We start from the raw sequence: 227,109 nt of genomic DNA, 5'->3' as shown, positions 1-227,109 counted from the left end.
TTTATCGAGAACATTTGGGTGAATATAATTCGCTTGCCTTAAGGGGCATAAGTCCCACTCGATGGATTGCGCAGGAAGGATGCCAGGCTGATTGTTCAGTAATGTGCACACCTGCCCATTTGCTTGCCTCATGTCGCAGCCCAGGATCCGCTGCGGCGTTGCCTTCCTTCCTCGTCATGCCGCCGGATGCTTTTCCCAGCCAATGAGCAGGATCCGCCGCATGTTCTTCGCGACATGGTTCCTTGTTCTCTCGGGACCATGGAAATGTGCCGGCATGGGATCCATTGGTCGTGTTATCCACAATTTTTTTTGTCATCCACCATGCGTAAATCACTGATCGTCGTACTCACCAGCCTTGCACTTGCTTCGTGCAGCAAGACGCCTCCCGCTGCTTCGGACCAACCGGTCGACGTACTGCTGGTCGGCGCTGGCGTGATGAGCGCTACCCTCGGCACCCTGCTCGAGGAACTGCAACCCGACCTGAAGATCCAGATGGTCGAGCGTCTCGATGCCGTCGGCGCCGAGAGCTCCGATTCGATGAACAATGCCGGTACCGGCCACTCGGGCTTCGCCGAACTCAACTACACGCCGGAGAAGGAAGACGGCAGCATCGAGACCAAGAAAGCCGTCGACATCAACGAACAGTTCGAAGTGTCGAAGCAGTTCTGGGCCTACCAGGTGCAGAAGAAATACCTGGGCGATCCGCGCACCTTCATCAACAACGTGCCGCACATGACGTTCGTGTGGGGGGACGACAATATCAACTACCTGCGCAAGCGCTACGCCGCCCTGCAGAAGGAAAACCTGTTCAAGGGCATGCTGTACAGCGAAGACCAGGAGCAGATCCGCACCTGGGCGCCGCTGGTCATGAATGGCCGCGACAAGAACCAGAAGGTCGCTGCCACCCGCATGGACATCGGCACCGACGTCAACTACGGCACACTGACCCGCAGCATGGTCAAGCACCTGACCGACACCGGCATGCAATTGAGCCTGCGCCACCAGGTCGAAGACATCAAGCGCGGCGACGACGGCATCTGGAACGTCACCGTCAAGAACCTGGCCGACGGCACCGAAAAGACCCTGCGCAGCAAGTTCGTCTTCATCGGCGCCGGCGGTGCCGCCCTGCCGCTGCTGGAAAAGAGCCAGATTCCGGAAGCCAAGGGCTATGGCGGCTTCCCGGTCGGCGGCCAATGGCTGGTGACGACCAACCAGGAAGTCATCAAGCAGCACTGGGCGAAGGTGTACGGCAAGGCTTCGGTCGGCTCGCCGCCGATGTCGGTCCCGCACCTGGATACCCGTATCATCAATGGCAAGCAGGCGCTGCTGTTCGGCCCGTTCGCGACCTTCTCGACCAAGTACCTCAAGAACGGTTCGTGGGTCGACATGCCGGCTGCCGTGAATACCGGTAACGTCCGTCCGATGGTCCAGGCAGGCTGGGATAATATCCCGCTGACCAAGTACCTGGTGCAGCAAGTCATGCTGACCCCGGAAGAGCGCCTGGCCACCCTGCGCGACTACCTGCCGAACGCGAAGATGGAAGACTGGACCCTGCAGAACGCCGGCCAGCGCGTGCAGGTCATCAAGGACGATCCGAAGAAGGGCGGCATCCTGCAGTTCGGTACCGAAGTGGTCGCCTCCGCCGACGGGTCGATGACCGCGCTGCTGGGCGCGTCGCCGGGCGCGTCGACGGCTGCCCCGATCATGATGAAGGTGCTCGAGAAGTCGGCATTCCGCGACCAGCTCAAGACGCCGGCATGGCAGGCCAGGATGAAGGAGATCGTGCCTTCCTACGGCCGCAAGCTGAACGGCGATCCCGTGTACGCCAACCAGATCCGCCAGTACAGCAGCAGCAACCTGGGCCTGAAGGCCTTCACGCTGGACGCCGCCGGCAAGGCGACGCCTGCCGAGATCGCCGCGACGGCGACCGTGCCCGCCGCCGCCCTGCCGGCGCCGGTTGCCCAGGACGGCAAGGACGCCCAGGTCGCCGCAGCCGCTCCGGCTGCCGCGGTTGCCGCGCACTGATCTGCAGTCCATGACGGTTGCGGCGCCTGCCGCGGCCGCCCTCCATGACGGACGGCCGACCGGGTTAGCGGCGCCGTCCGTCTTGCATTCGGATGGGCGTGACGGCATCCGCTACCGGGATCGTTACCGCCGTTGACCGGAATCTCTCCACTTTTTGCCCGATCCTCCTACTTCCTTTCCCGCTAGTTTCCTTGCCTCTGCAGGAGGATTACCATGGATCGCATGGACACTTCCCTCCTCGATGCAGTCCGTCATCATGCGGACGTTCACGCCGGCGCCGACGGTGCCGCCCGTACTCCGATCCCGGGGCTCACCGCCATCCGTGCGACCGGGCGTACCGAACTGAGCTACCAGATCGCGCGGCCCCTCGTCTGCCTCGTCCTGCAGGGCGCCAAGCACGTCACCATGGGCCGGCAGTCGTTCACCTTCCGGGCCGGCGATTCACTGTTGATCACGGCCGACGTGCCCACCGTCAGCCAGATCGTGGAAGCAAGCCTGGCCGCGCCCTATTATTCGCTGGTGATGGATCTCGATCCGGCCGTCATCGCCGGGCTGGCGACGGAGATGGCGGCAGTCGCGCAGGCCGACGATGCGCCCGTGCAGATCGAGACGACGGACAGCCACGTCGCCGATGCCGCGCTGCGCCTGATGCGCCTGCTCGAGCGGCCGGCCTCGCTGCCCGTGCTGCAGGGATCGCTCGTGCGCGAGTTGCATTACTGGCTGCTGGCCGGGCGCCATGGCGCGGCGATCCGCCGGCTGGGCGTGCCCGACAGCCGCGTGCGCCGCATCGCGCGTGCGGTGGCGCTGCTGCGCACCGAATATGCGCAGCGCCTGCCGGTCGAGCGGCTGGCCGCGGTGGCGGGCATGAGTCCCTCCGCCTTCCACCAGCATTTCCGCGCCGTGACGTCCTTGTCGCCGCTGCAATTCCAGAAGCAATTGCGCCTGATCGAGGCGCGCCGCCTGATGCTGGCCGACGGCGTGAATGCCAGTAACGCGGCATTCACGGTCGGCTACGAAAGCGTGCAGCAATTTACGCGCGAGTATGGGCGCATGTTCGGGATGCCGCCCGTGCGCGAGGTCGCGGCCGCGTACGGTCGCCTGCATGCGGCGGCCTGATACGGCATCAGACTGTCGGTCCATCGGCATCAAATGGTCTGGCCGCCGGAGACCTCGATGCGCTGGGCATTGATCCAGCGGTTATCCTCTTTCAGCAGGTTCGCGATCATCGGGCCGATGTCGTCGGGCATGCCGACGCGTCCCAGTGCCGTCATGTCGGCAAACGCCCGGTTCAGGTCCGGCATGTCGCGCACGGCGCCGCCGAGGAAATCGGTCTCGATCGCACCCGGCGCCACCGTGTTGACGGCAATGCCACGCTTGCCCAATTCCTTCGCCAGGTAGACGCTCAACACTTCCACCGCCCCCTTGACCGCGGAATAGGCGGCAAAGCCCGGGTACGAGACGCGGGTCAGGCCCGTGGACAGATTGACGATCCGGCCGCCATCCGCCAGCAGGGGCAGCAGCGCCTGCGTCAGGAAGAACACGCCCTTGAAGTGGACGTCGACCAGTTTGTCGAACTGCGCTTCGGTCGTCTCTTCGATCAGCGCCATGTCGCCATGGCCGGCGTTGTTGACCAGGTGGTCGAAGCGGTCGCGCTGCCAGACGTCGCGCAGGCCGGCACGCACGTTTTCCACGAACAGCGGGAAACCGGCGGTGTCGCCGATGTCCAGGCGCAGCGCGAGTGCCTTGCGGCCCAGCGCGCGGATCTCCGCCACCACCGCTTCGGCATCGTCGGCCCGCTGCTGGTAAGTGACGATGACGTCGCCGCCACGGCGGGCGATGTGCAGTGCGGTGTTGCGTCCAAGCCCGCGGCTGGCGCCGGTGACGATGGCAATGCTGCCCGTGCCGTTGCCGGTGTCTGTGTGACTGGTGCTGTTATCGATGTCGTTGTTGGTAGTGATGTCGGTATCGTTGTTCATGGTGTGCTCCCGATGTGCGTTGAAGGAGCACCCAGTATCCGGCGCGGGCTCGTCCCGCCGTTGCCGGATGCTGGAAGGTTTTTGCCTGATCCTCCAGACGCCTGCCGGCTTTCTCGTTCACTCGAAGGAGAGCGCGTCGAACGGGAACGGCTTCGCCAGGAAGGCCGTGGAACAGTTGGCGGTCGGGTAGTCGAAGTCGAACGCGACATTGCCGGCCTGGTCGAGCCCCAGCATGCGTGCATGCGTGCGCGACTCGGTTGCGGAATACGTGACCAGGTAGGTCGCGCTGCTCGTGCCGAACACACTGCTGCAGATGTCGGAGAAGATGTCGCGGCCATGTTCGAACGTCCACGTTGCCGTTGCCGTGCGCTTGCTGTCGTCGATCGCGTATTTGACGGGCGCGCTGTAAGGAAGCGTCACGCCTGTCGGCGTTCCCGCCGGCTGGTTCAGGCTGCCGTAGCCGTTATTGAAGAGCAGTAGCTTGCCGTCGGCGTCGAGCGACAGCGAGTGCTGGCCCACCGGCGGATTGCCGCCGACAACACGCAAGGCCAGGGCACGCAGCGACGGGTAGGAGGTGTACCAGTGCTTGCTGGCGTCGCCGAGCAGCCAGAGGATGCGGCCTGTCTCGTAATCCAGCTTGACGACGAAGTTCTCGCGGCTGGAGACGTACAGCGCGTTCTCGGCACGGCTGTAGATCGCGGAGTTCATGTGGAACCAGTCGACGCCGTCGCGTACGAAGTTGGACGGATCGTCGCCACCGGCCTGCATGGCGTCGCGAAAGATCTGTGCCATGTCCCACCGTTTGAGTGCCTGCCCGGTGGGACTCAGCTCCAGCAGGACGGCTTCGATGTTCGCCACGCCGTTTTCGACCGTGTCCACCTCGGCCAGCAAGCCGTTCTTGCCCACGGCGAGGTCGTGGTGGAAGTTGGTGAATGTCGGCGGAGGCAGCAGGTTGGCGGTCAGGCCTCCATCCAGTTCCATGCGATACAGCACTGGCGCATTCGGGCTGCCGATATAGAAACCGTTGGCGCTGAACAGTGTCGATATGGAGTCGTTCAGTCCGGTGGCCACCCAGCGCAGGTTGCCGTCGCTGTCGATGACGACGGGCGAGGTTACGGTATTGTGGATTTCGATGAAGTCCAGGCCGGGCAGGGGCGCCGCCGTGCGCGCGGTGCGGATCGTCGGGTGCCGTAGAATGCATCGGCCGCCGTGTGGGCCGGCGTCTCCATCGTCACCTGCGCGTGGTGCACCGAGCCGTCGGCGAATGCGACGTCGACGGTCACGATGTTGGCGTGGTTGGCATACAGGCCGAATACGGGCAGCGACAGGCGCCGGGAGGCCGCCACGTAGGCGTTCCTGCGATCGAGCCAGGCGCGCTCGTAGTCTACGGCGACGGGTTTCGAGTACGTTCCCGGCTTCGGCGTGATGGAATACGAGACCCGCTTCAGGTCCTCCACGTGCTCCACGCCGAGGACGAGCGTGCGGATGAAGGGCGTGGATCCCGGCGTGTGCTCGACGACGGTGACGTTGGCGCGTTCGGCCTGGGTATCGTCGTGGTCGTGGCCGCACGCGGCGAGCAGCAGCAGGATGAACCAGAGGAATATCCGTGGATGCGGTTTCATACGGCCTCCCGTGAAATCGTCGCGGAATCAGACTGCACTGTCGATGAAATCGAATTGTCGCGTTATCGATGCGATCAACATGTACGACCGAACTTCCGGCGAGTTCGCTTGACCAACGCTATCGGCAGCCTCTTCTTATTTTCGACACGACCCGCATGCATATCGCCTCGATCGACGCCCTGGCCGTTCGTCCGGCCCGCAACCTCCTTCCGCAGCGCAGCGAGCGCGTACTGGCGCTGGCCGCGCATGGCCTGGACGGCGACGTCCACGCCGACCCGCTGTCGCCGCGCCAGTTGCTGCTGGCCGGCCGCGCGGCCTATGCGGACCTGGACCTGCCCGCGCATGCGCTGCGCGAGAACCTGCTGCTCGACATCGACACCGCGCACCTGGCGTCCGGCACCGTGCTGCAGGTCGGCAGCGACGTGCTGCTGCGCCTGATGTTCCAGTGCGAAGCCTGCGGCCAGCTGGACCTGCAGCGCCGCGGCCTGGCGCGCGCGCTCGGGGCGCGGCGCGGGGTGCTGGCACGCGTCCTTGCCGGCGGCGAGATCCGTCCGGGGGACCGCGTGCGCGATGTCGGCCGCCTGTTGCCCGCCTGGTCCGACGACTGGCGCGAGCGCGTGGTGCGCGTGCTCGATGCGGTGCCGCCCGGGCATGCCGTCGAATACCGCCAGCTGGCACGCCTGGCCGGCATCGCGTCGACCTATTGCCGGGCCTTCCCGGCCGTGCTGCGCCGCCTGCGGCCCGCGTATGCGGCCAAGGCCGTGGCGCAGGGCGCGGATCCCGCGCGTCCGCGCTGGCATGGGCGCGGCCTGTTCGACGATCCGTTCGTCGTCGACTGCTAGGAAAGGTAGGGGCGCCGCTCAGGAAAAATCGAGCTGGTAGCACACGTCGTTGCGGTCGTGCGTCTGCGCCTCGGTGACCAGGTAGGCATCCCAGCCGAGGCGTTTCGCGCCCTGCTCGTCTTCCTCGCGCGGGAGTACCGTGCCGCGCACGGCGGCGCCCAGCAGCACCAGTTCGACGTCGTATTCGAGCGCGACCCCGGTGAACAGCGACAGCATGCTTTTCAGCGCATGGGCCGCCAGTCCTCCCGGCAGGAAGGCATCGAAGCGCGGGCCGTCGAGCGGGCCGACCACCAGGCGCAGGCGCAGGTCGCGCTGCCAGACGCGCACGCCGGCCATGGCGCCGGCGCCCAGCACGGCGTTCGGGGTGCCGAGCGTGGTCTGTTGTTGCGGCGGCACGTCGTACCAGTGCCCGACGAATTGTTCGGCGGCGACCGGCTGGCCGAAGTAGGCCGACAGCACGCGCGCGATCTGCGCGGCGGACGCGGGCCGGTGCCGCAGCGCGGCCGCGAAGTAGGCGATCGATTCGTCCAGCACCACGCCGTCGTCCCTGCCCTGCAGGCGCGCGCGCAGCGACGGCGGACCGAGTCCGCACAAGCTGAGCAGCAAGGGCAGGAAGCCGTCCTGGCCGTCGCGCTGGTACTTCAGCGCCAGCCGGTATTTGCGCCAGGCTTCGTAGAACAGGCCAAGGGAACGGTTCGAAAACGTGTCGAGGAAGGCACGCGGTCCCTCGTCGGCCTGTTGTTGCTGGTGGCCGGCGATGCGTTCTGTGTAGTGCGCCGGCAGCACGCCGTTCCCGCCCAGCAGGCCCATGAAGGCCGGCGTGATCCGCACGTACTCCAGCGTGGCCGATTGCAGCGCCGCCCCGAGCGCCGCCGCGTCGGGCGCAATGCCGCGCGGCTCGGCCTGGACGGCGGCCACCTGGCTGGAAGGAAAGGCGAGCGAGGTCGTGTTCTGGAAGCGCAGGAGATCGGCCTGCCGGCCCTGGCGCGCGACGCCATGGCGCTTGAGCCAGAGTTCGAGCACGCGCACCGCATGGAAGTATTCGAAGCGATAAGGTTCCCTGAACAGTCGCTCGATTACAGCAGGCTCAAATCGCCGCTTCTTGGCAAACATGTCAGTAACTCCTCTCCCGTTTTTTTCGATACGATGACCAGGCGAGTGAAGCTGTTGGCATGCACGTACAGCGCAAGAAAGCGTTCGACGACGTGGGCGAACACGTGGATGCCGCTGCCGACGAAGGCTTCTCCGTCGATGGTCAGGCATACCTCCACGCCGCGTACGAGGCAGGCGAAGGGATTGCCCGGCAGCCAGGCGCTGCAGGCCCTGTACGCGATCGCCGCGATGCCGCCGATCTGGCGCTGCGACGACGGCGAGCGCGGCAAATCGTACAGTGCCAGCATCTCGCGGAAGGCGGCCACGCCGCCGCCGGCGAGCGACAGGTGGTTGAGCGACAGATGCGAGATCAGGCGCCAGTGCGCGCCGCGTCCGCTCTCGAAACGCAGTGACGCGCTGGGCTTGCGCAGGAAGCTGATGGCCCGCACGCTGGAACCGCCTTCGAGGAACAGGTCGCCGCCGCGCTGGCCGTACGGGAGCATCGTCGGCAGGTCGCGGTTGGTGCAGGTCAGTTCGATGTTCAGCGTCTGCGTCTCGACCGCGGCCGGGTCGAAGTCGATGTCGACGATGGCGATCTGGGTCTCGAAACCGGGGCTCTTGTCGGCCAGCGTCTCGTCGCGTTGCGCGACCCAGTAACGGCCGTCCTGTTCCGGCGTCTGCGCATGTTCGAGCGAGTAGAACGGACGGAAAGCGACGATGGTCTCGCCTTGCGGCGTCTGGCGCACGAGGTTGACGGCGTCGATCGCATGCACTTCGTAGGCAAAGGCACGGCGTGCATCGGCCAGCACCGGATAGCTGGCGCTCGTATGCGTCAGCCGGATCGGTTCGCCGCGCTGGCGGAACAAATTGATGACGGGCGTGCAGCCGAGCAGGACATTGTTGGTCGACAGGGTCTCGAGCATGCGCGCCGTGTTCGAGTCCGAACGGATGCCGCTCAATGCCAGGTGCAGGGTGATCGTCCGGCTGCCGCGCGGCACCGCCTGCGCCAGCGCCGCCAGGTCGATGTCGAAGAAGTTGAATTTCTCGGGAAAGCAGAAGTACTCGGTGAGCAGCCGGTAGGCCGGATGCGAGCGATCGGGAAAGTCGATCAGGGCTTCCGCATCGTCGAAGCCGGCAGCCAGTACGGGGATGGCGTCCAGCCGGGCCCAGCGTCCGTCCCGGTCTGCTTCGGCATAGGCGGCCACGGGACGCAGGAACAGGGCATCGCGCAGGGCGGCGCAGAACGATGGTTCTCCATCGATGAAGACGCGCAGGCGCGACAGGCCGAGCGTGGCGGGCGTCGCCTGCTCCGCCGTGGCGGTGATGCGCAGGCTGATGCCGGCAACGGCGCCTTCGGGCAGGCGCACCGCTTCCGGCGCGCGGATGATCGACGCGAACGTCGCCTCGGCGAGGGCCAGCGGTGCCACCACGACCGGATACACGGTGCGGAAGATGCAGGCCGCGCCGCGTACGGGACGGGTGGTCAGCTCGGTGCCGCGCGCGATCGTGCTGGCGCCCGTCTGCTGCCCGGCAGCGGCGGCCATGTCGAAGTGGGCGATCGAGCAGGAAGGAAAAGGACGCAGGTAGTGCGGGTACAGCACCTCGAACAGGGCTTCCGTGAATTCCGGATAGTCGTCGTCGAGACGCTTGGAAATGCGCGCATTGAGCAGGGCGAACGACTCGATCATGCGCTCGATGTGCGGATCTTCGCAGACTTCCCCGCTGATCAGGAGGCGTCCCGCGATCTTCGGATAGCGTTCGGCGAAATCGCGCAGGTTGCGGCGCAGCCAGGCCAGCTCCCGCTCATAGTACGGCAGCAATTGTTCCAAGCTCAGGCTCCTGCCGATAGCGACGCCGGAGCCGTCGACGCCGCTGTCGCCGCGGCACGGACCGGTTTGCTGATGCTGTACTGGAGGGTCGACGGTTGCAGCACCGCGTCGAAGTTGACCGGTTCCTGCGATGCATTGGCGACCAGGAGCGCCGTGATCGAAAAGCGCAGGCGGTTCACGCTGTCCTCGCGCATTTCGAGCAGGGCTTTGACGTTGCGCAGGCGCGGCTCATGCTGCGCGATGACGCGCTCGAGGCAGGCGCAGATGTGGGCCCGGTCCGAGGGGCTCGACAGCGAGCGCTCGGCGAAATCGTTCAAACCATAGGTGACGATCGAGCGGCTGCATTCCGGATACGCTTTCAGCGTCTCTTCCTGGATCGTCGAGCGCGTATTGAGCAGCGCTTCGAGGTCGCGTGCGACCGCATCCTTCAAATCGTCGGCCGACATGCGCATCATGCCGGGGCCGCCCGGACCGCGCGTCGGCGTGCCCAGCAAGCGGTCGATCAATCCAGGCGTAAAACCCTTCATCGTTTCTCCTTCATGCGCGCTGGGACTAGTCGCTGTGGCGGCCCAGTACGTCGGTCCGGTTGCTGATGCCAACCGGCATCTTTACATAGCCCGGCAGGAAAAAACAGTTCGGTGGGCGGCTGCCTACGCTGGATTTTGAGCGGCAGCAAGAGTGCATGTGGTTAAGAGCCACAAGCGCGCGCGGCGCGCTATGGTTGTCTGGTTACTTTCGATCAAACACTCAGCGAATCTTGCGCACCGACAGGAGATAAGTGTATGAGCAGCAAAGTACTGTGGGGTGAGGGCTTGTTGTTGCGACCCCAGCATTTCCAGCGCCAAGACCAGTACCACGAACATCGCCTGCACCGGAGCATCCATGCGGTGCATCCGTATGCCTGGGGCGTGGAGCGCCTGCAGGTCGACCGCGATGCGCTGGCGAGCGGCGTGCTGCGCATCCTCGACCTTGCCTTGCGCTTCCAGGACGGCGAACTGGTCGATGCGCCCGGCATGGACGACCTGCCCGACACCATCGACCTCGGCCAGCAGGGACAACAGCAGCAACCGTCACTACAGGCGATCACCTATTACGCCGCCCTGCCCGGCCTGAAGCCGTTCAGCGGAAATTTCGCCCAGCCCGGCCAGGCCGTGAACACGGCCCGCTTCGTGCAATCGAATCAGGAAACGCCCGACCTGTACACCCAGGCCGCACCGGCCCAGTTGTCCTACCTCAGGAAGACGGTGCGGATCGTTGCCGAGCACGAACCGCGTGATGCGTATATCCACTTTCCTCTGCTGCGGGTACGGCGTTCCGCCTCCGGTGGTTTCGAGCTGGACGATGGCTTCGTGGCGCCGAGCCTGGCGATCGGCGCGGCGCCGATGCTGTTCCTGCAATTGCGCCGCCTGCTCGATGCCTTGCACGCCAAGGTGGGCGCGCTGGTCGGCCACCAGCGCGAACCGAGCCGCAACGTGATCGAATTCCGCTCCGGCGACATGTCCTCGTTCTGGCTGCTGCACACGGCCAGTTCCGCCTGCGCCACGCTGGCGCACTACGTCAACCATCCCCACCTGCATCCTGAGCGCCTGTTCGAACAGCTGCTCAACGTGGCCGGCGCCTTGATGACCTTTTCCAAGAGCTGGACGCTGGCCGACCTGCCGACCTATCAGCACGCCGATCCCGGTCCATCGTTCGCCAAGCTGAACCAGATCGTGCGCGAGCTGCTCGATACCGTCATCTCCTCGAAGTACTTCGCCATCGTGCTGAGCGAAGTGCGGCCTTCCTACCACCACGGCATGCTCGACTCGGGCAAGATCGACGACAAGACCACCTTCTATATCGCCGTTTCGGCCGACATGCCGGCCCTGGAACTGGTCGACATGGTGCCGCTGCGCTTCAAGGTGGGCGCGCCGGACGACGTCGAGAAATGCGTGCTGTCCGCCCTGACCGGCGTGCGCCTCCAGTACGCGCCCCAGTTGCCCGCGGCGGTGCCGGTCCGCCCCGACACCTGCTACTTCATGCTCGACGCCAAGGGCCATATGCATGAACGCATGCTGCAGGCCCAGTCGATCTCGATCTACGTCCCATCGGGAATGAAGGAATTGAAGCTGGAATTGCTGGCGGTCGCGACGTGACGACCGCACGGCATCGACAACAAGGAGACGCACGATGGCAGGACCACTGATCCGGCTCGGCGACAAGACCTCCCACGGCGGCACGGTCGTCGAAGCATCCACCCACAGCACGAGCGGCGGCAAGGGCATCGCCCGCATGGGAGACAAAGCGACTTGCCCGCTGCACGGCACCACGTCCATCGCCAGCGGTGACGGCACCCTGGTCGTCGACGGCAAGCCGGCCGCCCGCCACGGCGACAAGACGGCCTGCGGCGCGACGCTCATCGCGGGCCAGCAAGCAACCACCGACAACATCTAGCGAGGCCGCCATGTCGACGACTACCGACACCACCGACTCCGTCGCCATCGGCGCCAGCCGCCCGCTGCCCGACTGGCTCAAGGGCGCGCTGCTGGCCGGCTGCATCTTCTTCGCATGCTGGGCCGGCGCCATCACCTGGTGGCGCTTGAACCGCAGCGCGCCCGCCGGCGGCGAACTGGCGCTCTACCTGCTCGGCGTGCCGTCGCTGCTGGTGCTGGCCTTCTTCGTCGGCCACCGCCTGCTGGGGCGAAGCACGGTGCGGACGGCCGCGCCTGCCGTCGCGGGCCGCCAGGCATCCGCGCAAGACGGCGCAGCGCCAGCACCGCATGCCGCCACCCTGGCGATCCTGGGCGCGGCGGTGCGGTCCGCGCACGGCGTCTCGCCCGCGGAGCTGGCCGCCACGCTCGCCGCCGGCACCGCGCGTGCCGACCTCGATCCGGAACTGGTCGACGACGACGGCTTTCCCATCATGAGCGTGCGCAGTCCGGATGCCAGGAACGAGGCGCTGCAGGAGCAGATCGCCGACTGGCTGGCGCACCACGGCCTGGCCGATGCCGGCTTCGGCGAGGAGCAATGGCGCGCGCTGGTGCTGGGCAGCGCCGTCGTCGAGGAACTCGCGGCTCGCGCCGTCGCGCAGCTGCTGCCGGCCGACGGCAAGCCACCCCTGCTGCGCCTGGCTCCCCTGCTGCCGCCCGACTGGTCGCCCGACCAGCGCCAGGCAGCCGCCATGTGGTTCGAGCACCTGGCCGAGCGCTGCGGCTGGCCGGCCGCCCAGGTCGCATTCGCGGCAGAGGCGGCGCCGGGGCTGCCCATCGCCCTCCCTTCCGTGCTGCTCGACGGCCTGGCGCGCGATGCGGCTGCCGCTGACGCTCCCGGCATAGCGTCCGGCAATGCGCCCGTCATTGCGCTCGTCGTGGCTTGCGCGTCCCACATCGGCGCCGATAGCGTCGCCCGCTGGTCGGCCGATGGCACGCTGTTCACGTCCGCGCATCCCCATGGACGGATCCCGGGCGAGGGCGCAGCCGGCCTCCTGCTGGCGGACCTGAGCCAGGCCCCCGCCATCGGCAATGCCCCGTTCGCCCTGCTGGAGCCATTACATGAATCCCGCCGCGCGATCTCCGCGGACGAAACCCGGCGTGCCGATGCCAGCGCCCTCGGCGAAGCGGCGGAACGCGCACTGGCACGCCACGGCAACGGCGATGGCGCCGTGACACGCATCGTCGCCGACACCGGCCATCGCTCGAGCCGCGTCATCGAGCTGATGGGATTCATGGTCGGATCGATGCCGCAGCTGGACGAAGTCGACGACGCCGTACGCGTCGGCGAAGCCTGCGGCGCCAGCGCCGCGGTGCCCTTCATCACGGCGCTGGCCATCGCGTCGCACCATGCGCTGGACGAAGAGGGCCCGGTGCTGTGCATCAGCAACGAAGACCCGTACCGGCGCAGCGCAGCCTTGCTGCAGTCGGGCAGCATCTCTTCCTGAGCATCGGGACGCACGCATGCACGCTGCCCGCATGGGCCAACAAGCAGGATCTTGGGTTCAGCTCAACTTGGGCGCGATGGCCAGTTCCGGCTGCGGCTTGGGCGCATGGGCCGAGAGGTCCTCGGGCGCCAGCTGCTCGGGCAGCGTGACGATGCGCTGCCACAGTGCGTAGCCCACGCTGCGGTTCGCCTTGCTCAGCTGGTAGGCCGGCAGCGCATCGGTGCCCTCGGCCAGCCACAGCGCCTCGTAGGACGGCACCAGATGCGCATCGTGCCAGGCATCGCCCAGCGGGGCCAGCGTGTCCTGCAGCACGGCGGCGCTGCTGCGCATGCGCACCCAGCGATGGTTCAGCCAGCCGTTCTTCTGGCGGTCTTCGTCGAGGAAGCGCGCGATCACCCGCTGCGCCGCCGCGCTGCCGCTGCGGCTCATGGTGGCGATGGCGTCGCGCCGCATGTCGAGGTTCAGGCCGCCCTCCTTGCGCGTGTGGCGGATCAGGACGACGCGGTCGCGGTAGCCGGGCGTGCGCTTCAACGCCTCGTCGCGCCAGCGGCGGATCGTGCCGACAATGGCGGCGGCGAAGCGCGCCAGGTCGGGCTTGCCGTCCGCGCCGTCGACGGCGAGCCAGGCCGGCGTGATGCCGTCGCTGTTATTGGTCGGCAGGGTCACGCGGCGCTCGAACGGCGCGTCCTCTTCCAGGTCGGCTTGCAGCGTCACGCCGAAGGTCGGGCGGGTCGGCAGGATGGCGTCGAAGAAGTGGATCGGGAAGTTGCTGGTCAGGCCGCCGTCGGAGAACCAGACACGCAGCAGTTCCACGCCGTTGCCGCTGGCCGGGAGCACGCGCAGGCGGTACAGGGGCACGGCCTGCATCAGCACGGGAAAGCTCAGGCTCATGCGCGCGGCGACGATCACCGGCAAGTCGTCGGCGGACGGCATGAAGTAATAGTCCTCGCCGGCCGCGTTCAGGTCCGCCAGCAGCTGCGTCGTGCGTTCGCCGTGCCGCGTGCGGCGCGCGCCTGCCTTCATGGCCTCGACGATGGCCGGTGGGAACAGGGCCGCCATCTCCGATGCCCGGAACACGAGATCGGCGCCCGAATGCGGCAGGCGGTGCGCGCGCAGTTCGGACAGGCCGGTGGTCATCAGCGCCAGTTCGATCGGCGGCTCGGACGTGCGCAGCTGGCCGAAGGTCAGCGGGGCGTCGTCCGGCAGGCCGGCGATCTCCTGAATCAGCGCATGCAGCCATTCGGTCAGCGCGGGCGGGTTGCCGGGGCGGGTGCGCAGGCCCGGGCAGATGCCGCAGCGGTTGGCGCGCAAGCCGCGCCAGGCCGACAGCGCGGCGTGCAGCACGGCGCCGACCGTGGCGCCGGCCAGCACGCACAGGCCGAACCACAGGCTGCTGGCGATGCCGCCCGCGATCGATGCCGGCCAGTGCCCGCCGAGCAGGCCGGCGCTGACGACGAAGCCCAGCGCCCACAGGCCGGCGCCGGTGACGGAACCGAGCGGGAAATGGCGCACCAGGCCGGCCAGGATGCAGGCGGCGGCGCGCGGCCTGGTCGTGTTCAGCGCCGCCGCCAGCACGCGGAAATGCGGGGCCAGGTCGGCGCAGGGCTGGAACAGCGAGAACAGGCGCGTGTGGCCGCCCACGGACGCGCGCAGCCGGCGCGGCACGCCGGCCAGGAGGGCGAAGCCGTCGTCGCGGCCCCGGCCTTCCTTGCGCACGCGGTTGCGCTTGTACTGGGCCGCCGCCGCCGCGGTGGCGGCCACCGATCCCACGCTGGCCCCGCCGATCGAGCGCAGCGTGAAGCGCGCGGCCAGCCTGGCCACGAAGGAGGGATAGACGACGCCGGAGGTGACGCCGCCCTCCATCACGATGTCGCATTCGGTGGGCAGGAAATCGGTCATTGCGTGCAAGCTGGAACACTCGGGGTGGTCATGCCCCCATCATGCCATGCAAGGTTCCCGCCATGTCGCGGCGGCCGGCGCTGCGCTCCATGCTCTGCACGTCGAGCGGACGCGTGACGCGGTAGCGCACCAGCGCGGCGGCGCCGATGGCGACGGCCTGCGTGCCGAAGTGCGAGGTGCGGATCGCCGGCGGCGCCAGCAGCGCGGCGTCGGCGTATTCGGCCAGGACCCGGCGCGCGGGCGCGGTGAACGCGCTGCCCAGCTGCAGCGCTGGACCGCCGATGACGATCGCCGTCGGATCGAAGCCGGCCCACAGGTTGTTGAGCAGGATGCCGAGCTGGCGCCCGGCCGCGTCGACCGCCGCGCAGGTGCTGCGTTCGCCGTCCGCGACGCGCGCGAATAGGCGCTCGAGCGCCGGATGGCTGGGACGCTCGCCCTGCAGCAGCGCGGCCAGGCCGATCAGGGCATCGGCGCAGCCGCGCCGTCCGCACGAGCACGGGGGCCCGCCGGCCTGCAGCACCGCGTGGCCGACTTCGCCGCCGAAGCCGCGCAGGCCCGTGAGCAGGCGGTCGTTCACCAGCACGCCGGCGCCGACGCCGTAGCCGATCGACAGGTAGATCAGCGGATCGGCCGAGGCCTGGTCGGCGAATTCGAATTCGCCCAGGGCCGCCACGTTCGCCTCGTTCTGCATGTACAGCGGCAGCTCCGCCAGCGGAGAACCGGCGAAATGGGCGCTGACCTGCGTGGCCACGTCGACGTTGCGCCAGCCCAGGTGCGGCGCATGGCGCAGCACGCCCAGCGCCTCGTCCACCGCGCCGTGCAGTCCCATGCCCACGCCCAGCACGCGGCGCGGGCCGCCCGCGACATCGCCCTCCGCCCCGGCGGGACGCGCCAGGCGTTTCGCCAGCCGCACGAGGGCCAGCGCCACCAGGCGCAGGCACGATGCCGGATCGGTGGCGTCGTCGTAGCTGACGATGCGCGTGTCCAGCACCTTGCCCAGCAGGTCGACGGCCACCACCCGCGCCTCGTCGACGCCCACGTCGGCACCCAGCAGGGCCAGGCGGCGCGGGTCCAGGTGCAGCGGCGTCGCGCGCCGTCCGACCTCGCCCGTGACGAGCAATTCGCTTTCCAGCAGCCAGCCTTCGTCCATCAGTTCGCGCACCAGCATGCTGACGGTGGACTTGGTCAATTGCAGCACGTCCGCCAGCGCCGCGCGCGACAGGCCGGGCTGGCTGCCGACCTGGCGTACCAGCGCCATCCGATTCAACTGTTTCAGAAGCTGCTGGTCACCGGTGACAGGCATGGGGGGCAAGGGAGAGGGGGAGTTGTGATGATTATGCAACATGACCGCGTCACGCAACAGGGGTCTCGCAACGCTTTTTATCGCCGCACAGCGGGACGGCAGGATGCGTGAAGTCCTTGATTTGTTTATGAAATCGATTTCTTATCTCTGCCGCCTGGCACGATTCCGGCGCCGCGCACGGGCAACATGCACTGAACTTAGTTTGTTCATTGAATTGACCAAATACTTTCTTTTGCATACTCTGCAATAAGTACGTTCGTTAAATCAGATGACGCAAAAGGTCACTCGCCGCAATCGCCCAGCACGCGCCATGCGGCATGAATGAACGTCGTCCCACCACAAAAACCAGGGGGACGCAGGTGAATTTCGTAGCAAGACATCGGTAGCAATTCGGCCGTAGCACGCATCACCACCGCCAACGCCGTCGCAGAACGGGCGCGGCGTTACTTTCCGTAGAGAGAGGAGACATTGTGCTGTACAACACCAAGGGGCATGCCCCATCACGCCTGCACACCAGGCATCGCTTGATTTCCCTCGCCGTGGCCGGCGCCTGCGCCGCGCTGTCGGCATCCGGCCACGCCCAGGAAGCGAATCCGCCATCCGCCGACGCCACCGTCAATGCGCCGCCGAGCCCCGCCGTCTCGAATGCCCCGCCGACCGCCGCCAACACGGTGATCGTGACGGGTATCCGCGCCAGCCTGCAATCGACGCTGAACCTGAAACGCAACTCGGACGGTATCGTCGACGGCATCGTGGCCGACGACATCGGTAAATTCCCGGACACGAACCTGGCCGAGTCGCTGCAGCGCATTTCCGGCGTGTCGATCGACCGCAACCGCGGCGAAGGCGCCAACGTCACCGTGCGCGGCGTCGGCCCGGACCTGAACATGGTGCTGCTGAACGGCCGCCAGATGCCGACGGCGAGCCTGGGCGACCAGGCCGGCCGCGCCTTCGACTTTTCCAACCTGGCATCGGAGTCGGTGCAGCAGATCCAGGTGTACAAGAGCGCGCGCGCCGACACGCCGCCGGGCGGCATTGGCGCCACCATCAACATCATGACGGCGCGTCCGTTCGACCTGGGCAATACGGCCAGCGTGGGCGTGAAGGCCGTCTACGACAGCTCCAACGACAACCTGCCGGAAGCGGACAAGGCCAAGCGTTCCTACACGCCTGAAATCTCGGGTATCTACAGCACCACCTTCGGCAACGGCATGTTCGGCCTGGCCGTCAGCGGCAGCTACCAGGAACGTAACCTGGGCGTGAACCAGGCGTCCGTCACCAACGGCTGGCTCGGTCCGTTCAAGATGGGCGACACGTCGAGCGGCGCGATCCCGCAGCCGGGCACGCCGGGCTATTCGACCGTGACCAATCCGCCGGGCGCCAACGACATCTACCTGACGCCGCAGAACATCTCCTACTTCATGCGCGGCTCCAAGCGCCAGCGCACCAACGGCCAGCTGACCCTGCAGTTCCGCCCGAACAAGGACCTGACCACGACGCTGGACTACACCTATTCGCAGAACAAGGTGCAGACCAAGTACCACGAGCTGTCGGCCTGGTTCAACCACGACACCACGGTCCAGTCGAGCACCTTCACCAAGGGCCCGGTCGCCACGCCGATCTACTACGAGGAGCGCGTCACCAACCAGGACATCGCGATGAACGGTGGCGACTTCGCCACCGTCTCGAACAACAACTCGATCGGCTTCAACGCCCAGTGGAAGGCGTCGCCGTCGCTCAAGTTCACCTTCGACGCGCACCATTCGACCGCGGAAGCCAAGAAGGACAGCCCGTACGGCTCGAACAACGACCTGGCCACCGTCAGCTTCAGCCGCGGCACCTCGGCGCTGGACTTCAGCAGCGAAATGCCGGTCCTGTCGATCCAGGGCGCCGACTTCGTGCGCGCGCCGCACCAGGTCAGCGGTTCCTGGTTCCAGGACGGCATCAACAAGATGAAGATCGACCAGGCGCAGGTGGGCGGCAACCTGAAGCTGATGGAGCGTTCGAACCTGAACTTCGGCCTCGGCTACGTCAAGAACAACAACCACTCGAAGTTCCAGCAGGTCCAGCGCGACACCTGGTCCGGCACCGCCACGGCGGCCAACGGCGGCTACGACCAGAGCCTGTGGCAGGCCGACTCGCTGCGCCAGTACTTCGACAAGCTGGGCGGCTCGGGCAACCCGAACCTGTTCAACCAGATCCACACCTTCGACTTCAGCAAGGTGCGCGACGCCGCCATCGCCCTCACCGGCGACAAGGCCGGCTACACCCCGAGCCTGTCGGATCCGCAGTTCGACCGCACCACCGTCGAGAAGACCAAGTCGCTGTACCTGCAGTTCAATACCGACTGGGATACGGCGATGCCGATGCACACGGGCGTGGGCTTCCGCTACGAGAAGACCGACGTTGCCTCGACCGGCCTGGCCAAGGTGCCGACGCAGCTGAACTGGATCTCGCAGAACGAGCTGCCGCTGGTGTTCGGCGCGACCACCTACCAGACCCAGACCGGCAGCTACAAGAACTTCCTGCCGACCGTGGACTGGGACATGGACGTGCGTGACGACCTGAAGGTGCGCGCCAGCTACGGCGTGTCGATCGGCCGCCCGCGCTACGACCAGATCGAGGGCGGTACCAGCATCGGCACCACGGCTTCGGTGCGCGGCGTCACGGGCAACCGCGGCAATCCGGCGCTGGAACCGGTCAAGTCGAAGAACCTGGACCTGTCGGCCGAGTGGTACTACACCAAGCAGAGCATGCTGTCGCTGGGCCTGTTCCACAAGGACCTCGACAACTACGCGGGCCAGGTGGTGGTCAACGAACCGTCGGCCACGGCCACGACGCCGGTCGGCGGCAAGTACTGGAACGCGGCGGTCGCGGCGGGCTGCGTGGCTACCGACACCACGTGCATGCGCAACTACATCCTGCGCAACTTCAACGGCCAGCCGGGCGTCACCTATACCGGCAACAACGAGGCGGGCAATGCGCTGGGCACCATCAGCGGCATCGCGGGCGATCCGGCGCTGCCTTACCTGCTCACGACCTACGTGAACGAGAAGAAGGCTAAGCTGAAGGGCGCCGAGGTGAACTGGCAGCACTTCTTCGGCAACAGCGGCTTCGGCGTGCAGGCGAACTACACTTGGGTCAATTCCGACCTGAAGTTCGACAACATGGGCACGGCGAACCAGTTCGCGCTGGTGGGCCTGTCGGATTCGGCCAACCTGGTCGGCATCTACGAGGACAGCAAGTGGTCCGTGCGTCTGGCCTACAACTGGCGTGACGAGTTCCTTGCCTCGGTGGCGGACAACAACCAGCCGAACCCGCGCTACGTCGAACCGTATGGCCAGGTCGACCTGAGCATCGGCTACAACCTCACCAAGAACCTGAGCCTGTCGTTCGAGGGCATCAACCTCAACGACGAGACCATGCGCACGCATGGCCGTACCAAGGAGCAGGTGCTGACCGTGACCACGGGCGGCCGCCGCTACATGGTGGGGGCGCGCTACAAGTTCTGACCGCGGCCACGCCAGCCGCACGTCGTCCCCGCGCAGGCGGGGACCCAATCCATGTAAGCGTAGAGGTGACGCAAGCAGGAAATTGGGTCCCCGCCTGCGCGGGGACGACGTTGTTTATACTGTTTATATCATTAAGCAGGTACGCCGACGATCACGCTGGACGCCTTGAACATGGCGGTGGCCGTGGCGCCTTCGCGCAGTTCCAGGTGCTCGGCGCTGGCATTGGTGATGATGGCGGCGATGCTGCCCCCGCCCGCCAGGTCGATCACGACCTCGGTGTTGACGGCGCCCGGTACCAGGCGTGACACGGTGCCCTGCAGGCTGTTGCGGGCGGAGAAGCGCGCGCCGCCGGCATCGGTCATCAGGATCACCGACGACGATTTCACCAGCGCGAAGGCGTGCGCGCCGGGCTTCAGGCCCAGGCTGTCGGTGCTGTCGTGGGTGACGATGGCGACGATCCGGTGGCCGCCCGCGATGTCGAGTTCGATCTCGTCGTTGACGGCGCCGGCCTTGACGCGGGCGACGGTGCCGAAGAACTGGTTGCGTGCGCTGGTTTTCATGCTCAGCCTCTGGAACAGGTTGAAGTCGTCGGCGATCGTGGCCGACTGCTCGTTGAGTTGTTCGACGAACTGGCGGTGGATCCGTTCGATCGCCTGGAAGTTCTGCACCAGCTGCTCTCCGCGTGCCGTCAGGCGCGTGCCGCCGCCACCCTTGCCACCCGTGAGCCGTTCCACCAGCGGTTCGCCGGCCAGGTTGTTCATGGCGTCGACGGCGTCCCAGGCGGCCTTGTAGCTCATCTTGATGGCCCTGGCGGCCTGGCTGATCGACCCGGTGGCGGCGATCTGGGCCAGCAGGTCGATCCGCCCGGCGCCACCGAACTTTTCGCCGCCCACCGTCATCCACACCGAGCCTTGCAGCGCGAACGCCATGCTGTCCTCATCCATTGCCATCTCCTGTGGTGTCGAAGCGAGAGCATAACCGTACCGGTACGGCATTGCACCTTCGTAAATCTTTCGTTATATACTCGGCAGCATAACGCTTTTTCAGGGAGAATCCGATGAAACGTCTTGCCGTCCTGCTGGCCATGAGCGAGTGCGCCCTTGCCCATGCCGCGGAGGTCCAGGTCGCCGTCGCCGCCAACTTCACCGAGCCGATGAAGCAGATCGCGGCCGCGTTCGAGAAGGACACGGGCCACAAGGCCGTGCTGGCCTTCGGCGCCACCGGCAAGTTCTACGCCCAGGTCCGCAACGGCGCGCCGTTCGAGGTCTTGCTGGCGGCCGACGACGAGACGCCCGCCAGGCTGGAACGGGAAGGCAGGACCGTCGCCGGCTCGCGCTTCACCTATGCCACCGGCAAGCTGGCGCTGTGGTCGAGCAAGGCCGGCTATGTCGATGCCCAGGGCAAGGTGCTGGAGACCGGCAACTATGCGCACCTGGCGATCGCCAATCCGAAGACGGCGCCGTACGGCCTGGCCGCGACGGAGACGCTGGACAAGCTCAAGCTGACGGCGAAGGTGCAGCCGAAGATCGTCCAGGGAGAAAACATCGGCCAGGCGCACCAGTTCGCCGCCACGGGCAACGCGGAACTGGGCTTCGTCGCCCTGGCGCAGGTCTGGAAGGACGGCAGGTTCACGTCGGGCTCCGGCTGGATCGTGCCGGACAACCTGCACGGCCCGATCCGCCAGGACGCCGTGATCCTGGCCAAGGGGGCCAATAACGAGGCTGCCCGGGCGCTGGAAACCTATCTGCAATCGGACAAGGCCAGGGGCATCATCCGCAGCTTCGGCTACGCGCTGTGATGATCGATACCCGATGAGCGCTGCCCGATGATTGCTGCCCAATGATCGATGCTGCCGACGTCGCCGCGGTCTGGCTGACCCTGAAGCTGGCCGCCTGCGTGACCGCCCTGCTGCTGGCGATCGGCACCCCGATCGCCTGGTGGCTGGCGCGCACCCGCTCGCGCCTGCGCCACGTGGTCGGCGCCGTGGTCGCCCTGCCGCTGGTGCTGCCGCCGACCGTGATCGGCTTTTATCTGCTGCTGCTGCTGGGGCCGAACGGCGCCGTCGGCCAGGCCACGCAGGCGCTGGGCCTGGGCCTGCTGCCGTTCACCTTTCCCGGCCTCGTCATCGCATCGCTGCTGTACTCGATGCCTTTCGTCGTGCAGCCGCTGCAGAACGCGTTCGAGGCCGTCGGCGACCGCCCCCTGGAAGCGGCGGCCACGCTCCATGCGAGCCCCTGGGATGCGTTCTGGTCGGTGGCGGTGCCGCTGGCCAGTCCCGGCTTCCTCACGGCGGCCGTGCTGGGCTTCGCGCACACGGTGGGCGAATTCGGCGTCGTGCTGATGATCGGCGGGAACATCCCGGAAAAGACGCGCGTCGTCTCCGTGCAGATCTACGACCACGTGGAAGCGCTCGAATACGCGCAGGCGCACTGGCTGGCGGGCGGCATGCTGGCCTTCGCCTTCCTGGTGCTGCTGGCGCTGTACACCTTCAATCCGCATGCCGTGAAAGGACAACGTTGATGGAAGGGATTCGCGCCCGCATCCGCCTCGACCGCGGCGGCTTCCTGCTCGACGTCGACCTGGCCTTGCCGCAGCAGGGCATCAGCGCCCTGTTCGGCCATTCCGGTTCCGGCAAGACGACGATCCTGCGCGCCATCGCGGGCCTGGAGCGCGCGCCGGGTGGTCACGTCTCCCTGGGCGACGAGGTCTGGCAGGACGATGCGAACGGCATCTTCGTGCCCGTGCACCGGCGCCCGCTCGGCTACGTGTTCCAGGAAGCGAGCCTGTTCGCCCACCTGGACGTGCGCGCCAACCTCGATTTCGGGCGCCGGCGCGTGCCGGCATCGGAACGCCGCTTCGAGATCGCGCCGGTGGCCGAGCTGCTGGGCATCGGCCACCTGCTGGGGCGGCGCCCGGCCGGCCTGTCCGGCGGCGAGCGCCAGCGCGTGGCGATTGCGCGCGCCCTGCTCGCGTCGCCGCGCCTGCTGCTGATGGACGAGCCCCTGGCCGCCCTCGACCTGCGCCGCAAGCAGGAAATCCTGCCCTACCTGGAACGCCTGCACGACGAACTGGCGATCCCCATCGTCTACGTCAGCCACGCGCCGGACGAAGTGGCGCGCCTGGCCGACCACCTGGTGCTGCTGGACGAGGGCAAGGTCGTGGCGAGCGGCCCGCTGGGCGAGACGCTGGCGCGGGTCGACCTGCCGGCGGCCTTCGCCGACGATGCCGGCGTCGTGCTCGACACGGTGCTGGCCGGCCATGAGGAAGATCATCTGTCGCGTCTGGAGTTCGCCGGTGGCACGCTGTACGTGGGCGGGCACCGCGAAGCGCCGGGCACCCGCCTGCGCTGCCGCATCCACGCGCGCGACGTCAGCCTGGCATTGGAACGCCCGCAAGCCAGCAGCATCGTCAACGTGCTGCCGGCCGTGGTCGCGGCGGTAGCGGCGACCGACACCCCCGGCCACGTGCTGGTGCAGCTGCGCGTGGGCGCGTCGCCCCTGCTGGCGCGCATCACGGAACGCTCGCGCCGCGAGCTCGACATCGCCCCCGGCCGCCAGGTCTGGGCACAAGTCAAGGGCGTCGCCCTGCTCGCCTGAAATTCGGGGTCAGAGCACTTTTATTGGAAATTTCCCCGTGCCACCAGACAGTGCAGTCGTTCGGGGGCAGCTCTTTGCTGTACGTGCTGCATGCCACAGAACATGCCGCCAAGCTCTTTCCACAAAAAGTGCTCTGACCCCGAATGCTGGAAATAATGTGCTCTGACCCCGAACGATCAGCGCACGCGGCGGACGGAGGAGATACGGTCGTTCATGTCGACCATCGGGTAGCGGCCCGGGCCGAAGACTTCGCAGCGGCCACGGAAGTCGACGTCTTCGCAGAATTCCCAGCGGCCTTCGCGGATGACGATGGAGCTGGCGCGGTCGTTGAAGCCGTAGTCGATCAGGTTGCGCGCATCGCGTTCGAGGGCCAGGTCGGGGCCGCGGAAGTCGCGGTCCTGGAACAGGATGACGTCCGGGCCGCCGCGGCGGTCGTCGCGGTCCCAGCCGCCGTGTCGACCGTCGCGGCCGTCACGGTCGTCGCGGTCCCAGCCCGGACCACGGCCCGGGCCGCCGCGCGAGATCTCGCGGATCGACGACACGGAATCGTTGAACGGCAGCTGGCGGTATTCGCCCGGGCCCAGCTCGGCGCAACGGCCGCGGAAGTTCGCGTCCTCGCACAGTTGCCAGATGCCGGAGCGGATGACGACGCTCGAGATGCGGTCGTTGAAGCCGAACTCGGACAGGTTGCGGGCATCGCGTTCCAGCGTCACGCGGTTGCCGCGGAAATTGCTGTCGGCAAAAATGGTCATTTCGCCGGCAAAGGAGGTGTTGGCAAGCGTGGCCAGGACGGCAGCGGCGGCAAGCAGGTGTTTCATTGTTTTTTTCTCCATGATGGTCGATGCGCCTCCCGTCGGCGCCTGGTCAGTTAACGCACCAGGAAACGAGCGGGCAGACAGTTTCTTGTAACAAATTTATACGTCGACCACCAAGCCCTCCATGCTAGGCGCCCACCTGCACCGGCTCGATCTGCTCGGCGCGCAGCAGGGCCACGATGCGTTGCCCCAGCGCCTCCAGCTCGGCATGGTGCGAGAGGTTGCGCACGCGCTGGTTCATGCGGCGCCGGTCGTGGATCGAGATCGACCAGCCGATCGGCCGGCCGTCATAGCCCGCCCGGGCGCCGCAGCAGCTGGCGCAGCAGATCGCCAGGCTCAGTTCCTCCGACGGTTCGTACTCGAGGAACCAGGCCCACTCCTCGCCGCTCGGATAGCCGGTGACGATGCCCTGCCCGTTCAGCGCCTGCGCCAGCCACAAGGCCAGCTCGAAACCGTAGCGGCCGGGATCGAGCTGGCAATCCTCCGGCAGCGTCGGCAGGAATTTCTCCGACGAGAATTCGATACCCCAGGTCATCGATGCCTCCTCCAGGCATGCAACGCGGATCGTGGACGGCCTTGCGGCCGACGTTTTCCGTATTGTATCGATGTCTATCCACGGATAGATGGATTGGCGTTATCGTGTCGGGGTCCAGGCAAGGGCAGTAGCACGGCACGCGCGCCCCTGACGAGGGCCGCACCCATGCGTTCCAGGCGCGGCGGCTGGATGCGCCAGGCGTGCCAGTACAGCGGCACGTCGACGAACAGGCCGGGCGCCAGGTCGACCAGGGTGCCGGCCGCCAGCATGTCCGCGCACTGCTCGAGGGGCAGCAGGCCGTAGCCGAGGCCGATCCGGATCGCCTGCACGTACGGGTCGCTGGACGGTACGTAGTGGAAGGGATAGGCCCCTTCCGGCAAGCCGAAATGCTGCAGCAGGAACACCGTCTGCAGCGTGTCCTTGCGGTCGAACACCATCACCGGCGCGCGCCGCGCCGCCGCGCGCGTCATCCCGCCGGGGAACCAGCGCGCGGCAAAGCCCGGCGAGCCGACCATGCGGTAGCGCATCGCGCCCAGCGGCTCTACGGTGCAGCCGCGCATCGGCTCCGTCTCGCCGGAGACGCAGGCCAGCGCCCTGCCCTGCTCCAGCAGCGCGAAGGTATGGCCCTGGTTGTCCAGCACGAACTCGACCAGCAGGCCCTCGTCCAGCAGCGCCGGCGCCAGCACGGGCAGCAGCCAGGTCGCCAGGCTGTCGTTGTTGACGGCCAGCGTGACGCGCGCCGGACCGGCATCCTCGGCCTGCTCGGCGAAGAATTCCTGTTCCAGCAAGGCGCGCCGGCGCAGGAACTGCAGCAGGCGCATGCCGGGCGCCGTCGGGCGGCACGGACGGGCGCGCACCAGCAGCGGCGTGCCCAGGTCCTGCTCGAGGGCGGCGATGCGCTGCGAGATGGCGGATGGCGTCACGTTCAGCCGTGTCGCCGCCGCCTCCAGGCTGCCGCTGTCGACGGCGGCAAGAAAAGCCTCGCTGCGGCGGGGATCGATGTTCATGGATTAGCCGGGTTTAATGAAGATTAGATTTCATTAATATAATTGATGTGACCATCCTTGGCAGGCATGCTGGCGTCCCGACGATATGGAGCCACGATGTTTTCCCAAGCCATCTTCCTGCAAGGCCTCGGCCTTGGCGCCAGCCTGATCATGCCGATCGGCGCCCAGAACGCCCATGTGATCCGCACGGCCGTACGCGGCCGCCACCTGCTGCCGACGGTGGCGGCCTGCATCCTTGTCGACGTGGCCTTGATCGCGCTGGGCATGTCCGGCTTCGGCGCCCTCATCGAATCCTCGCCGCGCGTGATGATGGCCGCCCGCTGGGGCGGCGCCGCCTTCCTGCTGTGGTACGGCCTGCGCTGCCTGCGGTCGGCCTGGCGCGGCCAGGAGGACGGCGTGGCGGACGATGGCGCGGCGGCTGCGCAGCCGGGCAGCGCCTTCAGGGCGCTGGGCCTGGTGCTGGCGCTGTCGCTGTTGAATCCGCACGTCTACCTGGATACGGTGGTGCTGCTGGGCGCCGTCGGCAGCAGCCTGGCGCAGGACCACCGGACGTCGTTCGCGGCGGGCGCGATGACGGCTTCGCTGCTGTGGTTTTCGGGACTGGGACTGGCGGCGCGGCGCTGCGCCTTCGTGCTGGCGCGTCCGAAGGTGTGGCGCGCGATCGAGACCTTCACGGGCCTGACGATGCTGGTGCTGGCGGCGCTGCTGGCGCGTGCCGCTTAAGGAAGCAAATAAGGAAGCGAATAAGGAAAGCGAACAAGGAGAATGCAACGCGGGACGGCGCGGCGGAGGCGCCGTCCCGCCGGCGTCATTTCTGCGCCAGGACCCACTTGGCCAAGGACTGGGCTTCGGCGTCGCTCACCTGCGGGTTGGGCGGCATCGGCACCGGACCCCAGGCACCCTGGCTGCCCTTCTGGATTTTTTGCGCCAGGCGCGTCGCCGCGTCGGCATCCTTGGCGTACTTGGCGGCCACGTCCTTGAAGGCCGGGCCGACCACCTTGGTCGATACGTTATGGCAGGCCATGCAGTTCTTTGCCTTGGCCAGGTCGGCCTGGGCGAGCGCGCTCTGGGCGGTGCCCACCAGTGCCAGCGTCGCAGCCAGCGTGATCCAGGTTTTCATGCAAACTCTCTTTCTGTCGTCGTTGGTAAAGTCGTTTCCGATGCAGCGTGCCGACGGCGTCAGGCCGCCAGCGCCGGAGGCAGATCGTCGTCCGCCTGCGCCGCCAGCGCCTTGCCGCCTTCGACCGACATCTGCGCGGGCAGCGCCACGCCGTTCTTGACGGCGGTGAGCTCGGCCAAGATCGAGACGGCGATCTCGTACGGCGTCTTGCTGCCGATGTACAGGCCGATCGGGCCGTGCAGCTTGGCGATCTGTTCCTCGGTCAGGTCCAGTTCGCGCAGGCGCTCGCGCCGGCGCGCATTGTTCGCGCGCGAGCCGATCGCGCCCACGTAGAAGGCATCCGTCTTGAGCGCTTCCATCAGCGCCATGTCGTCCAGTTTCGGGTCATGCGTCAGCGCCACCACGGCGCTGCGGCTGTCCAGGCGCATGGCCAGCACCTCGTCGTCCGGCATCGTGTGCACGACGCGCACGCCCGGCAGGCTCCAGCTGCCGCGGTATTCCTCGCGCGGATCGCACACGGTCACCTGGTATTCCAGGCCCACGGCGATCTGGGCCAGGAACTGCGACAGCTGGCCGGCGCCGATGACGAGCAGGCGCAGGCGCGGCCCGTGGATGCTGACCAGGCGGCGGCCTTCCAGGTGCAGTGGCTCGTCGGCCACGCCTTCGGCCAGCGCGACGGCGCCGCTGTCCAGGTCCAGCGTGCGCCGCGTCAGCACGCGGCGCTGGGCCAGCGCCAGCAGCTCGTCCATCCGGCTGTGCGCGCCGAGCGGCTCGACCACCAGCTGGATCGTGCCGCCGCAAGGCAGGCCGAAGCGGTGCGCCTCGTCGGCCGAGATGCCGTAGGTGAGCACCTCGGGCGCCGTGCGCACGATGCCCTTCTCGCGCACGGCCGCGATCAGGTCGTCCTCGATGCAGCCACCCGAGACCGATCCGACCACCTGGCCGTCGGCGCGGATTGCCATGGTCGCTCCCACGGAACGCGGGCTGGATCCCCAGGTACGCACCACCGTCACGTACTCGCACGCGTGGCCGGCGCGCAGCCAGGCGGCGCACGCGTGCAGCACTTCGAGGTCGATACTGTCCATCACAAGTCCTTTCGTATTCCAATGCGGCTTCATGACATCGAAGCAATAAGATGCATGCTAGCGCAAATCGGAATACGATGACTGTCGCGCAGTACGCCCTTCCTGCCAACTGATCGTTCGGAAGGGAGGGGAACGTTTCGGTATACTTTCCGGATCGCCAACAACGCTGGAGGCCGCCATGAAACCGGACCTGTTGTCCCTGCTGCGCATCGACCATCCCATCATCTCGGCACCCATGGCCGGCGTGTCGACGCCGGCGCTGGCCGCCGCCGTCTCCAATGCCGGCGGCCTGGGCGCGATCGCCGTCGGCCACGGCAGCGCCGCCCAGGCGCGCGGCGCCATCGAGGCAGTACGGCGCCTGACCGACCGGCCGTTCAGCGTGAACGTGTTCTGCCACCGTCCCGCCGTGCCGGACCCGGCGCGCGAGGCCGCCTGGCTGGACTGGCTCGCGCCCCACTTTGCCGCCTTCGGCGCGGCGCCGCCCGCCGCGCTCGCGACGATCTACAACACCTTCGTCGACGACGACGAGATGCTGGAACTGTTCCTGGAACTGCGCCCGCCCTCGGTCAGCTTCCACTTCGGCCTGCCCGACGCGCGCCGCATCCGCGCGCTGCACGATGCCGGCATCGTGCTGCTGGCCAGCGCCACCACGCCGTGGGAGGCGCGCCAGGTCGAGGAAGCGGGCATCGACGCCGTTGTCGCCCAGGGCTATGAAGCGGGCGGCCACCGCGGCACCTTCGATCCGGAGAACGGCGACACCGCCATCGGCACCTTCGCCCTGCTGCCGCTGGTGGCGCAGGCCGTGAGCATCCCGGTGGTGGCCGCCGGCGGCATCATGAACGGCGCCGGCATCGCCGCCGCCCTGCGCCTGGGCGCCCAGGGCGCGCAGCTGGGCACCGCCTTCATCCCCTGCCCCGAATCCTCGGCCACGAGCCACCACCGCGCCCTGCTCGCGGCCGGCGACACGAACATCACCGCCGTCACCGACGCCATTTCCGGCCGCCCCGCGCGCGGCCTGGTCAATCGCCAGTTCGCCAACGTCGGCGCGCCCGCCCGGCCGCCCGTGCCGGACTACCCGATCGCCTACGACGCCGCCAAGGCCCTGAACGCGGCCGCCACGCAGAACGGCAACCAGGACTATTCCGTCAACTGGGCCGGCCAGGCATTCGCGCTGGCGCGGCCCATGCCGGCCGCCGAGCTGGTGGCCACGCTGGTGCGCGAGCTGGCGGCCCAGGAAGGGGTGTGAGGCCGTGGACGTGCTGCCGCTGCGCCACGCGGATTTCCGCCGCATCGACCTGAACCTGCTGGTGGCCTTCGACGCCTTGATGGCCGAGCGCCACGTGGGACGCGCGGCCGCCCGCCTGTTTATCGGCCAGCCGGCGATGAGCCATGCGCTGGCGAGATTGCGCGAGGCGCTGGGCGATCCGCTGTTCGTCCGCGCCGGCAACCGCATGGAGCCCAGTGCGCTGGCGCTGGAACTGGGGCCGCGCGTGCACGACTGGCTGGAACAGGCGCACGGCTTCCTGTTCGCGCGCGAGCAGGTCGACCTTGCCCAGGTCCGCGCGACCGTCAAGCTGGGCCTGATCGCCGGCCTGGAAGCGATGCTGCTGCCGCCGCTGATGCAGCGCGCCAGCGCCGTGGCGCCGGGGCTGCGCCTGTGGTCGCGCCAGTTCAGCCGCAACGAGCTGCCGGCCGCCATCGATGCCGAGGACGTCGACCTGGCGCTGTGGGTGCCGGAGCCGGGCCAGCGTGACTGGCACGGCATGCAGCACCTGGTGCGCTGCGGCTTCGACGCCGTCTATGCGCGCAGCCAGGTCCGGCCGGACGGGCCGATGACGCTGGAAACAGCCGTGCGCTATCCGCAGGTGGCGCTGGGCTGGCGCGGCGAGGAGGATTCCATCGTCGACGAGGTCATGGCCGCCCGCGGCCTGCGGCGCAACGTGATCGCCCTGTCCGACAGCCAGCTCGCCACCGCACGCCTGCTGGCGACGATGCCGGTCGTGTCGCTGCAGCCGCGCATCTACAGCGGCATCTACCGCGACATGCCGGACATGGTGGTGACGCCGCTCGACATCGACGAACTGGGCATGGACATCGGCCTGCTGTGGCACCGCCGCCGCGAGCACGACCCCGTGCTCGACTTCGTGCGCCGCGCCATCGCCGCCATCGTGCAGGGGCAGGCCGGGCCGCAAGGCTGAGGCAAGGGCGGCGGGTTGCTGGTATGCTAGTCCGGCTCCCGAACGTGGAAAACCATGAACAAACTCGCCTTCTTCCCGCTGGCCGCCGCGCTGTCCCTGTCCGCCTCCTTCGTGCCGCAGGCGCAGGCCGCCATTCCCATCTACGGCTTCGTCGTCAAGAACACCTACCCGCACGATCCGCAAGCCTTCACCCAAGGCCTGTTCTTCAAGGACGGCCACCTGTACGAGAGCACCGGCCAGAAGGGCCAGTCCTCGCTGCGCCGCGTCGATCTCAAGACCGGCAAGGTGCTGCAGAAGAAGGACCTGGCGCCCGAGTACTTCGGCGAAGGATCGACGGCCGTGGGCGATAACATCGTCGGCCTGACCTGGCAGTCGAACGTCGGCTTCGTCTACGACGCGAAGACGTTCTCGCTCAAGAGCCGCTTCAACTACAAGGGCGAAGGCTGGGGCCTGGCCAGCGATGCGAACGCCGTCTACATGAGCGACGGCACGCCGGAGATCCGCGTGCTCGACCCGAAGACGCTGGAAGAAAAGCGCCGCATCCGCGTGAATGCGGAAGGCAAGCCGGTGCCGCAGCTGAACGAACTGGAAGTGGTCGACGGCCAGCTGTACGCCAACGTCTGGGGCACCGACGTCATCGCGCGCATCGACCCCGCGAGCGGCAACGTGGTCGGCTGGATCGACCTGACCGGCCTGCTGCCGCCGGACAAGCGCGGCACCAGCAACGTCGACGCCGTCCTGAACGGCATCGCCTACGAACCGAAGGGCAAGCACCTGTACGTCACGGGCAAGCTGTGGCCGAAGCTGTTCGAGATCGAACTGATCAAGCTCGAACGTCGCTGATGGATCTGGTGGGGTGATTGATGCCACTGGCATCAATCACCCCACCCTACGGATCGGAGCATATCTTGTAGGGTGGGCACCACGTGCCCACCATTCGTTTACGTGACGGCGACCACCACCTTGCCGAAATGCGCGCCCGATTCCATGTAGCGGTAAGCATCCGGCGCATGGTCGAAGTCGAACACGCGGTCGATCACCGGCTGCACGCCCGCCGTGGCGGCGAAGCCCGCGACCTTTTCCAGCATCGCGCGGCTGCCGACATAGATGCCGACCAGGCGCTTGGCGCCCATCAGCAGGGAGGCCGGATTCACTTCGCCGCCGAAACCGCTGACGCCGCCGATGATGGCCACGCTGCCGCCCATCGCGGCCGCCGCCACCGAGCGGTTGATGGTGCCTTGCCCGCCCACTTCCAGCACCACGTGGGCGCCCACGCCGTGGGTCACGCGCAGCACTTCTTCCTGCCATTCGGGGAAGCTGCGGTAGTTGATCGTGTGGTGGGCGCCGAGCTCGCGCGCCCGCTCCAGCTTCTCGTCGCTGGACGAAGTGATGATGGTGTTCAGGCCCGCCGCCCGCGCCAGCTGCAGGCCCAGCACGGACACGCCGCCCGTCCCCAGCAGCAGCACCGTGTCGCCGGGGCGGATGGCGTTGCTCGATTCGAAGATGGCGTTCCACGCCGTCACGCCGGCGCAGGGCAGGGTGCAGGCGTCGACGAAGCTCATCGACGCGGGAATCTTGACGAGCGCCCGCTCGTCCAGCACCACTTCCTCGGCCAGCATGCCGTCGATATTGCCGCCCAGCGCCAGGCCGACCTTGTCCGGCCCCGTGCGGCCGTCCTGCCAATACGGGAAGAACGACGCCGTCACGCGGTCGCCGACCTGCAGGGACGTCACGCCCGGGCCCGTGGCGATGACTTCGCCGGCGCCGTCGGAGCAGGGAATGATGGGATCGTCGACGGTGACCAGGTAGTCGCCCCTGGCCACCATCAGGTCGCGGTAGTTGAGCGAGACGGCATGCACGCGCACGCGCACTTCGCCGGCGCCCGGCTCACGGTTGGGATAGGCCACGCTGTGCAGCGCGTCGATGCCCTTGCCGGGCAGGATCTGGTAAGCACGCATCATCGCCTCCAATGGGTGTTCAATATGCTCCGATGAGCTTCAATGAGTTCCAATGAAAATGCCCGCCGGACGGCGGGCATGGTAGCGGTACCGCGCCGGTCAGTAGCGGCGCATCTGCTGGTTGCTGTAGGTCTGCTTGAAGCCGCCTTTCGACTGGAACTTTTTCCACAGGAAACCAGCGATGGCCATCAGGATCATCTTGCGCATGAGAACCTCCATAAGATCGGAAAAGATGGAACAACCTTACCGGGTTCCCCGCGCACGTGGCGCAGGATAGGACCGCTTCTTATTTCGCGGCCACGCGGGCTTTCTGGGCCGGAATGAAATCTTCCAGCACAGCCTGCTTCAGCAGGGCCGGCGGCAGGATGCCCTGGGCGATCACGAAGTCGTTGAAAGCTTTCAGGTCGAAGTCCTTGCCGAGCGCGATCTCGGCCAGCGTCTTGAGCGAGCGCAGTTTCACGTAGCCATAGTAATAGGCCGTGGCCTGGCCCGGGCTGCGGTAGGAATAGCGGTCGACTTCCGACTGCGCGAACGGCTCGGACAGCACCACTTCCTGCATCAGGAAGTCCTTGGCCTGCTGCGGCGTCATGCGACCCAGGTTGATCTGCGGGTCGAGCAGGGCGCGCGCCATGCGCAGCAGGCGCGCCTGCAGCGAGACGAGCTGGCCTTCCGGCGGCATGTAGGGCAGGATCAGCGCCTCCGAATACAGGCCCCAGCCTTCGACGTTGGTGCTGTTGAAGGCGAAGCTGGCGCGCGCCACCGACATGCCTTGCTCGACCATGGAGGCGAACTGCAGCTCGTGGCCGGGACGCGCCTCGTGCGCGGCCAGCGTCCAGGCCATGGCGGTGAAGTCGAAGTCGTTCATCTTGTCCTTCGACTTCGCGTTCGGGTTCGCCAGCGGGATCACGAATTCGCCGTATTCTCCCGTGTTGCCGATCAGGCGCGGGGGGCTCATGAACGGGGCCGGCGAACGCGCCGCCTCGGCGGCGGTGGCCACGCGGATGTTCGCGTCGCGTTCCGGCAGCGTGACCAGGCCGTGGGCGCGGATCATGCCCTCGATGTCCTTCAGGCGCTCGCGGTAGTAGGGCAGCAGCTGGTCGGCGGGAATCGACGTCTTCTTCAGTTCGCGCAGCACGTCGCGGTAGTCGGACGTGAGCATCTTCCTGTCCGCGGCGATGCCGTTGGCCACCACCTGCATCTCGTCGCGCACTTCCTGGAAGTCGAAGCCGGCGCGCTCGATCATCTGTTCCGGCGCGATATCGACACCGACGTTGGCCAGGCGGTTCACGTACAGCGCTTCCGGCAGGCGCACTTCCTTGCGCGCGCGCGGCACGATGCGTTCCTTGACCCAGGCGTCGTAATCGGCCACCTGGCTTTTCAATGCGGCGAAGTCCGCTTCCCAGCCGGTGAGGCCGGCCTTCTTGAACAGGTCCTCGATGCCATCCATGTAGGTGGCGTTGTTGTTCAGGCCTTCCTCGACCTCGCCGACATAGGGTCCGATCAGCTTGCGGTCGGCCAGGCGTTCCTCGCCGCGCGCCCTGGCCAGGGTGGCGATCGGCGTGTAGCCCGCTTCCTTGCCGGCGTAGCGCTTCAGGCGCACCAGCGCGAGCTGCTGGCGCTGCGGCTTGTTGCGCGGGTCGAGCAGGGCGCGCAGGCCGCCGTAGACGAACTCGCCCACGTTCGTGTACTCGAGCAGGTACTGGTGTTCCAGCTTCATGCTGGCGATCTTCTTTTCGCGCGAATCGATCAGGATGTCGAGATCCTGGCGCACCTTCGGATCCTGCTCGCGCGCACGCTGGACGCGCAATGCCTTCAGGCGCTTTTCCGTGTCGGCCAGCTCGCGCTCGTAGACGCGCGGCTTGAGGTCGACGACCGCCGTGTCGAAGCTTTCGTCGCCCAGTTCGGTGGCATTCTCGGGCACGTACTTGCCCGTGTCCTGCAGGACCGGCTGCGTATAGGCGTCGCTGCGCGCAACCCAGGCGGGCGTGGCGGAGAAGGCGGTGCTCGATGCGAGGAGGAGGGCGAGGCCGAGGTGGCGGCGGATGCGGGGCATGGGGCTTCCTGTTCAGAGGCGAAACAGGAATTTTAAACGGAAAAGCATGAATGTCGTCCCCGCGAAGGCAGGGATCCAATGTCGCATGCGTCGCGGCGACGCATGAAAAATTGGACCCCCGCCTGCGCGGGGGCGACGTTTCCGGCAGTGCCGGGAACGTCGGGGTTGGTCAGAACGCGTAGCTGGCGCGCGCGTACACGTAGCGTCCGTTGTTGCCGAACGGCGTGTAGTTCGAGAACGGCGTGTTGCCCGTCGTGTTCAGCGCCGGCGGCAGCGTTTCCGAGTATTTGTCGAAGACGTTGTCCGCGCCCAGGGCCAGCGTCAGCTTGGGCGTGGCGGCGAAGCGCGCTTCCAGGTCGACGATCGTCTTGGCCGACAGCTCGTAGTCGAAGGCGGCCGTGGTGCCCGGGGCCAGCACTTCGCCGTAGCGGGTGGCGCGCGCCGTCAGGCCCCATTGCGCCAGCTTCCAGTTCATGCTGGCCGTGACCTTGTTCTTCGGCTGGCCTTTTTCCAGCGTCAGCACGTTCACGCGGTCGAACAGCACCGGTGCGGGATTCAGGGCGGCCAGCTGCGCCGTGGTCGGTACCCTGGTCACGTCGGTATGGTTGAAGTTGCCGGCCAGCGTGAAGTCGAAGCGGCCGGCGGCGCCCGCGTTCCACGGCAGGCTGGCGACGACGTCCACGCCTTCGGTACGGGTGTTCACGCCGTTGATGAAGAAGCGTCCGCCGCCCACGCCGGCAAAGCCCTGGGCCGTGATGTAGTTGCGCACCGCGGTCGAGGTCAGGTTCTCGGACAGCACGATGCGGTCGCGCATATTGATGCGGTAGGCGTCGATGGTGAGGCTGAACGGGGCCAGGCGCATCACGGCGCCGAGCGAGAAGTTGGTCGACTTCTCGGCCTTCAATTCCTTGGCGCCCAGCGCCACGGCGACCGGGTCGTTCGGCTTGAAGGTGGTGATCTCGTACGGGATGCCGTTGATGAAGTTGGTCGACGTCGAGGTGAAGTACTGCTGCTGCAGCGAGGGCGCGCGGAAGCCGTTCTGCACCGAGCCGCGCAGTGCGAAATTCTTGCCGAAGTCGTAGCGGCCCGAGAGCTTGCCGGCCAGGCTGCTGCCGTAGTCGTTGTAATGTTCGCCGCGCACCGCCGCCGAGGCGAGGAAGGCGTCGGTGACGTTCGCCTCGATGTCGGCGAACACGCCGATCGCCGTGCGCGACGCGCTCACGTTGTTGGACGGACGGAAGCCGGGGAACACCTGGGCGCCCGGCGCGGCCGGCGTGCCGTTGGCCAGGATCCGTCCACCGGAACGGTAGGAGTCCGGTTCGCCCGCATGCATCTCGTAGCCTTCGCGGCGCGCCTCGGTGCCGATCGCCAGGTTCAGCGGCGAGGCCAGTCCCTTGACGTCGAACTTGCGCACGCCGGTCAGGTTGTAGACGAGCTGGTTGTACGAGAAGCCGCCCGCGTCGAACTGGGTCTTGCTGGTCGGCCCGATCGAGGCGTTGAGCGTGTGCTCGATGGAGTAGTCCATCCGGTTCTTGCCGTAGACGAGCGAGGTGTCCAGGTCCCAGTCGCCCATCGTCCAGCTGGCACCGGCGGCGGCGCTGAAGTCCTCGACGGTGGGCGCGATGATCGGCAGGAAGCCGTCCGGGTAGATCGATGGCACGTTGCGCGCATCCTGGGGCAGGCGGAAGTAGCCGGCCGACTCGGCATCGCGCAGCTGGTAGCTGGACCAGCCGTAGACCTTGACGCCGCTGGCCAGGGTGTTGCCGGCGTTGACGAACACGGTCTTCTGCTGCATTTCCGGGTCACCGTACCAGGCGTTGAAGCGGTTGATGGTCAGCTCGCGCGGATCGAAGGCGCCGTTCACTTTCGCGTACTGCTGGCGCATGTCGTAGCCGCTGCGCTCCGTGTGCTGCTGGTCCTTGTATTCGGCCGCGATGGTGACGAAGCCCGTCTCGCCCCACGGCAGGCCTTTCCAGACGCTGGCCGTCTTGGTCTGGCCGTCGGTGCGCTTGCGCGAGTTCGGTCCGCTCCAGGTGGCGCCGGCCGGCGCGACGTCGTTCCACAGGTCGTATTCGGTCTTGCGCTCGCCGAAGGTGAAGGTGCCTTCGCCGCCGTCGCGGTCCGTGCGCAGGCGCACGTTGACGACGCCCGAGATGGCGTCCGAGCCGTACTGGGCGGCGGCGCCGTCGCGCAGCACCTCGATGTTCTTGACGATGGCGGACGGGATCGTGTTCAGGTCGACGGCGGCCGAGCCGCGGCCGATGCTGCCGTTCAGGTTGACCAGCGAGGAGGCGTGGCGGCGCTTCGAGTTGACCAGCACGAGGCTCTGGTCCGGCGCCATGCCGCGCAGCGTGGCCGGACGGATCGTGTCGGTGCCGTCGGTCAGCGCCGGGCGCGGGAAGTTCAGCGAGGGCAGGGCGACGGACAGCGCCTGGTTCAGTTCCGTGGAACCGGTGGCCTTGAGGGTGTCGGCCGAAATGATGTCGACGGGGGAGGCGGTGTCGAGGGCGGTGCGGTTGGCCACGCGGGTACCGGTGACGACCACGGTGGCGGCGTTGCCGTCAGCGGCGGTGGTGTCCTGGGCCTGGGCGGGCGCCATCGTGCCGAACAGGGCGGCGATGGAAACGGCGAGTACGGTTTTTTCCGGCGCAAATCGTTGTTGCATCTCTTGTCCTTGTTATGGTCTGGCCTGGCCGTGGGAAAGCGGCCGGCATGCATGCGATACGGCGTTCTCCTGCTCCCTGGTCGGGCGCCTCCGCGGACGTGCCGGCGGCGGCGAGATGCGGACGCTGCCGCGGCGTCACCGGTCGGTGTGCCGCGCTGTCCATGGACTCGTATGGTGGCGAGCCCGTATTGATACTGACGGGACCGTCTTCCTGTTGTCAATCCATTCAATTTGTATGGATGTAAATGTGCAACAGCGAGCATGACGGGCGGTCGTTCGCCGTGGTGCGGGATCGGAAAGACGTGCCGCACGGCGGTGCGTGCGAGGAGGAAAAGGGGGAGGGCTGCACCGGCCAGGTGCGCGATCCCCAACTTGGATCGAGCGTTGTGGATATTACTTATAGCAGGGTAGGGTGGGCACTATGTGCCCACCGAGCGCTGATGTGACGCGCACATCTGGTGGGCACGTAGTGCCCACCCTACGTCAATCAGCCCTTGCGTCCGCGCAGCCGTTGTACCAGCGTGACCACGGCCAGCACGACGGCGCCGATGACGACGCCGGCCACGGCATCGACGACGGTCGGCGCCACGGCCGCCAGCAGGCCCCCGACGACGGGCACGCCGGCCACCGCGTGCGCCGCGCTTTCCGCCAGGTGGTGCAGCGGTTCGACCGCATGGCCGATGATGCCGCCGCCGACCATGAACATGGCCGCCGTGCCCACCACCGACAGGGTTTTCATCAGGCGCGGCGCCGCCGCCAGCAGCATGCGGCCGACACCCTGGGCGAAGCCGTTGGCTTTCCTGCTCAGGTACAGGCCGGCGTCATCGATCTTGACGATCAGGGCGACGATGCCGTACACGCCGACCGTCATCGCGATCGCCACCGCGACGAGGGCGGCGACCTGGGCGCCGAACGAGGTGTTTTGCTCGTTGACCACGCCCAGCGCGATCACGATGATCTCGGCCGACAGGATGAAGTCGGTGCGCACGGCGCCCTTGATCTTGTCCTGCTCCACCGCGCGCATGTCGCTGCCGGCGGCCAGCGCGGTCGCGAGTTCCTCCTCGTGGGCGGCATCTTCCGCCTCGCTGTGCAGGAATTTGTGCGCCAGCTTCTCGAAGCCCTCGAAGCACAGGTAGGCGCCGCCGATCATCAGCAGGGGCGTGATGGCCTGCGGCAGGAAGGCGGAAATGGCCAGCGCCGCCGGCACCAGGATCGCCTTGTTGCGCAGCGAGCCCTTGGCCACGGACCAGACGACGGGCAATTCGCGATCGGCGTTCACACCCGTCACCTGCTGGGCGTTCAGCGCCAGGTCGTCGCCGAGCACGCCGGCCGTCTTCTTGGCGGCCACCTTGCTCATCAGGGCGACGTCGTCGAGGACGCTGGCGATATCGTCGATCAGCGCGAGCAAGCTTCCTGCAGCCATGTACTACTCCTAAACAAATATCAAGTTGATCACATCTTAACCGAGGCGGCGCCCGCCGCTGCACACGCTTCGGGCGCGCCCGGGGCTGCTCATTCCTCTTATTTGCGTTTCAACCCCGGAAAACTGCATCCCGTCGCTTTTCGCGGGCAGGAGCGTGCGCGCATACGTATATTGCCAACATCGGCTGCGGTACAGCAGCCTTTCCCATCCCTGAAGGAGAGATGCCCATGTCCAGCAACATCGCCGACCTCGCCAAGTTCGACCTGCCGACCGCGCCGCGCCGCCGCGCGCGTCCGCCGAAACGCAAGACCCGCATCACGATCTACCTCGACGACGAAGTGCTGGACGAGTTCCGTTCGCGCGCGGAACGCACCGGCACCGGCTACCAGACCCTGATCAATGCCGCCCTGCGCCTGCGCCTGGGCGGCGCGGAAACGGTGCCGTCGGCGGCCTGACACCCTGCGGATAGGGAGGGCGGCGGCGGCCAGATCGCACAAACCCCGCCAGTACAGGGCCTACGGCGCGCCGGGCCTTGTATTTGGATTACATGTGGCAATTAATTATGCTAATCTTCCGGCTCTTTCAACCCGGAGGATTTATGAAAAAAGGCGAACTGATCGCTGAATTTGCGAAGCGTACCGAGATGTCGGGCGCCGCTGCGAACGATGCAGTGAACACCATCATCGACATCATCACCGAGCGCCTGAAAAAAGGCGACACGGTCGGCATCACCGGCTTCGGCACGTTCTCGGTCACCAAGCGCGCTGCTCGCAAGGGCCGCAACCCGGCAACCGGCGAAGTGATCAAGATCGCTGCGTCGAAGACGCCGCGCTTCGCTGCCGGCGCGACCCTGAAGGGCGCCGTCAATCCGAAGAAGAAGTAAGCAGTTCCTGCGGCTGGCCGCAGCCACCGGCGTTGCCGGGTGCTGCGTGCCATGCCCGCATTTTCCTTTCCCCGAATTCCTTATTCCCCTGCCAGCATGACTTTCGCTACCTGGATCGGCTTCGTCATCGCCGGCATCCTGATCGCCATCTCGCCCGGCTCGGGCGCCGTGCTGTCGATGTCGCACGGCCTGGCCTATGGATTGAAGAAAGCCAGCGCCACCGTGCTGGGACTGCAACTGGGCCTGATCCTCGTGCTGGTGATCGCCGGCGCCGGCGTCGGTTCCCTCCTGATGGCGTCGGAGCTGGCCTTCACGGTCGTCAAGACCATCGGCGCCCTGTACCTGATCTGGCTCGGCATCGGCCAGTGGCGCGCCAAGGCGGAAGGCCCCAGCGTGTCGACCTCGGGCATGGCCGCGCACCCGTCGTTCGGACGGCGCGTGATGACCGGCTTCCTCACCAACGCCACCAACCCCAAGGGCATCATCTTCATGGTCGCCGTGCTGCCGCAATTCATCTCGAAGGATGCGCCCGTGCTGCCGCAGCTCGCCATCCTGGGCGCGACCATGGTCACCATCGACACCACCGTCATGCACGGCTATGCCTTCCTGGCGTCGTCGATGCAGCGCTGGTTCCGCGACGTGCGCGCCGTGAAAATCCAGAACCGTTTCTTCGGCGCCGTGCTGATGGTGATGGGCAGCCTGCTCTTCTTCGTCAAGCGCGGGCATGCGGCCTGACGCACCCGGCCGCGCGTATCCGCTCTCCCGTATTTCGCAACGGTTTGTAACGCGTGTAGTCTGTACACACGCTCGTGCGTTGTAATCAGGTAGACGGCCTGCGTCCATACAACACCCACGACCACAACGTGCGGAGACTGGAGAGAACGATGCCCCACCACCCCATCCGGAAAGCGGCGACGCTGCTGGCCCTCGCCACCTTGTCGGCCCTGGCCGTCGCACCCGTTACGGCCCAGTCGATCGTATCGAGCGCTTCCGACGACTACGCCGAGACGATCGACGCATCCGCCAATGGCGAGCCGCCGGCGCGCGTAGGCCGCCTGGCCGTCATCCAGGGCCAGGTGAACGTCGGCGGCGACGTCGGCGCCGAACTGTCCGCCGCCCAGATCAACTGGCCCGTCACCACGGGCAGCCTGCTGACCACGGCGGCCAGCGGGCGCACCGAGGTGCAGGTGGGCTCGACCTCGATCCGCCTGGACGGCGATTCCTCGCTCGAGGTGCTGCAGCTCGACGACTTCACCATGCGCCTGCGCCTGCACTACGGCAGCGCCAGCATCCGCGTGGTCAATCCTGACGTCCTGCAGGGCTTCGAGCTGGAGACGCCGCAGGCGCGCGTCCGCCTGGACCAGCCTGGCCGCCTGCGCGTGGACGCCGAGCGCGTGCGCGACACCAGCTTCGTGACCGTGTTCGACGGCGCCGCCCTGGTCGAGGCGGGCGGTGCGCAGCTGACGGTGCGCGCGGGCCGCCGCGCCGAACTGGGCGACATCGACGTGCGCACGCTGGCCGCCGTGCGCGACGGCTTCGACGACTGGGCCGCGGCGCGCGACCGCCTGCAGGACAATGCGGCGTCGGCGCGCTACGTCACCCCCGAGATGACGGGCTACGAAGACCTAGACCGCTATGGCAGCTGGAGCACCAGCGAGGACTACGGTCCCCTGTGGACGCCGACCGTGGCCTCGACCTGGGTGCCGTACCGCGACGGCAGCTGGACCTGGCTCGATCCCTGGGGCTGGACCTGGGTCGACAATGCGCCATGGGGCTATGCGCCGTTCCACTACGGCCGCTGGGTGCAGGTGCGCAACCGCTGGGCCTGGGCGCCGGGACGACCCGGACCGCGCCACGAGCGTCCCGTGTGGGCGCCGGCGCTGGTCGGCTGGGTCGGCGGCGCCGGCTGGGACGTCGTGTTCCGCGACCGCAACCGCCGTCCGGCCTCGGGCTGGTATCCGCTCACGCCGCACGACCGCTTCGTGCCGAGCTGGCGCGCCTCGGCCGCGCGCACGGCATGGTGGAATGCGCACGTGCGCCCCGATCCGCGCCGTCCGCGCGACTACCGCCCGCCCGGCCTGACCGTCGTGCCGCGCGAGCAGTTCGGCCGTCCGGGCCGCGTCAATGTGCCGCGCGCGCCGATCGCCACCGTGCCGCCGACGCTCGTGCACAACGCCCCGGCCGGCGCCCCGCCGGCGCCGCCGAACCGGCCGCTGCGGCCTTCGCGTCCGGACGGGCGTCCCGACGGACGTCCCAATTTCCGTCCCGGCATGCGGCCCGATTTCCGTCCCGATGCGCGACCGGATGCGCAGGCCGACGCCCGGCCGCAGCGCGGCGACTGGGGGCGCGAACCGCGGCGCGGCCGCGGCGTCATCGAAACCAGCAGCAACGACCGCGATGGCTTCGATGGCCGCGACGGGTTCGTCGGCCGCCCGCGTCCGGGCCAGGTCGCCCAGGTCGGCGCCGCGGCGCCCGCGCCGGGCCTGGTGGCGCCGGCCACGCCGGTGCGCCCGCAGGGCATCGTCAGCCCCACGCCGCACCAGCCGCCGCAGCCGCTGACGATCACCAGCCCGCCGCCGCGCCAGTCGCCGCAGCCCCTGCCGCCCGGTGGCCCGCAGCCGCTGAACGGCATCAATCCGACGCCGCAGCAGGGCGTGCCGGAACAGTGGCAGAACCGCCCGGGCTGGCGCCGCGACGCCGACGGCGACGGCCGCCCGGACCGGTTCAACCGTGGTGAACGTGGCGACCGCGGCGAACGCATGGACGAGCTGCGCCGCAACCGTCCGGCCTCGATCCAGACGGCGCCGCCGATGGCGCCCGTGGCGGCCATGGCGCCGCCGCAGCAGCAGGCCGCGCAGCCGGTGCCGCGGTTCGAGCGGCCGGAATCGAGGCCCGATGTGCGACCCGACCCGCGTCCCGATGTGCGACCCGACCCGCGTCCCGATGTGCGACCCGACCCGCGTCCCGACCGTCCGCACCGCGGCGACTTCGGCGGCCCGGCGCGCGTTGCGCCGCCTGCGCCGTCCGCGCCGGCGCCCGCGCCTGCAGCGGCGCCGGCACCAGCGGCACGTCCGGGTCCGCCGCCGGCCCCGGCACCGGCGCCGCAGGCCCGCCGCGGTGAAGAGGGCCATGCCCACACGGACAACCGGGGCCGGCACCAGCAGGAACGTTGAAACCGGGGAAAACGTTCCCATATGGATGCAAGAATGCGTAGGGTGGGCATCGCCTGCCCACCTGGAACCGTGGCGGCATGCCGGCGTTTCAGGTGGACAGGGGTGCTCACCCTACGTCGTTTGCAGGATAATATCGGCCTCGCCCATGTGGGCCGGGCTTAACAATGCATTTTTGACACAGGAGCGGCCATGGACCGGAAAGAATCCCTCATCGAATACCCCAGCGACTTCCCGATTAAGGTGATGGGCGCGACGCACGACGAGTTCGCCGCCACCATCGTCGACGTGGTGGTTGCCCACGATCCGAGTTTCCACGCCGGCAAGGTCGAGATGCGTCCTTCGTCGAATGGCAACTACATCGGCCTGACACTGACCGTGCGTGCCACCAGCCGTGAGCAGCTCGACAACATTTACCGCGAACTGTCGGGCCACCCGATGGTCAAGATCGTCCTGTAAACGTTGTATCCAGGGCTTGCAAGCCTCCGCCCGCCGGGGGCCTTGCAGCGCCGGCCATCAGGCTGGCTTATAATGACGGGGCACACCAGCCCCCGACCATACCTCATGCAAGCGAACCGTCCCGCCGCTCCGGTCATCCGCGAGCTTGGCCGCGCCGACTACGAACCCGTCTTCGCCGAGATGCGCGCCTTCACCGATGCGCGCACCCCCGACACGCCCGACGAACTGTGGATCGTCGAGCATCCGCCGGTCTTCACGCTGGGCCTGGGCGCCGACCGCGGCCATCTGCTGTCCGGTCCAGGCGTGCCGGCCCATGCCGTGCCCGTCGTGCAGACCGACCGCGGCGGCGAGGTCACGTACCACGGCCCCGGCCAGGTCGTGATCTACCTGTTGATGGACCTGCGCCGCAACAAGCCGGGCGGCAAGCTGTACGCGCGCCAGTTCGTGAACAAGATCGAGCAGGCGGTCATCGACGTGCTGGCGGCGTATAATCTTGCGGGTGAACGCGTCGAAGGCGCACCCGGCATCTATATCGCCAAGGGACCGCAGTCCCGCGGCCATGCAGGCGCCAAGATCGCCGCGCTGGGCCTGAAGGTGCGCGGCAACGGCTGCACCTACCACGGCGTATCGCTGAACGTGGCGATGGACCTGTCTCCTTTCACGTGGATCAACCCGTGCGGCTATTCCGGGCTGGCCACGGTGGACATGCGCACCATGGGCGTGGAAGCGCCGCTGGCCGACGTCCAGCAGGCGCTGGCGCGCGCGCTGGTCCACCATCTTTCGACGGCGCCGGCCGAGGCCCGGCCCGCAACGATCGACGCAAACTGATAGCCCAACTGAAGCCCACCGGGGCAGAGAGCCATATGACTTCCGAAATCGATACCGGCACCGCCGCAGCAGCAGCCTACAACGCCAGCGAAAAGCAGAAGGGCGCCAGCAAGACGTCGCGCATCCCGATCAAGATCGTGCCGATCGAGCAGCATGAGCGCCTCAAGAAACCGGACTGGATCCGCGTGAAGGCCGCCACCGCCTCGTCGCGCTTCTACGAGATCAAGGACATCCTGCGCGCCAACAACCTGGTGACCGTGTGCGAGGAAGCCAGCTGCCCGAACATCGGCGAATGCTTCGGCAAGGGCACCGCGACCTTCATGATCATGGGCGACAAGTGCACCCGCCGCTGCCCGTTCTGCGACGTCGGCCACGGCCGCCCGGACCCGCTCGACGTCAACGAGCCGGGCAACCTGGCCAAGACCATCGCCGACCTGCGCCTGTCCTACGTCGTGATCACCTCGGTGGACCGCGACGACCTGCGCGACGGCGGCGCCGGCCACTTCGTCGAGTGCATCCAGAAGACCCGTGCGCTGTCGCCGAACACCAAGATCGAAGTGCTGGTGCCGGACTTCCGCGGCCGCCTGGAAAAGGCGCTGAACATCTTCGCCGACGGCTTGCCGGACGTGATGAACCACAACCTGGAAACCGTGCCGCGCCTGTACAAGGAAGCGCGCCCGGGCGCCGACTACCAGCACTCGCTGGTGCTGCTGCGCGACTTCAAGGCCAAGTACCCGAACGCCGTCACCAAGTCCGGCCTGATGGTCGGCCTGGGCGAGACCGACGAAGAGATCCTGGAAGTCATGCGCGACATGCGCGCGCACGACATCGACATGCTGACCATCGGCCAGTACCTGGCCCCGTCGAACTCGCACCTGCCGGTGCGCCGCTACGTGCACCCGGACACCTTCAAGATGTTCGAGGAGAAAGCCTACGAAATGGGCTTCGTGCACGCGGCCGTGGGCGCGATGGTGCGTTCTTCGTACCACGCCGACCAGCAGGCGCACGAGGCGGGCGTCGCCGCCTGAATCACGGGTCCCGTCACGGGACCATCTCCCTGCCTGACGGCAGCACACGCACGCCGCCGATGGTGTCCGCCATCGCGGCGGCACGTGCGTAATCCAGTACCGCATCCTCGAAGCAGACGTCGATCAGGCACAGGCGCCCGTCGGCCCCGAGCCGCCTGGCCCGCAGGTAGTGGGCCTGCCGGGCGGCGACCGCCAGCGCCTCGCTGCTCGCCGGCGCGCCCCAGCGCGTCACCTGGAACCCCCGGGCCTGCAGCCAGTCGACCACGCGCGCGATCACGTCCACGTCATTCGGCACGAGCAGGTCGGCATCCGAGGACAGGCGCGCGAGGTCTTCGCCGCCCAGCCAGCGGGCGAAGCTGCCATACACGATGACCTCGTCCACCGCGCTGGCCAAGGCCCGGATGCAGTCCCGGGTGGCGTCCAGGTCGATCGGCCGCGCATGGTGCTGCGCGATGAGCGCAACTTCGTGGGCGCGGTTGTTGCGCACGGCGCCGCCCTCCATGGCCTGTGCGGGGCGCTCGTACAGCAGGATGCGCTCGTCCACCAGGTCGTAGCGCTCGGACAGGATGCGGCCGACATCCCAGGCCATCGGGACGAAGTGCTCCCCGATGCGCAGGTTCTCCGCCATCACGATCAGGAAGCCGCCTTCCCGCAGCCGCGCCTTCAGCGCCTTGAAGACGAGGTCCATCCGGTCGAGGAAAGCCCCGTACGTCTCCGTCCCGTAGAGCTGGGACGGACGCTCGTCCTCGCGTTGCCAGCGGCATCCGAAATACGGGATGTTGGTCAGGATCAGGTCGGCCATGGGCAGCGCCGGGGCGACCGCGAGGATGTCGCCGGTCGTCACGGCCTGCTCGCGGGCGCCAGCCCGCTGCATGCGCTCGCCGGCGATCCGCGCCCGGTCCGGTTCCAGTTCCACGCCCATGCCGCGGCGCCCTTCGAGGTGGGCCGCCAGCAGGGTCGTGCCGAAACCGCAGAAGGGATCGATCACGAGCCCGCCGGCCGGGCAGAACTGGCGAATGAAGGGGCGCATCTGTTCGACCCAGCCGCAATCGCGCGCGCCGAGGGGATCGTGGCGTGCCAGGTCGGGCGGCAGCATGAACGCCGGATCCTGGCGCGGCAGCATCAGCCAGCTGTTGTCATCCATGGCGGGCCTCCTGCCGCGCGGCCGCGAACAGCACGTGCCGCTCCGGATTCCAGTCGGCGCACAGGTTGCCGTTGGCATGGAACACCAGCTTGTACACGTCGCCTGAGCCGTGTTGCGCGTGCATGCGCGCATAGTCCGACGCTTCGAACGTCACGCGCATGCTGCCGTGGCGTCCGACGACGTTCCAGAAATAATACCCTTCGGTGACCTGCTCGAACGCGAACCGGTCCAGGAAATCGGGCCGGTCCAGGCAGCTGCCCAGCAGGTCGGCCATCGGCACGCGCGTCGACGCGATATAGCGGGACGTCACGTTGTCGCGGTAGCCATCGTCCAGCTGGGAGAATTCCCTGAACACGACGGATGCGACGCCAAGGTCGGCGGCCCAGGCCAGGTAGCGCATGACGTCTTGCGCGGTCGAAATGCCGCCTTCCTGCACGATGCACACCAGCTTCACCGGCAGGCGCGCCACGAGGTCCTCCAGCATGCCGGAAAACCGTTCGCCGTACTGGACGGCCACGCCCGGGCGGAAGCGCATGATCGACTGGTTGACGGAGGCGTCGGGATGGTGGCGCGACAGCTCCACCCAGTCGAGGCCGAAGTCCACGAACCGATCGACCAGCGCCCGGCCGTGCGCGGGGTGCGCCAGCCCCGCGCCGTTCGTGTACAGCACGCGGTTGTGCACGGGCGATACCTCGGCATGGCGCTCGAGGAGATCGAGCATGCGGCACATCCAGTCCGGGTCGTCCGTCGTCTCCAGTCCGGACAGCGAGTAGGACATCGGCACGCCGGCCAGTTGCCGCAGCGCGTCGCGCAGCTGGTCGAAGTAGCCGGCGCCGGGACGCAGCGCGCTGGCGGGGCGCGGCGCTACCGTTTCGAGCAGCGTCTCCGAGCAGAAACGGCAGCGCGCCGAGCAGGGCATGGCCGATGCGTACGGCGTGAACGTCACCGGCTGCGCAATCCGGTAGGGACGGCCGCCGATGACGTGGTGGTGCCAGCGCGTCTCGTCCAGCGGATCAGGCGCCCGCAACGCCACCGTCGGCACCGCGACCGGCAGTTTCGCCAGGACCGGCGCGGCGATCAGGCGCGCGGCGATAGCGCCGGACATCGGCCGGATCGGGATGACAGCCTTGTCGCGCCCACCTGTCGCTGGGGTGGGCATCGGGATACTGGTACGGGGATGCGAGCTGGTTTCCATGGCGGGCTCTCCTTGTTGGCCATGGCCGCAGTGTATGCTACTTAGTTTAGAGATGCAACTAAGTAGCTCATAACGTGCGAAAGAAGGCTTTCATGAGGAGTTTTCTAGCCGTTTGCGGTAATCCAGCTTAGAATCATCGTGATACTAAGTTTTTTGGAAGTGTGCATGCAACAAGTGATTTGTACTGTCGACCTGGTGCTGTTGACCCTGCAGGATGGCGTGCTCAAGGTGGCATTGCACAAGCGCGAGCGCGCGCCGTTCGAAGGGGTCGCCGCCCTGCCGGGCGGCTTCATCCACCCGGCAGAGGACGCGAATACCCGGAGTGCGGCACTGCGCGTGCTGCGCGAGAAGACGGCGATCGTGCCGCCTTACCTGGAACAGCTGGCGACGTTTTCCGGCCCTGCCCGCGATCCGCGCGGCTGGTCGGTCTCGATCGTGTACTACGCCCTGGTGCCGTTCGACGTCGTCGAAGGCGCCGTCACCGCGGACCTGAAGCTCGCCAGTGTCGACGAGCGGCTCGACCTGCCGTTCGACCATCGCCAGATCGTCGATGCGGCCGTCGCACGCTTGCGCAGCAAGAGCCAGTACTCGTCCTTGCCCTGCCATCTCGCCGGCGACACGTTCACCCTGCCGCAACTGCAACGCGTGTATGAAGCGCTGATGGGCGAGCCCCTCAACAAGGTGAGCTTCCGGCGCAAGATCACGGAGATGGACATGCTGGAGCCGGTCGAAGGCATGTTTTCCAGCGGCGCCGCGCACCGGCCGGCACAGCTGTACCGCCTGAAGCCGGCCCTGCGCGACCGGCTCACGCTGATCGAACGGGGATTGTAGGGGCGCGCGGGGCGCTCATCCCGCGTCGCCTCCCGTGTCCTCGTCCTTCGGCACCGACGTGTTTTCCACGACGGGCAAGGTCGCCCTGCCGCGCTGCACGGCGATCGCCGACAGCACGATCGGATCGAGCCCGAGCCCGCGCGTGCTGTCCACGTGCTCGTACAGCTTCACGCGCATGCGCGGCGCCCAGTAGCGTTCCAGGTGGGTGGCGATGCCCGCATGCGCTTCCTCGCGGTCCGGGAAGGAGGCGAAGAAGGTGCCGATCTGGTTCGCCATGGTGACCAGGTGGTCGATATTCATCGTCGTCCTTTCACGCCGTGACGTTGGCATCGGCCAGCTGCAGCTGGGTGTCGTTGAAGCGCCGGTACTGCTGCTGCCATTCGGACGGCTGCTGGACGGGCATCACCTGCACGGCCGTCACCTTGTACTCGGGGCAGTTGGTGGCCCAGTCGGAATTTTCCGTCGTGATCACGTTGGCGCCCGATTCCGGGAAGTGGAAGGTCGTGTAGACGACGCCCGGCTGCATCCGCTCCGTGACGAGCGCGCGCAGTACGGTGGCGCCGGCCCGGCTCTCGATGCCGACCCAGTCGTCTTCCTTGATGCCACGCTCCTGCGCATCGTGCGGATGGATCTCCAGGCGGTCTTCCGCATGCCAGCGCACGTTTTCCGTGCGCCGCGTCTGCGCCCCCACGTTGTACTGCGACAGGATGCGGCCCGTGGTCAGGATCAGCGGATATTTGCGCGTGACCTTTTCCGACGTGCCCACGTATTGCGTGATGATGAAGCGGCCCTTGCCGCGCACGAAGGCGTCGATGTGCATCGTCGGCGTGCCTTCCGGCGCCGCGTCGTTGCAGGGCCACTGGATGCTGCCCAGTTCATCGAGCCGCTTGTAGCTGACGCCGGCGAAGGTAGGCGTCAAGCGCGCGATCTCGTCCATGATCTGCGACGGATGCGTGTAGTGCATCGGGTAGCCCAGGCGGTTCGACAGGGCCACCGTCACTTCCCAGTCGGCGTAGCCGGCGCGCGGCGGCATCACCTTGCGCACGCGCGAGATGCGCCGCTCGGCATTCGTGAACGTGCCGTCCTTTTCCAGGAACGAGGAACCGGGCAGCAGCACGTGGGCGAACTTGGCCGTCTCGTTCAGGAAGATGTCCTGCACGACCACGCATTCCATCGCCTGCAGCGCGGCCGTCACGTGCTGCGTGTTCGGGTCGGACTGCACGATGTCCTCGCCCTGGCAGTACAGGCCCAGGAAGCTGCCGTCCAGCGCGGCCTCGAACATGTTCGGGATGCGCAGCCCCGGTTCCGCCTGCAGCGGTACGCCCCAGGCCTGCTCGAACAGGCCGCGCACGGTGCCGTCGGACACGTGGCGGTAGCCCGGCAGCTCGTGCGGGAAGGAACCGATGTCGCACGAGCCCTGCACGTTGTTCTGGCCGCGCAGCGGATTCACGCCCACGCCCTCGCGCCCCACGTTCCCCGTCGCCATCGCCAGGTTGGCGATGGCCATCACGGCCGTGGAGCCCTGTGCATGTTCCGTGACGCCCAGGCCGTAGAAGATCGCGGCATTGCCGCCCGTCGCATACAGGCGCGCCGCTGCGCGCACCAGCTGCGCCGGTACGCCGGTGACGTCCTCGGTCGCTTCCGGTGATTGTTCCGGCCGCGCGACGAAATCGCGCCATTGCGCAAACGCGCGCTCCTCGCAGCGTTCGGCGATGAAATCCTCCGCCAGCAAGCCTTCCGTGACGACCACGTGGGCCAGGGCGGACAGCAGCGCCACGTTGGTGCCGGGCCGCAGCTGCAGGTGGACGTCGGCGCGCACGTGCGGCGACTTGATCAGGTCGATGCGGCGCGGGTCCACGACGATCAGCTTCGCGCCCTGGCGCAGCCGCTTCTTCATGCGCGAACCGAACACGGGATGGCCGTCGGTCGGGTTGGCGCCGATGACCATCACCACGTCACAATGCTCGATCGACTTGAAGCTCTGCGTGCCGGCCGATTCGCCCAGCGTCTGCTTCAGGCCGTAGCCGGTGGGCGAGTGGCACACGCGGGCGCAGGTGTCGACGTTGTTGTTGCCGAACGCGGCGCGCACGAGCTTCTGCACCAGGTAGCCTTCCTCGTTGGTGCAGCGCGAGGAGACGATGCCGCCGATGGCATCGACGCCATATTTTGCCTGGATGCGCTTGAACTCGGACGCGGCGTAGTCGAGCGCCTCGTCCCAGCTCACTTCCTTCCACGGGTCCGTGATCTTCGCGCGGATCATGGGTTTCAGGATGCGGTCCTTGTGCGTGGCATAGCCCCAGGCGAAGCGGCCCTTCACGCACGCATGGCCTTCGTTGGCCTTGCCGTCCTTGGCGGGCACCATGCGCACGACTTCGCTGCCCTTCATTTCCGCCGTCAGCGAGCAGCCGACGCCGCAATAGGCGCAGGTGGTCGTCACCTTGTGCTCGGCCTGGCCCAGCATGATGACGGTCTTTTCCTGCAGCGTGGCGGTGGGGCAGGCCTGCACGCAGGCGCCGCAGGACACACATTCCGATTCCATGAACGGTTCGTTCTGCCCGGCCGAGACGCGGGAATCGAACCCCCGTCCGGAGATCGTCAGCGCGAACGTGCCCTGGGTTTCCTCGCAGGCGCGCACGCAGCGGTTGCATACGATGCACTTCGAGGAATCGAAGGTGAAGTAGGGATTCGATTCGTCCTTCGCGAGCTTCAGGTGGTTCTCGCCCTCGTAGCCGTAGCGTACTTCGCGCAGGCCCGTCACGCCGGCCATGTCCTGCAGCTCGCAGTTGCCGTTTGCCGGGCAGGTCAGGCAGTCGAGCGGGTGGTCGGAGATGTACAGTTCCATGACACCCTTGCGCAGCTGCTGCAGCTTGGGCGATTGGGTGCGCACGACCATGCCCTGCTCGGCCGGCGTCGTGCAGGAGGCGGGATAGCCGCGCCGGCCCTCGATCTCGACGAGGCACAGGCGGCAGGAGCCGAACGGTTCCAGGCTGTCCGTGGCGCACAGCTTCGGGATGTTGATGTCCGAGAGGGCGGCGGCGCGCATCACTGAGGTGCCCAGTGGGACGGTTACCTGGCGGTCGTCGATGGTGAGCGTGACGAATTCGGTGGCGGCTTCCACGAAGGCGGGCGGCGGCGTGCCCAGGTCGCGGGTCAGTATGGTTTCGATCATCGTCGTCTCCTCAGGCGGCTTGCTGGTCTGCGCCAGGCTGGCCGAAATCTTGGGGGAAGTGGTTCAGCGCGGACAGGACCGGGTAGGGCGTCATGCCGCCCATCGCACACAGCGAACCGTTCAGCATCGTGTCGCACAGGTCGCGCAGCAGCACGACCTGTTGCGCGCGCTGGTGGCCGGCGCGGATCTTGTCGATGACTTCGACGCCGCGCGTGGACCCGATGCGGCAGGGCGTGCACTTGCCGCAGGATTCGACGGCGCAGAATGCCATCGCGTAGCGCGCCAGCGCGGACAGGTCGGCGCTGTCGTCGTGCACGACGATGCCGCCGTGGCCCAGCACGGCCCACAGCGCGGCGAACGCTTCGTAGTCGAGCGGCGTGTCCCACTGCGATTCCGGCAGGTAGGCGCCGAGCGGACCGCCCACCTGCACGGCCTTGATCGGACGGCCCGAGGCGCTGCCGCCGCCATAGTCGAACAGGATCTCGCGCAGCGTGACGCCGAACGCCAGCTCAATCAGGCCGCCGTGCTTGATGTTCCCGGCCAGCTGCACGGGCAGCGTGCCGCGCGAGCGTCCCATGCCGTAGTCCTGGTAGTACTGGGCTCCCTTGTCGAGGATCAGGGGCACGGCGGCCAGCGACAGCACGTTGTTGATCACGGTGGGCTTGCCGAACAGGCCGGTCAGCGCCGGCAGCGGCGGCTTGGCGCGCACGATGCCGCGCTTGCCTTCCAGGCTTTCCAGCAGCGCCGTCTCCTCGCCGCAGATGTAGGCGCCGGCGCCCTTGCGCACTTCGAGCTCGAAGGTGCGGCCCGTGCTGAGCAGGCTGCGGCCCAGGAAGCCGGCTGCGCGCGCCCGTTCGATGGCCGCTTCCAGGCGCGTGATCGCATGCGGGTATTCGCTGCGCACGTAGATGTAGCCGCGCGTGGCGCCCACGGCGATGCCGGCGATCGTCATGCCCTCGACCAGCATGTACGGGTCGCTCTCCATCACGATGCGGTCGGCGAAGGTGCCGGAATCGCCTTCGTCGGCATTGCAGACGACGTATTTTTCCGTGCCCGGGGCCTTGAGCACCGTGTTCCACTTGATCCCCGTGGGGAAGGCGGCGCCGCCGCGTCCGCGCAGGCCGGAGCTGGTCACGGCCGCCACGATCTCGGACGGCGCCATCAGCAGGGCGTTGCGCAGGCCGCGGAAGCCCCCGTGGGCTTCGTAGTGGTCCAGCGACAGCGGGTCGGTGATGCCGATGCGGGAAAACGTCAGGCGCTGCTGGCGCGCCAGGTAGGGAATGTCGTCGACGAGGCCCAGGCATAGCGGATGGTCGCCCACGCCCGTATGGAAGCCCGCGTCGAACAGGGCGGGCACGTCGGCGGCATCGAGGGGGCCGAAGCCGATGCGGCCGGCCGGCGTGTCGATCTCGACGAGCGGCTCCAGCCACAGCAGGCCGCGCGTGCCGTTGCGGACGATCTCGACGTCGAGGCCGCGCCGTGCCGCTTCGGTTGCCACCGCGGCGGCGACGTCGTCGGCACCGACTGCCAGCGCGGCGGAATCGCAGGGAACGTAGATGCGCGTGCTCATGCGGCCTCCACGGCTTGGGTCGGTTGGGAGACGGCGTCCGCGACCAGGCGGTCGAAGCGCGTCGGCGTCACGCGGGCGAACGGCACGCCGTCGATGGTCAATGCCGGCGAGCTGGCGCACAGGCCCAGGCAGTACACGGGCTCCAGCGCGAAGGCGCCGTCCGCGCTGTGTTCGTGCAGGCCGCAACCGAGCGCCTGCTGCGCGTGTGCCAGCAGGCCGTCGGCGCCCATGCTCTGGCAGGCTTCGGCGCGGCATACCTGCACCGTGCAGCGCGCCGGCGGACTGCTCCTGAAATGGTGGTAGAACGTGATCACGCCGTGGACTTCGGCGCGCGACAGGTTGAAGTGCGCGGCGATGGCCGGCACGGCATCGGGCGGGACGAAGCCGATGCGGTCCTGCAGCGCGTGCAGCACGGGCAGCAGCCGGTCCTGGCGCGTGTCGTGCTCGTCGAGGATGGCGGCGAGGTGACGGGTGATATCGATGGTGAAACCGCCGGCGGCGGGGGCAGGCTGTGCGTTCATCGTGTCTCCTTTGAAGCCCGCTCATGTTCGGTCAAACATATGCCGGCCTGGTTTGGTGTTATAAATCCAGCCTAGCACCCGCAAAATGTTGAATCAATAGGAAATGATTTGCATATGCTGAAGGTCGACATCCGCCCCGACTGGATCCTGCGCGATGCCCATGGCACGCCCGTCGCCCTGCCTGCGCTGCTGGCCCTGCTGACGGCCGTGAGCGAGACCGGCAGCATCAGCAAGGCCGCGGCGGCCTGCGGCATGTCCTACCGCCACGCCTGGGGCTTGCTGGAGCAGTTCGGCGCCCAGTTCGGCGCGCGCCTCGTGCACAAGGTGCGCGGGCAGGGCACGCTGCTGTCGCCGCTGGCGGAAAAACTGATCTGGGCCGACCGCCGCATCAGCGCACGCCTGAGTCCCCTGCTGGACAGCCTGGCGTCCGAACTGCAGCAGGAACTGGCGCGCGTGCTGGCCGCCGATGCCCAGGTGCTGCGCCTGACCGCCTCGCACGGCTTCGCGGTGGCGGCCCTCGTCACCCAGCTGGGCGAGGGCGGCGTCACGGTGGACATCAAGTACCGCAGCAGCACGGAAGCCGTGGCGGCGCTGGCCAGGGGCGAGTGCGACCTGGCCGGCTTCCACCTGCCCGTCGGCCAGTTCGAACCGGCCGCCGTCGCCGCGCATCGCCAGTGGCTGGACCCGGCGCGCCATGCTTTCCTGCACCTGGCCTACCGCCAGCAGGGGCTGTTCGTCGCCAGGGGCAATCCGAAGGGGGTAACGGGGCTGGACGACCTCGTGCGTCCCGACCTGCGCTTCGTCAACCGCCAGCATGGTTCCGGCACCCGCGTGCTGCTGGAGCTGCTGCTGGCCGACCGCGCCCTCGACCCGTCCCGCATCGCCGGCTTCGACAGCGCGGAATTCACGCATGCGGCGGTGGCTGCCTATGTGGCGAGCGGCATGGCCGACGTCAGCTTCGGCGTCGAGACGGCGGCGCGGCGCTTCGACCTCGATTTCATCCCCGTCTGCCGCGAACGCTATTTCCTCGCTTGCGACAAGACGGCCCTGGCCACGCCGCTGCTGGCGGCCGTGCGCGCGGCGCTGGAAAGCCCCGCCTTCCGCACCGTGCTGGACGGCTTGCCCGGCTACGACGGCAGCGCCTCCGGCGCGCTGGAAACCCTGTTCTGATCCGATCCACTTTTTGTAAATCTTGATCGCGGTCAAGTGGTGATTCGTGAGTGTTTCGATAAGATGGCCCGGCACCGGCGCGCCCCGCTGCCGAGTACGCATATAACATCCGAGGAGACGGGCATGAGCAAGGCACTGGAAGGCGTTCGCGTTCTCGATTTCACCCACGTCCAGTCGGGACCCACGTGTACCCAGCTGCTGGCCTGGTTCGGCGCTGATGTCATCAAGGTCGAGCGTGCCGGAGAAGGCGACGCCACGCGCGCCCAGTTGCGCGACATCCCCGGCGTGGACAGCCTGTATTTCACGATGCTCAACCACAATAAACGCTCGATCACGCTCGACGCCAAGCACCCGGCCGGCAAGGGCGTGCTGGAGACGCTGATCCGCGACTGCGACGTGCTGGTCGAGAACTTCGCGCCGGGCGCGCTGGACCGCATGGGCTTCACCTGGGAGCGCATCCAGCAGCTCAATCCCCGCATGATCGTCGCCTCCGTGAAGGGTTTCGGCCCCGGCCCCTACGAGCACTGCAAGGTGTACGAGAACGTCGCGCAATGCACGGGCGGCTCGGCGTCCACCACCGGCTTCGACGACGGCCCGCCCGTGGTGACGGGCGCCCAGATCGGCGACAGCGGCAGCGGCCTGCATCTCGCCCTGGGCATCGTCACCGCGCTGTACCAGCGCACGGCCACGGGCCGCGGCCAGCGCGTGCTGACGGCGATGCAGGACGCCGTGCTGAACCTGTGCCGCGTCAAGCTGCGCGACCAGCAGCGCCTCGAACGCACGGGCGTGATGGAGGAATATCCGCAATACCCGGAAGGCAGCTTCGGCACGTCCGTGCCGCGCGCCGGCAATGCGTCCGGCGGCGGCCAGCCGGGCTGGATCCTCAAGTGCCGCGGATGGGAAGACGATCCCAATGCCTACATCTATTTCATCGCGCAGGCCGCCGTGTGGCCGGCGATCTGCAAGGTGATCGGGCGCGAGGAGTGGATCACGCACCCGGACTTCGCCACGCCGCGCGCGCGCCTGCCGCGCCTGATGGAGATCTTCGCCACCGTCGAGGAGTGGACGAAGCAGCACACCAAGTTCGAGGTGATGGACATCCTGAACCGCTACGACATTCCCTGCGGCCCGATCCTGTCGATGAAGGAGATCGCCGAGGAGCCGTCGCTGCGCGCCACCGGCACCATCGTCGAGGTCGAGCATCCCGAGCGCGGCAGCTACCTCACGGTGGGCAATCCGATCAAGCTGTCCGACAGCCCGACCGAGGTGCGCCGTTCGCCCTTGCTGGGCGAGCACACGGACGAAGTGCTGTCCCAGCTGGGCTACACGCCGCTGCAGATCGCGGCGTTGCGTGCCGAGCGGGTGATCTGACGCTACCCGTCGTCCCGGCGAAGGCCGGGATCCAATGTTGCATGCGCAGTGACGCAGCGAACTTGGACCCCTGCCTTCGCAGGGGCGACGGTCTCCCTGCCAACGGAAAATCCAGGTAGATAGACCCTAGCGCACCGGCCGCGTCCAGTACCCCGGCTGCGCATACGTCGCCTTCAGGGTGTCGATGAAGGCGCGCACGCGTGCCGGCAGGTGCCGCTGCTGCATGTAGACGGCCATGATGTCGTAGTCGGGCAGCGCGTAGTCGTCCAGCACCGTCATCAATTCCCCTGCCGCCAATTGCGCCTGGATCTCCCAGGTCGAACGCCATGCCAGGCCCAGGCCCTCGCTCACCCAGCGGTGCAGGAGTTCGCCGTCGTTGCAATCGAGGTTGCCGCCGACCTTGATGGTGACGGGCTTGCCGTCCTTCTGGAAATACCAGCCGCGCTGCTGTCCGCCCTGCAGGTTGAAGGCGAGGCAGTTGTGCTGCGCCAGGTCGTCCAGCGTGCGCGGGACGCCGCAGCGCGCGAAGTAGGCCGGCGTGCCACACACCACGCGGCGGTTCGACGCGAGGCGCACGGCGACGGAACTGGGATCGAGCGCACCGCCGATGCGGATACCCAGCTCGTAGCCTTCACGCACCAGGTCCACGACCTGGTCGGTGAGGTTGAACGAGATGCGCACCTTCGGATGCGCGGCCAGGAACGGCGGCGCATGCGGCGCTACGTGCAGGCGCCCGAACGCGGCCGGTGCCGACACGATCAGGTGGCCGCTCGCCTCGCCGCGTCCTTCGGAGACGATGGTCTCGGCCAGGTCCAGGTCCGACAACAGTTTGCGGCAATGTTCCAGGAACAGTGTTCCCGCCTCCGTGAGCGTCAGGTGGCGCGTGGTCCGGTGCAGCAGCTTGACGCCCAGCCTGCGCTCCAGCGCATCGATGCGCCGCCCCAGCATCACGGGCGTGACGTGCTGGGCCAGCGCCGCGCGCGCCAGGCTGCCCTGGTCGACGGCGTCGACGAAGGCGGTCATCTCCTTGATCTTGTCCATGGCGTGGAACCCGTCCCGGTAGAGCTGCCAGTATTCCATACCCCAGGTATCGAATACACGGATTTTTTGTGGCCTTATCAAACACGCCGCCCCGTCCTAGCATGGGCTCATCGATTCGCTCAACCATCCCGCCGGAGGAATGATGGCCAAGATGACCGCAGCAGAAGCAGCAGTGCTGGTGATGGAAAAGGAAGGCGTGCACGTGGCGTTCGGGGTTCCCGGCGCGGCGATCAATCCGCTGTACGCCGCGTTGCGCAAGCGCGACAGCATCCGCCACATCCTCGCGCGCCACGTCGAGGGTGCCTCGCACATGGCGGAAGGATTCACGCGCGCCGCGGCCGGGAACATCGGCGTGTGCATCGGCACGTCGGGCCCGGCCGGCACCGACATGATCACGGGCTTGTACGCGGCGCATGCCGACTCGGTGCCGATCCTGTGCATCACGGGCCAGGCGCCGCGCGCCCGCCTGTACAAGGAAGACTTCCAGGCCGTCGACATCGAGTCGATCGCGCGGCCCGTGACCAAGTGGTCCGTCACCGTGCGCGAACCGGCGCTGGTGCCGCAGGTGTTCCAGCAGGCCTTCCACCTGATGCGCTCGAGCCGTCCCGGCCCCGTGCTGATCGACCTGCCGCTGGACGTGCAGCTGGCGCAGATCGAGTTCGACGCCGAGACCTATGCGCCGCTGCCGGCCTACAAGCCGGCGGCGACGCGCGCCCAGGTCGAGAAGGCGCTGCGGATGATGAACGAGTCGGCCCGGCCCGTGCTGACGGCGGGTGGCGGCATCATCAATGCCGACGCGTCCGCGCTGCTGGTCGAATTCGCCGAACTCACCGGCGTGCCCGTGATCCCGACGCTGATGGGATGGGGTTCGATCCCCGACGACCATCCGCAGATGGCCGGTATGGCGGGCCTGCAGACGAGCCACCGCTACGGCAATGCGACGCTGCTGGCGTCGGACTTCGTGCTGGGCATCGGCAACCGCTGGGCCAACCGCCACACGGGCAGCGTCGACGTATTCACGAAGGACCGCACCTTCGTCCACATCGACATCGAGCCCACGCAGATCGGCAGGGTGTTCGGCCCGGACTTCGGCATCGTGTCGGATGCCAAGGCGGCGCTGGCCCTGCTGGTGGAAGTGGCGCGCGAATGGAAGGCGGACGGGCGCCTGGCCGACCGGAGCGACTGGCTGCATGCCTGCCAGGAGCGCAAGCGCACGCTGCTGCGCCGCAGCGACTACGACAGCGTGCCCGTCCACCCCTTGCGTGTGTACCACGAGATGGATGCCTACTTCGGGCGCGACGTGCGCTACGTGGCGTCGATCGGCCTGTCCCAGATCGCCGCCGCGCAGTTCCTGCACGTGCACCATCCGCGCCACTGGATCAACTGCGGCCAGGCGGGCCCGCTGGGCTGGACGATTCCCGCCGCCCTGGGCGTGCGCGTGGCCGATCCTGACGCGGACATCGTCGCCATCTCCGGCGACTACGACTTCCAGTTCCTGATCGAGGAGCTCGCGGTGGCCGCCCAGTTCAAGCTGCCCTATATCCACGTGCTGGTGAATAACGCCTACCTCGGCCTGATCCGCCAGGCGCAGCGCAACTTCGAGATGGACTACTGCGTGCAGCTGTCGTTCGAGAACGTCAACGCCCCCGAGCTGGAAGGCTACGGCGTCGACCACGTGGCCGTCGTCGAAGGGCTGGGCTGCAAGGCGATCCGCGTGTTCCGGCCGGACGACATCGTGCCCGCCTTCGAGCGTGCCCGCGAATTGATGCGCCAGTACGCCGTGCCGGTGGTGGTCGAGGTGATCCTCGAGCGGGTGACGAACATCGCGATGGGCACCGAGATCGACGCGCTCAACGAATTCAACGACGTGCTGACCGTGGAATGAGGACGAGGACATGAAACTGGCCGCCAACCTGACGATGCTGTTTACCGAGTTCGATTTCCTCGACCGCTTCGAGAAGGCCGCGCAGGCGGGCTTCGCCGGCGTCGAGTTCCTGTTCCCCTACGCCTACCCGGCCGCCCAGATCGCCGAGCGCCTCGACACCCACCGCCTGCAACTGGTGCTGCACAACCTGCCGGCCGGTGACTGGGCCGGCGGCGAGCGCGGCATCGCCTGCCACCCGGGACGGCGCGGCGAGTTCGAGCAGGGCGTGGCGAGCGCGATCGCATATGCCCAGGCCCTCGGCGTGAAGCAGCTGAACTGCCTGGCCGGCATCGTGCCGCAGGGTGTCGAGCGGGCGCGCGCGCACGACGTGCTGGTGGCGAACCTGGCGTTCGCCGCGCGCCGCCTGAAGGACGAGGGTATCGCCCTGCTGGTCGAGCCGATCAACACCTTCGACATCCCCGGCTTCTTCCTGCACGGCACGCGCCAGGCGCTGGACCTGATCGCCGAGACGGGATCGGACAACCTGTTCCTGCAGTACGACATCTATCACATGCAGCGCATGGAGGGAGAACTGGCCGCCACCATGGCCGCCAACCTGCCGCTGATCCGCCACGTCCAGGTGGCCGACAACCCGGGGCGCAACGAACCCGGCACCGGGGAGATCAACTACCGCTACCTGTTCGACCGCCTGGACCGCATGGGCTACACGGGCTGGATCGGTTGCGAATACAAGCCGCGCACGACGACCTACGACGGCCTGGACTGGCTGGCGCAGCACGGCGTCCCGAGCACCCACTGACATCGAATGGAGACCATCATGACCAAAGTAGGATTCATCGGACTGGGCATCATGGGCGGCCCCATGGCCGGCCACCTGCAGGCCGGGGGCTGCAAACTGTACCTGCACGACGTGAAGAACCCGCCGCTGGCGCTGGTGGAGGGCGGCGCCACCGTGTGCACGAATGCGGGCGAGGTCGCCAAGCGCGCCGACATCGTCATCGTGATGGTGCCGGACACGCCGCAGGTGGAAGCGGTGCTGTTCGGCGAGAACGGCGTCGCCGCCGCCCTCAGTCCCGGCAAGGTCGTCGTCGACATGAGTTCGATATCTCCGCTGGCGACCAAGGAATTCGCCAGGAAGATCAACAAGCGCGACTGCGACTACCTCGATGCGCCCGTGTCGGGCGGCGAGGTGGGCGCCAAGGCGGCGACGCTGACGATCATGGCGGGAGGATCGCCGGAAGCATTCGAGCGCGTGCTGCCGTTGTTCCGCATGATGGGCAAGAACATCACGCTGGTGGGCGGCAACGGCGACGGCCAGACGGCCAAGGTGGCGAACCAGATCATCGTCGCGCTGACGATCCAGGCGGTGTCCGAGGCCTTGCTGTTCGCCTCCAGGGCGGGCGCCGACCCGGCCAGGGTACGCGAGGCCCTGATGGGCGGCTTTGCCGCGTCGCGCATCCTCGAGGTGCATGGCGAGCGCATGGTCAAACGCACGTTCGCGCCGGGCTTTCGCATTGCGCTGCACCAGAAGGACCTGAACCTGGCGCTGCAGGGCGCGAAGAGCCTGGGGGTGTCGCTGCCGAATACGGCCGTCGTCCAGGAGCTGATGAACTCCTGCGCCGCGCATGGGCTCGCGCAACTGGATCATTCCGCGCTGTGCCAGGCCATCGAGCGCATGTCCAACCACCCGATCGCGGCCGGCGCAGCGGACTCGGCGGCGTGAGGCGAGCGCCATGGGCACGCTGGTATTGTCCCACCCGGCCTGCTTCGGACACCGGCCGGGAACCCTGCATCCCGAATCGCCGCAGCGCCTGCATACGGTACTGGCGGCGCTGCGCGCCCCCGGCTTCGAGGGGCTGGCATGGCGCGAAGCGCCGATGGGCACGCGCGCGCAGCTGCTGCTCGTGCACGACGAGGACTACGTGGACGCGATCGAGGCGCTGGCGCCGGCGCCGGGGAGCGGTCCCGGCCTGGTGCTGCTGGACGGCGGCGACACGGCGATGTCGCCCGGTTCCTGGGACGCCGTGCTGGCTTGCGTGGGCGCCGCCTGCGCGGGCGTGGATGCCGTCATGGCGGGGGAGGCGCGCAACGTGTTCTGCGCCACGCGCCCCTGCGGCCACCACGCCGAGCCGGGGCAGGCGATGGGCTTCTGCATCTTCAACCAGGTCGCCATCGCCGCCGCGCATGCACTGGCGGCGCACGGCCTGGCGCGGGTCGCCGTGATCGATTTCGACGTCCACCACGGCAACGGCACCCAGGCCGCCTTCTATCACCGCCCGCACTTGTTCTTCGGCTCCAGCCACCAGTCGCCCCTGTATCCGGGTACCGGCGCGGCGCACGAGCGGGGCGATAGCGGGAATATCGTCAACGTGCCGCTGCCGCCCGGCTGCGGGTCGGCCATGTTCCGCGCGCGGGTGGAGGAAACGCTGCTGCCCGCGCTGCGCGGCTTCGCGCCGGAACTGATCCTGGTGTCGGCCGGCTTCGATGCGCACCGGCTCGATCCGCTCGCGCAGATGGCGCTGGAGGACGAGGATTTCGACTGGATCACGCGGCAGGTGATGGCCATTGCCGACGACGTGTGCGACGGACGGATCGTGTCGGTCCTCGAGGGAGGCTACAGCGGCGCGGGACTGGCGGGCGGCTGCGCGGCCCATGTGCGCGCACTGATGGCGCACTAGGAACCGGTAGGGTGGGCACCATGTGCCCACCGAATGCGTGCGTTACGTCGGCGTCCGGTGGGCATGTGGTGCCTGCGCAGGCCGCTTCCACCCTACAGCCGCGCCGATGGGATCAGCGCGGCGATGCGCTCGGCGCCCTCGTCCATCAAAAAGCTGCGGAACGCGCGCGCCACCGGCGGCAGGCGCTTTTCGCGGCGGTGCACCACGTACCAGTTCAGTATCAGCGGGAAGCCTTCCACGGGCAGCACGACCAGGCTGCGGTCCGCCAGTTCGCGGCCGATCGTGTGCGCCGACAGGAAGCCCAGGCCGATGCCGGCAATGACGGCCTGCTTGATCGTCTCCGTGCTGCGGATCGCCATCGCGACCCGCATGCGGTCCATGTGCGCGCCGAACGCGTCCTCCATCGACTGCCAGGTATCCGATCCGTGCTCGCGCACGACGAACGGATGCCGCAGCAGTTCGTCCATCCCGATGCGCGCCTGGCCCGCCAGCGCATGGTCGGGCGCCGCCACGATCACGTAGGGGTGCGGCGCGAAGGCGTCGCTCTGCATGTCGTCCTGGGGCGGCGGGCGCACCATCACGGCCAGGTCGGTGCGGTTCTCGGCCAGCTGCCCGAGCAGCTCTTCGCGGTTGTGTACCGTGAGGTTCAGCTGCACGCCCGGATGGCGGCGCGCGAACGCCACCATCAGCTGCGGGAAAAAATAGTCGCCGGCGCTGATCACGGCCACGTTCAGCTGGCCGCCCGCGATGCCGCGGTGCTGCGCCATCGCCGTGTCGGCCTCATGGAACTGCTGGATGATCGCGCGCGAGAACTGCAGCAGTTCCGTGCCCGCCTGCGTCAGGTAGGTCTTCTTTCCGAGTTGTTCGAACAGCGCCAGTCCCACGTGGCCTTCCAGCGTGCGGATCTGGGTCGAGACGGCCGGCTGCGTAAGGTGCAGTTCTGCTGCAGCGCGGGAGAAGCTGAGGTGGCGAGCAACTGCCTCGAAGACTTTTAGCTGGCGCAGCGTGGCGTTCTTCATCACGGCTCCGATGTATCAGCGATCCCTAATGATTATCCCTAAAAACTTTAAATTTTTCTAATCCTTTAAATCCCCTACCATCGTCTTGCAGTCCCCTGACCATCACGACCGGAGAGAAAGTGCCATGACGACCTTGATCGACAGCGGTAACGACATCAATGCGGGATTCGATGCGCAGCTGCGCCGCAACGCGTACAACGCCGCCTTCCACGAACTGGGACTGAACTGGTTCTGGGATGCGGCCTTCGAACTGCCCTGCGCCGACGGAGAACGCGACTGCGTGCGCGACTACCTGGCGCAGCACCAGTCCCACCTGCTCAAGGCCTACGACGCCGAGTTCCTCGTCGACGCGATCCTCGCGGCCAAGGAACGCTGCGTGCCGCAATTGACGGCGCCGGGCTGCGATCCGGCGGCCACGATCGACTGGCGCGCGCTGCGCCAGCACCAGGTCGGCGTCTGAACGCTACTGGCCGCGACCAGATTTTCGAAACTTAACCGCGGTCAAGGATATGCCAAAACCGTTCTTCCACAATCGGCCCATCTGTTGAACTTTCCATAAGCGGCGCCATGCCGGACCCGACCGGCGGCGCGATAACAAACGGTTCCAGAATCCTTCGGTAGCTTTCGTGAACCCCTATCTGGAGACAAGGTCATGAGCAACCCAGCGCACCGTCATGCCAGCGCCCCCCGCCTTCATTCGGCCGATCCGCCCGGCGAGCACGACCGCCAGGCACGGCGTGGAGACCGTACCTGAAGCGACACCATCCAGCGCATAAAAAATCAAAGCACAGGAGACATCGCATGAAAACCGAGACACTGGCAGTCGAAAGACCAGCATCGTTCCGCTGGATCCAACTGGTCATGGGCATCGTCTGCATGGCCATGATCGCCAACCTGCAATACGGCTGGACCCTGTTCGTCAATCCGCTGTCGGAAGCCCACGGCTGGTCCAAGGCGGCCATCCAGGTGGCATTCACCATCTTCATCCTCACCGAGACCTGGCTGGTGCCGATCGAAGGCTGGGCCGTCGACAAATGGGGCCCGCGCCCCGTGGTGCTGTTCGGCGGCCTGCTGTGCGCGATCGGCTGGGTGATGAATTCGTTCGCTTCCACGCTGTTCGTGCTGTACGTCGCGGCCGCCATCAGCGGCATCGGCGCCGGCGCCGTGTACGGCACCTGCGTGGGCTCGGCGCTGAAATGGTTCCCCGACCGGCGCGGCCTGGCGGCGGGGCTGACGGCGGCCGGCTTCGGCGCCGGCTCGGCGGCCACGATCATCCCCATCTCGATGATGATCGAAAGCCGCGGCTATGCCGACACCTTCCTGTACTTCGGCCTGGGCCAGGGACTGATCGTGATGCTGCTGGCAGCGATGATGGTGCGCCCGCCGCACCAGGCCGCCAAGGCTGCCAAGAAGAAGAACCCCAACGTGCTGCAGACCACGGCCGACTTCACGCCGTCGCAGATGGTGCGCAAGCCCGTGTTCTGGGTCATGTACACGATGTTCGTGCTGGTCGCCGCCGGCGGCCTGATGGCCACCGCGCAGATGGGCCCGATCGCCAAGGACTTCGCCATCGACGGCGTCCACTTCAACGTCATGGGCATGGTGCTGCCGGCACTGACCTTCGCGCTGGCCATCGACCGCGTGCTGAACGGATTGACGCGGCCCTTCTTCGGCTGGGTCTCGGACCAGATCGGGCGCGAGAAGACGATGTTCTTCGCCTTCGCGCTGGAATCCGCCGGCATCATCGCGCTGTACTACTTCGGCCGCGACCCGATCATGTTCGTCATCCTGACCGGCGTCGTGTTCTTTGCCTGGGGCGAGATCTACAGCCTGTTCCCCGCCACCACGGCCGATACCTTCGGTACCCGCAACGCCGCCGGCAACGCGGGCCTGATGTACACGGCCAAGGGCACGGCATCGATCTTCGTGCCGATCTCCAGCCTGATCATGGCCGCCAGCGGCAGCTGGGAAGCCGTGTTCTTCATCGGCTGCGGCATGAACGCGGTGGCGGCCATCCTGGCCTGGTGGGTGCTGCGCCCCATGCGCAAGCGCTTCATCGAGGAATCGATCGGCATCGTCAGCGTCGGCGAAGGCGAACACGTGCCCGGCGCCGCGCCGACCACGCCGCGCATGGTCAACTGAGAAAAGCCGCGGGCCTGGCGCGGCCCGGCCCGTGGCTCGGGTACCTGGCGCGTGCGGCTTCCCGCCGCACGCGCACACGACAACGACATCCTCCTGAAAGAGGCTTCCCATGATCCAGCGCTGGATACGCTTCCTGCATCTCGACACGGTGCGCTTCGGCACGCTCGAGGGTGACAAGATCCGGGTCTTCAAGGGCGACATGTTCGACGGCCCGAGCCGCACCGACATCGCGATCAATCTGGCCGACGTAACGGTGCTCACTCCCGTCGTTCCCGGCAAGGTGCTGGCGATGTGGAACAATTTTCATGCGCTGGGCAAGAAGCTCGGCCTGGCGCCGCCGCCCGAGCCCCTGTACCTGATGAAGCCACCGACGTCCTACCTGGCGCCCGGCGGCACGATCCGCAAGCCGCGGACCGATGCCAAGGTGGCCTTCGAGGGCGAATTGGCGATCGTGATCGGCAGCACCTGCAGCGGCGTGCCGGTGGAAAGCGCGCTCGACCACGTCTTCGGCTATACCTGCGCCAACGACGTGACGGTGGGCGAGATCATCCAGCGTGACCCGACCTTCCCGCAATGGGTACGCGCCAAGGGCTTCGACACTTTCTGCCCGTTCGGGCCCGTGATCGCCACCGGGCTGAATCCCGCGATGCTGGTCGTGCGCACCATCCTCAACGGCGAGGTACGGCAGGATTATCCGGTCAACGACATGGTCTTCAGCGTGGCCGAGCTGGTCAGCATGATTTCGCAGGACATGACATTGGAGCCGGGCGACCTCCTGCTGTGCGGGACGTCGGTCGGCGTGGGCTCGATGCGACCGGGCAGCACGATCGAGGTGGAGATCGACGGCATCGGCACGCTCACCAACCGTTTCGAGTAACCATCAAGGGGTGTGTCATGAAGATCGCAGTGATCGGGGCGGGCGCCATCGGCGGACTCGTCGGGGCGAGGCTCGCGCTCGCCGGGCAGACGGTGACCTTCGTCGTGCGCGGGGCGAACCTGCAAGCCATCCGCGCGCACGGCATCCGGCTCGTGGAGACGGATGGAACGGAACGCGTGGCGGGGCAGGTGCAGGCGACGGACGACTACGATGCCGCGGGCGTGCAGGACGTGGTGGTGCTGGCGGTGAAGGCGCACCAGGTCGGGGACGTGGCGGCGCGCGTCGGCAAGCTGTTCGGGCCGGACACGGTCGTGGTGACGATGCAGAACGGGATCCCGTTCTGGTACTTCCACCGCCATGGCGGAGAGTACGAGGGACGCAGCGTGCACAGCGTGGACCCGGCCGGCGACCTGGCGCGCCTGATCCCGCCGGAGCGGGTGCTCGGCTGCGTCGTCTACCCGGCGGCGGAACTGGTGGCGCCCGGCGTCATCCGCCACATCGAGGGCAACCGCTTTCCCCTGGGCGAACTCGATGGCAGCACGAGCGAACGGATCGTGCGCGTCACGGCGGCGTTCGAGGCGGCGGGCTTCAAGTCGCCGATCCTGGATGACATCCGCGCCGAGATCTGGCTGAAATTGTGGGGCAACCTGTCCTTCAACCCGATCAGCGCGCTGGCGCATTCGACGCTGGTCGACATCTGCCAGCATCCGCTCGCGCGCGACCTGGCGGCCGACATGATGCGCGAAGCCGAAAGCGTGGCGGCGCGGCTGGGCATTTCCTTCCGCGTCAGCCTGGAGCGGCGCATCGCGGGGGCCGAGAAGATCGGCAAGCATAAGACGTCGATGCTGCAGGACGTGGAAGCGGGCCGCGGGCCGGAAATCGATGCCCTGGTGGGTTCGGTGATCGAGCTGGCGCGCATGACGGGCACGCCCACGCCGCATATCGATTCAGCCTACGCGCTGGTGAAATTGCTTGAACAGACGATGGCGGAAGCACGGGGCGGCGTGCGCCTGCAGAAGGCGGTCATCGCCTGAAGAAAAACGCACCGGCGGGGAAATCCCGGCCGGTGCGTCGGACGTGCTGGCGGCGCTTGCGGGAACCAGTCGTACGGCTCCCGGAAGACAAGCTGCGGAATTACAGGCCCCGGAATTACAGACCCCAGGTGTGGGCGCCGTCGTCGCGGTTGGCGGCGCTCAGCTTGTCGCGCAGGTTCAGCTGGAACAGGGCGGCGATCAGTGCTGCGAAGGAGAAAGATGCGCCGTTTTGTTGCGTTGCGGTGTCGCTCATGCCATTCATGGTTGCCACTCCTTATTCAAGGTCGAAAAGATGTATGCCTTTGATTGTAAAGGCAGACTATCCCGCGTCCAATTGAACGGCGTGATACGGGACATTCCACGCATGAATGTCTAGCTATGAAAAAGCGCCCAAAAAAGAGGCAGAAAAAATCTGTGGCCGCGCTGCAAAAAACGTTGTTTTCAGATCTTTCCCTGGTGTTTCAGGCGGCTCAGGGTTTCCGGTGAGAGGTTCAGGTAGGCCGCCAGTTCCTTCTTCGGCAAGCGCTCGAACAACTCGGGCTGCTTGCGCATGAAACGGTGCACGCGGCCCGGGGCGTCGAGCAGGTGCAGGGTGATCGTGTGCGCCATGATGCCGCTCATCAGGCTCATCACTTCGAACTCGAACGCTTCCTTCACGAGGCTGTGGCTCTGCAGGAAATCCACCCACTGCGTCAGCGGCATGCTGGCCACGCGCGCCTTCGTCACGCACACGATGCTGTAGGGCGTGGGCGTCTTGAGGCGCCAGGCGGCGTAGCTGGTCTCGATGTCGCGTTCCGACGAGAAGCGCAGGATCATCTCCTTCGCTTCGTGGTTCGTGACCTGGCGCTTCAGGATGCCGTCGAGGATGAAGTACTGCTCCATCTCGACCACGCCCTGGTTCAGCAGCAGGTCGCCCTTCTGGTGGTTGGTGATGGTGAGATAGGGTTCGAGTGCGGCCATTTCGCTGTCGCGCAACTCCTTGAGGACGACGTTCTGCTTCAACTGCACACGAATGATGTTTCGTTCCGGGTGATTGGCAATGAGGGTCATGGCGGCCGGTCGATTGTCGGGGTCTCTACATCATCTGGCGAATCTTGACCGGGGTCAATGATTGAAATCAGGCGTGCTGGCTATGATGATTTCCAGGGCGAGACGGCTGGCCAGGTCGCCTGCACCGACAACGAGGAGCTTCGACGCACCGCAGCAAACACGCGGCGACGGCGGCTCATAACCGGAGACAACCATGACACACAACGTATCGGTAGAAGTCACCGATGGCTTCCACCTGGTGATCGACGCCCTGAAAGAAAACGACATCGACACGATCTTCGGCCTGGTCGGGATTCCCATCACCGACCTGGCCCGCCTGGCGCAGGCAGAAGGCATGCGCTTCATCGGTTTCCGCCACGAGCAGAACGCGGGCAACGCCGCCGCCATCGCCGGCTTCATGACGCAAAAGCCTGGCATCTGCCTGACCGTGTCCGCGCCCGGCTTCCTGAACGGCCTGACGGCGCTGGCGAACGCCACCACCAACTGTTTCCCCATGATCCTGATCTCCGGCTCCAGCGAACGCGAGATCGTCGACCTGCAGCAGGGCGACTACGAAGAGATGGACCAGCTCAATGCCGCCAAGCCGTATGCGAAGGCGGCCTACCGCATCAACAAGGCCGAGGACATCGGCATCGGCGTGGCGCGCGCGATCCGCGCCGCCGTCTCGGGCCGCCCCGGCGGCGTCTACCTCGACCTGCCGGCCCAGCTGCTGGCGCAGACGATCGAGGCCGGCCACGGCAAGCGCTCGCTGGTGAAGGTCGTCGACCCCGTGCCGCGCCAGCTGCCGGCGCCGGACTCCGTGCAGCGCGCGCTGGAGCTGATCAAGGGCGCCAAGAAACCGCTGATCCTGCTGGGCAAGGGCGCCGCCTATGCCCAGGCCGACGAAGCGATCCAGCAACTGGTGGAACGCAGCGGCATTCCCTACCTGCCGATGTCGATGGCCAAGGGCCTGTTGCCGGACACGCATGAGCAGTCGGCATCGGCCGCGCGTTCCTTCGTGCTGGCCGAGGCCGATGTCGTCGTGCTGATCGGCGCGCGCCTGAACTGGCTGCTGGCGCACGGCAAGGGCAAGACCTGGGGCAAGCCGAAGCAGTTCGTGCAGATCGACATCGCGCCGACGGAGTTCGACAGCAACGTGCCGATCGCCGCGCCGCTGGCGGGCGACATCGGTTCCTGCGTGGCCGCGCTGCTGGAAGGACTGGACGGTGCCGGCGTCGCCAAGCCCGACGACGAATGGCTCGGCGCCATCGCCCAGCGCAAGGAACAGAACCAGGCCAAGATGGCGGCGCTGCTGGACAAGAACCCGGTGCCGATGAATTTCCACAGCGCGCTGCGCGCGATCCGCGACGTCCTGAAGGACCATCCGGACATCAACCTCGTCAACGAGGGCGCCAACACGCTGGACTACGCGCGCAGCATCATCGACCAGTACCAGCCGCGCAAGCGCTTCGACTCCGGCACCTGGGGCATCATGGGCATCGGCATGGGCTATGCCATCGGCGCGGCCGTCACCAGCGGCAAGCCGGTGGTGGCCGTGGAAGGCGACAGCGCCTTCGGCTTCTCCGGCATGGAGCTGGAAACGATCTGCCGCTACGAGCTGCCTGTCACCACGATCGTCTTCAACAACAACGGCGTGTACAAGGGCACGGACGTCAATCCCACCGGCGGCAAGGACGTGGCGCCCACCGTGTTCGTCAAGAATGCCCGCTACGACAGGATGATCGAGGCCTTCGGCGGCATCGGCTACCACGCGACCACGCCGGAGGAACTGGCCAGCGCGCTGCGCGAGGCCATCGCGGCCGGCAAGCCCGCCCTGATCAACGCCGTCATCGACGAGACGGCCGGCACCGAGAGCGGCCGCCTGACCAACCTGAATCCGCAAAGCGCCAAGAAGTAATCGCGAGCACCCAGCGACAGCAAGTACAGCAAGTACAGAAAGCCGCAGCGCCGGCGCCACGCACGCCGGCGTGCAGACCCGTCACGTTTGCAGACATCGACAAGGAGACAGGCATCATGAGCAAACCGTTGGAAGGCATCAAGATCATCGACTTCACGCACGTGCAGGCAGGTCCGGCCTGCACCCAGCTGCTGGCCTGGTACGGCGCCGACGTGATCAAGGTGGAGCGCCCCGGCGCCGGCGACGTCACCCGCTCGCAGCTGCGCGACATCCCGGGCGTGGACGCCCTGTACTTCACCATGTTGAACAGCAATAAGCGCTCGCTGACGCTGGATACCAAGACGCCGGAAGGCAAGGAAATCCTGACGAAGCTGATCAAGGAATCCGACGTGCTGGTGGAGAACTTCGGTCCCGGCGCGCTGGACCGCATGGGCTTTACCTGGGAGCACATCAAGGAACTGAATCCCGGCATGATCGTCGCGTCCGTGAAGGGCTTCAGCGACGGCCACCACTACGAGGACCTGAAGGTGTACGAGAACGTGGCGCAGTGCGCCGGCGGCGCCGCCTCCACCACCGGCTTCGACGACGGTCCGCCGACCGTGTCCGCCGCCGCGCTGGGCGACAGCAATACGGGCATGCACCTGGCGATCGGCATCCTGACGGCCTTGCGCGCGCGCGACACGACGGGCAAGGGTCAGAAGGTGGCCGTGTCGATGCAGGACAGCGTGCTGAACCTGTGCCGCGTGAAGCTGCGCGACCAGCAGCGCCTGGACCGCGTGGGCTACCTGGAAGAGTATCCGCAATACCCGCACGGCACCTTCTCGGACGTGGTGCCGCGCGGCGGCAACGCGGGCGGGGGCGGCCAGCCGGGCTGGGTCCTGAAGTGCAAGGGCTGGGAGACCGATCCGAACGCCTACATCTATTTCACGATCCAGGGCCATGCCTGGGCGCCGATCTGCCGCGCCATCGGCAAGGAGGAATGGATCGACGATCCCGCCTACACGACGGCACAGGCGCGCCAGGACAAGATCTTCGACATTTTCGGCACCATCGAGGAGTGGTTGAAGGACAAGACCAAGTTCGAGGCCGTCGACATCCTGCGCAAGTTCGACATCCCGTGCGCGCCCGTGCTGACGATGAAGGAGTTGGCGAACGACCCGTCGCTGCGCGCCAGCGGCACGATTGTCGAGGTCGACCACAAGGAGCGCGGCACCTATCTGACGGTGGGCAGCCCGATCAAGTTCTCGGACCTGAAGCCGGAGGTCAAGGCATCGCCGCTGCTGGGCGAACACACCGACGAGATCCTCGAGAGCATGGGCTACAGCCAGCAGCAGATCAAGGACTTCCACGAACGGCGCGTGGTCTGATGCCCGCTTGATGCGAGCGAAGCGCACCGATGCGCGCCCGCGGATGCCGGCGCGCATCGTGTTTTGACGGCAGCAGCAGTAACAGCAGCAGCAGCAACAGCAGCGGCAGCGAGGAGGAACCATGCAGCAGCTCGACTTTCAGGAACTGGCGCAGGCGCTGGGCGACGGCATCGTCGTCTGCGATGCCGCCGGCACGATCGTGTTCTGGAATGCGGCCGCCACGCGCATCTTCGGCTTCACGCAGGACGATGCCGTCGGCCGGTCGCTCGACCTGATCATTCCGCCGCGCCAGCAGCAGCGTCACTGGGACGGCTACCACAAGACCATGGCGACCGGGGAAACGCGCTATGGCAGCGATGTCCTGCGCGTGCCGGCGCTGCACAAGGAAGGCAAGCCCTTGTCGATCGCCTTCACGGTGGCGCTGCTGCATGGGCCGGACGGCAAGGTGGCTACCATCGCGGCCGTCGTGCGCGACGATACCGCGCGCTGGAGCGAGGAACGCGCGCTGCGCGCACGCCTGCGCGAACTGGAGGGAACGACGATGGGCTAGCCGCGCCGCCGGTGGCGCGTGCCGGGCGCCAGGCGTATCCGTTATAGTGCTGCCAACGAGATACTACTGGCTTCACATGAACCAACACCGCGGCGACAACGATTCCGATACCAACCTGGGCGACGACGACGCCTTCCTCGAGCACGACTTGAACCTTGCCGCGCGCGGCATCGAACTGGTCAAGATGGAAGGCCGCGTCTTCCTGCGCTTCGGCGGCGCCGTGCGCGTCGACGGCCTGCACGTCGAGTACCGGCTGGTGCCGTCGCGCGGCGTGCTGGCCAAGCCGAGCAAGTGGCGCAAGATGGACTTGCCGACGCGCCGCGAACTGATCGAGGAGCGTGCCAGCCGCGACGCGGCCGACGACTTGAACCAGGAAGTCGAGGAATTCGTGCGCGACGTCGCCGATGCCTGCGAGGAAGCGGGCTTCGATCCCATGCTGTTCCTGCACGTGCTGGAAGAACTGGAAACGTCCGAGCCGGCCGAGTACGTGTTCGACCGCATCCGCCAGCGCCTGGACCACGCCGTCGAGCGCGAACAGGAAGAGCGCCATGCGGCGCGCACCAAGGAAAGCATCAACCTGGCCGAGTACCCGGCTTCGTTCGAGGTCGCCAGCAAGATGGCGCGCCGCTTCGTCGCGCTGCTGGGTCCGACCAATTCCGGCAAGACCCACAAGGCGATGGAAGCGCTGGCCCAGGCCGACAGCGGTGTCTATCTCGCGCCGCTGCGCCTGCTGGCGCTGGAAAACTACGAACGCCTGCAGGCCGTCCGCCGCGACGATGGCGAGCCGCTGGCCGTGAGCCTCGTCACCGGCGAGGAGCGGCGCCTGGCCGAGAACGCGACCCACGTCGCCAGCACGGTCGAGATGCTCGATACCCGCACGCGCGTCGAGGTCGCCGTCATCGACGAGATCCAGATGCTGGCCGACCGCGACCGCGGCGCCGCCTGGACGGCGGCCGTGTGCGGCGCGCCCGCATCGACCGTGTACCTCGTCGGCGCCCCGGAAGCGCGCCGCGCGATCGAGGCGCTGGCCGAACGCCTCGAGTGTCCCCTCGAAGTGCATGTGCTGAAACGCAAGGCGCCGCTGACGATGGAAACGTCGGCCGTGCGCCGCATCCGCAACCTGCGCCGCGGCGATGCCGTCATCGCCTTCTCGCGCCGCAACGTGCTGATGTGGCGCGACATGATCACGGAGCTGGGGCTGACGGTCGCCACCGTCTACGGCAACCTGTCGCCGGAAGTGCGGCGTGCCCAGGCCGAACGCTTCCGCGAAGGGCAGGCCGACATCGTCGTCGGCACCGATGCGATCGCCATGGGCTTGAACATGCCGATCCAGCGCATCGTGATGACGACGGCCGTCAAGTACAACGGCGTCGAGGAAGAAGAGATCTCGGCCGCGCTGGCCAAGCAGATCGCCGGCCGCGCCGGCCGCTACGGCGTGCACGAGGAAGGTTTCGTGGCCGGCTACGACGACGACACGCACGAGATCATGCGCTCGTTGATGAAGGAAAAGATCCCGCCCGTCAAGGCGAGCGGGTTCGCGGTGGCGCCATCGATCGAACAATTGCACCGCATCTCGGCCGTGACGGGAGAAACCTCGCTCGTCAAACTGCTGAAGCGCTTCGTGCACAATATCGACGTGCCGGACGGCTTCTTCTATCCCAAGATTACGGAAGAGCAGAACGAGCGCGCCGAATGGCTCGACACGCTCGACCTGAGCGTGGCCGAGAAGTTCACCATGTCGCTGGTGCCGATCTCGACCCGCGTGCCGACGCTGGAAAGCGCCTGGTCGCACTGGGCGCAATCGCTGGCCAAGCGCAAGGTCTGCAAGCTGCAGCCCCACCCGCAGGAGCTGTTCTGGCAAAACCTGCAGGAAGTCGAGGACACCTGCCGCATGTATTCTGCCTATGCCTGGCTCGGCTACCGCATGCCGGAGTTCTTCCCCAGCATCGGGGAAGCCCAGGAACTGGCACGCGAAGCGTCCGAGCGCGTCGACTCCCTGCTGCAGCAGCAGAACGCGGCGGCGCGCAAGCGCCAGTCCAAGAAGGAACGCGGGCGTTGGTAAGGGTAAGCGCGCTCAGGGCCCGCGCCGGTCCGGCTGGCCCTTGACGTCCAGCTTGAGCACGCCGGGAATCTTCTGCAGGCGCTCCAGCATTGTGTTGAATTCCTGGGCCGACATGCGCGTAAAAGCGATCAGCACGTCGTCGACGTCGGCCGCTTCCTCGTTGTGCTGGACGACGAAGGTGCTGATGCGGCCCGTCACGTGGCCCAGCTCGCGCTGCAGCACGGGCAGCGTCATGCGGCCGCGCTCGGCGGAGATCAGCAGTTCGCGGCGCTGGCGCGTGGAAAAATACCAGCGTTCCAGCGGCTTGATGCCGGCCAGGATGAACAGGATGATGACCGTGGCCGCGACCGCCGCCACGTACAGGCCGCCGCCGACGGCCAGGCCGATCGCCGCCACCGTCCACAGGCTGGCGGCCGTCGTCAGGCCGCGCACGATTTCGCCGCGCAGCAGGATCGAGCCGGCCCCCAGGAAGCCGATGCCGGACACCACCTGGGCCGCGACGCGCGACGGGTCGAGCGAGATGTGCTCGTGGCCCAGCACTTCCATGAAGCCGTAGGCCGACACGATCATGAACAGGCAGGCGCCGACGGACACCAGCATGTGTGTGCGCAAGCCGGCTGCCCAGGACAGGCGTTCGCGTTCGAAGCCGATCGCGCCGCCGAGCAGCGCGGCAAGGCCGAGGCGCGCAATGAATTCGAGCTGGGGCAGGTTACTCATCGGTCCATGGTATCACGCACGCCCTTTCGCCTTGGCAGGGGGCGTGCCGGCGTCATGACAAGGGCATCAGGACAAGAGCACAACGACAGGGCATGACGACAAGCTCAGGGCAGGCAGTGCGAGGCGATCCCGGTGCCGCCCAGCCCGGCGATGGGAATGCTCGACGGCGGATAGTCGTTGCCCAGCGCCATGGTCTGGCCGCCTTCGTAGCGCAGGCGCAGTTGATCGCCGGAGTAGTCCGGCAAGGCATGGGGGACGTAGAGGGCGACGCGGATGTCGAGGTCGGCATGGAAGCCGTGGCGGAAGACCTGGGTCTGCGGGCCTTCGCCGATCTCGGCGGCGATGGCCGCGGCCAGGACCGGCGTGTCGCGGAGCGTGTTCAAGTCCGTCGTATCGTCCAGGCGTACCGTGTAGGGGCGCAGCGGGCCGTAGCGCTGATCGCCGTATTGCACGCGCAGGCGCTCGGCGTCGAAATAAAAGCTGGGAATGCCGGCGCCCGTCGCATCCAGGCTGCACAGCACGAACACGGCCCAGAAGCCATGCGATTCGAGCGCCTGCACGGAGTGCGCCGGCGCGCCGCGCCCGGGCAGCATCACGGGCGTGGAGAAATCGATCCGCTGGACATTGGCCACGTGCTGGTAGTGCAGCACGACGGTATTGCGCAACTGCGTATCGACGCTCGTGCAGCCCGCCAGCGGGCACGACAGCAGCAGAAAGGAAAACCGCAGGACCGGGATCCATGTACGCATTCGCCATCTCCTTTGCCAGGGCAATGTGGAACAGCGTCAGCAGGCGCGTCAAGCTTGGGCCAAACGGATTGGCCCCATTTGCGGGATGTCAGGCGTGTGCGAGACAGGGTGCCCGGCAAAGCCGCCGTGGCGGCGCTGCATTGTCTCGCCGTACGCGCGTACTGCCTTCGACGATGCGCCTTGCCCTGGAAGCTTGGTCAGGCGCTCATGCAGGCGCTCATGCAGGCGCTCACGCAGGCGCGACTCAGGTCGTGCTCAGCGACTTGTGCAGCAGCGTGTGCAGTTGTCCGAAATCCGGTTCGCCCAGGTAGCGCTTGAGGATCTTGCCGTCCTTGTCGATGACGAAGGTGGTCGGGGTCATATTGACGTCGCCGAACTGCTTGGCCAGGTCGCCGCTGGAATCGAGCGCCACCTTGAACGGCAGCTGCTTCGCCTGGGTGTAGTTGAGCACGTAGTCAGGGCGGTCGTAGTTCATCGCCACCGCGACGAATTCCAGGCCCTGGCCCTTGAACTTGTTATAGGTCTCGACCATCTGCGGCATTTCCTTCACGCAGGTGGTGCAGGACGTGGCCCAGAAATTGACCATCACGACCTTGCCGCGCAAGTCCTGCGAGCTGATCTTCTGGCCGTCGATGCTGATGAAGGTGACGTCGGGCGCTTGCTGCTGCTTGCCGAAGGTGGCGAAACCGATGCCGGCGATGGCCAGCACGGCCGCGCCGATGAAGGCGGGCTTGGCCCAGGAGCGGGTGGGAGACGAAGCTGGGGTGGTCATGATGTCAACGCATCCTCTGTTGGCGACGAGCCATTATAGGCCCGTCGCCCATTCCTTGCCGAAGAGGCTATCGCGAAAGGCGCATGGCGGCGTTGCGGCGCCTCGCCGTGCACCCGCCGTGCACCTTTCGCGACAGCCTCTAGAGGCCGGCTCTTCAGGAATTGCCGCGTTGCGGCTGGGACTGCGCCTGCTGCGGCTGCATCGAGCGCAGGTCTTCTTCGCTGATGTACTCGAAGATCTTCACGACGCGCATGACGCCCGACACGCCCTTGGCGACGTCGGCGGCGATATTGCCTTCGCGTTGAGTGACCAGGCCCATCAGGTAGACATTGCCGCGTTCCGTGACGACCTTGAACGAGGTCGCCGAAATGGTCTTCTTGTCCGCCAGGCTGAGCTTGACCTTGCTGGTGATCAGCGCATCGTTCGAGCGCGACGTGTAGCTGGCCGGGCCGGCGATGTCCAGTTCGTTGATGACGGACTCGACGTTGGACACGCTGCGCACGTGGTTCTCGACGGCGCGCTTCATCGCCTCGTCGCGCACTTCGCCGGTCAGCAGCACCTTGCGGTTGTAGCTGTTGACGTTGACGTGGCCGAGGTCGCCGGTGATCTCGCCCAGGTTCGCTTCGGCTTTCACCGCGATCGCCTTGTCCTCGGTCTGAGCGCCCAGCGTGCGGCGGTCGGCCGTGGCGACGGCGCCGCCGACGGCAGCGCCGGCCACGACCGCGACGCAGCCTTGCAGGGAAGCCAGCAGGGCCGCGCAGAGCACGGCCTTGGACAGGGGGCGCAGCAGGGCGCCGGCGTTAATTTGCATCTTCTTCTCCGAACAGGGCGACGTCGAGGCCGTCGCAGATACTATGGATCGCCACCAGGTGGACTTCCTGGATGCGCGCGGTACGCGAGTGCGGCACGTTGATGTGGACGTCGGCGTCGGTCAGCATCTGGCCCAGCTTGCCGCCATCCTTGCCCGTCAGCGCCACGACGCGCATCTCGCGTTCGAGCGCCGCTTCGACGGCGGCGACGACGTTGCCGGAATTACCGGAGGTCGAGATCGCCAGCAGGATGTCGCCGGCCTGGCCGAACGCCTGCACCTGCTTGCTGAAGATCTCGTTGAAGCTGTAGTCGTTGCCGACGGCCGTGATGATCGACGTGTCGGTGGTCAGCGCGATCGCCGGCAGCGGGAAGCGCTCGCGTTCGAAGCGGCCGACCAGTTCGGCGGCAAAGTGCTGCGCATCGCCGGCCGAGCCGCCGTTGCCGCAGGCGAGGATCTTGTTGCCGTTGGAAAGCGCATTGAACATCAGTTCGATGGCTTGGGAAATCGGTTGTGCCAGGGTCTGGGCGGCCTTCAGTTTCAGTTCGGCGCTTTCCTGGAAGTGGGCGAGGATGCGTTGAGTATTCATGGTCGAGGATTATAGTGCAGTGCCCATGGCCAACGAGCAAATGGGGAAAAAAATGCTTACACTTGGATGGCGTTTCTTAACCATTCGATATCGTTGCCGTTGATGGCGATGACATCGATGCGACAAGGCGGCATCTGGCGGAAGCGCTGCAAGTAGGTCTGGGCGGCGCGCACGATGCGGCGGATTTTCGCCGGGCCGATGCTGGTGGCGGCATCGACCGGGGCGCCGGCGGCGCGCTGGCGCACTTCGACGAAGACGAGGGTAGCGCCGTCGCGCACGATCAGGTCGATCTCGCCCAGCTTGCACCGGAAATTTGCTTCGATCAAGACAATACCGTGGCGCCGAAGATACGCCATGGCGGCTTCTTCCCATTTCCGACCCTGTTCCTGCTTCTGCGACAGGCGGGTCGGCCACATGTCAGCGGCCCGGTGGATTCACCGGCAGGCTCGTCACCGGCTCGGCCGGCAACGGCGCCGGCAGGAAGTCGCCGTTCTGGTAGATGGCCTCGGCTTCGCGCCGCTGCAGTCTCGGGAAGGCGGCATCGCCGCCGGTGGACAATTGCCCGGTCACGCCATCGATCGCGAGCGGGGTGCCCGGGCGCAGCGCGACTTCGCGCGCCACCCGGAAGGCATCGATGCCGAGCGCGTACAGGCGGCTCATGTAGAGCGGCTGGGCATTGTCGTCGGGACGCGGATAGACCATCACGGCGCCGGCGTCGCGCCGCACCAGCCAGGGCACGTCGACGAGGCGCAGGCCGTTCAGCTCGGCCACGCCGGTGCCGGGCGCGCGGCCCGGATTGACGGACGAGCCGCCGTAGCAGGCGATCACGGCGCACACCTGGCCCGTCTGGGCGACGACCTGGCGCAGTTCGGCCACGTCGAGCGCGGCGAACACGAGGTCGGGCGGATCGATGCCGATGCGAGTCTTGAGCGTATCGATGGAGGACAGTTCCACCCGGCCTCCGCTGGACGGCAGGTCGAAGCGCTGGCTGGTGCGGCCGAGCGCGCTCCAGCGCGCCTCGAAGGCGCCCGCCGCGCGCAGCGCCCAGGCCGCGCTGCCGGTCAGGATCAGCACGCGTCCCTGGGGCCGCTCGCGCGCCGCCCATTCCGCCACCTGGGCCGCCTCGTCCTCGATGGACAGGCCGGCCACCAGCATCCCGCGCGGCAGCACGCCGCGCTGTTCCGGATGGTTCAGGGCGATGGTCGGCTTGGCGACGGCGCCGCCGGACGCCAGCGCGCTGACCGCGGGACGCGCCAGCGGGCCGACGACGAGGTCGTGGCTGGCGGCCGCGCGCGCATAGGCGGCCAGGGTCTCGTCCGGCGCGTCGCCGGTCGGCACCAGCTCGACCTGCACGCCGCTGCCGTCGCGCTGGAAGCTGGCCATGAAGCCGGCGCGCACCGCCTCGGCGGCGCCGCCCAGGCTGGGCGAATTCATCGGCAGCAGCAGGGCGATGCGCACGCCGTTGCCGACGGGGCCGGCATCGGCCGCCAGGGGGGCCGCGCCGGCGCGCGCCGCGCCCGCTCCCGCGTCGGCGGCGGGACCGTCGAACAGCTGGACGGGCGCCGTCTGCACGGCATCGGACGGATCCACCGGCGGCGTGGCCGGGGCCGGGGCCGCCTGGACGGGCGCCGCCAGCGGACGGGCCGAGCGTTCCTCGACGACGGGCGTCAAGCTTGTGTTTGCGCTGCCCGTGGGGCACACTCGCGGGTCGGGGTCGACGCAGATCGAGCTGCAACCGGCGACGAACAACAGCGGCATGAGTACCGACGCCATGCCGACGGCCCGTGCCTTGAAAGTTTTTATTTGCATCTATCCCACCATGACAGTTAAAGAGAACAGTCAGCAGACCACCCAGATCGTCCAACTGCCCGTGCTGGGCGAGGCCGCCCAGCAATCTTATCCTACTGGCACACTTTATGTAGTGGCAACGCCGATCGGCAACGTCACCGACATCACGCTGCGCGCCCTGCACCTGCTGGCGCTGGCCGACGTCGTGGCCTGCGAGGATACGCGCAAGACCGGGGCGCTGCTGGCCCGTTTCGGCCTGAACAAGCACATGGTGGCGGCGCACCAGCACAATGAGCGCGAGGCGGCGGACAAGCTGGTGCAGCGCCTGCAGGCGGGCGAACGGGTGGCGCTGGTGTCCGATGCCGGCACGCCGGCCGTGTCCGATCCGGGCGCGCGCATCGTCGATGCCGTGCGCGCCGCCGGCCTGAACGTGGTGCCGCTGCCGGGCGCATCGGCGGCGGTGACGGCGTTGTCGGCCAGCGGCCTGGTCAACGACCGCTTCCATTTTGTCGGATTCCTGCCGGCCAAGACGAAGCAGCGCGAAGCGCAACTGGCGGCGCTCAAGCCGATGGCCGCGACCCTCGTCATCTATGAGGCACCGCATCGCATCGTCGATTGCGTCGAGGCCCTGGCGGCCGTGTTCGAGCCGACGCGCCAGGTCGTGTTCGCGCGCGAGCTGACCAAGCTGTTCGAGGAAATCCACCGCTGCCCGGTGGGCGAGGCGCTGGGCTGGGTCAAGGCCGACGCCAACCGCGAGCGCGGCGAATTCGTCGTGCTGGTCGAGGGAGCGCCCCAGGCGGGGGACGAAGGCGATGCCGAGGCGGAGCGCATCCTGAACATCCTGCTGGCGGAGTGCTCGGTGAAGCAGGCGGCCAGCCTGGCCGCGCAGATCACGGGGAAGAAGAAGAACGCGCTGTACGAGCGCGCCCTGCAGATCAAGGGCGAGTAGGTTCGGCCCTGCGGCGCGCCGCGGCGACGGTCAGCCACACGGCCGACACGAGGAAGTAGGCGGCGCCGACGCCCGCATACCCGGCCACGTTGGCGATCGACGGCACCGCCGGCATCCGCGCCTGGGCAATGAAGAAGCCGCCCGCCAGCGCCGACTGGGCGCCGCTCAGTATCATCGCCCACTGCGCGCCATGGGTCTTCCAGCGGCGCAGCGCCGTACCCAGCTGCAGCAGGCCGGACAGGATCGCCCAGGCGCCGAACACGCCCAGCACCAGGTTCATGCTCGCCAGCGAGAATGCCACGGCAATGGCCGTCGCCAGGCTCACCACGACGTTGAGGGCCTGCGTCCTGTTGCGGCCCAGGCCGCCGCTCCTAGCCGCGTCGACGTAGTTGGCCAGCGCGTCCCAGACGGGATACGCCACCAGCAGGGCCGCGGCGGCGAACCAGGATTGCCGTCCCGCCGTGAGGGCCGCGGCGACCCACGCGAAGGAAAACGCGGCGCGGGTGAAGTAGTAGCGGGTGAGCCAGCGTTCCTGGCCGGTGCGGTCGTCATGGTGCATGATGTTTCCTTTCGAGTTTGCTACCTACTAGTTGATAGACAGGTTGGGCGCAAAAAGACGGTGGTCCCCCCGCGGCGCGCCTCGGCCGCCGGGATACTGTTTTACTTTCTTGCTTACTTTCTTGCCCCGAAGCGTTCCAGCTGCGGCCACATGATGGTGCCGAAGGCCTGCGCATCGCCATAAGCGCGTGCCGACAGCATGGCGCCATGGACGATGGCCATGAACGCTTCCGCCTCCACGCGCGGCGGGTGCGCCAGCGTTAGAGCGCCTTCCTGCGCGCCCCGTTCCAGCACCGAGGCCAGCCACCCGGACAGGAAGCGGAAATAGGCGCGCACTTCGAGCGCTACCGCTTCCGGCAGCAGCGGCACTTCGCCGGCCAGGAGCGCACAGACGCAGAACGGCGCACTGGCATCCGTGATGCAGGTTTCCCAGTAGCGTATGTAAGCGCGCAATTGTTCGAGGGGCTCGGGAATGCTGCGCGCCAGGTTGGCGATCCCTTCCTCGGCCGCTTCCCGGTAGCGGGTGACGAGCGTAGTCACCAGGTCCGCCTTGCTGGGGAAGTGGTGGTGGATGCTGGCCTTGCGGATGCCGACCACGTCGGCGATGTCCGCATAGCTGAACCCGTTGTAGCCGCCGGCGACGATCAGCTTGCGCGTGCAGGCCAGGATATCGTCGGCTGTGGTGGAAGATTTGTTCATGCGATTCATCCTACTAGAAGGTAGGCTGACGGGCAAGCGTTTTGTGAGGGGCCTTGATGCGGGTCACCACTTGCAGCCGCTGTCCTTCTTGTCCATGGCGAGGAACAGGGGCGCCAGCAAGCCACCCGGCACGCCGTCCTTGCAGTCGCGCCGCTTGGCCGACTTGATCGCGCGCTCGAACTTGTTTTCGGTTTGCAGGGGTGGGGGCGGCAGGCGTTCCAGCGCCGTGCCCTTCCTGGCCGGATCAGGTTCATTGGCGACCAGGCGCGCCGTCTTGCGCGCGGCGTCCAGGTCGAAGCGCGGCGCGGCGGCAGGCGTGTCCGGTGCCGCCGCCTGGGGCGGCTCGGGCGCCGTCTCGACCGGATAGGTGTCCTCGGCCGACTGGCGTACCTCGGGGTCGACGGCGATCACGCGGCGCGCAGGACGTTCGGCGGAACGGCTGCGCGGCGCCGGCTTCGGCGCGGCGGGCGTCTCGGCGCGGGGAACGGAGGGCTGCACCGGCGCCGGGATCGGCGCAGGGACAGGCACAGGCGCAGGGGAAGGAACGGGCGCAGCGCGCAGGCGCACCGTCAGCGGCTCGCTGGCCGGCGGCGCCGGCGGGACCGCCGGCGTGCGGTACAGGACCAGCAACATGGCGTGGACGGCAATCGACAGGGCCACGCCGGCGGCAATGCGCATGACCTGCCTGCGTTCGGGCGCGGGCAGGGAAGGGGTGGCGTCGAAGTCGACCGTTGCGTTCACGTCTCGATCCATCAGGTTTGTGCAGGAAAACCGCAGCCGCGCTCATTCAATGGTGCTTTCCTTGACCGGGGTGTCCGCGACGGTTATGATGGCCGTCTTCGGAGTGTAGCGCAGCCCGGTAGCGCATCTGGTTTGGGACCAGAGGGTCCAAGGTTCGAATCCTTGTACTCCGACCAGTATAACGAAAAGGCCGACGAGCGATCGTCGGCCTTTTTTCATTTCCGCGCGGTCATCACCGCATCGGCGCTCATGCCGTGCGCTCAGGCCGTGCGTTTGGCCAGCAAGGCATTCCCCGCGCGGCTCGCGCCCTTGCGTCCCAGCTGGCGCGAGATGAAGTCGCCCGCATCGACCACCTGGTCCAGGTCCACGCCCGTCTCGATGCCCAGGCCCTGCAGCATGTACAGCACGTCCTCGGTGGCGACGTTGCCCGTCGCGCCCTTGGCATACGGACAACCGCCCAGGCCCGATACGGACGAATGGAAGATGGCGACGCCCACTTCCATGCTGGCATAGATGTTCGCCAGCGCCTGGCCATAGGTGTCGTGGAAGTGGCCGGCGATGCGCGCCAGGTCGAACGCGCGCGCCGCCGTCTCCATCACGGCCTGCGTCTTCCTGGGCGTGGACACGCCGATGGTATCGGCGATGTCGATCTCGTCGCAGCCCAGGTCGCGCATGCGGCCCACCACGTCGGCCACCGCGGCCAGGGGGACCTCGCCCTGGTAGGGGCAGCCGAACGAGCAGCTGATGCTGCCGCGCAGGCGCAGGCCGTGTTCCTTGGCCGCGCGCGCCACCGGCTCGAAGCGCGCGATCGATTCCGCGATCGAGCAGTTGATGTTCCGCTGCGAGAACGCTTCCGAGGCCGAGCCGAAGATCACGACTTCGTCGGCGCGGCTGGCCAGCGCCGCCTCGAAGCCCTGCATGTTCGGCGTCAGCGCGGAATAGATGGTGCCCGGCAGGCGCGCGATGCCGGCCATGACCTCGCTGCTTGTCGCCATCTGCGGCACCCATTTCGGCGACACGAAGGACGCCGCCTCCACGTTCCGGAAGCCGGCGCGTGCGAGGCGGTCGACCAGTTCGATCTTGACGGCGGCGGACACCGCTTCCTTCTCGTTCTGCAGGCCGTCGCGCGGGCCCACTTCGACGATCTTGACCTTGTTCGGCAGATTCATGGCATCTCCTCGGTTTCTTTTTCAGTATCCCCGTCGGCGGTCGACGACGTCGGCGACCGTCTCGCCCTGTTCGAGCAGGCGTATCTTCGTCGCGATCTGGCGTACCGCCTCGCCGCGCAGGGTCAGCGCCGAGACGTGCGGCGTGATGGTGATGCGCGGCTCGTCCCAGAACGGATGCGGCGCCGGCAGCGGCTCGTTGCGGAACACGTCCAGCGTGGCTCCCGCGATATGGCCGGCGCGGATCAGCGCCAGCAGGTCCGGCTCCGCCACCAGCGCGCCGCGCGCGACGTTGACGAGGTAAGCGCCCTGCGGCAGCCGCGACAGGCGCGCGCGGTCGAGCAGGTTGTTCGTATCGGGCGTCAGCGGCAGCATGCACACCAGCACGCGGGTGCCGGCCAGGAAGGCGTCCAGCGTCTCCATGCCGGCGTCGCAGTCGACGTTCGGCAGGTCCTTCGGCGTGCGGCTCCAGCCGCGCACGGGAAAACCCTGCTGGCGCAGCGCCTGCAACACGGGCACGCCCAGCTTGCCGAGTCCCAGCACGCCGACGGTGAAGCCGGCCTTGTCGCGCGCGGGCAGCGGGTTCCACAGGCCCTGGCGCGCCTGCTGCGCGTACTCGTCGAAGCGGCGGAAGTAGCGCAGCACGGCGTGCAGCACGTAGTCCGCCATCTGCTCGCCCATGCCGGCATCGCCCAGGCGCACGATGGGCACGTCGGGCAGGGCGTCGCCGAACTTCAGGATGCCATCGACGCCGGCGCCCATCAGGAAGATCGCCTTCACCTGCGCCAGGTCGGCCAGCATTTCCTGCGGCGGCGCCCAGACGGCGGCGTAGTCGCACGGGGGCGTGGTCACGCCTTCCTGCCACGCCACCGTCTCGGCATGCGGCAGCGCCGCGGCGAAGTCCTCGGCCCAGGGGCCGGTGTCGCCGTCGCTGCGGTACAGCAGTATCCGCATCGTTGTCTCCTTTGTTATTGTGCTTGTGGTTCGGTGGGCACCGCGTGCCCACCATGCGCGGCCGATTACGCCGCCGCCTGGAACGCCAGCAGCGGCGCGCCGTCCGCCACCTGGTCGCCGACCTGGTACAGCACTTCCTCGACCAGGCCGTCGCTCGGCGCGGCGATCGTGTGCTCCATCTTCATCGCTTCCATGATCACGAGCGGTTCGCCCTTCTTGACCTGCTGGCCGTTGGATGCGATCACGGCCACTACCTTGCCCGGCATCGGCGCCGTCAGGCGGCCGCCCGCGGCCTCGTGCTCGCCCGCATGGGCCAGCGGATCGTTCCATGCCAGCACGTGGTGCAGGCCGCCGCTGAACACGTGCAGCGATTCGCCCTCGCGGCGCACCGTGCCCTGGACCGCGCGGCCGTCGATGCGGATCGCCAGCCTGCCGGCGTCGTTCGCGACGAGCGCGATGTCGTACCTGGCACCGCCGACATCCAGCGTCCAGCCCGCGCGCCCGTAGGTCACGCCGACGCGATAGGCCGGGTCTTCTTGTGCCGCGGCGTAGTCGTCCGCGAACGAGAGCACGCGGCGGTAGCTGCCGTTCATGCGCCAGCCGTGCGCGCTGGTCCAGGGATCGCTCGCACCTGCAGATGGGCCGTCGGCGGCCACGAGCGCCACGGCGGCCAGCGCGAGCGCGTCCAGCGGCGCCGGGCCGACCGGTGGGAACAGCGTGGCATTAGTGCGCTCGATGAGGCCCGTATCGAGGTCGGCGCCCGCGAACGCCTCTCCCTCGACCAGGCGTTTCAGGAAGGCGATATTGGTCGCCAGGCCGACGATGTGGAACTCGCCCAGCGCCTGCGCCATGCGCGCCAGCGCCTGTTCGCGGTCCGCGCCCCAGACGATCAGCTTGGCGATCATCGGGTCGTAGAACGGCGAGATGGCATCGCCCGCGCGCACGCCGGCATCGATGCGCACGGCGGCGGGGGCGGCGGCCGTGCCGCCCAGTTCGAAGGCGACGTGGACGGGCGTATCCATGCAGCGCAGCGTGCCGGTCGAGGGCAGGAAGCCCTTCTCGGGATTCTCGGCATATACGCGCGCCTCGATCGCGTGGCCGTGGATCGCCAGCTCATGCTGGCGACGGGGCAGCGGCTGGCCGGCGGCCACGCGCAGCTGCCATTCGACCAGGTCGGTCCCCGTGATCATTTCCGTCACCGGGTGCTCGACCTGCAGGCGCGTGTTCATCTCCATGAAGTAGAACGAACCGTCCTGGTTGGCGATGAACTCCACGGTGCCGGCGCCGACGTAGCCGACGGCCCGCGCCGCCGCCACCGCGGCCTCGCCCATGGCCGCGCGGCGATCCGGCGGCATGCCCGGCGCCGGCGCTTCTTCCAGTACCTTCTGGTGGCGCCGCTGCACGGAGCAGTCGCGCTCGTGCAGGTACACGCAATTGCCGTGCGTGTCCGCGAACACCTGGATCTCGATGTGGCGCGGGCGGGTCAGGTATTTTTCGACGAGCACCTTGTCGTCGCCGAAGGAGGAGATGGCTTCGCGCTTGCACGAGGCCAGCGCGGCCTGCAGGTCCTCGCTGCGCTCCACCACGCGCATGCCCTTGCCGCCGCCGCCGGCGCTGGCCTTGAGCAGCACCGGATAGCCGATGCGGTCGGCCTCGCGCTGCAGCAGCTGCGGGTCCTGGTCGTCGCCGTGGTAGCCCGGCACCAGCGGCACGCCGGCGCCTTCCATCAGCTGCTTGGCGGCCGACTTCGATCCCATCGCGCGCATCGCGCTGCCCGGCGGGCCGATGAACACGAGGCCGGCGGCGGCGCAGGCCTCGGCGAACTCCGCGTTCTCCGACAGGAAGCCGTAGCCGGGGTGGATCGCCTGCGCGCCCGTGGCCAGGGCTGCCTCGATGATGCGCTCGCCCTTCAGGTAGCTGTCGCGCGCGGCGGCCGGTCCGATCAGGATCGCTTCATCGCACACCGCCACGTGCTTGGCGCCGGCATCGGCTTCCGAATAGACGGCAACGGTACGGATGCCCAGGCGGCGCGCGGTGGCGGCGACCCTGCAGGCGATTTCGCCACGGTTGGCGATGAGGATCTTCGTGAACATGTGGTGTCTCGTAATGTTATGTTTGTAAAAACCATCGTCGCCCCCGCGCAGGCGGGGGCCTAATTCTGCATGCTGTACCGCTGCTCGACATTGGGCCCCTGCCTTCGCAGGGGCGACGGATTCACGGCTGCGTCATCAGCACCCACAACGCTCTTTCGGCGCTTCATTGAGCGTCGTCGCGCGCGTCTTGAGGCCCAGCTTTTCCAGCAGCGCGCGGTCGTCGTTCGCTTCCGGATTGTCGGTCGTCAGCAGCTTGTCGCCGTAGAAGATCGAGTTGGCGCCGGCCATGAAGCACATCGCCTGCACGGCTTCGCCCAGCTCGCGCCGGCCGGCAGACAAACGCACGCGCGCCTTCGGCATCGTGATGCGGGCGACGGCGATGGTGCGCACGAATTCGATCGGGTCCAGCGGCGGCAGGCCGTGCAGCGGCGTGCCTTCGACCTGTACCAGGTGGTTGACGGGCACCGATTCCGGGTACGGGTTCATGTTCGCCAGCTGGGCGATCAGGCCGGCGCGCTGTTCGCGGGTCTCGCCCATGCCGACGATGCCGCCGCAGCAGACCTTCAGGCCCGCATTGCGCACGCGGCCCAGCGTGTCCAGGCGGTCCTGGTATTCGCGGGTCGAGATGACGTCGCCGTAGAAGTCCGGCGCCGTGTCGATATTGTGGTTGTAGAAGTCCAGGCCCGCGGCGGCCAGCTGCTCGGCCTGGCCTTCTTCCAGCATGCCCAGCGTGGCGCAGGTTTCCATGCCCAGCGCCTTCACGCCACGCACCATGGCTTCGACCTTTTCCATGTCGCGCTCCTTCGGGCTGCGCCAGGCGGCGCCCATGCAGAAGCGGGTCGCGCCCTTGGCCTTGGCTTCGCTGGCGGCGGCCAGCACGACGTCCAGGTCGAGGATCTTCTTGGCCTCGACGCCGGTGTCATAGCGAGCGGCCTGCGGGCAGTAGCCGCAGTCTTCCTCGCAGCCGCCGGTCTTGATCGACAGCAGCGTGGCCAGTTCGACATCGCCGTCGGGGAAGTGGGTGCGGTGGGCCTGGGCGGCGCGGAACATCAGTTCCGGCAGCGGCAGGTCGAACAGCGCGAGCACGTCGGCCAGCGGCCAGGTGGCGTTCTTCGGCAGCGTGACGGGGGCGGCCGGCGGGTGGAGGGTAACGACTTGGGACATGGGGATTCCTTGTTTTGAAAATTACGCCCGCGTGGCCGGCCATCCCGGCAGGCCCGCGAGTTCGATATGGGCGGCCGCTTGCGCGGCCGTGGGTTCTTGCAGGCGCGGCACGCGGCCCAGCAGCGGCGCCGGCATGCGCTCCTGCAGCGCCGTGATGTTCTCGTCGACGAAGCGCATGTCCGGGTCGACCTGGTTGGCGACCCAGCCGGCCAGCACCAGGCCGCGCGCCACGATGGCTTCGGCGGTGAGCAGCGCATGGTTGATGCAGCCCAGGCGCATGCCGACCACCAGCACCACGGGCAGGTTCAGCTGCACGGCCAGGTCGGCGCTGTCGAAGTCGTTCGAGAACGGCACGCAGAAGCCGCCCACGCCTTCGACCACGGTGGCGTCGGACGCGCCCAGGATCTCGGCATACGCCGTCATGATGGGCACGGGATCGATCGTCACGCCTTCCAGCGCGGCCGCGATGTGAGGCGCGCACGGTTCGCGCAGCATGAAGGGCGTCGTGATGTGCTGCGGCAGATGCACGTTGCCGGCGGCGCGCAGCATAGCGGCGTCGTCGTTGTGCAGCATGCCGTCGCGCTCCTCGGCGCCGGCCGCGATCGGCTTCATGCCGCAGGCGCGCTGGCCCTGCTGCACGAGCTTGTGCAGGATGGCGCTGGAGACCAGCGTCTTGCCGATCTCCGTATCGGTGCCCGTGACGAAGCAGGCGAAGCGGGTCGGGATGCCTTCGGCGGCCAGGGCCGCCGGTATCTCCACCGTCGTCGGTTCGGTGGCCGTGGCCGGTTCGGCGAAGCCGACGTCCGGCGTGTTCGCGCCGCCGGTGTCGTTGCCCAGTTGCCGGGGATCGTTGATGGTCATGTTCCGTTCCTTTCCAGGCGGTTGAGCGCAGCGGCGAGCTGCGCGACGTCGTCATGCGTGTGCGCCGCCGACAGGGTCACGCGCAGCCGCGCCGTGCCCGGGGCCACGGTGGGCGGACGGATCGCCGGCACCCACAGGCCCTGTTCGTGCAGCTGGGCGGAGACGGCCAGCGCCTCGTCGTTGGCGCCGATGACGATCGGCTGGATCGCCGTCGTCGAGGGCGGGCGCTGCCAGCGTTCCAGCCGCAGTTCCCCGTCCAGTCGGGCGATCAGCGTATTCAAGTGGGTGCGGCGCGCGCGGCCTTCCTCGCCTTCGATGATGTCGACGCTGGCCAGCAGCGCGTGCGCCAGCGCCGGCGCGGCGGCCGTCGTGTAGATGTAGGGGCGGGCGCGCTGAACCAGCAGCTCGACCACGGACGCGTGCGCCGCCACGAAGGCGCCGCCCACGCCGGCGGCCTTGCCCAGCGTGCCGACGTAGACGAGGTTGGGCGAGCGCAGGCCGAAGTGCTCGAGCGCGCCGCGGCCGTGCGCTCCCAGCACGCCGAAGCCGTGCGCATCGTCGACGACGAGCCAGGCGCCGTGGCGCTCGCACAGGGCCAGCAGCCGCGGCAGCGGGGCCAGGTCGCCGTCCATGCTGAACACGCTGTCGGTGACGACGATCTTCGTGGCGGCCTGGCTTGCCGCCAGCTGCGCGTCCAGCGCCGCCGTGTCGCCGTGCGGGTAGACGGTCACGCCGGCCCGGGCCAGGCGCGCGCCGTCGATCAGCGACGCGTGGTTCAGCGCCTCCGAGAAGATCATCGCTTCCGTGTCGCCGCCCAGCGCCGTCAGCACGGCCAGGTTGGCCATGTAGCCGGTGCAGAAGTACAGCGCGCGCGCCTCGACCAGGTGCGGCGCCTCGAACGCGGCCAGGCGTTCTTCCAGCTGCGCGTGCGCGCGGCCGTGGCCGGACACGAGGTGGGAGGCACCGCTGCCGGCGCCGTACAGCGACGCGCCTTCGCGCAGCGCCTCGACCACGCGCGGGTGCGCGGCCAGGCCCAGGTAGTCGTTGCTGCAGAACGCGAGCAGTGCGCGGCCGTCGACGACCTGGCGCGGCGCGCACGGCGTCTCGGCCGTGCGGCGGCGCCGGGTCAGGCTGCGCGCGGCCAGCGCGTCGAGCTGGCGGTCGATGTGGGCGATCAGGTCCATCGTCACGCCGCGATCACCGTCTCGAACACCTTGCGCGTGCGCGCGGCCAGGCCCACGATCTCTTCCTCGTCCAGCACGTAGGGCGGCATTAGGTAGACTGTGCGGCCGATCGGACGCAGCAGGAGTTCGTTCTCGACGGCGCTCGTGAAGAAGCGGCGCGCGAAGGTCGCGGCGCGCGCGCTGTCCGGCTCGACGGCGTCGAACGCGAGGATCATGCCGCGCTGGCGGAAGTTGGTCGCGCGCGGGTGGTCCAGCAGCGGCGCCAGTTCCGTCATCAGGCGCGTGGCCGTCGCGCGGTTCTTGTTCAGCACGTCGTCTTCCTCGAAGATCTGCAGCGTGGCCAGCGCGGCGCGGCAGGCCAGCGCATTGCCCGTGTACGAGTGCGAGTGCAGGAAGCCGCGCGTGATGTCCTCGCTGTAGAACGCCTCGTAGACCTGGTCGGTGGTGAGGACCAGGGACAGCGGCAGGTAGCCGCCGCTGATGCCTTTCGACAGGCACATGAAGTCCGGCCAGATCGCCGCTTGCTCGCAGGCGAAGAAGGTGCCGGTACGGCCGCAGCCGACCGCGATCTCGTCGGCGATCAGGTGCACGTGGTACTTGTCGCACAGTTCGCGCAGGCGCTGCAGGTACAGCGGGTCGTGCATCGCCATGCCGGTCGCGCACTGCACCAGCGGCTCGACGATGATGGCGGCGATCCGGTCGGCGCGCTCGGCGAAGAGTTCCTCCACGTCCCTGGCGGCACGCAGCGCCACGTCCTGGGCCGACTCGCCCTCGCGCGCATTGCGAGCATCGGGCGAGGCCACCGTGCGCGCCGCGCGCAGCAGCGGGCCGTAGGCATCCTTGAACAGGGCGACGTCGGTCACGCCCAGCGCGCCGATCGTCTCGCCGTGGTAGGAACCCTGCAGGCAGACGAATTCCTGCTTGTCCGCATGGCCGGCGTTGTGCCAGTAGTGAAAGCTCATCTTCAGCGCGATCTCGACGGCGGAGGCGCCGTCCGATGCGTAGAAGGCATGGCCCAGGTTGTGGCCCGTCAGCGCGGCCAGGCGTTCGGACAGCTCAACCACCGGCTCGTGGGTGAAGCCGGCCAGCATCGCGTGTTCCAGCGTGTCGAGCTGCTCCTTCAGGGCGGCATTGATGCGCGGGTTCGCGTGGCCGAACAGGTTGACCCACCACGAGCTGATGCCGTCCATGTAGCGCCGTCCCTCATGGTCGTACAGCCACGGCCCCTTGGCGCAGCTGACGGCGATCAGCGGCACCTCTTCGTGGTGCTGCATTTGCGTGCATGGATGCCAGACGCTGCGCAGGCTGCGCGCGATCCAGTCGGAGGAGGTATTCTGATTCAACATCTATTCCATTATGACGAGCTAATCCAGCCACGAGGGCCGGCGTTTTTCGAGGAAGGACGCGACCCCTTCGCGTCCTTCGAGCGATGCGCGGATCGCGGCGATGCGTCCGGCGGTATCCTCCAGCAGGCCTTCCGTGACGGGCTGTCCGGCGATCTCGCGCACCAGTTTCTTGGCTTCCCGGACGGCATTCGGGCTGTTGTTCGCCAGCGCCTCGGCCAGCGCCGCCACGCGCGCATCCAGCGCGTCCGCCGCGACGACCTCGTGCACGAAGCCGATGCGGTGGGCTTCGCGCGCGTCGAAGCGTTCCGCCGTCAGGAAGTAACGGCGCGCCGCGCTCTCGCCCATCGCCTTGATCACGTAGGGAGAGATCGTCGCCGGGATCAGGCCCAGCTTCACTTCGGACAGGCAGAAGCTGGCCGTGTCCACGCTGACGGCCATGTCGCAGGCGGCCACCAGGCCCATGCCGCCGGCGTAGCAATCGCCCTGCACCCTGGCCACGACGGGCTTGGGGCACAGGTAGATCGTGCGCAGCATGTCGGCCAGCAGCATGGCGTCGGCGCGGTTTTCGCTGTCCGAGTAGCCGGCCATCTTCTTCATCCAGTTCAGGTCGGCGCCGGCGCAGAAGGCCGGACCGTTCGCCTGCAGCACGATGGCGCGCACCAGTTCATGGCGGCCCAGTTCGTCGAAAGCGAGCGCCAGTTCGGCGATGCTCTGCTCGTTGAAGGCGTTGCGCAGCCCGGGGCGGTTCAGCGTGACGTGCGCGATGCGGCCGTCGACGGCGACGGTCAGGGTCTGATAGTCCATGTCGCCCCCTTACATCCGGAAGACGCCGAACTTCGTGTCTTCGATCGGCGCATTGAGCGCGGCCGAGAGACCCAGGCCCAGCACCATGCGCGTGTCGGCCGGGTCGATGACGCCGTCGTCCCACAGGCGCGCGGTGGCGTAGTACGGGTGGCCCTGGCGCTCGTACTGTTCCTTGATCGGCTGCTTGAACGCGTTTTCCTCGTCGGCGCTCCATTGCCCGCCCTTGGCCTCGATGCCGTCGCGCTTGACGGTGGCCAGCACGGACGCGGCCTGGTCGCCGCCCATGACGGAGATGCGCGCGTTCGGCCACATCCACAGGAAGCGCGGCGAGAACGCACGGCCGCACATGCCGTAGTTGCCGGCGCCGAAGGAGCCGCCGATGATGACGGTGAACTTGGGCACGGCGGCAGTGGCGACGGCCGTCACCATCTTGGCGCCATTGCGGGCGATGCCCTCGTTCTCGTACTTGCGGCCGACCATGAAGCCGGTGATGTTCTGCAGGAAGACCAGCGGGATCTTGCGCTGGCAGCACAGCTCGATGAAGTGCGTGCCCTTCAGCGCCGATTCCGAGAACAGGATGCCGTTGTTGGCGATGATCCCGACCTTCATGCCGAAGATGTGGGCGAAGCCGCACACGAGCGTGGTGCCGTAGCGCGCCTTGAATTCGTCGAACGCGCTGTCGTCGACGATGCGGGCGATGACCTCGCGCACGTCGAAGGGCTTGCGCGTGTCGACGGGGATCACGCCGTACAGTTCTTCCGGCGCGTACTTCGGTTCCGCCGCCTCGCGCACGGGACCCTGCTGCGGCTTGCTGCGGTTCAGGTTCGAGACGATGGTGCGCGCCAGCGCCAGCGCGTGCGTGTCGTCCTGGGCCAGGTGGTCGGCCACGCCGGACAGGCGCGTGTGCACGTCGCCGCCGCCCAGGTCCTCGGCGCTGACCACCTCGCCCGTCGCGGCCTTCACCAGCGGCGGGCCGCCCAGGAAGATCGTGCCCTGTTCCTTGACGATGATCGACTCGTCGCTCATCGCCGGCACGTAGGCGCCGCCGGCCGTGCACGAACCCATCACGACGGCCACCTGCGGGATGCCCTGGGCCGACAGGTTGGCCTGGTTGTAGAAGATGCGGCCGAAGTGGTCGCGGTCGGGGAACACGTCGTCCTGGTTCGGCAGGTTGGCGCCGCCCGAGTCCACCAGGTAGATGCAGGGCAGCTTGTTCTGCTCGGCGATCTCCTGGGCGCGCAGGTGTTTTTTCACCGTCATCGGGTAGTAGGTGCCGCCCTTGACGGTGGCGTCGTTGCAGACGATGACGCATTCCTGGCCGGCCACGCGGCCGATGCCCGTGATGATGCCGGCGGCGGGCGCCGCATCGTCGTACATGTCGTAGGCCGCCAGCTGCGACAGTTCCAGGAACGGGGTGCCGGGATCGAGCAGCAATTGCACGCGGTCGCGCGGCAGCAGCTTGCCGCGGGCGACGTGCTTGGCGCAGGCCGCCGCGCCGCCCCCTTCGGCGACGGCGGCGACTTTCGCGCGCAGGTCGTCGACCAGGGCTTGCATGGCGGCGGCGTTGACCTTGAAGTCCTCGCCGCGCGGGTTGAGTTTGCTCTCGATGGATGGCATTGCGTCTCCTGGCGTTGTTCTATTCTGGATACTCGGGAAAACTGCCGTCCAGGTAGAACCACCGCGGTTTGCCGCCGATGGCGGGATCCGGCTCGCGCACGAAACGACTGATTTCATGCAGGGTATAGGCGCGGCCATTGATCTTGTAGCGGGCGACGAATTCGACGGTGGCCTTGTCTGGATCTTCCGGCAGGTCTGCTTGACGTTGACGTAAACGTAAACCAGATTTTATCTCAAGTCCAAGCCATTGGATCTTTTCATCCTTGTTGACGATGGGCTCGGTGGGACGCGTGCTCGGATGCCAGGTCGCGCGCAGGTACGCCTCGTCCTGCATCTTGAATGCCACGTAGCGCGAACGCATCAGTGCTTCCGCCGTCGGGGGCAGCTCGGCGCCGGCGATATAGGGACCGCAGCAGCGCATGATGCCCGGGCCGCCGCAGGGACAAGGAAGAGGGGTTTTCGAGGAGGTAGCCATGGCGGCAATTATCCGCCATTTCGCGAACGCGAGGCAGGCTGTGCGCGCGTTACGAATCTGCAAGATATCGGCACGTTGGCCGCAGTTGCCTCATCTGCCGGCATTTTTTGCCGAAAATAAATTGAACCGGTTTGAACGGGCGCGAGAATTTTTTTGCGAATTCTCAAACCGGGGTCAGAGCCGGGGTCAGAGCCCGGTTTTTGGAAATATCACGTGAGCAATTCGCTTTGCTGTCCGATCAAGGGCGGTACGTCAAGCCGTCCAGAGGGAAGGGCAGCGGTTTGCCCTGCACGAGGTCGGCCAGCAGGCTCGCCGTGCCGCAGGCGAAGGTGAAGCCCAGCGGGCCGTGGCCCACGTTCAGCCAGAGGTTGGCGTACGGCGTGGCGCCGATGATGGGGGAACTGGTCGGCGTGGCCGGGCGCAGGCCCGCCCAGGGCACGACCTGGGTGTAGTCGGCCGCGCGCGGCATGGTCTCGCGCACCTGGCGCACCAGGCTGTCCAGGCGCTTCTCGTCCAGGCTCAGGTCTTCGCCGACCATGTCGACCATCGCCGCCACGCGCAGCTTGTCGCCGATGCGGGCATACAGCACCTTGCGCTCGAAGTCGGTGACGCTGATCTCGGGCGCCACGTCGTCCAGGCGGATCGGCGCCGTCAGGCTGTAGCCCTTCAAGGGATACAGGGGCAGGTCGATGCCGGCCGACAGCGCCAGCGCGCGGCTCTGCATGCCGGCCGCCAGCACGTAGGCATCGGCGGCGATGGGGCCGGCGCTCGTCTCCAGGGCCGTCACGCGGCCGCGGTCCGCCACGATGCGCGTCGCCTCGCCCTGGACGAAGCCGGCGAAGCGCGGGTGGGCGGCGAGGCGTTCGGCCAGCGCCACGCAGAAGGCGTAGCAATCGGCCACCGCTTCTCCGCCGTTGTAGATGCCGCCGGCGAGCTTGTGTTCCATCGCCGCCAGCGCCGGTTCGCGGGCCACGCAGTCGGCCGGGTTCCACACCTGGCGGGTGCCGGCCGTGTCCGGCTTGGCGACGGCGGCATCGAATGCCTTCCGGGTGCGGTAGACCACCAGCTTGCCGGCATCGCGCCACTGGAAGGCATCGAGGGGCACGGTCGGCGCCAGCTGGGCCATGGCGCGGCGCGACAGGTCGCCCAGTTCCAGCAGCTTGGTCGTCATGCGGCGGTTGACGTCGGCGCGGCAGTTGGCAAGGAAGGACGCGAGCCAGCGCCACTGGTGCAGGTCGAACTGCGGCTTGAAGCGCAGCGGGCCGTGCTCCTGGAACAGCCACTGCACGGCCTTCAGGGGCACGCCGGCATCGGCCAGCGGCGACACGTAGCGGTAGCTGAGTTGGCCGCCGTTGCTGAAGCTGGTGCCCGTGCCCGGTGCCGGTGCGCGTTCGAGCAGCGTGACGCGGTAGCCGGCTTCCGCCAGCCACCAGGCCGACGTGAGGCCGACGACACCGCCGCCGATGACGATTATTTCTTGCATCCGTGCACGCTATGGTTCATTGACATGGTCCGAAAGCTTAGGCGCTGGCTTGTCGTGCGGCTAATGAATGTAGCGCGGGCAGGCATAACCGGCAGTCATGTCATGCACTGTTTCGACGCCTGCCAGTGATAATCTGCACCATCATCGCCGTACATATTGCCCAACAGCTGTGCATCCGGGGGCGCCAGCATAACCCGGGTCTATGCATCCCGCGTGTCTGCATAACTTTTCGGAATGCCCGCGGCCGATCCTTTCATGACAGCCGTGGCGGGATCGGTATTACACTGGCATGAGCACAATGATGCATCATCGATAACGGTAGCCGACGCCATGCTCAACACCGAAACGCCCGCCCAGCAACACGCGACCCTCGACCAATACCCGACCACGGAACTGGTGAACGCGCTGGTCGACGACCAGTTCAAGGCCGTCGAGGCCGTGCGCGCCGCGGCCCCGCGCATCGCCGCCGCCGTCACCGCCGCGCTGCCGCGCATGGAAGCGGGCGGCCGGCTCGTCTACGTGGGCGCCGGCACCTCGGGCCGCTTGGGCGTGCTGGACAGCGTGGAACTGTACCCGACCTTCTCCTGGCCGCATGGACGCGCGGTGGCGCTGCTGGCCGGCGGCAACGACGCGATGTTCGTCGCCGTCGAGGGGGCCGAGGACGACTTGGAGCAGGGCGCCGCCGACCTGGCGAGCGTGGACGTGGGGCCAAGCGACGTCGTGCTGCTGCTCGCCGCCTCGGGCGCCACGCCCTATGTGCTGGGCGCGCTGCGGGCGGCGCGGGCGGCCGGGGCGCTCACGGTCGGCTTCGCCAACAACCCCGGCGCGCCCGTCGCCGGAGAAGCGGAAATCGGCATCACGCTGGACACGGGCGCCGAGGCGATCTCGGGCAGCACGCGCCTGAAGGCCGGCACCTCGCAAAAGATCGCGCTGAACGCGTTTTCGAGCGCCTTGATGGTGCGTTTGAACAAGGTTTATGGCAACCTGATGGTAGACTTGAAAGCTACCAACGCCAAGCTGGTCCGGCGTGCCATCCGCCTCACGACGTTCGCCACCGGCGCCAGCGAGGAAGCAGCGCGCGCGGTGCTGGAACAGTGCAATTTCCATGTCAAGGTCGCGATCGTGGCCTTGTCCAAGAACATCCAGGTCGAGCAGGCGCGAGCGCTGCTGGAGTCCGCGCACGGCAGCGTGCGCCAAGCCCTGGCCGGCTGATCCCAGGCCGCGCGGGCACTCCGGCCGCATCCGCCCGCCGGCCACGAAAGAGCAATGCAGACTTCGCCAACAAGAAACCCATGGTCGTGGGTGCCCTCCCTGTACTTCGGCCAGGCCATTCCCTACGTCGTCGTGATGAGCCTGTCCGTCATCATGTACAAGGACATGGGGATCTCGAACACCGACATCGCCTTCTACACGAGCCTGCTGTACCTGCCCTGGGTGATCAAGCCCCTGTGGTCACCGCTCGTCGACATGGTCGGCACCAAGCGCGGCTGGACGGTCACGCTGCAGCTGGTGCTGGCCGCCTCGCTGGGCGCCGTGGGCGCCACGCTGCACCTGCCCGCCTTCTTCATGGTGAGCCTGGGCGTCATGTGGATCATGGCGTTCAGCTCGGCCACCCACGACATCTCCGCCGACGGCTTCTACATGCTGGGCCTGCGCCAGCAGCAGCAGGCCGCCTACGTGGGCGTGCGCAGTACCTTCTATCGCCTGGCCACGCTGGCCGCGCAGGGCCCGTTGGTGATCCTGGCCGGCTGGCTCGCCACGCGCCTGAACGATGCCAACCAGGCCTGGGCCATCGTGTTCTTCGTGCTGGCCGGCCTGTTCTTCGCGCTGTTCGCCTGGCACCATGTCGTGCTGCCGCATCCGGACGCCGACCACAAGGCCGCGCAAGGGCATGACCCGTTCGGCGAATTCGTCGCCACCTTCGCCAGCTTCTTCCGCAAGCGCGACATCTGGCTGATCCTCGGTTTCATCCTCACCTTCCGCCTGGGCGAATCGCAGCTGCTGAAGCTGGTCGCGCCGTTCCTGAAAGACCCGATCGAGAAGGGTGGCCTGGGCCTGTCCACCGCGGACTACGGCACGGCCTACGGCACCGTCGGCATCATCGCGCTGACCATCGGCGGCCTGTTCGGCGGCTGGCTGATCTCGCGCCTGGGCCTCAAGCGCTGCCTGTGGCTCATGGTGTTCGCCGTGCATTTGCCGGACCTGGTATTCGTCTACCTGTCCGCGGCCCAGCCCACGCATTTCGCGACGATCTGCGCCTTTCTTGCGGTCGAGCAGTTCGGCTACGGCTTCGGCTTCACGGCGCTGCTGATGTACATGATCATGGTCTCGGACGGGCCGTATAAAACGGCGCATTACTCGATCTGCACGGGCCTGATGGCGCTGGGCATGATGGTGCCGGGCATGTGGAGCGGGGCGCTGCAGGAGATGCTGGGTTACAGGCACTTCTTCGTGTGGACCTGCCTCGCGACCATTCCCGCGTTCGCCATGGCGGCGCTGGTGAAGATCGATCCGGAGTTCGGGAAAAAATGAGCGGCAAGAAGTAAGCCGCCGCCCCGGCCCTTCCGTCCTTGCGTCATCAAATTGCCGAGCTGGGTACAATGCAGCGCATCCAATTCGAAAGCAGCAAAGTGGTTTTGCAACCTGATCAGAAACGACGCGCGTTCGCGCTTGCGGGGGTCGCCGGTGCGCTGGCGCTGGGCGGCCTGTTTACGGGATGTACGACGGCACCGACCGTCGCCACCGCACCGATCGGTGGCGACGTGCCGCCGCCGGCGCCGCGCGAATTCCGCGCCGCCTGGGTGTCGACGGTGGCCAATATCGACTGGCCCAGCAAGCCGAACCTGAATGCGGCCAGGCAGCAGGCCGAGGCGATCGCCATCCTCGACCGCGCCAAGGCGCTGAACCTGAACGCCATCGTGCTGCAGGTGCGCCCGGCCGCCGACGCCATCTACCCCTCGAAGATCGAGCCCTGGTCGGAATACCTGACGGGCCTGCAGGGCGCCGCGCCGCAGCCCTACTACGATCCGCTCGAGTTCTGGGTGACGCAGGCGCATGCGCGCGGCCTGGAACTGCATGCCTGGTTCAATCCCTACCGCGCGCGCAACAACGGCGCCCGCTCGCCGTTCGCGCCGAACCATATCGCGCGCACGAATCCGGCGGCCGTGAAATCCTACGGCAAGTTCCTGTGGATGGACCCGGGCGAGGACGCCGCCGTCAAGCAGACGCTGGACGTGGTGCTGGACGTCGTGCGCCGCTACGACATCGACGGCGTGCACATCGACGATTATTTCTATCCCTACCCGATCGAGACGCCCACGGCATCCGGCGCGGAAGGCGCGGCGCTGGAAGGCCGCAGCGGCAAGACGGAACTCGATTTCCCGGACGAGCCGTCGTGGCAGCGCTACGTGGCCACCGGCGGCAAGCTGGACCGCGCGTCCTGGCGGCGCCAGAACGTCAACCGGCTGATCCAGGCGCTGTACGAAGGCATCCACCGCGAAAAGAGCTGGGTGCGCTTCGGCATCAGCCCGTTCGGCCTGGGCCGCCCGGACCGCCGTCCGCCCGGCATCAACGGTTTTTCGCAGTACGACAAGCTGTACGCCGACGCCGAGCTGTGGCTGCAGAACGGCTGGGTCGACTACTTCACGCCGCAGCTGTACTGGGGCATCCGCCAGCCGGGCCAGGCCTACGGCGTGCTGCTCGACTACTGGATCGGGCAGAACAGCAGAAGCCGCCACATGTGGCCGGGCCTGTACACGAGCCGCATCGGCGCGCCGACGCGGGATTATCCGCCGCAGGAAATCGTCGAGCAGATCGGCGTCACGCGCACCCGCCCCGGCGCCACCGGCCACGTCCACTTCAGCATGGTCGCCCTGATGCAGAACCGCAAGGGCATCGGCGACCAGCTGCGCAGCAGCGCCTACGTCGGCCCGGCGCTGGTGCCGGCCACGCCCTGGCTCGGCAACGATATCCCGGGCACCCCGGCCGTGACGGGCGCGCGCAAGGGCAATGGCGTCTATCTGAAGCTGGCGGCCGGCAAGGCGAACGCGCTGTACGCCGTGTGGTCGCGCTACGGCGGCCAGTGGCGCTTTGCCGTGGTGCCGGCCTCGCGCGTGGACTGGACGGTGCCGGACGACGTCAAGCTGGGCCAGCCGGACCTGGTGGTCGTCAGCGCCGTCGACCGCCTCGGCAACGAAAGCGCACGCGTGCAGGCGTGGGCAGGAAAACCGCTAAAGGCATAACATGGGCTCATGCGTTCAGCGCCAGCATTCATTCGCGTCCCTGCGGGCGGGCGCGTAGACTCTCCGACCATGAGCGATTTGCAAGCTGATCACGTACCGCAGGCGGGCCTGGGCCTGGGCATCGATGCCGGCGGCACCCAGACACGCTGGGCCCTGGCCGCGCCCGGCGGCGCCATCGTGGCCGAAGGCGCCAGCGCCGGCCTGTCCGCGCTGCAGATGGCCACCGGCTCCGGACGCGAGGCCGTGCGCGCGACATTTTCCGAACTGGCGGCCGCCGTGCTGGTGCACGGCCAGCCGGCACGCGTGCAGGCCGGGCTGACGGGCTTCGGCGGCGACGGCGAACTGCTGCAGCGCTGGCTGGCCGAACTGCTGCACCTGCAGCCGGGCGCGATCCGCTTCTGCAGCGACATGGAGATCGCCTACCGCGCCAGCTTCGCGCCCGGCCAGGGCTACCTCGTGTACGCGGGCACGGGCTCGATCGGCGCCTACATCGACACGGACGGCGTGTTCCACCGTGCCGGCGGACGCGGCGTCGTGCTGGACGACGGCGGCGGCGGCTTCTGGATCGCGCGCGAGGCGCTGCGCCACATCTGGCGCGACGAGGACGAACGTCCCGGCGCCTGGCGCGATTCGCCCATGGCGCGCGCCGTGTTCGACTACGTCGGCGGCGCCGACTGGACGACTTCGCGCCAGTTCATCTACGGCCAGGAACGCGGCGCCGTCGGCAAGCTGGCGCTGGCCGTGGCGGCATCCGCCGACACCGACCCGGCGGCGGCCGCGATCCTGCGCCGCGCCGGCGAGGAACTGGCGCGCCTGGCGCGCGCGCTGCTGCGACGCTTCGGCGCGCGTCCCGTGGCCGTGTCCGGCCGCGCGGCGGCACTGCACCCGTCCATCGTCGCGGCGATGCGCGCGGCGCTGCCGGACGACCTGCCCCTGACCCTTACCGAGGGCGGGGCCCATTACGCGGCGGCGCGCATGGCAGTCGATTCCGCGCTCGATGCCGGCCCCGAACCCGATCAACCACTCGACCAATGACCCCATGAAAGCTCTTGCCGCTACCCTGCTGATCGCCCTGCTGGCCGGCTGCGCCACGCCGCCGTCCGGACCGCAATACGACCATACCTATACCGCCAAGGGCCAGGCCAGCCGCGCGCGCTTCCTGGTGCTGCACTACACCGTCAGCGACCGCGCCAACTCGATCAAGATCCTGACCCAGCAGGAAGTCAGCGCCCACTACCTGGTGACGGACGATCCTGTGCCCGTCATCTACAACCTCGTCGACGAGAAGAACGCGGCCTGGCATGCGGGCAATTCGAGCTGGAAGAACTTCACGCAGTTGAACAACAGCTCGATCGGCATCGAGATCGTCAACCCGGGCTGGAAGGACACCCCGAACGGCCGCGTCTACGCGCCGTTCGCGCAATCGCAGATCGACGCCATCATCCCGCTGGTGCGCGACATCGTCACGCGCCACCACATCGCGCCCGAGAACGTGCTGGGCCACTCGGACATCGCGCCGCTGCGCAAGCAGGACCCGGGCCCCATGTTCCCGTGGCGCCAGCTGGCCGACGCCGGCCTCGTCACCTGGCCGAACGCCGCGCGCGTGGCCCAGGTCACGCCCATCTTCCAGGCCCAGCTGCCGGACACGGCCTGGTTCCAGAAGAAGCTGCATACCTGGGGCTACGGCCTCGTCGAGTCCGGCGTCATGGACGAGCAGACCCGCACCGTGCTGTCCGCCTTCCAGATGAAATACCGTCCGTCCAACATCGCCGGCGTGCCCGACGTCGAGACGGCCGCGCTGCTGGAAGCGCTGACCAACCCGAGCGGTCCGCTGCCGCCCGTGCCGCCGTCGATGTTCCGGCCGGTGCAGCCGGAGACGGCGCCGCAGCAGCCGCCGCAGTTCCAGCCGGTCCAACCGGCGCAGCCGGCGCAGCCGCAGCCATCCCAGCCGGCCCAGCCGCCGATCCCGGGCCAGCCGGTCCCGCCGGTGCCGGCCGCGCCGCCGGCCTCCACGCAGCCGCTCGACCAGGCCGCCCCGCCGCAGCCGCCCGCCGCGCCCCTGCCGCCGGCTGGCAATCCCGCAACACCGCCGTCGCCCGTCCAGCAATGATGCTTTCATGCAGCAGGCGTTTTCCGCTATCCTGACGCGCGACATCGTCCACGCATCCTGAGGAACCGATCCATGCGCCTGCGCCACATCGAAGTCTTCCACGCCATCATGCAGGTCGGCACCATCAGCGGCGCCGCGCAGGTGCTGCACATCTCGCAGCCGGCCGTGACCAAGGTGCTGCAGCACGCGGAACTGCAGCTGGGCATGCCGCTGTTCGAGCGCGTGCGCGGCAAGCTCTACCCGAAGCCGGAAGCGCACCGCCTGTTCGCCGAGACCGAAAAGCTGAACCGCGATTTGCAGGGCATCCGGCGCCTGGCCGCCAGCCTCAAAAGCCGCGCCGGCGAGACGGTGCGCCTGGTGTCCACCCCCACCATCGCCGTCAGCGTGCTGCCGGCCGCGCTCACCGACTGGCGCCGCGCGTTCGCCCAGACCCGCTGCGAGCTGGCCACTTTCCACACGAGCGAGATCGTGAATGCGCTGCGCCTGGGCGAAGCCGACCTCGCGCTGTCGCTGCAGGACCCGCGCCACCCCGGCATCGAGGCCGAGCCGATCGCCCAGGGCGCCTTGATGGTGATGGCGCCAGCCGGCACCTGGAGCGAGGAGGAATGCCGCCAGCCGATCGTGCCGGCGGCCCTGAGCGGCGAACTGATCGGCCTGGCCGACGGCGATCCGCTCGGCGAGATGGTCGTGGCCGCCTGCGAGGCCCAGGACGTGCATCCCGTGTTCCAGACCGTCGTGCAGACGTACCAGATCGCGCGCGCGCTGGTGGAGGCGGGCGCCGGCACTGCCGTGCTCGATCCGTTCACCGCCGCGTCGGCCACGCCCGGCAAGGTCCAGTGCCGCCCGTGGGCGCCGGCGATCTCCGTCCAGCTGTACCTGCTGACGGCCAGCCACGCGCCGCTGTCGCACGGCGCGCGCGAGCTGGCCAACTGCATCGGCGCCACTGCCCGCGCGCTGCTGGACAAGGACCGGGCCGCCGCATGAACGCCGCCGTCCCGGGACCGACCATCGCCAGCGAGGACATCGCCGCCGACCCGCACTTCCGCCACCTGTCGACGATCGCCGGCATCGCCGTCGACCTGCGCTACGCGACCCCGAACAACTTCGTCGGCCGCGACCTGTATTCCCCGTACGACTGCGCCTGGTTGCACGTGGACGCCGCCGCGGCGCTGGAACGGGTGGTGGCCTGGCTGAAGGCGCGCCGACCCGACGTCGTGCCGCTGGTGCTCGATGCCGTGCGCCCGCAGCGCGTCCAGCAGGAGCTGTGGGATGCGCTCGAAGGCACCGCGCTGCGCATGTACCTGGCCGACCCGCGGCGCGGCTCGATCCACTCGTTCGGCATGGCGCTGGACATCACCTTGCTCGATGCCGCCGGAAGGGAACTCGACATGGGCACCGGTTTCGACGACATGACGGAGCTGTCGCACCCGGCGCTGGAAGAAGGCTTCCTCGCCGCCGGCAAGCTGAGCGAGGAACAGGTGGCGAACCGCCGGCTGCTGCGCGCGGCCATGCTGCAGGCGGGCTTTCACGGCATCAATAGCGAGTGGTGGCACTTCGATTGCGGCGACCGCGACCTGGTGCGCCACACCTTCCGCCGCGTGCTCTGACCCCAGCCGGCGTTCCTGTCGCGCCGGCCCGACGGCGCGGCTGCACGCTTGAGCCACCTCATTTCCCATCCATTCCCCGCCGCGAAAATCGGGCTGTCATGCGGGATGGGTCATCGTCCCGCATCCTCATCCATTCCACAAAGAGGTGCACGATGAAGAGCTCGATGATGGCCGGCACTTTCCTTGCCCTGTCGACGACCCTGCTGACGGGGTGCCAGAGCACCGGCGGCGACAATGTGTTCGCGGCCCGTGACAAGACGGTCGAGTATTACCGCGTGTTCGACATCAAGACCAATGCCTCCCAGGCCACCGTGGCCCAGGCCGCCAGCGCCGGCATTCAGCGCAACGTGAAGGATGCCGTGGTGGCGACCCCGTCCGTGGCCCAGGTCGGCGACGTGCCGGGCCGTTTCCGCATGGCCGAACCGGCCGCGCCCGGTGCTACGGCGGCGGGGAATGGCGCGGCAGGCAGTTCGCCGGCGCCGCCCACCTGCGAAGGCGCGTCGTGGACGGCCAAGGCGGCACCCACCGTGCGCGGCGGCCAGAACCTGAACCTGGTCGCCTGCCTGTTCCCCTACCGCAGCGGCTACCACCTCGACATGTACGCCGTGTTCACCCGTCCCGACGGCGGCCTGCTGGCATGGCCGCGCCGCGGCGTCGACGCCCTGTTCGGCACGCCGGAGAAGTTCACGGAAACCGCGATGATGGACCTGGTGCGCGCGATCCGCGAAGGCACGGGCGCGAACGTCTCGCTGGTGGAGGCGCGGCCCGAACTGGCCGAGGCGCCGTGGATGGGAGCGGGACCGGGCAATGCGCAGGGCGGGACGGCCGTGGCGGCTGCGCCGCCGGCGGTGGCCCCTGCAGCGGCTGCTCCGGCGACTGCGGTCCCGGCAGCGGCTACACCAGCAGCAGCTGCGCCGGCACCGGCCACCCCCTCGGCGGCTGCGCCCGCAGCGGCAACGGCGCCGGTAGCGGCGCCGGCTCCCGCGGCGGCAGGCACGCCCGCGCCGGCAGGTACGCCAGCACCCGGGACGGCATCCGCCACGATGCCGGACGGCTTGCGCTAGGGTGGGCGGCCCGACCGGGGAGGCAGTATCAGCGCGTGGGCAGCGCCCGCGCCATCATTGCGCGGCAGGCACGGTGGCGCTGCCCGCCCTGCTATCCGGTGTCGCTGCCGGCGCCGCTGCCGCTGCCGGTGTAGGTACGGGTGCCGCCATCGTGGCGGGGGCGCCGTCCAGCCGCGCGACCCAGTCGACCAGGGCATCGAGCACGGCGCGGCCGCGGCCGTTGCTTACCAGTTCGCTGTTCACGGTTGCCACCAGCACGCACTGGCGGCCCGACGCATCCGGCACGTAGCCGGCCAGGGCGACGACGTTGCGCAGCGTGCCCGTTTTCATGCGCGCGCGGCCGGCCGCCGGGCTGCCGGCCAGGCGGCGGCGCATCGTGCCGTCGACGGCGACGATCGGCATGCTGGCCAGGAATTCCGGTGCCCAGTTGCTGCGCAAGCCGGCCTGCAGCACGCCGGCCATCTGCACTGCCGTGATCTGCTCGGTGCGCGACAGGCCGGAGCCGTTCTCGATCACGAGGCCGGTGTCGTCGGTGCCGTGGCCGCGCATCCAGCCGCGCACGGCCGCTTCGCTGCGCGACAGGGTCGTGGCGGCGCTCCCTGGCTGCGGACGGCTGCCCAGCAGCGGGTCCGGTTCGAGCGCGCCCAGGCTCAGGTACAAGGTGCGGGCCAGGGTGTTGTCCGAGGGCTTGTTGATGTCGCGGACGAGTTCCGGCAGCGCACGCGACACGTGCTCGGCCAGCAGGCGCGCTTCCGGCGGCGTCGCGCCTTCGACCGTCGTTCCCGTGAGCTTGCCGCCCAGCTGCTTCCAGTTCAGGCGCAGCAGGCGGTCGACGTACTCCTGGCGGTCGACGACGTTGATCGCGTAGTGGGCCGCGCAGTTTTTCGGGAAGGTCCCGTGCAGCATGACCTGGATGCCGCCATCGGGCTGCGGGACGGCTTCCGGCGTCTTCCAGCCGTCTTCCCAGGCGTTGCAAGCGGCATCGACGAGTGTCATGTCGGATGCGATCGTGACGCCCTCCAGCTCGGGCTCCATCGTCACCTTCACCCGCTTGCCCGTGCCGATGCTGCGCATGTCGATCTGCAGCATGTTCTTGTTGACCATCAGCGCGTCCGGCACGACGTTGTAATACGCCTCGGGCGACTCGTCGAAGGCGGCGCGGCCCAGGTCGGCGCGGGCCGGGTTGAACAGCTGGCGGTCGACGACGAGGCGGCCGTCGATACGGCGGATGCCCTGGGTGCGCAGGCTGCGCAGCATCGCCGTCAGGGTTTCCGTGGACAGGTCCATGTCGGCGCCGCCGCGCAGGTACAGGTCGCCCTTGAGCGTGTCGCCTTCCACGGTCCCGGTCGTGCGCAGTTCGGTGCGGCCGCGGAAGACGGGGCCGAGCAGCTCCAGGCCGGCCAGCGTCGTGACCAGTTTCATGGTCGACGCCGGCTGCATGGGACGGTCGGCCAGGTGCGACAGCACGGTCTGGTCGCCGCGCAGCACGAGCACGGACAGGGCGCTGTCGGGCATCGCCGCCGCGCGCAGTGCGCTCGTCACCGGTTCCGGCAACTGGGCGCGCGCCGGCAGCCAGGCGGCCAGGAGGAAGACGGTGGCGGTGCGGGCGAGGGCGGGAACGAAGCGTCGAGACATGCTGGTCCTTGTCAGTGTTGATCGTTGTCGGGTCAGCCGAAGAAGACGTAGGCCACCGAGATGGCGGCGACGATGCCGGCCAGGTCGGCGATCAGCCCGCAGGAAATCGCATAGCGGGTCTTGCGCACGCCGACGGAGCCGAAGTACAGGGCGACGATGTAGAACGTGGTGTCGGCCGAGCCCTGGAAGATGCAGGCCAGGCGGCCCACGAAGGAGTCGACGCCGTAGGTCTTCATCGCATCGATCATCAGCGCGCGCGAGCCGCTGCCGGACAGCGGCTTCATCAGCGCGGTGGGCAGCGCCGGCGTGAAGCTGGTGTCCAGGCCCAGCTGCCCGATGATCCAGGCCAGGCCATTGACGACGAAGCCGAGCACGCCGGAATTGCGGATCACGGAAATCGCCACCAGCATGCCGACCAGGTAGGGGATGATGGTGAGCGAGGTCTGGATGCCGCCCTTGGCGCCCTCGATGAAGGCCTCGTACACGTTGACGCCCTTGCGCATCGCGCCGGTGATGAACACGACGATGATCGAAAACAGGATGAAGTTGCTGGCGACCTTGGAGACGGTTTCGATCTCCGTCTTGCTCAGGTAGCTGGTGAAATACCACATCATCAGCGCGATCGCCGCCGTCATCCCGCCCAGCCAGCTCAGCACCACGCCGTCGAACAGGTTGATGCGCTGGCGAATCGACACGGCGATGATGCCGGCGACGGTGGCGACATAGGTCGCGACCATGCAGGGAATGAAGATGTCGGACGGGTCGGCCGCGCCGAGGATGGCGCGCTGGGCCATGATCGCCAGCGGGATCAGCGTCAGGCCCGAGGTGTGCAGCACCAGGAACATGATCTGGGCATTCGTGGCCGTGTCCTTGTTCGGGTTCAGCGTCTGCAGGCTTTCCATCGCCTTCAGGCCGAACGGGGTGGCGGCATTGTCCAGGCCCAGCAGGTTGGCCGAGAAATTCATCACCATGTGGCCCGTGGCCGGATGGTCCTTCGGCACTTCCGGGAAGATGCGCGAGAAGAACGGCGAGATCAGCTTGGCCAGCCAGCCGATCGCGCCCGCCTTTTCGCCGATGTTCATGATGCCCAGCCACAGCGTCATGACGCCGGCCAGCGGCAGCGCGATGTCCATCACGCCCGTCTTGGCGGCCTCGAAGGTGCCGTCGATGATGCGCTTGAAGATCTCGGTGTCGCCGAAGAAAACCAGTTGCGCGAGCGCCGCGACGAAGCCGACCAGGAAGAAACCGATCCAGATGTAATTCAGAGCCATGTGATGTGTGCGTTCGATGTGCAGGGGAGAGTATAGGCGGTAGGCAAGCTGCACTGATGAAAGAATGCGCCGGGGTTATGCAAAAAAGTTATGTGGGGTGGCGTGCTGTAGAGGAAATTGGATCCCTGCCTGCGCAGGGATGACGTTGTTTTGGGGAGCGATAACGCGTGTTCCGTCGCCCCTGCGAAGGCAGGGGCCCAATTTCGCTGGCATATTGCCTGCTCATAACCCTACGCCTATGATACGCAACGCCCCCAGGACCTCCGCCATGCCGCCACTCCGCTCCCTCGCCACCGCCGTCCTCTTCGCCGCCCTCGCCACCGGCACCGCCGCCGCCGCCGCCGCGCCGCCCAAGGTGCTGCACATGTTCCTGTCGACCAGCGAGACGGGCCTCGACCCCGCCGTCGCCTCCGACATCGCCACGCTGTCGCTGCTGGAAAACCTGTTCGATCCGCTGCTGCGCTACGACTACCTGGCGCGTCCCGTCAAATTGCAGGGCAATACGGCGACGGGCCTGCCGGAGGTCTCGCCGGACGGCCTCACCTATACCTTCCACCTCCGCCCCGGCATCCATTTCACGCCGGATCCGGCGTTCAAGGGTGCCAAGCGCGAAGTGACGGCGGCCGACTACGTCTACAGCATCAAGCGCCTGTACGACCCGTCGCTGAAGTCGCCGTGGTCCTTCATGTTCGACGGCAAACTGCTGGGCGATGCCGCGCTGAAGGACAAATTCAGCTACGCCACCGAGATCCCCGGCCTGCAGGCGCCGGACCGCTACACGCTGCGCATCCGCCTGTCCGCGCCGGACAACAATTTCCTGTTCTACCTTGCCACGCCGGCCAGCGGCGTCGTCGCGCGCGAGGTGATCGAGGCGTATCCGGGCCAGGCCGGCAACCACCCCGTCGGCACGGGCCCGTTCATGCTGGGCGACTGGAAGCGCAGCGACCGCATCGTGCTGCTGGCCAATCCGGACTCGACCGCCGTGTTCCACGGCACGCCGAGTGCGGATCCCGCGGACCGGGCCATCGCCAAGGCGCTCGAGGGCCAGCGGCTGCCGCGCGTGGACCGCGTCGAAGTCAAGATTGTCGAGGAATTCCAGGGCCGCATGCTGGGCTTCCTGAACGGCGAGTACGACTACCTGGAGCAGGTGCCGGAATCGATGACGGACATGGTCATCGACAATGGCAAGCTGAAGCCGGACCTCGCCGGGCGCGGCATGCAGCTGTACCGCTTCCCCGTGCTGCAGACCTACTACATGTGGATGAACATGCAGGACCCGGTGCTGGGCGGCTACGGCAAGGACCGGATCGCCCTGCGCCGCGCCATCGCGCTCAGCTACGACAGCGCCGAGGACATCGCCCTGCTGAAGAAGGGCTTCGCGATGAAGGCGGAATCGCCGCTGCCGCCGGGCGTGCTGGGCTACGACCCCGCTTACCGCAGCCCCGTGCCGCACGACCCGGCGCTGGCCAACGCGCTGCTGGACCGCTACGGCTACGACAAGCGCGATCCGGACGGCTTCCGGCGCCAGCCCCGCCGCGGCGGCAAGCCGGGAGAAACGGAACCATTGACGCTGGAAATGAGTAGCGAAGCGACGGTCGGCGGCCGTTTGCGCGACGAACTGTGGCGCAAATGCCTGAATGCCGTCGGCTTGCGCGTCGTGTTCAAGTCGGACAAGAAGACGGAGATCATCAAGGCTTCGCGCCTGGGCAAGGTGCAGATGTTCGAGAGTAACTGGATCGCCGACTTCCCCGACGGCGACAATTTCTACCAGCTGCTGTACGGCCCGAACGCGGGCCGCGCCAACTATGCGCGCTTCGACCTGCCGGCCTACAACATCCGCTACGAACAGGCCCGCCGGCTGACCGACGGTCCGGCGCGCCAGCAGCTGTACGGGGAGATGAACCAGCTGATCCACGCCTACAACCCCTGGGTGCCGTTGACCCATGTGCTGTCGGCCGATATCCGCCAACCGTGGCTTAAAAACTACAAGCGCCACCCGGTGGAGTTCACGCAATGGCGTTATCTGGACGTGGATGTTGCGGAAAGAGAACGGAACAGCAGGGCGAAATGAGGGGGACGTTGGTTTTTCCCTAACTAAACATTCCCTCTAGTTATACTCAGCGCCGGATTATTCATTGGCTGGCGAAAAAGTCTACGCTTACCTTTGAACGCAAATATCGTAATGCAAAGACATTACTTGACTGTGACATCCCAAGCCGAGCCCTAGCAGAACCCGAAGGAGAACACGCGTGAAGTTGAAGACTCTTGCCCACATGATTGCCCTGATCGGCGCGGCCGCCCCCGCGCTTGCCCAGCAGGCGCAATCGTCCGCCCCCATGCAGCGCGTCGAGATCACGGGTTCCAGCATCAAGCGCATGGCCGTCGAAGGCGCGCTGCCGGTGCAGACGATCTCGATCGACCAGATGGACAAGCAGGGCATCACGAATGCCGAACAGATGCTGCGCCTGATCTCGGCGAACGGCACCGGCGCGGACAACATGACCTCCGGGAACAACGTGTTCGGCGCCGACGCCGACCGCGTCAGCGGCGGCGGCTCCTTCGCCTCGCTGCGCGGCCTGGGCCCGTCCGGCACGCTGGTGCTGATCAACGGCCGCCGCATCGCCGGCTATGGCCTGTCGGGCAAGGCGGTCGACCTGAACACGATCCCGCTGGCGGCCGTCGCCCGCGTCGAGGTGCTGAAGGACGGCGCGTCCGCGATCTACGGCACCGACGCCGTCGGCGGCGTGATCAACTTCATCCTCAAGACCGACTTCGAAGGTGTGCAGGCGAATGCCAGCGGCAACTTCACGGAACACGGCGGCGGCGCCACCCGCCGCCTGCAGCTGATCGCGGGCAAGGGCAACCTGGACACCGACCGCTTCAACGTGATGGCCGCCATCGGCTACGACAAGAACGACCGCCTCGATTCCAGCCAGCGCAGCTTCGCCAACGGCTTCCAGCCGGGCCGCGGCCTGGCCCCGGACACCACCGGCACCCCCGTCGCCAACCAGCTGACCGGCGCCGGCTCCGCGCTGGGCACGGGCTTCAAGCTGCCGGGCGATCCGAACACCTACCTGCAGGCCGGCCTGCTGAGCCTGCAGAAAAAGTGCGACAGCGTCGCCGGCATGCAGCAGTACGCGACGGGGCTGTGGAAGGACGTCACCTCGCCGCTGCGCTCCACCTATTCCTGCTCGTACGACTACGGCGGCGACTACGTGATGCAGCTGCCCACCGAGCGCACCAACTTCGTCGGCCGCGCCACCTTCCAGCTCACGCCGGAACACCGCCTGTACGCGGAAGCCGTGGGTGCCCACACGAACAGCCTGGCGATCCTGACGCCGGCGCAGATCTCGACCACGCTGGCGGCCGGCAATGCCTACCCCGTCGGCGGCCAGTACTACCAGGACCTGTCGGCCTACATCCCGACCTTCGACAAGACCAAGCCGATCCTGTACAAGTGGCGCGCCTGGCCGCTGGGCGACCGCACCCAGAAGTACGAGACGGATACGGCGCGCCTGCTGCTCGGCGCCGAAGGCACCATCGCCAGCAAGTGGGACTACCGCCTCGACCTGTCGCACAGCTTCAGCCGCACGACGACCGACCTGGTCGACGGCTACGCGAATACGGCCGCCCTGTACAAGGTGCTGGGCAGCGGCGTCGTGAACCCGTGGGCGGCGCCGGCGGAAGGCCAGAGCCAGCAGGCGATGGATGCGCTGGAATCGACCAAGTTCTATGGCCGCCTGCAGCACGGCAAAACCACGCTGACCCAGTTGAACGGCTCGATCTCGGGCGAACTGTTCAACCTGCCGGCCGGCGCCGTCTCCGGTGCGATCGGCACCGACCTGCGCCGCGAGAGCTACCAGTTCCGCCAGGACGTCGACGCCACCCAGATCCTGCTGGCGCCGGGCAACGGCAACCAGGACCGTGTCTCGCGCAACATCAAGGCCGTGTACGCCGAACTGGCCGTCCCCGTCATCAAGGACCTGGAACTGCAGCTGGCGCTCCGCCGCGACGACTACAGTGTGATCGGCGCGACGACGAATCCGAAGGTCGCCTTCAGTTACAAGCCGACGGGCTGGCTGATGCTGCGCGGCTCGGCCAACAAGGGCTTCCTGGCGCCCAGCTTCGGCCAGCTGTACAGCGGCCGCCTGAACCAGGAACTGCCGAACGGCGTGACCGACCCGGTCGGCTGCGCGTCGCATCCGGGCGATCCGCGCTTCTGCGCGATCGAGCGCCTCGACTACTTCAGTGGCGGCAATCCGAAGCTGAGGCCGGAAACCTCGAAGCAGGGCACGCTGGGCTTCATCATCGAGCCGAGCGCGAACTTCTCGGCGTCGGTCGACTACTGGGCGATCAACGTCAAGGACCGCATCCTGAACCGCACCCCGCAGGTCGTGCTGGCCAATTCGGCCTACCTGCAGGACTACATCCACCGCGGCGCCGACGGCGTCATCGAGTACATCGACGCCGGCTGGATCAACGCGGCGGGCCTCAAGACGCGCGGCGCCGACGTCGGTCTGCGCGGCCGCGGCAACCTGCCGGGCGGCTACAAGTGGAACGCCACGCTGGACGGCACCTGGACCCAGAGCTACCAGTTCGCCGAGTTCGAAGGCCAGCCCTACGTCGAATACGTGGGCAACTTCTACACCCGCGACATCTACCTGCGCTGGAAGCACAACGCGACCTTCAGCGTGAGCCGCGGCGACTGGAGCGTCCTGCTCAGCAACCTGTACCGCGACGGCTACAAGGACCAGCTGCCGGATGCCGGCAAGAGCGCGCCGCCGGCCGGCTTCAACCCGCACGTGTCGAGCTACACGACCTGGGGCCTGTCGGGCACGTACACGGGCCTGAAGAACACGACCATCACCGTCGGCATCCAGAACCTGTTCGACCGCGACCCGCCGTTCACCGCGCACAACGTGGACGAAGTCGTGGGCGCAGGCTGGGATCCGCGCGTGGCCGACCCGCGCGGCCGTTCGCTGAGCTTCGACGTCAAGTACAAGTTCTTCTGATTGGCCGACCGACGCACTTTCCACCGCGCGCTGGCGGCAGCCCTGCTGCTGCCGGCACTGCCGGCGCGCGCGACCACACGCATGCATAGCCTCGTCAAACCTCCACGCCTGCGCCGCGGCGACCTGGTCGGCCTCGTCGCCCCCGGCGGCTACACCAGCGACGCCGCCATCGAGAAGGCCGTCCGGCACATCGAGTCGCTCGGCTTTCGCGTCAAGCAGGGCGCCTGGCTGCGCGAAGTCTGGGGCAACTACGGCGGCACCGTCGCCGCCCGCATCGCGGACCTGCACGGCATGTTCCGCGATCCGGAAGTGAAAGCCGTGTGGGCGATCCGCGGCGGTTCCGGCTGCATCTCGCTGCTGAAGCATCTCGACTATGCGCTGATCCGCGCCAATCCCAAGGTGCTGCTGGGCTATTCCGACATCACGGCGCTGCACCTGGCGATCCGCCGCCAGGCCGGCCTCGTGACCTTCCACGGCCCGGTCGCGTCGAGCACCCCGTCATCGTATTCGGACGGGCACCTGCTGTCCGTGCTGATGGAGCCGCAACCGCACTACACGATCGCGATGGCGCCCGAGAATGCGGAGCGCGCGCGCACGGAGCCGCACTACGCGGTGCGCACCGTGCACGCCGGCGTGGCCACGGGCCCCCTCGTGGGCGGCAACCTGTCGCTGGTGAGCGCATTGGCCGGCACGCCGTACGCGGCCGACTGGAAGGACGCCATCCTGTTCATCGAAGAGGTCAACGAAGAGCCGTACCGCATCGACCGCTGGATGACGCAGCTCGACCTGGCCGGCGACTTCGACAAGGCGGCCGCGCTGATGATCGGCATCTGCGACAACTGCGGACCGCAGGGAGAAGGGTCGGCGCTGACGCTGGACGAGACGCTCGACGTGCACCTGCAGCCGCTGCGCGTGCCGGCCGTGACGGGCTACTCCTTCGGGCACATCCGCCACCAGTTCACGATGCCGCTGGGGATCCAGGCGCGGCTGGATACGGCCGCACAAACGCTGACGCTGCTGGAGCCGGCGGTCGAGTGACGGAATGGTGGGCACGTGGTGCCCACCCTACTTTGTTGCGGTCACGTAGGGTGGGCACCACGTGCCCACCATGCCGTCACCACCGCCACGCCGCCTGCAGCCGCTCGCCCAGGAACGCGACGAATGCCTCCACCTTCGGCGCCAGGTTGCGCCGGTGCGGATACACCGCATGCAGGGGCGCCGCCGCGATCGCATGGCCGGGCAGCACGCGCACGAGGCGCCCGGCCAGCAGGTCGTCGCCGACATCCCAGATCGACTTCAGGGAGATGCCCGCGCCCTCCAGCGCCAGCTGGTGGGCGGCGCCGCCGTCGTTGGTGAGGGCGCTCGCCTCGACCCGCACGACGGCCTTGTCGGCGCCGTCGAAACGCCAGTCGGTGCGGCGCTGGTCGCCGATCACGATGCAGCGGTGCGCGGCCAGGTCGTCCGGCACGCGCGGCTCGCCGTGGCCCGCCAGGTAGCCGGGTGAGGCGCACAGCACACGGTAGTTCGGCGCGAGCGCGCGCGCCACCAGCGAGGAGTCGGCCAGCGCGCCGTAGCGCACCGCCATGTCGACGCCGTGGTCGATCAGGTCGACGATTTTGTCGCTCAGGTCCAGCTGCAGCGTCACGCGCGGATGCCGTTCCTGGAACGCGGCCGCGATGGGCACGATCCAGCGCCGCCCCAGTTCACCCGGCGCCGTCACCCGCAGCAGGCCTTCGACGCCCTCGCGGCGCTGCTGCAGCACGGCCTCGGCCTGCGCCACCTCGTCCAGGATGCGCAGCACGCGCGCATGGAACAGCGCGCCTTCCTCGGTCAGCACCTGGCGCCGCGTCGTGCGCTGCAGCAGGCGCGTGCCGAGGCGCGCTTCGAGCAGGGAAAGGCGCTTGCTGATGACGGAGACGGGAACGTCCAGCTCGCGCGCGGCGGCCGACAGGCTGCCGCAGGAGACGATCTTCGCGAAGGCGAGGAGGGCGGGGAAATGGTGGGCGAGCGTGGTCATTTTGCGTTTTTTGGAAAGAATGCTTTCCTTTCTACCCGCTATTTTTCCACATTCGGGAAATCTATGATGGGTCCATGGCCGCTGAGCACACGGCTGACGACAACAAGGAACACATCATGCATACCTCATCCATCCTCCGTAGCGCTTCCCTCGGCGCCGGCCTGCTGCTGGCGCTGTCCGTCCATGGCGCCGCCTCCGCTTCGACTTCCACTGCTGCGCCCGGCGCCGATGCCGACCTGGTACAAGCCCGGACGGTCATCGTCGACCAGTCGCTGCCAAAGGCGCAGGCGCAGGCCGCCATGCTGGCCGCGCGCCGTTACGCCACCTTCTGGAATACGGGGGAAGACCGCTTCGCGCAGGCCGCGCTGGCCCCGCGCTTCACCGACCGCACGCTGCCTCCGGGCCGCGCCCAGGGCCCGCAGGGACCGCTGGCCGCCTCGACATTCGTGCGCACCGCGATCCCGGACCTGAGGGCGGACCTGCAGCAGATGATCGTCACGGGCGACCGCGTCACGGCGCACTACCGCTTCCACGGCCACTTCACGGGGCAGTGGGCGGGCACGCAAGGCAAGGGCCAGGACATCGACTTCATCGCCACCGACATCTACCGCATCGAGGGCGGCAGCATCGTCGACAACTGGCACATCGAGGACAACCTGACCCTGATGCGGCAACTGGGCCTGGTTGCCAGGTAATGCCTCAGGCGACCGATCAGGCGATCGCTTCCGCGATCTGCGCCTCCACCGCGTCGAAGGCGGCCTGCACGCGCTCCGGTCCCATGTTCACGCCTTCGGCGTAGATGAACTCGACGTCGGTCATGCCGAGCAGGCCCAGCACACCCTTCAGGTAAGGCACCTGGGCATCGTGCGGCGTGTCGCGGTAGATGCCGCCGCGCGCCAGGCCCACGTAGACCTTCTTGCCGGTGACGAGGCCTTCCGGACCGTTGGCCGTGTAGCGGAAGGTCTGGCCGGCGCGCGCGATGGCGTCGATCCAGGATTTCGTCTGCACGGAGACGCCGAAGTTATACATCGGCACGCCCAGCACGATGACGTCGGCGCGTTTCAGCTGCGCGATCAGGGCATCGTCCAGCGCGACGCGCGCCGCCTGCTCCGGCGTGCGCTGGTCGGCCGGCGTGAACAGGGCGCCGAGCGCCGCCTCGTCCAGCATCGGATGCGGGTCGCGCGCCAGGTCGCGCAGTTCGACGGTCGCGTCCGGATGGCGGGCCTTCAGGCGCGCCGTGATGGCGTCGGCGACGCGGGTGGAATTGGCGCCGTTGGCGCGGGCGCTGCCGTTGATCTGCAGGATGTTCATGGTCTTCTCCACGGGTGTTCAAACGATGGGACCATTCTATTCTTTGTATTTCCGGGAATTAAGTGGGTATTGCGGGTATCATTGTTCCATTCCTGGAAAAATGAGGCGGTCCGATGGTTGATGCGAATGACTTGATCCTGTTCGTGCGCGTGGTCGACGCGGGCAGCTTCACCCAGGCGGCCGAGCGCATCGACCTGCCCAAGTCGACCTTGTCGCGGCGCCTGGGCCTGCTCGAGGAAGCGCTGGGCGAAAAGCTGTTCGTGCGCAGCACGCGGCGCCTGGCGATCACGGAATTCGGCGAGCGCGTCCTCGAGCATGCGCGCCGCCTGGTGGACGAGGCGGAAGAGGTGTCGGCGCTGGCGCTGCACCGCCAGGCCGCCCCGCGCGGCGAGCTGCGCGTCTCGATGCCGCCCGACTTCCTCGAGTTCGACTTCCCCGGCTTCTGCCTCGCCTTCCGCGCACGCTATCCCGAGATCGCGCTGCGCCTGGACGTGTCGCCGCGCCGCGTCGACCTGCTGGGCGAGCGCTTCGACCTGGCGATCCGGGCCGCGCCGCGGTTGCCGGACGACGCCACGCTCGTCGCGCGCAAGCTGTTCGACATGCGCGAAGGCCTGTTTGCCAGCCCGGACTACCTGGCGCGCCACGGCGCGCCGCAGGTGCCCGCCGAACTGGCGGCGCACACCTGCCTGCCGCTGGCGGGGAACGACGGCCTGCCGGTCGCGTGGCGGCTGGAGCGGGGCGGCGAACGGTCCGAGTGGACGCCGCTGGGCGCCGTGCGCTGCAACTCGCCGCGCCTGCAGCGCGAGCTGGCCATGGCCGGCGCCGGCATTGCCCACTTGCCGGTCGACTACGTGGTGCAGTCGCTGGTCGACCAGGGCAGGCTGGTGCGCGTGCTGCCGGAATGGGAGCTGCCCAGCGTCGGCATCTGGTGCGTGCTGCCGGGACGGCGCCTCGTTCCCGCCCGCACCCGCGTGTTCATCGACATGCTCAAGGCCCACATCGAAGCATTGCCGGGCCGTTGCACGGAACGTTGATCCGGCCTGCGCACGCGTAAAAAAATGCTTGACATGTGTGTGCACACACAGGATACTGTGTCCATGGCTACTTCGGAACGACTCACTTACTGCAACTGCTTCGCTTCACGCAAGGCGGCGCGCCTCATCACCAAGCTGTACGAGGACCGCCTGTCGACCGTGGACCTGACGAGCACGCAGTTTTCGATCCTGATCTACGTCGACGACGCTGGTGCGGCATCGATGAAGGACCTGGTCGACGGGCTCGTGATGGAGCGCACCAGCGTCGTGCGCGCCTTGCAGCCGCTGGAGCGCGACGGCTACCTGGCCATCGGTCCGGACCAGGAAGACGCGCGCCGCAACGTGGTCCGCCTGAGCGATGCGGGTCGGCGCAAGCTGGCCGAGGCCTTGCCCGTGTGGCAGGCCGCGCAGGAAGAGTTCGAGCGCAAGTTCGGCAGCGAGCTGGCGAGCCAGTTGCGCGAGTCGACGCACAAGCTGGGAACGTAAGCAGCAACTCAAGCAGCAAACTGAGCAGCAAAAATTTTTTGAACTTATATGTGTGTACGCACACTTCGGTAACCATACCAACGACCACATTTTTGAGGGGAATATCATGAGCAAAGCCAACAACGCAAACCTGGGTACCGCCGTCATCACCGGCGCATCGACCGGCATCGGCGCCATCTACGCGGACCGCCTGGCCCGCCGCGGCTACGACCTGGTGCTGGTGGCCCGCAGCGCCGACCGCCTGCAGGAGCTGGCCAACCGGCTGCAAGCGACCCACGGCCGCAGCGTGCGCACCGTCGCCGCAGACCTGACCCAGGCTGCCGACCTGGCCCGCGTCGAAGAACTGCTGCGCAGCGATGCGAGCGTCACGCTGCTCGTGAACAATGCCGGCGTCGGTGGCACCGGCCCGCTGCTGCAATCGGACATCGGCAAGATGCAGGACATGATCGCGCTGAACGTGACCGCGCTGACGCGCCTGACCTATGCCGCCGCGCCCGGTTTCGTCGAGCGCAAGCAGGGCGCCTTCATCAACATCGCCTCGATCGCCGCCATCGCGCCGGAAATCCTGAACGGCGTGTACGGCGGCAGCAAGGCCTATGTCGTCGCCTTCAGCCAGTCGCTGCAGCATGAGCTGGGCGACAAGGGCGTGCGCGTGCAGACCGTGCTGCCGGGCGCCACCGCCACCGACTTCTGGCGCATCGCCGGGGTGCCGGTCGAACACCTGGACCAGAACATCGTGATGCGTGCCGAGGACATGGTCGATGCGGCGCTGGCCGGTTTCGACCAGGGCGAGTTCGCCACCGTGCCGGCGCTGCAGGATGGCGCCAAGTGGGATGCCTACGAGCGTGCGCGCCGCGCGATGCATCCGGAGATCTCGGGCACGCAGCCGGCCAGCCGCTACGGCGTGGCCACCGCCAAGGCCGCGTGAACGCGATGGTGGGCACGTGGTGCCCACTTTAACGACGGCGCTCGCGTGATGCATTCGGCTTGGCCGTAGGGTGGGCACCACGTGCCCACCAACCGCATCACCGCGCCGCGAACACCAGGCAGGTCGTGGTCGCATGCGCATAGAGGCGGCCGTCGGCATCGACGATGCGCCCTTCGGCGGTGGCGAGCTGGCGTCCGCAATGCAGCACCTTGCCGATCGCGCGCAGGGGGCCGCCGTCGAGGCGCGCGCCGCGCACCAGCTTCACGCTCAGTTCCGCCGTCGTGTAGGCCTGTCCCGCTTCCAGCATCGTGTGCACGGCGCAGCCCACGGCGGAGTCGAGCAGGGTCGCGTACCAGCCGCCGTGCACGGTGCCCATCGGATTCAGGTGCTTGACCTGCGGCCTGCCCTGGAACACGGCTTCTCCCTTGCCGGCTTCGATGAGGAAGAAGTCGAGCGTCTCGGCGATCGGCGGATAGGGGAAGCGGCCGGCCAGCATGGCCTGCATGACTTCCAGGCCACTCATCGCGAGCGCCTCCCGGGCCGGCACCACGCCGGGCCCCCCGCCCGCTTCGCGCGCCCGCGCGCGCACCTCGTGCATCTGCACTTCCCACTGCTCTGAAATCGATTGCATCTCCATTCCGCTCCCTTTCGCATCGCTGTCGTACGGTCCAAACGTTGTTCAGTGTATATGCAATGGTTGGATGATGCTCAGCATTCAACATGCATGGGGTTATACTCGTCGGGACCAGGCCAACACAGCGGAAACCGGACCATGACATCGCGCGCCATCACCAATCTCAGCCTCTGCAACTGCCTCGCCCTGCGCCAGGCATCCCGTTACATCACGGGCGTCTACGACCAGATGCTGAGCGCGGCCGGCTTGCGCGTGACCCAGTTCTCGATCCTGTACAAGCTGTCGGCATTGGGGCCGATGACGGTCAACCAGATGTCGGCCGAACTGGTCATGGATCGCACGACGCTGACGCGCAACCTGAAGCCGCTCGAACGCGACGAGCTGGTCGTCTCCGGACCCAGCGAGCATGACCGGCGCGAGCGTGTGATCGACCTCACGCCGGCCGGCAAGGCCAAGGTCAAGGCGATGCTGCCGCTGTGGCGCAAGGCCCAGCAGACCTTCGAGCAGAACTTCGGCGCCGAGCGCGCGGACGAATTGCGCGGCCTGCTGCGCGACGTGGTCGACACCGGCATCCACGAACTCCAGCCCGGCGCACGGCGCTGATCCCCGGAAACCCAAGGGCATGGCGCGGCGTCCAGACCGTGCCGCATGCCGCGTTCCGGATATGTGTATATACTCTTGTTTGCATGTCGAGCGTCCGGTGCCGGATCGATGCACCGGGCATCTTCCAACCAACCAGGAGTCTTCATCATGTCTTCGCGTGACATCGTCCTGTGCGCTCCCGTGCGCACCGCGATCGGCGCCTTCAACGGCAGCCTGAAAGCCATTCCCGCCGTGGAGCTCGGCGCCGTCGCCGTGCGCGCCGCCATCGAGCGAGCCGGCATCGCGCCCGAGCGCATCGACTCGGTCCTGATGGGCAACGTGGTCCAGGCAGGCAACCGCATGAACCCGGCACGCCAGGCCGCCGTCCACGGCGGCATCCCCGTGGACGTGCCGGCCATGACGCTGAACCGCGTGTGCGGCTCGGGCGCCCAGGCCGTCGTCTCGGCGGCGCAGGAAATCCTGGCCGGCGAGTCGGACATCGTGCTGGCCGGCGGCATGGAGAACATGGACATGGCCCCCTACCTGATGCCGCAGGCGCGCTGGGGCGCGCGCATGGGCCATGCGACGATCTACGACAGCCTGCTGCACGACGGCCTGAACGACGCCTTCTCCTCGCAGCACTCGGGCTGGCATACGGAGGACCTGGTCAAGGAATCGGACATCAGCCGCCAGGCCCAGGACCGCTGGGCCGAACGCTCGCAGCAGCGCTTCTCGCAGGCGCAGGCGGCAGGCCTGTTCAAGGACGAGATCGCGCCCGTGGAAATCAAGGGCAAGGCGGGCATCACGCTGTTCGACACGGACGAAGCGAACCGGCCCGACACCACGCTGGACAAGCTGGCCAAGCTGAAACCCGCGTTCCGTCCCGACGGCACCATCACGGCCGGCAATGCGCCGGGCCTGAACAGCGGCGCGGCCGCCCTGATCGTGGCCGAGCGCGGCGCGGCCGAACGCCTGGGCCTGCAGCCCATCGCGCGGCTGGTCGCATCGGGTGTCGCGGCCGTCGAGCCGGGCATGTTCGGCCTGGGTCCGGTGCCGGCCGTGCAGAAGGCGCTGGCCCGCGCCGGCTGGAGCGTGGGCGACGTCGACCGCTACGAAATCAACGAGGCGTTCGCCGCGGTGCCGCTGGCGGTGGCGCGCAAGCTGTCGCTGGCGGAAGACGTCATCAACGTCGAGGGCGGGGCGGTGGCGCACGGCCATCCGATCGGCGCCACCGGCGCCGTGCTGACGGTGCGCCTGCTGCACGCGATGCGGCGCGGCCTGGCACGGCGCGGCGTGGTCACGCTGTGCATCGGCGGCGGTCAGGGCATCGCGCTGGCGTTGGAAAAGATCTGAATCAGCGTCGCCCCTGCGCAGGCAGGGGCCTAAGTTTCATGTCCGGTGTCAGCACCTGACATTGGGTCCCTGCCTGCGCAGGGACGACGGCTATACCGCCCCCGGCATCCTCCCCAGCAAAAACTCCCGCAACACCCGCACCGCCGGCGACACCTGCTTGCGGTTCGCGAGCACCATGTACAGCGGCACGTTATCGCCCGCCCAGTCGGGACACACGATGCGCAGCCGTCCGCTCGATAAATCGGCCTGCACGTCGATGCGCGAGCGGTAGCACAGGCCCAGGCCGTCCAGCGCCCAGCGCCGCACGATCTCGGAGTCGCCGGCCACGCGGTCGCCCTGCACCGTCACCTCGATCTCTTCTTCTCCCTTGCGGAAGCGCCAGCGGTCGTTGACCGCATCGTCCAGCATGAAGCACAGGCAGTTGTGGCCGGCTAGCTCGTGCGGCGAGGCCGGCACGCCGCGCCGCGCCAGGTAGGACGGGGCCGCGCACAGCACGCGCGGATTGTCCTGCAGCAGGGGCAGGGCCACCATGCCCGATTCGGGCGGCTTGCCGAAGCGTAGCGCGATGTCGACCGGTTCGCGGTAGATGTCGGCCAGGCGGTCCGTCAATTGCAGGCGCAGCTTCACGTCCGGATGGCGTGCCTGGAACTCGTTCAGCCAGGGCAGCACCACGTGGCGCCCGAGGTCGGACGGCATCGAGATCTGCAACTGGCCCTCGACCTTGTCGTGGCCGGCCGCCAGCTCTTCCTCGGTGTCGCGCAGGCCGTCCAGCAGCGGCCGCGCCCGCGCCAGCAGGCGCTCGCCCGCCAGCGTCAGGCGCATGCTGCGCGTGGTGCGCACGAACAGCGGGGTGTCGAGGTCGGTTTCCAGGCGCTTGAGCGCGGCGCTGGCCACGGCCGGCGAAATGTCCAGCAAGCGCGCCGCCGCGGACAGGCCGCCATGGTCGGCGGTGGCGACGAACAGTTCCAGGTCCTGCAGGTTCCGGATGCGCATTTATCAAAAAATGATTGAAATTGATTCGGTGATTACCTAGTTTATCAAAGATGCTCCAGGGGCCAGAATAGCAAGCATCGAATACATCCCAGACAAAGGAACCATCATGAAAGCCATCGGTTACCAGACCAACCTTCCGATCGACCACGCCGAATCGCTGGTCGACATCACCCTGCCGGATCCCGTCGCCACGGGCCACGACCTGCTGGTCGAGGTGCACGCCGTGTCCGTCAATCCGGTCGATTACAAGATCCGCGCCGGCTCGAAGCCGGCGGACGGCGAATGGAAAGTCATCGGCTGGGATGCGGCCGGCATCGTCAAGGCCGTCGGTCCCGACGTGACCCTGTTCCGTCCGGGCGACCGCGTCTGGTATGCCGGTTCGCTCGTGCGTGCCGGCAGCAACAGCGAGCTGCAGCTGGTCGACGAGCGCATCGTGGGCAAGATCCCGCAATCGCTCGACTTCACGGCCGCCGCGGCGCTGCCGCTGACGACGCTGACGGCGTGGGAACTGCTGTTCGACCGCCTCGAGATTTCGCAAGGCGAGGCGTCCAAGGGCAAGACGCTGCTCGTGATCGGCGCCGCCGGCGGCGTCGGCTCGATCCTCGTGCAGCTGGCGCGCCAGCTGACGGGCCTGACCGTCGTCGGCACCGCCTCGCGCCCGGAAACCCGCGACTGGGCCATCAAGAACGGCGCCCACCACGTGATCGACCACAGCAAGCCGCTGGCCGAGGAATACGCGAAGACGGGCTTGAGCGCGCCGGAATACGTGATCAGCCTGACGCACACGGACCACCACTTCGACCAGATCGTCGAGGTCATCGCGCCGCAGGGCAAGTTCGGCCTGATCGACGACCCGGCCGAGTTCGACGTGCGCAAGCTGAAGCGCAAGTCCGCCTCGCTGCACTGGGAACTGATGTTCACCCGTTCGCTGTACGGCACCGCCGACATGGTCAAGCAGCACGAGATCCTGAACCGCGTCGCGGAACTGGTCGATGCGGGTACGATCCGCACCACGGTCAACGAGAACTTCGGCCGCATCGACGCGGCCAACCTGAAGCGCGCGCACGCGCTGCTGGAATCGAACCGCGCGCAGGGCAAGATCGTGCTGGCGGGGTTCTAAGCGTCTGTCACGGTAGGGTGGGCGCGGCCGGCGTAGGCACCATGTGCCCACCCTACGAGCGTATGAAGCTGTGCGTCAGCGCAGCTTCAGCGTCATGTAGCTCAGGTCATGGCTGACGCCATCGATCCTGAGCATGTCGGCGATGCGGGCGACCATGTCGAAGCCCGCGTCCAGGTAGAGGTCGACGGCGGGCGTGTTCCCGCTCAGGACTTCGAGGTCGATCCAGGCCATGCCGGCGCCGTTCCCGGCCCAGTCGATGGCCGTCGCCAGCAACCGGCGGCCCAGGCCGCGGCGGCGCCAGGCGCGGTGCACGCCCATGCCCAGCATGGCGCGGTGCGCGGCGCCCGGTTCCGGGCGCGCGCGCAGGTCGACGTGGCCGGCGATGTCGCCCGTCGGGCCGATCGCCAGCCACAGGCGGCGCCAGCCCGGGTCGCCCACGTCCAGCACGATGCCGCGGATGAAGGCCAGGCGCAGGCCGGGCGGCATGCGCGAGGCGTCGCGCGGCAGCGGCTGGAACAGCGGATTGCCGTTGGTGCCGTTGTCGCGCAGGTGGTCGTCCAGGTAGGCGAAGAAGGGCGCCAGGTCGGCTTCGCCCGCCGGCCGGATCGCCGCCTGCGGCGGCGCCTGGATGGAAGACATCTCGTTCACAGCGCCCTGGCGATCAGGATCTTCTGGATGTCGCTGGTGCCTTCGTAGATCTGGCACACGCGCACGTCGCGGTAGATGCGCTCGATGGGGAAGTCGGCCACGTAGCCGTAGCCGCCGAACACCTGCATCGCGTTCGATACGACGCGCTCGGCCATCTCCGACGCGAACAGCTTGGCCATCGCCGCTTCCTTCAGGCAGGGCAGGCCGGCGTCCTTCATCGCCGCCGCATGCAGGATCAGCTGGCGCGCCGCCTCGATCTGCATCGCCATCTCGGCCAGGCGGAACTGCACGGCCTGGTGGTCGAAGATCGGGGCGCCGAAGCTGGTGCGTTCCTTCGCATAGGCCAGCGCCGCCTCGTACGCGGCCCTGGCCATGCCCACCGACTGCGAGGCGATGCCGATGCGTCCGCCCTCCAGGCCGGACAGGGCGATCTTGTAGCCTTGCCCCTCTTCGCCGATCAGGTTCTCGGCCGGGATGCGGCAATCCTCGAACACGATCTGCGCCGTGTCCGACGAATGCTGGCCCATCTTGTGCTCGATGCCGGCGACGACGTAGCCCGGCGTCTCCGTCGGCACCCAGAACGCGCTGATGCCCTTCTTGCCGGCCGCCTTGTCGGTCACCGCCATCACGATCGCCACGTCGCCGTGCTTGCCGCTGGTGATGAACTGCTTGCTGCCGTTCAGGACGTACGCGTCACCGTCGCGCACGGCCGTCGTGCGCAGCGCGGCGGCGTCGCTGCCCGTGTGCGGCTCGGTGAGGGCAAAGGCGCCCAGCAGTTCGCCGCTCGCCAGGGGACGCAGCCAGCGCTCCTTCTGCGCATCGTTCGCATACGCCATGCCGATCGAGCATACGGGGCAGTTGTTGACGGAGATGATGGTCGAGGTGCCGCCGTCGCCGGCCGCGATCTCTTCCAGCACCAGCGCCAGCGCCACGTAATCGAGGCCGGCGCCCCCGTACTCCTCCGGCACGGCCACGCCGAACGCGCCCAGGCGCGCCAGTTCCTGCAATTCCTCTTTCGGGAAGTGGTGGTCGCGGTCCCAGCAGGCGGCGTTCGGTGCCAGGCGTTCCTGCGCAAAGCTGCGCAGGGCGTCGCGGATCATCTGGTGTTCTTCGCTAAGTATCATGTCTCTGGTGGGGGCTCCCCGGACCTGCTGCGCGTTGCATTGTCGTCCTGCGATGCTCACCGTACCCAAGTACAGCTGCGCTTCTCGGACGAAACTGCTGCCGCTCGCGACGGTCCAGGGGGCCCCTTTGGCGTTGTAGGATTGGTGTTCGGGTTACCAGGGGATCTGGGCACCATCGTAGTTCAAGAAAGCGCCGTTCTGCGACGGCTGGGCCTTGGCCAGGGTGGCGCGCAATGCCGTGACGCTCTGCTCGACCGTCAGCGTGGCGGCGCTGCCGCCCATGTCGGTCTGCACCCAGCCGGGGTGGAAGGACAGGCAGGTCGCGCCTTGCGGGCCGTAGGTGAGGGCGGCATCGGCCAGCACGGAATTGAGCGCCGCCTTGCTGGCGCGGTACAGCGAACCCTGGTTACTGGTGCGCTCGCCGATCGAGCCCATGCGCGAGGAAATCACGGCCAGCTTGCCGCGCGTGGCGGCCACCAGCGGCGCGACGATCGGCAGCAGGCGCATCGCCGCCAGTACGTTGGTGTGCATCACCTGGTCGAATTCCTGCTCGGTGGGGAAGCTCGCGTGGTCGGGGCCGTACACGCCGGCGACCAGCCAGGCGGCGTCGATCTTCTCGTCGTCGAGTTTCCAGCCCAGGCCGGCGATGCCTTCCGCATTCGTGACGTCGAGCTGGTGCGCCTCGGCGCCCAGGCGCTTGAGTTCCTCGCAATCGGCGGCCTTGCGCGCCGTGGCGATCACGCGCCAGCCGTCGGCGCGGTATTGACGAACCAGTTCGTGACCGATGCCGCGCGATGCGCCGAGGATGAGAACGGTGGACATGGGGAACTCCTTCACGGTATGGATGACAGACCGCCACCATACCGTTTTTTTGGAATGCTTGCGAATGGTGGGAGGGGTCAGAGTCCGGTGTTGACAATTGGACGCCGACCCCGGCGTTCCACCACCGGCATCACACCATCTCGATGGCCATGGCGGTCGCTTCGCCGCCGCCGATGCACAGCGAGGCCACGCCGCGCTTGCCGCCCGTTTTCTTGAGCGCGCCCAGCAGCGTGACGATGATGCGCGCGCCTGAGGCGCCGATCGGGTGGCCCAGCGCGCAGGCGCCGCCGTGGATATTGATCTTCGAGTGGGGGATGTCCAGCTCGTGCATGGCGGCCATCGGCACGGCGGCAAAGGCTTCGTTGATCTCGAACAGGTCGACTTCCTTCGGCGACCAGCCGGTCTTCTTGAACAGCTTGTTCAGCGAGCCGATCGGCGCGGTGGTGAACTGGTCCGGTTCCTGCGCATGCGTCGTGTGCGCCACGATGCGGGCGATCGGCGTCACGCCCAGTTCCTTGGCGGTCGATTCGCGCATCATGACGAGGGCGGCGGCGCCGTCGTTGATCGACGACGAGGATGCCGCGGTGATCACGCCATCCTTCTTGAAGGCCGGGCGCAGCGTCGGGATCTTGTCGACCTTGGCCTTCAGCGGGCCTTCGTCCTTCGCGATGACGGTCTCGCCCAAGCGGCTGGCGACGGTGACCGGCGCGATCTCCCAGTCGAAGTGGCCACCTTCCGCGGCGTTCTGGGCGCGCTTGACGGATTCGATTGCGAACGCGTCGATCTGCTCGCGCGAGAAGCAGTATTTCGCCACGCATTCCTCGGCAAAGGTGCCCATCGACCGGCCTTCGCCCGTCTTCTCGTTGCGCGAATACGCGTCTTCCAGGCCGTCCAGCATCATGTGGTCGAACATCGGCGCATGGCCGATGCGGTAGCCGCCGCGCGCCTTCGGGATCAGGTAGGGCGCATTGGTCATCGATTCCATGCCCCCCGCCACGACGACATCGGCGCTGCCGGCTTTCAGCACGTCGTGGGCGAAGATCGCCGCCTGCATCGCCGAGCCGCACATCTTCGACAGCGTGACGGCGCCGGTCGACAGCGGCAGCCCGGCCTTGATCAATGCCTGGCGCGCCGGGGCCTGGCCCTGGCCGGCCATCAGGCAGTTGCCGAAGTAGACGTGTTCGACGAGGCTGGCGTCGACGCCGGCGCGCTCGACGGCGGCCTGGATCGCCACGGCGCCCAGGTCGCTCGCGCTCTTCGAGGAAAAGTCGCCCTGGAAGGCGCCCATCGGGGTGCGGGCGGCACCGACGATTACGATTGGATCTTGCATGGTGTTTGTCTCCTGAATGGATGAATGCGGCGGTGTGCCTTGTTCGACCGGACGATTACCTGACCCGTCGTTCCCGGCATTGCCGGAATCGACTTCCAGCCTGCGCGGGAACGACGTTCATGGCAGCGGGCTTGCGGCGGCTTGTTCAGCTCTTCTTGTTGCGCACGGCCTTTGCGGCTCTTTGCATGTGGACGCAGCCCGCGTCTCCCCTCTCCACAACTGTGTATATCGTTTATGCCGTTTCGCCGAACAGCTCGCGTCCGATCAGCATGCGGCGGATCTCGCTGGTGCCGGCGCCGATCTCGTACAGCTTGGCGTCGCGCCACAGGCGGCCGACCGGGTATTCGTTGATGTAGCCATTGCCGCCCAGCGTCTGGATCGCTTCTCCGGCCATCCAGGTCGCCTTTTCCGCGCTGTACAGGATGGCGCCGGCGGCATCCTTGCGCAGGGCGCGCACCTGCTCGGGGCTGGCCGCGCGGTCGCAGGCCTGGCCCACGGCGTAGACATAGGCGCGGCAGGCCATCATGGTCGAGTACATGTCGGCGATCTTGCCCTGCATGAGCTGGAATTCACCGATCGCCTGGCCGAACTGCTTGCGTTCGTGGATGTAGGGCACGACCACGTCCATGCAGGCCGCCATGATGCCCAGCGGGCCGCCGGACAGCACGGTGCGTTCGAAGTCCAGGCCCGACATCAGCACGTTGACGCCCTTGCCGACGCCGCCCAGCACGTTCTCGACCGGCACTTCGCAATCCTGGAACACCAGTTCGCCCGTGTGCGAGCCGCGCATGCCCAGCTTGTCGAGCTTCTGCGCGATCGAGAAGCCCTTGAAGCCTTTTTCGATCAGGAAGGCGGTCATGCCGCGCGGGCCGGCGTCGATGTCGGTCTTGGCATACACGACCAGGGTGTCGGCGTCCGGACCGTTGGTGATCCACATCTTGGTGCCGTTCAGGACGTAACGATCTCCACCCGGGCCGCCCTTCAGCTCGGCGCGCAGCTTCATGCTGACGACGTCGGAGCCGGCGTTGGGCTCGGACATCGCGAGCGCGCCCACGTGTTCGCCCGAGATCAGCTTCGGCAGGTACTTGCGCTTCTGTTCCTCGCTGCCGTTGCGCTTGATCTGGTTCACGCACAGGTTTGAGTGCGCGCCGTAGGACAGGCCCACCGAGGCGGAGGCGCGCGAAATCTCTTCCATCGCGACGATGTGGGCGAGGTAGCCCATGTTCGCGCCGCCGTATTCCTCGCCGACGGTAATGCCCAGCAGGCCCAGTTCGCCCATCTTCTTCCACAAGTCCATCGGGAACTGGTCGGTGCGGTCGATCTCGGCGGCGCGCGGGGCGATCTCGCTCGCCGCGAACTGTTGCACCGCTTCGCGCAGCGCGGCGATGTCCTCGCCGTGGTCAAAGGTCAAGCCAGGGAGATGCAGCATGTGTCGTCCTCGTTCTCGTCTAGTTGTGTGGCGTCGGCCAAGCTAGATGATAGCGCGGAGTGACGTTAACGTAAACGTCAAGCGTCAACGGAGTTTTCAGGCGGCATTCTTCTGGCCGGCTTCCGCCAGCAGGCGGCGGCATTCTTCCTCGTGCACGGCGATTTCCGCCAGCGACATCTCGATGTCGGCGCGCTGCTGTTCGAGGGTTTCGCGCTGGTGCGCGAGCACGCCCAAAAAGCGGTCGATCTGTGCAACCGTATCCCTGGGCGTTTCGTACATGTCGATGATGCTCTTGATCTCCGACAGGGTCAGGCCCAGGCGCTTGCCGCGCAAGGTCAGTTTCAGGCGGGTGCGGTCGCGTGGCGTGTAGACGCGGTTGCGGCCGCCCTGGCCTTCGCGCATCGGGCTGAGCAGTCCCTGGTCTTCATAGAAACGGATCGCGCGGGCGGTGATGTCGAATTCGCGTGCCAGTTCGGCAATGGTATAGGTCGTGGCCATGGTGTCCTGCGGTATGTAATGGCAGCGCCTGGAATCGCTTAGAATCGCAATCGGCGCTTGTTGTTTCCGTTTACGTCAACGTCAATGTCGACGTCAAGTGCATTGTAGCGCCCCGTGTGCCCGATCCCACAAAAAGCGAAAGACCGTCATGAATCCTCTCGAAGCCCAGCTGGACTATCCCTTCGGCGACCAGGTGCCGCCGTCCGGCACGACGATCGACGTCGTGCCCGGCCTGTCCTGGCTGCGCATGCCGCTGCCGTTCGCCCTCGACCACATCAACCTGTGGCTGCTGGACGAGCGCGGCGCGCTGGGGGAGGGCTGGTCGCTGGTCGACAGCGGCGCCGGTACCGATGCGACCCGTTCCGCATGGGAGCAATTGTTCGCAGGAGCGATGGGAGGAAGGCCGCTGCTGCGCCTGTTCGCCACCCATTGCCATCCCGACCACGTGGGCATGTCCGGCTGGCTGTGCGAGCGCTTCGGGGCGCCGTTCTGGACCAGCGCGGCCGAGTTCGGGTTCATGCGCATGATGGCGGCCGCGCTGCCCGGCGTCGACGGTCCGTCGGCCGTGCCGCACTTCCGCCGCCACGGCTTGCGCGACGAGGGATTGCTGGCGCAGATGGAAAGCCGCCGCAACTACTATCCCTCGCTGGTACCGTCCGTGCCCGTGGCCTACACGCGGTTGCAGGACGGCCAGCGGGTCGCCATCGGCGGTACGTCGTGGCGCGTGATTACGGGCTTCGGCCATTCGCCGGAACACGTGTCCCTGTATAGCGAGGAAAGGAAAGTGTTGCTATCCGGCGACATGGTCTTGCCGCGGATTTCGACCAACGTCTCCGTCTTCGCGGTCGAGCCGGAAGGCGATCCGCTTCGTCAGTATCTTGACTCGCTCGACAAGTTCGCGGGCCTGCCCGACGACACGCTGGTGCTGCCGGCACACGGCAAACCGTTCCGCGGCCTCCATGTGCGCATCGCCCAGTTGCGCGAACACCACGCCGCACGCCTCGCGGAAGTGCTGGCCGCCTGTGCCGAACCGCGCTCGGCGCTTGACATTGTCCCCCTCATGTTCCGGCGCCAGCTGGACGCGCACCAGCTCAGTTTCGCCATCGGCGAGGCGCTGGCCCACCTCCACTACCTCTGGTTCGACGGTAGTTTGGAACGTGTAACCGGCGACGACGGCATCGTCCGGTTTGTGTTGAAAAGGAACAACATCATATAAAGTCGCCGTAGTCGTAGATATCGCGACAAAAATTTCCTATAATCAACACATTGCGTTGACTATTGGGCTTTTGCGCCAAAGTTTGCGCAAAGGCGCCAACACATGCTTAATAAATTTCTGTAAAGTAACGATAGATAGCTAAGCAAACGTTTGCTTTTTCCTGTAGGATATTTTTCACACTTATGTTATTGAAGGCCGAAAAGGGCCGGAATTGCTGGACAGCATGTGAGAATCAGTCAATACTCACATTTTTGTTACGCCAAGCGTTTCCAGCCGTCACACACGGTCTGATCAATGGAGCAACCGATGACGGCCATGCATGAACCCTTAGTGCCCCCCATGAATTCGACTAACGAACGGGAGAGCTTCAGCGAGCGCCTGCAGCAAGCGCTGAAGAACGCCCATTATTCGCCCGACAGCCCGACCCGGCTGGCGCGCGAATTTAACATTCGCTTCGAAGGCCGTCCGATCACGGTCCACGCAGCGCGCAAGTGGCTGGTCGGTGAAGCCATTCCGACCCAGGAAAAGCTGCGCATGATCGCGCAATGGCTGGGCGTGCCGGCTGATTGGCTGCGCTTCGGCGGTTCGGAAAACGCCGCCAACGGCGAGAACGGCGACGGCGCGGCCCGTTTCGAATCGGCCGACGTCAAGCTGATCGCCGACCTGCAGCGCCTGGACGAGCACCACAAGCAACTGGCGCGCGAGTTCATCCGCATGCTGGTGCGCATGAATCACCAGCAAAAATAAGACCTGCCCGGATTCTTCCTGCGAATCCCGCGACGGCCCGGCGCTCACCCGCCCGGGCCGTTTTCACATTTGCTTCCTTAGTGCAATTTATATGCAAACGAACGGCACAAATGGCCGAGTCTCGCGCATAATCGATGGCGCTGTGCGGAACGGAAACCGTCACAGATGCGCCCGTCTTCTACAGGCCCCCAAAAGGGACCTCGAAACACCATCGCGAGCGCCGTTAGTGCAACGCGTAGCAGGTTTCGAGGTGCCCGCAATGTTATCGGTCAATAAGGATGCAGTCGCCTCATGATTAATAACTACAGCAACACCGCGCAGTTGAAGGACCTCATGACCGCGCCGCCGATGTCGGCGACCCAGCACGCAGAAATCATGCGCAAGCGTAACGAGCAGCGCAGGAAGATCGAAGACGCAAGAGAACAACGACTGGCCGAGAAGGATCCCTACCGGGACCGCGGCTAGCACGGCAAGGAATGCCGCCTCAGGGGGCGGCAGCGTCCTTCATACCGCCCCAGCGCGGGGCGAGCTCGTTCTCGACCCCCAGCAAGTCCATGACGCGCGCCACCGTGTGGTCGACCATCTCGTCGATGCTGGCGGGGCGGTTGTAGAAACTCGGCAGCGGCGGGAACACGATGCCGCCCATCTCGGTCACGGCCATCATATTGCGCAGGTGCGCCAGGTTGAACGGCGTTTCGCGCACCATCAGCACGAGCTTGCGCCTTTCCTTGAGCACGACGTCGGCCGCGCGCGCGATGAGATTGTCCGACAGGCCATGCGCGATGGCGGCCAGCGTCTTCATCGAACAGGGGGCGATTACCATGCCGGCCGTCAAGAAGGAACCGCTGGCAATGGACGCGCCGATGTCGCGGCTGCGGTGCACGACGTGGGCGAGGGCCTCGACGTCGCGCCGTTGCAGGCCGACTTCCTGGTGCAGGGTGAGGGAGGCGGCGTCGGACACCACGAGGTGGGTCTCGACGCCAGGCGTGGCGCCCAGCCGCTGCAGCAGCCGCACGCCATAGATGGCGCCGGTCGCGCCGGTGATGGCGACGACGATGCGTCGGTCACCGGGGCGGGGCGATTCAGTCATTCTTCTTGAACAGGGCTTGCAGTTCGCCGGACTCGTACATCTCGGTCATGATGTCCGAACCGCCGACGAATTCGCCGTTCACGTACAGCTGCGGCACGGTCGGCCAGTTCGAGTAATCCTTGATGCCCTGGCGGACTTCCGGATCTTCCAGCACGTTGACGGTGGCGATGTTATCGACGCCGCAGGCTTTCAGGATTTGGATCGCACGGCCGGAAAAGCCGCACTGCGGGAACTGGGCGGTGCCCTTCATGAACAGCACGACGGGCGTGTTGGTCACGGTTTCTTTGATCCAGGTTTGTACGTCGCTCATGGTATGTCGCCTCGGGTAAATGTTCGGTTGATGCCGGCATTTTATAAGAAAACCGGAACGCCGGTACGGCGCCATTTCGCCTGCCGCTGCGGGGCAAACATAATGTTTTAAGGTTGGCAACGGCGACCGATCGGGTATCATCGCGCCAACCATCACCCTATCGGATCACGTCATGCAGCAACGTCCACCCGGCACGCCGCCGCCCGCCTTCAATTTCGCCATCGCCGCCGTGCTCGGCCTGAGCGGCCTGTTCGACCTCGCCTTCGGCGTCAGCCACATGACGCTCGGCCATACGCTGACCGGCCTCGGCGCCACCGCCTACGCCGCGCTGCTGCTGCGCGAAGGCCTGCACATCAGGAAGACGGGCCAGCGCGCAATGCCGCCCAAGCGCATGGCCCAAGCCGGCTTCCTGTGCCTGCTGGTGTTCCTGGCCGGTGTCGTCGCCAAGGTCTATCTAGACTAATACCCGGCCCAGGCAGACGGAGCGCTCGCTGCCCACGTACTTGCCCCATGCCGCGACGTCGATGTAGCCGTGGCGGCGGTAGAAATCCACCGCGCGCGCGTTGACGCGGCGCGTGGACAGGTGGATCGCGCGGTAGCCCATGCTCGTTGCCTGTGCTTCCAGCGCGGCGAGGAGCGCGCGGCCGGCGCCGCTGCCCGGCCGCGCAAACATGCGTTTGAGTTCCGCCACGGGTTGCCCCACAGCGTCCGCCAGCGGACGCAGCGCGCCGCACCCCACGGCCGTGCCGTCCGTCGCGCGGGCGACGAGGAACACGGCGCCGGGACCGCGCACGTCGGCCGCATCGAAGGACGACGCGCCGCTATCGCCCGTGATCGCCGCCAGCGCCGCGTCGAGTTCCGCGATCAGCGCGCGGGCATCGAGGCTGTCGGGGTCGGCGGGGGCGCAGACGACCCTGCAGTCGACCATGGGCCTTACTTCTTCAGCTTGGCGAACGCCGCCGCCATGGCGCCGCCACTCGGTGCCGCCGCGCGTTCCTGGCGCTGCTGCTGCTGGCCCATGCGCTTGCGGTCTTCGCGGTCGCCGCGCTGCTGCGGTGCCGCACCCGGCGCCGGCGCGCTGTCCGACAGGCGCATCGTCAGCGCGATGCGCTTGCGCTTGACGTCCACTTCCAGCACCTTCACCTTCACCACCTGGCCCGCCTTCACGACCGTGTGCGGATCCTTGACGAAGGTGTTCGACAGCGCCGAGATGTGCACGAGGCCGTCCTGGTGCACGCCGATGTCGACGAAGGCGCCGAACGCGGCGACGTTGGTCACCACGCCTTCCAGGATCATGTCCGGACGCAGGTCCGAGATCTCCTCCACGCCTTCCTTGAAGGTGGCCGTCGTGAATTCCGGGCGCGGGTCGCGGCCCGGCTTTTCCAGTTCCTTCAGGATGTCGGTCACGGTCGGCACGCCGAACTTGTCGTCCGCGTACTTGGCCGGATTCAGGCGCTTGACGAGGGTGGCATCGCCGATCACCGACTTGATGTCGCGCTGGATGTCGGCCAGGATTTTTTCCACGACCGGATACGATTCCGGGTGCACGGCCGATGCGTCCAGCGGGTTATCGCCGTTCATCACGCGCAGGAAGCCGGCTGCCTGCTCGAAGGTCTTGTCGCCCAGGCGCGGGACTTTCCTGAGCGCCGCGCGCGACTTGAAGGCGCCCTGCTGGTCGCGGTAGGTGACGATGCTCTGCGCCACGCTGGAGGACAGGCCCGACACGCGCGCCAGCAGCGGCGCCGACGCCGTGTTGACGTCCACGCCGACCGCGTTCACGCAATCCTCGACGACGGCGTCGAGCTGGCGCGCGAGCTGGGTCTGCGACACGTCGTGCTGGTACTGGCCCACGCCAATGCTCTTCGGATCGATTTTCACCAGTTCCGCCAGCGGGTCCTGCAGGCGGCGCGCGATCGACACGGCGCCGCGCAGCGACACGTCCAGCTCCGGCAGCTCGCGCGAGGCGAATTCGGAGGCGGAGTAGACCGAGGCGCCCGCTTCCGACACGACGATCTTCGTGAGCTTGAGTTCCGGATGCTGCTTGATCAGGTCCTGGGCCAGCTTGTCCGTCTCGCGCGAGGCGGTGCCGTTGCCGATCGAGATCAGGGACACATCGTGCTTGGCCGCCAGCCTCGCCAGCGCGTGCAGCGAACCGTCCCAGTCGTTGCGCGGCGCGTGAGGGTAGATGGTGGACGTGTCGACCACCTTGCCGGTCGCGTCGACGACGGCCACCTTCACGCCCGTGCGCAGGCCCGGGTCCAGGCCCATCGTGGCGCGCGGGCCGGCCGGCGCGGCCAGCAGCAGATCCTTCAGGTTGCGCGCGAACACGTGGATCGCATCGCTTTCCGCCTTCTCGCGCAGCAGTCCCATCAACTCCGTCTCGATGTACATGAAGCTCTTCACGCGCCAGGTCCAGCGCGCCGTGTCCATCAGCCATTTATCCGCCGGACGGCCGGCGCCCTTGATGCCGAAGCGCGCGGCGATGCGACTCTCGCACGGGTTGTGCGGCGCGTCCCACTTCGGCTTTTCCTCTTCCGTGTCCAGCCGCAGCGTCACGTCCAGGATGCCTTCGCGGCGGCCACGCAGCAGCGCCAGCGCGCGGTGCGAGGGCACGTTGGCCAGCGGTTCCGAATAGTCGAAATAGTCGGCGAACTTCTCGCCTTCTTCCTGCTTGCCGTCGACGACCTTCGACGCGACCACGCCGTGGTCCTGCACGTATTCGCGCAGCGACTGCAGCAGTTCCGCATCCTCGGCGAAGCGTTCCATCAGGATCTGGCGGGCGCCGTCCAGCGCCGCCTTGGTGTCGGCCACGCCCGGGTTGTTGACGCCGTCTTCGTTGGCGAAGGCGTCGCGCAGGTACTTCGCGGCTTCCTGTTCCGGGTCGATCGACGGGTCGGCGAGCAGGCCGTCGGCCAGCGGCGCCAGGCCCGCCTCGATCGCGATCTGGGCCTTCGTGCGGCGCTTCTGCTTGTAGGGCAGGTACAGGTCTTCGAGGCGGGTCTTGTCTTCCGCCAGCGCGAAGGCCTGCAGCAGTTCCGGCGTCATCTTGCCCTGTTCCGTGACCGAGGCGATCACGGCGGCGCGCCGGTCTTCCAGCTCGCGCAGGTAGCGCAAGCGCTCTTCCAGCAGGCGCAGCTGGGTGTCGTCCAGGCCGCCCGTCGCTTCCTTGCGGTAGCGGGCGATGAAGGGCACCGTCGCGCCTTCGTCGAGCAGGGCGATGGCGGCAGCCACCTGGGCCGGTTTGGCGGACAGTTCTTGGGCGAGGCGTTGTTCGATCGAGGGCAGCATGGTGCGTGAATCGTGGATGGTGAGTCGAGCGGGCAATGATACGCAATCGGGCACGCAGCGCCAGTCTTGACAAGCCCGGCGATCCTGCCGCCTGTGCGGTCTTCGAGGTGATGCCGACAAAAATGAAATGATGATTTACGAGGTTTGCTATTTTGCAGATGAAGCGTCTTCCCTATGATGACTCCATCGCATCCACGACACGACAAGAAAGGAAGACCACCATGAACACCACCGCCCGCACCCTCGCTTCCACCCTCGCCCTGGCCCTCGGCACCGCCTTCGCGGCTCCGGCTTTCGCCGCACCGAAGGCGCCGGCCGCGGCCGTTGCCCCGGCCGCCGTCTCCGACGCCGCCCTGGTGAAGACGCTCCCCGGCTTCCAGGAAGGTGTCGCCGACGTCAACGGCGTGCGCCTGCACTACGTGGCCGGCGGCAGCGGCAGCCCCGTCGTCCTGCTGCCGGGCTGGCCGGAAACCTGGTGGGCCTTCCACAAGATCATGCCGGCCCTGGCCAGGCACCACCGCGTGATCTCGGTCGACCTGCGCGGCATGGGCGCATCGGGCATGCCGGCCGGCGGCTACGACAAGAAGACCATGGCCGCCGATATCGCCGCGCTGGTGCGCCACCTGGGCTACGACAAGGCGACGGTGATCGGCCACGACATCGGCTCCCAGGTCGCCTATGCCTACGCGGCCAACTTCCCGCTGGCGACCGACAAGCTGGTGCTGATCGACGTGCCGCACCCGGACCAGTCGCTGTACAGCTGGCCGATCCTGCCGCAGGCCGGCACCTTCGGCGACAAGATCGACGACGCCCACCCGTTCGCATGGTGGTTCGCCTTTCACCAGGTGAAAGGCCTGCCCGAGCAGTTGCTGGAAGGCCGCCAGTACCTCGAACAGGAATGGTTCTTCCGTTACCTGCTCAAGGACGAGGGGGCGATCGACGCGCGCGACCGCGCCGTGTACCGCAAGGCCTACGCCAGCCGCGAAGCGATCCGCGCAGGCAATGCCTGGTACCAGGCCTTCCCGCAGGACATCCTGGACGACAAGGGCTACGCCAAGCTGACCATGCCCGTGCTGGCGATCGGCGGGCCCGGCTACGGCTGGCTGCAGGCCGTGCTGACCCCGAAGACCACCAATCTGAAGCTCGTGAAAGCGGAAGGCAGCGGCCACTTCGTCGCCGAGGAAAAGCCGGCCGAGACCACGGCCTGGATCGAAGACTTTTTGAACTGACCCGTACCGAACAAGGAGAACCCATCATGACCACGCGTATCGATCATCGCGCCGACCCCATCGACAGCACCTCGCGCCGCAGCTTCCTGGGCGGCGCCGCCGGCGCCCTGTTCGCCGGCAGCCTCGCCAGCCTGTTCGCAGGCGTCCCGGCCTTCGCCGCCACCGCCACCGCCGCCGCCGCCGCCCCGGCCGGCCCCGGCATCACCCCGTTCCGCGCCGCGGTCCCGCAGGCCGCGCTGGACGACCTGAAGCAGCGCCTGCGCATGGTGCGCTTTCCGGAACAGGAAACCGTGGCCGACTGGTCGCAGGGCGTGCCGCTGGCGAAGGCCAGGGCGCTGGTCGCTTACTGGCGCGACCGCTACGACTGGCGCAGGTTCGAAGCACGCCTGAACGCCTTCCCCCAGTTCCGCACCGAGATCGACGGCCTGGGCATCCACTTCATCCACGTGAAGTCGCGCCATGCGAACGCGCTGCCGATCATCCTGACGCACGGCTGGCCCGGTTCCATCGTCGAATTCCTCGACGTGATCAAGCCGCTCACCGATCCCACCGCCTACGGTGGCAAGGCCGAGGATGCGTTCCACGTCGTGATCCCGTCGATGCCCGGCTTCGGCTTTTCCGACAAGCCGGCCGCAGCAGGCTGGGACGTCGTGCGCACGGCCAAGGCCTGGGGCGTGCTGATGCAGCGCCTCGGCTACACGAAATGGGTGGCGCAGGGCGGCGACTGGGGTTCGGGCGTGACCCATGCGCTGGGCCACGTGCGTCCCGCCGGCCTGCTGGCGGCCCACGTCAACTGGCCGCTCGTGTTCCCCGAGCAGATGCCGGCGAACCCGACCCCGGAAGAACAAGCCGCCTATGCCGCCGCCGGCCGTTTCGCCGACCAGGAATTCGGCTACTTCAAGGAACAGGCCACGCGTCCGCAGACGATCGGCTACGCCTTGGCCGATTCGCCGGTGGGCCAGGCGATGTGGATCTACGAGAAATTCCAGGCCTGGACCGACAACCGCGGCAACCCGGAAGACGCGCTGTCGCTGGACGCCATGCTGGACGACATCACGCTGTACTGGCTGACCAACACGAGCGCCTCGTCGGCCCGCATCTACTGGCAGAATTCGCAGGGCAAGCCGGCCGGCTTCTCGGCCGGCCGCATCGAGCTGCCGATGGCCGCCACCATCTTCCCGCGCGAGATCTACCGCGCCCCGAAGGCGTGGGCCCAGGCGCTGTGGCCGAACCTGATCTACTGGAACGAGGTCGACCGCGGCGGCCACTTCGCCGCCTTCGAGCAGCCCGCGCTGTTCGCAGGCGAGATGCGCAAGGCGTTCCGCACGGTGCGCTGAGCGGGCGGCTTCAGAACTGCGGCAAGGGATCGGTGCCGGAGACCAGCACGTATTGCTTGCCGTCGTAGCGCCAGCGTGCGGTCTGCTTGACGGTCGAAGTCACGTGTTCGACCTGCTTGCCATCTTTCCCTTCGCTGATCCGGAAATGCTCGCCGTGGTAATCGAGCAGTATGTCGGCGTAGGCGGTCGCCTGGGCCACGGTGTCGACACGGATGTCGGCTTCGATGCGCCAGCAATCGTCGCTCTCGGCCGAACACGCGCCGGTATTGTCGGCCATGGTCCTCACCATGCCCAGCTGGCGCGTCTCATCGTCCAGCACGAAGATGTCGGCGCCAGCGACCAGGTAGCCCTGCCACACGCCGCCCGACTTCAACATGAAGCCTTGCTTGCCGGGCCCCAGCGTGACCCATTCGACGTCGCCGATGTCGCCCCGCACGCCGACTTGCGCGACGTCCTCGCGTCGCTCGAGCACTTCCCAGCCCTTGCCGCCGCGTTTCAGGAAGTAGACGTTCAGCGTGCCGGGCGTCGCATACCCACCGATATCGTTGCCGTCCTCGTCGGCACCGACACCGTTCACGATCGCGACGGTGCGGCCGTCGGCCAGCCTGATGCCGGACGCCAGGGTCATCAGCGTGCGGAATTCGCCTTCCACGACCAGGGCGCGCTCCTTGGCGGGATCGTAGGCGTCTTCGAAGATCGCCCGCATCCATTCCTTGCCTTCCCGCTCGGCCAGCGTCGGCGCGTTGGCCGGCGCGTTGGCCGGTGTGGATGCAGGCGCCGCTGCCGGCGCAGGAACGGCGGTGCGGACCGCGGGCCGCGGCGGCGGGCCGGCCTCGTGGCGCGAGCACGCGGTCAGGAACATCATCGCCGCCAGGCAGGCGGCGCGGGTGCTTGTCGTGGGTGCTGGAGGCATCGTGAACGGGAGAAGTGGCAGACAGCCGGATGATGCCCAAGCACGCTGGCGAAGGGAAGCGAATCCGTCTCATCCGGTCGGCATGCCGCCTGATGAACCTGCCGGTAGCGCCGGGCGCTACCCGTGGGTTTCACTCCACGGTCCGCCACCAGCGCCGTCCCGGCTGCGGCTGGCGCAGGTCGAGCGCTTCTCCCATCTCCGGGGTGGCGAGCGAGACGCCGCGTTCCTCGGCCAGCGCCGTGATGCGGTCGAACGGATCCTGCCAGCGGTGCAGGCTCAGGTCGAAGGTGCCGTTATGGACCGGCACCAGCCAGCGGCCGCCCAGGTCGAGGAAGGCCTGCAGCGTTTCCTCGGGCTGCATGTGCACGTCCGGCCAGCGCTTGTCGTAGGCGCCCGTCTCCACCAGGGCCACGTCGAACGGGCCGTACTTGGCGCCGATCTCCTTGAAGCCCTTGAAGTAGCCCGTGTCGCCGCTGAAGAACAGGCGCAGGTCGTCGTGCAGGATCACCCACGACGCCCACAGCGTCGAATCGCGGTCGGTGGGCGTGCGGCCCGAGAAGTGCTGGGCCGGCGTCGCCACGAAGCGCACGCCGTCGATCTGCGTTCCCTGCCACCAGTCGAATTGCTGCACCTTGGCGCGGTCGATGCCCCACGCGACCAGCCGATCGCCCACGCCCAGCGGCGCCAGGAAGTGCGCCGTCTTCGCATCCAGCGCCTTGACGGCCGCGTGGTCCAGGTGGTCGTAGTGGTCGTGCGACAGGATCACGGCCTTGATCGGCGGCAGTTCGTCGATGCCGATGGGCGGCGCATGGAAGCGTGCCGGCCCCGCCCACTGCACGGGCGAAGCGCGCTTCGAGAACACGGGATCGGTCAGGTAGAACTCGCCGGCCAGCTTGATCAGCATGGTCGAGTGGCCGAGGCGGTACAACGTGTTGTCGGGCGCGGCCAGCAATGCCTCCCGGGTCAGCGGCCGCACGGGGATCGGCTGGGCGGGCACGGTGCCCTTGGGCTTGTTGAACGTGACGTCCCACCACAGCCTGGCCATCTCGCCCAGCGTGTGCTCGTGCATGGGCGCGGGGTTGCGGAACTTCCCGTCGTGGAATTGGGGCGATGCTTCCCTGGAGGGCGGCGGCGACGCCAGCGTACGGCTAGTCATGATGAACAAGGTCCCGAGAAAGAGTGCGGTCAAGAAGCGCATCAGCGTGCTGATCCCATAAATGTACACTGCACAGTGTAGTTTCAAGGGGTGAGAAAGTAAACTGGTGGGTGTAAAATTTGCGTATGCATCCGACCGCACCGATGACCCGTCTCACCGACCGCAAGCGCCAGGCCATCCTGGCCGCCGCCGCCGACCAGTTCCGTACCCACGGTTTCGAAGGCAGCAGCGTGGACCGCATCGCGGCGCTGGCCGGCGTGTCCAAGCGCACCGTCTACAACCACTTCCCCAGCAAGGACGAGCTGTTCACCGAGACCATCGTGCAGCTTTTCCACCGCAGCGCGGGCGCGCCGGACTTCTCCTATCGTGCCGACCGCAGCCTGCGCGCGCAGCTGGAAGAATTCCTGTCCCTGAAGATGCGCTCGATGGCCGACCCGGATTTCCTCGGCCTGGCCCGCGTCGGCATTGCCGAGGCGATCCGCGCGCCGGAACGGGCGCAAGGCGTGTTCGCGCGCCTGGAGGAACGCGAGGAGGGGATGACGGCCTGGGTGCGCGCGGCCCAGGCCGACGGCAAGCTGAAGGCAGGCGACTCCGGCTTCGCAGCCACGCTGCTGCAGGGACAATTGAAGACCTTCGCGTTCTGGCCCCAGGTCACGATGGGCGCGGCGCCGCTGGGGCCGGAGGAGCAGGCGCGCGTGATCGATGCGGCCGTGGCGATGTTCCTGGCCTATTTCGGCGTCGCGCCGGATTGAATCACGCCGCGGCGTGCTTGGAGGCCGCGGCGTCGAACGACGTGAGCAGCACCGCCCCGCGCTTGCCCGGCCGTCCCGCGTGCCGCACCGCTTCCGCCACCGCGGCCAGGTCGTAGCTGCCGGCGACCTCGAACAGCGCCGGATGCCGGCGTGCCAGGTACAAGGCGCCCTGCAGGTCCTGCTGGCGCTGCGCGGGCGGCAGGGCGGCCCAGCGTCCCACCGAGACGCCTTCGATGTGCAGGTCGCGCATCGGCAGCATCAGCGCCGGAATGCGCAAGGGTTCGCCGCTCATGTCGCCATAGGTCACGAGTGTGCCGCCCGGCGCAAGACGCAGGAACAGTTCGCTCGGCAGGTCGCCGCCGATGGCGTCGAACACCGTGCGCAGCGGACGGCCTTCGAGCAGGCGCTCGAGGCGTTCGCGCCAGTCCGGCGTGTCGGTGGCGACCACGGGCAGGCCGGGCAGCAGGTGGGCCAGTTCGGCGGCGCCGGCGCTGCCGCGCACCAGGCCGATCACCGGCAATCCTTCTTCCAGCGCCAGCGCGGCCACCATCTTCGCCACCGAGGAACCGGCGGCCGTCAGCACCATCGCCCCTTGCGTTTCTCCCGTGCCGACGCCGGCCCGGTAGGCGGCGCGCAGCAGCATCTGCGCGGTCAGCGGATTGACGTGCAGTTGCGCGCCCCGTTCGTCCGGCACGTCGTCCGGCAGCGGCGTCACGAACTGGGCGGCGACGATGGCGCGTTCGCTCCAGGCGCCGCGTCCCGGGAAGAAGGCCACGCGCATGCCCGGCGCCAGCCGGCCCTCGGCCTGCACGGCGCTGCCCACGGCCGCGATCGTGCCCATGCCCTCGAAGCCGACGCGCACGCCGCCGATGGGGACGGCCGCCGTGTCACCGGGCGCGCGGTAGCGTCCCGCCACGCCCAGCAAATCGCCCGGATGCACGGGGCGGGACAGCACCCGCACGAGGACTTCGTCCGGGCCGGGCGCCGGCGGGTCGTTCACCTGGTCGAGTTGCAGGACTTGTTCGGGGTTGCCGTAGCGGTGGTAGGCGAGGCTGCGCATGATGGGTTCCTTGTTCTTGTTCAGGCAAGTTCGGCGAGGACGATCTCGGTGTCGTCCAGCGCGGTGATGGCAAGTCGGGATTCGCCGGCGATGGCGGCGCCGTCGCGTGCCGCCAGCTGCAGGTCGTTGACGCCCGCGCGGCCCGTCGTGGAGACGAGATAGGCCTGGCGGCCGGGCGCCAGCAGGTAGTCGATGGTGTCGCCGGCCAGGAGCGTGGCGCCGAGCAGGCGCGCATCGGCATTGATCGGCAGCGCGCCGCTGCGGGTGTCGTCGTCGTAGCCGCTGGCCAGCACGGTGAAGGCGCCATGGCGTTCGGCGCGCGGGAAGCGGCGCGTGCGCCACGACGGCGCGCCGCCGCTGCTGCGCGGGCGCAGCCAGATCTGGTACAGCGCCGTGGCGACGTCCTCGTCGTTGAATTCGGCGTGGCGGATGCCGCTGCCGGCGCTCATCGCCTGCACGTCGCCGGCCTGCACGGTGGCGCGGTTGCCCAGGCTGTCCTCGTGCGTGATGGCGCCCCGGCGCACATAGGTGAGGATCTCGACGTCCTGGTGGCGGTGCAGCGGAAAGCCGGACTTCGGCGCGAATTCGTCGTCGTTCCAGGCGCGCAGCGCGCGGATGTCCGTGTGGGCCGGGTTGCCCAGGCCGTTGATGCTGACGTGCAGGCGGGCCTTCAGCCAGTCCAGGTCGTTGCCGCCGAGGGCGGCGTAGGGGCGATGTTCGATCATGGGGTTCTCCTTGGTGATGCCGTGAAGGCCGCGCGCCACCGCGATGGCGGCGCGCGGCGGCGATCAGATCTGGGCCTGGCCGCCGTCGACGAACAGCTCGGCGCCGTTGACGAAGCTGGCGTCGTCCGAGGCCAGGAACACGGCGGCCTTCGCGATCTCGTCCGGGTCGCCCACGCGGCCCAGCGGGATCTGCGATGCCAGGTAGTCGACCAGGCCCTGCTGTGCCGCGGCATCGTTGCCGGCCAGTTCGACAAGGCCGGGGGTGCGGGTGGCGCCCGGGCTGATGGTGTTGACGCGGATGTTGCGGTCCTTCAGGTCCAGGATCCAGTTGCGGGCGAAGGCGCGGATCGCGGCCTTGCTGGCGGCGTAGACGCTGAAGGCCGGGGTGCCGCTGCTGGCGGCGGTCGAGCCGGTCAGGATCACGGAGGCGCCGGACGACAGCAGCGGCAGCGCCTTCTGCACGGTGAACAGCGTGCCCTTCACGTTGCGGCCGAAGGTGTCGTCGAACTGTTCTTCGGTGATGGCGCCCAGCGGCAGCATCGAACCGCCGCCCGCATTCGCATACAGCACGTCGAGGCGGCCGAAGCGTTCGCGGATGGTGTCGTACAGGCCGTCCAGCGCGCCGAGGTCGCCGGAATCGACGCGCAGGCCCACGGCGTCGTGGCCGATGGCGTCGACTGCAGCGTCCAGTTCGGCCTGGCGGCGGCCGGTGACGATCACTTGCGCGCCTTCGAGGGCGAAGCGCTTGGCGGCGGCCAGGCCGATGCCGCTGGTGGCGCCGGTGATCAGGGCGATTTTGTTGTCGAGTTTGCGGGTCATGATGGGCTCCTTGAGGTTGTCTGCTTCGGTTGGTGGACGTTTGTCGTCGTCCGATGTGAAGCATCGTACCGAGGAAGCCATCGCATTAAAATAGCACTGATAGCAAACTATCTTTGCATTTTTGGTGGGGTTGACGCTACCGCCTGATCGATAGGCCCATACCGTGCCGCGCCGAGATGCCGTAACATGGCAGGTCCGGCTGCTCATGCATGAAGTGATCGATGTCCAAACTACCCGATTTCGAAGGTCTCGCGATGTTCGCCAAGGTGGCCGAGGAACGCTCGTTCGCCGGCGCGGCGCGGGCCCTCGGCGTGTCGGTGGCGACCGTGTCGCGCGCCGTCGCCCGCCTCGAGGAACGCCTCGGCGCGCGCCTGCTGAACCGCACCTCGCGCCAGCTGGCGCTGACCGAATTCGGCCGCACCATCGCCGACAGCGCGCTGCGCGTCTACCACGAAGCCGAACGGGCGGAAGGGACGGCGCGCGAGTTGTCAGCGCGCCCGCGCGGCCTGGTGCGCCTGGCCGTGCCGATGTCCTTCGGGCTGCGCTGGGTGGCGCCGCTGATGCCGGAATTCTTCACCACGTATCCCGACATCGAGGTCGACCTGCACCTGAGCGACGCCACCGTCGACATCGTCGGCCAGGGTTTCGATGCCGCGCTGCGCATCGCCGTCCTGCCTGATTCCTCGCTGGTGGCGCGCAAGCTGTGCCCGGTGGGGCAGGTGCTGGTGGCCGCGCCGGCCTACCTGGAACGCTGCGGCACGCCGCGCCACCCGACCGACTTGAACAGCCACGCCTGCCTGGGCTACGCCTACCACCGGCGCAACGACGTCTGGCGGTTTACGCATGCGGGCGGCGAGGAAGTCGATATCAGGCCGGCCGGGCCGCTGCGCGTGACGAATTCGGACGCGCTGCTGCCGACCGTGCTGGCCGGCCTGGCCATCGCCGAGTTCCCGGAATTCATCGCCGCCGACTACGTGCGCGACGGCCGCCTGGTGCCGATCCTGCAGGATTGGGCGATGGCGCGCGGCGGCCTGTATTTCGTGACGCCGTCGGCGCGCACGCGGCCGGCCAAGGTCGAGGCGCTGTCCGAATTCTTCGTGCGCCACCTGGGTTCGCCGAGCTGGCGCCTGGTGACATAAGGTGAGGAAGCCGGCATGCCCATTTCTCTAGAGAAGTCACACGAAAAAAATGCGTCGCCGGGGGCTGGCGGAACTGGACGGCAGCGTGTAACTTCTACTCCTTTCGGCCTGTAAAGTTTTCACCGCTACGTGCGATTCCGAACAAAACAGTAGGGGTCGCATGGCGGATAATAGGAATTGTTGTTTTTTCAAATTCGGACTCGTGAGACCCCATGCACACAGTTGATTTTCACCGCGACGACACCAGCGACGCACCTCCGGCCCGCGCGCCCGCCCGCGCCCCGGCCCTGCCCGCACCGGTGTTGAGCTGGCTGCAAAGGGTCGAAGCGGCAGCGCATCCGCAACCCAAGCTGACCGCCGAAGTCGCCGACCCCAAGGCCGTCCAGTACAAATTCGTTTACGTCATGGCCCCGACCAGCGGTGGCCGCCATGTCGCGGTATGCCTGTGCAAGGCGCGCCTGCGTCCGAACGGCGACGTCGCCGCGGCCAGCCCGGTGAGCGAAGTGTTCTCGCTGCTGTCGGCGCCGCCCGCCTACCTGGAAGGCGACGACGTCGACCTGGTACGCTTCTTCATCGCCATGCGCAGCGGCTCCAACCAGAGCACCAGCGCCACCGAGCCCAAGGGCAAGGTCGGCGCGATCCTGCTGCAGATGCTGCTCGAGCAGGGCAAGCTGCTGTGGGCGAACTCGTGGTCCGACATGGGCAACGGCCTGCTGTATCCGCTGCAGGCCGGCCCGGTACGCAAGGCGAACCTGACCTGGCGCGACGAAGGCCGCACGGCCAAGCTGGGCTGGTCGGTGGAGCCGGCGGGCGGCGCCGCCAACCACCCGGGCGCCGACCTGGTCGACTACATGCTGCCGACCGACCCGCCCTGGTACATCGACAACCTGTCCTGCGGTCCGCTGGAATTGAACCGCGGCGGCATCGACATCTCGCTGGCCGAACTGCAGGCCCTCGTGTCGCAGGCCCCGCTGCTGACCGGCACCGATAAAAAACGCGTGTCGCAGCTGCTGCTGGCGCACGGCCTGCAGCAATTGATGCCGCTGCCGCAACCGCTGACGCAGCGCATCCGCACCGACGTCAAGCCGCAGCCGCACCTGCTGCTGGACGCGCTGCAGGTGCCCGACGGCACGACCCAGCGCTGGCAGGATTTCGCCGTGCTGTCGTTCGACTACGACGGCCAGCGCATCTCGTTCGACCCGGCCCAGCGCGTGGTGCGCCAGATCGGCGACGTCACCGAAGTCATCCAGCGCAACGAGGCCTTCGAAGCCGCCGCGCTCGACATGCTGCAAGAGATCGGTTTCCACAAGCCCGTCACGGCGCCGCTGTCGGCATTGGCCGGCGCGCAATTGCTGGATAGCCAGGCGCACTGGCTGCGTTTCGCCGAAAACGAGCTCGACGCGCTGTCCGACCTCGGCTGGCACGTGCAGAAGTCGCCGAAGTACCGCTATGACGTGGTCCCGGTCGAGGACTGGTATGCCGACATCGCCGAACCGGCCGAAGCGGGCAATGCCTGGTTCGAACTGGAGCTGGGCATCGTGGTGGCCAAGAAGCGCGTGCCCCTGCTGCCCGTGCTGGTGCAGCTGATCCGCAGCGCGCCGCTCGACTTCAACCCGGACGTGCTGGCCGCGCACGGCGAGGCCGACCAGATGCTGGCCACGCTGCCCGACGGCGTGCGCGTGGCGCTGCCCTGGGGCCGCGTGAAGCCGATCCTGGCCACGCTGGGCGAGCTGTATTTCAACGACAAGATCAAGAACGTGGTGCGCCTGTCGACGCTGGACGCGGCGCGCCTGGAAGAACTGTCGCGCGGCGGCGCGTTCACCTGGACCGGCGGCGAGCGCCTGCGCGAGACGGGCCGCAAGCTGAGCCAGTTCGGCAAGGTCAAGAAGGTCGAGGCGCCCAAGGGCCTGCAAGCCTCGCTGCGCGACTACCAGCTCGACGGCCTGGCATGGATGCAGTTCCTGCGCGAGTACGACCTGGGCGGCATCCTGGCCGACGACATGGGCCTCGGCAAGACCGTGCAGACCATCGCCCACATCCTGACGGAAAAGGAAGCGGGCCGCCTGACCAATCCGGCCCTCGTCATCGCGCCGACCAGCCTGATGATGAACTGGATGGAGGAAGCGGCGCGCTTCGCGCCGAGCCTGAAGGTGCTCCTGCTGCAGGGCAAGGAACGCATGGACCTGTTCGACGAGATCGACAAGGCCGACATCGTGCTGACCACCTACGCCTTGCTGCCGCGCGACGAGGAAAAGCTGCGCGAGCACGAGTACCACCTGGTGATCCTGGACGAATCGCACTACATCAAGAACACCCGCTCGAAGGCGGCGCAGACGGCCGGTTCGCTGAACGCACGCCACCGCCTGTGCCTGTCCGGCACGCCGCTGGAAAACCACCTGGGCGAGCTGTGGTCGCAGTTCCACTTCCTGCTGCCGGGCCTGCTGGGCGACGAGAAGACCTTCAACACCCAGTTCCGCCACCCGATCGAACGCCAGGACGACCCCGTGCGCCGCACGCTGCTGAACCGCCGCATCAAGCCGTTCCTGCTGCGCCGGACCAAGGACAACGTGGCGAAGGAACTGCCGCAGAAGACCGAGATGATCCGCCGCATCGAGATCAGCGGTCCGCAGCGCGACTTGTACGAGACCGTGCGCCTGGCGATGGACAAGAAGGTGCGCGAGGAGATCGACCGCAAGGGCGTCGCGCGCAGCCAGATCGTGATCCTGGAAGCGCTGCTGAAACTGCGCCAGGTCTGCTGCGACCCGCGCCTGGTGAAGGCGATGCCGGCCAAGAAGAACACGGCGGCCGTGTCGGCCAAGCTGACGGACCTGATGCAGATGGTCGACGACCTGCTGGGGGAAGGCCGCAAGATCCTCGTGTTCTCGCAGTTCACCAGCATGCTCGGCCTGATCGAGGAAGAACTGGAGGCGCGCAAGATCCCGTACGCCATCCTCACCGGCGAGACGCGCGACCGCTCGGCCCAGGTGGCCGCGTTCCAGCAGGGCGCCGTGCCGATCTTCCTGATCAGCCTGAAGGCCGGCGGCGTGGGCCTGAACCTGACCGCGGCCGACACCGTGATCCACTACGACCCGTGGTGGAACCCGGCGGCCGAGAACCAGGCCACCGACCGCGCCTGGCGCATCGGCCAGGACAAGCCCGTGTTCGTCTACAAGCTGATCGCCAAGGGCACGCTGGAAGAAAAGATCCAGCTGCTGCAGCAGAAGAAGTCCGAGCTGGCGCAATCGATCCTGGCCGAGGGCGAATCGCAGAAGATGGCGCTGACGCAGGAAGACCTGCAGGCGATCTTCGCGCCGCTGGACGAGGCATCCGCGTGACCTGAACTGGCAAACGTGCATATACCAAGTGTGCATATGCGATGAAGGGCAAGCCGTACGGCTTGCCCTTTTTTTCATGCGGCATGCGTGATCGGCGCAACGCCGCGGCGGGAAGTAGAAGGGGTTTTCTATACAAAGCGGGCAGCTCAGCACTATACTTGTGCGAGCAATTATTGTCTGTCCTCACTCCCACCCGGAAAGCCGCGATGAAACGACGTGACTCCCTTCCGTTGCCTGGCCAGGAAGGGCTGGCGGATGCCGCCGCTTTCCGCACCGCCGCCGAACTGGGCGGCGACCTCGTCTTCATCATCGACTGCGTCGGCGGCGTGCCCGTCTATGTCAGCCCGGGCATCGATGCGATGCTGGGCTACGGCGCGGCCGACGTCCATGCGCAACTGCGCGCGCCCGATACGCCCGGACCGCTGCAGCCGCTGTGCGCCGGCCTGCCGGAGCGGCTGCGCCGCTTCGCCGCCGGCGACGGTGCGCGGTTGCGCGTGGCGCGCGAGTTCGACCTGCGCCGTCCGGACGGCCGCGAGATTCCCGTCGAGGTGATCTCGACGCTCGTGCCGGGCGCGGACGGCACGGTGGCGACACTGGTGGCGGTGCTGCGCGACCTGTCCGCGCGGCGCGAGCGCGAACGCGAGCGCAAGCGCTTCGCCAGCATGCTGAACCATGAATTCCGCACCCCGCTGTCGACCATCGACGGCGCCATCCAGCGCCTGGAAGCGACGCAGACGGGCGCCGACGAGGCGACGCGCCAGCGCTACCGCAAGATCGCCACGGCCACCGACCGCCTGATCGCGATGCTGGACGACTACCTGTCGCCGGAGCGCATGGCCGAACTGGGCCGCCAGCGCCGCGCCGACACGGTGGCGCCGCGCCTGCTGCTGGACGAACTGGTGGCGCAGGCGCGCATGGCGGGGCGCCCGGTGACGTCCGACGTGGAGTCGTTGCCGGCCACGCTCCGTGCCGATCCGGCCGGCCTGCGCCTGGCGTTGAAGGTCCTGCTCGACAATGCGCTGCGCTACACGCCGGCCGGCACCGCGTTGGAAGTAAGCGGGCGGCGCCAGGACGGCGGCGTGGCGCTGGCGCTGCGCGACGCGGGCCCGGGCGTGCCGGAAGGTGATATTGCACGTATCTTCGACAAGGGATACCGCGGCGCGAACGCGGCCGGCGTGCCGGGCAGCGGCCTCGGCCTGTACATGGCGCGTTCGCTGGTCGAGGTCCATGGCGGCGCGCTCACGCATGCGGGCCGGGAAGGGCAGGGCGCCGCGTTCAGCGTGTGGCTGCCGGTGCAGTCTGACATGCAGGGAGAAGCGGAAAGGTTTCCGCAAGGTCTTGCTTCCGGACAGGCCTGACGGGATAATCGGGAGTGCGGCGGGGTAACCACCCGACAAGATCGTGAGCCGTGTGCTCCAGGTGGGACAAGGAAATAACGACAACATGGCATACCCATGACGCAAATACTGATTGTTGAAGACAATGGCGAATACGCCGGCGACATGGCCGACTTCCTGAAGGAACTCGGCCACGACGTCACGATCGCGACCACGGCCGGCGACATGTGGGCCGCGCTGACGCGCACCCCGGCCGCCGTGGTGGTACTGGACCTGGGCTTGCCGGACGAGGATGGCTTCAACGTCATCCCGCGCATGCGCCAGCTGTATCCCGAGATCGGCCTGCTGGTGCTGACCGGGCGGGTCGCCTTCGACAACCGCATCCTGGGCCTGCGCCTGGGCGCCGACCACTACCTGACCAAGCCGATCAAGTTCCCCGAACTGGCCGCCCACATCGAGGCGCTGGACCGCCGCGTGCGTCCGTCCGAACCCGTGCCGGCGCCGGCCAAGTGGACGTTGCGCGTCTCGGCGCGCCAGCTCGAGCTGATGGGCAAGGTGATCGACCTGACCGAGAAAGAGTGCAACTTCCTGCACCTGCTGACGATCAATACGCGGCCCGTGCCGCGCCAGGTGATCGTGGCCGGCATGGGCGGCGACGACCCGGACGCCAGCCGCCGCGTCGACATGCTCGTCTGCCGCCTGCGCAAGAAGGCGCGGACCGGCCTCGGCCAGGACCTGCCGCTGCGCAGCGCCTACGGCGAGGGCTACAGCCTGTCGGCCGGCTTCACCCTGGCCTGAAAATAAGGGCACGTCGTCCCTGCGCAGGCAGAGACCCAATTTCCCAGGCGTCATGCGTACATTGGGCCCCTGCCTGCGCAGGGGCGACGGCGCATGGATTGCCGGTTTTACCCTGGCCCGGGACCGTATAACCCACGTCTTCCTGCGCAGGCAGGGACCCAATTTCCCAGGCGTCATGCGTACATTGGGCCCCTGCCTGCGCAGGGGCGACGGCGCATGGATTGCCGGTTTTACCCTGGCCCGAGACCGTATAACCCACGTCTTCCCTGCGCAGGCAGGGACCCAGTTTCCCACGTGTCATGCGTAAATTGGGCCCCTGCCTCCGCAGGGGCGACGGCGCATGGATTGCCAGTCTTACCCTGGCCCGAGACCGTGTACCACGTCGTCCCTGCGCAGGCAGGGACCCAATTTCCCAGGCGTCATGCGTACATTTGGCCCCTGCCTGCGCAGGGGCGACGGTGTTTCATTTAATGGGGACAGGGTGCTCCGCCTGCGCTAGAATCTTCTTTCCTCCCATCGAAGATGCCACCATGGCCCGCCAGCCCCGCCTCATCCTGCCACACCAGCCGCATTACATCGTCCAGCGCGGCAACGACAACCAGCCCATCTTCCGCGACGACGAAGACCACGAGCGCTTCCTCGGCTGGCTGAAGGAGGCGGCCAGGGCCTACCGCGTGGCCATCCACGCCTATGTCCTGATGCCCAACCACCTGCACCTGCTGGCCACGCCGTCCGACGAGGAGGGCCTGGCGGCCATGATGCAGAAGGTCGGGCGCCTGTACGTCCCCTGGTTCAATGCCAAGTACGGCCGCTCGGGCACGCTGTTCGGCGGACGCTTCCGCACGGCCCTGGTCGACCCCGTCCAGTACCTGCTGCCCGCCATGGCCTACCTCGCGCTGCACCCGGTGCGTTGCCAGGCCGCCTACGCGCCGCTGGACTACCGCTGGTCCAGCCATGCCCACCATGCCGGCGTGCGGCCCGATTCCCTCGTCACCGACCATGCGCGCTACTGGGAGCTGGGGAATACGCCGTTCCAGCGCGAAGCGGCGTACAGCGCAATGACCCAGCAGGGCTTGAACGGGGACGAACTCGCCATCATCGATGCGGCCGTCGCGAAGGGTGGCGCGCTGGGCTCGCATACCTACCTGGTCGACCTGGAACACAAGACGAAACGGCAGATCCTGCCGGCCAAGCGCGGACGTCCTTTCAAGGTCAAGGAAGCATAAATCCACATTTTTCCGTCGGCCGAGCATCGTTTCTTCACCGGATCGACTGTGTCCCCAATTATTCGTTCGTTAATCGGTCGTGAAATTAATGTGACTCCGACCCTATTTGTTCCTGTTGCCGTTTGCCGAGGTCTGCTCTATTCTCGTCTTTCGATATGACCAAAATGCTGCGGAGCCCCCATGATTGCCCAAGGTTTGTATGACCCCGCCAATGAACACGACGCCTGCGGCGTCGGTTTCGTCGCCCACATCAAGGGCAACAAGAGCCACTCGATCGTCGAGCAGGGCTTGCTGATCCTGAAGAACCTCGACCACCGGGGCGCCGTCGGCGCCGATGCGCTGATGGGCGACGGGGCCGGCATCCTGATCCAGATCCCGGACCAGTACTTCCGCGACGAGATGGCCAAGCAGGGCATCGAACTGCCGCCGCCGGGGGAATACGGCGTGGGCATGGTGTTCCTGCCCAAGGAGCACGCGTCGCGCATCGCCTGCGAACAGGAAATCGAGCGCGCCGTGCGCGCCGAGGGCCAGGTCGTGCTGGGCTGGCGCAACGTGCCCGTCGACGACGCGATGCCGATGTCGCCGACCGTGCGGGCCAAGGAACCCGTGATCCGCCAGATCTTCATCGGCCGCGGCCCGGACGTGATGGTCACCGACGCGCTCGAGCGCAAGCTGTACGTGATCCGCAAGTCGTCGGGCCACGCCATCCAGGCGCTGAAACTGAACCACGGCAAGGAATTCTTCGTGCCGTCGATGTCGGCGCGCACCATCGTCTATAAGGGCCTGCTGCTGGCGGACCAGGTCGGCGTGTACTACAAGGACCTGCAGGATCCGCGCTGCGTGTCGGCCCTGGCCCTCGTGCACCAGCGCTTTTCCACGAACACGTTCCCGGAATGGCCGCTGGCCCACCCGTACCGCCTGATCGCCCACAACGGCGAGATCAACACGGTCAAGGGCAATTTCAACTGGACCCGCGCGCGCGAAGGCGTCATGAAGTCGGCCGTGCTGGGCGACGACCTGAACAAGCTGTTCCCGCTGATCTACGAAGGCCAGTCGGACACCGCCTGCTTCGACAATGCGCTGGAACTGCTGGTCATGGCCGGCTACCCGATCGCCCAGGCGATGATGATGATGATTCCGGAAGCGTGGGAAAACCACACGATGATGGACGACAATCGCCGCGCCTTCTACGAATACTACGCGGCGATGATGGAACCGTGGGACGGCCCGGCCGCCATGGCCTTCACCGACGGCCGCCACATCGGCGGCACGCTGGACCGCAACGGCCTGCGTCCCGCGCGCTATGTCGTCACGGACGACGACCTGGTCGTGATGGCGTCCGAATCGGGCGTGCTGCCGATCCCCGAATCGCGCATCGTCAAGAAATGGCGTCTGCAGCCGGGCAAGATGTTCCTGATCGACCTGGAAGCGGGCCGCATCATCGACGACAAGGAACTGAAGGACACCTACTCGAACGCCAAGCCGTACAAGGCGTGGATCAAGTCGGTGCGCATCAAGCTGGGCGAAATCAAGCTGTCGGAGTCGCAACTGGCCGGCAACCGGGCAAAAGACCTGCCTGCCCACGGCGAAAAGGCGGCGCTGTCGCTGCTCGACCGCCAGCAGGCGTTCGGCTACACGCAGGAAGACCTGAAGTTCCTGATGTCGCCGATGGCCGTGCTGGGTGAGGAAGCGACGGGCTCGATGGGCAACGACTCGCCGCTGGCCGTCATGTCGAACAAGCTGAAACCCCTGTACGCCTACTTCAAGCAGCTGTTCGCGCAGGTGACCAACCCGCCGATCGACCCGATCCGCGAAGCGATGGTGATGTCGCTCGTGTCCTTCATCGGCCCGAAGCCGAACCTGCTGGACACGAACAACGTCAACCCGCCGATGCGCCTGGAAGTGTCGCAGCCCGTCATCGGCGTGGACGACATGGCGCGCCTGCGCAACATCAGCCTGCACACGGGCGGCAAGTTCAAGTCGTACGAACTGAACATCTGCTACCCGGTTGCCTGGGGCAAGGAAGGCATCGAGGCCTCGCTCGCCTCGCTGTGCGCGGAAGCCGTCGATGCGGTGAAGTCCGGCCACAACATCCTGATCGTCTCGGACCGCGCGCTCTCGTCGGAACAGGTCGCGATTCCCGCGCTGCTGGCCACCTCGGCCATCCACCAGCACCTCGTGATGCGCGGCCTGCGCGCCTCGACGGGCCTCGTCGTCGAGACGGGTTCGGCGCGCGAGACGCACCACTTCGCCCTGCTGGGCGGCTATGGCGCGGAAGCCGTGCACCCCTACCTGGCGCTGGAAACGCTGGCCGACCTGGCGCACAGCCTGCCGCACGAGATTGCGGTGGACAAGGTCCTGTATAACTACACGAAGGCGATCGGCAAGGGCCTCATGAAGGTGATGTCCAAGATGGGCATCTCGACCTATATGTCCTACTGCGGCGCCCAGATCTTCGAAGCCGTGGGCCTGAACAAGTCGCTGGTCGACAAGTACTTCAAGGGCACCTCGTCGACCGTCGAGGGCATCGGCCTGTTCGAAGTGGCGGAAGAGGCGCTGCGCCTGCATGCGCTGGCCTTCGGCAAGGATCCGGTCCTGGCCAACACGCTGGACGTGGGCGGCGAATACGCCTACCGCGTGCGCGGCGAGGACCACCTGTGGACGCCGGACGCCATCGCCAAGCTGCAGCATTCCACGCGTGCGAATAACTTCTCGACGTACAAGGAGTACGCGCAGCTGATCAACGACCAGAGCAAGCGCCACCTGACGATGCGCGGCCTGTTCGAATTCAGGATCGACCCGAGCAAGGCGATCCCGCTGGACGAGGTCGAGCCGGCCAAGGAAATCGTCAAGCGCTTCGCCACCGGCGCCATGTCGCTGGGCTCGATCTCGACCGAGGCGCACGCCACGCTGGCCATCGCCATGAACCGCATCGGCGGCAAGAGCAATACGGGCGAAGGCGGCGAGGATCCGGCGCGCTACCTGAACGAATTCAAGGGCATCAAGATCAGCAAGGGCGAGACCCTCGCGTCGGTCCTGGGCAAGGACCGCGTCGCCGCCGACATTCCGCTGCAGGAAGGCGATTCGCTGCGCTCGAAGATCAAGCAGGTGGCGTCGGGCCGCTTCGGCGTCACGGCCGAGTACCTGAACGCGGCCGACCAGATCCAGATCAAGATGGCGCAGGGCGCCAAGCCGGGCGAAGGCGGCCAGCTGCCGGGCCACAAGGTGTCCGAGTACATCGCCTCGCTGCGCTTCTCGGTGCCGGGCGTGGGCCTGATCTCGCCGCCGCCGCACCACGACATCTATTCGATCGAGGACCTGGCCCAGCTGATCCACGACCTCAAGAACGCCAATCCGCGCGCCTCGATCTCGGTCAAGCTGGTGTCGGAAGTGGGCATCGGTACCGTGGCTGCGGGCGTGTCGAAGGCGAAGGCCGACCACGTCGTCGTCGCCGGCCATGACGGCGGCACGGGTGCATCGCCGCTGTCGTCCGTAAAACATGCCGGCACCCCGTGGGAGCTGGGCCTGGCCGAGACGCAGCAGACCCTCGTGCTGAACGGCTTGCGTAGCCGCATCCGCGTGCAGGCAGATGGCCAGATGAAGACGGGCCGCGACGTCGTCATCGCCGCCATGCTGGGCGCCGACGAAATCGGCTTCGCCACGGCGCCGCTGGTGGTGGAAGGCTGCATCATGATGCGCAAGTGCCACCTGAACACCTGCCCGGTCGGTGTCGCGACCCAGGATCCCGTGCTGCGCGCCAAGTTCCAGGGCAAGCCGGAACACGTGGTCAATTACTTCTTCTTCGTCGCCGAGGAAGCGCGCCAATTGATGGCCCAGCTGGGCATCCGCACGTACGACGAGCTGATCGGCCGCGCCGACCTGCTGGACAAGAGCAAGGCCATCGGCCACTGGAAGGCGCAGGGCCTGGACTTCTCCAACATCTTCTACCAGCCGAAGGTGGCCGATCCGCGCGCCCTGCTGCATACGGAAGAACAGGACCACGGCCTGGACCGCGCACTGGACCACAAGCTGATCGCGCAGGCGAAACCGGCGCTGGAGCGCGGCGAGCGCGTCTCGTTCATCTCGCCCGTGAAGAACCTGAACCGCACGGTCGGCACCATGCTGTCGGGCGAAGTCGCCAAGCGCTACGGCCATGCCGGCCTGCCGGACGACACGATCCACATCCAGCTGCAGGGTACGGCGGGCCAGTCGGCCGGCGCCTTCCTGGCGGCCGGCATCACGCTGGACCTGGTCGGCGAGGGCAACGACTACGTGGGCAAGGGCCTGTCGGGCGGCCGCATCATCGTGCGCCCGAACACGGAGTTCCGCGGCTGGGCCGTCGACAACATCATCGTCGGCAATACGGTGATGTATGGCGCGATCTCGGGCGAGGCATTCTTCAACGGCGTCGCCGGCGAACGCTTCGCGGTGCGCAACTCGGGTGCGACGGCCGTCGTCGAAGGCCTGGGCGACCATGGCTGCGAATACATGACGGGCGGTACCGTCGTGGTGCTGGGCGAGACGGGCCGCAACTTCGCGGCGGGCATGTCGGGCGGCGTGGCGTATGTGTACGACCCGAAGGGCGAGTTCGAGCAGAAGTGCAATACCAGCATGGTGGCGCTCGAACGCGTGGTCTCGACCAAGGAGCAGGGTGGCGACAAGGCCACCTGGCATAGCCAGACCCGCAACGGCGAACGCGAGTCCGACGAAGCGATCCTGAAGCGCCTGATCGAACGCCACTTCAAGCACACGGGCTCGACCCGCGCGCGCAACCTGCTGGACGACTGGGCAACCAGCCGCGGCAAGTTCGTCAAGGTCTTCCCGACCGAGTACAAGCGCGCACTGGAAGAGATGCACTTCAGCAGCATGGAAGAAGCCAACGACAAGGTCGAGCTGGCTGCCTGAGCCGACACACCGACGCACCGAATTAACGTCGTCCCTGCGAAGGCAGGGACCCAATGTCACCGAGCGGCAACGCATACGAACTTGGATCCTCGCCTGCGCGGGGATGACGGTACCGACTGAATATAAGGAAAAACACCGTGGGTAAAATCACCGGCTTCATGGAATTCGAGCGCCAGGAAGAAGACCACCTGGAACCCGCCGCCCGCCTCAAGAACTACAAGGAATTCACGCTCACCCTGACCGACGCGCAAGCGAAGGTGCAGGGCGCGCGCTGCATGGATTGCGGCATCCCGTTCTGCAACACGGGCTGCCCCGTCAACAACCAGATCCCCGACTGGAACGACCTGGTCTACCACGGCAATTTCCGCTATGCCGTCGACAACCTGCATTCGACGAATAACTTCCCCGAGTTCACGGGCCGCATCTGCCCGGCCCCCTGCGAAGCGGCCTGCACGCTGGGCATCAACGACGAACCCGTCGGCATCAAGTCGATCGAGCGCAAGATCGCCGACGCCGGCTGGGAACACGGCTGGATCCAGCCGCAGCCGGCCGCCAATAAAACGGGCAAGCGCGTCGCGATCGTCGGTTCCGGCCCCGCCGGCCTGGCCGCGGCCCAGCAGCTGGCACGGGCCGGCCACGACGTGACGGTGTTCGAGAAGAGCGACCGCATCGGCGGCCTGCTGCGCTACGGCATCCCCGACTTCAAGATGGAGAAGGACCTGATCGACCGCAGGATCGAGCAGATGCAGGCCGAAGGCGTCACCTTCCGCACCAGCACGCTGATCGGCAAGGACTTCCCGACCACGGTCAGCAATATGGCGCGCGAGACCATCTTCCCGGAAGACCTGGCGAACGATTTCGACGCCGTCGTCATGGCCGGCGGCGCCGAGCAGCCGCGCGACCTGCCCGTGCCGGGCCGCGAGCTGAAGGGCGTGCACTTCGCGATGGAATTCCTGCCCCAGCAGAACCGCGTGAATGCCGGCGACAAGGTGAAGGACCAGATCAAGGCGACGGGCAAGCACGTGGTCGTGATCGGCGGCGGCGACACGGGTTCCGACTGCGTGGGCACCTCGAACCGCCACGGCGCCGCCGGCGTCACCCAGTTCGAGCTGATGCCCATGCCGCCGGAGCACGAGAACAAGCCGCTGGTCTGGCCCTACTGGCCGACCAAGCTGCGCACCTCGTCCTCGCACGAGGAAGGCTGCGAGCGCGACTTCGCCGTCGCCACCAAGCGCTTCGAAGGCAAGGGCGGCAAGGTCGACAAGGTGATCGCCTGCCGCGTCGAGTGGAAGGATGGCCGCATGAGCGAAGTGCCGGACACGGAATTCGAGATCAAGGCCGACCTGGTGCTGCTGGCCATGGGCTTCGTCTCGCCCGTGCAGCAGGTGCTCGATGCCTTCGGCGTGCAGAAGGATGCGCGCGGCAACGTACGCGCCACCGTCGATGGCGAGACCTGCTACCAGACCTCGGTGCCGAAGGTGTTCACCGCCGGCGACATGCGCCGCGGCCAGTCGCTGGTCGTGTGGGCGATCCGCGAAGGCCGCCAGTGCGCCCGCGCCGTCGACGAGTTCCTGATGGGAGCGTCGGACCTGCCGCGCTGACCACGCTGCCTGACGCATGCGACGGCCCGGTCATACCGGGCCGTTTTGTTTTAGCGCAGCGGAAGCGTCAGCATGCTCATGAGAAAAAGCAAACAATACATACGTTTCCGTTTGACGAATTTTACAAACAGGCATATATTTTTTCACATCGGTTTGGAAACGTTTCCAACTCCAGCTTCCGCAGCATCATTCAAGACCGGCACCAAGCCGGCAAGCCGTGGCCTTCCAGGTCACATATCTTTGAAGCAGACAGAGGAGTCGATGTGAATAACCATAACGATCAGCATCAGCGCATTCGCAAACCGTTTCAACTGCTGGCCGCCGGCCTCCTGCTGGCGACGGGCATCCAGGCCTCGGCCAGCGTCACCAATCCCCAGATCGGGCAATTGCTGTGGTCCGAGGAGTTCAATGGCGCCAGCGTGAACACGGCGACCTGGAACGTCATCGACGGCAACGGTTGTCCCAACCTGTGCGGCAACGGCAATGCCGAGCTGCAGTACTACAGCCCGAACAACGTCTCGATCGCGGACGTGCCGTTCGAGGCAGGCACCCGCGCGCTGGCGCTGCGTGCCCAGCGCCAGACGGTGGGCAGCAATGCCTTCACCTCGGGCAAGGTGGAGAGCAAGAACAAGGTGCAGGTCCAGTACGGCATGGTCGAGATCCGCATGAGCACGCCGAACCTGGCGACGGGGCTGTGGCCGGCCGCCTGGATGCTGGGCACCAGCGCCCAGACCTGGCCGCGCAACGGCGAGATCGACATCATGGAGATGGGGCATAAAGCCTCGTCGCGCGCCGCGGCGGGCGGCAACCCGTCGGCCAACAACTTCGTGGGCTCGAACGTGATCACCTGGCAGCAGGCCGCCTGCGTGCCGGGCAACGAGAGCTGCGCCGCCTCGACGGCCTGGCAGACCAAGAACTGGTACGTGCCGGCCACGTCGCTGGCGAACCGCTTCGTGCTGTACCGCCTGTACTGGACCGAGAGCGAGATGCGTTTCACCGTCGTCGACAACGGCGTCGAGCGCAATATGTACGACGCGCCGCTGCCGGTGAACTCGACGGCGCTGCAGGCGCCGTTCTACCTGCTGCTGAACCTGGCCGTGGGCGGCAACTTCACCGACGCCGCCACGGCGGACCAGGTCACGGCGCCGCTGCCGGCCACGGCCTACGTCGACTACGTGCGCGTCTACCAGCTCGACGGCAAGGGTTCCGTCAAGCTGGGCAACCAGACGGTGCCGGAAACGGCCGGCAAGTTCGGCGTGTTCACCGACACGACGGCCGTCAACGCCAAGCTGGTGGCCGGCACCAGTTCCGACATCTTCCTGTGGAACGGCGCCTCGAGCGGCGCCGGCAACACGGCGCCGTACGAAGGCAGCAACGTGATCGCCTGGGCCTACACGACGCCCGGCCAGTGGTGGGGCGGCGGCATCCAGGCGCGCCAGGCCCGCGACCTGACCAACTACCGCAACGGCACCATGCGCTTCCGCATCAAGATCCCGGCGAACGTGGCGTTCAACATCGGCGTCGGCGACACCTACACGAACCAGAACTGGGTCAGCTTCCCGGCCAACACGACGGCCTACGGCCTGGTGCGCAACGGCGACTGGGCCACGGCGACGATCCCCGTGTCCACGCTGATCGGGCCGAAGGTCGCGCTGCAGTCGCTGCTGGACGTCTTCATGATTTCCAGCGAGGCCAGCAACCTGCCGGCGTCCACCTTCCAGTTCGCCATCGATGACATCGTGTGGGATTCCGGCACCGGCTCGACGCCGCCGCCATCGTCCGGCCCGACGTCCGTCACCCAGACCTCGGCCACCACGCTGCAGTTCACGACCACCACCGGCGGCTGGGCCGACGTGCACTACACCGTCAACAATGGCGGCCAGCAGAACGTGCGCATGCGTCTGGACGGCAGCACCAATACGTATATAGCCGGCGGCCTGAAGATCGGCGACGTGGTGCGCTACAGCTTCACCTACTGGGATACGGCGCGCAATTTCGCCGTCGATACGGCCCAGCAGAGCTACACGATGCAGTAAGGAGGGCGGGCAGGGTGCCTGCCCTACGATATATTTCCGGTAATAGTTCTTTTGAAAGCGACGGCTCGTCCGTCGCTTTTTTATTTGGCGCGCCTCAAGAAAAAGTAAGTTTCCTTAAAGAATTATTAACAATTTTCAACTTCATGTCACAGTCGGTGTATGCATAAGTTATTAAAAACAAGCACTTACGTGAGCCAATATCTGACTCATCGTTCAGTAGTGTTGTAATATCACGTCGATAAGCTTGTCGAAACGGGGGGCTCCTCAGCAGGGATTGCCGTTTCTGCACTACAATATGAGACTCTCAAAAATTCCGAACTCACCAGTGTCCAACCTCGTCGAAATCCGCGATCTGCACTTTTCGTATGGAGATCGCCCCATCCTGTCGAACCTGCGCATGGATTTCCCGCGCGGTAAGCTGGTTGCCGTGATGGGCGGTTCCGGCTGCGGCAAGACCACGGTGCTGCGCCTGATCGGTGCCCAGATCAAGCCGCAGCAGGGCACGATCTCCATCAACGGCGAAGTCATCAACCAGCTCGACACCCGGGGCATCTACCGCCTGCGCCGCAAGATGGGCATGCTGTTCCAGTTCGGCGCGCTGTTCACCGACCTGACGGTGTTCGAGAACGTGGCCTTCCCGCTGCGCGAGCACACCGACCTGCCGGAAGAACTGATCCGCGACCTGGTGCTGATGCGCCTGAACGCCGTCGGACTGCGCAATGCCCATAAACTCAAGCCGAACGAGATCTCGGGCGGCATGGCGCGCCGCGTGGCGCTGGCGCGCGCCGTCGCGCTCGACCCGGAACTGATCATGTACGACGAGCCGTTCGCCGGCCTCGACCCCATCTCGATGGGCGTGACCGCCAACCTGATCCGCAACCTGAACGACGCGCTCGGCTCGACCTCGATCCTCGTCTCGCACGACGTGCAGGAAACCTTCGCGATCGCCGACTACGTGTATTTCATGGCTTCAGGAAAAATCGTCGCCGAAGGCACGCCGGAAGACCTGCGCCGCTCGACCGACCCCTACGTCGTCCAGTTCATCAACAACCAGCCGGACGGCCCCGTGCCCTTCCATTATCCGGGCAAGTCGCTGGCCGAAGACCTGGGCCTGGGAGACAAGCGATGATCGCCACCGTCCTCGGCTTCATCGGCGGCCTCGTGCTCGACATGTTCGCGCGCATCGGCTTCGTCGCCCGTTCCTTCGTCAAGCTGCTGATGCGCCTGCCGGGCGCGCTGAAACGGCCGGCGCTGATCTCGGAACAGATCCACTTCATCGGCAACTATTCGCTCCTGATCATCGTCGTGTCCGGCCTGTTCGTCGGCATGGTGCTGGGCCTGCAGGGCTATTACACGCTGTCCCAGTTCGGCGCCGAGGAAAAGCTCGGCCAGCTGGTGGCGCTGTCCCTGCTGCGCGAACTGGGTCCGGTCGTCACGGCGCTGCTGTTCGCCGGCCGCGCCGGCACCTCGCTGACGGCGGAAATCGGCCTCATGAAGGCCGGCGAGCAGCTGACGGCGATGGAAATGATGGCCGTGAACCCCGTGCAGCGCGTGCTGGCCCCGCGCTTCTGGGGCGGCCTGATCGCCATGCCGGTGCTGGCCACCGTGTTCTCGGCGATCGGCGTGGTCGGCGGCTACCTGGTCGGCGTGCAGCTGATCGGCGTCGATCCGGGCGCCTTCTGGTCGCAGATGCAGGCGAACATCGACGTGCGCCGCGACGTGATGAACGGCGTCCTGAAGAGCCTCGTGTTCGGCATCGCCGTCACCTTCACGGCCCTGTTCCAGGGCTACGAGGCGCAGCCGACGCCGGAAGGGGTGTCGCGCGCGACCACGCGTACCGTCGTGGTGGCGTCGCTGATGGTGCTGGGCCTGGACTTCATCATGACTGCGCTGATGTTCAACAAGTGATATAAAAGATTGACTGCAATTAAAGCAACAAATATTAGGAAAATCTATGCATCGTAAATCCATTGACGTCTGGGTTGGACTGTTTGTCCTGTTGGGTGCGTTATCGCTCCTATTCCTGGCGCTGAAAGCCGGTAACATGAGCACGATCTCGTTCAGCAAGACGTATGCGGTCACCGGCAAGTTCGACAACATCGGCGGCCTGAAGCCGCAGTCGCCCGTCAAGAGCGCGGGTGTCGTGGTCGGCCGCGTCGGCGACATCACCTTCGACGACAAGAGCTTCCAGGCCATCGTGCGTCTCGACCTGGACCCGGCTTACAAGTTTCCGAAGGACAGCTCGCTGAAGATCCTGACCTCGGGCCTGCTGGGCGAGCAGTACATCGGCATCGAGGCGGGTGGGGATACGAACAACCTGGTCGAGGGTGACCGCATCAACCGCACCCAGTCGGCAGCCGTACTCGAAGACTTGATCAATCAGTTTATTTATAGCAAAGCAGCAGATGGAAAGGACGCTGATAAATGAAAAAACGTAATGCATCCGGCCAGTCTCGCGCCCGAGGCCTGATGGTGGCAGCCGGCGCCGCCCTGCTGCTGAGCGGCTGCGCCACCAACAACCCGCGTGACCCGCTGGAGCCGTTCAACCGTGCGATGTTCAGCTTCAACGACGCGGTCGACCGCGCCGCCCTGAAGCCGGCCGCCACCGCCTACAAGAAAATCACCCCGAGCTTCGTGCAGACGGGCGTGAACAACTTCTTCGGCAACCTGTCGGACCTGTGGAGCTCGCTGAACAACTTCGCCCAGTTCAAGGGCCAGGACGGCTTCCAGGACCTGACGCGCTTCGCCGTCAACTCGACCATGGGCCTGGCGGGCGTGCTCGACATCGCCACCCCGGCCGGCCTGCGCAAGCACAACGAAGACCTGGGCCAGACCCTGGGCTACTGGGGCGTGCCGGCCGGTCCCTACTTGATGTTGCCGCTGCTGGGCCCATCTACGGTGCGTGACACCGCGGCGCTGCCGGGCGACTGGTGGGGCGATGCGTGGACCCACGTGAACGACGTGCCGTGGCGTAACAGCGGCATCGTGCTGCGCGCCGTCGACCAGCGCGCCAGCGTGCTGGATGCCTCGACGCTGCTGGAAGAAGCCGCGCTGGACCGCTACGAGTTCCTGCGCGACGGCTACCTGCAGCGCCGCGAGAGCCAGGTGCTGGATACCGACAAGGCGCAGGAACGTGCCGAGAAGGTCCACGACCGCATCGAGAAGGTCCAGGAAAAGCTGGGCGTCAAGAAGGCGACCGCGCCGGACGACGGTGCGGACGCCGCCGACGGCGCTGCCCCGGCTCCGGCCGAGAACGCCGCGCCCAACAACCCGCCCGTGCCGTCGCCCGCGACGCCCGCACCGGCCACGAAATAAACCATGCGGGCAGGCCGCCATGCCGGCCCGCCCGCCAGAGGAAGGAATTTCATGAAACCCATCGCACAACTGATCATGACCGCCGCGGTCGCCGTCTCCGCCAGCGTGCTGGCCCCTGCCGCGATCGCCCAGGAAGCCCCGGATGCGCTGGTCAAGCGCGTCAGCAACGACGTCATCAACAGCGTCAAGGCCGACAAGGACATCCAGGCCGGCAACCGCCAGAAGATCATCGACCTGGTCAACAGCAAGATCCTGCCCTACGTCGATGCCCAGAAAATGACCCAGCAAGCCGCCGGCCGCTTCTGGCGCCAGGCGAGCCCGGAACAGCAGAAGCAGCTGACCGATGAATTCCGCACCCTGCTGGTCTATACCTACTCGGGCGCGCTGTCGCAGATCAAGAACGAAACCGTCGAGTTCAAGCCGTTCCGTGCCGACCCGGCCGACACCGACGTCGAAGTGCGTTCGCAGGTCAACGTGACCCGCGGCGAGCCGATCACCCTGAACTACCGCCTGTCCAAGGGCCCGCAGGGCTGGAAGATCTATGACCTGAACGTGCTGGGCGCGTGGCTGGTCCAGACCTACACCAGCACCTTCAGCTCGGAGATCAGCAAGGGCGGCATCGACGGCCTGATCAAGAAGCTGCACGAGCGCAACCAGCAGCTGGCTTCCAAGCCGCTCGCCACCCCGGCGAAGTAAGCCCATGGCCGAAGCCAATCCCATGCTCTCGCTGGATGCCCTGACCTTCCATAACGCCCACGCGGCGCTGGACCAGGGCTGCGCCGCGGTGGCGGCCGGCGAGACCGTGTTCGACCTCGGCGGCGTCAAGGCCGCCGATTCGTCGGCGCTGTCGCTGATGCTGGCCTGGCAGCGCCGCGCCCGCGCGCAGGGACGCACCATCAAGTTCATCAACGTGCCGGCGAACGTCGGCGCCCTGGCGAAGCTGTATGGCGTCGACGAGCTGATCAGCCACGGCTGATCGCGTGCCGGGGTCGGCAGGGGTCAGAGTCCGGTGTTGACGGTTGGACTCTGACCCCGGTTTTCAGCCACCTGCCATTGCATCCCTCCTCATAAACCGGCCACCGAATCTAGAAATTCGGAATTCTTCTATAATGGCTCGTTTCCCTGCACGGTCCATCGATCCGGACCACCCACCGCATGACAGCAGCCATCCAGATAGATAGCGTCGAGAAGAGCTACAAGGGCTTCAAGGCCTTGAAGGGCGTGTCCCTGACCATCGAGCAAGGCGAATTCTTCGGGCTGCTCGGCCCGAACGGCGCCGGCAAGACCACCCTGATCTCCACCATCGCGGGACTGATCCGGCCGGACGTGGGCAGCATCCGCATCCATGGCCACGACGTCGTCACCGACCAGCGCCAGGCGCGCATGAAGCTCGGCGTGGTGCCGCAGGAACTGGTGTTCGATCCCTTCTTCACCGTGCGCGAGACGCTGCGCCTGCAGTCGGGCTACTTCGGCCTGAAGAACAACGACAAGTGGATCGACGAGGTCATGGAAAACCTCGACCTGACGCCGAAGGCCGACGTCAACATGCGCGCCCTGTCCGGCGGCATGAAGCGGCGCGTGCTGGTGGCCCAGGCCCTCGTGCACAAGCCGCCCGTCATCGTGCTGGACGAGCCCACCGCCGGCGTCGACGTGGAACTGCGCCAGACGCTGTGGAAGTTCATCTCGCGCCTGAACCGCGAAGGCCACACGGTGGTCCTGACCACCCACTACCTGGAAGAAGCGCAGGCCATGTGCCAGCGCGTGGCCATGCTCAAGACGGGCAACGTGGTGGCGCTGGACACCATGTCGCAGCTGCTGCGGCGCGTGTCCGGCTCCTCGCTGGTCGTGCACCTGAAGCGGGGCACGCTCCCGGAAGACCTGCGCCACCTGGTCGCCCACGACGAGCGCGATGCAGCCAACGGCAACGGCGGCGGCAACAAGTACGTGCTGCGCGTGAACGAGTATGCGGAAGTGGAGGGCATCCTGGCGCGCCTGCGCGAGTCGGGCGCCGAGATCGACGAGATGCAGCTGCAGCAGGCCGACCTGGAAGACATCTTCATCCAGATCATGGATTCCGGGAGCGCGCGATGAACTTCTTTTCCGTCGGTTTCCGGACCCTGTTCTACAAGGAGATCCTGCGCTTCTGGAAGGTCGCCATGCAGACCGTGGCGGCGCCCGTCGTCACGTCGATGCTGTACCTGCTGATCTTCGGCCACGTGCTCGAAGGGAAGGTGCAGATGCTGGACGGCGTGAACTACACGTCCTTCCTGATCCCCGGCCTCGTCATGATGAGCGTGCTGCAGAACGCGTTCGCCAATTCCTCGTCCTCGCTGATCCAGTCCAAGATCACGGGCAACCTCGTGTTCATCCTGCTGCCGCCGCTGTCGCACTGGGAAATCCTGTCGGCCTACGTGGCGGCGTCCGTGGTGCGCGGCCTGGCCGTCGGCGCGGGCGTGTTCGTCATCACGGCCTGGTTCGCCCACCTGAGCTTCGTGGCGCCCGTGTGGATCGTCGTGTTCGCGCTGCTGGGCGCCGCCATCCTGGGCACGATGGGCGTCATCGCCGGCATCTGGGCCGAGAAGTTCGACCAGCTGGCCGCTTTCCAGAACTTTTTGATCATGCCTGCAACATTTTTGGCCGGCGTGTTCTATTCGATCCAGAAACTCCCGCCATTCTGGCTGGCAGTCTCGCATTTCAACCCGTTCTTTTATATGATTGACGGGTTCCGCTACGGTTTCTTCGGCAAGTCGGACGTCTCGCCCTGGACCAGCCTGGCCATCGTCGCCGTGTTCTTCGTGGCCCTGGCGGCCGTCGCCATCAACATGCTTCGCCGCGGTTACAAACTGCGTCACTGATTTATTACAGGATTATTCATCGTGGCTACCACACCCGAACTCATCCACGGCTACCTCAAGAACGGCCTGGAGTGCACCCACCTGGAAGTGGAGGGCGACGGCCAGCATTTCACGGCCGTCATCGTGTCCCCGGCCTTCGCCGGCAAGAACCGCATCCAGCGCCACCAGGTGGTGTATGCGGCCCTGGGCGACCGCATGCGCGAGGAAATCCACGCGCTGTCGATGAAGACCCTGACCCCTGACGAGTACCGAGGATAAGCATGGACAAGCTCCAGATCGTGGGCGGCAAGCGCCTGAACGGCGACATCGCCATCTCCGGCGCCAAGAACGCGGCGCTGCCGATCCTGTGCGCGGGCCTGCTTACCAGCGGCGACCTCGATTTGACCAACGTGCCGCGCCTGCACGACGTGCGCACCATGCTGCGCCTGCTCGAGCAGACCGGCCTGAAGGTCACGCAGGACGACGAGCACGTCGTGCTCAACGGCGCCAACATCACCAGCCTGGAAGCGCCGTATGAACTGGTCAAGACCATGCGCGCCTCGATCCTCGTGCTGGGCCCGATGCTGGCCCGCTTCGGCGAAGCCCGGGTCTCGCTGCCGGGCGGCTGCGCGATCGGCTCGCGCCCCGTCGACCAGCACATCAAGGGCCTGCGCGCGATGGGCGCCGACATCACGATCGAAGGCGGCTACATCCACGCCAAGTGCGCCAAGCTGCAGGGCACGCGCATCCACACCGACATGATCACCGTCACCGGCACGGAAAACCTGCTGATGGCGGCCGTGCTGGCCGAGGGCGAGACCATCCTGGAAAACGCCGCGCGCGAACCGGAAGTGGTCGACCTGGCCAATATGCTGGTGGCGATGGGCGCCAAGATCGACGGCATCGGCACCGACCGCCTCGTGATCCAGGGCGTCGACGCGCTGCACGGCACCAGGCACGCCGTGATCTCGGACCGCATCGAGGCGGCCACCTTCCTGTGCGCCGTGGCGGCGACGGGCGGCGACATCCGCATCACCAACACCCGCACCGACATTTTCGACGTGGCGCTCGACAAGCTGCGCGAGATGGGCGTGCAGCTGACGGTGGAAGGCGACACGATCCGCGCCCGCATGGACGGCCGTCCGCAGCCGGTATCGTTCCGCACGACGGAATACCCGGGCTTCCCGACCGACATGCAGGCCCAGTTCATGGCGGTGGACACGATCGCGCGCGGCCCGAGCCGCGTGACCGAGACCATCTTCGAGAACCGCTTCATGCACGTGCAGGAACTGAACCGCCTGGGCGCGAGCATCTCGACCGAGGGCAATACCGCCTTCATCGAAGGCGTCGAGCGCCTGGTCGGCGCGCCCGTGATGGCGACCGACCTGCGCGCCTCGGCCTCGCTGGTAATCGCCGGCCTGGCGGCCGAAGGCACGACCATCGTCGACCGCATCTACCACCTCGACCGCGGCTACGACCGCATGGAGGCGAAGCTGTCGGCGGTGGGGGCGGATATCGTCCGTATCAAATAAGAAAACAATCATATTCGTTAGTCCAGGCACGTCGTCCCTGCGCAGGCAGGGACCCAATTTGCAAGCGCAGTCGAAGCGCAACAAACTTGGGTCCCTGCCTGCGCAGGGACGACGGTCTCCGGGCCGACGCGGAAAATGCTTCACATGACCACCACCACCAGCCCCCAGCTGATCCTCGCCCTTTCGAAGGGCCGCATCTTCGAAGACACGCTGCCCCTGCTGGCAGCCGCCGGCATCGAAGTGCTGGAAAATCCCGAGACCTCGCGCAAGCTGATCCTCGCCACCAACGACCCTGGCATCCGCGTGCTGATCGTGCGCGCCAGCGACGTGCCGACCTATGTCCAGCATGGCGCCGCCGACTTCGGCGTGGCCGGCAAGGACGTGCTGCTCGAGCATGGCGGCGAAGGCCTGTACCAGCCCGTCGACCTGCGCATCGCCTGCTGCCGCATGTCGGTGGCGGTGAACGCCGGTTTCGACTATCAAAACGCCGTGCACCAGGGCGCGCGCCTGCGCGTGGCCACCAAGTTCGTGCACACGGCGCGCGAGCACTTCGCCAAGAAGGGCGTGCACGTCGACCTGATCAAGCTGTACGGCTCGATGGAGCTGGCCCCGCTGGTGGGCCTGTCCGACGCCATCGTCGACGTGGTCTCCACCGGCGGCACGCTGCGCGCCAACAACCTGGTCGAAGTCGAGAAGATCATGGACATCTCCTCGCGCCTGGTCGTCAACCAGGCCGCGCTCAAGCTCAAGCGCGAGCGCCTGCAACCCATCATCGAGGCCTTCGAAGCGGCCTCCAAGCTGCAAGGGCAGGAAGCATGAACATCACCGTACGCAAGCTCGATTCCACCGCCGCCGACTTCCAGCAGACCCTGAACACGCTGCTGGCCTTCGAGGCCGAGACCGACGACGCCATCGAATCGGCCGTCGCGAAGATCCTCGCCGACGTCAAGGCGCGCGGCGACGCCGCCGTGCTGGAATACACGAACAAGTTCGATCGCATTCCCGGTGGCGCCGCCAGCATGGCCGCCTTCGACATCAAGGAAGACGAACTGCAGCAGGCGCTGGCCTCGCTGCCGGACGCCCAGCGCGCCGCCCTGGTCGTGGCCGCCGAGCGCATCCGCGTGTTCCACGAGCGCCAGAAGCAGGAATTGAACGGCTTTACCTACACCGAGCCGGATGGCACGGTGCTGGGCCAGCGCGTGACCCCGCTGGACCGCGTGGGCATCTACGTCCCGGGCGGCAAGGCCGCGTATCCGTCGTCGGTGCTGATGAACGCGATCCCCGCGCAAGTGGCGGGCGTGAAGGAAATCGTGATGGTCGTGCCGACCCCGGACGGCGTCAAGAACCGCATGGTGCTGGCCGCCGCCGCGATCGCCGGCGTCACCCGCGTGATCACGATCGGCGGCGCGCAAGCCGTCGGCGCGCTCGCCTACGGCACCGCGACGATCCCGGCCGTCGACAAGATCGTCGGCCCCGGCAATGCCTATGTCGCCGCCGCCAAGCGCCGCGTGTTCGGCACCGTCGGCATCGACATGATCGCGGGCCCGTCGGAAATCCTCGTCCTGTGCGACGGCACCACCGACCCGGACTGGGTCGCCATGGACCTGTTCTCGCAGGCCGAGCACGACGAGCTGGCCCAGGCCATCCTGCTGTGCCCGGACGCCGGCTACATCGCGCAGGTCGAGGCCAGCATCCACAAGCTGCTGCCGACCATGCCGCGCAAGGACACCATCGCCACGTCGATGACGGACCGCGGCGCCCTGATCAAGGTGCGCGACATGGAAGAAGCGTGCGCGATCGCCAACGCCATCGCCGCCGAGCACCTGGAGATCTCGGCCGCCGAGCCGCAGCAGTGGGCAGATAAAATCCGCCACGCCGGCGCCATGTTCCTGGGCCGCTTCTCGTCCGAAGCGCTGGGCGACTATTGCTGCGGCCCGAACCACGTGCTGCCGACCTCGCGCACGGCGCGCTTCTCGTCGCCGCTGGGCGTGTACGACTTCCAGAAGCGTTCGTCGGTGCTGTTCGTGTCCGAAGCGGGCGCGCAAACCCTGGGCAAGGTCGCGGCCGAGCTGGCGTACGGCGAGGGCCTGCAGGCGCACGCGAAAAGCGCCGAGTTCCGCATCAAGCCGGCGGCATGACCGCCTGGCGCGACCAGGTCTTCTGCGAGGATGCGCTGGCCGGCCTGGCGCGCATCCCCGACGGCTCCATCGACCTGGTCCTGACCGACCCGCCGTACAACCTGGGCAAGGACTACGGCAACGCCTCCGACCGCCAGAGCGTGGACGACTACCTGGCCTGGACCGAGCGCTGGATCGATGCCGTACTGCCGAAACTGAAGGACAACGGCAGCCTGTACATCTTCCTCACCTGGCGCCATGCGCCGGAAATCTTCGTCATGCTCAAGCGCCGCATGACGATGATGAACGAGATCATCTGGGACCGCCGCGTGCCGTCGATGGGCGGCAGCACCCGCAGCTTCAGCTCCGTGCACGACACGATCGGCTTCTTCGTCAAGCGCAAGGATTATTATTTCGACCTGGACGCCGTGCGCATCCCGTACGACGCCGCCACCAAGAAGGCGCGCTCGCGCTCGATCTTCGTGGGCGCCAAATGGCTGGAAGTGGGCTACAACCCCAAGGACCTGTGGAGCGTCTCGCGCCTGCACCGCGAGCATGCGGAACGGGTCGACCATCCGACCCAGAAGCCGCTCGAGATCATCGAGCGCATGGTCAAGGCCTCGTGTCCGCCGGGCGGCACCGTGCTCGACCCCTTCATGGGGAGCGGGACGACGGCCCTGGCGGCCAAGCGGCTGGGCCGGCATTTCAGCGGTTTCGAGCTGAATCCGGAGTACTGCGCCATCATCGGGGCGCGACTGGCCGCGACCGAGGTGCCGATGACGCTGGCCAAGAAGCGCAGTGCGGCGGCACGAAAAAAAGCCACCGTCGTTCCTGCGAAGGCGTGAAACAGTGCCCCGCACTGTTTCACCCCATACTGAGCCGACCTAGCATGCTTCAATTGGGTTCCTGCCTCCGCAGGAACGACGAGTTAACTATCAATAAGGAACAACCATGACCCGCATCGACACCCTCATCGCCAACACGATCCGCGAAGACGTCCGTGCCGGCCATAGCTACAACGTCCCGGATTCGAGCGGCTACCTGAAGCTCGACGCGATGGAAAACCCGTACCAGCTGCCGGACGACCTGCGCGCCGAACTGGGCGCACGCCTGGCCGACACGGTGCTGAACCGTTATCCGGTGCCCTCGTATGCGACGCTGAAGGAACGCATCCGCACCAAGCTGGGCGTGCCGGGCGGCTACGACGTCATCCTCGGCAACGGTTCGGACGAGATCATCTCGATCCTGTGCATGGCCTGCGCCAGGCAGGATAAACGCGCCGTCGTGATGGCGCCGATCCCGGCCTTCGTGATGTTCCAGCGCTCGGCCCAGTTCGCGGGCATGGACTTCGTCGGCGTGCCCCTGAAGGCCGACTTCTCGCTCGACCGCGCCGCCATGCTGGCCGCCATCGCCGAGCACAAGCCCTCGCTCGTGTTCCTGGCCTACCCGAACAACCCGACGGGCAACCTGTACGATGCCGACGACATGGTCGCCATCATCGAGGCGCTGGGCGAGACGGGCATCGTGGTGGCCGACGAGGCGTATCAGCCGTTCGCGCGCACCAGCTTCATGGAGCGCCTGCCGCAGCATCCGAACCTGGTGGTGATGCGCACGCTGTCCAAGCTGGGCCTGGCCGGCATCCGCCTGGGCTACCTGTCGGCGGCGCCGGCGCTGCTGGCCGAGTTCGAGAAGGTGCGCCCGCCGTACAACATCAACGTACTCACGCAGGTGGCGGCCGAGTTCGCGCTGGACCACCTGGACGTGCTGGACGAGCAGGCCGCGCGCCTGAACACGGCACGTACCGGGCTGGCCGCGGCGCTGGCCGCGCTGCCGGGCGTGACGGTGTTCCCGTCGAGTGCGAATTTCATCACCCTGCGCGTGCCGGACGCCGAGCGTACCTGCGCTAAACTGTTCGCAGAGCGAGTGTTGATCAAAAATTTGAGTAGAATGCATGAATTGCTGGCCAACTGCATCCGCGTGACCGTCAGCACTCCCGAAGAAAACGCCGTATTCCTGAATGCCCTGAAGGCTTCCCTGTAATGACCCGCACCGCAGACATCACGCGCAATACCAGCGAGACGCAGATCCGCGTCTCGTTGAACCTCGACGGCACCGGCCGCCAGAAACTGAACACCGGGGTGCCTTTCCTCGACCATATGCTGGACCAGATCGCCCGCCACGGGCTGATCGACCTGGAAGTCGAGGCCGTCGGCGACCTGCACATCGACGACCACCATACCGTCGAGGACACCGGCATCACGCTGGGCATGGCGGTCGCCAAGGCCATCGGCGACAAAAAAGGCATCCGCCGCTACGGCCACGCCTACGTGCCGCTGGACGAGGCCCTGTCGCGCGTCGTGATCGATTTCTCCGGCCGGCCCGGCCTGGAATGGCACGTGCCGTTCACCCGCGCCACCATCGGCCGCTTCGACGTGGACCTGACCATCGAGTTCTTCCGCGGCTTCGTCAACCACGCCGGCGTGACGCTGCACGTGGACAACCTGCGCGGCGTGAACGCGCACCATCAGTGCGAGACCGTGTTCAAGGCCTTCGGCCGTGCGCTGCGCATGGCGTCCGAGCTGGACGAGCGCGCGCTGGGCACGATTCCATCGACCAAGGGCAGCCTGTAAGGATCGATCGTCATGACGAACAGGATTGTTGTGATCGACGGCGTGGGCAACCTGCGCTCGGTGGTGCAGGCGCTGCGCGCCGTGGCGCCCGAGGCCGACGTGCAGGTATCGAACGAGGCCGCCGTCATCGACGCGGCCGACCGCGTCGTGCTGCCGGGCCAGGGCGCCATGCGCGACTGCATGCAGAGCCTGCGCGGCTCCGGCGCCGAGGAGGCGCTGCTGCGCGCGGTCGCCTCGCGTCCCGTGATGGGCGTGTGCGTGGGCGAACAGATGCTGTTCGACCTGAGCGAGGAGGGCGACGAGCCGGGCCTGGGCCTGCTGCCCGGCAAGGTCGTGCGCTTCCAGCTCGACGGCAAGCTGCAAGCCGACGGCTCGCGCTTCAAGGTGCCGCAGATGGGCTGGAACCGCGTGCGCCAGTCGCGCGCCCACCCGCTGTGGAACGGCGTGCCCGACAACAGCTATTTCTACTTCGTGCACAGCTATTACGCGGTGCCGGACAACCCCGACCACACGATCGGCGAGGCCGACTACGGCGCACCCTACTGCTGCGCCGTCGCGACGGACAACCTCGTCGCGACCCAGTTCCACCCGGAGAAAAGCGCCGCTGCCGGCCTGCAGCTGTACAAGAATTTCGTGCACTGGAATCCGTAATCCCACATCCCCCGCCGTTGTTCAACCCGATAGTCATTAACCAACCGATACGATCATGCTCTTGATCCCAGCCATCGACCTGAAAGACGGTCACTGCGTTCGCCTCAAACAGGGCGATATGGACCTTGCCACCGTGTTTTCCGAAGATCCCGCCGAGATGGCGCTGCACTGGCTCAAGAAGGGTGCGCGCCGCCTGCACCTGGTGGACCTGAACGGCGCGTTCGCCGGCAAGCCGAAGAACGAGGAAGCCATCAAATCGATCCTGACCGTGGTGCAGGACTACGCCGAAGAGATGGGCCTGGACGAGATCCCGGTCCAGCTGGGCGGCGGCATCCGCGACCTCGACACCATCGAGCGCTACCTGGACGACGGCATCAGCTACATCATCGTCGGCACCGCCGCCGTCAAGAACCCGGGCTTCCTGCACGACGCCTGCGGCGCCTTCCCGGGCTCGATCATCGTCGGCCTGGACGCCAAGGACGGCAAGGTCGCCACCGACGGCTGGAGCAAGATGTCGGGCCACGAAGTGATCGACCTGGCCAAGAAGTTCGAGGGCTACGGCGTCGAATCGATCGTCTACACCGACATCGGCCGCGACGGCATGATGGGCGGCGTGAACATCGAGGCGACCGTGCGCCTGGCGCAAGCGGTCCGCATCCCCATCATCGCCTCGGGCGGCCTGCACAACCTGGGCGACGTCGAGGCGCTGTGCGCCGTGCAGGACGAAGGCATCGAAGGCGTGATCTGCGGCCGCTCGATCTACGAGGGCACGCTCGACCTGGCCAGCGCGCAGGAGCGGGCGGACCAGCTGACCGAGGGCGCGCAGGCGTAAGCGGCCGCAACGCATCCAACGTCGCCCCTGCGCAGGCAGGGGCCCAATTTTCTGGCAGCACATGCAGAATTGGGTCCCTGCCTGCGCAGGGACGACGGCTTTTAGGCTAACGTAAAAATATATGCTCGCAAAACGCATCATCCCTTGCCTGGACGTCACCGGCGGCCGCGTGGTCAAGGGCGTCAACTTCACCGAACTGCGCGACGCCGGCGACCCCGTCGAGATCGCGCGCCGCTACGACGACCAGGGCGCCGACGAGATCACCTTCCTCGACATCACGGCGTCCTCGGACGGGCGCGACCTGATCCTGCCGATCATCGAGGCGGTGGCCTCGACCGTGTTCATTCCGCTGACCGTCGGCGGCGGCGTGCGCAAGGTCGAGGACGTGCGCCGGCTGCTCAACGCCGGTGCGGACAAGGTGTCGATGAACACCTCGGCCGTGACCAACCCGCAACTGGTGTACGACGCCGCCCAGAAGCACGGCTCGCAGTGCATCGTGGTGGCGATCGACGCCAAGCAGGTCGCGCCGGGCAAGTGGGAAGTGTTCACCCATGGCGGACGCAACCCGACGGGCCTGGACGCCGTCGAGTGGGCGCGCAAGATGGAAAGCCTGGGCGCCGGCGAACTGCTGCTGACCAGCATGGACCGCGACGGCACCAAGTCCGGTTTCGACCTGGGCCTGACCCGCGCCGTATCGGACGCGGTGGGCATTTCCGTGATCGCCTCGGGCGGCGTGGGCGGCCTGCAGGACCTGGCCGACGGCGTGCTCGAAGGCCATGCCGATGCGGTGCTGGCCGCCAGCATCTTCCACTATGGCCAGCACACGGTCGGTGAAGCCAAGCGCTTCATGGCGGACCGCGGCATCCCGATGCGACTGGAGTAAGCGAACCCATGGCAACGACGAATACGACGCCCTTGATCCCGAGCCAGCCCTGGCTCAAGAAAGTCCAGTGGGACGAACACGGCCTGGTGCCCGTGATCGCTCAGGAAGCGGCCACCGGCGACATCCTGATGTTCGCCTGGATGAACCGCGAGGCGCTGGCCAAGACCGTGGAACTGGGCGAGGCTGTGTACTGGAGCCGCTCGCGCAAGAAGCTGTGGCACAAGGGCGAAGAGTCCGGCCACGTGCAGAAGGTGCTGGAAATCCGCCTCGACTGCGACGAGGACGTGGTGCTGCTGAAGGTCGAGCAGGCCGGCGGCATCGCCTGCCACACGGGCCGCCATTCCTGCTTCTTCCAGAAGTTCGACAATGGCGACTGGCACAGCGTCGAGCCGGTCCTGAAGGATCCGGACACCATCTACACCCCACCGAAGAAGAAGTGAACCCATGAGCGACATCCTGGACCGCGTGGCCGCGGTCATCGCATCGCGCAAGCCGGAAGCGGGCGGCGACCCCGCCACCTCCTACGTGGCGAAGCTGTTCGCCAAGGGCGACGACGCCATCCTCAAGAAGATCGGCGAGGAAGCCGTCGAGACCGTCATGGCCGCGAAGGACGTGCGCGCCGGCGCGGACCCGTCCAAGCTGCTGTACGAAACGGCCGACCTGTGGTTCCATTCGATGGTGCTGCTGGCCAAATTCGACCTGACCCCGCAGCAGGTACTGGACGAGCTCGCACGGCGCGAAGGCATCTCCGGCATCGAGGAAAAAGCGTCGCGTCCGCGCGACTGATCGTCACTTTGTTTCTGGCAGTCATGTCACTGTCATCCGGATTGGATACAATTTCGGGCTTGCCCAATACGTAGGCAAGCGCCATCTACGATGGGAGATACGATGGATAACTGCATTTTCTGCAAGATCGTGGCCAAGCAGATTCCGGCCAGCGTGGTGTACGAGGATGACGACTTGCTCGCATTCAAGGACATCAACCCGGCGGCGCCGGTGCACCTGCTGGTGATCCCGAAACAGCACGTGGCGACGCTGTCGGATTGCACGGAAGAGCACACGGCCATGCTGGGCAAGATGCTGGCCCTGGCGCCGAAACTTGCTGCAGAACATGGTATCAACGTCAAGACGGGCGCGGATGGCCAGCGCAGCGGCGGCTTCAAGACCCTGATCAACAGCGGTCCGGACGGCGGCCAGGAAGTCTATCACCTGCACCTGCACGTCTATGGCGGCGCGCGTCCGTGGCGCGGGCTCGGCACGTAACAACAAAAGGATCGCACAACTAGGTCCTAAAGGTAGGGAGCATGAAGCTCCCGCATCGCTTATACTGCGCGTTGCAATACGCAAAACCGGGCTGTCGCCCACAAGGAGAAAACAATGGGTTCGTTGAGCATTTGGCACTGGCTGATCGTGCTGGTCATCGTGATGCTGGTCTTCGGCACCAAGAAGCTGGGCAATATGGGTTCCGACCTGGGCAAGGCCGTCAAGGGCTTCAAGGATGGCGTCAAGGGCAGCGAGGACGAAAAGCACGGCGACGCATCCAGCATGCCGCCGGTGCAGCAGCAGGTGGCCGACAAGTCGACCATCAACGTCGAGACGCGCGAAAAGAACCGTACCTGATCTTCCCGGCCGATAAAGCATGATCGATCTCGGTCTGACCAAACTCGCCCTGATCGGGGCGGTGGCGCTGGTGGTGATCGGCCCTGAAAAGCTGCCGAAGGTGGCGCGCATGGCCGGCACCCTGTACGGGCGCGCCCAGCGCTACCTGCACGACGTGAAGACCGAGGTATCGCGCGAGATCGAGATGGAAGAGCTGCGTAACCTGCACAAGGAAGTGCAGGAAACGGCGCAGAGCTTCAAGTCCGGCGTCGAGACCATGAAGTCGGACGTCGAGAACAGCGTCTCCTCGCACCTGAACGAGGTCGAGTCGGCCTGGCATGGCGAGGAGGCGGCCGACAAGGCGCATGCCGCCGCCATCGCGGCCGGTTCCACCGTGACGGCCACGCCCGACGACATCGAGCGCAAGGCGCGCGAATTCCGCCGCAAGAAGCTGGTCAAGACCTCCAGCATTCCCGCCTGGTACAAGAACCGCAACGGCAGCCGCCAGCACGTGCTGTCCGGCGCCGCGCGCGTGCGCAAGTTCCGTCCCGGCGTCAAATCCAATACCTCATTTTTCTGATGACCCAAGAAGCTGCGGGCGAAGAAACCTTCATCTCCCACCTCGTCGAGCTGCGCGACCGCCTGGTCAAGGCGTCGATCGGCATCGCGATCGTGTGCGCCGCGCTGCTGGCCTGGCCCGGTCCGCAGCGCATCTACGATTTCCTCGCCGCGCCGATGCTGGCCTCGCTGCCGGCCGGCTCCAAGCTGATCGCGACCGGCATCGCCTCGCCGTTCCTGGTGCCGATGAAGATCACGCTGCTGATCGCCTTCCTGCTGGCGCTGCCCTGGGTGTTCTACCAGATCTGGGCCTTCATCGCGCCCGGCCTGTACGCGCACGAAAAGCGCCTCGTGCTGCCGCTCGTGATCTCGTCCTCGATCCTGTTCATCGGCGGCGTGGCGTTCTGCTACTTCTTCGTGTTCGGCCGCGTGTTCCACTTCATCGCGGAATTCTCGCCGAGCTCCATCGCCGTCACGCCGGACGTCGAGAACTACCTCGATTTCGTCATGTCGATGTGCCTGGCCTTCGGCTGCGCCTTCGAGGTGCCCGTCGTCGTCGTCATCCTCGTGCGCATGGGCATCGTCACCGTCGAGAAGCTGCGTTCGATCCGTCCGTACGCCATCGTCGGCGCCTTCGTCATCGCCGCCATCGTGACGCCGCCGGACGTCGTCAGCCAGCTGGCCCTGGCCATCCCGATGTGCCTGCTGTTCGAACTGGGCCTGATCCTGGCGCCCGTGTTCGTGCGCGTGTCGCAGGCGCCGGAAGAACACGCCTGATCCGGTCCGTATGTCGATGGACGACGGCGCCCGCGGGCGCCGTCGCCGTTTGTACGGCAAGCGATCAGATCACTTCCTGCTCGCGCACGGTCAGCGGGCTCGATAGCGCGAAGCGCGCGATCTCGTCCTTGCGCATGAAGGCGACGCCGGGCTTGCTCTTCACGTGGTCCAGGAACTTGTCCCACACGCGCACCATCTGTGGCGTGCCGCTGATGCGGTCGTGGGCGCTCACCGACATCATGCGGCGGCGCTGGCCGCCTTCCTGGTACAGCTGCTCGAATTCGCCCAGGATCTGGTCGAGGAATTTCTCGGGCGAGTAGTTGCGGCCCTCGATCAGCAGGATGTCGTTGTTGCGCACCGTATAGGGCACCACGACCAGGTCATGGCCGTTGACCTTGATGATGAAGGGCTCGTCGCGGCTGACGTCGTCGATGTGGTACAGGTAGCCCAGTTCCTGCAGCAGCGACAGCGTGTTGGGGCCGCGCCGCAGCCAGTTGCAGTTGTAGCCGAGCGGGGTGACGCCGGTGACCTCGCGCACCATGCTCTGCGCCTCGCTCAGGAACTGCTTTTCCTCGGCGCGCGACATCGCGTACTGCGAGCTCCAGCGCGGGCCGTGGCCGGATGCCTCGTGGCCGCGGCGGACGATCTCGCGCGCCAGCTCCGGATGGCGCTTGGCCGCTTCGCCGATGATGTGCGAGGTCACTTTCACGCCGTGGCGGTCCCACAGGTCGAGCATGCGCGGGATGCCTTCGCGGTAGCCGTAGGCGAACCAGGTGTTCGAGACGGCGTCGGACGGCACGCTGGGCGGGAAGTCGACTTTCGGGAACGGGCTGTCGGCGCCCTTGGGCGGTTGGCCGCCGGCCTCGAACTGCATCGAGACCGAGATCACCAGGCGGGCGCCGCCCGGCCAGAATTCGCCGGGCTTCGCGGACGGGGCCGGGGTCGGGGTCGGGGCGGGGCCGGACTGGGCGCCGGCGCCCCCGGCCAGGCCGGCGCCGATGGCCCCGGCGGCGGCTTGCTGCATGAAACGGCGGCGGGATGCGGTTTGCATGGTTACTCCTTGTCGAAATAGCGATACCGCATTGTTCATTCCATGGTTTGATTTGATAATGAGGGTCACGATTGAAATATTTTCAAATCCAACAAAATAATCCATGCGTCATGACCGCCTGGGCGATATGCGCCTGTTCGTCGCGGCCGTCGAGCTGGGCAGTCTGTCCGCGGCCGGGCGCAAGCTGGAACTGTCGCCGGCCGCCGCCAGCGCGCGCCTGCACAAGCTGGAAAAGGCGTTCGAGACGCGGCTGTTCGAACGCACCACGCGCCACCTGCGCCTGACCGAGGAAGGCCAGCTGTATCTCGAGCACTGCCGCGTTGCGCTGCAAGCCGTCGACGACGCCGAACTGGCGCTGGCGTCGCGCCGCACCGCCGTGCGCGGCAAGGTGCGCATCGCCGCCACCTCCGACTTCGGCCGCCACCTGCTGCTCGATTGGCTCGACGACTTCAGCGCCGCGTATCCCGACGTCGCCGTCAGCCTGACGCTGTCCGATGCCATGACCAGCTTCCTGCACGAGGAAATCGACCTGGCGATCCGCTTCGGCACGCCGACGGACGGCGCACTCAACGCGCGCCGCCTGGCCGGCAACCGGCGCGTGCTGTGCGCGGCGCCCGCCTACCTGGAGCGCGCCGGCCGTCCCGCGCAGCCGGCCGAGCTGGGCGGACACCGCTTCGTGCTGCTGCACACCCGCGACGGCGTGCAGGCGGACCTGACCTTGCGGCGCCAGGACGCCGTGGTGGAATACCGGCTGCCCTCGGCCCAGGCCTGGGAAACCAACGACGGCGACGTTGCGCGCGCCTGGCTACTGGCCGGCCGCGGCATCGGCTTCAAGTCGTGGTGGGACGTGGCCGCCGACATCCGCGCCGGCCGGCTGGACGTGGTGTTGCCGGACTGGGAAACGCCGGCCGCCGACGTGCACGCGCTGTTCCATCGGCGCCTGTTACCGCTGCGCGTGCGCTTGCTGCTGGAATTCCTGGCCGAGCGCTTCGCGGCGCACGATCAGGGACAGCTGCCGACCACGTAGTAACCCGACGCCGTCTGGGCCAGCGTGCTCGTATAGAAGGTATTGTTCAAGCCCATGTTCTGGTTCGAACCGTTGGCGAGCGCATAGCCGCCGCTCGCATGCGCGCGTCCCGCCTGCACGTGGGCGTAGTTGCTGGCCGTGGTCGTGCTGCAGGTCCAGCCCGAGGCCGTCGTCGTGGCCGTCACCGCGTCCGACAGTGCGCTTTCGCCGGCGCCGCCGTTCGAAGACACGCGGTAGCTGTAGCTGGTATTCGCCGCCAGTCCCGCATCCGTGAAGTTCGTGGCCGTCACCGGGCTGGCGTTGACGCGGCTGCCGTTGCGGTAGACGAAGTAGCCGGTGGCGCCGTCGGCCCCGTTCCAGGCCAGGGCGACGCTGCTGGTCGTCGTCGCCGTCACCGCCAGGCCGGCCGGCGGCTGCACGCCGGGCGTGCCCGGCGCACCCGGCGTGCCGGCCGCGCGCAGGTTGTTCGTGGTCCAGAATGCCATCAGGTAGGACGGGTAGTTGACGTGGGTGGCGTCGACGAAGTTCGTGGCCTGGCCGCCGCTGCCGGCCGGCCACGCGTGGCCCATGCCGCTCACGGCGATCTCCGTGGTGCGCAGCTTGCCGTTCGCGTCCGTGAACGGGATGCCGTTGCCGCCCGTCGGCACGGCGAAGGCCGAGCCCTGCGTGAAGCTGCCGCCGTAGACCTGGCGCAGCGCCAGCGCATCCATGGGCCCGTACTGCTGCGATACCGTGTAGTCGCCCGTGCCCCAGATCACGCTGGCGATCTGGGTCGAGAAGGAGGCGGCACTGGACCCGGCCAGCGTGCGGCAGTTGCCGGCCGCCGTGGCCGCCGTGAAGCCGGCCGGCACGTAGCTGATCTGCGCCGTCGTGGTGCCCGGCGGCGGCCCCGCATTGATGCCCGCGCCCGCGAACACGTCCGGCGCCAGGCAGGCCAGCGCCATCGTCTCGCCGCCGCCCGAGGACAGGCCGGCCACGTAGACCTGGTCCGGATCGATCGCGTAGCGGGCATCCGCCGTGAAGCGCCGCACCAGGTCGAGCAGCACGCCGTCGTGGCCCGTGCTGCGGTTGTGGCGGGTGCTGGCGTAGTCCCAGCAGTGGCTGCCGTAGACGTTGCCGGTGGCGTTCGGCGCCAGGATCACGGCGCCGTACTGGTCGGCGGCCCCTTTCCAGTTGAAGCCGCCGTCGCTGCCGTTGATGACGTCGCCGGCGGCGGTCTGGGCGCAGCCGTGCAGCACGAGCACGAGCGCGCGCTTGCCGTTCAATACGGGCTGGGTGGCGGGCCAGTAGAAGTAACCGGTCAGGTTGCCGCCGTTGACGGTGTCGGCGGCCCAGGTCTGGTTGCTGCTCCAGGCGCCGGGGCCGGCCTGGACTTGCGCCTGGGCGGGCAGGCCGATGGACGATGCGAGGACGGCGGCGGACAGCCGCAGGACGGTCCGGGTGAACAAGGATGACATAGTGCCTCCAACTCGTTGCGATGGATGGGGTAGACGCAAGGGTGAGACCGGTCGGCCGGGCGGCCGTCGGTTCAAGGTGGAGGAGGGATGAGGCAGCGCATGGTTCGTCTCCTGTATCGTTGATTGTTATCGTGACTTGACGTCAGCGATTCATTCTAGGAGACGAACCCATGCACACAAGACGGCGCGCGTGCACACCCGGTGTGCACGTTTACCATCTCATTTATTGCATCAGCTGACCGATCACGCGCACGGGCGCGTTGCCGTAGCCGAGGAACTGGTCGTGGAACTGCTTCAGGTTGAAGCGTTCGCCCAGTTGCTGCTTGCGCTTCTCGCGCAATTCCATGATGTCGCTGTAGCCGCTGAAGTAGCTCGTCAGCTGCACCGAGGACAGCTGCGCGCGCTTCCATTTTTCCGCGGCTTCCTGCGGCGTCTGGAAGGCCTGGCGCACCAGCAGGTCGATGGCCTGCTCGCGCGTCATGCCCAGCACGTGCACGCTGTAGTCGAGGATGGTGTTGGAGACGCTGCGCAGGTTCCACTTGCACCACATCAGCCACAGCTCCGGCGCATTGTCGCCATAGCCCGATTCCAGCATCATGCGTTCGCCGTACACGGCCCAGCCCTCGACCATGGCGCCGTTGCCGAACAAGGCCTTCACCAGCGAGGGCGAGCGGTTGGCGTTCATCAGCTGGGTGTAGTGGCCGGGGATCGCCTCGTGGATGTTCAGGATCTGCAGCATCCAGTTGTTGTACTCGCGCAGGCTGCTCTCCGCCTGCTCCGCCGTCAGGCCGTCCAGCGGCGTGACGTTGTAGTAGGTCTTGTCCTTCGGGCGGTAGGGGCCCGGCGCCTCGATGCTGGCGCCGGCCACGCCGCGCTGGTACAGCGGCGTCTCGCGCACCTCGAGCGGCTTGCTCGGGTCGATGCTCACGAGGTTGTTCTTGATGACGTAGTCCTGCAGCACGGGGATCTGGCGGCGGATCTCGGGCAGGAAGTTCTCGCGCGTCACGTGTTGCAGCGACAGCTTGTCGATCACCATGCCGATCTTTTTATAGCGGTCGGCCGGCTTGGCCGTCGCGCCCATCGTCTTGTCCCACAGCTGGTCGGACAGGGTGTCCATGCGCGTGAGCAGTTCGTCGCGCGCCGCCAGGGCCTTGCGGTAGGTCTGCTCGCCCGTATTGGCGGACTGGATCTCGAAGGCGAACTTCTGTTCGTACAGTTCCTTCCCGAGGCGGAATGAACGGGGGCCGCCCGTTTGTTCCTGCTGCTTGTCGAGGGCCGTCAGGAAATCGACCCAGGCCAGCACGGCGCTGCCGGCATTGGCCACGCGCTGCGCGAAGATCGCCTTTTCCTGCGCGGACAGGATCGATTCCTGGGCCGCCTTGCCGAGGTCGGCCAGCACGACGAGGGTGCCGGGCGCCTGGGCGATCGCCAGCTGCGTGTGTTCGCGCGTCGGACGTACCACCGAGGCTTGCGCGGCCTGGTAATAGGCCGGCACGTCGGCCAGGCGCTTGAGGAGGGTGCGCAGGCGTTGCGGCTTCGCGGCGTATTCGGTATTCAGGATCTGGTCCAGCGCCGGCGCGACGTTGTACTGGGACGGATCCCAGGCGAAGTCGCGCAGCGTGGTGATGCGCCAGCGGTCGTAGCGCAGCTTGTTCAGCAGCAGGGCCAGGTCGGTGCTCTGGTTGGGCGAGAGCTTGTCGGCGTTGACCTTGCCGAGCTTGTCCAGCCATTCGTCGATGAAGGCCAGTTCCCGGGTGCGCGTGGCGGCATCGGGAATCGTCAGCTTGGCGGCCGCGTCGAACTTGCCGACGGCGATGCCGCCTTCCGGATCGATGCGCCACAGCGCGGTGATGAATTGCATGGACAGCGAGTCCATGTAGCGGTCGTTGCGGTTCTGCGCCGTGGCTGCCGGTGCGGGCGCTGCCGCCGTTGCTGCCGTGGCGGCCGCCGCCGCAGGTGCGGCCTTGGCCGCCTTGCCCTTGCCCTTGGCCGGGGCCTTGGCTTTCGTGCTGCTGGCCGCCTTGGACTTGGGGGCCTTGGTGCGCGCGCTCGCCGGCGCCAGCGCAAAGCTGGTCAGGAGAACGGCCAGCGCGATTTTCGATGTCATCATTGGATCTGCCTGCAAAAATAATGGGCCAGACGATAATGGTCCAGATGCGTGCGCATGCGCGTACAGCGCACGCGGCGGGGCGTCAGGTTAGCACCATTCGCCATCGTTGCGGCCTCTTGAAACAAAACGTCACACGCCATGCCAGTCGAGGACCGAGGCCGGGCGCCCGCCCGCCGCGCCCGAGAGGCCGGCCTGCAGCATCGCCAGCATGTCGTCGGGCGACATGCGCGCGGCCATGTCGCTGCCTTCGAGCAGGCTGTCGGCCAGGTCGCGCTTGTGGTGGTGCAGATCGACGATGCCTTCCTCGATCGTGTGGCGCGCCACCAGGCGGTAGATCGTCACGGGGCGCTGCTGGCCCATGCGGTGGGCGCGGTCGGAGGCCTGGTCTTCCACCGCCGGATTCCACCACGGGTCCATGTGGATCACGTAGTCGGCCGCCGTCAGGTTGATGCCGACGCCGCCGGCCTTCAGCGAAATCAGGAACAAATCGCCGTCGCCGGCCTGGAACGCATCGACGCGGCGCTTGCGCTCGTGCATGGGCGTGGAGCCGTCCAGGTACTGGTAGCGGATGCCGCGCGCGTCCAGGTGGGCGCGGAGCAGGGTCAGGTGGTCGACGAACTGGCTGAACACGAGCGCCTTGTGGCGGTTCTCCAGCAGCTCGTCGACGAGGCGCGCGAAGGTCTCCAGCTTGCTGCTGCGGATGCCGCTGCCGGGCGCCACCAGCTGCGGATTGCAGCAGGCGCGGCGCAGCTTCATCATCTCGGCCAGGATCTGGATCTGCTTCTGTCCCTGCGGTGCCTCGAGGGCCGCGATGCGTTCCAGCGCCTCGCGCCGCAGCGATTCGTACAGCGCCACCTCTTCCTGGCTCAATTCCACCGGCACCACGATCTCCGTGCGCGGCGGCAGCTCCGTCAGGACCTGCGCCTTCGTCCTGCGCAGGATGAAGGGTTGCGTCAGGCGGCGCAGGCGCGTGCGCGCGGCGAGTTCCGCCCGCTTGTCCGTCGCCTTCTCGATGGGACCGGCGAAGCGCAGGTTGAACTGGTCGCTGGTGCCGAGCAGGCCCGGGTTGATGAACCGGAACAGGTTCCACAGCTCGCCCAGGTGGTTTTCCAGCGGCGTGCCGGTGGCCACCATCCGGAAGTCGCCGCGCAGCGCCATCACGGCCTGCGAGCGGCGCGTGTGGGCGTTCTTGATGGCCTGGGCTTCGTCCAGCACGATCGTGTGCCAGCGCACGCCCTCGAACAGGTGCGACTCCAGCTGCAGCAGGCCGTAGCTGACCACGACCACGTCGAACGCCCCGGCCTCCTTGAGCATGGCGGCGCGGTCGCCGCTGCCGAACAGGTGCATGTTCAGGGTGGGCGCGAAGCGCTGCGCTTCCGCCATCCAGTTGGTGGCCACCGAGGTCGGCGCCACCACCAGCGTCGGGCCGCCCGGCGCGCGCGACAGGACCAGCGCCAGCGCCTGCAGCGTCTTGCCGAGGCCCATGTCGTCGGCCAGGCAGGCGCCCACGCCCCAGTGCGCGAGCCTGGCCAGCCACTCGAAGCCCTCGACCTGGTAGTCGCGCAGCTCGGCCTGCAGCGTGCCGGGCAGCTGCGGGCGGAAGTCCGCGTTCTCCTTCATGTGCTCCAGGTGCTTGCGCCAGGCCTTGTCCGCATCGACCTCGCCCGCTTCCCCGGCCAGCTCTTCCAGCGCGAAGCTGGCCAGCGGGTGAAAGCGCAGCGCCTCGTCGCCGGCGTCGCTGTACGCGGACAAGTCCATCAGGCGGCGGTGCAGTTCGTTGGACAGCGCCAGGAACTGGTTGTCGCCCAGCGCGACGAAGCGGTCCTCGCGCACGCGCGAGAGCAGCTCGCGCAAGTCCATCACCTTGTGCTCGTCGATCTGCACCTCGCCGTTGGCGGCGAACCAGTCCTTGTCACGGCGGATCTGCAGGCGCACGGATTTTGACGACACCTTCTTCGAGACGCGGAACGATTCGCCCTCGGGCCAGGCGACGAGCATGCGGTCCCGCCCTTGCTCCTTTTCCAGCTCCTGCACCTCCTGCAGCTGGGCCAGCAGTTCCAGGCACTGGATCGGCGCGGCCAGCAGCCATTCGCCATGCTCGTCCTCGGCATGTTCGAAGGCCTGCACGTCGGCCAGCAGGGCGCGCTCGGCTTCGCGTTCGGCATTCAGGTCGCGCCGCGCTTCCAGGCGCACGCCGTTCACGTCGGCGATCACGCTCTCCGCGCCTTCTCCGGGGCGGAAATACGGGCCGGCATCGGGCAGCGGGCGCACCATCACCTGGATGCGCAATCCCTGCTGGTAGGAGCGCAGCTGCACGTGCAAGCGCGCGTCGGCCGCCACCTGCTCGATGTCGGAGGGGCTGGCGCCGATGTCGGACTGCACGGTGACGATGGTCGAGATGGCGCTGATCGCCTGCAGCACGCGCCGCTCCGCTTCCAGCGGCACCTCGAGGCCGTCGCCGACGATGGCGCCGATGCGGCGGTGCTCGTCGCGGATGGCCACGATGCGCAGTCGCGTGGGCGTTTCCTTGATCACGACGACGTCGCCCTGCTGGTCGCGCAGCGGCGGCACCAACGCGATCGTCACGCGCCCGCCGCCCGCGCGTACCGTCAGTTGCGGCTCGCCCGGCAGCAGTTCCACGCGGGTGCCGGGGGAATCCATCCAGAACAGCAGCGGGTGGCCGACCAGGGCCGCCACGGCCTTGTCGAGGTCGAATTCGTAGCGCGTGCCGTTGCCCGTGTAGTAGCGGTAGCCGGCGATGGTGCTGGCCACCTGCAGGTCCTGCGGGGTGAGGAAGTCGAGCTGCGCCGCTTCCTCGGCCAGGCGCTTCAGGCCCATGGCGCGGCCGCGGCTCCAGCCGCCCTGGGCATCGCGCTTCTGCTCGCGCGGCTCGATCTCGCGCACGCCCAGGTGCGGGTCCCAGCTGACCAGCCAGGCCAGGCGCGATTCCTTGACCACTTCGACGTTCACGGCCGGCTGCAGGTTGATCAGCGCGTTCAGTTGCCGCTCCCACGGCTGCTCGCGTTCGAACCACAGCGCCAGGTCGACGAAGCGGTGCTGCTGGCGCAGCGCGATCGCCTGCTTTTCCATGCCCACCATGCCGAGCTGGCCCAGCACCGACGCGAGCTGGGCGGCGATGAAGTCGAAGCCGGCCGCCTGCGCCACGTCGAACTGCTGCTCCAGCAAGGCTTGACGCTCCTGCAGTTGCGGCAGGCCCAGCCACCAGTGCAGCAGGGCGCGGAACATCACGGGCTGCAGCGCGCTTTCCCAGTTGCGCGAGGGGAGCACGTCGGCATCGACCGTGCCGCCGCGGATCTGGCGCAGCATCGACAGCTGCTGGTAGACGGCCGTGTCGTGGCTCTGCACGGCGCGGGTGGCGCTGTCCAGGTAGCTCTCGACGGCCTTGGCGTGCTTGGGATCGGCGCTTTTCAGGAGCGCCGTCACGTACAGGTGGCCGCCGATGCCCTCGAACACGGCCTTCCTCTTGCCCGTTTCGCGCCGCAGCGCCTTCAGGGCCTTGTCGAAGCCGCCCAGCGCCGCGTCCGCATCGCCGCGCAGCAGTTGCAGCACGCTGCGGAAATAGAGGGTGCTGGATTCGTCCAGGTCGGCCAGCAGCTCGCCGGCCGCATCGAGGCGGCCGCACAGCACCAGGTGCTCGGCCAGGGCCATGCGCAGGCCCATCGACGCGCCGCCCTGGGCGACCTGGGCTTCGGCATACGCGCGGATGCTTGGCGCCAGCGCCGGTTCGCGCTGCACGTGGCGCACCAGCACCTCGAGCACGTCGTCGCGCACGGCACCGTTGATGCGTTCCATCAGGTCCGTCTCGAACGGGCGCGCGCAGATGTCGACGAGCGGATGCAGGTAGGCCGCCTCGTGGCAGCGCAGGCAGGCGGCCAGCAGCGGGGCGATGGCGCGCGGGCCTTCGCCGGCCAGCAAGGCCATGCGCAGCAGCGCCACGCCCTGGCGGTAGCTGCGCAGCATGGGCGTGCCCTGCCAGTCGACGCGCAGGGGCGTCACCTGCTGGTAGACGTCGCGCAGCGCGTTGAAGCGGCGCGCGCGCAGCGCCCAGGCGATCGCCGGCCAGGCCACGTCCGGCGCGACCATGTAGCCGCGCGACGGCAGCTCGGCGACGAGGCCGTCGGCGCGCAGCCGTTCCAGGGGTTCGGCCAGGTCCTCGTCGCTGGAACCGATCTCGAACGGCGCCAGGTGCTCGTGGATGCGGCGCCGTCCCATCGGCTCCCCGGCCAGCGCGAGCAGCGCGAGGATCAGCCTGCGCGGTTCGTCGCACGCCTCCACGAGCGCGTGCAATACCTCGTCGCTCATCCCGGAAGGTTCTCGATCTCGATCGCGGGCAAGCCGGCCGGGACCGGAATGCCGAACACGCGCAGGTAGAAATACAGCTCCGCCTCCAGCGTGCGCACGATGCTGTCGGCCTTGCGGAAGCCGTGGCCTTCTCCCTCCAGCGTCAGGTAGGCGACGGGCAGGCCGCGCGCGCGCAGGGCGTCGACCATCACTTCCGACTGCGGCGGCGGCACCACCTTGTCGTCCAGGCCCTGGAAGAAGATCATCGGGCGACGCAGCTTGTCGGCGTGGTTGATGGGCGAGCGCTCGGCGTAGACGGCGGCGGCGCGCTCCGGCGGCGCGATCAGGTATTCGGTGTAGCGCGATTCGAACTTGTGCGAATCGGCGTCCAGTCCCTTCAGGTCGGACACGCCGTAGTAGCTGGCGCCGGCCTTGAACACGTCGTGGAACAGCAGGGCGCACAGGGTGGTCAGGCCGCCGGCGCTGCCGCCGCGGATCACCAGGCGCTCGCGGTCGACCAGGCGCTGGTCGGCCAGGTACTGCGCGCCGGCCACGCAATCCTCGACGTCGACGATGCCCCACTGGCCCTCGAGCAGGTCGCGGTAGGCACGGCCGAAGCCCGTGCTGCCGCCATAGTTCACGTCCAGCACGGCGATGCCGCGGCTGGTCCAGAACTGGATCGCCAGCTTCAGCGTGCTGGGCGCCATGCTGGTCGGGCCGCCGTGGCCGATCACCATCAGCGGCGGCAGCTCGCCCGGCTGCGGCGCGAAGTCGGCGTTCTTCGGCGCATAGTAGAACGCGTAGGCCGTGCGGCCGTTGGCGCTCGGGTAGCGGATGCTTTGCGGGACCGACAGGTAGCCGACGTCGGGCAGCTGCGCGATGGAGCGCGCCAGCACCTCGCGCGTGCCCTGGGTCAGGTCCATGCGCACCAGCTCCGCCGCCAGCGTGGGCGAGCCGCCCAGGAAGGCGATGGTGTTGCCGCTCACGCGCAGCTCGCGGATCTCTTCATAGGGCGTGTCGATGGGCGTGATGGCGCCGCTGGCCACCTGCATGCGCGCCAGGCGGCTGACGCCGTCCTCGATATAGGTGCAGACGATCTCGCTGTTGGACAGGAAGCCGTACATGCCGTTGCCGAACACCCAGTGCGGCGTGGCGAACTCCGCGTGGCGCGGCGACAGCGCATGCACGACGCCGTGTTCGTAGCGGTACAGGTTCCACCAGCCGCTGCGGTCGGAGACGAAATGCAGCACGCCATCCGGCGACCATTCCGGCTGCACGATGGCTTCACGCTCGCCCCCGGCGATCAGGCGGCCGTCCAGCAGCGTGCCGTCCGGGCCGATCTCGGCCAGCCACAGTTCCGTGCCCTGCCAGGGCATGCGCGGGTGGTCCCAGCTGATCCAGGCGAGGTGCCTGCCGTCCGGGGAGATGCGCGGGGAGCTGTAGAAATCGTTGCCGTCGACGAGGACCGTCTCGCGGCCGTCGAAGCCGATGGCGCACAGCGTATTGACCGGGTAGGTGGCGCCGGCCGAGTGGTCCTCGCGCACGCCGACCAGGCGGCTTCTGGCCTTGTCCAGCACGAAGTCCGCGTAGCGCAGGTCGCCGCCGGCGCTGACCGGCTGCGGCGCGCCGCCGTCCTCCAGGCGGTACAGGCGGTTGTCGGCGAAGTGCGAGAACCATACCGTGCCGTCGGCCACCAGGGCCGCGCCGCCGCCGTATTCGTGCACGCGGGTGCGCACGTTGAACGGGGCCGGGGTCAATTCTTCCGTGACGCCATCGCGGCGGCGCAGCAGCGTGTTGCGGCCGCCTTCGCTGGCGCGGCCGGCGAGCCAGTACACGTCGGCGCCGTCGAGCATGACGCCGGACAGCGGCGCGGAGCCCGCCGCGACGACGTGCGCCGTGATCGGGGAGGTCCAGGTGCCGCAAGGGGCGGGCTGTTTGCGGGAGTCGGTCATGGTCGTTCCTGGCGTGGCAAAGAGAAGGAACATTATAAATCCGCCGCGCATACAGGACGATTGGAAGGTGCCCCCATGCCCGAGCAGTGCGATAATAGAGGTTTGCCCTCGATTTCCTTGACGGATTGTCATCCATGCCACAATTTGCCCCGCTCCAGAACGACACCTTTTTGCGTGCGCTGCTGCGCCAGCCGACCGAGTACACGCCGGTATGGCTGATGCGCCAGGCGGGGCGCTACCTGCCCGAGTACCGCGCCACCCGCGCGCGCGCCGGCTCGTTCCTGGGCCTGGCCAAGAATCCGGACTACGCCACCGAGGTGACGCTGCAGCCGATCGACCGCTATCCGCTGGACGCGTCGATCCTGTTCTCGGACATCCTGACCGTGCCGGACGCGATGGGCCAGGGCCTGTACTTCGAGGATGGCGAAGGCCCGAAATTCGAGCGCACCGTGCGCACCGAGGAAGACGTGGCCAGGCTGCAGGTGCCGGACATGGGCACGCTGCAGTACGTGTTCGACGCCGTCACCCAGATCCGCACGGCGCTGAACGGCCGCGTGCCGCTGATCGGCTTTTCCGGCAGCCCGTGGACGCTGGCCTGCTACATGGTCGAAGGCGGCGGTTCGCGCGAATTCCACACCATCAAGAAGATGGTGTACGCCCGCCCGGACCTGGCGCACCGCATCCTGGAGATCAATGCCGAGGCAGTGGCGCAGTACCTGAACGCCCAGATCGATGCCGGCGCCCAGGCCGTGATGATCTTCGACTCCTGGGGCGGCACGCTGGCCGACGGCGCCTACCAGGCGTTCTCGCTGGCCTACATGCAGAAGGTGGTCGCGAAGCTGCAGCGTGAAAAGGATGGCGTCCGTATTCCCGTCATCGCTTTCACCAAGGGCGGTGGCCTGTGGCTGGACGAGATGGCGGAGATCGGCGCCGATGCGCTGGGCCTGGACTGGACCGTCAACCTGGGCCGCGCGCGCGCGCTGGTCGGCGACCGCGTCGCCCTGCAGGGCAACCTGGACCCCGCGATCCTGCTGTCCACGCCGGACGCCGTGCGCGCCGAAGTGGAAAAGGCATTGACCAGCTACGGCACCCCGTCGGCCGGCCACGGCCACGTGTTCAACCTGGGCCACGGCATCTCGCAATTCACGCCGCCGGAATCCGTCACGGCCATGGTCGAGGCGGTGCACGCCATCAGCCGCCGCCAGCGGGCCGGCTGATCCATTCGCCGTGCACGTCCCACGGGGCGCTGCACGGCTGCTGCGCAACCCCACTTATTCACAAAAGTCCACGGACGAATTGTCCAGGCTGTGAAAACATACAGTGGTGGACCGAACCATTCAAGTCGTTGATTTTATTGGTTTTAATCCCGGGATGCCGGCACGCCCGGGGCATCGTCCCCAAGGCGGGGCACCCGGTTCGGCGAAGTTTGCCCGGCATTGTTCACAAAGTTATGCACAGCTTCTGTGAATAATGCGGAAAAGTGCTTGGTTTACCGGGGTTTACGAGATTTCTTCAAGTATCGCATCAAGTTTTTGCTGCACTGCGCTTGAGTTCTTCACCGGAAATTCCCAGTTATGCACAGAAGTGGCCGAGCGATGCACCGTTTCGGATGCCTGCGCGTGAAAATTGCAAACCGTTGATTTTAAAGGGGAAATTTTTTGTTGACGTTGAGGAATTGCCAAGTGCTTTGCGCTAACGTAAACCTTCTCCACGGTCAAGTTTTCCATTTTCCACAAAGTTTTCCACAGTTTTCCACAGTCCGTTTTTTGCTCTCAAGGTAGCCACTTGGCCTGCATTCTCCAAATCGCCCTCGATACCCCGCTCGACAGCGTGTTCGACTACCGCTGGCCCTGCGAGCCCGGTAGCGAGCCGCTTGTCGGGCAGCTGGCGCTGGTACCCTTCGGCCGGCGCGAGGCGGTCGGCGTCATCGTCGCCATCCAGGCATCGAGCGCCGTGCCCGAGGACAAACTGAAGGATGCGCTGGCCGTGCGCAGCCAGCTGGCGCCGCTCTCGCCCCAGTGGCTGGCGCTGGCGCGCTTCGCCGCCGACTATTACCACCGTCCGCTGGGCGAGGTGGCGATGCCGGGCCTGCCGAAGAACCTGCGCCTGGCCTCCACGGTGGCGCTGGACCGGGCCCTGAAGAAGCTGGCCAAGCTGGCCGATGCGCACGATCCCGTCCCCGTCGACATGCCGGTGCTGAATCCCGCCCAGCAGCAGGCCGCCGATGCCATCGGCGGCGCGCAAGGCTTCGCGCCCCTGCTGCTGTACGGCGTCACGGGCAGCGGCAAGACCGAGGTGTACCTGCAGGCCTGCGCCCAGGTGCTGGAGCGCGACCACGACGCCCAGATCCTGATCATGGTCCCCGAGATCAACCTGACGCCGCAGCTGGAAGCGAACATCCGCGCGCGCTTCCCCGGCGTGATGCTGGCCACGCTGCACAGCGGCCTGTCCGAAGGCGAGCGCATGCTGCACTGGCTGGCCGCGCACCAGGGCCGGGCGCGCATCGTGCTGGGCACGCGCCTGGCCATCCTGTCCTCGCTGCCGCACCTGAAACTGATCGTCATCGACGAGGAACACGATCCCTCCTACAAGCAGCAGGAAGGCTTGCGCTATTCGGCGCGCGACCTGGCCGTGTGGCGCGCGCGCCAGCTCGCCATTCCCATCGTGCTGGGATCGGCCACGCCGTCGCTGGAGAGCTGGCACCACGCGCAGACGGGCCGCTACCGCAGGCTCGAACTGCGCGAGCGCGCCGTGCGCGACGCCGTGCTGCCGCGCGTGAAGCTGATCGACATGGAGCGTGACAAGCCGAAAGAGGGGTTGACGTCGAACCTGATCGCGGCATTGCGCAGCCGCCTCGAGCGCGGCGAGCAGTCGCTGCTGTTCCTGAACCGGCGCGGCTATGCGCCCGTGATCTGCTGCGAGGCCTGCGGCTGGATCAGCGATTGCACGCGCTGCAGCGCCCACATGGTGCTGCACCGTCCCGAGCGGCGCCTGCGCTGCCACCACTGCTCGCTGGAGATGCGCATTCCGCACGCCTGCCCGACCTGCGGCAACATCGACCTGCAGCCGCTGGGACGGGGCACGCAGCGCGTCGAGGAAGCCCTGCAGGCGCTGTTCCCGCAGGCGCGCATCCTGCGCATCGACGCCGATTCCACGCGCCTGAAGGGCAGCGCCCAGGCCGCGTTCGACGCCGTGCACCGGGGCGACGTCGACATCCTGATCGGCACGCAGATGGTCGCCAAGGGCCACGACTTCAAGAAGCTCACGCTGGTGGGCGTGCTGAACCCGGACACGGCGCTGTTCTCGCAGGACTACCGCGCCAGCGAGCGCCTGTTCGCCCAGCTGATGCAGGTGGCGGGCCGCGCCGGCCGCGCCGGCCTGGAGTCGGAAGTGCTGATCCAGTCGCGCTATTGCCAGCATCCGCTGTACGGCGCCGTGATGCGGCACGACTACGACCGCTTCGCCGGCGACTTGCTCGAGGAGCGCCACCAGGCCGCGCTGCCGCCCTTCATGTACCAGGCGCTGCTGCGCGCCGAGGCGCCGGAACTCGCCACCGCCATCGCCTTCCTGGAAAGCGCGCGCGACGTCCTGCCGACCGACGCGGTGGTGATCAACGATCCGATCCCGATGACCATGACGCGGGTGCACAACGTCGACCGCGCCCAGTTGCTGGTCGAATCGAATTCGCGTCCCGCGCTGCAGGCCTTCCTGACGGCCTGGGTGGACCTGCTGCGCGCCATGAAGACGCGGGTGCGCTGGTCGCTCGAGGTCGATCCGCTCGACATCTGAGCGGACGCCGCGAAATGCCGGCCGCGCTGCCGACATGGCAAAATTGGCGTATCGTCATGCATGCATGAGCATGCGAATTGGTCGTAGCGCGAACAGCAAGCGGGAGAACACGATGCAGAAACTGAAGGTCGATGTCGCGGTGATCGGTGCCGGCACGGCGGGCCTGGTGGCCTACCGCGCGGCGGTGCAGCAGGGCGCACGCACGGTGCTCATCGAAGGCGGGCAGTACGGGACGACCTGCGCGCGGGTCGGGTGCATGCCCAGCAAGCTCCTGATCGCGGCGGCCGAGGCGGCGCACATGCTCGACCTGGCGCCCGAATTCGGCGTGCACGCGGGAGAAAAACGCATCGACGGCGCAGCCGTGATGGCGCGCGTGCGGCGCGAGCGCGACCGCTTCGTCGGCTTCGTGCTGGAAGGCGTCGACACCATCCCGGACGCCGACAAGGTGCGCGGCCATGCGCGCTTCGTCGCGCCGCACCTGCTGCGCGTCGACGGCGTCGACGGCAAGGAAAACGGGGAAGGGCTCGAGATCGAGGCGTCCCGCATCGTGATCGCCACCGGCTCCACGCCGACCCGGCTGCCCGTGCTGGCCGGCGCCGGCGCGGGCGTCATCACCAGCGACGACGTGTTCGACTGGCAGGACCTGCCACAGTCCGTGGCCGTCATCGGCACCGGCGTGATCGGCCTGGAACTGGGCCAGGCGCTGGCCCGCCTGGGCGTGCGCGTGAGCGTGTACGCGCGCGGGGGCAGCGTGGCGCAATTGACCGACCCGGTGGTGCTGCGCCAGGCCGGACGCGTGCTGCGCGAGGAGCTGGACCTGCATTTCCAGTCCGAGATCGTGAAAGCGGAACGGGATGGCGACGAGATCGTGCTGTGCACGCGCGAGGGCGGGGAAGAGCGCTGCGCCCGTTTCCAGTACGTGCTGCAGGCGGCCGGCCGCACGCCCAATGTGGGCAAGCTCGGGCTCGAGCACAGCGGCCTGGCGCTGGGACCGAACGGGGTGCCGCTGTACGACAGCCGCACCATGCAGTGCGGGAACAGCCACGTCTTCATCGCCGGCGACGCCAACCAGGAATTGCCGATCCTGCCCGAGGCGGCCGATCACGGCAAGATCGCCGGCGACAACGCCGGGCGCTACCCGGACGTCCGCCCCGGCCTGCGCCGCACGCCGCTGACGGCGGCCTTCACCGAGCCGAACATCGTCACGCTGGGGGCCAGCTACAAGGCGCTGACGGCGCCGGGCAAGCCGAAGTTCGCGGTCGGCAAGGTCTCGTTCGAGAACCAGGGCCGCAGCCGCGTCATGTTGCAGAACAAGGGGATGTTGCGGGTGTACGGCGAGTACGTCACGGGCCGCTTCCTGGGCGCCGAGATGATCGCCCCGCGCGGGGAGCACATCGGCCACCTGCTGTCCTGGGCCGTGCAGTCGCGCCTGACCGTGGACCAGATGCTGGAAATGCCCTTCTACCACCCGGTGGTGGAAGAGGGCGTGCGCACCGCGCTGCGCGACCTGGCCCACAACATCGCCAAGGGTACCAGCGACATCGATCCGGACGAGGTCGAGCCGGGAACGTGACGGTTCCGGATGCATGGTGGGCATGTGATGCCCACCCTACGGATCGGCGCGTGTCGTAGGGTGGGCACCACGTGCCCACCATCACCGCATCAATTCAGATAGCTGGCATCCAGCTTGCCGTCGGCCGCCAGCTGGCGCACGATCTTGACGGTGTCGATGTCGGCTTCCTGGTAGGCCGACTTCTTGAAGTCCTCGTACATGCGGCCCATGTCGTCGTCGGCGTTCGGATTGCCGTCGTCGTAGCAGAAGCGCACCAGCAGCCGGCCTTCGTCCGGCGCCTCGATGCGCATGGTCAGGCGCGACTGGGCGATGTCGCCCTGGGCCGGCACCTCGAAACGCACTTCCTGCAGCGGGGTCAGGAAGACGGTGTCGTCGATCACCAGGTCGCCGTAGCGCAGGCGGCGCGTGAAGCTGCTCGTTTCGCTGTTGCGTTCGCCCAGCGTGCACTCGTCCAGGTGCGGGACGAACAGCTTCGGATCCTCGGCGCGCAGCACGAGGCCGCGCCACAGCTGCTCGCGCGTCACCGTGTCGATCAGCGGGTTCAGCGGGTCGTTAATCTCGATCAGGTGTTCAAATTTCATTGTTGTTTTCCTCGTGCGCCATCCGTAAAAACGGTATCTGGTGGCAAAGCGCTGTTTCTCAAGCATCATGCGCCTGGGATTGTCGATATGGAAATGCCGGCGTGTCGATTTCGATACGCGCCGGTTCGCACGGCGGGCCCGGCTTCGCTACAATGCTGAGCTGTCCTTCCAGAAATTTCCCATGTCCACCACCCCGAACTTCGGCCTCAACGGTCCGCAAAGCGAAGCCGTGCTCTACCTCGACGGTCCCTGCCTGGTGCTGGCCGGCGCCGGTTCCGGCAAGACCCGCGTGATCACCCAGAAGATCGCCTACATGATCGAGCACCGCGGCTACGATCCGCGCACGATCGCCGCGCTCACGTTCACGAACAAGGCGGCGCTCGAGATGCAGGAGCGCATCGGCAAGCTGCTCAAGCAGCCCAAGCAGGCCAAGCAATTGACGGTCTCGACCTTCCACTCGCTGGGCGTCAAGATCCTGCGCCAGGAAGCGGCCGGCGTCGGCCTCAAGGACAAGTTCTCGATCATGGACAGCGACGACTGCTACACGATCGTGTCCGACCTGGCCGTCACCACCGACAAGCAGGAAATCCGCCGCATCCAGAACGCCATCTCGCTGTGGAAGAACGGGCTGGTCGATCCCGAGGATGCGATCAACAACGCCCAGGACGAGGACGAGGCCCAGGCCGGCCGCATCTACCGCAGCTATCTCGCCACGTTGCAGGCCTACCAGGCGGTCGACTTCGACGATTTGATCCGCCTGCCGGTGGAACTGTTCCGCAACAACGAGCCGATCCGCGACCGCTGGCAGCGCCGCCTGCGCTACCTGCTGATGGACGAGTACCAGGACACCAATACCTGCCAGTACGAGCTGGTCAAGCTGCTGGTGACAGGCCTCGGCAAGAAGCCGATGTTCACGGCCGTGGGCGACGACGACCAGGCGATCTATGCCTGGCGCGGCGCCTCCGTCGAGAATTTGAAAACGCTGCAGACCGACTTCCCCGACCTGCGCGTCATCAAGCTGGAACAGAACTACCGCTCGACCACGCGCATCCTGCAGGCGGCCAACGCCGTCATCGGCAACAACCCGAAACTGTTCGAGAAATCGCTGTGGTCCGAGCACGGCCTGGGCGAGCCGATCCAGGTGACGGGCATGCCGAACGACGAGACCGAGGCCGACCAGGTCGCGATGCTGATCTCGACCGAGCACTTCCAGCGCAAGAACAAGTGGTCCGATTTCGCGATCCTGTACCGCGGCAACCACCAGGCCCGCGTGATCGAGCAGGCACTGCGCAAGGAACGCATCCCGTACACGATTTCGGGCGGCCAGAGCTTCTTCGACAAGGCCGAGATCAAGGACATCATCGCCTACCTGCGCCTGATCGCCAACGAGAACGACGATCCCGCCTTCATCCGCGCCATCACCACGCCCAAGCGCGGCGTGGGCATGACGACCATCGAGGCACTGGGCGAATTCTCGAAGCAGTGGAACTGCTCGCTGTTCGAGGCCGCGCTCAAGGGCGGCATCGAGGCGCGCCTGCAGGACCGCCAGCTGATCCCGCTGCGCGAGTTCTGCCACTGGATCAACGAGCTGGAATCGCGCGCCACCCGCCCCGGCCCGTCCGGCAGCGGCGACGCCGCGGCCGAGCTGCTCGACGACATGATGAAGGAAATGAACTACGAGCACTATTTGTACGAGAACTTCGACGACCGCGCCGCCCAGGGCAAGTGGCAGAACGTGCTCGAGTTCGTCAACTGGCTGAAGGAGCGCGGCCGCGGTGGCCGCGACCGCGACGGCGAGGAGAAGAACCTGCTCGAGCTGACCCAGATGGTGGCCCTGATGTCCATGCTCGAAGGCCAGGACGAGGAGCCGGACGCCGTGCGCATGTCGACGCTGCACGCATCGAAAGGCCTGGAATATCCGCACGTCTACCTGGTCGGCTGCGAGGAGGGCATCCTGCCGCACAAGGGCGACGTCGACGATGCCGTCGAGAAGATCGCCGCCCGCATCCAGGAAGAGCGGCGCCTGATGTACGTGGGGATCACGCGCGCCCAGCGCACCCTGCACGTCACCTGGTGCAAGAAGCGCAAGCGCGCCGGCGAACTGGTGCACTGCGATCCGTCGCGCTTCATCAAGGAAATGGCGCTCGACGTCGGCGACGCCCCGCCGAAGGAAAACGAAATCCTCAGTCCCAAGGAACGCCTGGCCAACCTGAAGGCCTTGCTGGCTTCCCCGAGAGGCTGATCCCGGCTTTTCCCCACGTCCCGGGCGCGCACGCCGTCCGGGTACTGTTGACGTCGCTACGCAACAGTTCCGTAAGTGTTCACTAACAATCGTTGCATGCAAGCCTTGATGGGCTGGCAAGAGGTGCGCACGATTGAAATTCTTATTTGACTTCAACTATCACACAGGAAATACTTTCCGGAAGTGATTTTTTATTATCAATTTTTTACCAGCAAGATATAGCTGCAATCCTTGCAGCGTCAACGATCTACCGATGGCAACCGTATCCGATATCATTAGCACCCCGTTGTCGGGGCTGAACCACATCGACGCCCTGCTCGACAGCGGACCCGATTGGAATTACCTCACGCCGTCTGGCAATGTTTTGTACTACACCTTTTCGATCGCCTCCGGTAACGAAACGGGTAAGACCGGCCAGGAAGCCTTTACGGTAGCGCAGCAAGCGGCAACCCGCAGCGCGCTGGCCTATATTTCAGAATTGACCGGCATCCAGTTCACCGAGACGGCGGCAGGCATCGCTGCCGACATCCACCTGTGCAACCTGAACCTAACCCCGAGCAACGTAACGGGCCTGTGCAGCTGGCAGAGCAGCTACAGCTACAGCGGCGACCAGCTGCGCAGCTATACGGCCGACGCCTACGTCTATCTCGACAACGTCGAGTGGCGCAGCCAGAGCATGAACCTCGCGGCCGGTACCGACGGCTACGAGACGCTGTTGCACGAGCTGGGCCATGCACTCGGTTTGAAGCACCCGTTCGAGACGACGGACGACAACACGGCCACGCTGCCGGCTTCGCAGGACAACACCTCGAACACCCTGATGTCGTATACGGGGCGCGGGGGGCCGTATGCGACCTATTCGCAGGACGACATCGCGGCGCTGAACTGGCTGTACGGCGGCGACGGCTTGCGCGGCGCCTACGGCATCAACTCGACGTCCGGCGGACGTTACATCACGGGAACCAGTGGCGCCGATACTCTGACGGGTACTGCTGCCGACGATAAACTCGAAGGAGATGGAGGTAACGACATGATCGATGGTGGAGCAGGAACGGATACCGCGGTGTTCCGCGGCGACCGCAGCAATTACAACATCACCGTGCTGGCGAACGGCGACATCCAGGTGGCGAGCAAGAATGGTATCGACGGCACGGATACGCTGCGTTCGATCGAGCTGTTCGAGTTCAATGGCCAGAGCGTGAGCCGCGCCGACGTGGCTTCGGCCGATACCGTGCCGCCGCGTGCCCCGGAATTCAACGTTACGAAGAATGCGAACGGTTATACGAACGTCAAGACGCCGGCCGTGACCGGCAGCGCCGAGGCCGGTACAACTGTCAAGATCTTCACCAGCGCCAATGTCCAGGTCGGTACCGCGGTGGCGGACGCCAGCGGCATCTGGAGCACCAAGCTCAGTGCTTTCGCCGATGGCCAGAACTACCAGGTGTATGCCGTGGCAGTCGACGCTGCCGGGAATACCTCGGCGCCCAGCGCCACGTCCACCTTCAACGTCGACACCGTGGCGCCGGTCGTCCCGACCTCGAGCCTTTCCTACAGCACAGGCACCAATCAAGCGACCGTTACCGGCACCGGTGAAGCCGGTACCAAGATCGAGCTGTACAAGATCGGGGTGAAGAGCGACTTCAGCGATACGGTCGTGATTGCTCAAACCACCGTGGGCAGCGATGGCAAATGGACGATTGCTACGTCGCCCTTGCCCAACGCCGACTACCTCGTCCGGGCCAGTTCAACCGATATGGCCGACAATTCGAGTAGCGCGGCAAATACGCTGACCTTCAACGTCAACAGCAGCCTGAACCTCTCCGGCACCGCCGGCAACGACAAGCTGGCGGCGCCCGTGGGCGGCAACAACGCCATCGACGGCGGCGACGGCATCGACACCGTGGTCTACGCGGGCACCCGCGACAGCTACAGCGTAAACAAGGAAGTGTGGGGCTTTGGCGTCACCGAGAAGGGCGGCGCCGGCGGCCACGATGCCGTGATCAACGTCGAGCGCCTGCAGTTCAGCGACGGCTACCTGGCGCTGGACACCGACGGCACGGCCGGCCAGGTGTTCCGGCTGTACCAGGCCGTGTTCGGCCGTCCGGCCGAGCCGGCGGGCGAAGGCTATTGGATCTGGGCCAAGGAAACCGCCGGCTCCTCCTGGAACGACATCGCCAACAACTTCGCGAATTCGAAGGAGTACATCGACCGCTACGGCGCCAATTCGCCCACCAACGAATTCGTCAACCACCTGTACGAGAACGTGCTGCACCGTACCGCGGATGGCGCCGGCTACGACTACTGGGTGGACGTGCTGAACCACGGCGCGGCGCGCAGCGACGTGATCATCGCGTTCAGCGAAAGCCCGGAAAACCAGGCGCTGGTCATCGGCAGCATCCAGAACGGCATCGACTACGTGCCGTACACGCCGGCCTGAGTTCCGGTCCGGACTCCGCGCCGGTTTTTTCGCGCAACCCGGGAGCCGCAGGCATAATGCGGCTCTTTTCATTTGCGCTCGCGCGCGTACGCCACAGGAACCGCTATGAGCGACGAAAACCGTTTCATCGACATCGAACTCAAGCTGACCGACCAGGAAAACCTGGTCGACTCGCTCAACCGCACCGTCTACGAGCAGGGGCGCCGCATCGAACAGCTGGAGGCCCTGGTGGGCAAGCTTGCCGAGCACGTGCGCACGCTGCGCGACGCCGGCCAGGGCCCGGTCAACGAGCGGCCGCCCCACTATTGAGTTGACGAAAGGGCATGGCTGGGGCATCGTGCGGTTCTTGCCGAGCAACGACGCGATCCCGCACACGATTCCGATGATTTCCAGCAGCAATCTGCCTTCCGACGAAGCACTGGCCCGGCTTGCCGCCGCGCCGCCCTTTTACGTGGTAAGCAGGCGCAAGCTGACGATCCTCTACCTGGCCACGTTCACCCTGTACACGTTCTACTGGTTCTACAAGAACTGGGACCGCTACAAGGGCAAGCATCCGGAAGCATCGCGCTTCGGCACCACGATCTGGCCTGTGCTGCGCGCCGCCTTCCCGATGTTCTTCACGCATGCGCTGCTGCGCAAGGTGAAGGCGCACGGGCTCCATCTGCCGCAGGTGGCCGCCTGGCACAGCGGCTGGACCGCCACGTTCATGGTCGCGTGGATGATCCTGTCGGCCGTCATCGACCTGCCGCTGCAGGGCACGGCCGGCGACGTGGTGTCGATCGTCGCCATCTTCCCGCTGCTGCTGCCGCTGTTGCAGTCGCAGCGGATGATCAACCTGGTCTGCGGCGATCCGGCCGGGGCGGGGAACGACCGGCTGTCGACGGGTCACTACGCCGTGATCGTCCTCGGCTGCCTGTTCTGGCTCGCCACCCTCATCGGCCTGTTCCTGCCGGCCGACGCCTGATTACGGTGCCGGCGCGTGGCCGCTCGCCGTCACCGGGCATAGCCTGAACGGATACGGTTCGTCGCCGACGGCGGCCGGATAGTTCTTGCAGCCCGCTTCGTCGATCGCCAGGCCGTAGTGGCCCAGGTTCTCGCGCGCGGCCTGCATGACGGCGCGGTCGCGTTCGGCCAGGTCCACTACGTAGCGCGCCTGCAGCTCGACCGTGCACTGGCGTCCCGGCTGCGCGAGCGGTTTCATCTGCACCTGGAAGCGCACCCGCTGCAGCAGGCGGTCGAGACGCGCGCAACCGGCCGCGTCGGCGGTCAGGCCCAGCATGTCGACCAGTTCCTGCTTGCGGCGCAGGCTGCTTTCCTTTTCATTCTTGGCCAGCGCCAGCATCACGAAGTGCGGTCCCTGGCGCTCGGCGATGGCGGCCTGGATGCGCGCCACGTAGGCCGGCGATTCCGGGAAGCCCGAGCCCAGTGCCACCACGCGCACGTCGGCCGGGAAGAAATTGGCCAGCCAGCCCATGGGCGGATGGGCGTGGGCGGTGAACACGATCGTCGATGCGGGGCGTTCGAACGCGGGCAGGCGGGCGCTGAAACCGTTGGCGGCCCAGCCGGCATGGCCCCAGGTCATGAACGGGAACACGACAAGCGTGGTGGCGGCCAGCAGCCAGCCGGCCAGGCGCGCCGCCACCGGGCGCTGGACGATGCGCTCGACCAGGATCCACACCATCAGCGGCGCCAGCAGCTCGAGCGGGACCAGGTAGCGGTAGATGCCGAAGACCTTCATCCAGGCCAGGTAGGCCACCAGGCCGAACACCAGCAGGAAGCGCGCGCGCGCCGACAGCGCCGATCGCACTTGCTTGCCGGCGAAGCGTTCGGCCAGCCAGGTGAGCAGGAACACGATGGCCAGCGCATACAGGACCGGCAGGACGGCCTGCTTGAGCAGGATTTCCGATACGCGCAGGAAGTGTTTGGTGAAGACGAAGGGCCAGAACAGCGCTTCCAGCGCATTGTGCGGCATGTGGAAATTGTCGATGACGCCCAGCTGCTGCGCGAGGGGACTGCGAAACACATTGTTGAACTGCGGGAACAGGGGGTTGCCGAAGCGCTCCCACATCGCCAGCCACCACCAGCCGGCCGTTACCAGCATCCCCGCCACGATCGCGCAGCCGCCCGCGAAGGCCGCGCCCAGGCGCACGCGCGCAGGCGCCGGCAGCACCAGCAGGGCGACGCACAGGGCCGCCGCATAGGTGACGTTGGTCGGCTTCAGGCCGGCGCCCAGGCCCATGACGAAGCCGGCCAACAGCACGGTCTTCACCGTCTGCGCCGACCAGGCCGGCAGGTGGTCCCAGCCGCGCAGCACCAGGTAGACCGAGGACAGCGTCAGCAGCGCCGTCATGTTGTCGCCCATCGAATTGCCCAGCTCCGACAGGAAACCGGCGCCGCACATGCCGACGGCGGCCAGCAGCAGCGGCAGGCGCGCGGTGTCGGCCGCCTGGCCGAGCACCCGGCGCGCGATGGCCAGTACCAGGATGAAATTCAGGCCGTGCAGCCAGCCCATCACGAAGCCGACGGCCGGCGCCGGCAACCAGCGGTTGAGCAGGTAGTAGGGCAGGTCGAGCAGCGGATTGAAATAACTTTGCCACTGGCCGGGCGCCATGTCGATGGCGAGGCGGCCGTGCAGCAGCGCATGCGGGTTATACCAGTGATAGTTCTTCAAGTCCCAATTGTCGTCCTGGCCGAGCGCGACGGACAGCAGGCCGAACAGCACGGGCACGATGCATGCGGCCAGGAAGGGCGCACGTGGATGGGACAGGATGGCCGTGCGGCGCTGGAACCAGCGTTCGACGAGTGCGAAGGGGTTCTTCGAGAAACGCATGATGATCTTTCAGGACTTGAAGACGAACAATTTGGCGCTGACGAAATTGACGGCCATCCCGGCTACGGAACCGCAAGCGACCGCCAGGCCGGGGGCCCACCACGCCGCCGGCAGCAGCGACAAGGCCAGGCTGTAGACGAGAAAATTGACCAGCATCCCGCCCGTCATGCTGGCCAGGTAGCGCCACCACTCGCGCCAGGGAGACGCGGTGGCGGCGAACGTGAAGCGCCGGTTGAAGCGCCAGGTCGAATAGGCCGCGGCGACGAACGACAGCAGGCGCCCCGCGATCCAGCCCGCGCCCAGCGCCATGGCGCAGTACAGCACGCCGACGTCGACGACGAAGCCGAGCACGCCGGCAACCGCGAAGCTGCCCAGCTGGCGCGAGGCGCTACGCATGCTTGCCGCCGGCATCGACAACGGAAAGGGCGAGAGGGGCATACCGCTTCTGCCCGCTGCGCGCCCGCGGCAGGAGGGCGCGGAAGGCGGCGGCGACACGCGGCGCGTCGGACGTCGCGTGGGGGCCGGAAGGGGACAGCAAGTCGGGGTGGGCGCTCATGGAACCGTTCGTTTCTTCAGCAATTGCTCGACCGGGGATTATAGCTGCTCCCCGTGGCATGTTGCCATCGAGATATCTACATATTATTCTCACCGGGCGGCCAGTCGGCGGCCGCGCGAGGGCGCTCTCGTCCAAGCTTTTCCGGGACGATGCGGCCACCATCGACGATCTTCTTCATCAAGTGTGACCTATGGGAAAAACCCGGCTCGAAGCCTTCAGCGACGGCGTCATCGCCATCATCATCACCATCATGGTCCTGGAATTGAAGGTGCCGCACGGCGCCGAGTTCCGCGACCTGCTGCCGCTCTGGCCCGTGTTCATGGGCTATGTGCTGAGCTTCGTCTATGTCGGCATCTACTGGACCAACCACCATCACCTGCTGCACGCCGTGAAGGAAGTCGGCGGCGGCATCCTGTGGGCCAATCTGCACCTGCTGTTCTGGCTGTCGCTGATCCCGTTCGTGACGACCTGGATGGGCGAGAACCATTTCGAGACCTGGCCGACAGTGGCCTACGGCATCGTGCTGGTGATGTGCGCGATCGCCTATGCGGTGCTGGTCAAGGCGCTCGTGTTCCACCATCCGAAGAATGCCGCGCTGGCGCGGGCGCTGGGGCGCGACCGCAAGGGCAAGCTGTCGATCGTGCTTTACACGGCCGGCATCTTCGCTTCGTGCGCGCACCCGGCCGCCGGCTTCCTCGCCTATGCGGTCGTGGCCGTCATGTGGCTGATCCCCGACCGGCGCATCGAAGGGCACCTGGGAAACGCCGACGCGTCGTAAATACTCCGGGAATATGATGGGTTGTTGATATAAAACGCAACAATTGGTTTGTGCCGGCGCGGGTGTAAGCCTGCTATTATTTTGATCGAACTTTCCGCCGGGATATCCCCGGCGGTGTTCTTTCAGCCGCCGACGTCGCCGTCGCCGCACAAGAAGAGACCATGGCTGCCACCCGCATGGCCTGGTCCGCCAACCCTCCCGGAGAGCTTCCGTATGAACCGTTCCCACCTGCTGGCCATCGCTGTCACCGCAGCCTTCGCCAACCTGGCCCACGCCGCTTTGCCGGCATCGAACCCGTTCGCCAAGCCGAGCACGCTGCCGTTCCAGTACCCGGCCTTCGACAAGATCAAGAACGAGGACTTCGCGCCCGCGTTCGACGAAGGCATGCGCGAGCACATGCGCGAAATCGACGCCATCGCCAACAGCAAGAGCGCACCGACCTTCGACAACACCATCGTCGCCATGGAGCGTTCGGGCCAGCTGCTGAACCGCGTCTCGACCACGTTCTCGAACCTGGTGGGCACCAACACGAATCCGACGCTGGACGCGCTGGACAAGGACCTGGCGCCGAAGCTGGCCGCGCACAGCGACAAGATCCGCCTGAACGAGAAGCTCTACCAGCGCATCCAGACGCTGTACGACAAGCGCGCGCAGCTGAAGCTGGACGCCGAATCGGCCTACCTGCTGGAGCGCTACCACACCGACTTCGTGCGTGCCGGCGCCAAGCTCTCGGCCGCCGACAAGGAAAAGCTGAAGGCGTATAACGGCAAGATCGCCGCCCTGCAGACCCAGTTCAGCCAGAACGTGCTGAAGGAAGCGAATGCCTCGGCCCTGGTCGTGGACAGCCGTGCGGAGCTGGCCGGCATGTCGGACAAGGCGATCGACGTCGCCGCCGCGGAAGCGAAGAAGCGCGGCCTGGACGGCAAGTTCGTGATCCCGGTCGTGAACACCACCCAGCAGGCGCCCCTGTCCGTGCTGACCAACCGCGCCACGCGCGAGAAGCTGCTGGCGACCTCGCTGGCGCGCGGCAGCCACGGCGGCGAGTTCGACAACCGCAACGTGGTGCTCGAACTGGCCAAGCTGCGCGCCGAACGCGCCGCGCTGCTGGGCTATCCGAGCCATGCCGCCTACCTGCTGGAAGACCAGACCGCCAAGACCACCGGCGCCGTCAATTCCCTGCTGGCCGAATTCGCCAAGCCGGCCGTGAACAACGCGAAGAAGGAAGCGGCCGAGATCCAGAAGGCCATCGACGCCGACGGCGGAAAATTCCAGGCCACCGCCTACGACTGGAACTACTACAGCGACAAGGTGCGCCAGGCGCGCTACGCCTTCGACCAGAACCAGCTGCGTCCGTACTTCGAATTCAACCGCGTGCTGATCGACGGCGTGTTCTTCGCCGCCACCAAGGAATACGGCATCACCTTCAAGGAGCGCAAGGACCTGCCCGTGTACGACCCGGACGTGCGCGTGTTCGACGTGTTCGACGCCGACGGCAAGCAGCTGGCGATCTTCCTGCACGACCCGTATGCGCGCTCGAACAAGCGCGGCGGCGCCTGGATGAATGCCTACGTGGGCCAGAATGCGCTGCTGGGCACCCACCCGGTCATCGCCAACCACCTGAACATCCCGAAGCCGGCCGCGGGCGAGCCGACGCTGCTGACCTACGACGAAGTGCGTACAATGTTCCACGAGTTCGGCCATGCGCTGCACGGCATGTTCTCGAACGTGAAGTACCCGCGCTTCTCGGGCACCCGCGTGCCGCGCGACTACGTCGAGTTCCCGTCGCAGGTCAACGAGATGTGGATGGCCTGGCCGGAAGTGCTGGCCAACTACGCCAAGCACTACCAGACCGGCGCGCCGATGCCGAAGGAATTGCTGGACAAGGTGCAGGCATCGACCAAGTTCAACGAGGGCTACCGCACCACCGAGTACCTGGCCGCCTCGATCCTGGACCAGAAATGGCACCAGCTGGGCGCGAACCAGATCCCGACCGACGTGCTGGGCTTCGAAGCCAAGTCCCTGCATGACGCCGGCGTCGACTTCCCGCTGGTCCCGCCGCGCTACCGCACGACCTACTTCTCGCACGTGTTCTCGGGCGGCTATTCGGCCGGCTACTACGGCTACCTGTGGGCCGAGAAGCTGGACGCCGACACCGTCGAGTGGTTCAAGGAAAACGGCGGCCTGACCCGCAAGAACGGCGACCGCTTCCGCCAGATGCTGCTGTCGCGCGGCGGCACGATGGATGCGATGGAGATGTACCGCAACTTCCGCGGCCGCGATGCGAAGATCGAGCCGCTGCTGGAGCGCCGCGGGTTGACGGGCGAGTAAGCCACGTCACGCAATAAGTCACGTCGTCCCTGCGCAGGCAGGGACCCAAGCTGACGTGCCGAAGTCGGATGACACGCACGACTGCGGACCGCGCGGCTTCGGTTACTCGGCATGGATCCCCGCCTGCGCGGGGACGACGTGTATCCAATGTGTCATCATCCGGTATACACTGCCCCCACTCCCTACCCAATATCATTCTCGCAATGAGTGTTCAGGCATTACACGGTATTACCTTAGAATCCCTGTTGACCCGATTGGTCGAACATTACGGCTGGAGCGAACTCGCGCGCCGGATCGACATCAATTGCTTCATCAGCGACCCGAGCATCAAGTCGAGCCTGAAGTTCCTGCGCAAGACGCCCTGGGCCCGCGACAAGGTCGAGAAGCTGTATCTCGAGACCACGTTCAACAAATAAGGGAATGACACGCCATGCTGCCCGATAACGAAGACACCCTCAAAGCGCACCTGAAGACCCTGCACCGCAGCCTCAACGAGAACGGCGGCCAGGTCGACGAAGAACTGCAAATGTTGCTGCGCCAGCTCGACGGCGACATCAACCGCCTGCTGGAGCGCCGCGCCGAGGAAGACCTCGACGCCAACACGTATGGCCTGGCATCGCGCAGCCAGGAGATCACGGCCAAGTTCGCGGCCAAGCACCCGACGCTGGAGCCGGCCCTGCGCCAGCTCGGCAACATCCTGGCCAACATGGGCATCTGAATCCCTGGCGATCATGCGTCAAGGATGAGACAAGTGATTGAAAGATAAGCCATTTTTTGGCGGGGAGGCAGCCCCGGATCGGCTTTTCCGGTAAAATGCCGGCCAATGAACTCCCCAGCCAATCTTTTCGCGAGCGTCCCCAAGCGCTCCAGCCGTGCTCCCGCCGCCCCGTTCCTGCCCATGTCCCGCGCCGAGATGGACAAGCTGGGCTGGGATTCGTGCGACATCATCCTGATCACGGGCGACGCCTACATCGACCACCCCAGCTTCGGCATGGCGCTGGTCGGCCGCCTGCTGGAAGCGCAGGGTTATCGCGTGGGCATCATCAGCCAGCCGGACTGGACGTCGGTGGAACCGTTCCGCGCACTGGGCAAGCCCAATCTGTACTGGGGCATCACGGCCGGCAATATGGATTCGATGGTCAACCGCTACACGGCCGACCGCAAGATCCGCTCGGACGACGCGTACACGCCGAACGGTGAGCCGAACAAACGTCCGGACCGCGCCGTGACCGTGTACTGCCAGCGCGCGCGCGAGGCGTTCCCGGGCGTGCCCGTCATCGCCGGCAGCATCGAGGCGTCGCTGCGCCGCATCGCCCACTACGACTACTGGTCGGACAAGGTGCGCCGCTCCGTGTTGTTCGAATCGAAGGCCGACCTCGTCATCTTCGGCAATGCCGAGCGCGCGCTGGTCGACGTCACGAAACGTATCGCGGCCGGGGAAAACATCAAGAACATCCGCGACCTGCGCGGCACCGCCTTCCTGGTGCCGCACGGCTGGCTGCCGGACGCCGAGTGGAGCGTCCACAACTCCACCCGCGTGGACGTGCCGGGCCGCATCGACAAGCAGCCGAACCCCTACGCGATGGCGCTGGAAGACCCGAACCAGTGCGCGCTCGACAACGCCGCGCCGGAACCGGTGGCCAAGCCGATCGTCATCATGACGCGCGAACAGCGGCAGGCCGCCGCCCGCGAAAAGGCGGCGAAGACCGTGGTGCGCCTGCCGTCGTTCGAGACCGTGAGCGAGGATCCGGTGATGTATGCGCACGCTTCGCGCGTATTCCACCTGGAGTCGAACCCGGGCAATGCGCGCGCCCTCGTGCAGCAGCACGGCGACCGCGACGTCTGGCTGAACCCGCCGCCGCTGCCGCTGGCGATGGACGAGATGGACGGCGTCTACGACCTCAACTACGCACGCGCGCCGCACCCGAGCTACGGCAAGGCCCACATCCCGGCCTGGGAAATGATCCGGTATTCGGTGAACATCATGCGCGGCTGCTTCGGCGGCTGCACGTTCTGCTCGATTACCGAGCACGAAGGCCGCATCATCCAGAGCCGTTCGGAACCGTCGATCCTGCGCGAGATCGAGCTGATCCGCGACACGACGAAGAACTTCGCCGGCACCATCACCGACCTGGGCGGCCCGACGGCGAACATGTACCGCCTGGCCTGCAAAGAGAAGAAGATCGAGGAAACCTGCCGCCGCCTGTCGTGCGTCTACCCGACCATCTGCAGCAACCTGGGCACCGACCACAGCAAGCTGATCTCGCTGTACCGCAAGGCGCGCGCCATCCCCGGCATCAAGAAGATCCTGATCGGCTCGGGCCTGCGCTACGACCTGGCCGTGCGCTCGCCGGAATACGTGAAGGAACTCGTCACCCACCACGTGGGCGGCCTGCTGAAGATCGCGCCGGAGCACACGGAAGAGGGCACGCTCTCGAAGATGATGAAGCCGGGCATCGGCGCCTACGACGAATTCAAGGCGCTGTTCGACAAGTACTCGAAGGAAGCGGGCAAGAAGCAGTACCTGATCCCCTACTTCATCGCCGCCCACCCGGGCTCGACCGACGAGGACATGCTGAACCTGGCGCTGTGGCTGAAGAAGAACAACTTCCACCTCGACCAGGTGCAGACCTTCACGCCGACGCCGATGGCGATGGCGACGACCATGTACCACTCGGGCAAGAACCCGCTGCACAAGGTCGACGAGAACTCGGAAATCGTCAACACCGCCAAGAGCGGCAAGACGCGCAAGCTGCACAAAGCCTTCCTGCGCTACTACGATCCGGAAAACTGGCCGGTGCTGCGCGAAGGCCTGCGCCGCATGGGCCGCGCCGACCTGATCGGCAATAGCGACCGCCACCTGGTGCCGGCAACGGGCGGCGGCGACGAAGCCGCGTCGGCGCCGCGCCAGGACCGCCAGGGCCCGCCGCCGGGCGGCCTGCCGAAGGGCCGCGTGATCGAAGTGGCGCCCAAGCGCGGCGCACGCGGCGCCGAGCGGGGCGTCCCCGTGCGCGGCGAGCGCCGCAACGAGCGCGTGCCGGCCACCACGCCGTTCATCGCGCCGCCGTCCAAGGTGAAGGCGTCGATCCTGTCGACCATCAAGACGAAGCCGAAGGCGGGACGCAAATAGGCGTGCAGGCGAGTGCCTGCTTGCTTGGATAAAAACCGGAGCTTGGTCTCCGGTTTTTTTATGGGCATCTGTACACCCAATCCTGTGGCCAAGAAGCTTAATTGTGCGAAAGAAATTTTTTGCCAGTGCTAGACTGAACTTGGCCGCCTTTGGAGCCGACGAAAGCGAACTTTCATGGTTCGTCCTCACCTACGACCGGACTTAAGACGTCGCACTATTTTCGGAGAACGCGATGTACGTGGAACTGATTAATTTGTTGAGTTGCAGCGAGCTGGAAGCGCATGAGTGCAAGGAGATGGCAGAACGTGTCCTGAACGCGCCTGACGATCCGGAATATGAATGGGTGATCGAGGTTCCCGATTCGGTTCCGATGGCGTGCGAACTCGTGCAACAGCTTTGGGACTTCGCAGCTGTGAGTGACAAGATCGATGAGGTCCACGAACAAATACAGGAAATGTTCGATGACGAGTTTCCGGATATTCCAGACAGGTTCTCCATCCCCGGAGGATGGAATATCGATGCCGTGGCCTACCTCAAATGGCTGGACGCCGAATTGGCGAAACGGGGGCTCGACCAAGGCGGCTATGAAGCCATCATGCTGGATACGCATGCTGACGACAGGATGACCATGTTTATCGTGTATCGGAAAGATGGCGATCGCATTCTGCAGCTGGCATCAGAGCTTGATTTGACGATGTACCGCCCGCAGGAGAAATTCCAGTAATAAGAAGTGGCGCGCCCGTTCCGACCGGTTGGATGACCATGTCTATCGATGCTTTGCTTGCTGCTTTATCGGCTATCCGAATTCGCTTCGGCGCATCGTGGAATATCTGAAACGCATACTAGCAATTGTGCGAAGACAATCTTTTTACGGTGTTAGACTGGAAACTTTGTAAAACGACGCTTTCCCTTCCGACACTCGGGAGTCGCACACATGACGGGTTCGTTGCAAACACTGGCTTCCGCCATCGCCGCCGGCCTGGCCGGCGGGTTCGTTCAACATCGCCGCGTGCTGCGCCTGTCGACGCCGCTCGGGTCGGACACGTTGCTGGCCGAAAGCCTGCGTGGCGAAGAGGAAATCGACAAGGGTTTCCGCCTGCAGGTGTCCGCGCTCTCTCTGGACGCATCCATTCCCCTGAAATCGCTACTCGGCCAGCCGGTGCTGCTGGAACTGCAGACGGCCGGCTTCGGCGCGCCGCGACCCTTCCACGGTCACGTAACGGCGGCCGAGCTGGCGGGTGCCGACGGCGGCTTCGCCCGCTACCAGCTCACCATCGAACCGTGGACGGCCTTCCTCGGCCTGGGCCGCGATAGCCGGGTGTTCCAGGACAAGACGGTATTCGACATCCTCGACGCCGTGTTCAAGGCCTACGACGGCAAGGGCAAGCTGGCGCCGGCATGGCGCTTCGACATCGCCGACCGCAGCATCTATCCCCAGCGTAGCCTCGTCACGCAATACCAGGAAAGCAACCTCGCCTTCGCCGAGCGCCTGATGAGCGAAGAGGGACTGTTTTATTTCTTCGAGCACGAAGGCAATGCCGACAGCGAAGGACTGGGCACGCACACGCTCGTGATCGCGGACCACAATGGCGCCTTCGCCCCGAACCCCCAGGCCGAGGTGCGCTTCACGCAGCCCGGCGCCGTGATGCGGGAAGACAGCATCGACCGCTGGCGCAGCGAACTGCACATGCAGACCAATGCTATCGAACTGGCGAGCTGGGACTACCGCACGCGTTCGACGCGCCCTGTCGCCAGCGCAGGGGGCGGCGCCGACACATTGGCGAGCCGCGACATGCCCGGCGCCTACGCCTACGCCACGCGCGAACAGGGCCAGCGCATCGCCGACAACCAGCTGCAGGCGCTGGAGGCGCGGCGTGAAATCTTCACCGGGGCGGGCACGGTACGTAGCTTCATGCCCGCCACCACGTTCACGCTGCACGAGCACAGCCAGTACGACGGCGGCGACGATGCCGGCTTCGTCATCCTGCGCACCGTCCACCTGGCGCACAACAACCTCGGCGCCGACGTCGATGGGGCGCTGTCCAGACTGCTGGGGGACAGCGCGATAAAACAGGCGAACGAGGCCGATCTCGCCTCGAGCCTGCACGCGGTCGGCAGCGGCGCCGGCGAGCGACCCGTCTACCGCAACCGCATCGACGCCATCCGTGCGGCTGTCCCGTACCGGCCGAGCCGCGTGGATGGCCACGGCCAGTTACTGCATCCCCGTCCGCTGGTGCGCGGCCAGCAGACGGCCGTCGTAGTCGGTCCTGCCGATGCCGTCATCCACACCGACCGAGACCACCGCATCAAGGTGCAGTTCCACTGGCAGCGCGGCGAAGCGAGCCACAGCCGCCTGGCGCATCCGTCGCCGGACGGCCACAGCGGCGCCCCGGCCGATGATCGCTCCGGCACCTGGGTGCGCGTCGCCACGCCGCTGGCGCCGACGGCGGGCGCCAACTGGGGCAGCAATGCGCTGCCGCGCGTGGGCCAGGAAGTGCTGGTCGATTTCCTGGACGGGAACATCGACCGCCCCGTGGTGATCGGCGCCGTCTACAACGGCGCCGGCCAGCCGGACGCCCAGCACAACCGCGTGGCGCAAGGCGCCGCTGCGGCGACGGGCAATGCGCCGATGTGGTTCCCCGGCGAAGCGGGCGCGCATGCGCATCCGGCGGCCCTGTCCGGCATCAAGAGCCAGGCGATGGGCGCGAGCCAGTCCGGCACCGGCGCCTACAGCCAGCTGGTGTTCGATGACACGCCGAAGGAATCCCGCATCGCCCTGCAACGCCACGCCGAAGCGCACCAGGGCACGGCCGAACTGAACTTGGGTCACCTGCGCCACCAGACCGATAACCAGCGCCTGGCCACGGCCGGCTTCGGCGCCGAACTGAAGACGGAACACGGCGCGGCCCTGCGCGCGGGTGGCGGCATGCTGCTGAGTACGGATCCCGCGTCCGACGGCCAACCACACCTTGACTCCAGCCAGGCCGCCAGCCAGATCGAGGCGGCCATGCAGCTGCAAACCGACCTGGCGACGGCGGCGCAGCAGCACAACGCCCGCCTGGACAAGGAGCCGGCGCCCGACAAGCTGCCGGCGATCGCCGCCGTCCAGCGCAGCGCCGAGGTGGTGCAGGCATGCGACGAGGGCAGCGCCGGCAGGTCAATGGGGGGCGGCGGCAATGTCGTCGGCTATGCCGAACCCCAGCTGCAGGTATCGGCGCCGGCCGGCATCGTCGCGACGACGCCCGCCAGTGCCGTCTTCAGCGCAGGATCATCGACGTCGCTGACGGCCGGTCAGGACTTGAACTTTGCCTCCCAGGGCAACTGGCACCACGCCGTCAAGGACGGCATCAGCCTGTTCACCTATGGCAAAGCGGCCAATGGCGAGAAACCGATCCAGGACACCGGCATCCGCCTGCATGCGGCGAGCGGCAAGGTGAGTACGCAGAGCCAGTCAGGGCCGACTCGCATGACCGCGGACAAGCTGGTGACGGTGGCGAGCATCAATGCGAGCGTCAATGTGGCGGCCAAGGAGCATGTGCTGCTGACGGCGCAGGGGGCGTACATCAAGCTGCATGGCGGGAATATCGAGGTGCATGGGCCGGGGAGGATGGAGTTCAAGGCGAGTGTGAAGGAGCTTACAGGGCCGGCGAGAAATGACTTGAACCTGCCGGTTTTGCCCCGTGAAAATTACAAGTATGCTCAAAAGTTCCAGTTGAGAGACTCATTGGGCATGCCGCTCGTTGATCAGGAATATACGATTTACGTCTCTGACGAGCAGGAAATTCGAGGAAAGACAGATAAGCAGGGAATGACCGCTTTAGTGGATACCGAAGATTCGGAGCGGACATATATCATATTCGATCGTGATCTACAGTGGGTATGCGATGAACAGGACGACGAAGACGAAGATCTTTTTGGGTGCTAGTGTTCTAATTGGAATTCTTGTGCATGGCAGTTTGAAAGCGCAAGTTATCCTTCCTTCGGGTGACATCACCAAAATAAAGTCGAACGGTATTGATGTAATGATGCTTTCAACTGTCATCGATTTGAATAATTCCCATCCGATTGGGACGATTAGCTTCTTCAAGCATAATTCTTCTGGCGCTGCGGAGCATCTTGCCTTTGAAGTCGACGACGACTATCGTCCATTTCTTCCATTGCTTTCCGGTGCAGACTGCGCAACCTCAGGCGTCAAAGTGTTCCATTATGGAAGCGTGCTGCGAGTTGCATACGCGACCAGAAAAGGAAGCTGGAGTGATAAGAAAGGCGTGACGGTCCAGGTATTTGAGCTTACCGGCAATCCTGAGCAAGCTCCAGGAACACCCTCCTTGTATTTCAAGGAGAAGAAGGTTTTTGTCACTAGGAAATCCTATTGCGATGTCAACCGCGCTCTTGCTGATGAGATCCCGGACCTGCTGAAGGTAAGTAAATAATGGCAGAGAAAAAGTACGTCTCCGCACGCGATGGAGAGAATAATAGTGTGATTTATGTTGATGCCGATGGTAGCGAATTCTTGCATTCTGGAGGAACGCGCGCTTGGAGAAATAATAATCCTGGAAATCTCATTGCTTCAGAAAAAAGTGGGCTTTCTATCGGAAAGGGAGGCAGATTCGCCGCCTTTGCAAACCATGAGGATGGAGTTAAGGCACTCAAGTATTCTTTAACACATTTCTATTCCAACCGAAAATTGGACGAAGTTTTTAAAAAATATGCGCCTGCTTCGGACAGAAATGATCCGGATCACTATCTAAAATTAGTCAAGGATTTTAGTGGATTGGACAGTTCGAGAACCATCGGATCGTTGAATGAGAATGAACTGACAAAATTTGCAGCTGCCATACAAAGGGTTGAAGGGTGGAAAGCTGGAAAGGTCGAGCTCATACCACATGCACGTCAGTTTGAAGTCAAAGGGATTGACGGTAGTCCGCTGTGCGGACTGTTCTATGAGCTTTCCTTCTTCGATTGCAAAGGTAAAGAAAAAAAGGTAAGCGGAAAAACGGACGATCGAGGAATGACCGCGATTGCAGAAACAGATACGGCATCGCCCGTTACATTGAAGCTTCCTCGACCGGATCCTGGTCAGTCATTAAAGTCGACTAACATCAAAGCAAGACCCGAGGCGGGAGGACAAAAGCAGGTAGTGGCTGCACAAGCGAAAGCAAAACCTTGGTACGATTCTGCCTTCAAACGTGCCGAGAAAAGCGAAGATCCAAAGAATGACGAGATATCGGAAGAAGCACTGAAGAAGCAGGCGAATAATGCAGAGTCCACTCTAGCAAAACCACCGACTGCGCCGATTGCCGTCGTCAGGCAGTCAGGTGCAGTCAAACCTTCGCTTACAAAAGAAAAGGGTAAGAATCATATTGAGCAGGTAGTCAAGGAGGCTGGAGTTTTCGTTACATGGGAATTTAACACTGAACAGGGGTCTGGAAAAGATCTGAATAAGCTGCCCTATTTTATAGCAGAAATGTCGGATGGTACTGGAAAACCGCTTGTTGAAGGGCAGCAGATACATCTTCTGACTAATAAAAAAATTCGACAAAAAGTACCATATGGCAAGGAAGTCGCTCTTTATCTGGGTAATGATGCAAAAAGTAAATACCGGCGCACTCCCCTCTATCGTGTAAAGGCAGAAGAGGGCTTGACCGACATTGTAATAAAGATCTCGGAAATCAAAGGCCGTATATATGATGCAGACGAGGAGATTCCATCTGGCGCCACCGTTACTGGCACCAAGAAAGTATTTACGGCTAGTATGTTTGGCACAACTTGGATGAAATTTAGCCATCGATTTAATGAGGCCGAGGCGCTGGCAGAATGTATTGATGAGAAAGAAGAATTAAAGCTGGCCTTGAAAGATATATTTAGAGGAGCACCTGTAGTAGCCGGGAATTCAATTTCACTGAATATCGTAAAGCCCAACAAGGAAGTGTTGAAGATCGTATGGCGGAGTACGGCTTTTGATAATTGCAGGGGTAATATACCAGCTGTCAATGGCATGGAGTTCGCAAAAAACGAATTAATTACTCGGGTTCATCCACAGACATACAAAGCCTTTTTAAAGGCGGCATTTGAACTGGATGCTGAAGAGATGGAGATCGCGTCGGGATGGCGACCTATGCTTGGCTCCGTGTTGCATCGTGTAGGCGTAGGATTGGATGTTTCGCAAATCAAGGTTAAAGGTGAAACCCGAGGGTTTAGGCGAAGCATGACACCTGCAGAACGAGAATACAAAGCGATGACAAATGAGAAAAAAGGTTTGCTCAAGAAGAAAAATCTTTCGGCAGATGAGATTTCTCGTTTGAATCAAATAAATGCCATTGATTCTCAAAAAAATAAAGTTGCGCGGGATTCGGTCCGACAGGCCGATGTTCCGGTCTTACGTAGTTTTGTTGCGCTCTTGCGAAATAATGGCGATGTAAAGCAAACCTTCGATCCCTGGGAAATGGATGTTAACACAGCAGATGATCACGCTGCCGAAACAAACAGGTTGGTTACGAGCAATGAAACTCTGCACGTAAATCACCTGCATATTACGGTAAAGGATGTAGATCTTGGCTACTAAATATAGTGCTCTTCTTATGGTGTTCTTGTCATTCTTTGGGGTGGTAAATGCAGGTGAGTCTATAGACGGGAAAAGTTACAGTAATTTCGGCATGGATTTGGTTGCGCCAGCTTTTCCAAAAAATGGTACGCTAGCAATTTTTGAAAATAAAGATGATGCAACCGCAAAAATGACTTTTAAAAATAAAAAAGTCGTCAGGTTGAGCGGTAATGTCGCGGCGTGTATAAAAAATAGTCCAGATTTGTGGGTAAGGTGTACAGTCAACAACATTACAGGCTGGGCAAAGCGGGATGATTTTCGTTCAGGCGCCGATGTCGAGCCCATGAAAAACTGGCCATTTCGATATTGGATCTATATCGCATCAAGCGGTGTCGGAAGCGAAGAAACTACACTCTTACGTAACGCAGCTACTAAAAATCCCTATTTGATAACCCCTAGCGAATACGACAATATATTTTTTGAGGTGATTTTTGATAAGGAAGGGCATGCAATAAGCCCTAAGACACATCAGCCAACAGGAGAGCGGGTCTTCGTCGTGGATGATGCTGTTTACTTGGCTTCTGAAGATCCCAAAAAACGTGCAGGTAGTACGTGGTTGTTCCTTGCCTATTACAACGCTGAAATGAATGCGCTCTGTCCAGGTAAAACTACGAAGAGTTGCATGAATTCGGTAAACAAAAATTCCTCATGGCAAGGAATTAAGGATTTTTATAAGGAGCCACCCTCTCAATTTCAACGAACAGATGATGATGAAGCATGGTTCGGGAATGGGGAAACTGCGTTTGCTCGCCATTCGGACTTGATTCAGGCATTTATGTACCGCGTACCAGATGACGTATATATGCGTGCAGATAAGAATGCGAGCAATGGCTTGCAACGTAAAAAAAACCGTGAAAAACTCTTTTGTATCGCAGACTGCAGCTAATACGGCGCTGGCGCTTCCAATAGGCAACTTCTAGGACCCGCAATGTATGCAGAACTGATCGACCTGTTGTCCTGCCATCTGCTTGACCCGCATGAGCGCGAGGAGATGGCGCGGCAAGTCGCCAATGCACCCCATGACACGGAATACAACTGGGCCGGCGACTTTCAGGAGATTGCAATCGCGGCAGCACTGGCGGATCAGCTTGCCGACTTCGTTGCGTGGGCCGATAACATCGAAAGCACGCACGAACAGATCCAAGACATGTTCGATCGCGACTTCCCTGACTTCCCAAAAGAGCTGACGGGAGAGGAGCACGGTGTTGCGCTGTATTTTGCTTGGCTGGACAAGGAACTGTCAAAGATGGCCGTCGAGGAGGGGGGCTATGACGTGGTCGAGCTCGACACTGGTGCCGACGACAACCTGCGATTGCTGGTTGTGTTTCGCAAGGACGTCGCGCGCATCCTGGAACTTGCTACCGCGCTCAACCTAGGGATTCACCGGCCAAAGGGTGATCAATGATCGTCCGACTTGCTGTGTTGGTGATAGCCACGGCACTCGCATTGCCATGCGCTGCCGCTTTAGACGTGCAATCCGCAAAGAACGATTTTATCGATAACCCGTTCATCGCCATCGGCGTGAACCCGACGACGCATGTGCTTACCGGTTATTTTTCGGTGCTCCGGACTGCGCCCGGGAGAACGGATGAGTGCAAATTCGTATTTCGCGGGGTGATCGCTCCGGATCGAACAGTACGGCTGTCGATCAAGGATGCAGTCTTGGGAAACCAGACTAATCTTCGACAACATTCGACTGAATTTGCCAAGTTGACGGCCACGGCCGACGCGGTCCATATCGACTTGCCGAAGTCGCTCGCACCCGGCGATTGCGACTGGCTCGTGGGGTGGGTTGGCGGGCCGGAAATCATGGAAAGAGAAGGCAGCTTCAGGTTGGCGGTGCATACGACATCAAGTCATGAATGGATTGGCGTGGCGGCAATCCGCGTCAAGCGCGCGTTCTTCCATACCGCTCCCGATGAGGGAGCCGTCCGCAAGGCGTTCGTCGTTGCAGGAAACGTCGTGTACGTGCTCGAAGAAAAACCTGGTTGGTACCGAGTGAAGTTCACGCACGCTGCAAAGGAAACCGTTGGATGGATCAGGGCGTCGGATACTTTCCAGCAGTGATGGCACCGCATAAAAGTATGAAGTAAGGATGCAAAAAATATTCAGCGCCCCATTTGGTGTCCCGGGTTTCGCCTTGCTTGCATCCGTATTCGTGCTGTCTACGGGGCACGCAGCTGGGCTCGAAGGAGATATAAAGAAGGTTGCGGCAAGTGATCGCGCACTGGTGAACATCGTCAGCGAACTTGCCACCTTCAAAACGTTCCGGAAGACTCAGGCCGAATTCCAGCAGGTGCTCCATGACGTTTGCCAGCGAACTAACGAGATCAAGGACGAGTCAGGGATCGTAAGTCGCTATGCATGTAGCCAGGCCAGCGGCATCGAGCGTGTCAGGATCGACACGCGTAGGGACAAGCTTGGAAGCTATGTGATGACCCTGTCGGTCTATTACAACTATGCGGCATACGCCCGTGTCAGGAGCGCTGTCGAAAGGCAGTTGGGAACGCGCTCGACGAAAACCGGTGACATGGTCTTGTGGCGAGATGCCTCCGATCCGCATCTCAACAAACTTGGTAATCCCGTGATCTACGTGGATCGAGATGCGGATACGAAAACAGCAAGTTTCGAATTGGGTCTGGAGCAGGGACCGTGAACGGTTCACACCCTCAAATCCCTGCTCGCCTGCTTTTCCCTCAACGCCTTCGCATACCGATGCCGCGCCCTCAACCGCGGACTGGTCATCAACACCCCCAGCGTCTCCCCCACCACCATCACCACGCCCAGCAGCGGCAGCACGAGCATCAGCCCCGCCACGCCGGACAGCATGCCGCCCACGAAGATCATCAGCACCGTCACCAGGGGGTGGATGTGCAGGCTGCGTCCCAGCGTCAGCGGCATGAACACGAAGTCGTCGAGCAGGCGCGCCATGATGAAGACGACGATGGCGCCGTAGGCGACCAGCGGGTTGGTCGGCGCGTCGGTGGCGGCGACGATCACCACCATCAGGCAGCCGGCGATGGAGCCGACGAAGGGCACCCAGGCCAGGATGGCCGAGATGAAGCCCAGCAGCAGGGGCGAGGAGACGCCGATGATCCACAGGCCGAAGGCGAGCACGATGGTGTCGAGGATGGTCAGCTTGAGCAGGCCGTCGAAGTAGCGGCGCGCGGTCTGGTCGACCTGGTGCAGCAGGAATAGCGTGCGCTCGAAATAGGCGTTGGGCACGGCGCGGGCGAGGAATTTTTTGAAGCGCAGGCTGTCGCGCAGGAAGAAGAAGGCGAGGAAGGGCGCCAACAGCAAAGAGGGCAGCCAGCCGGCCGCCGTCACCACGATGGTGGTCAGGTGGCGCTGGGCGAATTCGTCGGTGAAGGCCGTGAACTGGCGGTTGACGAGGGCTGTCAGGTGCATCTCGGCCAGCAGCGGCACCTTCGCTTCCAGCAGTGCCATCGTGGTGCGCACGAAGGCGACGCCGCCGTCCAGGTAGCGGGTGCCGATGGCATGCCAGCTGCCGCCTTCCGGCATCGACCCCCACGCCATTGCCGCGGCCAGCATCAGGCCCAGGAAGCCGAAGAAGGCCAGCGAGACGAGGATCGAGGCCACGTTGCGGGTAAAACCGGCGCGCAGCAGGCTGCGCATGGGGCCCAGCAGCATGTAATAGGTGACGGTGCCGAAGATGAAGGGCAGCACCAGCCACAGCATGTGCTCGAGCAGCACCAGCATCAGGCAGGTCACGCCGATGATGCAGCTCCAGACGACGGGGCCGGCGCGCTCGCCGCGCAGCATGGCGGCGCCGGGCCCGATCACAGCGCCTCCAGCTGGGCGCTGCCGTCGAGCTGGTAGCGCAGGCGCTGGCCGATGTGGCGCGCCAGCGCGAGCGAGATCTTGTAGCCGATGACGGCATCGGTTTCCATCAGCGCCAGGAAGTCGTCGCGGAAGAACACGGCCAGTTCGCAGCCGTCCAGCGCGCGGGCCTGGGCGCTGCGCGGCGAGTCGTCGAGCAGGGCGAGGTCGCCGAAGAAGCTGCCCGGCTCCAGCTCGTTGAGCAGCTGGCGGTTGCCGTGGATGGTGCGGCTGATGCGCACGCGTCCGCTCATCACGAGGTACAGCGCCTGTCCTTCTTCGCCCTCGTCGAAGATGATCTCGTCCGGCAGGTAGCGCCGTTCGTGCATGACGCCATCGACGAACTTGATCTCCAGCGGTTTGAGCGTGCGGAACAGGGGCGTATTCTGCAGCCGGCGCTGGCGCTGCGACAGCGATGGGGATTTCAGGAAACCAAAGATCACGGCGACTCCAGGGCCAAGCGAACGAAGACTTGTCAATTATGCACGACAGGGTGTGTTGACACGGCCGTGCACGGGAGAAGTGTGACCAGAGACCCACACATCGGACCAGTCCCGGCCTCCTGGCGGATGCGGAGGAGCAACAGGGGCGGCAAAATCGTGCGTGCCCAAAAAATAAAACCGTGTACTATAATTCTTTCAGGCAATATATATTGTGCATAATATATTGCCTCGACCTGCCGTCCACTGTTGAGGACCGAAGTGATCGATATCCAGACATTCATGCTGGCCCTAGGCGTCGGCAACATCGCATTTGCCGTGCTGATGGCCGGCTATATGCGCGGTGCGCCGTCGAATTCCGCATTGAAGGCATGGATGTGGGCGCGCCTGCTGTCCGGCCTGGGCCAGGTGTGCGCGTGGACGGCGCCGTATTTCCGCGTCACCCTGCTGGTCGACGTGGCCAGTTTCGCCTGGGTGACCGGGGCGGCGATGGAACTGGGCGCGTATTGCGTGTTCTTCGGCTTCCGGCGCTGGCGCCAGGCCCTGTATCCGGCTGCCGCCGCAGCCATGCTGGTCGTGGCGGGCGCCGCAGCCCTGGGCGCGTCGCCCCGGCAGATGACCTGGACCGTCGCCGTGCTGGTTGCGCTGATGGCGTCGGCCGCGGCGATGATCCTGCTGCGGCCCCAGAAGGACGCGCCGCTGCTGCAGCGGATCATCGGTGCCGTCGATGCCGTGTTCGCGCTGGCGATCTGGATGTGGATGGCGGTCGCGGACGGACGCACGGACACCTTCAATGCCAGTCCCGTCCTGGGCTTCGCCTATCTCTCCAGCTATCTCCTGATGATCGTGAACGGCTTCGGCTTCCTCCTGCTGTGCAAGATGAAGGATGATGCCCGCATGCGCCGCCTGGCCACGATCGACGGTTTGACCGAGACGCTGAACCGGCGCGCCTTCTTCGAGCGTGCCGACGCCGCGCGCTTGCTGGCGCAGCGCCTGCGCAAGCCGATCGCCCTGATGATGCTCGACCTGGACCACTTCAAGCAGCTCAACGACGGCTTCGGCCATGCCTGCGGCGACGAGGCGCTGTGCGTGTTCGCCGCCACCGCGCGCGCCATGCTGCGCGAGCACGACCTGATGGGGCGCCTGGGCGGCGAGGAATTCGCGCTGGCGCTGCCCGGCACCGGCCTGGAAGGCGCGCTGCACGCCGCCGAGCGCCTGCGCGTGGCCGTCACGGAGGCGCCGCTGCCGTCCTGCGCCACCGGTTACCGCATGACGGTCAGCATCGGCGTCATCGTCATCGAGCCGAACGAGGAATTGACGGCGGCCCTGGCGCGTGCCGACCACGCGCTGTACGCCGCCAAGGTGGGCGGGCGCAACCGGGTGGAGGTGGGCAGCGCCATCCTGAAATGCGCATGACGGCACATGGTCGTCGAACAGGTCACTACCCTCGTCGTCGAGATGGACTGCGTCACCCAGCAGAACGCAACGCTGATCGGCAACACCGCCACGGCGTAATGGCCCTGGAACGCTTCCAAGCAGCAAGCGCAGAAACGAAAAAAGGTCCGACGAATCGGGCCTTTTTTTCTTGGTACACCTGGAAATAAAAAAGGCCCGAACGAGTCGGACCTTTTTTACTGAATCTGGCGGAGCGGACGGGGCTCGAACCCGCGACCCCCGGCGTGACAGGCCGGTATTCTAACCAACTGAACTACCGCTCCGTTTTACTTTGATCGGTGCTTCACTTGCAATCAACCTGGACCGTGGTGGGCGCTGAGAGGCTCGAACTCCCGACCTAATCCTTGTAAGGGATCCGCTCTACCAACTGAGCTAAGCGCCCTCTATTCCAGAGGTTTTCTTGCCGACGTTTGTCATCACGTCCGAAGAGGCCCGAATCATAGCGTATCCATTTCAAGTAACGCAAGGGATTTTCGGAAAAAAGTAGCGATGTGCTCGTACATGGGTGTTGTAAGTCTGTCGTATGACGATCGACATATCTTGCATAAGCTTATATACATGTTCGACAATGTGACCTTTAAGTGACAGCAACGTTTAGACATCGTCAACAAGATGCGGGTTGCTGCGCCGCGCCCCACGCCGAGCCTGGCGGCGAAGGAAGAATGGCGGAGACACGCGACAGTTTTTTTACTCTTCCCTAGGAAAAACTCAATGATCAAGACGTCCAAGATGCACAAGCGCGTGCTCGCCGCGCATGGCGCACTACTGGCCCTGTCCACCCTCCCGGCCGCAGTCATGGCCCAGACCCAGACTGCCCAGCCGGCGGAACTGCAGACCGTCACCGTGACGGCGCAGCGTCGTACCGAAAACATCAAGGAAGTGCCGGTGTCGGTTACCGCCATCAAGGGCGAAAAGCTGGACGTGCTGGTCTCCGGCGGCCAGGACATCCGCCTGCTGGCCGGCAAGACCCCGAGCTTGAACGTTGAGTCTTCCAATGGCCGTACCTTCCCGCGCTTCTATATCCGCGGCTACGGCAACACCGACTTCTCGACCTTCGCGTCGCAGCCGGTCTCGCTGATCTATGACGACATCGTCCAGGAAAACCCGATCCTGAAGGGCTACCCGATCTTCGACCTGGCAGGCGTGGAAGTGCTGCGCGGTCCGCAGGGCACCCTGTTCGGCCGCAACACCCCGGCCGGCGTCGTGAAGTTCGAATCCGAGAAGCCGAACCTGAAGAAGGTCGAGGGCTACTACAACCTGTCCTACGGCACCCACGCGACCTCGAGCATGGAAGGCGCCGTCAACGTGCCGCTGTCGGACAAGTGGGCGATGCGCGTCTCGACGCTGCGCCAGCACCGCGACGGCTACGTCGACAACTACAGCGACCTGGCCAAGACCAACAAGACCGGCGAACTGGACGGCTACAACGAACACGCCGAGCGCGTGCAGTTCCTGTACACCCCGGACAGCACCTTCAGCGCCCTGTTCAACGTGCACCAGCGCACCACCTCGGGCAGCGCGCGCCTGTTCCGCGCCAACCTGATCAAGAAGGGCACCAACGACATCGTCGATGGCACCGACCTCGACAGCATCGTCACCAATGCCCAGAACTTCCAGAACCTCAAGACCAACGGCGCCAACCTGCGCCTGTCCTGGGACCTGGGCCCCGTCAAGCTGTACTCGATCACCGGCTACGAAGGCGTCGACCAGTACCGCAGCCGCGGCGACATCGACGGCGGCATCCCGGCCGGTCCGGGCTTCATCCCGTTCCAGTCCGAGACCTCGGGCTTCATCGACGACCTGAAGCAGTACTCGCAGGAATTCCGCGTCGAATCGAAGAACACCGGCCCGCTGAACTGGCAAGCCGGCGTGTACTACTTCAAGGAAGACGTGACGGGCGGCAGCGACGGCTACAACACCGCCGGCGTGCAGACCTCGCGCCAGTCCAGCGAGCAGAACAACAAGGCCTGGGCGGCATTCGGCTCGGTGACCTATGAAGTGACGCCGGACTTCTCCGTCCGCGGCGGCCTGCGCTATACCGAAGACAAGAAGGACTTCGCCACCGTCACCGCCTTCGGTTTCACCCCGGTGGGCCCGAACAGCGTCAGCGAGAGCAAGGACAAGGTCAACTGGGACCTGTCGGGTACCTACAAGCTCAACCGCGACGTGAATGTCTACGCCCGCGTGGCGACCGGCTTCCGCGCCCCGAGCATCGCGCCCGCCTCGACCTTCGCGCCGGTGGGCATCACCGTGGCCGACGCCGAGACCATCACCTCGTACGAAGCCGGCATCAAGGCCGACCTGTTCGAGCGCCGTGCCCGCACCAACTTCTCGATCTACGACTACCGCATCAAGAACCAGCAGCTGACCGTGGTCGGCGGCAATGCGAACGTCACCAAGCTGATCAACGCAGCCAAGACCGAAGGCCGCGGCGCCGAGTGGGATATCGAAGGCATCATCACCCCGGACTTCCGCGTCGGTGCCAGCGCTTCGTACAACTACACCCAGATCAAGGATCCGAGCCTGTCGGTCGCCCAGTGCGCAGCCTGCACGATCACCGACCCGATCAATGCCGCCGGCAACGTCCTGATCAACGGCAACCCGCTGCCGCAGGCGCCGAAGTGGATCGCCAACGTCAACGCCCGGTACAGCATCCCGTACGGCGACGGCGAGTTCTTCGTCTACACCGACTGGTCGTACCGTTCGAAGATCAACTTCTTCCTGTACGAAGCGAAGGAATTCGTCGGCAAGCCGCTGACCGAAGGCGGCCTGCGCCTGGGCTACACCTGGGCCAACGGCAAGTATGAAGTGGCAGCGTTCGGCCGCAACATCACCGACCAGCGCCGCGTCACCGGCGCCATCGACTTCATCAACCTGACCGGCTTCGTCAACGAGCCGCGCATGTGGGGCGCGCAGTTCAAGGGCAATTTCTGATTCCCTGAACCGTTCCTCGAACAAAAGGCCGCGAGCGATCGCGGCCTTTTTTTATTAAACATGATTATCGACCGTAATCACAATTGTTTAATATGACCATCTTGCTTTAATTAAACTTTATTTCGTAAATTTTACAAATGGCCAAACCTTCTAGGTTTTAGCGCTAACAAGTGTGTTCTGTATCGTAAATGCATCGATTTCAATTGTGAATTTTCCTCAAAGTTTTTTCCTTCGAGTTAATCTGGCTTGTCCACATACAGATGGGCAATCGGCGGCCAGCGCTGGCGCCGAACACAACTAGATCTCGGGCATGCGTGCCTGCGGAAATGAAGCTTGGTGTTTTCTCACAAAAGGAAGAAACATGAAGTCACAGCAATCGATGTATCCGGCCATGTTGAAACTCTGCGCTGCAGCCGTCCTCGGGCTCGGCGCCGGCATGGCCAGTGCGGGCGTCGCCTCGACCGCCGCCGTTCCCGCCGCGCAGGGAATGAAGGTGGCGGACGAGACCGACCGCATCATCGTCAAGTACAAGGGCGAAGACGGTGCGGTGTCCGTCAAGGGCAGGATGCAGGCGGCCTCGAGCAGCCTGGCAGCGCCCCTGAACACGGCACGCAAGAACCTGCTCGACCAGTCCGGACGCCAGTTCGGCATGCTGATGAAGGAATCGCACACGATCGCCACCGGCGCCCGCGTGGTCAAGCTGGGCCGCAAGGTCAGCGTGGCCGAGGCCGCCAAGGTGGCCGCCGACTTGGCCGCGCGCGATCCGTCCGTCGAATACGCCGAGCCGGACCGCCTGATGCATCCGCTGTTCACGCCCAACGACACCCGCTACACCGAGCAGTGGGACCTGTTCGAGAGCACCGGCGGCATGCGCCTGCCGGCAGCCTGGGACAAGTCGACGGGCGCCGGCATCCGCGTCGCCGTGATCGACACCGGCTACCGTCCGCACGCCGACCTGTCGGGCCAGTTCGTGGCCGGCTACGACTTCATTTCCGATACCGCCATCGCCAACGACGGCAACGGCCGCGACAGCGACGCCAGCGATCCGGGCGACTACGTGGCGGCCGGCGAGTGCGGCACCGGCGAACCGGCCTCGAACTCGAGCTGGCACGGCACCCACGTGGCCGGCACCATCGCGGCGTTGACCAACAACGGCATGGGCGTGGCCGGCGTCGCCTACGGTGCCAAGATCGTGCCCGTGCGCGTGCTCGGCAAGTGCGGCGGCTATACCTCGGACATCGCCGACGCCATCGTCTGGGCGTCCGGCGGCACCGTCTCGGGCGTGCCGAACATCTCCGCGCGCGCCCAGGTCATCAATATGTCGCTGGGCGGCGGCGGCACCTGCGGCACCACGACCCAGAACGCGATCAACGGCGCCCGCTCGCGCGGCACGGTGGTCGTGGTCGCGGCCGGCAACGAGGCCCAGAACGCCAGCAACAGCAATCCGGCCAACTGCTCCGGCGTGATCACGGTGGCGGCCACCAACCGCAATGGCGGACGCGCGTCGTATTCGAACTACGGCACCGTGGTCGACGTGGCGGCGCCGGGCGGCGACAGCGGCGCGGCGATCCTGTCGACGCTCAACGCCGGCACCAGCGGCCCGGGCGCCGACAGCTACGCGGGCTACATGGGCACGTCGATGGCGACGCCGCACGTGGCCGGCGTCGTCGCGCTGATGCTGGCCAAGAATGCCAGCCTGACGCCGGACGACGTCGAGGCCCGCCTGAAGTCGAGCGCGCGCGCCTTCCCGGCCTCGTGCAGCGGCTGCGGCGCCGGCATCGTCGATGCCTCGGCCGCCGTGGATGCCGCGACGGGCGGTACCACGTCCACCGGCCCGACGGTCGCCGAAGCGGAGTCGAACAACACCCTGTCCACCGCGAACGGCGTGACGACTTCCGGCACCACGGTGAACGGCGCCATCGGCAGCAACAGCGACACGGATTACTTCGTCGTGCAGCTGCCGGCCGGGAAGACGCTCACCGCGACCATGACGCCGAACGCCAGCTCGGACTACGACGTCTACATCTACAACAGCGCGGGCACGCAATTGGCCAAGAGCGAGAACGGTACCGGCGCGGTGGACAGCGCCAGCTCGGCCAACACGGGTTCGTCGACCGCGGCGCGCTACGTGCGCGTGGTGTACTACAGCGGCGGCACCGGTTCGACCAACGGCAAGTACACGCTCAAGCTGAGCTGGTAACGGCGTATCGAGCGCATCGATGACTGCCTGGAAAGGATGCGCCTCCCGGCGCATCTTTTTCCTTGCCATTCAAGCAGTTATCAAAAATTTTCCTGTCGTATCGACCCCAAAGGCGGCCCCGTGCGGGCCGCTTTCCGTTACGCTGTCCAGTTCGCTTAAACGATGGAGAGCACCGCATGACGCAGCACAGCATGATGAAGACCTCGTTCCTCGCCGCCGCACTGTTCGCCTTCGGGCCGCTGGCCGCCCATGCCCAGGACACGAAGTTCATCGCCCAGACCGACCGCCTGATCGTCAAGTACAAGGACGCCGCCGACAATGCGAAAGGCGCGCAGCCCATGCGCGTACCCGACCGCGTGCGCCAGGCCCTGATCGACCGCGCCGGCCAGCAGTACGGCGCCACGCTGCGCGCGCTGCGCGCCACCGCGGGCGGCGCCAACGTGATGCAGCTGAACCGCGCGATGGCGCTGGACGAGGCGCGCAAGCTCGCGGCCGAGCTGATGGCGCGCGACCCGGACGTCGAGTACGCGGAGCCGGACCGCATCATGGTGCCGCTGGCCGTTCCCAA

General features: G+C 66.5%; 201 protein-coding genes and 3 tRNA genes (1 of these 204 cut by a window edge). 121 read left to right on the top strand and 83 right to left on the bottom strand.

The window, feature by feature from the left end; translation table 11 throughout:
• The first annotated feature begins 321 nt into the window (after positions 1-321).
• Both mqo and ACI1V7_RS16200 read left to right on the top strand, forming a co-directional pair.
• The gene (gene mqo / locus ACI1V7_RS16205) at positions 322-2,025 is read left to right on the top strand and encodes a malate dehydrogenase (quinone) (RefSeq protein ID WP_404532827.1); all 1,704 of its coding nucleotides are present in this window, start codon (positions 322-324) and stop codon (positions 2,023-2,025) included.
• Between the two features lie 222 nt (positions 2,026-2,247).
• Positions 2,248-3,141, top strand: coding sequence for an AraC family transcriptional regulator (locus ACI1V7_RS16200; RefSeq protein WP_404532826.1), 894 nt, complete (start codon positions 2,248-2,250; stop codon positions 3,139-3,141).
• 29 nt (positions 3,142-3,170) lie between these two features.
• Here the strand turns inward: ACI1V7_RS16200 and ACI1V7_RS16195 are convergent, their stop codons facing one another.
• The 3 genes from ACI1V7_RS16195 to ACI1V7_RS16185 form a co-directional block, all read right to left on the bottom strand.
• Complete coding sequence (locus tag ACI1V7_RS16195; RefSeq protein ID WP_404532825.1) at positions 3,171-4,001, bottom strand: SDR family NAD(P)-dependent oxidoreductase; 831 nt, start codon at positions 3,999-4,001, stop codon at positions 3,171-3,173.
• A gap of 117 nt (positions 4,002-4,118) precedes the next feature.
• A complete protein-coding gene (locus tag ACI1V7_RS16190) occupies positions 4,119-5,072 on the bottom strand; it encodes an aryl-sulfate sulfotransferase (protein ID WP_404532824.1) in 954 nt (317 codons plus the stop codon).
• 41 nt (positions 5,073-5,113) lie between these two features.
• Positions 5,114-5,623 (bottom strand): aryl-sulfate sulfotransferase N-terminal domain-containing protein, encoded by a 510-nt coding sequence (locus tag ACI1V7_RS16185; protein WP_404532823.1) that lies wholly within the window; start codon positions 5,621-5,623, stop codon positions 5,114-5,116.
• Positions 5,624-5,778: 155 nt separating this feature from the next.
• Here ACI1V7_RS16185 and ACI1V7_RS16180 point away from each other — a divergent pair, with 155 nt between their 5' ends.
• A complete protein-coding gene (locus ACI1V7_RS16180; RefSeq protein WP_404532822.1) occupies positions 5,779-6,465 on the top strand; it encodes an MOSC domain-containing protein in 687 nt (228 codons plus the stop codon).
• An 18-nt stretch (positions 6,466-6,483) separates the two neighbouring features.
• Here the strand turns inward: ACI1V7_RS16180 and tssG are convergent, their stop codons facing one another.
• Genes tssG through tssE form a run of 3 tightly spaced genes read right to left on the bottom strand, consistent with a single transcriptional unit; the run spans position 6,484 to position 9,913 of the window.
• Positions 6,484-7,578 carry a type VI secretion system baseplate subunit TssG gene (tssG, locus tag ACI1V7_RS16175; RefSeq protein WP_404532820.1) on the bottom strand — a complete coding sequence of 365 codons (1,095 nt, stop codon included), beginning with the start codon at positions 7,576-7,578 and terminating at the stop codon, positions 6,484-6,486.
• Positions 7,542-9,386 (bottom strand): type VI secretion system baseplate subunit TssF, encoded by a 1,845-nt coding sequence (gene tssF / locus ACI1V7_RS16170; RefSeq protein WP_404532819.1) that lies wholly within the window; start codon positions 9,384-9,386, stop codon positions 7,542-7,544. Before tssF ends, tssG begins: the two co-directional genes overlap by 37 nt.
• Before the next feature lie 2 nt (positions 9,387-9,388).
• Complete coding sequence (gene tssE, locus ACI1V7_RS16165) at positions 9,389-9,913, bottom strand: type VI secretion system baseplate subunit TssE (protein ID WP_404532818.1); 525 nt, start codon at positions 9,911-9,913, stop codon at positions 9,389-9,391.
• A gap of 255 nt (positions 9,914-10,168) precedes the next feature.
• On the opposite strand from tssE, the gene tssK reads away from it, so the two are divergent.
• Genes tssK through ACI1V7_RS16150 form a run of 3 tightly spaced genes read left to right on the top strand, consistent with a single transcriptional unit; the run spans position 10,169 to position 13,302 of the window.
• The gene (gene tssK, locus ACI1V7_RS16160) at positions 10,169-11,521 is read left to right on the top strand and encodes a type VI secretion system baseplate subunit TssK (RefSeq protein ID WP_404532817.1); all 1,353 of its coding nucleotides are present in this window, start codon (positions 10,169-10,171) and stop codon (positions 11,519-11,521) included.
• A gap of 34 nt (positions 11,522-11,555) precedes the next feature.
• Complete coding sequence (locus tag ACI1V7_RS16155; protein ID WP_404532815.1) at positions 11,556-11,819, top strand: PAAR domain-containing protein; 264 nt, start codon at positions 11,556-11,558, stop codon at positions 11,817-11,819.
• A gap of 10 nt (positions 11,820-11,829) precedes the next feature.
• Entirely contained in the window at positions 11,830-13,302 is a 1,473-nt protein-coding gene (locus ACI1V7_RS16150) for a hypothetical protein (RefSeq protein ID WP_404532814.1), read from the top strand.
• A gap of 57 nt (positions 13,303-13,359) precedes the next feature.
• On the opposite strand, the gene ACI1V7_RS16145 is transcribed toward ACI1V7_RS16150, so the two are convergent.
• Together ACI1V7_RS16145 and ACI1V7_RS16140 are read right to left on the bottom strand one after the other, a co-directional pair.
• Positions 13,360-15,201: a patatin-like phospholipase domain-containing protein gene (locus ACI1V7_RS16145; protein WP_404532813.1), complete on the bottom strand. Its 1,842-nt coding sequence runs from the start codon at positions 15,199-15,201 to the stop codon at positions 13,360-13,362.
• A gap of 28 nt (positions 15,202-15,229) precedes the next feature.
• A complete protein-coding gene (locus ACI1V7_RS16140) occupies positions 15,230-16,459 on the bottom strand; it encodes an ROK family transcriptional regulator (RefSeq protein WP_404532812.1) in 1,230 nt (409 codons plus the stop codon).
• 569 nt (positions 16,460-17,028) lie between these two features.
• Here ACI1V7_RS16140 and ACI1V7_RS16135 point away from each other — a divergent pair.
• On the top strand, positions 17,029-20,016 hold the full coding sequence (locus tag ACI1V7_RS16135; protein ID WP_404532810.1) for a TonB-dependent receptor: 2,988 nt from the start codon (positions 17,029-17,031) through the stop codon (positions 20,014-20,016).
• A 131-nt stretch (positions 20,017-20,147) separates the two neighbouring features.
• Here ACI1V7_RS16135 and ACI1V7_RS16130 read toward each other — a convergent pair whose 3' ends face one another.
• A complete protein-coding gene (locus ACI1V7_RS16130; RefSeq protein ID WP_404532809.1) occupies positions 20,148-20,960 on the bottom strand; it encodes a TOBE domain-containing protein in 813 nt (270 codons plus the stop codon).
• 113 nt (positions 20,961-21,073) lie between these two features.
• Between ACI1V7_RS16130 and modA the strand changes: the two genes are divergently transcribed.
• The 3 genes from modA to modC are packed head-to-tail and all read left to right on the top strand — an operon-like array spanning position 21,074 to position 23,612.
• Entirely contained in the window at positions 21,074-21,814 is a 741-nt protein-coding gene (modA, locus tag ACI1V7_RS16125) for a molybdate ABC transporter substrate-binding protein (RefSeq protein WP_404532808.1), read from the top strand.
• Positions 21,815-21,855: 41 nt separating this feature from the next.
• Positions 21,856-22,536, top strand: coding sequence for a molybdate ABC transporter permease subunit (gene modB / locus ACI1V7_RS16120; protein ID WP_404532807.1), 681 nt, complete (start codon positions 21,856-21,858; stop codon positions 22,534-22,536).
• The gene (gene modC / locus ACI1V7_RS16115; protein ID WP_404532806.1) at positions 22,536-23,612 is read left to right on the top strand and encodes a molybdenum ABC transporter ATP-binding protein; all 1,077 of its coding nucleotides are present in this window, start codon (positions 22,536-22,538) and stop codon (positions 23,610-23,612) included. Before modB ends, modC begins: the two co-directional genes overlap by 1 nt.
• Positions 23,613-23,788: 176 nt before the next feature.
• Here the strand turns inward: modC and ACI1V7_RS16110 are convergent, their stop codons facing one another.
• From ACI1V7_RS16110 to ACI1V7_RS16100, 3 genes are all read right to left on the bottom strand, one after another.
• A complete protein-coding gene (locus ACI1V7_RS16110) occupies positions 23,789-24,430 on the bottom strand; it encodes a beta/gamma crystallin family protein (RefSeq protein WP_404532804.1) in 642 nt (213 codons plus the stop codon).
• Positions 24,431-24,554: 124 nt separating this feature from the next.
• Positions 24,555-24,962, bottom strand: a complete 408-nt coding sequence (locus tag ACI1V7_RS16105) for a hypothetical protein (RefSeq protein ID WP_404532803.1) — start codon at positions 24,960-24,962, stop codon at positions 24,555-24,557.
• Between the two features lie 74 nt (positions 24,963-25,036).
• Complete coding sequence (locus ACI1V7_RS16100; protein ID WP_404532801.1) at positions 25,037-25,969, bottom strand: LysR family transcriptional regulator ArgP; 933 nt, start codon at positions 25,967-25,969, stop codon at positions 25,037-25,039.
• 96 nt (positions 25,970-26,065) lie between these two features.
• On the opposite strand from ACI1V7_RS16100, the gene ACI1V7_RS16095 reads away from it, so the two are divergent.
• Positions 26,066-26,692, top strand: coding sequence for a LysE/ArgO family amino acid transporter (locus tag ACI1V7_RS16095; RefSeq protein WP_404532800.1), 627 nt, complete (start codon positions 26,066-26,068; stop codon positions 26,690-26,692).
• A gap of 85 nt (positions 26,693-26,777) precedes the next feature.
• On the opposite strand, the gene ACI1V7_RS16090 is transcribed toward ACI1V7_RS16095, so the two are convergent.
• Together ACI1V7_RS16090 and ACI1V7_RS16085 are read right to left on the bottom strand one after the other, a co-directional pair.
• Positions 26,778-27,089: a c-type cytochrome gene (locus tag ACI1V7_RS16090; protein ID WP_404532799.1), complete on the bottom strand. Its 312-nt coding sequence runs from the start codon at positions 27,087-27,089 to the stop codon at positions 26,778-26,780.
• A gap of 59 nt (positions 27,090-27,148) precedes the next feature.
• Entirely contained in the window at positions 27,149-28,174 is a 1,026-nt protein-coding gene (locus ACI1V7_RS16085) for an XdhC family protein (protein WP_404532798.1), read from the bottom strand.
• Between the two features lie 178 nt (positions 28,175-28,352).
• On the opposite strand from ACI1V7_RS16085, the gene ACI1V7_RS16080 reads away from it, so the two are divergent.
• The 3 genes from ACI1V7_RS16080 to ACI1V7_RS16070 are packed head-to-tail and all read left to right on the top strand — an operon-like array spanning position 28,353 to position 31,215.
• Positions 28,353-29,420 carry an NAD(P)H-dependent flavin oxidoreductase gene (locus ACI1V7_RS16080; RefSeq protein ID WP_404532797.1) on the top strand — a complete coding sequence of 356 codons (1,068 nt, stop codon included), beginning with the start codon at positions 28,353-28,355 and terminating at the stop codon, positions 29,418-29,420.
• A gap of 4 nt (positions 29,421-29,424) precedes the next feature.
• Positions 29,425-30,372: a LysR family transcriptional regulator gene (locus tag ACI1V7_RS16075; RefSeq protein ID WP_404532796.1), complete on the top strand. Its 948-nt coding sequence runs from the start codon at positions 29,425-29,427 to the stop codon at positions 30,370-30,372.
• 54 nt (positions 30,373-30,426) lie between these two features.
• Entirely contained in the window at positions 30,427-31,215 is a 789-nt protein-coding gene (locus tag ACI1V7_RS16070) for a glutaminyl-peptide cyclotransferase (protein WP_404532795.1), read from the top strand.
• Positions 31,216-31,313: 98 nt separating this feature from the next.
• Here the strand turns inward: ACI1V7_RS16070 and ACI1V7_RS16065 are convergent, their stop codons facing one another.
• From ACI1V7_RS16065 to ACI1V7_RS16050, 4 genes are all read right to left on the bottom strand, one after another.
• The gene (locus ACI1V7_RS16065; RefSeq protein WP_404533421.1) at positions 31,314-32,330 is read right to left on the bottom strand and encodes a zinc-dependent alcohol dehydrogenase family protein; all 1,017 of its coding nucleotides are present in this window, start codon (positions 32,328-32,330) and stop codon (positions 31,314-31,316) included.
• Between the two features lie 286 nt (positions 32,331-32,616).
• Entirely contained in the window at positions 32,617-34,383 is a 1,767-nt protein-coding gene (locus ACI1V7_RS16060) for a DUF885 domain-containing protein (RefSeq protein ID WP_404532794.1), read from the bottom strand.
• 169 nt (positions 34,384-34,552) lie between these two features.
• Positions 34,553-37,048, bottom strand: a complete 2,496-nt coding sequence (locus ACI1V7_RS16055) for a TonB-dependent receptor plug domain-containing protein (protein WP_404532793.1) — start codon at positions 37,046-37,048, stop codon at positions 34,553-34,555.
• 487 nt (positions 37,049-37,535) lie between these two features.
• Complete coding sequence (locus ACI1V7_RS16050) at positions 37,536-38,471, bottom strand: DUF808 domain-containing protein (protein ID WP_404532792.1); 936 nt, start codon at positions 38,469-38,471, stop codon at positions 37,536-37,538.
• A 227-nt stretch (positions 38,472-38,698) separates the two neighbouring features.
• On the opposite strand from ACI1V7_RS16050, the gene ACI1V7_RS16045 reads away from it, so the two are divergent.
• From ACI1V7_RS16045 to lipA, 7 genes are all read left to right on the top strand, one after another.
• On the top strand, positions 38,699-38,926 hold the full coding sequence (locus tag ACI1V7_RS16045) for a BrnA antitoxin family protein (protein ID WP_290414616.1): 228 nt from the start codon (positions 38,699-38,701) through the stop codon (positions 38,924-38,926).
• 143 nt (positions 38,927-39,069) lie between these two features.
• Complete coding sequence (locus tag ACI1V7_RS16040; protein ID WP_290414615.1) at positions 39,070-39,354, top strand: HU family DNA-binding protein; 285 nt, start codon at positions 39,070-39,072, stop codon at positions 39,352-39,354.
• A 96-nt stretch (positions 39,355-39,450) separates the two neighbouring features.
• Complete coding sequence (locus tag ACI1V7_RS16035; protein WP_404532791.1) at positions 39,451-40,089, top strand: LysE family transporter; 639 nt, start codon at positions 39,451-39,453, stop codon at positions 40,087-40,089.
• 149 nt (positions 40,090-40,238) lie between these two features.
• The gene (locus tag ACI1V7_RS16030) at positions 40,239-42,527 is read left to right on the top strand and encodes a DUF6600 domain-containing protein (RefSeq protein WP_404532790.1); all 2,289 of its coding nucleotides are present in this window, start codon (positions 40,239-40,241) and stop codon (positions 42,525-42,527) included.
• Between the two features lie 189 nt (positions 42,528-42,716).
• Complete coding sequence (locus ACI1V7_RS16025) at positions 42,717-42,983, top strand: DUF493 family protein (RefSeq protein ID WP_404532788.1); 267 nt, start codon at positions 42,717-42,719, stop codon at positions 42,981-42,983.
• A gap of 105 nt (positions 42,984-43,088) precedes the next feature.
• On the top strand, positions 43,089-43,811 hold the full coding sequence (gene lipB, locus ACI1V7_RS16020) for a lipoyl(octanoyl) transferase LipB (RefSeq protein ID WP_404532787.1): 723 nt from the start codon (positions 43,089-43,091) through the stop codon (positions 43,809-43,811).
• A gap of 35 nt (positions 43,812-43,846) precedes the next feature.
• Positions 43,847-44,839, top strand: coding sequence for a lipoyl synthase (gene lipA / locus ACI1V7_RS16015; protein ID WP_290414610.1), 993 nt, complete (start codon positions 43,847-43,849; stop codon positions 44,837-44,839).
• A 13-nt stretch (positions 44,840-44,852) separates the two neighbouring features.
• Here the strand turns inward: lipA and ACI1V7_RS16010 are convergent, their stop codons facing one another.
• Both ACI1V7_RS16010 and ACI1V7_RS16005 read right to left on the bottom strand, forming a co-directional pair.
• Positions 44,853-45,983, bottom strand: coding sequence for a DNA methyltransferase (locus tag ACI1V7_RS16010; protein ID WP_404532786.1), 1,131 nt, complete (start codon positions 45,981-45,983; stop codon positions 44,853-44,855).
• Positions 45,976-47,178, bottom strand: coding sequence for a hypothetical protein (locus ACI1V7_RS16005; RefSeq protein ID WP_404532785.1), 1,203 nt, complete (start codon positions 47,176-47,178; stop codon positions 45,976-45,978). Before ACI1V7_RS16005 ends, ACI1V7_RS16010 begins: the two co-directional genes overlap by 8 nt.
• 165 nt (positions 47,179-47,343) lie before the next feature.
• Here ACI1V7_RS16005 and ACI1V7_RS16000 point away from each other — a divergent pair, with 165 nt between their 5' ends.
• Positions 47,344-48,009, top strand: coding sequence for an NUDIX hydrolase (locus ACI1V7_RS16000; RefSeq protein ID WP_404532784.1), 666 nt, complete (start codon positions 47,344-47,346; stop codon positions 48,007-48,009).
• 15 nt (positions 48,010-48,024) lie between these two features.
• Here ACI1V7_RS16000 and ACI1V7_RS15995 read toward each other — a convergent pair whose 3' ends face one another.
• From ACI1V7_RS15995 to ACI1V7_RS15980, 4 genes are read right to left on the bottom strand one after another with little or no spacing between them, the layout of a single operon-like run.
• Positions 48,025-48,309 carry a formate dehydrogenase subunit delta gene (locus ACI1V7_RS15995; protein ID WP_404532783.1) on the bottom strand — a complete coding sequence of 95 codons (285 nt, stop codon included), beginning with the start codon at positions 48,307-48,309 and terminating at the stop codon, positions 48,025-48,027.
• Between the two features lie 10 nt (positions 48,310-48,319).
• Positions 48,320-51,178, bottom strand: coding sequence for a formate dehydrogenase subunit alpha (fdhF, locus tag ACI1V7_RS15990; protein ID WP_404532782.1), 2,859 nt, complete (start codon positions 51,176-51,178; stop codon positions 48,320-48,322).
• Positions 51,179-51,188: 10 nt separating this feature from the next.
• Complete coding sequence (locus ACI1V7_RS15985; protein ID WP_404532781.1) at positions 51,189-52,748, bottom strand: formate dehydrogenase beta subunit; 1,560 nt, start codon at positions 52,746-52,748, stop codon at positions 51,189-51,191.
• Positions 52,745-53,269 (bottom strand): formate dehydrogenase subunit gamma, encoded by a 525-nt coding sequence (locus ACI1V7_RS15980; protein WP_404532779.1) that lies wholly within the window; start codon positions 53,267-53,269, stop codon positions 52,745-52,747. Before ACI1V7_RS15980 ends, ACI1V7_RS15985 begins: the two co-directional genes overlap by 4 nt.
• 114 nt (positions 53,270-53,383) lie before the next feature.
• On the opposite strand from ACI1V7_RS15980, the gene ACI1V7_RS15975 reads away from it, so the two are divergent.
• Both ACI1V7_RS15975 and frc (ACI1V7_RS15970) read left to right on the top strand, forming a co-directional pair.
• A complete protein-coding gene (locus ACI1V7_RS15975) occupies positions 53,384-54,439 on the top strand; it encodes a substrate-binding domain-containing protein (RefSeq protein ID WP_404533420.1) in 1,056 nt (351 codons plus the stop codon).
• Between the two features lie 123 nt (positions 54,440-54,562).
• Complete coding sequence (frc, locus tag ACI1V7_RS15970; RefSeq protein WP_404532777.1) at positions 54,563-55,810, top strand: formyl-CoA transferase; 1,248 nt, start codon at positions 54,563-54,565, stop codon at positions 55,808-55,810.
• Positions 55,811-55,936: 126 nt separating this feature from the next.
• On the opposite strand, the gene ACI1V7_RS15965 is transcribed toward frc (ACI1V7_RS15970), so the two are convergent.
• Positions 55,937-56,851 (bottom strand): LysR family transcriptional regulator, encoded by a 915-nt coding sequence (locus tag ACI1V7_RS15965; protein ID WP_404533419.1) that lies wholly within the window; start codon positions 56,849-56,851, stop codon positions 55,937-55,939.
• A 142-nt stretch (positions 56,852-56,993) separates the two neighbouring features.
• Between ACI1V7_RS15965 and gcl the strand changes: the two genes are divergently transcribed.
• The 4 genes from gcl to ACI1V7_RS15945 are packed head-to-tail and all read left to right on the top strand — an operon-like array spanning position 56,994 to position 61,414.
• A complete protein-coding gene (gene gcl, locus ACI1V7_RS15960; protein ID WP_404532776.1) occupies positions 56,994-58,736 on the top strand; it encodes a glyoxylate carboligase in 1,743 nt (580 codons plus the stop codon).
• 10 nt (positions 58,737-58,746) lie between these two features.
• On the top strand, positions 58,747-59,535 hold the full coding sequence (gene hyi, locus ACI1V7_RS15955) for a hydroxypyruvate isomerase (RefSeq protein ID WP_404532775.1): 789 nt from the start codon (positions 58,747-58,749) through the stop codon (positions 59,533-59,535).
• Positions 59,536-59,553: 18 nt separating this feature from the next.
• Positions 59,554-60,459: a 2-hydroxy-3-oxopropionate reductase gene (locus ACI1V7_RS15950; protein WP_404532774.1), complete on the top strand. Its 906-nt coding sequence runs from the start codon at positions 59,554-59,556 to the stop codon at positions 60,457-60,459.
• 10 nt (positions 60,460-60,469) lie between these two features.
• Positions 60,470-61,414: a histone deacetylase family protein gene (locus ACI1V7_RS15945; RefSeq protein ID WP_404532773.1), complete on the top strand. Its 945-nt coding sequence runs from the start codon at positions 60,470-60,472 to the stop codon at positions 61,412-61,414.
• 92 nt (positions 61,415-61,506) lie between these two features.
• Here ACI1V7_RS15945 and ACI1V7_RS15940 read toward each other — a convergent pair whose 3' ends face one another.
• Positions 61,507-62,433: a LysR family transcriptional regulator gene (locus ACI1V7_RS15940; protein WP_404532772.1), complete on the bottom strand. Its 927-nt coding sequence runs from the start codon at positions 62,431-62,433 to the stop codon at positions 61,507-61,509.
• Positions 62,434-62,557: 124 nt separating this feature from the next.
• On the opposite strand from ACI1V7_RS15940, the gene ACI1V7_RS15935 reads away from it, so the two are divergent.
• The 4 genes from ACI1V7_RS15935 (at position 62,558) to ACI1V7_RS15920 (ending at position 66,486) form a co-directional block, all read left to right on the top strand.
• A complete protein-coding gene (locus tag ACI1V7_RS15935) occupies positions 62,558-62,893 on the top strand; it encodes an HAD family hydrolase (protein ID WP_404532771.1) in 336 nt (111 codons plus the stop codon).
• A 341-nt stretch (positions 62,894-63,234) separates the two neighbouring features.
• Positions 63,235-64,575 (top strand): oxalate/formate MFS antiporter, encoded by a 1,341-nt coding sequence (gene oxlT / locus ACI1V7_RS15930; protein WP_404532770.1) that lies wholly within the window; start codon positions 63,235-63,237, stop codon positions 64,573-64,575.
• A gap of 109 nt (positions 64,576-64,684) precedes the next feature.
• Positions 64,685-65,452: a fumarylacetoacetate hydrolase family protein gene (locus ACI1V7_RS15925; RefSeq protein ID WP_404532769.1), complete on the top strand. Its 768-nt coding sequence runs from the start codon at positions 64,685-64,687 to the stop codon at positions 65,450-65,452.
• A gap of 17 nt (positions 65,453-65,469) precedes the next feature.
• Positions 65,470-66,486 carry a 2-dehydropantoate 2-reductase gene (locus ACI1V7_RS15920; protein WP_404532768.1) on the top strand — a complete coding sequence of 339 codons (1,017 nt, stop codon included), beginning with the start codon at positions 65,470-65,472 and terminating at the stop codon, positions 66,484-66,486.
• Positions 66,487-66,601: 115 nt separating this feature from the next.
• Here ACI1V7_RS15920 and ACI1V7_RS15915 read toward each other — a convergent pair whose 3' ends face one another.
• Positions 66,602-66,739, bottom strand: a complete 138-nt coding sequence (locus ACI1V7_RS15915; RefSeq protein ID WP_290414594.1) for a hypothetical protein — start codon at positions 66,737-66,739, stop codon at positions 66,602-66,604.
• A gap of 188 nt (positions 66,740-66,927) precedes the next feature.
• Entirely contained in the window at positions 66,928-67,536 is a 609-nt protein-coding gene (locus ACI1V7_RS15910; RefSeq protein WP_404532767.1) for a Crp/Fnr family transcriptional regulator, read from the bottom strand.
• 193 nt (positions 67,537-67,729) lie between these two features.
• Between ACI1V7_RS15910 and oxc the strand changes: the two genes are divergently transcribed.
• The 4 genes from oxc (at position 67,730) to ACI1V7_RS15890 (ending at position 73,412) form a co-directional block, all read left to right on the top strand.
• Positions 67,730-69,433: an oxalyl-CoA decarboxylase gene (gene oxc, locus ACI1V7_RS15905; protein ID WP_404532766.1), complete on the top strand. Its 1,704-nt coding sequence runs from the start codon at positions 67,730-67,732 to the stop codon at positions 69,431-69,433.
• Between the two features lie 116 nt (positions 69,434-69,549).
• Complete coding sequence (frc, locus tag ACI1V7_RS15900; RefSeq protein ID WP_404532765.1) at positions 69,550-70,800, top strand: formyl-CoA transferase; 1,251 nt, start codon at positions 69,550-69,552, stop codon at positions 70,798-70,800.
• A 121-nt stretch (positions 70,801-70,921) separates the two neighbouring features.
• On the top strand, positions 70,922-71,350 hold the full coding sequence (locus tag ACI1V7_RS15895; RefSeq protein WP_404532764.1) for a PAS domain-containing protein: 429 nt from the start codon (positions 70,922-70,924) through the stop codon (positions 71,348-71,350).
• A 76-nt stretch (positions 71,351-71,426) separates the two neighbouring features.
• Positions 71,427-73,412: a helicase-related protein gene (locus ACI1V7_RS15890; RefSeq protein WP_404532763.1), complete on the top strand. Its 1,986-nt coding sequence runs from the start codon at positions 71,427-71,429 to the stop codon at positions 73,410-73,412.
• Positions 73,413-73,424: 12 nt separating this feature from the next.
• On the opposite strand, the gene ACI1V7_RS15885 is transcribed toward ACI1V7_RS15890, so the two are convergent.
• From ACI1V7_RS15885 to ACI1V7_RS15855, 7 genes are all read right to left on the bottom strand, one after another.
• Entirely contained in the window at positions 73,425-74,129 is a 705-nt protein-coding gene (locus ACI1V7_RS15885) for an MgtC/SapB family protein (protein WP_404532762.1), read from the bottom strand.
• Positions 74,130-74,233: 104 nt separating this feature from the next.
• On the bottom strand, positions 74,234-74,878 hold the full coding sequence (locus ACI1V7_RS15880; RefSeq protein ID WP_404532761.1) for a hypothetical protein: 645 nt from the start codon (positions 74,876-74,878) through the stop codon (positions 74,234-74,236).
• A gap of 244 nt (positions 74,879-75,122) precedes the next feature.
• Positions 75,123-75,650 (bottom strand): TlpA disulfide reductase family protein, encoded by a 528-nt coding sequence (locus ACI1V7_RS15875; RefSeq protein WP_404532760.1) that lies wholly within the window; start codon positions 75,648-75,650, stop codon positions 75,123-75,125.
• A gap of 154 nt (positions 75,651-75,804) precedes the next feature.
• Positions 75,805-76,461: a BON domain-containing protein gene (locus ACI1V7_RS15870; protein WP_404532759.1), complete on the bottom strand. Its 657-nt coding sequence runs from the start codon at positions 76,459-76,461 to the stop codon at positions 75,805-75,807.
• Entirely contained in the window at positions 76,451-77,047 is a 597-nt protein-coding gene (locus ACI1V7_RS15865) for a phosphoheptose isomerase (protein WP_404532758.1), read from the bottom strand. Before ACI1V7_RS15865 ends, ACI1V7_RS15870 begins: the two co-directional genes overlap by 11 nt.
• A gap of 56 nt (positions 77,048-77,103) precedes the next feature.
• Entirely contained in the window at positions 77,104-77,463 is a 360-nt protein-coding gene (locus tag ACI1V7_RS15860) for a YraN family protein (protein WP_404532757.1), read from the bottom strand.
• Between the two features lies 1 nt (position 77,464).
• Positions 77,465-78,856 carry a penicillin-binding protein activator gene (locus ACI1V7_RS15855; protein ID WP_404532756.1) on the bottom strand — a complete coding sequence of 464 codons (1,392 nt, stop codon included), beginning with the start codon at positions 78,854-78,856 and terminating at the stop codon, positions 77,465-77,467.
• Positions 78,857-78,866: 10 nt separating this feature from the next.
• Here ACI1V7_RS15855 and rsmI point away from each other — a divergent pair, with 10 nt between their 5' ends.
• Entirely contained in the window at positions 78,867-79,784 is a 918-nt protein-coding gene (gene rsmI / locus ACI1V7_RS15850) for a 16S rRNA (cytidine(1402)-2'-O)-methyltransferase (RefSeq protein ID WP_404532755.1), read from the top strand.
• Here rsmI and ACI1V7_RS15845 read toward each other — a convergent pair.
• The 3 genes from ACI1V7_RS15845 to ACI1V7_RS15835 form a co-directional block, all read right to left on the bottom strand.
• Positions 79,771-80,343, bottom strand: a complete 573-nt coding sequence (locus tag ACI1V7_RS15845) for a DUF308 domain-containing protein (protein WP_404532754.1) — start codon at positions 80,341-80,343, stop codon at positions 79,771-79,773. The two genes, rsmI and ACI1V7_RS15845, sit on opposite strands and share 14 nt — an antisense overlap.
• Before the next feature lie 113 nt (positions 80,344-80,456).
• Positions 80,457-81,041, bottom strand: coding sequence for a TetR/AcrR family transcriptional regulator (locus ACI1V7_RS15840; RefSeq protein WP_404532753.1), 585 nt, complete (start codon positions 81,039-81,041; stop codon positions 80,457-80,459).
• Between the two features lie 63 nt (positions 81,042-81,104).
• Positions 81,105-81,782, bottom strand: a complete 678-nt coding sequence (locus ACI1V7_RS15835; protein WP_404532752.1) for a hypothetical protein — start codon at positions 81,780-81,782, stop codon at positions 81,105-81,107.
• A gap of 99 nt (positions 81,783-81,881) precedes the next feature.
• Here ACI1V7_RS15835 and ACI1V7_RS15830 point away from each other — a divergent pair.
• Positions 81,882-81,958: transfer RNA gene (locus tag ACI1V7_RS15830), tRNA-Pro, on the top strand.
• 84 nt (positions 81,959-82,042) lie between these two features.
• On the opposite strand, the gene ACI1V7_RS15825 is transcribed toward ACI1V7_RS15830, so the two are convergent.
• From ACI1V7_RS15825 to ACI1V7_RS15780, 10 genes are all read right to left on the bottom strand, one after another.
• Positions 82,043-82,951, bottom strand: coding sequence for a hydroxymethylglutaryl-CoA lyase (locus ACI1V7_RS15825; RefSeq protein ID WP_404532751.1), 909 nt, complete (start codon positions 82,949-82,951; stop codon positions 82,043-82,045).
• Positions 82,952-82,972: 21 nt separating this feature from the next.
• Positions 82,973-83,902, bottom strand: coding sequence for a 2-hydroxyacid dehydrogenase (locus ACI1V7_RS15820; protein WP_404532750.1), 930 nt, complete (start codon positions 83,900-83,902; stop codon positions 82,973-82,975).
• 65 nt (positions 83,903-83,967) lie between these two features.
• Positions 83,968-85,995: an acetyl/propionyl/methylcrotonyl-CoA carboxylase subunit alpha gene (locus tag ACI1V7_RS15815; protein ID WP_404532749.1), complete on the bottom strand. Its 2,028-nt coding sequence runs from the start codon at positions 85,993-85,995 to the stop codon at positions 83,968-83,970.
• Between the two features lie 135 nt (positions 85,996-86,130).
• On the bottom strand, positions 86,131-87,159 hold the full coding sequence (bioB, locus tag ACI1V7_RS15810; RefSeq protein ID WP_314544983.1) for a biotin synthase BioB: 1,029 nt from the start codon (positions 87,157-87,159) through the stop codon (positions 86,131-86,133).
• A gap of 21 nt (positions 87,160-87,180) precedes the next feature.
• Complete coding sequence (gene bioD, locus ACI1V7_RS15805) at positions 87,181-88,020, bottom strand: dethiobiotin synthase (protein WP_404532748.1); 840 nt, start codon at positions 88,018-88,020, stop codon at positions 87,181-87,183.
• The gene (gene bioF, locus ACI1V7_RS15800) at positions 88,017-89,204 is read right to left on the bottom strand and encodes an 8-amino-7-oxononanoate synthase (RefSeq protein ID WP_404532747.1); all 1,188 of its coding nucleotides are present in this window, start codon (positions 89,202-89,204) and stop codon (positions 88,017-88,019) included. The genes bioD and bioF overlap by 4 nt, the downstream gene beginning before the upstream one ends.
• 2 nt (positions 89,205-89,206) lie before the next feature.
• Positions 89,207-90,550, bottom strand: coding sequence for an adenosylmethionine--8-amino-7-oxononanoate transaminase (bioA, locus tag ACI1V7_RS15795; protein WP_404532746.1), 1,344 nt, complete (start codon positions 90,548-90,550; stop codon positions 89,207-89,209).
• 18 nt (positions 90,551-90,568) lie between these two features.
• A complete protein-coding gene (locus tag ACI1V7_RS15790; RefSeq protein ID WP_404532745.1) occupies positions 90,569-91,354 on the bottom strand; it encodes an enoyl-CoA hydratase/isomerase family protein in 786 nt (261 codons plus the stop codon).
• 9 nt (positions 91,355-91,363) lie between these two features.
• Positions 91,364-92,971 (bottom strand): carboxyl transferase domain-containing protein, encoded by a 1,608-nt coding sequence (locus tag ACI1V7_RS15785; RefSeq protein WP_404532743.1) that lies wholly within the window; start codon positions 92,969-92,971, stop codon positions 91,364-91,366.
• Between the two features lie 19 nt (positions 92,972-92,990).
• On the bottom strand, positions 92,991-93,446 hold the full coding sequence (locus tag ACI1V7_RS15780) for a YchJ family protein (RefSeq protein WP_404532742.1): 456 nt from the start codon (positions 93,444-93,446) through the stop codon (positions 92,991-92,993).
• Here ACI1V7_RS15780 and ACI1V7_RS15775 point away from each other — a divergent pair.
• Positions 93,445-93,663, top strand: a complete 219-nt coding sequence (locus ACI1V7_RS15775) for a hypothetical protein (RefSeq protein WP_404532741.1) — start codon at positions 93,445-93,447, stop codon at positions 93,661-93,663. The genes ACI1V7_RS15780 and ACI1V7_RS15775 overlap by 2 nt on opposite strands.
• A gap of 21 nt (positions 93,664-93,684) precedes the next feature.
• Here the strand turns inward: ACI1V7_RS15775 and ACI1V7_RS15770 are convergent, their stop codons facing one another.
• Positions 93,685-94,929, bottom strand: a complete 1,245-nt coding sequence (locus tag ACI1V7_RS15770) for a D-amino acid dehydrogenase (RefSeq protein WP_404532740.1) — start codon at positions 94,927-94,929, stop codon at positions 93,685-93,687.
• A gap of 330 nt (positions 94,930-95,259) precedes the next feature.
• Between ACI1V7_RS15770 and murQ the strand changes: the two genes are divergently transcribed.
• The 8 genes from murQ to ACI1V7_RS15730 all read left to right on the top strand — a co-directional run bounded on the left by murQ (position 95,260) and on the right by ACI1V7_RS15730 (position 103,951).
• Entirely contained in the window at positions 95,260-96,141 is an 882-nt protein-coding gene (gene murQ / locus ACI1V7_RS15765) for an N-acetylmuramic acid 6-phosphate etherase (RefSeq protein ID WP_290414567.1), read from the top strand.
• A 54-nt stretch (positions 96,142-96,195) separates the two neighbouring features.
• Positions 96,196-97,461: an MFS transporter gene (locus ACI1V7_RS15760; RefSeq protein ID WP_404532739.1), complete on the top strand. Its 1,266-nt coding sequence runs from the start codon at positions 96,196-96,198 to the stop codon at positions 97,459-97,461.
• A 68-nt stretch (positions 97,462-97,529) separates the two neighbouring features.
• Positions 97,530-99,170 (top strand): glycoside hydrolase family 10-like protein, encoded by a 1,641-nt coding sequence (locus ACI1V7_RS15755; RefSeq protein WP_404532738.1) that lies wholly within the window; start codon positions 97,530-97,532, stop codon positions 99,168-99,170.
• A gap of 69 nt (positions 99,171-99,239) precedes the next feature.
• Positions 99,240-100,205, top strand: a complete 966-nt coding sequence (locus ACI1V7_RS15750) for an N-acetylglucosamine kinase (RefSeq protein WP_404532737.1) — start codon at positions 99,240-99,242, stop codon at positions 100,203-100,205.
• A gap of 4 nt (positions 100,206-100,209) precedes the next feature.
• Positions 100,210-101,280, top strand: coding sequence for an N-acetylmuramoyl-L-alanine amidase (locus ACI1V7_RS15745; protein ID WP_404532736.1), 1,071 nt, complete (start codon positions 100,210-100,212; stop codon positions 101,278-101,280).
• Between the two features lie 72 nt (positions 101,281-101,352).
• On the top strand, positions 101,353-102,264 hold the full coding sequence (locus ACI1V7_RS15740) for a LysR family transcriptional regulator (protein WP_404532735.1): 912 nt from the start codon (positions 101,353-101,355) through the stop codon (positions 102,262-102,264).
• A complete protein-coding gene (locus tag ACI1V7_RS15735; RefSeq protein ID WP_404532734.1) occupies positions 102,261-102,887 on the top strand; it encodes a M15 family metallopeptidase in 627 nt (208 codons plus the stop codon). The genes ACI1V7_RS15740 and ACI1V7_RS15735 overlap by 4 nt, the downstream gene beginning before the upstream one ends.
• A 152-nt stretch (positions 102,888-103,039) precedes the next feature.
• Positions 103,040-103,951, top strand: a complete 912-nt coding sequence (locus ACI1V7_RS15730; protein ID WP_404532733.1) for a hypothetical protein — start codon at positions 103,040-103,042, stop codon at positions 103,949-103,951.
• A gap of 54 nt (positions 103,952-104,005) precedes the next feature.
• On the opposite strand, the gene dacB is transcribed toward ACI1V7_RS15730, so the two are convergent.
• Both dacB and ACI1V7_RS15720 read right to left on the bottom strand, forming a co-directional pair.
• Positions 104,006-105,586, bottom strand: coding sequence for a D-alanyl-D-alanine carboxypeptidase/D-alanyl-D-alanine endopeptidase (gene dacB, locus ACI1V7_RS15725; protein ID WP_404532732.1), 1,581 nt, complete (start codon positions 105,584-105,586; stop codon positions 104,006-104,008).
• A gap of 32 nt (positions 105,587-105,618) precedes the next feature.
• Positions 105,619-106,857: a nucleoside recognition domain-containing protein gene (locus tag ACI1V7_RS15720; protein ID WP_404532731.1), complete on the bottom strand. Its 1,239-nt coding sequence runs from the start codon at positions 106,855-106,857 to the stop codon at positions 105,619-105,621.
• A gap of 268 nt (positions 106,858-107,125) precedes the next feature.
• Between ACI1V7_RS15720 and ACI1V7_RS15715 the strand changes: the two genes are divergently transcribed.
• The 3 genes from ACI1V7_RS15715 (at position 107,126) to ACI1V7_RS15705 (ending at position 112,907) form a co-directional block, all read left to right on the top strand.
• The gene (locus ACI1V7_RS15715) at positions 107,126-108,928 is read left to right on the top strand and encodes an ABC transporter substrate-binding protein (protein WP_404532729.1); all 1,803 of its coding nucleotides are present in this window, start codon (positions 107,126-107,128) and stop codon (positions 108,926-108,928) included.
• 178 nt (positions 108,929-109,106) lie between these two features.
• On the top strand, positions 109,107-111,869 hold the full coding sequence (locus ACI1V7_RS15710; protein ID WP_404532728.1) for a TonB-dependent receptor: 2,763 nt from the start codon (positions 109,107-109,109) through the stop codon (positions 111,867-111,869).
• Complete coding sequence (locus tag ACI1V7_RS15705) at positions 111,870-112,907, top strand: S66 peptidase family protein (protein ID WP_404532727.1); 1,038 nt, start codon at positions 111,870-111,872, stop codon at positions 112,905-112,907.
• A 76-nt stretch (positions 112,908-112,983) separates the two neighbouring features.
• On the opposite strand, the gene ACI1V7_RS15700 is transcribed toward ACI1V7_RS15705, so the two are convergent.
• Entirely contained in the window at positions 112,984-113,886 is a 903-nt protein-coding gene (locus ACI1V7_RS15700; protein WP_404532726.1) for a LysR family transcriptional regulator, read from the bottom strand.
• A 116-nt stretch (positions 113,887-114,002) separates the two neighbouring features.
• Between ACI1V7_RS15700 and ACI1V7_RS15695 the strand changes: the two genes are divergently transcribed.
• Positions 114,003-114,581: an ester cyclase gene (locus ACI1V7_RS15695; RefSeq protein ID WP_404532724.1), complete on the top strand. Its 579-nt coding sequence runs from the start codon at positions 114,003-114,005 to the stop codon at positions 114,579-114,581.
• Between the two features lie 16 nt (positions 114,582-114,597).
• On the opposite strand, the gene ACI1V7_RS15690 is transcribed toward ACI1V7_RS15695, so the two are convergent.
• Positions 114,598-115,197, bottom strand: coding sequence for an FMN-dependent NADH-azoreductase (locus ACI1V7_RS15690; protein ID WP_404532723.1), 600 nt, complete (start codon positions 115,195-115,197; stop codon positions 114,598-114,600).
• A 113-nt stretch (positions 115,198-115,310) separates the two neighbouring features.
• On the opposite strand from ACI1V7_RS15690, the gene ACI1V7_RS15685 reads away from it, so the two are divergent.
• The 3 genes from ACI1V7_RS15685 (at position 115,311) to ACI1V7_RS15675 (ending at position 117,645) form a co-directional block, all read left to right on the top strand.
• On the top strand, positions 115,311-116,231 hold the full coding sequence (locus ACI1V7_RS15685; protein ID WP_404532722.1) for a LysR family transcriptional regulator: 921 nt from the start codon (positions 115,311-115,313) through the stop codon (positions 116,229-116,231).
• A gap of 63 nt (positions 116,232-116,294) precedes the next feature.
• Positions 116,295-116,717 carry a MarR family winged helix-turn-helix transcriptional regulator gene (locus ACI1V7_RS15680; RefSeq protein ID WP_404532721.1) on the top strand — a complete coding sequence of 141 codons (423 nt, stop codon included), beginning with the start codon at positions 116,295-116,297 and terminating at the stop codon, positions 116,715-116,717.
• Positions 116,718-116,823: 106 nt separating this feature from the next.
• The gene (locus ACI1V7_RS15675) at positions 116,824-117,645 is read left to right on the top strand and encodes an SDR family NAD(P)-dependent oxidoreductase (protein ID WP_404532720.1); all 822 of its coding nucleotides are present in this window, start codon (positions 116,824-116,826) and stop codon (positions 117,643-117,645) included.
• A 97-nt stretch (positions 117,646-117,742) separates the two neighbouring features.
• On the opposite strand, the gene ACI1V7_RS15670 is transcribed toward ACI1V7_RS15675, so the two are convergent.
• On the bottom strand, positions 117,743-118,282 hold the full coding sequence (locus ACI1V7_RS15670) for a PaaI family thioesterase (protein WP_404532719.1): 540 nt from the start codon (positions 118,280-118,282) through the stop codon (positions 117,743-117,745).
• Positions 118,283-118,417: 135 nt separating this feature from the next.
• Between ACI1V7_RS15670 and ACI1V7_RS15665 the strand changes: the two genes are divergently transcribed.
• On the top strand, positions 118,418-118,882 hold the full coding sequence (locus ACI1V7_RS15665; RefSeq protein ID WP_404532718.1) for a MarR family winged helix-turn-helix transcriptional regulator: 465 nt from the start codon (positions 118,418-118,420) through the stop codon (positions 118,880-118,882).
• Positions 118,883-119,029: 147 nt separating this feature from the next.
• On the top strand, positions 119,030-120,214 hold the full coding sequence (locus tag ACI1V7_RS15660; protein ID WP_404532717.1) for a thiolase family protein: 1,185 nt from the start codon (positions 119,030-119,032) through the stop codon (positions 120,212-120,214).
• A gap of 90 nt (positions 120,215-120,304) precedes the next feature.
• Here the strand turns inward: ACI1V7_RS15660 and ACI1V7_RS15655 are convergent, their stop codons facing one another.
• The gene (locus tag ACI1V7_RS15655; RefSeq protein ID WP_404533418.1) at positions 120,305-121,201 is read right to left on the bottom strand and encodes a LysR family transcriptional regulator; all 897 of its coding nucleotides are present in this window, start codon (positions 121,199-121,201) and stop codon (positions 120,305-120,307) included.
• Positions 121,202-121,313: 112 nt separating this feature from the next.
• Between ACI1V7_RS15655 and ACI1V7_RS15650 the strand changes: the two genes are divergently transcribed.
• Entirely contained in the window at positions 121,314-122,327 is a 1,014-nt protein-coding gene (locus tag ACI1V7_RS15650) for a zinc-binding alcohol dehydrogenase family protein (protein WP_404532716.1), read from the top strand.
• A 75-nt stretch (positions 122,328-122,402) separates the two neighbouring features.
• Here ACI1V7_RS15650 and ACI1V7_RS15645 read toward each other — a convergent pair whose 3' ends face one another.
• The 6 genes from ACI1V7_RS15645 to ACI1V7_RS15620 form a co-directional block, all read right to left on the bottom strand.
• Complete coding sequence (locus tag ACI1V7_RS15645) at positions 122,403-122,966, bottom strand: GNAT family N-acetyltransferase (RefSeq protein WP_404532715.1); 564 nt, start codon at positions 122,964-122,966, stop codon at positions 122,403-122,405.
• 5 nt (positions 122,967-122,971) lie between these two features.
• Positions 122,972-124,099: an acyl-CoA dehydrogenase family protein gene (locus tag ACI1V7_RS15640; RefSeq protein WP_404532714.1), complete on the bottom strand. Its 1,128-nt coding sequence runs from the start codon at positions 124,097-124,099 to the stop codon at positions 122,972-122,974.
• 153 nt (positions 124,100-124,252) lie between these two features.
• A complete protein-coding gene (locus ACI1V7_RS15635) occupies positions 124,253-124,921 on the bottom strand; it encodes an SDR family oxidoreductase (protein ID WP_404532713.1) in 669 nt (222 codons plus the stop codon).
• A gap of 130 nt (positions 124,922-125,051) precedes the next feature.
• Positions 125,052-126,251, bottom strand: a complete 1,200-nt coding sequence (locus tag ACI1V7_RS15630; RefSeq protein ID WP_404532712.1) for an acetyl-CoA C-acyltransferase — start codon at positions 126,249-126,251, stop codon at positions 125,052-125,054.
• 232 nt (positions 126,252-126,483) lie between these two features.
• On the bottom strand, positions 126,484-127,680 hold the full coding sequence (locus ACI1V7_RS15625; RefSeq protein WP_404532711.1) for an isovaleryl-CoA dehydrogenase: 1,197 nt from the start codon (positions 127,678-127,680) through the stop codon (positions 126,484-126,486).
• 96 nt (positions 127,681-127,776) lie between these two features.
• Positions 127,777-128,178 carry a MerR family transcriptional regulator gene (locus ACI1V7_RS15620; protein ID WP_404532710.1) on the bottom strand — a complete coding sequence of 134 codons (402 nt, stop codon included), beginning with the start codon at positions 128,176-128,178 and terminating at the stop codon, positions 127,777-127,779.
• A gap of 148 nt (positions 128,179-128,326) precedes the next feature.
• Between ACI1V7_RS15620 and ACI1V7_RS15615 the strand changes: the two genes are divergently transcribed.
• From ACI1V7_RS15615 to ACI1V7_RS15605, 3 genes are all read left to right on the top strand, one after another.
• Positions 128,327-129,394 (top strand): MBL fold metallo-hydrolase, encoded by a 1,068-nt coding sequence (locus ACI1V7_RS15615; protein ID WP_404532709.1) that lies wholly within the window; start codon positions 128,327-128,329, stop codon positions 129,392-129,394.
• A gap of 339 nt (positions 129,395-129,733) precedes the next feature.
• Positions 129,734-130,141: a hypothetical protein gene (locus ACI1V7_RS15610; RefSeq protein WP_290412891.1), complete on the top strand. Its 408-nt coding sequence runs from the start codon at positions 129,734-129,736 to the stop codon at positions 130,139-130,141.
• A gap of 291 nt (positions 130,142-130,432) precedes the next feature.
• Positions 130,433-130,606, top strand: coding sequence for a hypothetical protein (locus tag ACI1V7_RS15605; protein WP_404532708.1), 174 nt, complete (start codon positions 130,433-130,435; stop codon positions 130,604-130,606).
• 19 nt (positions 130,607-130,625) lie between these two features.
• Here the strand turns inward: ACI1V7_RS15605 and ACI1V7_RS15600 are convergent, their stop codons facing one another.
• Positions 130,626-131,231, bottom strand: a complete 606-nt coding sequence (locus ACI1V7_RS15600; protein WP_404532707.1) for a UbiX family flavin prenyltransferase — start codon at positions 131,229-131,231, stop codon at positions 130,626-130,628.
• Complete coding sequence (gene grxD / locus ACI1V7_RS15595; protein ID WP_404532706.1) at positions 131,224-131,541, bottom strand: Grx4 family monothiol glutaredoxin; 318 nt, start codon at positions 131,539-131,541, stop codon at positions 131,224-131,226. The genes ACI1V7_RS15600 and grxD overlap by 8 nt, the downstream gene beginning before the upstream one ends.
• A gap of 172 nt (positions 131,542-131,713) precedes the next feature.
• On the opposite strand from grxD, the gene ACI1V7_RS15590 reads away from it, so the two are divergent.
• Entirely contained in the window at positions 131,714-132,004 is a 291-nt protein-coding gene (locus ACI1V7_RS15590; protein WP_404532705.1) for a hypothetical protein, read from the top strand.
• Here the strand turns inward: ACI1V7_RS15590 and ACI1V7_RS15585 are convergent.
• Both ACI1V7_RS15585 and ACI1V7_RS15580 read right to left on the bottom strand, forming a co-directional pair.
• Entirely contained in the window at positions 131,996-132,469 is a 474-nt protein-coding gene (locus tag ACI1V7_RS15585; RefSeq protein WP_404532704.1) for a GNAT family N-acetyltransferase, read from the bottom strand. The genes ACI1V7_RS15590 and ACI1V7_RS15585 overlap by 9 nt on opposite strands.
• Positions 132,470-132,474: 5 nt before the next feature.
• Complete coding sequence (locus ACI1V7_RS15580; RefSeq protein ID WP_404532703.1) at positions 132,475-134,829, bottom strand: Tex family protein; 2,355 nt, start codon at positions 134,827-134,829, stop codon at positions 132,475-132,477.
• Between the two features lie 221 nt (positions 134,830-135,050).
• On the opposite strand from ACI1V7_RS15580, the gene ACI1V7_RS15575 reads away from it, so the two are divergent.
• A complete protein-coding gene (locus ACI1V7_RS15575; protein ID WP_404532702.1) occupies positions 135,051-136,058 on the top strand; it encodes an alpha/beta fold hydrolase in 1,008 nt (335 codons plus the stop codon).
• Between the two features lie 26 nt (positions 136,059-136,084).
• On the top strand, positions 136,085-137,395 hold the full coding sequence (locus tag ACI1V7_RS15570) for an epoxide hydrolase family protein (protein ID WP_404532701.1): 1,311 nt from the start codon (positions 136,085-136,087) through the stop codon (positions 137,393-137,395).
• Positions 137,396-137,405: 10 nt separating this feature from the next.
• On the opposite strand, the gene ACI1V7_RS15565 is transcribed toward ACI1V7_RS15570, so the two are convergent.
• Together ACI1V7_RS15565 and ACI1V7_RS15560 are read right to left on the bottom strand one after the other, a co-directional pair.
• Positions 137,406-138,308: a hypothetical protein gene (locus ACI1V7_RS15565; RefSeq protein ID WP_404532700.1), complete on the bottom strand. Its 903-nt coding sequence runs from the start codon at positions 138,306-138,308 to the stop codon at positions 137,406-137,408.
• Positions 138,309-138,438: 130 nt separating this feature from the next.
• The gene (locus ACI1V7_RS15560; RefSeq protein ID WP_404532699.1) at positions 138,439-139,464 is read right to left on the bottom strand and encodes an MBL fold metallo-hydrolase; all 1,026 of its coding nucleotides are present in this window, start codon (positions 139,462-139,464) and stop codon (positions 138,439-138,441) included.
• 143 nt (positions 139,465-139,607) lie between these two features.
• Between ACI1V7_RS15560 and ACI1V7_RS15555 the strand changes: the two genes are divergently transcribed.
• Positions 139,608-140,216, top strand: coding sequence for a TetR/AcrR family transcriptional regulator (locus ACI1V7_RS15555; protein ID WP_404532698.1), 609 nt, complete (start codon positions 139,608-139,610; stop codon positions 140,214-140,216).
• A gap of 1 nt (position 140,217) precedes the next feature.
• Here the strand turns inward: ACI1V7_RS15555 and ACI1V7_RS15550 are convergent, their stop codons facing one another.
• From ACI1V7_RS15550 to ACI1V7_RS15540, 3 genes are all read right to left on the bottom strand, one after another.
• On the bottom strand, positions 140,218-141,276 hold the full coding sequence (locus ACI1V7_RS15550) for a zinc-binding dehydrogenase (protein WP_404532697.1): 1,059 nt from the start codon (positions 141,274-141,276) through the stop codon (positions 140,218-140,220).
• 20 nt (positions 141,277-141,296) lie between these two features.
• Positions 141,297-142,001, bottom strand: coding sequence for a pirin family protein (locus tag ACI1V7_RS15545; protein WP_404532696.1), 705 nt, complete (start codon positions 141,999-142,001; stop codon positions 141,297-141,299).
• A 63-nt stretch (positions 142,002-142,064) separates the two neighbouring features.
• On the bottom strand, positions 142,065-142,820 hold the full coding sequence (locus ACI1V7_RS15540; protein WP_404532695.1) for an SDR family oxidoreductase: 756 nt from the start codon (positions 142,818-142,820) through the stop codon (positions 142,065-142,067).
• 221 nt (positions 142,821-143,041) lie between these two features.
• On the opposite strand from ACI1V7_RS15540, the gene ACI1V7_RS15535 reads away from it, so the two are divergent.
• The 32 genes from ACI1V7_RS15535 to tatC all read left to right on the top strand — a co-directional run bounded on the left by ACI1V7_RS15535 (position 143,042) and on the right by tatC (position 176,925).
• Entirely contained in the window at positions 143,042-143,959 is a 918-nt protein-coding gene (locus ACI1V7_RS15535) for a LysR family transcriptional regulator (protein WP_404532694.1), read from the top strand.
• A gap of 212 nt (positions 143,960-144,171) precedes the next feature.
• Positions 144,172-147,294, top strand: coding sequence for a DEAD/DEAH box helicase (locus ACI1V7_RS15530; protein WP_404532693.1), 3,123 nt, complete (start codon positions 144,172-144,174; stop codon positions 147,292-147,294).
• A gap of 206 nt (positions 147,295-147,500) precedes the next feature.
• On the top strand, positions 147,501-148,652 hold the full coding sequence (locus tag ACI1V7_RS15525) for a PAS domain-containing sensor histidine kinase (RefSeq protein ID WP_404532692.1): 1,152 nt from the start codon (positions 147,501-147,503) through the stop codon (positions 148,650-148,652).
• 96 nt (positions 148,653-148,748) lie between these two features.
• The gene (locus tag ACI1V7_RS15520) at positions 148,749-149,429 is read left to right on the top strand and encodes a response regulator transcription factor (protein ID WP_404532691.1); all 681 of its coding nucleotides are present in this window, start codon (positions 148,749-148,751) and stop codon (positions 149,427-149,429) included.
• 530 nt (positions 149,430-149,959) lie between these two features.
• Positions 149,960-150,655 carry a transposase gene (locus ACI1V7_RS15515; RefSeq protein WP_404532690.1) on the top strand — a complete coding sequence of 232 codons (696 nt, stop codon included), beginning with the start codon at positions 149,960-149,962 and terminating at the stop codon, positions 150,653-150,655.
• 180 nt (positions 150,656-150,835) lie between these two features.
• Positions 150,836-155,560: a glutamate synthase-related protein gene (locus ACI1V7_RS15510; protein WP_404532689.1), complete on the top strand. Its 4,725-nt coding sequence runs from the start codon at positions 150,836-150,838 to the stop codon at positions 155,558-155,560.
• A 137-nt stretch (positions 155,561-155,697) separates the two neighbouring features.
• Positions 155,698-157,161: a glutamate synthase subunit beta gene (locus ACI1V7_RS15505; protein WP_404532688.1), complete on the top strand. Its 1,464-nt coding sequence runs from the start codon at positions 155,698-155,700 to the stop codon at positions 157,159-157,161.
• 263 nt (positions 157,162-157,424) lie between these two features.
• The gene (locus ACI1V7_RS15500; protein WP_404532687.1) at positions 157,425-159,197 is read left to right on the top strand and encodes a glycoside hydrolase family 16 protein; all 1,773 of its coding nucleotides are present in this window, start codon (positions 157,425-157,427) and stop codon (positions 159,195-159,197) included.
• A 325-nt stretch (positions 159,198-159,522) separates the two neighbouring features.
• Positions 159,523-160,326 carry an ABC transporter ATP-binding protein gene (locus tag ACI1V7_RS15495; RefSeq protein ID WP_404532686.1) on the top strand — a complete coding sequence of 268 codons (804 nt, stop codon included), beginning with the start codon at positions 159,523-159,525 and terminating at the stop codon, positions 160,324-160,326.
• On the top strand, positions 160,323-161,105 hold the full coding sequence (gene mlaE / locus ACI1V7_RS15490; protein ID WP_404532685.1) for a lipid asymmetry maintenance ABC transporter permease subunit MlaE: 783 nt from the start codon (positions 160,323-160,325) through the stop codon (positions 161,103-161,105). The genes ACI1V7_RS15495 and mlaE overlap by 4 nt, the downstream gene beginning before the upstream one ends.
• Before the next feature lie 46 nt (positions 161,106-161,151).
• Positions 161,152-161,625, top strand: a complete 474-nt coding sequence (mlaD, locus tag ACI1V7_RS15485; protein ID WP_404532684.1) for an outer membrane lipid asymmetry maintenance protein MlaD — start codon at positions 161,152-161,154, stop codon at positions 161,623-161,625.
• On the top strand, positions 161,622-162,512 hold the full coding sequence (locus ACI1V7_RS15480) for an MlaA family lipoprotein (protein WP_404532683.1): 891 nt from the start codon (positions 161,622-161,624) through the stop codon (positions 162,510-162,512). The genes mlaD and ACI1V7_RS15480 overlap by 4 nt, the downstream gene beginning before the upstream one ends.
• A gap of 51 nt (positions 162,513-162,563) precedes the next feature.
• The gene (locus tag ACI1V7_RS15475; protein ID WP_404532682.1) at positions 162,564-163,208 is read left to right on the top strand and encodes an MlaC/ttg2D family ABC transporter substrate-binding protein; all 645 of its coding nucleotides are present in this window, start codon (positions 162,564-162,566) and stop codon (positions 163,206-163,208) included.
• Positions 163,209-163,212: 4 nt separating this feature from the next.
• Positions 163,213-163,488 (top strand): STAS domain-containing protein, encoded by a 276-nt coding sequence (locus ACI1V7_RS15470; protein ID WP_404532681.1) that lies wholly within the window; start codon positions 163,213-163,215, stop codon positions 163,486-163,488.
• Between the two features lie 179 nt (positions 163,489-163,667).
• Entirely contained in the window at positions 163,668-164,603 is a 936-nt protein-coding gene (locus tag ACI1V7_RS15465; RefSeq protein ID WP_404532680.1) for an ABC transporter ATP-binding protein, read from the top strand.
• On the top strand, positions 164,600-165,367 hold the full coding sequence (locus ACI1V7_RS15460) for an ABC transporter permease (protein WP_404532679.1): 768 nt from the start codon (positions 164,600-164,602) through the stop codon (positions 165,365-165,367). Before ACI1V7_RS15465 ends, ACI1V7_RS15460 begins: the two co-directional genes overlap by 4 nt.
• A gap of 21 nt (positions 165,368-165,388) precedes the next feature.
• Positions 165,389-165,625 (top strand): BolA family protein, encoded by a 237-nt coding sequence (locus ACI1V7_RS15455; protein ID WP_404532678.1) that lies wholly within the window; start codon positions 165,389-165,391, stop codon positions 165,623-165,625.
• 2 nt (positions 165,626-165,627) lie between these two features.
• The gene (gene murA / locus ACI1V7_RS15450; protein WP_404532677.1) at positions 165,628-166,878 is read left to right on the top strand and encodes a UDP-N-acetylglucosamine 1-carboxyvinyltransferase; all 1,251 of its coding nucleotides are present in this window, start codon (positions 165,628-165,630) and stop codon (positions 166,876-166,878) included.
• 144 nt (positions 166,879-167,022) lie between these two features.
• Positions 167,023-167,697, top strand: a complete 675-nt coding sequence (gene hisG / locus ACI1V7_RS15445) for an ATP phosphoribosyltransferase (RefSeq protein ID WP_404532676.1) — start codon at positions 167,023-167,025, stop codon at positions 167,695-167,697.
• Positions 167,694-169,016, top strand: coding sequence for a histidinol dehydrogenase (gene hisD, locus ACI1V7_RS15440; protein WP_404532675.1), 1,323 nt, complete (start codon positions 167,694-167,696; stop codon positions 169,014-169,016). Before hisG ends, hisD begins: the two co-directional genes overlap by 4 nt.
• Positions 169,013-169,840, top strand: coding sequence for a DNA-methyltransferase (locus ACI1V7_RS15435; RefSeq protein WP_404532673.1), 828 nt, complete (start codon positions 169,013-169,015; stop codon positions 169,838-169,840). The genes hisD and ACI1V7_RS15435 overlap by 4 nt, the downstream gene beginning before the upstream one ends.
• Before the next feature lie 106 nt (positions 169,841-169,946).
• Positions 169,947-171,035, top strand: coding sequence for a histidinol-phosphate transaminase (gene hisC / locus ACI1V7_RS15430; protein ID WP_404532672.1), 1,089 nt, complete (start codon positions 169,947-169,949; stop codon positions 171,033-171,035).
• Positions 171,035-171,625, top strand: coding sequence for an imidazoleglycerol-phosphate dehydratase HisB (gene hisB, locus ACI1V7_RS15425; RefSeq protein WP_290412853.1), 591 nt, complete (start codon positions 171,035-171,037; stop codon positions 171,623-171,625). The genes hisC and hisB overlap by 1 nt, the downstream gene beginning before the upstream one ends.
• A 12-nt stretch (positions 171,626-171,637) precedes the next feature.
• Entirely contained in the window at positions 171,638-172,276 is a 639-nt protein-coding gene (hisH, locus tag ACI1V7_RS15420) for an imidazole glycerol phosphate synthase subunit HisH (protein ID WP_404532671.1), read from the top strand.
• Between the two features lie 55 nt (positions 172,277-172,331).
• The gene (gene hisA, locus ACI1V7_RS15415) at positions 172,332-173,108 is read left to right on the top strand and encodes a 1-(5-phosphoribosyl)-5-[(5-phosphoribosylamino)methylideneamino]imidazole-4-carboxamide isomerase (RefSeq protein WP_404532670.1); all 777 of its coding nucleotides are present in this window, start codon (positions 172,332-172,334) and stop codon (positions 173,106-173,108) included.
• A gap of 121 nt (positions 173,109-173,229) precedes the next feature.
• On the top strand, positions 173,230-173,991 hold the full coding sequence (gene hisF, locus ACI1V7_RS15410; protein WP_290412850.1) for an imidazole glycerol phosphate synthase subunit HisF: 762 nt from the start codon (positions 173,230-173,232) through the stop codon (positions 173,989-173,991).
• Positions 173,992-173,999: 8 nt separating this feature from the next.
• A complete protein-coding gene (gene hisI / locus ACI1V7_RS15405; RefSeq protein ID WP_404532668.1) occupies positions 174,000-174,431 on the top strand; it encodes a phosphoribosyl-AMP cyclohydrolase in 432 nt (143 codons plus the stop codon).
• 4 nt (positions 174,432-174,435) lie between these two features.
• Positions 174,436-174,777 carry a phosphoribosyl-ATP diphosphatase gene (locus tag ACI1V7_RS15400; protein ID WP_290412848.1) on the top strand — a complete coding sequence of 114 codons (342 nt, stop codon included), beginning with the start codon at positions 174,436-174,438 and terminating at the stop codon, positions 174,775-174,777.
• A 102-nt stretch (positions 174,778-174,879) separates the two neighbouring features.
• Positions 174,880-175,254 carry a histidine triad nucleotide-binding protein gene (locus tag ACI1V7_RS15395; protein ID WP_404532667.1) on the top strand — a complete coding sequence of 125 codons (375 nt, stop codon included), beginning with the start codon at positions 174,880-174,882 and terminating at the stop codon, positions 175,252-175,254.
• A gap of 114 nt (positions 175,255-175,368) precedes the next feature.
• A complete protein-coding gene (gene tatA / locus ACI1V7_RS15390; RefSeq protein ID WP_404532666.1) occupies positions 175,369-175,611 on the top strand; it encodes a Sec-independent protein translocase subunit TatA in 243 nt (80 codons plus the stop codon).
• Between the two features lie 19 nt (positions 175,612-175,630).
• The gene (gene tatB, locus ACI1V7_RS15385) at positions 175,631-176,170 is read left to right on the top strand and encodes a Sec-independent protein translocase protein TatB (protein ID WP_404532665.1); all 540 of its coding nucleotides are present in this window, start codon (positions 175,631-175,633) and stop codon (positions 176,168-176,170) included.
• Positions 176,170-176,925: a twin-arginine translocase subunit TatC gene (tatC, locus tag ACI1V7_RS15380; RefSeq protein ID WP_314545109.1), complete on the top strand. Its 756-nt coding sequence runs from the start codon at positions 176,170-176,172 to the stop codon at positions 176,923-176,925. The genes tatB and tatC overlap by 1 nt, the downstream gene beginning before the upstream one ends.
• Positions 176,926-176,989: 64 nt before the next feature.
• Here the strand turns inward: tatC and ACI1V7_RS15375 are convergent, their stop codons facing one another.
• Entirely contained in the window at positions 176,990-177,976 is a 987-nt protein-coding gene (locus tag ACI1V7_RS15375; RefSeq protein ID WP_404532664.1) for a polysaccharide deacetylase family protein, read from the bottom strand.
• A gap of 103 nt (positions 177,977-178,079) precedes the next feature.
• Between ACI1V7_RS15375 and ACI1V7_RS15370 the strand changes: the two genes are divergently transcribed.
• Positions 178,080-179,003: a LysR family transcriptional regulator gene (locus ACI1V7_RS15370; RefSeq protein ID WP_404532663.1), complete on the top strand. Its 924-nt coding sequence runs from the start codon at positions 178,080-178,082 to the stop codon at positions 179,001-179,003.
• Here ACI1V7_RS15370 and ACI1V7_RS15365 read toward each other — a convergent pair.
• The 4 genes from ACI1V7_RS15365 to ACI1V7_RS15350 all read right to left on the bottom strand — a co-directional run bounded on the left by ACI1V7_RS15365 (position 178,979) and on the right by ACI1V7_RS15350 (position 188,824).
• Positions 178,979-180,460 (bottom strand): extracellular catalytic domain type 1 short-chain-length polyhydroxyalkanoate depolymerase, encoded by a 1,482-nt coding sequence (locus ACI1V7_RS15365; protein ID WP_404532662.1) that lies wholly within the window; start codon positions 180,458-180,460, stop codon positions 178,979-178,981. The two genes, ACI1V7_RS15370 and ACI1V7_RS15365, sit on opposite strands and share 25 nt — an antisense overlap.
• A gap of 223 nt (positions 180,461-180,683) precedes the next feature.
• Entirely contained in the window at positions 180,684-182,570 is a 1,887-nt protein-coding gene (locus ACI1V7_RS15360; RefSeq protein WP_404532661.1) for a DUF885 domain-containing protein, read from the bottom strand.
• A 129-nt stretch (positions 182,571-182,699) separates the two neighbouring features.
• A complete protein-coding gene (locus ACI1V7_RS15355) occupies positions 182,700-186,893 on the bottom strand; it encodes an SNF2-related protein (protein WP_404532660.1) in 4,194 nt (1,397 codons plus the stop codon).
• Positions 186,890-188,824, bottom strand: a complete 1,935-nt coding sequence (locus ACI1V7_RS15350) for a dipeptidyl-peptidase 5 (protein WP_404532659.1) — start codon at positions 188,822-188,824, stop codon at positions 186,890-186,892. Before ACI1V7_RS15350 ends, ACI1V7_RS15355 begins: the two co-directional genes overlap by 4 nt.
• 134 nt (positions 188,825-188,958) lie before the next feature.
• Here ACI1V7_RS15350 and hemE point away from each other — a divergent pair, with 134 nt between their 5' ends.
• Entirely contained in the window at positions 188,959-190,041 is a 1,083-nt protein-coding gene (gene hemE, locus ACI1V7_RS15345) for a uroporphyrinogen decarboxylase (protein WP_404532658.1), read from the top strand.
• 282 nt (positions 190,042-190,323) lie between these two features.
• On the opposite strand, the gene ACI1V7_RS15340 is transcribed toward hemE, so the two are convergent.
• Positions 190,324-190,551 (bottom strand): hypothetical protein, encoded by a 228-nt coding sequence (locus tag ACI1V7_RS15340; protein ID WP_404532657.1) that lies wholly within the window; start codon positions 190,549-190,551, stop codon positions 190,324-190,326.
• 58 nt (positions 190,552-190,609) lie between these two features.
• On the opposite strand from ACI1V7_RS15340, the gene ACI1V7_RS15335 reads away from it, so the two are divergent.
• Positions 190,610-192,613, top strand: a complete 2,004-nt coding sequence (locus ACI1V7_RS15335) for a primosomal protein N' (RefSeq protein WP_404532656.1) — start codon at positions 190,610-190,612, stop codon at positions 192,611-192,613.
• Positions 192,614-192,725: 112 nt separating this feature from the next.
• On the top strand, positions 192,726-194,186 hold the full coding sequence (locus ACI1V7_RS15330; protein WP_404532655.1) for a dihydrolipoyl dehydrogenase: 1,461 nt from the start codon (positions 192,726-192,728) through the stop codon (positions 194,184-194,186).
• Between the two features lie 89 nt (positions 194,187-194,275).
• Here ACI1V7_RS15330 and ACI1V7_RS15325 read toward each other — a convergent pair whose 3' ends face one another.
• Positions 194,276-194,767: an SRPBCC family protein gene (locus ACI1V7_RS15325; RefSeq protein WP_404532654.1), complete on the bottom strand. Its 492-nt coding sequence runs from the start codon at positions 194,765-194,767 to the stop codon at positions 194,276-194,278.
• A 181-nt stretch (positions 194,768-194,948) separates the two neighbouring features.
• Between ACI1V7_RS15325 and ACI1V7_RS15320 the strand changes: the two genes are divergently transcribed.
• The 4 genes from ACI1V7_RS15320 (at position 194,949) to ACI1V7_RS15305 (ending at position 200,410) form a co-directional block, all read left to right on the top strand.
• Positions 194,949-197,009: a UvrD-helicase domain-containing protein gene (locus tag ACI1V7_RS15320; protein ID WP_404532653.1), complete on the top strand. Its 2,061-nt coding sequence runs from the start codon at positions 194,949-194,951 to the stop codon at positions 197,007-197,009.
• A gap of 253 nt (positions 197,010-197,262) precedes the next feature.
• Entirely contained in the window at positions 197,263-199,446 is a 2,184-nt protein-coding gene (locus ACI1V7_RS15315; protein ID WP_404532652.1) for a DUF4214 domain-containing protein, read from the top strand.
• 105 nt (positions 199,447-199,551) lie between these two features.
• Positions 199,552-199,755 carry a SlyX family protein gene (locus ACI1V7_RS15310; protein WP_404532651.1) on the top strand — a complete coding sequence of 68 codons (204 nt, stop codon included), beginning with the start codon at positions 199,552-199,554 and terminating at the stop codon, positions 199,753-199,755.
• 37 nt (positions 199,756-199,792) lie between these two features.
• Complete coding sequence (locus ACI1V7_RS15305) at positions 199,793-200,410, top strand: hypothetical protein (RefSeq protein ID WP_404532650.1); 618 nt, start codon at positions 199,793-199,795, stop codon at positions 200,408-200,410.
• On the opposite strand, the gene ACI1V7_RS15300 is transcribed toward ACI1V7_RS15305, so the two are convergent.
• Positions 200,411-202,276 (bottom strand): hypothetical protein, encoded by a 1,866-nt coding sequence (locus tag ACI1V7_RS15300; RefSeq protein WP_404532649.1) that lies wholly within the window; start codon positions 202,274-202,276, stop codon positions 200,411-200,413.
• Positions 202,277-202,285: 9 nt separating this feature from the next.
• Positions 202,286-202,672 carry a GtrA family protein gene (locus ACI1V7_RS15295; RefSeq protein ID WP_404532648.1) on the bottom strand — a complete coding sequence of 129 codons (387 nt, stop codon included), beginning with the start codon at positions 202,670-202,672 and terminating at the stop codon, positions 202,286-202,288.
• Between the two features lie 350 nt (positions 202,673-203,022).
• On the opposite strand from ACI1V7_RS15295, the gene ACI1V7_RS15290 reads away from it, so the two are divergent.
• The 13 genes from ACI1V7_RS15290 (at position 203,023) to ACI1V7_RS15230 (ending at position 218,328) form a co-directional block, all read left to right on the top strand.
• Positions 203,023-203,610 carry a TMEM175 family protein gene (locus ACI1V7_RS15290; protein WP_404532646.1) on the top strand — a complete coding sequence of 196 codons (588 nt, stop codon included), beginning with the start codon at positions 203,023-203,025 and terminating at the stop codon, positions 203,608-203,610.
• Between the two features lie 213 nt (positions 203,611-203,823).
• A complete protein-coding gene (locus ACI1V7_RS15285) occupies positions 203,824-205,938 on the top strand; it encodes a M3 family metallopeptidase (RefSeq protein WP_404532645.1) in 2,115 nt (704 codons plus the stop codon).
• A 203-nt stretch (positions 205,939-206,141) separates the two neighbouring features.
• A complete protein-coding gene (locus ACI1V7_RS15280; protein ID WP_404532644.1) occupies positions 206,142-206,354 on the top strand; it encodes a VF530 family protein in 213 nt (70 codons plus the stop codon).
• A 14-nt stretch (positions 206,355-206,368) separates the two neighbouring features.
• Positions 206,369-206,656 carry a DUF4404 family protein gene (locus tag ACI1V7_RS15275; RefSeq protein WP_404532643.1) on the top strand — a complete coding sequence of 96 codons (288 nt, stop codon included), beginning with the start codon at positions 206,369-206,371 and terminating at the stop codon, positions 206,654-206,656.
• A 180-nt stretch (positions 206,657-206,836) separates the two neighbouring features.
• A complete protein-coding gene (locus ACI1V7_RS15270) occupies positions 206,837-209,068 on the top strand; it encodes a YgiQ family radical SAM protein (RefSeq protein ID WP_404533417.1) in 2,232 nt (743 codons plus the stop codon).
• Positions 209,069-209,300: 232 nt separating this feature from the next.
• On the top strand, positions 209,301-209,792 hold the full coding sequence (locus ACI1V7_RS15265) for a hypothetical protein (RefSeq protein ID WP_404532642.1): 492 nt from the start codon (positions 209,301-209,303) through the stop codon (positions 209,790-209,792).
• 210 nt (positions 209,793-210,002) lie between these two features.
• Complete coding sequence (locus tag ACI1V7_RS15260) at positions 210,003-212,993, top strand: type VI secretion system Vgr family protein (protein WP_404532641.1); 2,991 nt, start codon at positions 210,003-210,005, stop codon at positions 212,991-212,993.
• Positions 212,953-213,501, top strand: a complete 549-nt coding sequence (locus tag ACI1V7_RS15255; RefSeq protein WP_404532640.1) for a carbapenem self-resistance protein CarG family protein — start codon at positions 212,953-212,955, stop codon at positions 213,499-213,501. Before ACI1V7_RS15260 ends, ACI1V7_RS15255 begins: the two co-directional genes overlap by 41 nt.
• Positions 213,501-215,633, top strand: a complete 2,133-nt coding sequence (locus tag ACI1V7_RS15250) for a hypothetical protein (RefSeq protein WP_404532639.1) — start codon at positions 213,501-213,503, stop codon at positions 215,631-215,633. The genes ACI1V7_RS15255 and ACI1V7_RS15250 overlap by 1 nt, the downstream gene beginning before the upstream one ends.
• Complete coding sequence (locus ACI1V7_RS15245) at positions 215,623-216,558, top strand: hypothetical protein (protein WP_404532638.1); 936 nt, start codon at positions 215,623-215,625, stop codon at positions 216,556-216,558. Before ACI1V7_RS15250 ends, ACI1V7_RS15245 begins: the two co-directional genes overlap by 11 nt.
• Before the next feature lie 42 nt (positions 216,559-216,600).
• Positions 216,601-217,077 carry a DUF6630 family protein gene (locus tag ACI1V7_RS15240; RefSeq protein ID WP_404532637.1) on the top strand — a complete coding sequence of 159 codons (477 nt, stop codon included), beginning with the start codon at positions 216,601-216,603 and terminating at the stop codon, positions 217,075-217,077.
• Positions 217,074-217,739 carry a hypothetical protein gene (locus ACI1V7_RS15235; RefSeq protein ID WP_404532636.1) on the top strand — a complete coding sequence of 222 codons (666 nt, stop codon included), beginning with the start codon at positions 217,074-217,076 and terminating at the stop codon, positions 217,737-217,739. Before ACI1V7_RS15240 ends, ACI1V7_RS15235 begins: the two co-directional genes overlap by 4 nt.
• Positions 217,740-217,767: 28 nt before the next feature.
• On the top strand, positions 217,768-218,328 hold the full coding sequence (locus tag ACI1V7_RS15230; protein WP_404532635.1) for a hypothetical protein: 561 nt from the start codon (positions 217,768-217,770) through the stop codon (positions 218,326-218,328).
• A 5-nt stretch (positions 218,329-218,333) separates the two neighbouring features.
• Here ACI1V7_RS15230 and ACI1V7_RS15225 read toward each other — a convergent pair whose 3' ends face one another.
• Positions 218,334-219,476, bottom strand: a complete 1,143-nt coding sequence (locus tag ACI1V7_RS15225; protein WP_404532634.1) for an AI-2E family transporter — start codon at positions 219,474-219,476, stop codon at positions 218,334-218,336.
• Positions 219,473-219,955, bottom strand: coding sequence for a cyclic nucleotide-binding domain-containing protein (locus ACI1V7_RS15220; RefSeq protein ID WP_404532633.1), 483 nt, complete (start codon positions 219,953-219,955; stop codon positions 219,473-219,475). Before ACI1V7_RS15220 ends, ACI1V7_RS15225 begins: the two co-directional genes overlap by 4 nt.
• Before the next feature lie 279 nt (positions 219,956-220,234).
• Between ACI1V7_RS15220 and ACI1V7_RS15215 the strand changes: the two genes are divergently transcribed.
• Positions 220,235-221,368, top strand: a complete 1,134-nt coding sequence (locus tag ACI1V7_RS15215) for a GGDEF domain-containing protein (protein WP_404532632.1) — start codon at positions 220,235-220,237, stop codon at positions 221,366-221,368.
• 225 nt (positions 221,369-221,593) lie between these two features.
• Here the strand turns inward: ACI1V7_RS15215 and ACI1V7_RS15210 are convergent.
• Positions 221,594-221,670, bottom strand: a tRNA-Asp gene (locus tag ACI1V7_RS15210).
• Between the two features lie 43 nt (positions 221,671-221,713).
• A tRNA-Val gene (locus ACI1V7_RS15205) sits at positions 221,714-221,789 on the bottom strand.
• A gap of 329 nt (positions 221,790-222,118) precedes the next feature.
• Between ACI1V7_RS15205 and ACI1V7_RS15200 the strand changes: the two genes are divergently transcribed.
• The 3 genes from ACI1V7_RS15200 to ACI1V7_RS15190 form a co-directional block, all read left to right on the top strand.
• On the top strand, positions 222,119-224,341 hold the full coding sequence (locus tag ACI1V7_RS15200) for a TonB-dependent receptor (protein WP_404532631.1): 2,223 nt from the start codon (positions 222,119-222,121) through the stop codon (positions 224,339-224,341).
• A 361-nt stretch (positions 224,342-224,702) separates the two neighbouring features.
• A complete protein-coding gene (locus ACI1V7_RS15195; RefSeq protein WP_404532630.1) occupies positions 224,703-226,541 on the top strand; it encodes a S8 family peptidase in 1,839 nt (612 codons plus the stop codon).
• A gap of 176 nt (positions 226,542-226,717) precedes the next feature.
• Positions 226,718-227,109, top strand: partial view of a S8 family peptidase gene (locus ACI1V7_RS15190; RefSeq protein ID WP_404532629.1) — the beginning only. It continues 1,375 nt past the right edge of the window; the window shows 392 of its 1,767 coding nt (coding positions 1-392); it begins with the start codon at positions 226,718-226,720; its stop codon lies beyond the right edge, outside the window.

The organism is Massilia paldalensis (assembly GCF_044901715.1).
GTDB classification, from domain to species: domain Bacteria; phylum Pseudomonadota; class Gammaproteobacteria; order Burkholderiales; family Burkholderiaceae_D; genus Telluria; species Telluria paldalensis.
Note: the sequence above shows the minus strand (reverse complement) of the source record. Positions and strands in the feature narration are given on the sequence as shown.

Coding starts and splice junctions, on each gene's coding strand:
- ACI1V7_RS15265 (WP_404532642.1), top strand. CDS start 209,301: ATGTACGTGGAACTGATTAATTTGTTGAGTTGCAGCGAGCTGGAAGCG.
- ACI1V7_RS16065 (WP_404533421.1), bottom strand. CDS start 32,330: ATGCGTGCTTACCAGATCCTGCCCGGCAAGGGCATCGACGCGCTGCAC.
- ACI1V7_RS15790 (WP_404532745.1), bottom strand. CDS start 91,354: ATGGACTATCAGACCCTGACCGTCGCCGTCGACGGCCGCATCGCGCAC.
- mlaE (WP_404532685.1), top strand. CDS start 160,323: ATGATCGCCACCGTCCTCGGCTTCATCGGCGGCCTCGTGCTCGACATG.
- ACI1V7_RS16100 (WP_404532801.1), bottom strand. CDS start 25,969: ATGAACATCGATCCCCGCCGCAGCGAGGCTTTTCTTGCCGCCGTCGAC.
- ACI1V7_RS15330 (WP_404532655.1), top strand. CDS start 192,726: ATGCAGAAACTGAAGGTCGATGTCGCGGTGATCGGTGCCGGCACGGCG.
- ACI1V7_RS15585 (WP_404532704.1), bottom strand. CDS start 132,469: ATGGTCGACTGCAGGGTCGTCTGCGCCCCCGCCGACCCCGACAGCCTC.
- ACI1V7_RS15625 (WP_404532711.1), bottom strand. CDS start 127,680: ATGCTGCATCTCCCTGGCTTGACCTTTGACCACGGCGAGGACATCGCC.
- ACI1V7_RS16080 (WP_404532797.1), top strand. CDS start 28,353: ATGAAACCGGACCTGTTGTCCCTGCTGCGCATCGACCATCCCATCATC.
- ACI1V7_RS16010 (WP_404532786.1), bottom strand. CDS start 45,983: ATGGATGACAACAGCTGGCTGATGCTGCCGCGCCAGGATCCGGCGTTC.
- ACI1V7_RS15870 (WP_404532759.1), bottom strand. CDS start 76,461: ATGCAAATTAACGCCGGCGCCCTGCTGCGCCCCCTGTCCAAGGCCGTG.
- ACI1V7_RS15535 (WP_404532694.1), top strand. CDS start 143,042: ATGTCCAAACTACCCGATTTCGAAGGTCTCGCGATGTTCGCCAAGGTG.
- ACI1V7_RS16035 (WP_404532791.1), top strand. CDS start 39,451: ATGACTTTCGCTACCTGGATCGGCTTCGTCATCGCCGGCATCCTGATC.
- tatA (WP_404532666.1), top strand. CDS start 175,369: ATGGGTTCGTTGAGCATTTGGCACTGGCTGATCGTGCTGGTCATCGTG.
- ACI1V7_RS15670 (WP_404532719.1), bottom strand. CDS start 118,282: ATGGAGATGCAATCGATTTCAGAGCAGTGGGAAGTGCAGATGCACGAG.
- hisI (WP_404532668.1), top strand. CDS start 174,000: ATGGCAACGACGAATACGACGCCCTTGATCCCGAGCCAGCCCTGGCTC.
- murQ (WP_290414567.1), top strand. CDS start 95,260: ATGCTCAACACCGAAACGCCCGCCCAGCAACACGCGACCCTCGACCAA.
- ACI1V7_RS15660 (WP_404532717.1), top strand. CDS start 119,030: ATGTCTTCGCGTGACATCGTCCTGTGCGCTCCCGTGCGCACCGCGATC.
- ACI1V7_RS15605 (WP_404532708.1), top strand. CDS start 130,433: ATGATTAATAACTACAGCAACACCGCGCAGTTGAAGGACCTCATGACC.
- ACI1V7_RS15555 (WP_404532698.1), top strand. CDS start 139,608: ATGACCCGTCTCACCGACCGCAAGCGCCAGGCCATCCTGGCCGCCGCC.
- ACI1V7_RS15215 (WP_404532632.1), top strand. CDS start 220,235: ATGCTGGCCCTAGGCGTCGGCAACATCGCATTTGCCGTGCTGATGGCC.
- ACI1V7_RS16005 (WP_404532785.1), bottom strand. CDS start 47,178: ATGGAAACCAGCTCGCATCCCCGTACCAGTATCCCGATGCCCACCCCA.
- ACI1V7_RS15270 (WP_404533417.1), top strand. CDS start 206,837: ATGTCCCGCGCCGAGATGGACAAGCTGGGCTGGGATTCGTGCGACATC.
- mqo (WP_404532827.1), top strand. CDS start 322: ATGCGTAAATCACTGATCGTCGTACTCACCAGCCTTGCACTTGCTTCG.
- oxlT (WP_404532770.1), top strand. CDS start 63,235: ATGAAAACCGAGACACTGGCAGTCGAAAGACCAGCATCGTTCCGCTGG.
- ACI1V7_RS15690 (WP_404532723.1), bottom strand. CDS start 115,197: ATGAACATCCTGCAGATCAACGGCAGCGCCCGCGCCAACGGCGCCAAT.
- ACI1V7_RS15920 (WP_404532768.1), top strand. CDS start 65,470: ATGAAGATCGCAGTGATCGGGGCGGGCGCCATCGGCGGACTCGTCGGG.
- bioF (WP_404532747.1), bottom strand. CDS start 89,204: ATGGACCTGATCGCCCACATCGACCGCCAGCTCGACGCGCTGGCCGCG.
- ACI1V7_RS15520 (WP_404532691.1), top strand. CDS start 148,749: ATGACGCAAATACTGATTGTTGAAGACAATGGCGAATACGCCGGCGAC.
- ACI1V7_RS16050 (WP_404532792.1), bottom strand. CDS start 38,471: ATGGCTGCAGGAAGCTTGCTCGCGCTGATCGACGATATCGCCAGCGTC.
- ACI1V7_RS15895 (WP_404532764.1), top strand. CDS start 70,922: ATGCAGCAGCTCGACTTTCAGGAACTGGCGCAGGCGCTGGGCGACGGC.
- ACI1V7_RS15750 (WP_404532737.1), top strand. CDS start 99,240: ATGAGCGATTTGCAAGCTGATCACGTACCGCAGGCGGGCCTGGGCCTG.
- dacB (WP_404532732.1), bottom strand. CDS start 105,586: ATGTCTCGACGCTTCGTTCCCGCCCTCGCCCGCACCGCCACCGTCTTC.
- ACI1V7_RS15540 (WP_404532695.1), bottom strand. CDS start 142,820: ATGACCCGCAAACTCGACAACAAAATCGCCCTGATCACCGGCGCCACC.
- ACI1V7_RS15840 (WP_404532753.1), bottom strand. CDS start 81,041: ATGAACAAATCTTCCACCACAGCCGACGATATCCTGGCCTGCACGCGC.
- ACI1V7_RS15985 (WP_404532781.1), bottom strand. CDS start 52,748: ATGAGCACGCGCATCTACGTTCCCTGCGATTCCGCCGCGCTGGCAGTC.
- ACI1V7_RS15875 (WP_404532760.1), bottom strand. CDS start 75,650: ATGACCACCCCAGCTTCGTCTCCCACCCGCTCCTGGGCCAAGCCCGCC.
- ACI1V7_RS15610 (WP_290412891.1), top strand. CDS start 129,734: ATGAATTCGACTAACGAACGGGAGAGCTTCAGCGAGCGCCTGCAGCAA.
- bioA (WP_404532746.1), bottom strand. CDS start 90,550: ATGTTGAATCAGAATACCTCCTCCGACTGGATCGCGCGCAGCCTGCGC.
- ACI1V7_RS15845 (WP_404532754.1), bottom strand. CDS start 80,343: ATGCACCATGACGACCGCACCGGCCAGGAACGCTGGCTCACCCGCTAC.
- ACI1V7_RS15755 (WP_404532738.1), top strand. CDS start 97,530: ATGCAGCGCATCCAATTCGAAAGCAGCAAAGTGGTTTTGCAACCTGAT.
- ACI1V7_RS15685 (WP_404532722.1), top strand. CDS start 115,311: ATGGTTGATGCGAATGACTTGATCCTGTTCGTGCGCGTGGTCGACGCG.
- ACI1V7_RS15510 (WP_404532689.1), top strand. CDS start 150,836: ATGATTGCCCAAGGTTTGTATGACCCCGCCAATGAACACGACGCCTGC.
- ACI1V7_RS15280 (WP_404532644.1), top strand. CDS start 206,142: ATGAGTGTTCAGGCATTACACGGTATTACCTTAGAATCCCTGTTGACC.
- ACI1V7_RS15675 (WP_404532720.1), top strand. CDS start 116,824: ATGAGCAAAGCCAACAACGCAAACCTGGGTACCGCCGTCATCACCGGC.
- ACI1V7_RS15560 (WP_404532699.1), bottom strand. CDS start 139,464: ATGACTAGCCGTACGCTGGCGTCGCCGCCGCCCTCCAGGGAAGCATCG.
- ACI1V7_RS16025 (WP_404532788.1), top strand. CDS start 42,717: ATGGACCGGAAAGAATCCCTCATCGAATACCCCAGCGACTTCCCGATT.
- frc (WP_404532777.1), top strand. CDS start 54,563: ATGAGCAAGGCACTGGAAGGCGTTCGCGTTCTCGATTTCACCCACGTC.
- ACI1V7_RS15775 (WP_404532741.1), top strand. CDS start 93,445: ATGGCGGCAATTATCCGCCATTTCGCGAACGCGAGGCAGGCTGTGCGC.
- hisF (WP_290412850.1), top strand. CDS start 173,230: ATGCTCGCAAAACGCATCATCCCTTGCCTGGACGTCACCGGCGGCCGC.
- ACI1V7_RS15645 (WP_404532715.1), bottom strand. CDS start 122,966: ATGTCTTCCATCCAGGCGCCGCCGCAGGCGGCGATCCGGCCGGCGGGC.
- ACI1V7_RS15460 (WP_404532679.1), top strand. CDS start 164,600: ATGAACTTCTTTTCCGTCGGTTTCCGGACCCTGTTCTACAAGGAGATC.
- hisC (WP_404532672.1), top strand. CDS start 169,947: ATGACCCGCATCGACACCCTCATCGCCAACACGATCCGCGAAGACGTC.
- ACI1V7_RS15435 (WP_404532673.1), top strand. CDS start 169,013: ATGACCGCCTGGCGCGACCAGGTCTTCTGCGAGGATGCGCTGGCCGGC.
- ACI1V7_RS15235 (WP_404532636.1), top strand. CDS start 217,074: ATGATCGTCCGACTTGCTGTGTTGGTGATAGCCACGGCACTCGCATTG.
- oxc (WP_404532766.1), top strand. CDS start 67,730: ATGACACACAACGTATCGGTAGAAGTCACCGATGGCTTCCACCTGGTG.
- ACI1V7_RS16105 (WP_404532803.1), bottom strand. CDS start 24,962: ATGACCTGGGGTATCGAATTCTCGTCGGAGAAATTCCTGCCGACGCTG.
- ACI1V7_RS16185 (WP_404532823.1), bottom strand. CDS start 5,623: ATGAAACCGCATCCACGGATATTCCTCTGGTTCATCCTGCTGCTGCTC.
- ACI1V7_RS15315 (WP_404532652.1), top strand. CDS start 197,263: ATGGCAACCGTATCCGATATCATTAGCACCCCGTTGTCGGGGCTGAAC.
- ACI1V7_RS15980 (WP_404532779.1), bottom strand. CDS start 53,269: ATGAACGCACAGCCTGCCCCCGCCGCCGGCGGTTTCACCATCGATATC.
- ACI1V7_RS15565 (WP_404532700.1), bottom strand. CDS start 138,308: ATGCCTCCAGCACCCACGACAAGCACCCGCGCCGCCTGCCTGGCGGCG.
- bioD (WP_404532748.1), bottom strand. CDS start 88,020: ATGACCATCAACGATCCCCGGCAACTGGGCAACGACACCGGCGGCGCG.
- ACI1V7_RS15575 (WP_404532702.1), top strand. CDS start 135,051: ATGAACACCACCGCCCGCACCCTCGCTTCCACCCTCGCCCTGGCCCTC.
- ACI1V7_RS16070 (WP_404532795.1), top strand. CDS start 30,427: ATGAACAAACTCGCCTTCTTCCCGCTGGCCGCCGCGCTGTCCCTGTCC.
- ACI1V7_RS15785 (WP_404532743.1), bottom strand. CDS start 92,971: ATGCCATCCATCGAGAGCAAACTCAACCCGCGCGGCGAGGACTTCAAG.
- ACI1V7_RS15935 (WP_404532771.1), top strand. CDS start 62,558: ATGACGACCTTGATCGACAGCGGTAACGACATCAATGCGGGATTCGAT.
- tatB (WP_404532665.1), top strand. CDS start 175,631: ATGATCGATCTCGGTCTGACCAAACTCGCCCTGATCGGGGCGGTGGCG.
- ACI1V7_RS15325 (WP_404532654.1), bottom strand. CDS start 194,767: ATGAAATTTGAACACCTGATCGAGATTAACGACCCGCTGAACCCGCTG.
- modA (WP_404532808.1), top strand. CDS start 21,074: ATGAAACGTCTTGCCGTCCTGCTGGCCATGAGCGAGTGCGCCCTTGCC.
- hisG (WP_404532676.1), top strand. CDS start 167,023: ATGACCACCACCACCAGCCCCCAGCTGATCCTCGCCCTTTCGAAGGGC.
- hemE (WP_404532658.1), top strand. CDS start 188,959: ATGCCACAATTTGCCCCGCTCCAGAACGACACCTTTTTGCGTGCGCTG.
- grxD (WP_404532706.1), bottom strand. CDS start 131,541: ATGAGCGACGTACAAACCTGGATCAAAGAAACCGTGACCAACACGCCC.
- ACI1V7_RS16000 (WP_404532784.1), top strand. CDS start 47,344: ATGCAACAAGTGATTTGTACTGTCGACCTGGTGCTGTTGACCCTGCAG.
- ACI1V7_RS15395 (WP_404532667.1), top strand. CDS start 174,880: ATGGATAACTGCATTTTCTGCAAGATCGTGGCCAAGCAGATTCCGGCC.
- ACI1V7_RS15700 (WP_404532726.1), bottom strand. CDS start 113,886: ATGACCACGCTCGCCCACCATTTCCCCGCCCTCCTCGCCTTCGCGAAG.
- rsmI (WP_404532755.1), top strand. CDS start 78,867: ATGACAGTTAAAGAGAACAGTCAGCAGACCACCCAGATCGTCCAACTG.
- ACI1V7_RS16110 (WP_404532804.1), bottom strand. CDS start 24,430: ATGAAACACCTGCTTGCCGCCGCTGCCGTCCTGGCCACGCTTGCCAAC.
- ACI1V7_RS15550 (WP_404532697.1), bottom strand. CDS start 141,276: ATGCGCAGCCTCGCCTACCACCGCTACGGCAACCCCGAACAAGTCCTG.
- lipB (WP_404532787.1), top strand. CDS start 43,089: ATGCAAGCGAACCGTCCCGCCGCTCCGGTCATCCGCGAGCTTGGCCGC.
- ACI1V7_RS15925 (WP_404532769.1), top strand. CDS start 64,685: ATGATCCAGCGCTGGATACGCTTCCTGCATCTCGACACGGTGCGCTTC.
- ACI1V7_RS15665 (WP_404532718.1), top strand. CDS start 118,418: ATGACATCGCGCGCCATCACCAATCTCAGCCTCTGCAACTGCCTCGCC.
- ACI1V7_RS15480 (WP_404532683.1), top strand. CDS start 161,622: ATGAAAAAACGTAATGCATCCGGCCAGTCTCGCGCCCGAGGCCTGATG.
- ACI1V7_RS15290 (WP_404532646.1), top strand. CDS start 203,023: ATGGGAAAAACCCGGCTCGAAGCCTTCAGCGACGGCGTCATCGCCATC.
- ACI1V7_RS15475 (WP_404532682.1), top strand. CDS start 162,564: ATGAAACCCATCGCACAACTGATCATGACCGCCGCGGTCGCCGTCTCC.
- ACI1V7_RS15580 (WP_404532703.1), bottom strand. CDS start 134,829: ATGCTGCCCTCGATCGAACAACGCCTCGCCCAAGAACTGTCCGCCAAA.
- ACI1V7_RS16090 (WP_404532799.1), bottom strand. CDS start 27,089: ATGAAAACCTGGATCACGCTGGCTGCGACGCTGGCACTGGTGGGCACC.
- ACI1V7_RS15320 (WP_404532653.1), top strand. CDS start 194,949: ATGTCCACCACCCCGAACTTCGGCCTCAACGGTCCGCAAAGCGAAGCC.
- tssE (WP_404532818.1), bottom strand. CDS start 9,913: ATGAAGGGTTTTACGCCTGGATTGATCGACCGCTTGCTGGGCACGCCG.
- ACI1V7_RS15355 (WP_404532660.1), bottom strand. CDS start 186,893: ATGAGCGACGAGGTATTGCACGCGCTCGTGGAGGCGTGCGACGAACCG.
- ACI1V7_RS16155 (WP_404532815.1), top strand. CDS start 11,556: ATGGCAGGACCACTGATCCGGCTCGGCGACAAGACCTCCCACGGCGGC.
- hyi (WP_404532775.1), top strand. CDS start 58,747: ATGAAACTGGCCGCCAACCTGACGATGCTGTTTACCGAGTTCGATTTC.
- ACI1V7_RS16180 (WP_404532822.1), top strand. CDS start 5,779: ATGCATATCGCCTCGATCGACGCCCTGGCCGTTCGTCCGGCCCGCAAC.
- ACI1V7_RS15950 (WP_404532774.1), top strand. CDS start 59,554: ATGACCAAAGTAGGATTCATCGGACTGGGCATCATGGGCGGCCCCATG.
- ACI1V7_RS15620 (WP_404532710.1), bottom strand. CDS start 128,178: ATGGCCACGACCTATACCATTGCCGAACTGGCACGCGAATTCGACATC.
- ACI1V7_RS15400 (WP_290412848.1), top strand. CDS start 174,436: ATGAGCGACATCCTGGACCGCGTGGCCGCGGTCATCGCATCGCGCAAG.
- ACI1V7_RS15915 (WP_290414594.1), bottom strand. CDS start 66,739: ATGAGCGACACCGCAACGCAACAAAACGGCGCATCTTTCTCCTTCGCA.
- bioB (WP_314544983.1), bottom strand. CDS start 87,159: ATGTCCCAAGTCGTTACCCTCCACCCGCCGGCCGCCCCCGTCACGCTG.
- lipA (WP_290414610.1), top strand. CDS start 43,847: ATGACTTCCGAAATCGATACCGGCACCGCCGCAGCAGCAGCCTACAAC.
- ACI1V7_RS15720 (WP_404532731.1), bottom strand. CDS start 106,857: ATGGCTCTGAATTACATCTGGATCGGTTTCTTCCTGGTCGGCTTCGTC.
- ACI1V7_RS15695 (WP_404532724.1), top strand. CDS start 114,003: ATGCATACCTCATCCATCCTCCGTAGCGCTTCCCTCGGCGCCGGCCTG.
- ACI1V7_RS15600 (WP_404532707.1), bottom strand. CDS start 131,231: ATGACTGAATCGCCCCGCCCCGGTGACCGACGCATCGTCGTCGCCATC.
- ACI1V7_RS15590 (WP_404532705.1), top strand. CDS start 131,714: ATGCAGCAACGTCCACCCGGCACGCCGCCGCCCGCCTTCAATTTCGCC.
- ACI1V7_RS16045 (WP_290414616.1), top strand. CDS start 38,699: ATGTCCAGCAACATCGCCGACCTCGCCAAGTTCGACCTGCCGACCGCG.
- ACI1V7_RS15740 (WP_404532735.1), top strand. CDS start 101,353: ATGCGCCTGCGCCACATCGAAGTCTTCCACGCCATCATGCAGGTCGGC.
- ACI1V7_RS16055 (WP_404532793.1), bottom strand. CDS start 37,048: ATGCAACAACGATTTGCGCCGGAAAAAACCGTACTCGCCGTTTCCATC.
- gcl (WP_404532776.1), top strand. CDS start 56,994: ATGGCCAAGATGACCGCAGCAGAAGCAGCAGTGCTGGTGATGGAAAAG.
- murA (WP_404532677.1), top strand. CDS start 165,628: ATGGACAAGCTCCAGATCGTGGGCGGCAAGCGCCTGAACGGCGACATC.
- modC (WP_404532806.1), top strand. CDS start 22,536: ATGGAAGGGATTCGCGCCCGCATCCGCCTCGACCGCGGCGGCTTCCTG.
- ACI1V7_RS15255 (WP_404532640.1), top strand. CDS start 212,953: ATGAACAGGACGACGAAGACGAAGATCTTTTTGGGTGCTAGTGTTCTA.
- ACI1V7_RS15945 (WP_404532773.1), top strand. CDS start 60,470: ATGGGCACGCTGGTATTGTCCCACCCGGCCTGCTTCGGACACCGGCCG.
- ACI1V7_RS15650 (WP_404532716.1), top strand. CDS start 121,314: ATGAAAGCCATCGGTTACCAGACCAACCTTCCGATCGACCACGCCGAA.
- ACI1V7_RS15300 (WP_404532649.1), bottom strand. CDS start 202,276: ATGCGTTTCTCGAAGAACCCCTTCGCACTCGTCGAACGCTGGTTCCAG.
- fdhF (WP_404532782.1), bottom strand. CDS start 51,178: ATGATCGAAACCATACTGACCCGCGACCTGGGCACGCCGCCGCCCGCC.
- ACI1V7_RS15745 (WP_404532736.1), top strand. CDS start 100,210: ATGAAAGCTCTTGCCGCTACCCTGCTGATCGCCCTGCTGGCCGGCTGC.
- ACI1V7_RS15375 (WP_404532664.1), bottom strand. CDS start 177,976: ATGCAAACCGCATCCCGCCGCCGTTTCATGCAGCAAGCCGCCGCCGGG.
- ACI1V7_RS15295 (WP_404532648.1), bottom strand. CDS start 202,672: ATGCGTAGCGCCTCGCGCCAGCTGGGCAGCTTCGCGGTTGCCGGCGTG.
- ACI1V7_RS15195 (WP_404532630.1), top strand. CDS start 224,703: ATGAAGTCACAGCAATCGATGTATCCGGCCATGTTGAAACTCTGCGCT.
- ACI1V7_RS15770 (WP_404532740.1), bottom strand. CDS start 94,929: ATGCAAGAAATAATCGTCATCGGCGGCGGTGTCGTCGGCCTCACGTCG.
- ACI1V7_RS15260 (WP_404532641.1), top strand. CDS start 210,003: ATGACGGGTTCGTTGCAAACACTGGCTTCCGCCATCGCCGCCGGCCTG.
- ACI1V7_RS15965 (WP_404533419.1), bottom strand. CDS start 56,851: ATGGACAAGATCAAGGAGATGACCGCCTTCGTCGACGCCGTCGACCAG.
- ACI1V7_RS16060 (WP_404532794.1), bottom strand. CDS start 34,383: ATGCCCCGCATCCGCCGCCACCTCGGCCTCGCCCTCCTCCTCGCATCG.
- hisD (WP_404532675.1), top strand. CDS start 167,694: ATGAACATCACCGTACGCAAGCTCGATTCCACCGCCGCCGACTTCCAG.
- ACI1V7_RS15310 (WP_404532651.1), top strand. CDS start 199,552: ATGAGCGACGAAAACCGTTTCATCGACATCGAACTCAAGCTGACCGAC.
- ACI1V7_RS15715 (WP_404532729.1), top strand. CDS start 107,126: ATGCCGCCACTCCGCTCCCTCGCCACCGCCGTCCTCTTCGCCGCCCTC.
- ACI1V7_RS15240 (WP_404532637.1), top strand. CDS start 216,601: ATGTATGCAGAACTGATCGACCTGTTGTCCTGCCATCTGCTTGACCCG.
- ACI1V7_RS16195 (WP_404532825.1), bottom strand. CDS start 4,001: ATGAACAACGATACCGACATCACTACCAACAACGACATCGATAACAGC.
- ACI1V7_RS15860 (WP_404532757.1), bottom strand. CDS start 77,463: ATGTGGCCGACCCGCCTGTCGCAGAAGCAGGAACAGGGTCGGAAATGG.
- hisA (WP_404532670.1), top strand. CDS start 172,332: ATGCTCTTGATCCCAGCCATCGACCTGAAAGACGGTCACTGCGTTCGC.
- tssG (WP_404532820.1), bottom strand. CDS start 7,578: ATGTTTGCCAAGAAGCGGCGATTTGAGCCTGCTGTAATCGAGCGACTG.
- ACI1V7_RS15975 (WP_404533420.1), top strand. CDS start 53,384: ATGCTGAAGGTCGACATCCGCCCCGACTGGATCCTGCGCGATGCCCAT.
- hisH (WP_404532671.1), top strand. CDS start 171,638: ATGACGAACAGGATTGTTGTGATCGACGGCGTGGGCAACCTGCGCTCG.
- ACI1V7_RS15940 (WP_404532772.1), bottom strand. CDS start 62,433: ATGAAGAACGCCACGCTGCGCCAGCTAAAAGTCTTCGAGGCAGTTGCT.
- hisB (WP_290412853.1), top strand. CDS start 171,035: ATGACCCGCACCGCAGACATCACGCGCAATACCAGCGAGACGCAGATC.
- ACI1V7_RS16130 (WP_404532809.1), bottom strand. CDS start 20,960: ATGGATGAGGACAGCATGGCGTTCGCGCTGCAAGGCTCGGTGTGGATG.
- ACI1V7_RS15995 (WP_404532783.1), bottom strand. CDS start 48,309: ATGAATATCGACCACCTGGTCACCATGGCGAACCAGATCGGCACCTTC.
- mlaD (WP_404532684.1), top strand. CDS start 161,152: ATGCATCGTAAATCCATTGACGTCTGGGTTGGACTGTTTGTCCTGTTG.
- ACI1V7_RS16030 (WP_404532790.1), top strand. CDS start 40,239: ATGCCCCACCACCCCATCCGGAAAGCGGCGACGCTGCTGGCCCTCGCC.
- ACI1V7_RS15515 (WP_404532690.1), top strand. CDS start 149,960: ATGGCCCGCCAGCCCCGCCTCATCCTGCCACACCAGCCGCATTACATC.
- ACI1V7_RS16145 (WP_404532813.1), bottom strand. CDS start 15,201: ATGACCGATTTCCTGCCCACCGAATGCGACATCGTGATGGAGGGCGGC.
- frc (WP_404532765.1), top strand. CDS start 69,550: ATGAGCAAACCGTTGGAAGGCATCAAGATCATCGACTTCACGCACGTG.
- ACI1V7_RS16140 (WP_404532812.1), bottom strand. CDS start 16,459: ATGGCGCTGGTACGCCAGGTCGGCAGCCAGCCCGGCCTGTCGCGCGCG.
- ACI1V7_RS15200 (WP_404532631.1), top strand. CDS start 222,119: ATGATCAAGACGTCCAAGATGCACAAGCGCGTGCTCGCCGCGCATGGC.
- ACI1V7_RS15855 (WP_404532756.1), bottom strand. CDS start 78,856: ATGCAAATAAAAACTTTCAAGGCACGGGCCGTCGGCATGGCGTCGGTA.
- ACI1V7_RS15340 (WP_404532657.1), bottom strand. CDS start 190,551: ATGGAAAACTTGACCGTGGAGAAGGTTTACGTTAGCGCAAAGCACTTG.
- ACI1V7_RS15635 (WP_404532713.1), bottom strand. CDS start 124,921: ATGTCCACCGTTCTCATCCTCGGCGCATCGCGCGGCATCGGTCACGAA.
- ACI1V7_RS16200 (WP_404532826.1), top strand. CDS start 2,248: ATGGACACTTCCCTCCTCGATGCAGTCCGTCATCATGCGGACGTTCAC.
- ACI1V7_RS15545 (WP_404532696.1), bottom strand. CDS start 142,001: ATGATCGAACATCGCCCCTACGCCGCCCTCGGCGGCAACGACCTGGAC.
- ACI1V7_RS15885 (WP_404532762.1), bottom strand. CDS start 74,129: ATGAGTAACCTGCCCCAGCTCGAATTCATTGCGCGCCTCGGCCTTGCC.
- ACI1V7_RS15530 (WP_404532693.1), top strand. CDS start 144,172: ATGCACACAGTTGATTTTCACCGCGACGACACCAGCGACGCACCTCCG.
- ACI1V7_RS15815 (WP_404532749.1), bottom strand. CDS start 85,995: ATGTTCACGAAGATCCTCATCGCCAACCGTGGCGAAATCGCCTGCAGG.
- ACI1V7_RS15570 (WP_404532701.1), top strand. CDS start 136,085: ATGACCACGCGTATCGATCATCGCGCCGACCCCATCGACAGCACCTCG.
- ACI1V7_RS16150 (WP_404532814.1), top strand. CDS start 11,830: ATGTCGACGACTACCGACACCACCGACTCCGTCGCCATCGGCGCCAGC.
- modB (WP_404532807.1), top strand. CDS start 21,856: ATGATCGATGCTGCCGACGTCGCCGCGGTCTGGCTGACCCTGAAGCTG.
- ACI1V7_RS16040 (WP_290414615.1), top strand. CDS start 39,070: ATGAAAAAAGGCGAACTGATCGCTGAATTTGCGAAGCGTACCGAGATG.
- ACI1V7_RS15370 (WP_404532663.1), top strand. CDS start 178,080: ATGCGTCATGACCGCCTGGGCGATATGCGCCTGTTCGTCGCGGCCGTC.
- ACI1V7_RS15910 (WP_404532767.1), bottom strand. CDS start 67,536: ATGACCCTCATTGCCAATCACCCGGAACGAAACATCATTCGTGTGCAG.
- tatC (WP_314545109.1), top strand. CDS start 176,170: ATGACCCAAGAAGCTGCGGGCGAAGAAACCTTCATCTCCCACCTCGTC.
- ACI1V7_RS15630 (WP_404532712.1), bottom strand. CDS start 126,251: ATGCAAGATCCAATCGTAATCGTCGGTGCCGCCCGCACCCCGATGGGC.
- ACI1V7_RS15230 (WP_404532635.1), top strand. CDS start 217,768: ATGCAAAAAATATTCAGCGCCCCATTTGGTGTCCCGGGTTTCGCCTTG.
- ACI1V7_RS15365 (WP_404532662.1), bottom strand. CDS start 180,460: ATGTCATCCTTGTTCACCCGGACCGTCCTGCGGCTGTCCGCCGCCGTC.
- ACI1V7_RS15285 (WP_404532645.1), top strand. CDS start 203,824: ATGAACCGTTCCCACCTGCTGGCCATCGCTGTCACCGCAGCCTTCGCC.
- ACI1V7_RS15820 (WP_404532750.1), bottom strand. CDS start 83,902: ATGCGGATACTGCTGTACCGCAGCGACGGCGACACCGGCCCCTGGGCC.
- ACI1V7_RS15880 (WP_404532761.1), bottom strand. CDS start 74,878: ATGCGTACATGGATCCCGGTCCTGCGGTTTTCCTTTCTGCTGCTGTCG.
- ACI1V7_RS15250 (WP_404532639.1), top strand. CDS start 213,501: ATGGCAGAGAAAAAGTACGTCTCCGCACGCGATGGAGAGAATAATAGT.
- ACI1V7_RS15525 (WP_404532692.1), top strand. CDS start 147,501: ATGAAACGACGTGACTCCCTTCCGTTGCCTGGCCAGGAAGGGCTGGCG.
- ACI1V7_RS15640 (WP_404532714.1), bottom strand. CDS start 124,099: ATGATACTTAGCGAAGAACACCAGATGATCCGCGACGCCCTGCGCAGC.
- ACI1V7_RS15360 (WP_404532661.1), bottom strand. CDS start 182,570: ATGATGACATCGAAAATCGCGCTGGCCGTTCTCCTGACCAGCTTTGCG.
- ACI1V7_RS15465 (WP_404532680.1), top strand. CDS start 163,668: ATGACAGCAGCCATCCAGATAGATAGCGTCGAGAAGAGCTACAAGGGC.
- ACI1V7_RS16085 (WP_404532798.1), bottom strand. CDS start 28,174: ATGGACAGTATCGACCTCGAAGTGCTGCACGCGTGCGCCGCCTGGCTG.
- ACI1V7_RS15730 (WP_404532733.1), top strand. CDS start 103,040: ATGAAGAGCTCGATGATGGCCGGCACTTTCCTTGCCCTGTCGACGACC.
- ACI1V7_RS15825 (WP_404532751.1), bottom strand. CDS start 82,951: ATGAATCTGCCGAACAAGGTCAAGATCGTCGAAGTGGGCCCGCGCGAC.
- tssK (WP_404532817.1), top strand. CDS start 10,169: ATGAGCAGCAAAGTACTGTGGGGTGAGGGCTTGTTGTTGCGACCCCAG.
- ACI1V7_RS15680 (WP_404532721.1), top strand. CDS start 116,295: ATGGCTACTTCGGAACGACTCACTTACTGCAACTGCTTCGCTTCACGC.
- ACI1V7_RS15350 (WP_404532659.1), bottom strand. CDS start 188,824: ATGACCGACTCCCGCAAACAGCCCGCCCCTTGCGGCACCTGGACCTCC.
- ACI1V7_RS15890 (WP_404532763.1), top strand. CDS start 71,427: ATGAACCAACACCGCGGCGACAACGATTCCGATACCAACCTGGGCGAC.
- ACI1V7_RS15470 (WP_404532681.1), top strand. CDS start 163,213: ATGGCCGAAGCCAATCCCATGCTCTCGCTGGATGCCCTGACCTTCCAT.
- ACI1V7_RS16095 (WP_404532800.1), top strand. CDS start 26,066: ATGTTTTCCCAAGCCATCTTCCTGCAAGGCCTCGGCCTTGGCGCCAGC.
- ACI1V7_RS15615 (WP_404532709.1), top strand. CDS start 128,327: ATGAATCCTCTCGAAGCCCAGCTGGACTATCCCTTCGGCGACCAGGTG.
- ACI1V7_RS15780 (WP_404532742.1), bottom strand. CDS start 93,446: ATGGCTACCTCCTCGAAAACCCCTCTTCCTTGTCCCTGCGGCGGCCCG.
- ACI1V7_RS15760 (WP_404532739.1), top strand. CDS start 96,196: ATGCAGACTTCGCCAACAAGAAACCCATGGTCGTGGGTGCCCTCCCTG.
- ACI1V7_RS15865 (WP_404532758.1), bottom strand. CDS start 77,047: ATGAATACTCAACGCATCCTCGCCCACTTCCAGGAAAGCGCCGAACTG.
- ACI1V7_RS15735 (WP_404532734.1), top strand. CDS start 102,261: ATGAACGCCGCCGTCCCGGGACCGACCATCGCCAGCGAGGACATCGCC.
- ACI1V7_RS15275 (WP_404532643.1), top strand. CDS start 206,369: ATGCTGCCCGATAACGAAGACACCCTCAAAGCGCACCTGAAGACCCTG.